This is a genomic window from Mycolicibacterium sp. CBM1 (genome assembly GCF_054073305.1).
This window is the reverse complement of record NZ_JBSXPP010000002.1, coordinates 113,594-344,279: the sequence shown is the minus strand read 5'-3', so window position 1 is coordinate 344,279 and position 230,686 is coordinate 113,594. Positions and strand designations below refer to the sequence as shown.

Annotated in this window: 187 protein-coding genes and 3 pseudogenes (2 of these 190 cut by a window edge); 61 read left to right on the top strand and 129 right to left on the bottom strand. The window is 67.3% G+C overall.

The window, feature by feature from the left end; all coding sequences use genetic code 11:
* The 3 genes in view from efeU to ACXDF8_RS04210 are tightly spaced (each overlapping or abutting the next) and all read left to right on the top strand, a layout consistent with a single transcriptional unit that may run on beyond the window.
* Window positions 1-86, top strand: partial view of an iron uptake transporter permease EfeU gene (gene efeU / locus ACXDF8_RS04220; protein WP_457221990.1) — the end only. Its footprint begins 1,489 nt before the window's first position; 86 of the gene's 1,575 nt are visible here — the last part of the coding sequence; its start codon lies off the left edge, out of view; its stop codon occupies window positions 84-86.
* Window positions 43-1,308, top strand: a complete 1,266-nt coding sequence (efeO, locus tag ACXDF8_RS04215; RefSeq protein WP_457221989.1) for an iron uptake system protein EfeO — start codon at window positions 43-45, stop codon at window positions 1,306-1,308. The genes efeU and efeO overlap by 44 nt, the downstream gene beginning before the upstream one ends.
* On the top strand, window positions 1,308-2,591 hold the full coding sequence (locus ACXDF8_RS04210) for a Dyp-type peroxidase (RefSeq protein WP_457221988.1): 1,284 nt from the start codon (window positions 1,308-1,310) through the stop codon (window positions 2,589-2,591). The genes efeO and ACXDF8_RS04210 overlap by 1 nt, the downstream gene beginning before the upstream one ends.
* Here ACXDF8_RS04210 and ilvA read toward each other — a convergent pair.
* From ilvA to ACXDF8_RS04175, 7 genes are all read right to left on the bottom strand, one after another.
* Window positions 2,588-3,868: a threonine ammonia-lyase IlvA gene (ilvA, locus tag ACXDF8_RS04205; RefSeq protein WP_457221987.1), complete on the bottom strand. Its 1,281-nt coding sequence runs from the start codon at window positions 3,866-3,868 to the stop codon at window positions 2,588-2,590. The genes ACXDF8_RS04210 and ilvA overlap by 4 nt on opposite strands.
* Window positions 3,869-3,897: 29 nt before the next feature.
* Window positions 3,898-4,578: a sirohydrochlorin chelatase gene (locus tag ACXDF8_RS04200; RefSeq protein ID WP_457221986.1), complete on the bottom strand. Its 681-nt coding sequence runs from the start codon at window positions 4,576-4,578 to the stop codon at window positions 3,898-3,900.
* Window positions 4,575-5,720 (bottom strand): uroporphyrinogen-III synthase, encoded by a 1,146-nt coding sequence (locus ACXDF8_RS04195; RefSeq protein WP_457221985.1) that lies wholly within the window; start codon window positions 5,718-5,720, stop codon window positions 4,575-4,577. Before ACXDF8_RS04195 ends, ACXDF8_RS04200 begins: the two co-directional genes overlap by 4 nt.
* Complete coding sequence (gene nirD / locus ACXDF8_RS04190) at window positions 5,692-6,057, bottom strand: nitrite reductase small subunit NirD (protein WP_457221984.1); 366 nt, start codon at window positions 6,055-6,057, stop codon at window positions 5,692-5,694. Before nirD ends, ACXDF8_RS04195 begins: the two co-directional genes overlap by 29 nt.
* A 62-nt stretch (window positions 6,058-6,119) precedes the next feature.
* A complete protein-coding gene (gene nirB, locus ACXDF8_RS04185) occupies window positions 6,120-8,651 on the bottom strand; it encodes a nitrite reductase large subunit NirB (RefSeq protein ID WP_457221983.1) in 2,532 nt (843 codons plus the stop codon).
* Entirely contained in the window at window positions 8,648-10,117 is a 1,470-nt protein-coding gene (locus ACXDF8_RS04180) for an MFS transporter (RefSeq protein ID WP_457221982.1), read from the bottom strand. The genes nirB and ACXDF8_RS04180 overlap by 4 nt, the downstream gene beginning before the upstream one ends.
* Window positions 10,118-10,211: 94 nt before the next feature.
* Window positions 10,212-14,042 (bottom strand): bifunctional nitrate reductase/sulfite reductase flavoprotein subunit alpha, encoded by a 3,831-nt coding sequence (locus ACXDF8_RS04175; RefSeq protein WP_457221981.1) that lies wholly within the window; start codon window positions 14,040-14,042, stop codon window positions 10,212-10,214.
* Between the two features lie 404 nt (window positions 14,043-14,446).
* Here ACXDF8_RS04175 and ACXDF8_RS04170 point away from each other — a divergent pair, with 404 nt between their 5' ends.
* The 3 genes from ACXDF8_RS04170 to ACXDF8_RS04160 all read left to right on the top strand — a co-directional run bounded on the left by ACXDF8_RS04170 (window position 14,447) and on the right by ACXDF8_RS04160 (window position 17,002).
* Entirely contained in the window at window positions 14,447-15,172 is a 726-nt protein-coding gene (locus ACXDF8_RS04170; protein ID WP_457221980.1) for a maleylpyruvate isomerase family mycothiol-dependent enzyme, read from the top strand.
* Complete coding sequence (locus ACXDF8_RS04165) at window positions 15,165-16,616, top strand: FAD-dependent monooxygenase (protein ID WP_457221979.1); 1,452 nt, start codon at window positions 15,165-15,167, stop codon at window positions 16,614-16,616. Before ACXDF8_RS04170 ends, ACXDF8_RS04165 begins: the two co-directional genes overlap by 8 nt.
* Window positions 16,617-16,771: 155 nt before the next feature.
* Window positions 16,772-17,002, top strand: coding sequence for a hypothetical protein (locus tag ACXDF8_RS04160; RefSeq protein WP_457221978.1), 231 nt, complete (start codon window positions 16,772-16,774; stop codon window positions 17,000-17,002).
* Here the strand turns inward: ACXDF8_RS04160 and ACXDF8_RS04155 are convergent.
* Both ACXDF8_RS04155 and dnaE read right to left on the bottom strand, forming a co-directional pair.
* Window positions 16,999-17,304 carry an SRPBCC family protein gene (locus tag ACXDF8_RS04155; protein ID WP_457221977.1) on the bottom strand — a complete coding sequence of 102 codons (306 nt, stop codon included), beginning with the start codon at window positions 17,302-17,304 and terminating at the stop codon, window positions 16,999-17,001. The two genes, ACXDF8_RS04160 and ACXDF8_RS04155, sit on opposite strands and share 4 nt — an antisense overlap.
* A gap of 297 nt (window positions 17,305-17,601) precedes the next feature.
* Window positions 17,602-21,156 (bottom strand): DNA polymerase III subunit alpha, encoded by a 3,555-nt coding sequence (gene dnaE, locus ACXDF8_RS04150; RefSeq protein WP_457221976.1) that lies wholly within the window; start codon window positions 21,154-21,156, stop codon window positions 17,602-17,604.
* 114 nt (window positions 21,157-21,270) lie between these two features.
* Between dnaE and ACXDF8_RS04145 the strand changes: the two genes are divergently transcribed.
* Together ACXDF8_RS04145 and ACXDF8_RS04140 are read left to right on the top strand one after the other, a co-directional pair.
* Complete coding sequence (locus tag ACXDF8_RS04145) at window positions 21,271-21,642, top strand: YidH family protein (RefSeq protein ID WP_457221975.1); 372 nt, start codon at window positions 21,271-21,273, stop codon at window positions 21,640-21,642.
* Window positions 21,643-21,984, top strand: coding sequence for a DUF202 domain-containing protein (locus ACXDF8_RS04140; protein ID WP_457221974.1), 342 nt, complete (start codon window positions 21,643-21,645; stop codon window positions 21,982-21,984). It begins immediately after the preceding gene.
* A gap of 7 nt (window positions 21,985-21,991) precedes the next feature.
* Here the strand turns inward: ACXDF8_RS04140 and ACXDF8_RS04135 are convergent, their stop codons facing one another.
* Together ACXDF8_RS04135 and ACXDF8_RS04130 are read right to left on the bottom strand one after the other, a co-directional pair.
* Window positions 21,992-22,585 carry a SecDF P1 head subdomain-containing protein gene (locus ACXDF8_RS04135; RefSeq protein WP_457221973.1) on the bottom strand — a complete coding sequence of 198 codons (594 nt, stop codon included), beginning with the start codon at window positions 22,583-22,585 and terminating at the stop codon, window positions 21,992-21,994.
* A gap of 37 nt (window positions 22,586-22,622) precedes the next feature.
* Window positions 22,623-23,858, bottom strand: coding sequence for an Rv1490 family membrane protein (locus ACXDF8_RS04130; protein ID WP_457221972.1), 1,236 nt, complete (start codon window positions 23,856-23,858; stop codon window positions 22,623-22,625).
* Window positions 23,859-23,935: 77 nt separating this feature from the next.
* Here ACXDF8_RS04130 and ACXDF8_RS04125 point away from each other — a divergent pair, with 77 nt between their 5' ends.
* On the top strand, window positions 23,936-24,970 hold the full coding sequence (locus tag ACXDF8_RS04125; protein WP_457221971.1) for a polysaccharide pyruvyl transferase family protein: 1,035 nt from the start codon (window positions 23,936-23,938) through the stop codon (window positions 24,968-24,970).
* On the opposite strand, the gene rarD is transcribed toward ACXDF8_RS04125, so the two are convergent.
* The 3 genes from rarD to lspA are packed head-to-tail and all read right to left on the bottom strand — an operon-like array spanning window position 24,946 to window position 27,394.
* Window positions 24,946-25,878: an EamA family transporter RarD gene (gene rarD / locus ACXDF8_RS04120; protein ID WP_457221970.1), complete on the bottom strand. Its 933-nt coding sequence runs from the start codon at window positions 25,876-25,878 to the stop codon at window positions 24,946-24,948. The genes ACXDF8_RS04125 and rarD overlap by 25 nt on opposite strands.
* Window positions 25,875-26,801 carry an RluA family pseudouridine synthase gene (locus ACXDF8_RS04115; RefSeq protein WP_457221969.1) on the bottom strand — a complete coding sequence of 309 codons (927 nt, stop codon included), beginning with the start codon at window positions 26,799-26,801 and terminating at the stop codon, window positions 25,875-25,877. Before ACXDF8_RS04115 ends, rarD begins: the two co-directional genes overlap by 4 nt.
* Entirely contained in the window at window positions 26,801-27,394 is a 594-nt protein-coding gene (lspA, locus tag ACXDF8_RS04110; protein WP_457221968.1) for a signal peptidase II, read from the bottom strand. The genes ACXDF8_RS04115 and lspA overlap by 1 nt, the downstream gene beginning before the upstream one ends.
* Before the next feature lie 90 nt (window positions 27,395-27,484).
* Between lspA and ACXDF8_RS04105 the strand changes: the two genes are divergently transcribed.
* Window positions 27,485-28,399, top strand: coding sequence for an asparaginase (locus ACXDF8_RS04105; RefSeq protein ID WP_457221967.1), 915 nt, complete (start codon window positions 27,485-27,487; stop codon window positions 28,397-28,399).
* Here ACXDF8_RS04105 and ACXDF8_RS04100 read toward each other — a convergent pair.
* The 3 genes from ACXDF8_RS04100 to ACXDF8_RS04090 all read right to left on the bottom strand — a co-directional run bounded on the left by ACXDF8_RS04100 (window position 28,364) and on the right by ACXDF8_RS04090 (window position 33,799).
* On the bottom strand, window positions 28,364-29,746 hold the full coding sequence (locus ACXDF8_RS04100; RefSeq protein ID WP_457221966.1) for a DNA polymerase IV: 1,383 nt from the start codon (window positions 29,744-29,746) through the stop codon (window positions 28,364-28,366). The genes ACXDF8_RS04105 and ACXDF8_RS04100 overlap by 36 nt on opposite strands.
* A 106-nt stretch (window positions 29,747-29,852) precedes the next feature.
* Complete coding sequence (gene ileS, locus ACXDF8_RS04095) at window positions 29,853-32,981, bottom strand: isoleucine--tRNA ligase (RefSeq protein ID WP_457222056.1); 3,129 nt, start codon at window positions 32,979-32,981, stop codon at window positions 29,853-29,855.
* 221 nt (window positions 32,982-33,202) lie between these two features.
* Window positions 33,203-33,799 (bottom strand): hypothetical protein, encoded by a 597-nt coding sequence (locus ACXDF8_RS04090; RefSeq protein ID WP_457221965.1) that lies wholly within the window; start codon window positions 33,797-33,799, stop codon window positions 33,203-33,205.
* 134 nt (window positions 33,800-33,933) lie between these two features.
* Here ACXDF8_RS04090 and ACXDF8_RS04085 point away from each other — a divergent pair, with 134 nt between their 5' ends.
* From ACXDF8_RS04085 to ACXDF8_RS04075, 3 genes are all read left to right on the top strand, one after another.
* Window positions 33,934-34,290 carry an XRE family transcriptional regulator gene (locus ACXDF8_RS04085; protein WP_457221964.1) on the top strand — a complete coding sequence of 119 codons (357 nt, stop codon included), beginning with the start codon at window positions 33,934-33,936 and terminating at the stop codon, window positions 34,288-34,290.
* A gap of 36 nt (window positions 34,291-34,326) precedes the next feature.
* On the top strand, window positions 34,327-35,061 hold the full coding sequence (locus ACXDF8_RS04080) for a hypothetical protein (RefSeq protein ID WP_457221963.1): 735 nt from the start codon (window positions 34,327-34,329) through the stop codon (window positions 35,059-35,061).
* Window positions 35,062-35,200: 139 nt separating this feature from the next.
* Window positions 35,201-36,937: an AMP-binding protein gene (locus ACXDF8_RS04075; protein ID WP_457221962.1), complete on the top strand. Its 1,737-nt coding sequence runs from the start codon at window positions 35,201-35,203 to the stop codon at window positions 36,935-36,937.
* Here ACXDF8_RS04075 and ACXDF8_RS04070 read toward each other — a convergent pair.
* The 3 genes from ACXDF8_RS04070 to stf0 form a co-directional block, all read right to left on the bottom strand.
* A complete protein-coding gene (locus ACXDF8_RS04070) occupies window positions 36,918-38,363 on the bottom strand; it encodes a condensation domain-containing protein (RefSeq protein WP_457221961.1) in 1,446 nt (481 codons plus the stop codon). The genes ACXDF8_RS04075 and ACXDF8_RS04070 overlap by 20 nt on opposite strands.
* Window positions 38,364-38,416: 53 nt before the next feature.
* On the bottom strand, window positions 38,417-44,617 hold the full coding sequence (locus ACXDF8_RS04065) for a beta-ketoacyl synthase N-terminal-like domain-containing protein (protein WP_457222055.1): 6,201 nt from the start codon (window positions 44,615-44,617) through the stop codon (window positions 38,417-38,419).
* A 1,043-nt stretch (window positions 44,618-45,660) separates the two neighbouring features.
* Window positions 45,661-46,464: a trehalose 2-sulfotransferase gene (gene stf0 / locus ACXDF8_RS04060; protein WP_457221960.1), complete on the bottom strand. Its 804-nt coding sequence runs from the start codon at window positions 46,462-46,464 to the stop codon at window positions 45,661-45,663.
* Between the two features lie 314 nt (window positions 46,465-46,778).
* On the opposite strand from stf0, the gene ACXDF8_RS04055 reads away from it, so the two are divergent.
* Complete coding sequence (locus tag ACXDF8_RS04055; protein ID WP_457221959.1) at window positions 46,779-47,435, top strand: GAP family protein; 657 nt, start codon at window positions 46,779-46,781, stop codon at window positions 47,433-47,435.
* 12 nt (window positions 47,436-47,447) lie between these two features.
* On the opposite strand, the gene ACXDF8_RS04050 is transcribed toward ACXDF8_RS04055, so the two are convergent.
* Window positions 47,448-48,254, bottom strand: a complete 807-nt coding sequence (locus ACXDF8_RS04050; protein WP_457221958.1) for a hypothetical protein — start codon at window positions 48,252-48,254, stop codon at window positions 47,448-47,450.
* Here ACXDF8_RS04050 and ACXDF8_RS04045 point away from each other — a divergent pair.
* On the top strand, window positions 48,253-49,197 hold the full coding sequence (locus tag ACXDF8_RS04045; protein WP_457221957.1) for a PE-PPE domain-containing protein: 945 nt from the start codon (window positions 48,253-48,255) through the stop codon (window positions 49,195-49,197). The two genes, ACXDF8_RS04050 and ACXDF8_RS04045, sit on opposite strands and share 2 nt — an antisense overlap.
* 15 nt (window positions 49,198-49,212) lie before the next feature.
* Here ACXDF8_RS04045 and ACXDF8_RS04040 read toward each other — a convergent pair whose 3' ends face one another.
* The 4 genes from ACXDF8_RS04040 to pks2 (ACXDF8_RS04025) form a co-directional block, all read right to left on the bottom strand.
* The gene (locus ACXDF8_RS04040; RefSeq protein ID WP_457221956.1) at window positions 49,213-52,254 is read right to left on the bottom strand and encodes an MMPL family transporter; all 3,042 of its coding nucleotides are present in this window, start codon (window positions 52,252-52,254) and stop codon (window positions 49,213-49,215) included.
* A 13-nt stretch (window positions 52,255-52,267) separates the two neighbouring features.
* Window positions 52,268-55,282, bottom strand: coding sequence for an MMPL/RND family transporter (locus ACXDF8_RS04035; protein ID WP_457221955.1), 3,015 nt, complete (start codon window positions 55,280-55,282; stop codon window positions 52,268-52,270).
* 77 nt (window positions 55,283-55,359) lie between these two features.
* Window positions 55,360-56,802 carry a condensation domain-containing protein gene (locus tag ACXDF8_RS04030; RefSeq protein ID WP_457221954.1) on the bottom strand — a complete coding sequence of 481 codons (1,443 nt, stop codon included), beginning with the start codon at window positions 56,800-56,802 and terminating at the stop codon, window positions 55,360-55,362.
* Window positions 56,803-56,836: 34 nt separating this feature from the next.
* A complete protein-coding gene (gene pks2 / locus ACXDF8_RS04025) occupies window positions 56,837-63,100 on the bottom strand; it encodes a sulfolipid-1 biosynthesis phthioceranic/hydroxyphthioceranic acid synthase (RefSeq protein WP_457221953.1) in 6,264 nt (2,087 codons plus the stop codon).
* A gap of 177 nt (window positions 63,101-63,277) precedes the next feature.
* Here pks2 (ACXDF8_RS04025) and ACXDF8_RS04020 point away from each other — a divergent pair, with 177 nt between their 5' ends.
* Entirely contained in the window at window positions 63,278-64,546 is a 1,269-nt protein-coding gene (locus tag ACXDF8_RS04020) for a glycosyltransferase (protein WP_457221952.1), read from the top strand.
* Between the two features lie 50 nt (window positions 64,547-64,596).
* Window positions 64,597-65,322, top strand: coding sequence for a GAP family protein (locus ACXDF8_RS04015; protein ID WP_457221951.1), 726 nt, complete (start codon window positions 64,597-64,599; stop codon window positions 65,320-65,322).
* 6 nt (window positions 65,323-65,328) lie between these two features.
* On the opposite strand, the gene ACXDF8_RS04010 is transcribed toward ACXDF8_RS04015, so the two are convergent.
* The 8 genes from ACXDF8_RS04010 to mutA form a co-directional block, all read right to left on the bottom strand.
* Window positions 65,329-66,687 carry a wax ester/triacylglycerol synthase domain-containing protein gene (locus tag ACXDF8_RS04010; RefSeq protein WP_457221950.1) on the bottom strand — a complete coding sequence of 453 codons (1,359 nt, stop codon included), beginning with the start codon at window positions 66,685-66,687 and terminating at the stop codon, window positions 65,329-65,331.
* 9 nt (window positions 66,688-66,696) lie between these two features.
* Complete coding sequence (locus tag ACXDF8_RS04005; RefSeq protein WP_457221949.1) at window positions 66,697-68,100, bottom strand: hypothetical protein; 1,404 nt, start codon at window positions 68,098-68,100, stop codon at window positions 66,697-66,699.
* Window positions 68,101-68,105: 5 nt separating this feature from the next.
* Complete coding sequence (locus ACXDF8_RS04000; RefSeq protein ID WP_457221948.1) at window positions 68,106-69,542, bottom strand: condensation domain-containing protein; 1,437 nt, start codon at window positions 69,540-69,542, stop codon at window positions 68,106-68,108.
* A 22-nt stretch (window positions 69,543-69,564) separates the two neighbouring features.
* The gene (pks2, locus tag ACXDF8_RS03995; protein WP_457221947.1) at window positions 69,565-75,846 is read right to left on the bottom strand and encodes a sulfolipid-1 biosynthesis phthioceranic/hydroxyphthioceranic acid synthase; all 6,282 of its coding nucleotides are present in this window, start codon (window positions 75,844-75,846) and stop codon (window positions 69,565-69,567) included.
* Window positions 75,847-76,825: 979 nt separating this feature from the next.
* A complete protein-coding gene (gene lipL, locus ACXDF8_RS03990; protein WP_457221946.1) occupies window positions 76,826-78,100 on the bottom strand; it encodes an esterase/beta-lactamase LipL in 1,275 nt (424 codons plus the stop codon).
* A 72-nt stretch (window positions 78,101-78,172) separates the two neighbouring features.
* Window positions 78,173-79,162 (bottom strand): methylmalonyl Co-A mutase-associated GTPase MeaB, encoded by a 990-nt coding sequence (meaB, locus tag ACXDF8_RS03985; protein WP_457221945.1) that lies wholly within the window; start codon window positions 79,160-79,162, stop codon window positions 78,173-78,175.
* Window positions 79,162-81,444, bottom strand: a complete 2,283-nt coding sequence (gene scpA / locus ACXDF8_RS03980; RefSeq protein WP_457221944.1) for a methylmalonyl-CoA mutase — start codon at window positions 81,442-81,444, stop codon at window positions 79,162-79,164. Before scpA ends, meaB begins: the two co-directional genes overlap by 1 nt.
* A gap of 3 nt (window positions 81,445-81,447) precedes the next feature.
* Window positions 81,448-83,325: a methylmalonyl-CoA mutase small subunit gene (mutA, locus tag ACXDF8_RS03975; RefSeq protein ID WP_457221943.1), complete on the bottom strand. Its 1,878-nt coding sequence runs from the start codon at window positions 83,323-83,325 to the stop codon at window positions 81,448-81,450.
* A 141-nt stretch (window positions 83,326-83,466) separates the two neighbouring features.
* Here mutA and ACXDF8_RS03970 point away from each other — a divergent pair, with 141 nt between their 5' ends.
* A complete protein-coding gene (locus tag ACXDF8_RS03970; RefSeq protein WP_457221942.1) occupies window positions 83,467-84,171 on the top strand; it encodes a TVP38/TMEM64 family protein in 705 nt (234 codons plus the stop codon).
* Here ACXDF8_RS03970 and ACXDF8_RS03965 read toward each other — a convergent pair.
* Window positions 84,168-85,385: an SPFH domain-containing protein gene (locus tag ACXDF8_RS03965; RefSeq protein ID WP_457221941.1), complete on the bottom strand. Its 1,218-nt coding sequence runs from the start codon at window positions 85,383-85,385 to the stop codon at window positions 84,168-84,170. The two genes, ACXDF8_RS03970 and ACXDF8_RS03965, sit on opposite strands and share 4 nt — an antisense overlap.
* Window positions 85,386-85,397: 12 nt before the next feature.
* A complete protein-coding gene (locus ACXDF8_RS03960) occupies window positions 85,398-85,832 on the bottom strand; it encodes an NfeD family protein (protein WP_457221940.1) in 435 nt (144 codons plus the stop codon).
* Window positions 85,833-85,910: 78 nt separating this feature from the next.
* On the opposite strand from ACXDF8_RS03960, the gene ACXDF8_RS03955 reads away from it, so the two are divergent.
* On the top strand, window positions 85,911-86,780 hold the full coding sequence (locus ACXDF8_RS03955; protein WP_457221939.1) for an Rv1486c family protein: 870 nt from the start codon (window positions 85,911-85,913) through the stop codon (window positions 86,778-86,780).
* Here ACXDF8_RS03955 and ACXDF8_RS03950 read toward each other — a convergent pair.
* From ACXDF8_RS03950 to ACXDF8_RS03910, 9 genes are all read right to left on the bottom strand, one after another.
* Window positions 86,749-87,825 (bottom strand): ferrochelatase, encoded by a 1,077-nt coding sequence (locus tag ACXDF8_RS03950; RefSeq protein WP_457221938.1) that lies wholly within the window; start codon window positions 87,823-87,825, stop codon window positions 86,749-86,751. The genes ACXDF8_RS03955 and ACXDF8_RS03950 overlap by 32 nt on opposite strands.
* 3 nt (window positions 87,826-87,828) lie before the next feature.
* On the bottom strand, window positions 87,829-88,638 hold the full coding sequence (gene inhA, locus ACXDF8_RS03945) for an NADH-dependent enoyl-ACP reductase InhA (RefSeq protein ID WP_457221937.1): 810 nt from the start codon (window positions 88,636-88,638) through the stop codon (window positions 87,829-87,831).
* Window positions 88,639-88,688: 50 nt separating this feature from the next.
* Window positions 88,689-89,429, bottom strand: coding sequence for a 3-oxoacyl-ACP reductase FabG1 (gene fabG1, locus ACXDF8_RS03940; RefSeq protein ID WP_457221936.1), 741 nt, complete (start codon window positions 89,427-89,429; stop codon window positions 88,689-88,691).
* Between the two features lie 101 nt (window positions 89,430-89,530).
* Entirely contained in the window at window positions 89,531-90,538 is a 1,008-nt protein-coding gene (locus ACXDF8_RS03935) for a VWA domain-containing protein (RefSeq protein ID WP_457221935.1), read from the bottom strand.
* Between the two features lie 25 nt (window positions 90,539-90,563).
* Window positions 90,564-91,508, bottom strand: coding sequence for a DUF58 domain-containing protein (locus tag ACXDF8_RS03930; protein ID WP_457221934.1), 945 nt, complete (start codon window positions 91,506-91,508; stop codon window positions 90,564-90,566).
* Window positions 91,505-92,632: a chaperone MoxR1 gene (gene moxR1 / locus ACXDF8_RS03925; protein WP_457221933.1), complete on the bottom strand. Its 1,128-nt coding sequence runs from the start codon at window positions 92,630-92,632 to the stop codon at window positions 91,505-91,507. Before moxR1 ends, ACXDF8_RS03930 begins: the two co-directional genes overlap by 4 nt.
* A 132-nt stretch (window positions 92,633-92,764) precedes the next feature.
* A complete protein-coding gene (gene ripB, locus ACXDF8_RS03920) occupies window positions 92,765-93,454 on the bottom strand; it encodes an NlpC/P60 family peptidoglycan endopeptidase RipB (RefSeq protein WP_457221932.1) in 690 nt (229 codons plus the stop codon).
* A gap of 23 nt (window positions 93,455-93,477) precedes the next feature.
* Window positions 93,478-94,944 carry an NlpC/P60 family peptidoglycan endopeptidase RipA gene (ripA, locus tag ACXDF8_RS03915; RefSeq protein ID WP_457221931.1) on the bottom strand — a complete coding sequence of 489 codons (1,467 nt, stop codon included), beginning with the start codon at window positions 94,942-94,944 and terminating at the stop codon, window positions 93,478-93,480.
* A 190-nt stretch (window positions 94,945-95,134) separates the two neighbouring features.
* Window positions 95,135-95,698 (bottom strand): Rv1476 family membrane protein, encoded by a 564-nt coding sequence (locus tag ACXDF8_RS03910; protein ID WP_457221930.1) that lies wholly within the window; start codon window positions 95,696-95,698, stop codon window positions 95,135-95,137.
* A 166-nt stretch (window positions 95,699-95,864) separates the two neighbouring features.
* Between ACXDF8_RS03910 and acnA the strand changes: the two genes are divergently transcribed.
* Window positions 95,865-98,717, top strand: a complete 2,853-nt coding sequence (gene acnA, locus ACXDF8_RS03905; RefSeq protein ID WP_457221929.1) for an aconitate hydratase AcnA — start codon at window positions 95,865-95,867, stop codon at window positions 98,715-98,717.
* A gap of 21 nt (window positions 98,718-98,738) precedes the next feature.
* On the top strand, window positions 98,739-99,335 hold the full coding sequence (locus ACXDF8_RS03900) for a TetR/AcrR family transcriptional regulator (RefSeq protein WP_457221928.1): 597 nt from the start codon (window positions 98,739-98,741) through the stop codon (window positions 99,333-99,335).
* Here the strand turns inward: ACXDF8_RS03900 and ACXDF8_RS03895 are convergent.
* The 15 genes and pseudogenes from ACXDF8_RS03895 to ACXDF8_RS03825 all read right to left on the bottom strand — a co-directional run bounded on the left by ACXDF8_RS03895 (window position 99,332) and on the right by ACXDF8_RS03825 (window position 111,331).
* The gene (locus tag ACXDF8_RS03895; protein WP_457221927.1) at window positions 99,332-99,520 is read right to left on the bottom strand and encodes a helix-turn-helix domain-containing protein; all 189 of its coding nucleotides are present in this window, start codon (window positions 99,518-99,520) and stop codon (window positions 99,332-99,334) included. The two genes, ACXDF8_RS03900 and ACXDF8_RS03895, sit on opposite strands and share 4 nt — an antisense overlap.
* A 96-nt stretch (window positions 99,521-99,616) precedes the next feature.
* Complete coding sequence (locus tag ACXDF8_RS03890; RefSeq protein ID WP_457221926.1) at window positions 99,617-101,254, bottom strand: ABC-F family ATP-binding cassette domain-containing protein; 1,638 nt, start codon at window positions 101,252-101,254, stop codon at window positions 99,617-99,619.
* A gap of 31 nt (window positions 101,255-101,285) precedes the next feature.
* A complete protein-coding gene (locus tag ACXDF8_RS03885) occupies window positions 101,286-102,107 on the bottom strand; it encodes an enoyl-CoA hydratase (RefSeq protein ID WP_457221925.1) in 822 nt (273 codons plus the stop codon).
* Window positions 102,108-102,171: 64 nt separating this feature from the next.
* Window positions 102,172-102,531: a thioredoxin gene (gene trxA, locus ACXDF8_RS03880; protein ID WP_457221924.1), complete on the bottom strand. Its 360-nt coding sequence runs from the start codon at window positions 102,529-102,531 to the stop codon at window positions 102,172-102,174.
* A 45-nt stretch (window positions 102,532-102,576) separates the two neighbouring features.
* Window positions 102,577-103,689, bottom strand: coding sequence for an oxidoreductase (locus ACXDF8_RS03875; RefSeq protein ID WP_457221923.1), 1,113 nt, complete (start codon window positions 103,687-103,689; stop codon window positions 102,577-102,579).
* 63 nt (window positions 103,690-103,752) lie between these two features.
* A complete protein-coding gene (locus ACXDF8_RS03870) occupies window positions 103,753-103,989 on the bottom strand; it encodes an anti-sigma factor family protein (protein ID WP_457221922.1) in 237 nt (78 codons plus the stop codon).
* A 53-nt stretch (window positions 103,990-104,042) separates the two neighbouring features.
* Window positions 104,043-104,383: pseudogene (locus tag ACXDF8_RS03865) on the bottom strand (RNA polymerase sigma factor); the annotation flags it as partial.
* A 7-nt stretch (window positions 104,384-104,390) separates the two neighbouring features.
* Entirely contained in the window at window positions 104,391-105,032 is a 642-nt protein-coding gene (locus ACXDF8_RS03860; RefSeq protein ID WP_457221921.1) for a hypothetical protein, read from the bottom strand.
* A 15-nt stretch (window positions 105,033-105,047) separates the two neighbouring features.
* The gene (locus ACXDF8_RS03855; protein ID WP_457221920.1) at window positions 105,048-105,401 is read right to left on the bottom strand and encodes a metal-sulfur cluster assembly factor; all 354 of its coding nucleotides are present in this window, start codon (window positions 105,399-105,401) and stop codon (window positions 105,048-105,050) included.
* Window positions 105,398-105,862: a Fe-S cluster assembly sulfur transfer protein SufU gene (gene sufU, locus ACXDF8_RS03850; RefSeq protein WP_457221919.1), complete on the bottom strand. Its 465-nt coding sequence runs from the start codon at window positions 105,860-105,862 to the stop codon at window positions 105,398-105,400. Before sufU ends, ACXDF8_RS03855 begins: the two co-directional genes overlap by 4 nt.
* Window positions 105,859-107,112 (bottom strand): cysteine desulfurase, encoded by a 1,254-nt coding sequence (locus ACXDF8_RS03845; protein WP_457221918.1) that lies wholly within the window; start codon window positions 107,110-107,112, stop codon window positions 105,859-105,861. The genes sufU and ACXDF8_RS03845 overlap by 4 nt, the downstream gene beginning before the upstream one ends.
* A 1-nt stretch (window position 107,113) precedes the next feature.
* On the bottom strand, window positions 107,114-107,887 hold the full coding sequence (gene sufC / locus ACXDF8_RS03840) for a Fe-S cluster assembly ATPase SufC (protein WP_457221917.1): 774 nt from the start codon (window positions 107,885-107,887) through the stop codon (window positions 107,114-107,116).
* A complete protein-coding gene (sufD, locus tag ACXDF8_RS03835; protein WP_457221916.1) occupies window positions 107,884-109,101 on the bottom strand; it encodes a Fe-S cluster assembly protein SufD in 1,218 nt (405 codons plus the stop codon). Before sufD ends, sufC begins: the two co-directional genes overlap by 4 nt.
* Window positions 109,101-110,546: a Fe-S cluster assembly protein SufB gene (gene sufB / locus ACXDF8_RS03830; RefSeq protein ID WP_457221915.1), complete on the bottom strand. Its 1,446-nt coding sequence runs from the start codon at window positions 110,544-110,546 to the stop codon at window positions 109,101-109,103. Before sufB ends, sufD begins: the two co-directional genes overlap by 1 nt.
* 62 nt (window positions 110,547-110,608) lie before the next feature.
* Entirely contained in the window at window positions 110,609-111,331 is a 723-nt protein-coding gene (locus tag ACXDF8_RS03825; RefSeq protein WP_457221914.1) for a helix-turn-helix transcriptional regulator, read from the bottom strand.
* A 61-nt stretch (window positions 111,332-111,392) separates the two neighbouring features.
* Between ACXDF8_RS03825 and mptB the strand changes: the two are divergent.
* From mptB to ACXDF8_RS03805, 4 genes and pseudogenes are all read left to right on the top strand, one after another.
* Window positions 111,393-113,126 (top strand): annotated as a pseudogene (mptB, locus tag ACXDF8_RS03820) (polyprenol phosphomannose-dependent alpha 1,6 mannosyltransferase MptB); the annotation flags it as partial.
* Between the two features lie 20 nt (window positions 113,127-113,146).
* Entirely contained in the window at window positions 113,147-114,055 is a 909-nt protein-coding gene (locus tag ACXDF8_RS03815) for an ABC transporter ATP-binding protein (RefSeq protein WP_457222054.1), read from the top strand.
* Window positions 114,056-114,113: 58 nt separating this feature from the next.
* Window positions 114,114-114,902, top strand: coding sequence for an ABC transporter permease (locus tag ACXDF8_RS03810; protein WP_457221913.1), 789 nt, complete (start codon window positions 114,114-114,116; stop codon window positions 114,900-114,902).
* A gap of 51 nt (window positions 114,903-114,953) precedes the next feature.
* Window positions 114,954-115,910: a COX15/CtaA family protein gene (locus ACXDF8_RS03805; RefSeq protein ID WP_457221912.1), complete on the top strand. Its 957-nt coding sequence runs from the start codon at window positions 114,954-114,956 to the stop codon at window positions 115,908-115,910.
* Here the strand turns inward: ACXDF8_RS03805 and ACXDF8_RS03800 are convergent.
* Window positions 115,860-116,822 carry an ATP-grasp domain-containing protein gene (locus tag ACXDF8_RS03800; protein ID WP_457221911.1) on the bottom strand — a complete coding sequence of 321 codons (963 nt, stop codon included), beginning with the start codon at window positions 116,820-116,822 and terminating at the stop codon, window positions 115,860-115,862. The two genes, ACXDF8_RS03805 and ACXDF8_RS03800, sit on opposite strands and share 51 nt — an antisense overlap.
* A gap of 18 nt (window positions 116,823-116,840) precedes the next feature.
* On the opposite strand from ACXDF8_RS03800, the gene ACXDF8_RS03795 reads away from it, so the two are divergent.
* Window positions 116,841-117,815 (top strand): quinone oxidoreductase family protein, encoded by a 975-nt coding sequence (locus ACXDF8_RS03795; RefSeq protein ID WP_457221910.1) that lies wholly within the window; start codon window positions 116,841-116,843, stop codon window positions 117,813-117,815.
* Between the two features lie 3 nt (window positions 117,816-117,818).
* Here the strand turns inward: ACXDF8_RS03795 and ACXDF8_RS03790 are convergent, their stop codons facing one another.
* Together ACXDF8_RS03790 and ACXDF8_RS03785 are read right to left on the bottom strand one after the other, a co-directional pair.
* Window positions 117,819-118,052 carry a hypothetical protein gene (locus tag ACXDF8_RS03790; RefSeq protein ID WP_457221909.1) on the bottom strand — a complete coding sequence of 78 codons (234 nt, stop codon included), beginning with the start codon at window positions 118,050-118,052 and terminating at the stop codon, window positions 117,819-117,821.
* Window positions 118,053-118,178: 126 nt separating this feature from the next.
* Complete coding sequence (locus ACXDF8_RS03785; RefSeq protein WP_457221908.1) at window positions 118,179-119,108, bottom strand: heme o synthase; 930 nt, start codon at window positions 119,106-119,108, stop codon at window positions 118,179-118,181.
* A 257-nt stretch (window positions 119,109-119,365) separates the two neighbouring features.
* Between ACXDF8_RS03785 and tkt the strand changes: the two genes are divergently transcribed.
* From tkt to ACXDF8_RS03755, 6 genes are all read left to right on the top strand, one after another.
* Window positions 119,366-121,489 carry a transketolase gene (tkt, locus tag ACXDF8_RS03780; RefSeq protein WP_457221907.1) on the top strand — a complete coding sequence of 708 codons (2,124 nt, stop codon included), beginning with the start codon at window positions 119,366-119,368 and terminating at the stop codon, window positions 121,487-121,489.
* Window positions 121,490-121,520: 31 nt separating this feature from the next.
* Complete coding sequence (gene tal / locus ACXDF8_RS03775) at window positions 121,521-122,639, top strand: transaldolase (RefSeq protein WP_457221906.1); 1,119 nt, start codon at window positions 121,521-121,523, stop codon at window positions 122,637-122,639.
* Window positions 122,640-122,734: 95 nt separating this feature from the next.
* Entirely contained in the window at window positions 122,735-124,216 is a 1,482-nt protein-coding gene (gene zwf, locus ACXDF8_RS03770; RefSeq protein ID WP_457222053.1) for a glucose-6-phosphate dehydrogenase, read from the top strand.
* Entirely contained in the window at window positions 124,213-125,124 is a 912-nt protein-coding gene (gene opcA, locus ACXDF8_RS03765) for a glucose-6-phosphate dehydrogenase assembly protein OpcA (RefSeq protein ID WP_457221905.1), read from the top strand. The genes zwf and opcA overlap by 4 nt, the downstream gene beginning before the upstream one ends.
* A gap of 27 nt (window positions 125,125-125,151) precedes the next feature.
* The gene (pgl, locus tag ACXDF8_RS03760; protein ID WP_457221904.1) at window positions 125,152-125,895 is read left to right on the top strand and encodes a 6-phosphogluconolactonase; all 744 of its coding nucleotides are present in this window, start codon (window positions 125,152-125,154) and stop codon (window positions 125,893-125,895) included.
* A 5-nt stretch (window positions 125,896-125,900) separates the two neighbouring features.
* Window positions 125,901-126,284: an ATPase gene (locus ACXDF8_RS03755; protein ID WP_457221903.1), complete on the top strand. Its 384-nt coding sequence runs from the start codon at window positions 125,901-125,903 to the stop codon at window positions 126,282-126,284.
* Here ACXDF8_RS03755 and ACXDF8_RS03750 read toward each other — a convergent pair.
* Complete coding sequence (locus tag ACXDF8_RS03750; protein ID WP_457221902.1) at window positions 126,256-126,435, bottom strand: hypothetical protein; 180 nt, start codon at window positions 126,433-126,435, stop codon at window positions 126,256-126,258. The two genes, ACXDF8_RS03755 and ACXDF8_RS03750, sit on opposite strands and share 29 nt — an antisense overlap.
* Before the next feature lie 37 nt (window positions 126,436-126,472).
* A complete protein-coding gene (gene ppc / locus ACXDF8_RS03745) occupies window positions 126,473-129,280 on the bottom strand; it encodes a phosphoenolpyruvate carboxylase (protein ID WP_457221901.1) in 2,808 nt (935 codons plus the stop codon).
* 110 nt (window positions 129,281-129,390) lie between these two features.
* On the opposite strand from ppc, the gene ACXDF8_RS03740 reads away from it, so the two are divergent.
* Window positions 129,391-129,570: a hypothetical protein gene (locus ACXDF8_RS03740; RefSeq protein WP_457221900.1), complete on the top strand. Its 180-nt coding sequence runs from the start codon at window positions 129,391-129,393 to the stop codon at window positions 129,568-129,570.
* Window positions 129,571-129,583: 13 nt separating this feature from the next.
* Here ACXDF8_RS03740 and secG read toward each other — a convergent pair whose 3' ends face one another.
* The 5 genes from secG to ACXDF8_RS03715 form a co-directional block, all read right to left on the bottom strand.
* A complete protein-coding gene (secG, locus tag ACXDF8_RS03735; protein WP_099251382.1) occupies window positions 129,584-129,817 on the bottom strand; it encodes a preprotein translocase subunit SecG in 234 nt (77 codons plus the stop codon).
* A gap of 30 nt (window positions 129,818-129,847) precedes the next feature.
* The gene (gene tpiA / locus ACXDF8_RS03730) at window positions 129,848-130,633 is read right to left on the bottom strand and encodes a triose-phosphate isomerase (RefSeq protein WP_457221899.1); all 786 of its coding nucleotides are present in this window, start codon (window positions 130,631-130,633) and stop codon (window positions 129,848-129,850) included.
* Between the two features lie 7 nt (window positions 130,634-130,640).
* On the bottom strand, window positions 130,641-131,858 hold the full coding sequence (locus tag ACXDF8_RS03725) for a phosphoglycerate kinase (protein ID WP_457221898.1): 1,218 nt from the start codon (window positions 131,856-131,858) through the stop codon (window positions 130,641-130,643).
* Window positions 131,859-131,863: 5 nt separating this feature from the next.
* On the bottom strand, window positions 131,864-132,886 hold the full coding sequence (gap, locus tag ACXDF8_RS03720) for a type I glyceraldehyde-3-phosphate dehydrogenase (protein ID WP_457221897.1): 1,023 nt from the start codon (window positions 132,884-132,886) through the stop codon (window positions 131,864-131,866).
* A 79-nt stretch (window positions 132,887-132,965) separates the two neighbouring features.
* Window positions 132,966-133,703 (bottom strand): ABC transporter substrate-binding protein, encoded by a 738-nt coding sequence (locus tag ACXDF8_RS03715; RefSeq protein WP_457221896.1) that lies wholly within the window; start codon window positions 133,701-133,703, stop codon window positions 132,966-132,968.
* Between the two features lie 158 nt (window positions 133,704-133,861).
* Here ACXDF8_RS03715 and ACXDF8_RS03710 point away from each other — a divergent pair, with 158 nt between their 5' ends.
* Entirely contained in the window at window positions 133,862-134,524 is a 663-nt protein-coding gene (locus ACXDF8_RS03710; protein ID WP_457221895.1) for an MOSC domain-containing protein, read from the top strand.
* A gap of 12 nt (window positions 134,525-134,536) precedes the next feature.
* Here ACXDF8_RS03710 and whiA read toward each other — a convergent pair whose 3' ends face one another.
* Genes whiA through uvrC form a run of 4 tightly spaced genes read right to left on the bottom strand, consistent with a single transcriptional unit; the run spans window position 134,537 to window position 139,507 of the window.
* Window positions 134,537-135,514, bottom strand: a complete 978-nt coding sequence (gene whiA, locus ACXDF8_RS03705) for a DNA-binding protein WhiA (protein ID WP_457221894.1) — start codon at window positions 135,512-135,514, stop codon at window positions 134,537-134,539.
* On the bottom strand, window positions 135,511-136,572 hold the full coding sequence (yvcK, locus tag ACXDF8_RS03700; RefSeq protein ID WP_457221893.1) for a uridine diphosphate-N-acetylglucosamine-binding protein YvcK: 1,062 nt from the start codon (window positions 136,570-136,572) through the stop codon (window positions 135,511-135,513). Before yvcK ends, whiA begins: the two co-directional genes overlap by 4 nt.
* A complete protein-coding gene (rapZ, locus tag ACXDF8_RS03695; protein WP_457222052.1) occupies window positions 136,569-137,459 on the bottom strand; it encodes an RNase adapter RapZ in 891 nt (296 codons plus the stop codon). Before rapZ ends, yvcK begins: the two co-directional genes overlap by 4 nt.
* 23 nt (window positions 137,460-137,482) lie before the next feature.
* The gene (gene uvrC / locus ACXDF8_RS03690) at window positions 137,483-139,507 is read right to left on the bottom strand and encodes an excinuclease ABC subunit UvrC (protein WP_457221892.1); all 2,025 of its coding nucleotides are present in this window, start codon (window positions 139,505-139,507) and stop codon (window positions 137,483-137,485) included.
* Window positions 139,508-139,600: 93 nt separating this feature from the next.
* On the opposite strand from uvrC, the gene ACXDF8_RS03685 reads away from it, so the two are divergent.
* Complete coding sequence (locus ACXDF8_RS03685) at window positions 139,601-140,065, top strand: GNAT family N-acetyltransferase (RefSeq protein ID WP_457221891.1); 465 nt, start codon at window positions 139,601-139,603, stop codon at window positions 140,063-140,065.
* Here ACXDF8_RS03685 and ACXDF8_RS03680 read toward each other — a convergent pair.
* Genes ACXDF8_RS03680 through ACXDF8_RS03670 form a run of 3 tightly spaced genes read right to left on the bottom strand, consistent with a single transcriptional unit; the run spans window position 140,058 to window position 142,289 of the window.
* The gene (locus tag ACXDF8_RS03680; RefSeq protein WP_457221890.1) at window positions 140,058-140,516 is read right to left on the bottom strand and encodes a PH domain-containing protein; all 459 of its coding nucleotides are present in this window, start codon (window positions 140,514-140,516) and stop codon (window positions 140,058-140,060) included. The genes ACXDF8_RS03685 and ACXDF8_RS03680 overlap by 8 nt on opposite strands.
* Window positions 140,513-140,992 (bottom strand): 6,7-dimethyl-8-ribityllumazine synthase, encoded by a 480-nt coding sequence (ribH, locus tag ACXDF8_RS03675; protein WP_457221889.1) that lies wholly within the window; start codon window positions 140,990-140,992, stop codon window positions 140,513-140,515. The genes ACXDF8_RS03680 and ribH overlap by 4 nt, the downstream gene beginning before the upstream one ends.
* A gap of 16 nt (window positions 140,993-141,008) precedes the next feature.
* Window positions 141,009-142,289: a bifunctional 3,4-dihydroxy-2-butanone-4-phosphate synthase/GTP cyclohydrolase II gene (locus ACXDF8_RS03670; RefSeq protein ID WP_457221888.1), complete on the bottom strand. Its 1,281-nt coding sequence runs from the start codon at window positions 142,287-142,289 to the stop codon at window positions 141,009-141,011.
* Window positions 142,290-142,572: 283 nt separating this feature from the next.
* Here ACXDF8_RS03670 and mgtE point away from each other — a divergent pair, with 283 nt between their 5' ends.
* Window positions 142,573-143,958 (top strand): magnesium transporter, encoded by a 1,386-nt coding sequence (gene mgtE, locus ACXDF8_RS03665; protein ID WP_457221887.1) that lies wholly within the window; start codon window positions 142,573-142,575, stop codon window positions 143,956-143,958.
* An 86-nt stretch (window positions 143,959-144,044) separates the two neighbouring features.
* Here mgtE and ACXDF8_RS03660 read toward each other — a convergent pair whose 3' ends face one another.
* Window positions 144,045-147,269, bottom strand: coding sequence for a beta strand repeat-containing protein (locus ACXDF8_RS03660; protein WP_457221886.1), 3,225 nt, complete (start codon window positions 147,267-147,269; stop codon window positions 144,045-144,047).
* 1 nt (window position 147,270) lies between these two features.
* Between ACXDF8_RS03660 and ACXDF8_RS03655 the strand changes: the two genes are divergently transcribed.
* Window positions 147,271-148,068: a hypothetical protein gene (locus ACXDF8_RS03655; RefSeq protein ID WP_457221885.1), complete on the top strand. Its 798-nt coding sequence runs from the start codon at window positions 147,271-147,273 to the stop codon at window positions 148,066-148,068.
* 324 nt (window positions 148,069-148,392) lie between these two features.
* Here the strand turns inward: ACXDF8_RS03655 and ACXDF8_RS03650 are convergent, their stop codons facing one another.
* Window positions 148,393-148,992, bottom strand: coding sequence for a riboflavin synthase (locus ACXDF8_RS03650; protein ID WP_457221884.1), 600 nt, complete (start codon window positions 148,990-148,992; stop codon window positions 148,393-148,395).
* 122 nt (window positions 148,993-149,114) lie between these two features.
* Here ACXDF8_RS03650 and ACXDF8_RS03645 point away from each other — a divergent pair, with 122 nt between their 5' ends.
* Entirely contained in the window at window positions 149,115-149,819 is a 705-nt protein-coding gene (locus ACXDF8_RS03645; RefSeq protein ID WP_457221883.1) for an LppX_LprAFG lipoprotein, read from the top strand.
* Window positions 149,820-149,830: 11 nt separating this feature from the next.
* Window positions 149,831-151,393, top strand: a complete 1,563-nt coding sequence (locus ACXDF8_RS03640) for an MFS transporter (RefSeq protein WP_457221882.1) — start codon at window positions 149,831-149,833, stop codon at window positions 151,391-151,393.
* A gap of 1 nt (window position 151,394) precedes the next feature.
* Here ACXDF8_RS03640 and lysA read toward each other — a convergent pair whose 3' ends face one another.
* Genes lysA through ACXDF8_RS03590 form a run of 10 tightly spaced genes read right to left on the bottom strand, consistent with a single transcriptional unit; the run spans window position 151,395 to window position 162,880 of the window.
* Complete coding sequence (lysA, locus tag ACXDF8_RS03635) at window positions 151,395-152,651, bottom strand: diaminopimelate decarboxylase (RefSeq protein ID WP_457221881.1); 1,257 nt, start codon at window positions 152,649-152,651, stop codon at window positions 151,395-151,397.
* Window positions 152,648-153,376, bottom strand: coding sequence for a glucosamine-6-phosphate deaminase (locus ACXDF8_RS03630; RefSeq protein WP_457221880.1), 729 nt, complete (start codon window positions 153,374-153,376; stop codon window positions 152,648-152,650). Before ACXDF8_RS03630 ends, lysA begins: the two co-directional genes overlap by 4 nt.
* Window positions 153,373-154,806, bottom strand: coding sequence for a xylulokinase (locus ACXDF8_RS03625; RefSeq protein ID WP_457221879.1), 1,434 nt, complete (start codon window positions 154,804-154,806; stop codon window positions 153,373-153,375). The genes ACXDF8_RS03630 and ACXDF8_RS03625 overlap by 4 nt, the downstream gene beginning before the upstream one ends.
* Entirely contained in the window at window positions 154,803-156,191 is a 1,389-nt protein-coding gene (locus ACXDF8_RS03620) for an aspartate aminotransferase family protein (protein ID WP_457221878.1), read from the bottom strand. The genes ACXDF8_RS03625 and ACXDF8_RS03620 overlap by 4 nt, the downstream gene beginning before the upstream one ends.
* A 2-nt stretch (window positions 156,192-156,193) precedes the next feature.
* Window positions 156,194-157,378, bottom strand: coding sequence for a M20 family metallopeptidase (locus ACXDF8_RS03615; protein WP_457221877.1), 1,185 nt, complete (start codon window positions 157,376-157,378; stop codon window positions 156,194-156,196).
* A gap of 23 nt (window positions 157,379-157,401) precedes the next feature.
* Complete coding sequence (locus ACXDF8_RS03610) at window positions 157,402-158,397, bottom strand: ABC transporter ATP-binding protein (protein ID WP_457221876.1); 996 nt, start codon at window positions 158,395-158,397, stop codon at window positions 157,402-157,404.
* Complete coding sequence (locus tag ACXDF8_RS03605) at window positions 158,394-159,365, bottom strand: ABC transporter ATP-binding protein (RefSeq protein ID WP_457221875.1); 972 nt, start codon at window positions 159,363-159,365, stop codon at window positions 158,394-158,396. Before ACXDF8_RS03605 ends, ACXDF8_RS03610 begins: the two co-directional genes overlap by 4 nt.
* Window positions 159,362-160,264 carry an ABC transporter permease gene (locus tag ACXDF8_RS03600; protein WP_457221874.1) on the bottom strand — a complete coding sequence of 301 codons (903 nt, stop codon included), beginning with the start codon at window positions 160,262-160,264 and terminating at the stop codon, window positions 159,362-159,364. The genes ACXDF8_RS03605 and ACXDF8_RS03600 overlap by 4 nt, the downstream gene beginning before the upstream one ends.
* An 8-nt stretch (window positions 160,265-160,272) precedes the next feature.
* Window positions 160,273-161,241 (bottom strand): ABC transporter permease, encoded by a 969-nt coding sequence (locus ACXDF8_RS03595; RefSeq protein WP_457221873.1) that lies wholly within the window; start codon window positions 161,239-161,241, stop codon window positions 160,273-160,275.
* A 7-nt stretch (window positions 161,242-161,248) separates the two neighbouring features.
* A complete protein-coding gene (locus ACXDF8_RS03590; protein ID WP_457221872.1) occupies window positions 161,249-162,880 on the bottom strand; it encodes an ABC transporter substrate-binding protein in 1,632 nt (543 codons plus the stop codon).
* Window positions 162,881-163,110: 230 nt separating this feature from the next.
* Between ACXDF8_RS03590 and ACXDF8_RS03585 the strand changes: the two genes are divergently transcribed.
* Entirely contained in the window at window positions 163,111-163,947 is an 837-nt protein-coding gene (locus ACXDF8_RS03585) for a GntR family transcriptional regulator (protein WP_457221871.1), read from the top strand.
* 150 nt (window positions 163,948-164,097) lie between these two features.
* On the opposite strand, the gene ribD is transcribed toward ACXDF8_RS03585, so the two are convergent.
* Genes ribD through ACXDF8_RS03550 form a run of 7 tightly spaced genes read right to left on the bottom strand, consistent with a single transcriptional unit; the run spans window position 164,098 to window position 172,642 of the window.
* A complete protein-coding gene (gene ribD, locus ACXDF8_RS03580) occupies window positions 164,098-165,117 on the bottom strand; it encodes a bifunctional diaminohydroxyphosphoribosylaminopyrimidine deaminase/5-amino-6-(5-phosphoribosylamino)uracil reductase RibD (RefSeq protein WP_457221870.1) in 1,020 nt (339 codons plus the stop codon).
* Window positions 165,114-165,800 (bottom strand): ribulose-phosphate 3-epimerase, encoded by a 687-nt coding sequence (rpe, locus tag ACXDF8_RS03575; RefSeq protein WP_457221869.1) that lies wholly within the window; start codon window positions 165,798-165,800, stop codon window positions 165,114-165,116. Before rpe ends, ribD begins: the two co-directional genes overlap by 4 nt.
* Window positions 165,801-165,851: 51 nt before the next feature.
* Window positions 165,852-167,351 carry an RsmB/NOP family class I SAM-dependent RNA methyltransferase gene (locus tag ACXDF8_RS03570; RefSeq protein WP_457221868.1) on the bottom strand — a complete coding sequence of 500 codons (1,500 nt, stop codon included), beginning with the start codon at window positions 167,349-167,351 and terminating at the stop codon, window positions 165,852-165,854.
* Window positions 167,348-168,277, bottom strand: a complete 930-nt coding sequence (fmt, locus tag ACXDF8_RS03565) for a methionyl-tRNA formyltransferase (protein WP_457221867.1) — start codon at window positions 168,275-168,277, stop codon at window positions 167,348-167,350. The genes ACXDF8_RS03570 and fmt overlap by 4 nt, the downstream gene beginning before the upstream one ends.
* Before the next feature lie 4 nt (window positions 168,278-168,281).
* Window positions 168,282-168,818: a LemA family protein gene (locus tag ACXDF8_RS03560; protein WP_457221866.1), complete on the bottom strand. Its 537-nt coding sequence runs from the start codon at window positions 168,816-168,818 to the stop codon at window positions 168,282-168,284.
* Window positions 168,812-170,617 (bottom strand): DUF2207 domain-containing protein, encoded by a 1,806-nt coding sequence (locus tag ACXDF8_RS03555; RefSeq protein ID WP_457221865.1) that lies wholly within the window; start codon window positions 170,615-170,617, stop codon window positions 168,812-168,814. Before ACXDF8_RS03555 ends, ACXDF8_RS03560 begins: the two co-directional genes overlap by 7 nt.
* Before the next feature lie 27 nt (window positions 170,618-170,644).
* Window positions 170,645-172,642 (bottom strand): primosomal protein N', encoded by a 1,998-nt coding sequence (locus ACXDF8_RS03550; RefSeq protein ID WP_457221864.1) that lies wholly within the window; start codon window positions 172,640-172,642, stop codon window positions 170,645-170,647.
* 203 nt (window positions 172,643-172,845) lie between these two features.
* On the opposite strand from ACXDF8_RS03550, the gene ACXDF8_RS03545 reads away from it, so the two are divergent.
* The 11 genes from ACXDF8_RS03545 (at window position 172,846) to ACXDF8_RS03495 (ending at window position 186,689) form a co-directional block, all read left to right on the top strand.
* Window positions 172,846-173,442: a putative pterin-binding protein gene (locus ACXDF8_RS03545; RefSeq protein WP_457221863.1), complete on the top strand. Its 597-nt coding sequence runs from the start codon at window positions 172,846-172,848 to the stop codon at window positions 173,440-173,442.
* Between the two features lie 77 nt (window positions 173,443-173,519).
* Window positions 173,520-175,862 (top strand): putative bifunctional diguanylate cyclase/phosphodiesterase, encoded by a 2,343-nt coding sequence (locus ACXDF8_RS03540; RefSeq protein WP_457221862.1) that lies wholly within the window; start codon window positions 173,520-173,522, stop codon window positions 175,860-175,862.
* Window positions 175,863-176,010: 148 nt separating this feature from the next.
* Complete coding sequence (locus ACXDF8_RS03535) at window positions 176,011-177,030, top strand: glycosyltransferase family 2 protein (RefSeq protein WP_457221861.1); 1,020 nt, start codon at window positions 176,011-176,013, stop codon at window positions 177,028-177,030.
* Between the two features lie 170 nt (window positions 177,031-177,200).
* Window positions 177,201-178,121, top strand: a complete 921-nt coding sequence (locus tag ACXDF8_RS03530) for an endonuclease/exonuclease/phosphatase family protein (protein ID WP_457221860.1) — start codon at window positions 177,201-177,203, stop codon at window positions 178,119-178,121.
* 67 nt (window positions 178,122-178,188) lie between these two features.
* A complete protein-coding gene (locus ACXDF8_RS03525; protein WP_457221859.1) occupies window positions 178,189-180,519 on the top strand; it encodes a hypothetical protein in 2,331 nt (776 codons plus the stop codon).
* A gap of 34 nt (window positions 180,520-180,553) precedes the next feature.
* Window positions 180,554-181,534: a glycosyltransferase family 2 protein gene (locus ACXDF8_RS03520; RefSeq protein WP_457221858.1), complete on the top strand. Its 981-nt coding sequence runs from the start codon at window positions 180,554-180,556 to the stop codon at window positions 181,532-181,534.
* Window positions 181,531-182,646, top strand: a complete 1,116-nt coding sequence (locus ACXDF8_RS03515; RefSeq protein ID WP_457221857.1) for a glycosyltransferase family 4 protein — start codon at window positions 181,531-181,533, stop codon at window positions 182,644-182,646. Before ACXDF8_RS03520 ends, ACXDF8_RS03515 begins: the two co-directional genes overlap by 4 nt.
* Complete coding sequence (locus ACXDF8_RS03510; protein ID WP_457221856.1) at window positions 182,643-183,890, top strand: glycosyltransferase family 4 protein; 1,248 nt, start codon at window positions 182,643-182,645, stop codon at window positions 183,888-183,890. Before ACXDF8_RS03515 ends, ACXDF8_RS03510 begins: the two co-directional genes overlap by 4 nt.
* A complete protein-coding gene (locus tag ACXDF8_RS03505) occupies window positions 183,887-185,248 on the top strand; it encodes a lipopolysaccharide biosynthesis protein (protein WP_457221855.1) in 1,362 nt (453 codons plus the stop codon). Before ACXDF8_RS03510 ends, ACXDF8_RS03505 begins: the two co-directional genes overlap by 4 nt.
* 5 nt (window positions 185,249-185,253) lie before the next feature.
* The gene (locus tag ACXDF8_RS03500) at window positions 185,254-186,081 is read left to right on the top strand and encodes a glycoside hydrolase family 16 protein (RefSeq protein ID WP_457221854.1); all 828 of its coding nucleotides are present in this window, start codon (window positions 185,254-185,256) and stop codon (window positions 186,079-186,081) included.
* Between the two features lie 119 nt (window positions 186,082-186,200).
* A complete protein-coding gene (locus ACXDF8_RS03495; RefSeq protein ID WP_457221853.1) occupies window positions 186,201-186,689 on the top strand; it encodes a hypothetical protein in 489 nt (162 codons plus the stop codon).
* 27 nt (window positions 186,690-186,716) lie between these two features.
* On the opposite strand, the gene ACXDF8_RS03490 is transcribed toward ACXDF8_RS03495, so the two are convergent.
* A complete protein-coding gene (locus ACXDF8_RS03490; protein WP_457221852.1) occupies window positions 186,717-187,700 on the bottom strand; it encodes a WS/DGAT domain-containing protein in 984 nt (327 codons plus the stop codon).
* 474 nt (window positions 187,701-188,174) lie between these two features.
* On the opposite strand from ACXDF8_RS03490, the gene ACXDF8_RS03485 reads away from it, so the two are divergent.
* A complete protein-coding gene (locus ACXDF8_RS03485; protein WP_457221851.1) occupies window positions 188,175-190,130 on the top strand; it encodes a hypothetical protein in 1,956 nt (651 codons plus the stop codon).
* 34 nt (window positions 190,131-190,164) lie between these two features.
* Here ACXDF8_RS03485 and ACXDF8_RS03480 read toward each other — a convergent pair whose 3' ends face one another.
* Complete coding sequence (locus tag ACXDF8_RS03480; RefSeq protein ID WP_457221850.1) at window positions 190,165-190,866, bottom strand: lysoplasmalogenase; 702 nt, start codon at window positions 190,864-190,866, stop codon at window positions 190,165-190,167.
* Between ACXDF8_RS03480 and ACXDF8_RS03475 the strand changes: the two genes are divergently transcribed.
* Both ACXDF8_RS03475 and ACXDF8_RS03470 read left to right on the top strand, forming a co-directional pair.
* Window positions 190,865-191,806 carry an esterase LipI gene (locus tag ACXDF8_RS03475; RefSeq protein WP_457221849.1) on the top strand — a complete coding sequence of 314 codons (942 nt, stop codon included), beginning with the start codon at window positions 190,865-190,867 and terminating at the stop codon, window positions 191,804-191,806. The genes ACXDF8_RS03480 and ACXDF8_RS03475 overlap by 2 nt on opposite strands.
* A 95-nt stretch (window positions 191,807-191,901) precedes the next feature.
* Window positions 191,902-192,297 (top strand): hemophore-related protein, encoded by a 396-nt coding sequence (locus ACXDF8_RS03470; protein ID WP_457221848.1) that lies wholly within the window; start codon window positions 191,902-191,904, stop codon window positions 192,295-192,297.
* A gap of 152 nt (window positions 192,298-192,449) precedes the next feature.
* Here the strand turns inward: ACXDF8_RS03470 and metK are convergent, their stop codons facing one another.
* The 5 genes from metK to mihF all read right to left on the bottom strand — a co-directional run bounded on the left by metK (window position 192,450) and on the right by mihF (window position 196,347).
* Window positions 192,450-193,661 carry a methionine adenosyltransferase gene (gene metK, locus ACXDF8_RS03465; RefSeq protein WP_457221847.1) on the bottom strand — a complete coding sequence of 404 codons (1,212 nt, stop codon included), beginning with the start codon at window positions 193,659-193,661 and terminating at the stop codon, window positions 192,450-192,452.
* A gap of 117 nt (window positions 193,662-193,778) precedes the next feature.
* Window positions 193,779-195,026 (bottom strand): bifunctional phosphopantothenoylcysteine decarboxylase/phosphopantothenate--cysteine ligase CoaBC, encoded by a 1,248-nt coding sequence (gene coaBC, locus ACXDF8_RS03460; RefSeq protein WP_457221846.1) that lies wholly within the window; start codon window positions 195,024-195,026, stop codon window positions 193,779-193,781.
* A gap of 18 nt (window positions 195,027-195,044) precedes the next feature.
* A complete protein-coding gene (gene rpoZ / locus ACXDF8_RS03455; protein WP_078022067.1) occupies window positions 195,045-195,347 on the bottom strand; it encodes a DNA-directed RNA polymerase subunit omega in 303 nt (100 codons plus the stop codon).
* A gap of 74 nt (window positions 195,348-195,421) precedes the next feature.
* Window positions 195,422-196,021 (bottom strand): guanylate kinase, encoded by a 600-nt coding sequence (gmk, locus tag ACXDF8_RS03450; RefSeq protein WP_457221845.1) that lies wholly within the window; start codon window positions 196,019-196,021, stop codon window positions 195,422-195,424.
* 8 nt (window positions 196,022-196,029) lie between these two features.
* Entirely contained in the window at window positions 196,030-196,347 is a 318-nt protein-coding gene (gene mihF, locus ACXDF8_RS03445; RefSeq protein WP_011894593.1) for an integration host factor, actinobacterial type, read from the bottom strand.
* Between the two features lie 471 nt (window positions 196,348-196,818).
* Between mihF and ACXDF8_RS03440 the strand changes: the two genes are divergently transcribed.
* Both ACXDF8_RS03440 and ctaD read left to right on the top strand, forming a co-directional pair.
* A complete protein-coding gene (locus tag ACXDF8_RS03440) occupies window positions 196,819-197,091 on the top strand; it encodes a hypothetical protein (RefSeq protein WP_457221844.1) in 273 nt (90 codons plus the stop codon).
* A 220-nt stretch (window positions 197,092-197,311) separates the two neighbouring features.
* The gene (gene ctaD / locus ACXDF8_RS03435) at window positions 197,312-199,033 is read left to right on the top strand and encodes an aa3-type cytochrome oxidase subunit I (protein WP_457221843.1); all 1,722 of its coding nucleotides are present in this window, start codon (window positions 197,312-197,314) and stop codon (window positions 199,031-199,033) included.
* Here the strand turns inward: ctaD and pyrF are convergent.
* The 7 genes from pyrF to pyrR form a co-directional block, all read right to left on the bottom strand.
* Entirely contained in the window at window positions 199,030-199,890 is an 861-nt protein-coding gene (pyrF, locus tag ACXDF8_RS03430; protein ID WP_457221842.1) for an orotidine-5'-phosphate decarboxylase, read from the bottom strand. The genes ctaD and pyrF overlap by 4 nt on opposite strands.
* On the bottom strand, window positions 199,883-203,224 hold the full coding sequence (carB, locus tag ACXDF8_RS03425; protein ID WP_457221841.1) for a carbamoyl-phosphate synthase large subunit: 3,342 nt from the start codon (window positions 203,222-203,224) through the stop codon (window positions 199,883-199,885). The genes pyrF and carB overlap by 8 nt, the downstream gene beginning before the upstream one ends.
* A gap of 88 nt (window positions 203,225-203,312) precedes the next feature.
* Complete coding sequence (gene carA, locus ACXDF8_RS03420; protein WP_457221840.1) at window positions 203,313-204,434, bottom strand: glutamine-hydrolyzing carbamoyl-phosphate synthase small subunit; 1,122 nt, start codon at window positions 204,432-204,434, stop codon at window positions 203,313-203,315.
* Window positions 204,431-204,994: a PH-like domain-containing protein gene (locus tag ACXDF8_RS03415; RefSeq protein WP_457221839.1), complete on the bottom strand. Its 564-nt coding sequence runs from the start codon at window positions 204,992-204,994 to the stop codon at window positions 204,431-204,433. The genes carA and ACXDF8_RS03415 overlap by 4 nt, the downstream gene beginning before the upstream one ends.
* Window positions 204,995-205,064: 70 nt before the next feature.
* Entirely contained in the window at window positions 205,065-206,372 is a 1,308-nt protein-coding gene (locus ACXDF8_RS03410; protein WP_457221838.1) for a dihydroorotase, read from the bottom strand.
* Entirely contained in the window at window positions 206,369-207,352 is a 984-nt protein-coding gene (locus ACXDF8_RS03405; protein WP_457221837.1) for an aspartate carbamoyltransferase catalytic subunit, read from the bottom strand. Before ACXDF8_RS03405 ends, ACXDF8_RS03410 begins: the two co-directional genes overlap by 4 nt.
* The gene (gene pyrR, locus ACXDF8_RS03400) at window positions 207,349-207,915 is read right to left on the bottom strand and encodes a bifunctional pyr operon transcriptional regulator/uracil phosphoribosyltransferase PyrR (RefSeq protein WP_457221836.1); all 567 of its coding nucleotides are present in this window, start codon (window positions 207,913-207,915) and stop codon (window positions 207,349-207,351) included. Before pyrR ends, ACXDF8_RS03405 begins: the two co-directional genes overlap by 4 nt.
* 130 nt (window positions 207,916-208,045) lie before the next feature.
* Here pyrR and ACXDF8_RS03395 point away from each other — a divergent pair, with 130 nt between their 5' ends.
* Window positions 208,046-209,248 carry a serine hydrolase domain-containing protein gene (locus ACXDF8_RS03395; protein ID WP_457221835.1) on the top strand — a complete coding sequence of 401 codons (1,203 nt, stop codon included), beginning with the start codon at window positions 208,046-208,048 and terminating at the stop codon, window positions 209,246-209,248.
* A gap of 1 nt (window position 209,249) precedes the next feature.
* Here ACXDF8_RS03395 and ACXDF8_RS03390 read toward each other — a convergent pair whose 3' ends face one another.
* Genes ACXDF8_RS03390 through ACXDF8_RS03355 form a run of 8 tightly spaced genes read right to left on the bottom strand, consistent with a single transcriptional unit; the run spans window position 209,250 to window position 217,228 of the window.
* A complete protein-coding gene (locus tag ACXDF8_RS03390) occupies window positions 209,250-209,999 on the bottom strand; it encodes an inositol monophosphatase family protein (protein WP_457221834.1) in 750 nt (249 codons plus the stop codon).
* The gene (locus ACXDF8_RS03385) at window positions 209,996-211,075 is read right to left on the bottom strand and encodes an ABC transporter ATP-binding protein (RefSeq protein WP_457221833.1); all 1,080 of its coding nucleotides are present in this window, start codon (window positions 211,073-211,075) and stop codon (window positions 209,996-209,998) included. The genes ACXDF8_RS03390 and ACXDF8_RS03385 overlap by 4 nt, the downstream gene beginning before the upstream one ends.
* 26 nt (window positions 211,076-211,101) lie before the next feature.
* Window positions 211,102-211,917, bottom strand: coding sequence for a carbohydrate ABC transporter permease (locus tag ACXDF8_RS03380; protein WP_457221832.1), 816 nt, complete (start codon window positions 211,915-211,917; stop codon window positions 211,102-211,104).
* Window positions 211,914-212,768 carry a carbohydrate ABC transporter permease gene (locus tag ACXDF8_RS03375; protein ID WP_457221831.1) on the bottom strand — a complete coding sequence of 285 codons (855 nt, stop codon included), beginning with the start codon at window positions 212,766-212,768 and terminating at the stop codon, window positions 211,914-211,916. The genes ACXDF8_RS03380 and ACXDF8_RS03375 overlap by 4 nt, the downstream gene beginning before the upstream one ends.
* A 54-nt stretch (window positions 212,769-212,822) precedes the next feature.
* A complete protein-coding gene (locus ACXDF8_RS03370) occupies window positions 212,823-214,139 on the bottom strand; it encodes an ABC transporter substrate-binding protein (protein WP_457221830.1) in 1,317 nt (438 codons plus the stop codon).
* 28 nt (window positions 214,140-214,167) lie between these two features.
* A complete protein-coding gene (locus tag ACXDF8_RS03365; RefSeq protein ID WP_457221829.1) occupies window positions 214,168-214,941 on the bottom strand; it encodes an SDR family NAD(P)-dependent oxidoreductase in 774 nt (257 codons plus the stop codon).
* Window positions 214,938-216,422: an FGGY-family carbohydrate kinase gene (locus tag ACXDF8_RS03360; RefSeq protein ID WP_457221828.1), complete on the bottom strand. Its 1,485-nt coding sequence runs from the start codon at window positions 216,420-216,422 to the stop codon at window positions 214,938-214,940. Before ACXDF8_RS03360 ends, ACXDF8_RS03365 begins: the two co-directional genes overlap by 4 nt.
* Window positions 216,419-217,228, bottom strand: coding sequence for a DeoR/GlpR family DNA-binding transcription regulator (locus tag ACXDF8_RS03355; protein WP_457221827.1), 810 nt, complete (start codon window positions 217,226-217,228; stop codon window positions 216,419-216,421). Before ACXDF8_RS03355 ends, ACXDF8_RS03360 begins: the two co-directional genes overlap by 4 nt.
* A 170-nt stretch (window positions 217,229-217,398) precedes the next feature.
* Between ACXDF8_RS03355 and ACXDF8_RS03350 the strand changes: the two genes are divergently transcribed.
* On the top strand, window positions 217,399-218,205 hold the full coding sequence (locus ACXDF8_RS03350) for a BtpA/SgcQ family protein (protein WP_457221826.1): 807 nt from the start codon (window positions 217,399-217,401) through the stop codon (window positions 218,203-218,205).
* 88 nt (window positions 218,206-218,293) lie between these two features.
* On the opposite strand, the gene nusB is transcribed toward ACXDF8_RS03350, so the two are convergent.
* From nusB to ACXDF8_RS03335, 3 genes are read right to left on the bottom strand one after another with little or no spacing between them, the layout of a single operon-like run.
* A complete protein-coding gene (gene nusB / locus ACXDF8_RS03345; RefSeq protein WP_457221825.1) occupies window positions 218,294-218,773 on the bottom strand; it encodes a transcription antitermination factor NusB in 480 nt (159 codons plus the stop codon).
* Window position 218,774: 1 nt separating this feature from the next.
* The gene (gene efp / locus ACXDF8_RS03340) at window positions 218,775-219,338 is read right to left on the bottom strand and encodes an elongation factor P (RefSeq protein ID WP_457221824.1); all 564 of its coding nucleotides are present in this window, start codon (window positions 219,336-219,338) and stop codon (window positions 218,775-218,777) included.
* Window positions 219,339-219,398: 60 nt separating this feature from the next.
* Window positions 219,399-220,487, bottom strand: a complete 1,089-nt coding sequence (locus tag ACXDF8_RS03335) for a M24 family metallopeptidase (RefSeq protein WP_457221823.1) — start codon at window positions 220,485-220,487, stop codon at window positions 219,399-219,401.
* Between the two features lie 33 nt (window positions 220,488-220,520).
* Here ACXDF8_RS03335 and ACXDF8_RS03330 point away from each other — a divergent pair, with 33 nt between their 5' ends.
* A complete protein-coding gene (locus ACXDF8_RS03330) occupies window positions 220,521-221,144 on the top strand; it encodes a B-4DMT family transporter (protein WP_457221822.1) in 624 nt (207 codons plus the stop codon).
* Between the two features lie 172 nt (window positions 221,145-221,316).
* Window positions 221,317-221,997 (top strand): class I SAM-dependent methyltransferase, encoded by a 681-nt coding sequence (locus tag ACXDF8_RS03325; RefSeq protein WP_457221821.1) that lies wholly within the window; start codon window positions 221,317-221,319, stop codon window positions 221,995-221,997.
* Window positions 221,998-222,067: 70 nt separating this feature from the next.
* Here ACXDF8_RS03325 and aroQ read toward each other — a convergent pair whose 3' ends face one another.
* Genes aroQ through aroC form a run of 4 tightly spaced genes read right to left on the bottom strand, consistent with a single transcriptional unit; the run spans window position 222,068 to window position 225,486 of the window.
* Entirely contained in the window at window positions 222,068-222,511 is a 444-nt protein-coding gene (gene aroQ, locus ACXDF8_RS03320; RefSeq protein ID WP_457221820.1) for a type II 3-dehydroquinate dehydratase, read from the bottom strand.
* Window positions 222,508-223,608, bottom strand: a complete 1,101-nt coding sequence (gene aroB / locus ACXDF8_RS03315) for a 3-dehydroquinate synthase (RefSeq protein ID WP_457221819.1) — start codon at window positions 223,606-223,608, stop codon at window positions 222,508-222,510. The genes aroQ and aroB overlap by 4 nt, the downstream gene beginning before the upstream one ends.
* Window positions 223,605-224,273 (bottom strand): shikimate kinase, encoded by a 669-nt coding sequence (locus tag ACXDF8_RS03310; protein ID WP_457221818.1) that lies wholly within the window; start codon window positions 224,271-224,273, stop codon window positions 223,605-223,607. Before ACXDF8_RS03310 ends, aroB begins: the two co-directional genes overlap by 4 nt.
* A 4-nt stretch (window positions 224,274-224,277) precedes the next feature.
* A complete protein-coding gene (aroC, locus tag ACXDF8_RS03305) occupies window positions 224,278-225,486 on the bottom strand; it encodes a chorismate synthase (protein ID WP_457221817.1) in 1,209 nt (402 codons plus the stop codon).
* 105 nt (window positions 225,487-225,591) lie between these two features.
* On the opposite strand from aroC, the pseudogene ACXDF8_RS03300 reads away from it, so the two are divergent.
* Window positions 225,592-226,018: pseudogene (locus ACXDF8_RS03300) on the top strand (AAA family ATPase); the annotation flags it as partial.
* A 175-nt stretch (window positions 226,019-226,193) separates the two neighbouring features.
* Here ACXDF8_RS03300 and ACXDF8_RS03295 read toward each other — a convergent pair.
* The 5 genes from ACXDF8_RS03295 to alaS form a co-directional block, all read right to left on the bottom strand.
* Complete coding sequence (locus ACXDF8_RS03295) at window positions 226,194-226,622, bottom strand: prepilin peptidase (protein ID WP_457221816.1); 429 nt, start codon at window positions 226,620-226,622, stop codon at window positions 226,194-226,196.
* A gap of 9 nt (window positions 226,623-226,631) precedes the next feature.
* Entirely contained in the window at window positions 226,632-227,444 is an 813-nt protein-coding gene (locus ACXDF8_RS03290) for a shikimate dehydrogenase (RefSeq protein ID WP_457222051.1), read from the bottom strand.
* A gap of 104 nt (window positions 227,445-227,548) precedes the next feature.
* Window positions 227,549-228,790 carry an endolytic transglycosylase MltG gene (locus ACXDF8_RS03285; RefSeq protein ID WP_457221815.1) on the bottom strand — a complete coding sequence of 414 codons (1,242 nt, stop codon included), beginning with the start codon at window positions 228,788-228,790 and terminating at the stop codon, window positions 227,549-227,551.
* Window positions 228,783-229,292, bottom strand: a complete 510-nt coding sequence (gene ruvX / locus ACXDF8_RS03280) for a Holliday junction resolvase RuvX (protein WP_457221814.1) — start codon at window positions 229,290-229,292, stop codon at window positions 228,783-228,785. The genes ACXDF8_RS03285 and ruvX overlap by 8 nt, the downstream gene beginning before the upstream one ends.
* A 6-nt stretch (window positions 229,293-229,298) precedes the next feature.
* Window positions 229,299-230,686 carry the 3' portion of an alanine--tRNA ligase gene (gene alaS, locus ACXDF8_RS03275; RefSeq protein ID WP_457221813.1) on the bottom strand. 1,327 nt of this gene lie beyond the right edge of the window, so 1,388 of the gene's 2,715 nt are visible here — the last part of the coding sequence; the start codon falls outside the window, past its right edge; the stop codon is at window positions 229,299-229,301.

Below are 230,686 nucleotides of genomic sequence, written 5' to 3'. Positions count from 1 at the left end.
CCGGCCGTAGTTCCCCCACAAGTGAAGAAAGGCACGACCTCGATGACTACCACCATCCTCAGCCAAGCCAGATCGGGACCCCGTAGCGTGCTGCGCCACGCGCCCACCCTCGCGGCGATCGTCGCGTTCGGTGTCAGCGGCTGCACCGGCTCGCACACCAGCGGTGCACCTGCCAACACACCATCGGCGACTGCGGCCAACGGCGTGACATCCGTCAACGTGACACTGACCAACGAATCTGGCAAGGACACCTGCAAGCTCGACACAACCAGGGTGCCGGCCGGACCGGTGACGTTCACCGTCACCAACACGAGCGCGGCGGGTATCACCGAGATCGAGCTGTTGCAGGACCAGCGCATCGTCGGCGAGAAGGAGAACTTAGCGCCGGGCCTCGACCCAGTGTCGTTCACCACGACTCTCAACGGCGGTCCCTACAAGATCTACTGCCCCGGCGCGGCCGCGGAGTACGTCGACGTCACAGTCACCGGACAGGCGCCGTCCGCACCGACGGGAACCGTACCGACCATCCTGGCCGACGGTACGAAGACCTATGCGTCCTATGTAGCCGACCAGGTGAACCAGCTCAACACCGCCGTGAAGGCACTCGACGCCGCCATCCAGGCAGGTGATCTCAACCAAGCCAAACAGGCCTACGCCAAAGCCCGCCCGTTCTACGAGCGCGCGGAGTCCAGCGTCGAGGGATTCGTACTGCCCGGCTTTGCCGTCGACGACAATGCCGGCAACCTCGACTACTTGATCGACATGCGACAGTCCACGCCAGTGGACGCAAAGGTCGGCTGGAAGGGCTTTCACGCAATCGAGCGAGATCTGTGGCAGGGCGGGGCGATCACCGCGGGTACCAAGGCACTGAGTTCGGAGCTAGTCGGCAATGTCGGCAAGCTCGACGGCATCGTGCAGAACCTCCAGTACAAGCCGGAGGATCTGGCCAACGGTGCGGCCGATCTGATTGAAGAGGTGCAGAACACCAAGATCACCGGCGAAGAGGAAGCCTTCAGCCATATCGATCTGGTCGACTTCGCGGGCAATGTCGAAGGGGCACAGCAGGCCTACGCAGCGTTGCGACCCGGGTTGCAGAAGATCGACCAGAATTTGACGACTCAGCTGGACCAGCAGTTCCAAGCCGTGCTGACCGCACTGGACCATTACCGCGATCCGTCCGCCCTCGGCGGCTATCGGCTGTGGACACCGCAGCTGCAGGCCACCGATGCGCCCACACTGACCGCGGTGATCCAGCCGCTGCACGAAAGCCTGTCGACGGTCGCGCAGAAGGTGGTGTCTGCGGGCTGATGTCGGAACCATCCGAGCGACGTTCCGATACCGCGTCCATGACGGTTTCACGACGCGGCATGTTGTCGACCGCCCTACTGGCCGGCCTCGGCGGAGTCGCAGCCGGGGCGGCGGCAGGCGGCGGCGTGGCGTGGGCGCTCGCGTCCTCGGCGACACCGGGCGACGAGGTGGACCTGTCCAGGAGCTATCCGTTCTACGGGCAACCACACCAGGGCGGCATCGCGACCGAACCACAGCGCAACGCGGTCTACATGACGTTCCGGTTCACCGATTCGGCGGACCGGAGCGCACTGCAAAGCCTTCTCGCACGCTGGTCAGCGGCCGCGGCCGTGCTGCAGCAAGGCACGCCCATCGGGTCGGTGCAGCCCGACGTCGAGGTCCAACCACCCACCGACACCGGTGAGGCATTCGGGTTGAGCCCGGCCAGCCTGACCCTGACCATCGGGTTGGGGCCGTCGGTCTTCGGACCCCGGTTCGGACTCGCGTCACGAAAACCGGCACTGTTCAACGACTTACCACCACTCAATGGTGACAATCTGGATCCACGACTGACCGGCGGTGACCTGAGCGTCCAGGCGTGCGCCGACGACCCGCAGGTCTGCTACCACGCGGTGCGCAACCTGGCCCGGCTCGGCCGCCGCGTCGTCTACCCGCACTGGGCCGTGCTGGGTTTCGGTCGCGCCTCGGCCGGGCCCGGCCAGAGCACGCCTCGAAACCTGTTGGGGTTCAAGGACGGGACCCGAAACATCAGCTCCGAAGAAGACTACGATCAGTTCGTCTGGATCGCCGGCGGCGACCAGCCGTGGCTGGAGGGCGGCACGTACCAGGTGGCGCGAAAAATCCGGATGCTCCTGGAAACCTGGGACAGCGACAGGATCGGCAATCAGCAGCAGATCTTCGGGCGGGCGAAGGAGTCCGGCGCACCGTTGACGGGTTCGGCGGAATCCGATACCCCGGATTTCGCGGCGCGGAACGCGGCCGGCCTCGTCATCGACCCGCTGTCGCATGTCGCGCTGGCCGCACACGAGAACAACGACGGCATTATGATTCGCCGGCGTTCCTACAATTACACCGACGGGCTGGACGCCACCGGGCAGCTCGACGCAGGCTTACTGTTCCTCTCCTACCAGAACGACCCGCGGCACTTCATCACGATCCAAAACCGACTCGGCGCACACGATTTGCTCAACGAGTACATCCGCCACACGGGGTCGGCCATCTTCGCCGTCCCACCCGCACCCCAGCAGGGGCGGTATGTGGCGCAGGAGCTGTTCGCGGGCTAAGTCAGGTAGCGGTAGGTCGGCGAATCGGGCTGCAACAGTTCGACATGGGCCTCGGATTCATCCATCCGCTGCAGCAGTCCGTCCAGATCGGCCGCTGAGCTCAGTTCGATACCGACCAGTGCCTCACCGGTCTCCCGGTTGTTGCGCTTGACGTACTCGAACAGGGTGATGTCGTCATTGGGCCCCAGCACCGTGTCCAGGAATCGTCGCAGTGCACCCGGCTCCTGCGGGAAGTCGACCAGGAAGTAGTGCTTGAGACCGCGGTGCACCAGCGAGCGCTCCAGGACCTCGCCGTAGCGCGAGACGTCGTTGTTGCCGCCGGAGATGATGCACACCACCGTGGAGCCCGGCGCGATGTCGGCCTCCAGCAGCGCAGCCGCCGACAATGCGCCCGCCGGCTCGGCGATGATGCCTTCATTCTGGTAGAGATCGAGCATCGCCGAGCAGACCGCACCCTCGTCGACGGAGGTGATGGTCACCATGTCACCGGCGGCCGCCAGGGCCGCGTAAGTGTGGGTGCCGGCCCGCGCCACCGCGGCACCATCGACGAACTGATCGACGTGCTCGAGGGTGACCGGTGCACCGGCCGCCAGCGCTGCCATCATCGACGCGGCGCCGGCGGGTTCGACGCCGAGCACCGCGGTGTTGGCGGTGCGCTCGGACAAGTACGTCGTGATGCCCGCGATGCACCCACCTCCACCGACCGGGACGATCACCAGGTCGGGCTCGGCGTCGAGCTGGTCGACGATCTCCACGGCGATGGTGCCCTGCCCGGCGATGGTGCGGGGATCGTCGTAGGGCGGCACCAGCGTCGCACCGGTGCGGGCGACGTCATCGAGTGCGGCGGCCGCGGCGAGGTCGAAGGTCTTGCCGCCGACGATCAACTCGATGAATTCGCCGCCGTGATAGCGAATGCGGTCACGCTTCTGCTTCGGGGTCTTGGCCGGCACGTAGACCCGGCCGTGTACGCCCATCGATCGGCAGGCCAGCGCGAATCCCTGCGCGTGGTTGCCCGCCGAGGCGCATACCACCCCGGCCGCCAGCTCCGGCTCGGACAGCTGCATCAGCAGGTTGAAGGCGCCGCGCAGCTTGTAGGACCGCACGCTCTGCAGGTCTTCGCGTTTGAGGTAGACCTCGGCGCCGGTAGCCTGGGAGAGCCGGTCGCTGTACTGCAGCGGGCTGCGGGTGACCACTCCCGAAATTCGGTGGGCGGCCTCATCGATGTCAGCCGCGGTCAGCGGTCCCGACAGTCGGCTCCGGCTCAGTTCGGTGGACACCCGTTAATCGTGCCACCAGCAGGGCGGAATCAGTGAATCCGCGAGGACATCGCAGGAACCCCGAAGCGGTCGGCGAGCAGCCGGATGAGGTCGGGGTGGGCGCCCAGCGGCGATGTCACGCCGTCGGCCCCGGACTGCCCGAGCCGGGTGTGGAACACACCGGGAGCCAGCAGGTATGAGGCGACGAACACCCGGCGCCCCGAACGTTTGAGCCGGTGCACCTCCTCGGCGGCCGTCGGCGTCCCGGTGGCCACGAAGCCGACCGTCACCTCACCGACCAGATCGGCCAGCAGCGCGGCCGCCTGTGCCACCTCCGCACGGGCCTGGGGATCCGACGAGCCGGCCGCGGCCAGGACCACCGCGTCCCCGGCGGTCCAGCCGGCGTCGGCCAGCCGAGCGTGCAGGACCCGGGCGAGCATCGGGTCGGGCCCGAGCGCGGGGGTGACCGTGACCTGGGAATGGCCACTCTCGCGAATCCGGGCCGGCAGGTCGGCGTTCACGTGGTAGCCCGCCGCCAGGAAGGCTGGAACCACGATGGCCGGTCTACTCGAATCGGCGAGAACCTCACGCGGGTTGGGGCCCAGGACGTCGACGAACGCCGTGCGCACCGGTCCGACGTGTGCGGCGACGGCTGACGCGATCTCGGTGATGGTCGCCAGGCCCTGCGGGCTTCGGGTGCCGTGTGCGACCAGGATCAGATCGTGGCTCATGTCGCCGCCGGATCCAGCGCCAGCCGGTAACCCCGCTTGACGACGGTCTGCACCACGCGCGGGGCCGCCAACGCGGACCGCAGCCGGGCCATCGCGGTCTCCACCGCGTGGGTGTCGCCCCCGCCGCCGGGCAGCTCTGCGAGCAGCTCCTCGCGGGAGACCACCAGGCCGGGTGACACCAGCAATCGGCGCAGCAACGCCATCGCCGCGGGCGGCAACACCTTGAGGTCACCATCGACCTCGACGCTGCCGCTGCGCACGCTGATGTCGTGCCCACCGGCACGGAATTGACGTGCGAGACAGGGTAATTCGCTGCTGATGAGTCTGGCAAGCGCGCCGAGGCGGTAGCGCTCAGGATATCGGGCCTCCACACCGAGGCGGGTCAGCGGCGTCGCGGTCACCGGCCCGACGCAGAACACCGCCACGTGGTTGCGCAGGGCGGCGATCAGGCATTCCAGCGCGCCGAGCGCCTTCGCTCGTTCCAGCAGCGACGCGACGGCCGGCGCGCTGGTGAAGCTGACCGCATCGACATCGGCGTTGATGATCATGGTGACCAGCTGGTCGAGGCGGCGCGAGTCGTCGGGTGTCTCCCATCGGTAGACCGGCACCTTGACCACACGCGCACCGGCCAGCGCCAGCGCCTCACAAATGTCGGTGTCGGGCTCCCACTCGCTGGCGGCGCCGTGTAGCTGCACTGCGATCCGCAGACCCTCCACCCCTTCGCTGAGCAGCCGCTCGAGCACTTCGACCGACGACTCGGACTCCGGGCTCCACTCCTCGCACAGGCCGGCCTGACGCACCGCGCCGCGGGCTTTGGGGCCGCGGGCGACGATCCGGGTGGACTCCAGTGCGGCGGTCAGTTCCTCGGAGACGTCCCAGCCGTGGGCGGCCTCGATCCAGCCCCGAAAGCCGATACCGGTGGTCACCACCACCAGATCCGGCGGCTCTTCGACGAGGTGGGTGGTCACCCGCTGCAGCTCCACATCGTCGACCAGCGGCACGATCCGGATCGCCGGAGCGTGCATCACGGCGGCACCTCGCCGTTCCAGCAGTGCGATGAATTCCTCGGCCCGGCGCGCCGCGGTCACCCCGACGGTGAACCCGGCCAGCGGCTCAGTGGTTTCTGATGTCGATGAATCCATCGACCACCCTGACGTCGTAGACCGGCAGCGCGTAAGACTCGTCGTCGAGGCAGCGGCCGTCGATCAGGGAGAACACCTGCTTTCCCAACGGCGACGCGACAGTCGGCTCGCCACCGCGGTCGCCGACAATGCCGCGCGACATCACCGCGGCCCGACCGAACGGGTCGATGTTGCCCACGGCCGCCAACGTGCCGTCAGCCAACAGGAACAGCGCGACCTGCTCCCCGTCGGCCAGGAGCACGGCCGCGCCGCGGCCGGCCAGCAGTGTCTCGAGCCGGCACGCCGGTGTCCAGGTGTGCGCGTCGGCGCCGGAGCGGATATCCGCAAGAACTGTCATGGTTTCCTCATCCTCCCCACACCCACCCAAGCCCTTGATAGAGCGGCGGTGTTTCGCTTCTGTTACAGGTGGCTTTCCGTGGCGTTGACACTGCTCGGCATGCCCAGCAGCACCGGCACCTTGCGCGGGCCGGTCTCATCGAACGCGACCGTCGGATCAGGTTGATCCGGGGCGTTGACGAAGGACACGAACCGGGCGAGTTTGCTCTCGTCGGCCAGCACCCCGGCCCACTCGTCGGAGTAGCCCTCGACGTGGCGGGCCATCGCGGCATCGAGGTCGGCGGCGATACCCAGTGTGTCGTCGCACACAACGGCGCGGATGTGGTCGAGCCCGCCCTCGATGCTCTCCTGCCACACCGCGGTGCGCTGCAGACGATCGGCGGTACGGATGTAGAACATCAGGTAGCGATCGATGTAGCGCACCAGCGTCTCCGAGTCGAGGTCGCCGGCCAGCAGCTGGGCGTGTTTCGGAGTGGCCCCGCCGTTGCCTCCGACGTAGAGGTTCCAGCCCTTCTCGGTGGCGATCACCCCGACGTCCTTGCCGCGGGCTTCCGCGCATTCGCGTTGGCATCCGGAGACACCCATCTTGATCTTGTGCGGCGAGCGCAGCCCGCGGTAGCGCAACTCCAGGTCGACGGCCATCGCCACCGAGTCCTGGACGCCGTAGCGGCACCACGATGAGCCGACGCAGCTCTTGACTGTCCGCAGCGACTTGCCATACGCGTGGCCGGATTCCATGCCGGCGTCGACGAGTCGCTTCCAGATCAGCGGCAGCTGTTCGACGCGGGCACCGAACAGGTCGATACGCTGCCCACCGGTGATCTTGGTGTAGAGACCGAAATCGCGGGCCACCTCGGCGATCACCATCAGCTTCTCCGGGGTGACCTCGCCGCCGGGCAGCCGAGGCACCACCGAATAGGTGCCGTTGCGCTGAATGTTGGCCAGGAAGTGGTCGTTGGTGTCCTGCAGCCCGGCCGCCTCGCCGTCGAGGATATGGTCACTGGACGTGGACGCGAGGATGGATGCGACGACAGGCTTGCAGATGTCGCAGCCGGTTCCGGTGCCGTGCTCGGCGATCAGCGCGGAGAAGGTGCGCAGCCCGGTGGTGGCGACGATCTGGAACAGTTCGGCGCGGGTTTGCGTGAAGTGTTCGCACAACGCCTTGGACATCGCCACGCCCTGCGCCTCGAGCAGCCTCTTGAGCATCGGGATGCAACTGCCGCAAGACGTTCCGGCCGAGGTGGAGCACTTGATCGCGGGCACGTCGTGAGAGCCGTGCGAAATGGCCTCGGCGATGGCTCCTTTCGACACCGAATTGCACGAGCAGATCTGCGCGTCGTCGGGCAGCGCCCCGACACCCACCTCAGCACCGGCCGGCGAGATCAGGGTCGCCGGGTCGGCGGGCAATGGTCGGCCCACCAGTGGGCGCAACGTGGCGTAGGCGCTGGCGTCGCCGACCAGGATTCCGCCCAGCAGAGTCGAAACATCATCGGAGACGACGAGTTTGGCGTAGGTCTGGTTCACGGCGTCATTGAGCACGACCTCTAGGGCGCCGGGCGTCGCCGCGTGGGCGTCGCCGAAGCTGGCGACGTCGACCCCAAGCAGTTTGAGCTTGGTGGACAGATCCGCACCGGGGAACTCGGCGCTGCCGCCGAGCAGCCGGTCGGCCACCACCTCCGCCATCGTGTAGCCGGGGGCGACCAGACCGTAACACCGCCCCTCGACAGCGGCGACCTCACCGATCGCGAAGACATCCGGATCGGATGTGACGCAGCCGATGTCGGTGAGGACTCCGCCACGCTCGGCAATGTCCAGACCGCAGTCAAGGGCCAGTTCGTCGCGAGGGCGCACCCCTGCGGAGAACACCAGCACCGCGGCGTCGAGCCGCTGGCCGTCGGAGAGGAACACGCTCAGCCCGTCACCGGTGTCGAGGATGTCGGTGGTCGACACCTCGGTGTGCACGGTGATACCCAACTCGCCGACCAGCCGGTTGAGCAGGGCGCCACCGCCGTCGTCGATCTGCAGCGGCATCAGCCGCGGGGAACGCTCCAGCACGTGCGGCGACAAGCCCAGCAGGCGAAGGGCGTTCGCCGCCTCGAGGCCCAGCAGACCGCCGCCGACGACGATGCCGGTCGCTCCCGGCTCGGTCGCTGTGGTGACGGCGCGGATGGCGTCGAGGTCTTCCAGTGTGCGGTAGACAAAGCAGCGCTCCAGGTCGCTGCCGGGGATCGGCGGGACGAACGGCCGCGAGCCGGTGGCCAGCACAACCGCGTCGTAGCAGACCCGCTCCCCCGCCGAGGTCAACACCTGACGCGCTGGACGGTCGATGGCCACCGCGCGGTGACCGATCCGTAGATCCACCAGTTCATCGGCAGCGTAGTCGTTTCCGGCAAGAGCAAGCGCGGTGCGATCCCACGCCTCGATGTAGGACGACAGTCCAACTCGGTCGTAGGCCGGGGTGGCTTCCTCACACAGCACGACCACCTGCCAGCTGCCGTCACGATCCCGGTCACGCAGCGCCTCGACGAAGCGGTGCCCGACCATGCCGTGGCCGATAACCACGACGGTCTTGGGGCCGGTCTTGCGGGCGGTCATGCGACAGCTGCGGCGCTGTCGACCGCGGTCTCGTCGGTACGGGTCACCTTGGTCGCCTGCGCAGGCGTGCGCACGTAGGCCAGCCAGGTGATGACCGCGCACAGCACGTAGAAGCCCAGGAACACCCAGAACGCCATGGTCGCCGATTTCGCGGGCGAGAGATAGGAGGCGCGCAGCGCCATGTTTACCCCCACCCCACCGAGACCGCCGATGGCTCCGGCGATTCCGATCAAGGACCCCGACATCCGCTGCGACCATGCCCTGCGGTCCGCGGCCCCGAGGTGGTCCAGGCTGCGGGATTTCGCCTCGAAGATCGACGGGATCATCTTGTAGGTGGAGCCGTTACCCATGCCGGACAGGATGAACAGCATGATGAACCCCGCGACGAACGCGGCCATGGTGGCACCCGACGCCGGGCCGGCGGCGGCGTCGTCGATCTCGCCGGCCGCGACCAGCCAGGCGGCGGCGGCGATCATCGCGGCGAAGGTGTACAGGGTGACTCGCCCACCCCCGAATCGATCGGACAACCAGCCGCCCAGCGGACGTGACAGCGAGCCAAGAACGGGTCCGATGAAAGCGATCTGGGCGGCGTGCAGCGACGCCTGGGCGGCCATCGCCGGTGTAACGGGGCCGCCGTGGGACAGCCCGGCCAGGAAATTGAGCTGCAGCACCTGACCGAAGGCGAACCCGAAGCCGATGAACGAGCCGAATGTGCCGATGTAGAGCAGCGAGATCAGCCACGAATCACGATGGGCCAGAACCGCGATCATCGAGCGGGCGTCGGTGCGCTGGTTGGTCAGGTTGTTCATGAACATTGCCGCACCGAGCGCTGCCAGCGCGACAAGCACCAGGTAGACCGCGCAGACCAGGTGCGGCGACCGGTTGCCGACGGTCGCGATCACGATCAGCCCGACGATCTGGATCACCGCAACTCCGATGTTGCCCCCGCCGGCGTTGAGCCCCAGCGCCCAGCCCTTGTATCGCTGCGGGTAGAAGGCGTTGATGTTGGTCATCGACGAGGCGAAGTTGCCGCCGCCGAGACCGGCTAAGGCGGCCACGATCAGAAACGTGGTGTAGGACGTGCCCGGGTGGGCCATGAAGTAGAGCGTCAGCGCCGTCGGGACCAGCAAGGCTATCGCCGAGACGATGGTCCAGTTGCGGCCGCCGAAGCGGGCGACGGCGAAGGTGTACGGGATGCGCAGCAGGGCGCCGATGAGGGTGGGCACCGCCACGAGGAAGAACTTGCCCGCCGCGTCGATGTGGTAGACGTTCTGCGGCATGAACAACACCATCACCGACCAGATCGACCACACCGAGAACCCGACGTGTTCGGCGAAGATGGACCAGATCAGGTTGCGGCGTGCGGTTTTCGCACCTCCGTTGTTCCAGGCGTCGACGTCCTCGGGATCCCAGTCGTCGATGTCGTAGCGGCTTCGGGTGGGAGAGATCTGCGCGGAAATCTGCATACGTCCACGGTAGGAATCCTTTGTTGCGGTCCGGGTGCACACGGTGATCGATGTGTCACAACCTCCTCACTTTCGGCGGGGCCGGGCGGTGAGGTCAGTACACGTCGCGCACGTAACGTTTGGCGGCGACCAGTTCCCGCTTGTAGTCATGGGCCGCTGCCGCACTGCGCCGCCCGTGGGTCTCGATGATCGTGCCCAGCGCCGAGTCGACCCCGGTCGCCATGGTACTGGCATCGCCACAGACGTAGAGGTGGGCACCGTCCTGCAGCCAGCTCCACAGTTGGGCACCGTTGTCGATCATCTTGTTCTGCACATAGATACGCTTGGCCTGGTCGCGGGAGAACGCCAGGTCCAGCCGGTTGAGGAAGCCGTCACTGACCATGTCGGTCAGGTCGTCGCGGTAATAGAAGTTCTCGGCCCGGTGCTGGTCGCCGAAGAACAACCAGTTGCGCCCGGTATGACCGAGGGCGCGGCGTTCCTGCAGGAACCCGCGGAACGGCGCGATCCCAGTGCCGGCACCGATCATCACGATCGGCGCGGACCTGTCCTGCGGCGGGCGGAAATGCGGCGAGCGTTGCAGGAAGATCGGGGTGGGCACACCGGTGGCACGGTCGGCAAGGTAGGTCGAACACACTCCGCCCCGCGGCGAGCCGTCGATTCCGTTGTAGCGCAACACCGATACCGTCAGCTGTACCTCACGCGGGCTGACCAGCGGGCTCGACGAGATCGAATAGAACCGCGGTGTGAGCCGGACGAGGACGTCTTGCCACTGCTGGGCGGTGGCGTCGACGGTGACGGTACGCACGGCGTCGAGGCCGTGCCGCACGGCGCGCAGCCGTTTGGCGGCCGCCTTGTCGGGGGCCGCCGCGGTGAGGAAGTCCAGCAGGTCGGGAGTCAGCCGGCAGAAGTCATAGGCCACGGTGAGCGCTTGGCGCAGTGAGCATTCCGTTGCGTCGACTTCGACCGCTTCGTCGCCGGTCAGTCCGGTGGCAACCAACCACTGGTCGACGTCCTCGGGGTTGTTGGTGGGTTGCACGCCCAGCGAGTCGCCGACGGCGTAGGAGACGTCGTACTCGGAGATGTCGAAGCCGAACTGGCGCACCTCCTTGGCCGCCGTCACCGGGGTGAGCCGGATGTTGCGGCTCAGCCTGGCCGGTAGCGGGTGGCCCCGGGTGAAGGGCGTGGCCACGACATCGACCGCACCGGCGGTAGCCGGATCGGGCAACACCGCAGCGGGATTGACCAATTGCACGACGCGGCGATTCCACTGGCCCAGCGCGGTGGCGTCGTGGGCCTCGCACTCACCGCGGTCGAGCAACCGAGCGGCACCGAGTTCGGCCAGCCGGGCGTCCAGTGAGCGTGCGTGGCCGCAGAATTGACCGTAGGACCGGTCACCGAGGCCGAGGACGGCGAACCGCACTCCGGTCAATGCCGGGGCGTCGGGCGCCTGCAGGCGAGACCAGAATTCAGCGCCGTTGTCCGGCGGTCCCCCGTCACCGAAGGTGCTGGTCACCACGAACACGTCACCGGCGCGGACCAGTTGGTCTGGTGTCACGTCGGCCATTGCGGCGAGTCGGGCCGAAACACCCTGGGCGGCAATCTCCTCGACGAGCCGCGTTGCGTGGTCCTCGGCGTTGCCGGTCTGCGAGGCCCACAGGACCACCGGTCCACCATCGGCCAGGGTCGGTGGGGTGCGGCCCGGTTCGGCGGGCGCCGGGCGGACTCCGACCGGTCGCAGTCGCACCGCGCACACCTTGAGTTCGGGCTGAAGCGACTCGGCGTCCACCGCATCGTTGGTGACCGCATTGACGGTCAGATCCGCGCCCTGCTGGTCGTTCCAGTGGAACGGCGCGAAGCAGGTTCGCGGCCCGACGCGGTCAGTGACGACGGCGGGCAGCACGGCGCGGCCGCGGCGGGAGCACACCTCGACGTCGAGGCCGTCGACGATGCCCAGCGATGCCGCATCGTCGGGATGGATCTCCAGAAACGGGCCGTTGTCCAACCGGGTGAGCTTGGGTACCCGGCCGGTCTTGGTCATGGTGTGCCACTGGTGCGCGAGCCGACCGGTGTTGAGGACGAACGGGTAGTCCTCGTCGGTCACTTCGTCGGGCCCCACGTGCGGCCGGGCGTGGAAGACCGCCCGCCGGGACGGCGTCGCGAACGCCAGTCGGGGGGCCCGTCCGTCCGCGTCGACGTGATGGCTTTGACTGACTCCGTCGTTGAGATAGCGGATCGGGTGGCGACGCTGGTCGTCGCCGGGCGGGCACGGCCATTGCAGCGGACCCTCGCGCAGCCGCTGATAGTCAGCTCCGCGCAGGTCGTAGCCGGTTCGGGGGTTCCAGAACCGGCGGATCTCGTCGAACACCTGCTCGGCGGACCGGTAGTCGAAGTACTCACCGAAGCCCATGGCCGCGGCGACCTGGCAGATCAGCTGCCAGTCCGGCCGGGCCTGGCCCACCGGCGAAACGCATTGCCGGACAAGGGTCAACGTGCGCTCGGAATTGACCATCACCCCGTCGGTCTCCGCCCATAGGGCGGCGGGCAAGACCACGTCGGCGTAGCTGTTGGTGGCGGTGGCGGCGTATGCGTCCTGGGTGACCACCAGCTCGGCGGCCCGCAGACCGCGGATGACGGTGTCACGGTTGGGCACGGTGGCCACCGGATTGGTGCAGATGATCCAGCAGGCCTTGATGTCCCCGGCCGCCATCTTTTCGAACATGCCGACGGTGCCGTGACCCGCCTCGTCGCGCAGGGTTCCCGCTGGAAGGTTCCAGATCGACTCCACGAACGCACGGTCCTCGGCCGACGCCAGCGAGCGTTGGCCCGGCAGGCCAGGACCCATGTAGCCCATCTCGCGGCCGCCCATGGCGTTGGGCTGGCCGGTCAGCGACAGCGGGCCGCTGCCCGGTCGGCAGATGGCCCCGGTGGCCAGGTGCAAGTTACAGATGGCGGTGGTATTCGCCGTGCCGTGGGTGCTCTGGTTGAGACCCATCGTCCATAGCGACATCCACTCGCCGGCCTGCCCGATCATGGCTGCCGCGGTGCGGATGTCGGCCTCGGCCAGTCCGGTGATCTCGGCCACCGCGTCAGGGGGGTAGCCGGCGAGGAAGTCGGGCATCGCCGCCCAGCCTTCGGTGTGTTCGGCGATGAAGTCGGTGTCGATATCGCCGGCGGCCACCAGCAGGTGCAGCAGACCGTTGAGCAACGCCAGGTCGGTGCCGGGACGGATCTGCAGGAAGAGGTCGGCTTTGGCCGCCGTCTCCGTGCGTCGGGGGTCGACGACGATCAGTTTGGCCCCGACCCGCAACCGGTCGGCTATTCGCAGGAACAGAATGGGATGGCAATCGGCCATGTTGGCGCCAATGACGAAAAACAGTTCAGCGCAGTCGATATCGGAGTACGAGCCGGGTGGGCCGTCGGAACCGAGGGATTGTTTGTAACCCGCCGCGGCGCTGGCCATGCACAACCGCGAGTTCGATTCCATGTTGACGGTGCCAATGAAGCCCTTGGCCAGTTTCGTCGCCAGGTATTGCGCCTCGATCGACATCTGCCCCGAGACGTACAGGGCCACCGAGTCCGGGCCGTGACGCTCGACGATCCCCCGTAACCGGGTCCCCACGCCGGTCACGGCGTCGTCGACATCGGCGGCCACCAGCTGCTCCCCCCGCGCCGGGCGTACCAGTGCGCTGGTAGCGCGGCCCTCGGCGTTGCCCATCAACTCGGCGTGGGTGGCACCTTTGGTACACAGCCGGCCGAAGTTGGACGGATGGAGCCGGTCACCGACGACCTTGGCGATGACCGGCCCGCGCCTGCCGGGGGCGGTGTGCACCTCGATGCCGCACCCGACACCGCAATACGAGCACGCGGTGCGGATGCGGTCACCACCATCGGTCCCGGCCACGGGGTGATCATGCCCGACGGACATTACGGCCGGTGCGGCGTGAGTTAGGGGCGCGATAACGCGCGCTCACCGGCCGCCGCACGGCGTTGTGAGGTCAGGCGGGATTGAACAGCCGGCGCTCGAACAGCGTTGAGTCCTTCATCCGACCCAAACGCACCTTAGAGTTGCCTTATTTTTCTCTTATCTTTCTTATGGTTGTGGTAGCGTCGCGGCGGTCGGGATGGGCCCTGAGAGCACGACATGGGCGAGCCGACCGATCGAGCCGTTGCCCTCGGGCGTTGGCATGGTCAGGCTGCTGGCCGCCGCGGTACTCGGTGAGTGGTTGTCGGCTGTCCCGGTGGCGCAACGGGATCGGTTGCCCGACAGCCTGTTTGTTCGTCAAGGTGATCCCTGGCCCGCCACAACGACCCTGACAGGAGGCGATCCGCATGCAGCCAAGGCCGGACGACCATGACCATGGTTTGGACGTGATCTATCGCGACACCCGTGCCCGGGTGTCGCACCTGCTGAGCACGCTCGCCGACGAGCAGTGGGAGCTCCCGGTGCCCGCAACCCCACAATGGACGGTCCACGACCTGGTGGCCCATCTCACAGGGGGTGCAGTCGACGCGGCTACCGGACGTATCGACGGCGCCCCCGGCCAAGCGTGGACAGCCCGCCACGTCGATGAACGCCGCACCATCCCCGCCCACCAGTTGCTTCGCGAGTGGCACGCCGTCGGGCCGGTGATCGAACAAGGGCTAGCCGGACAGCGATTCACCGGGCCGAACATCGCCGCGGACCTGATCTGCCACGAAGCCGACCTGCACGAAGCCCTCGGTCATCCCCGCCCCGCTCGGGAGCACTGGCAGCAACCCTTCCTCCCGGTGATGATGCAGTTCCTGCGCCAACGCCTCAAAGACTGCCCGACCGTTCTCATTCGAAACGACGATGGTCACGAATGGCACTGCGGTGCAGGCGAACCCGCCACCGTGCTGGAAGCTGAGAGCTACGAGTTGTTGCGGGCGATGTTCAGCCGCCGCTCCCGACGCCAGATCGCCACCTGGAACTGGACCCACGCGCCCGCGCCACCGGTGATCGACAGCTTCGGATTCTTCGGTCCGCGCGACGACGACCAACCCATCCCCCCACCCGATGGAGGCCAACATGGCTGACTGCGATGTGCTGATCGCCGGAGCCGGCCCCACCGGATTGATGCTGGCCGGTGAGCTGGCGTTGGCCGGAGTCGACGTCACGGTGATCGAGCCGCGAGCCGGCCACGATCTCGTGGGTTCGCGCGCGGGCGGTATGACGCCGCGCACTATTGAGGTCCTCGACCAGCGCGGTATCGCCGAGCGGTTCGTGGCCGAGGGCAGCACCGGCCAATACATCCACTACTCCGGGATGTTCTTCGACATCTCCGACCTCCCCACCCGGCACAACTACGGGCTGGCTCTGCTGCAGTACCGCATAGAGAAACTCCTCGCCGAATGGATCGCTGAGCTCGGGGTCAGCGTCGACTACGACTGTGCGGTGGCCGGGTTCACCCAAGATCCCGCCGGCGTCGACATCGTCCTGTCGGATGGAACCCGCCGACGCAGCGCCTACCTCGTCGGCTGCGACGGAGGCCGCAGCCTCGTGCGCAAGAGCTCCGGCATCGGCTTCCCTGGATGGGAGCCCTCCACCAGCTGCCTGGTCGCCGACGTCACACTGGCCGACGAGCCGCCCTGGGGCCTGCACACCGACGGCGGGTTTCATTCATTCTTCCGATTCGACGGTGAAGACACGATCCGGGTCGTGGTGACCGAACCTGAGGTCGGCAGCGCCCGGGACGCCACGCTGACCGACCTCAGCACGGCACTGATCGCCTTGCGCGGGACCGACTACGGACTGCGCAGTGCCACATGGATTTCCCGGTTCACCGACACCACACGGCAAGCCGACAACTACCGCGACCGACGTGTACTGCTGGCTGGCGACGCCGCCCACGTCCACTTCCCCGTCGGCGGGCAGGGGCTGAACACCGGCATCCAAGACGCCGTCAACCTCGGATGGAAACTGGGCCAAGTCGTCACCGAAACCTCCGGCGAGCACATCCTGGACACCTACCACGACGAACGACACCCGGTCGCGGCCCGCGTGCTGCACAACACCATGGCGCAAACAGCCCTCAACGGCCCCGGCCCACGCGTGGCCGCACTACGCGACACCATGGCCGAACTGCTCACCCTCGACCAACCCCGGACCCGGATCGCCGCCATGATGTGCGGACTCGACATCAGCTACAACCCCAATCCGGCAGACCCGCTACTCGGCCTGCGGATGCCCGACCTCGACCTGCACACTGCCGACGGCCCCACCCGACTGTTCACCCTGCTCCACCCCGCCCAGTGGATACTGCTCACACACGGCCAACCCTGCAGCGCGGACCTCACCGGGTGGGAACGCCGCGTGACCACGGTGCACGCACACACGACACCGACCTGGCACTTGCCCATACTCGGCGAGATCGCCGCCCCCCAAGCTGTCCTGGTCCGCCCCGACGGCCATATCGCCTGGGTCGGCCGCGGCACCACCACCACCGGGCTCACAGACGCCCTCACCACATGGTTCACCTGATCGGCCCGCGCCACAGAACCGGCAACGCTGTCCCACCGCGTGCGCACCGAGTTTGCAGCACGTCGACAATGGAACGCGCATGCTGAAGATATCCAGAACACCCTTATCTAGAGTTTCGGCTAGCCGAAAAGAAAGATGCGAGCGATCCTCAAAGGATGACGAGTGTTGAGCAGGTGCGGGCAGCCCTGGCCTCGTCCGGGTCGCAAGTCCGGATCGCCGGGGTGCCGTGGCCGCTGTACAAGCTGATGGCGTTGGTGCTCGGTCTGTTGGTGTTCGTGGTGCTCGCCCTGGTCACCGCCCAGGCAGCCCCGGCCGTCCTGACCGCCGCCGCACTGTCGACGACGATCTGGCTGGCCTTCGGCCTCCGCCGCCACCCGCGGGGCTAACGCTCCAGTATCCGCTTGAGGGTGGCCAGATCGGCCGCTATCGCCGCCGCATCGGCCGCATATTCGGCGTCAGACATGCCCGGCCTGCGCCGAAGAGTGAAAACAACCTCGCTCCACTCGGCACCGGCCGGCACCACCCGCAGGGGATTGAACACCGGCTCCCCCGACGGCAGCGTGACGACGTGGTCGAGCACTCCCAAGTCATTGGCCGGGGTGAATTCGATGGCGATCTCGCCCATCGATGACTGTGCCACCCAGGTGCCGCGATGTGTCCCGATCCTTGTCATCGTCCATGCCCCCATCTTGCATATCCCCGGGCAGTCCCGGGCGGCGATGCTCTGGATAAACCGACTCTGCGTCATGAGACTTTGCCCGTGCACACGGGTCCGCTACACCAGCGCGGGCCTGGCACACAATATCGGCGGCCTCCTCGGCGGCGGTGTGCCCCCGGTGATTTCGGAGTACCTTCTGGACAGGCACGGCAGTTCGAGCATCGCGGCGATGCTTGCCGGCTTGGCACTGGTCAGCCTCGCATGCGTACGCCTGCTGAAAGAGACTGACGCACAGAATAATCCGCGCCCGGAGGATCGGCCGGTAGGCTAACCCCCCAGGCAGCCTGGCCCGAGCAAGGCCTTGAGGTCGCCCATCAGCGCCGAGGACGGCGTCACCCGCAGCGACTGGTCCAGTTCCAGGGTGGTGATGCGGTCGCCGCTGATCAACCGCAGATGGACCTGTGCGGTTCCCGGGTGACGGGCCAGCACCTGTTTGAGTGCACTGACCTTGTCGATGGTGCACTGCCGAGTGGGCAGGCTCACCGCCAGCGGCCGGTCCGGCTGGGCGTTCGAGAAGTCCGGCACCACAAGCTCATTGGCGATCAGTGAGATCCGGTCATCCTGGATGCGCACCTTCCCACCGACAAGGACCACCGCGTCGTCGGCGATCTCGGCCCCGAACAGCGAGTAGGTCTGCGGGAAGAACATCACCTCGATGCCACCGGTGAGATCTTCCAATTGTGCTGATGCCCAGGGCATTCCGTTCTTGTTGACGCGGCGGTTCACTGCAGCCAAAATGCCGCCCACCCGCACCTGGGTATCGTTGGCGACGTCGCCGTCGAGGATGGCCGGGATCTGCGTGTCGACCTGGGTGGCCAGCAGGTGCGCGACTCCGTTGAGCGGGTGGCCGGACACGTAGAGTCCCAACATCTCCCGCTCGAGAGCCAGCTTGTGCTTGTCGTCCCACTCGTCGTCGGGCACCCGGATGGTGAACGCCGAATCGGCAATGTCGGCGCCACCGTCGGCGCCACCGAAGAGGTCGAACTGACCCATTGCCTCGGCCTTCTTGGTGCCCAGGACCGAGTCGACCGCGTCGGTGTGGATCAGGAACAGCCCCTTGCGCGGGTGGCTGAGCGAATCGAAGGCACCGGCCTTGACCAGCGACTCGGTGACCTTCTTGTTGCAGGCTGCGATGTCGATCTTGTTCAGGTAGTCGGAGAAGTCGGTGAACTTTCCTTTGTCGGTGCGGGTGGCGATCAGCGAACTGACTACGTTGGCGCCGACGTTGCGGATTGCGCCGAGGCCGAACCGGATGTCGTTGCCCACCGAGGCGAAGTTCTGCACCGACTCGTTGACGTCGGGCGGCAGCACGGTGATGCCCAGTCGGCGGCAGTCGGCCAGGTAGACCGCGGCCTTGTCCTTGTCGTCACCGACAGAGGTGAGCAGGCCGGCCATGTACTCGGCCGGGAAGTTGGCCTTGAGGTAGGCAGTCCAGTAAGACACCAGACCGTAGCCGGCGGCGTGCGATTTGTTGAACGCGTAACCGGCGAACGGAAGGATGGTGTCCCACAGTGCCTTGACCGCCTTCTCGGAGAACCCGTTGGCGGTCATTCCTTCCTTGAAGCCCTGATACTCGGCCTCGAGGACCTCGAGCTTCTTCTTGCCCATCGCTTTTCGGAGCGCGTCGGCCTTACCCATCGAGTAGGAGGCGACCTTCTGGGCGATGAACATGATCTGCTCTTGGTAGACGATCAGGCCGTAGGTCTCGGACAGGATCTCCTTGAGCGGCTCCTCCAGCTCCGGATGGATCGGTTTGATCGGCTGGCGGTTGTTCTTGCGGTCGGCGTAGTCGTTGTGGGCGTTCATGCCCATCGGGCCGGGCCGGTACAGCGCCAGCACGGCGACGATGTCGTTGAACTCGGTGGGCTGCATGCGCCGCAGCAGATCTCGCATCGGCCCACCGTCGAGCTGGAACACACCCAGGGTGTCGCCGCGGCCCAGCAGTTCGTAGGCCTTGGGGTCATCCAGCGGCAGCTTCTCCAGGTCGATGTCGATGCCCCGGTTGGCCTTGATGTTCTCGATGCAGTCGCCGATGATCGTCAGATTTCGCAGCCCGAGGAAGTCCATCTTCAGCAGGCCGATGGCCTCACACGACGGGTAGTCCCAGCCGGTGATGACCGCCCCGTCCTGCGGGCGCCGCCACAGCGGGATCGCCTCGATCAGCGGCTGCGAGCTCATGATCACCGCGCAGGCGTGCACGCCGGCGTTACGGACCAGACCCTCCAGCCCGCGGGCCGTCTCGTAGATGGTGCGCACATCGGGATCGGTGTCGATCAGGCCGCGGACCTCGGCGGCCTCCTTGAACCGCTCGTGGTTCGGGTCAGTGATACCCGACAGCGGAATGTCCTTGGCCATGATCGGTGGCGGCAGCGCCTTGGTGATCCGGTCGGCGATCGCGAAGCCCGGCTGGCCGTAGTGCACCCGGGCCGAATCCTTCAGGGCGGCTTTCGTTTTGATGGTGCCGAACGTGATGACCTGGGCGACCCGGTCGCTGCCCCACTTCTCGGCGGCATACCGCACCATTTCGCCGCGGCGGCGGTCGTCGAAGTCGATGTCGATATCGGGAGCCGACGGGCGCTCCGGGTTGAGGAAGCGTTCGAACAGCAGACCGTGCGGGATCGGGTCGATGTTGGTGATGCCCAGCGCGTAGGCCACCAACGAACCGGCCGCCGACCCGCGGCCCGGGCCCACCCGGATGTCGATGGAGCGGGCGTAGTTGATCAGGTCCGCCACGATCAGGAAGTACGACGGGAATCCCTTGCCGCAGATGACGTCGATCTCGTAGGCGGCGCGCTCGGTGTACTCCGGTGGCACACCGTTAGGGAATCGCCGGCGCAGCCCGGCCTCGACCTCGTGGCGTAGCCAGGATCCCTGGTCGTGGCCCTCGGGCACCGGGAAGATCGGCATCCGGTCCACCGGCGCCCACACCTCGGCGTAGGACTGCACCCGTTCGGCGATCAGCAGGGTCGAATCGCAGGCCCCGGGAACCTCGGCGTCCCACAGGGCGCGCATCTCGGCAGCCGACTTCAGGAAGTAGCCGTCGCCGTCGAACTTGAACCGGTTTGGGTCGGACAGGGTCTTGCCGGTCTGCACGCATAACAGCGCTTCGTGGTTGTGCGCCGCGTCGCGCGTGACGTAATGGCAGTCGTTGGTGGCCAGCGGCGGGATGCCCAACTTGCGGCCGACCTCGAGCAGCCCATCGCGGACCCGCCGCTCGATCGACAGGCCGTGGTCCATCAGTTCCAGGAAGAAGTTCTCCGGCCCGAAGATCTCCCGCCACTTTGCCGCGGCCTCCAGCGCCTCGCGGTCGTGGCCCAGCCGCAGCCGGGTCTGCACCTCCCCCGACGGGCAGCCGGTGGTGGCGATGATGCCTTCTGCATGCTCGGCGATGATCTCGGCGTCCATCCGGGACCACTTGCCGAGCTGTCCTTCGAACGAGGCCCGCGACGACAGCTTGAACAGGTTGCGCAGGCCGGTGGCATTCTCGGCGACCATCGTCATGTGGGTGTAGGAACCGCTACCCGAGACGTCGTCGCTCTTCTGCCCGGGATCGCCCCACAGGATCCGGCGGGTGTCGAATCGAGAAGCGGGAGCGATATAGGCCTCCACCCCGATGATCGGCTTGATACCGACCTTGGTCGCCCCGTTGTAGAACTCACTGGCCCCGAACATGTTTCCGTGGTCGGTCATGCCGATCGCGGGCATTTCGAGTCGTTGCGCCTCGGCCAGCATGGGCGAAATCTTCGCGGCACCGTCGAGCATCGAGTACTCGGTGTGGTTATGAAGGTGTACAAAAGAGCCGGCAGAAGTTCCAGTACCCATAGGCCCGTCAGTCTAGGGCCGCCAACCGACACACTTCGGCGTGTCGCGCCACGTGTCCGGCGAGTGTGCCGAAATCGGCCGGACGCCGACGGTGCACTGCCCATGGAGGCCTGAATGTTCCCGCGCAAACCCCCGTTGCGCAGTGTCGGCACCGACCCCGACTACCGCTTCACGCTGGCCAACGAGCGAACGTTCCTGGCCTGGTTGCGGACCGGTTTGGCGCTGCTGGCGGGCGCGGTCGCGTTGGCCAGTCTGGTCCACGATTTCGGGCCGCGCCCATTCCGGATCGCCATCACGATCCTGCTGCTGATCTTGTCGCTGACCGTGACGGTGGGCGCCTATCTGCGCTGGAACCGCACCGAACGGGCGCTTCGCGAGGGGCAGCCGCTGCCCACCGACCCGATGCCGCGAATCGTGGTGGGCGGGGTCGCGATCATCGTGATCGCCGCGGCAGTCCTGATCTTCCTCGCCGAGTTCGGCCGCTAGATGGACCCCGATGCCGACGGCTTGCTCGACGCTCAAGGTGTGGCCGAGCGCACCGCCCTTGCCTGGCAGCGCACTGTCATCGGGGTGCTGGCCGTGGGCGCGCTGATCGTGCGCTGGAGCATCACCGAGCGGTTCCCGCCCTGGCCAGGTGTGGCTCTGACCACGGTAGCCGCGGTGGCCAGTCTGGTCCTGGTGCGCTGGCGCTACCGACGGGTGCGCGACCAGGTGCGGGCGGGCCACACGCCGCTGTCGCGGTATCTGGTCCCTGGGACCGCGCTGTTCGTGGTCGTCGTGGTGGTGGGAGTCGGCGCCGGTGTGCTGGTTTCCTACGCCCGGCCGTGACGCGTGCTCAGGCGCCTTCGCGCAGCATCCGGGCAATCTCGCCGGCCTGCTCTGCGGTGACGTCACCCGACAGTTGCAGGACCTCGCCGTCGATCGGCTCGGTGATCTTGGGCGCCCAGACCACAACGCCGCCGCGGACGAAGGCGACTTGCTGACCGATGTGGTCCGTCGTGTAACCGGCGAAGGCCTTGGCCGACTCGGCCGTCATGGTCATCTGCACCAGCTGCTTGTTGGTCAGCGGGTTCAGGAAGGAGTCGACGTCGGTCAACTGCAAGCGCAACGCCTCCGGCTCAAGTTCGTACACCGCCGATTTGAGGATGTCGCAGGTGCGCAACGGCTGGTCCGGCGGCGTCGGCGGGGGTGCCGCGCAGTCCTGCGGGGTGATGACGAACGCGCCCGTGACAGGTCTCAGAGCTACGGGCTTGATGCTGTAGGTCGCCGGTGTGGTGGTGGTCGTGGTCACCGGGGTGGCCACATCCTGTTTGTTGTTGAGCACCCCGGGCGCCAGCAACACACCGAGCACCGGCAGCACGATCGCCGCCACGGCCAATGCCGCCGTCAGCGCGATCAGGAGCCGTTTGCGGCGGAGATTGTCGGTCATGCAGTCCTCGATTCGGCGGTCGTCAGGTCGGGGGCCGTCACATCGGAACCGGTGCGCCGAAGCCGGGGATGATGCCGACCGGGATCACCGCAAGGGCGACGACACCGACGGCGAAGACGATCAGGGTGCGCTTGCTCGGCGGCTGGTCGATCTCGGACTGATTGCGGGTGTAGAGCAGGAACACGATGCCGAGGTCGAAGGCGATGACGACCCACCAGCGGACCCAGTCCACGCCGGTCGCGAACACCGGCAGAATCATCGCCAGCCCAATCAGCACGGCCAGCGGACGTCGGCGCAGGCACGCGCCGAACCGGCGCAGCGGTACGCCGGAGACGTGCGCAATGGCCAGCAGGCTGATGGCCAGCACAGCGATCCCGTAGACGGTCGAGCCGGCCAGCGCGACCACACCGATGCTGCCGACGAATCGCACGCCCTCGCTGAAACTCTGGTCGAACATGGGCAGGAAGGCCCGACAGAACCAGTCGTGGTAGTCGACGTAGTAGTGGAAGCCGCGCAAGAGCTGCCCGATCGTGGGCTTGCCGGCCAGCGGATGATTCATCGGCCCGTGCTGCACCAGCTGGCACAGCTGGCTCGACACCCCGCGCCTGCCGAAGGCGGCGAGGGCCAGCGCAACCAGGACGGCGGGCCCGAGCGCCAGTGCCGCGCTGACCCGAAACACCCGCGCGCTCGATCGGTCCGCGAGCACCGTCAGTGCCGCCAGGATCCCCAGCCCGAACAGGAACGGGGTGGCCTCGTGGATGAGCGTCAGCACCGCCAGGATCACCCCACCGACGGCGCTGCCGACAACCGTCGCGCGTGCGGTGCGCAAACGGGTCAACGCGACCGCGAAACCGGCGAAGACCGCACCCCCCAGCAGGTCGGTGCGGGCCGAGAACAGGGCGAACGCAAATCCGAAGGGCAGCACGGGAATCAGCAGGGCGAGCAGCCGGCGCCGCGGCGAGCGGCCCGATCGGAGCGCGACCACCCACACCACCGCGGCCAGGCCGGCGGTGAAGAACACCGTCGGCACCCAGCGCAGGACGGCCAGGCCACCGAAGTAGTGCTCGCGTCCGAACAGGCCGAGCAGTTCCCCGGCCAGTCCGCGCCGGATGAAACCCACCGTGTAGTCGACGGCGAAGTAGGAATACCAGTAGCCGTCGGGGATCACCGTCACTGCGATGGTTATCAGCACCGCGGCCCAGATCACCAACAGCACCGTGAACGTGATGAAGAAGCCACGCCGACCGCCGGTGGTGACCGCGGTACTCGGCATGTAACCCCCACTGACTCGCGGCGGCCCCTGCCGCCGGACGCGGCGTCGCCGCGACGATGAGTATAGGGTCGGTGCACGTGACCTCAGCGGAGATGGTGGCCTATCTGGGCTTCCACGAGAAGGACAACCTCGGCGACGACGCGATCTACGACGCGGTCCGGTCACAGCTTCCCGGCGTGGAATTCAACGATGTGCCGCGTCTGCCGCACGAGATCGTCTTCCCGTTCGCCACGGCGCTGGACCGGGCTCGCCGGCCCAGCACCCTGGTGATGGGCGGCGGAACGCTGGTCGGGGTCCGCTACTTCCGGTTGCTGCTGCGACTCGGCCTGGCGGTGACGAACAACAACGGCCGCTACGCCATCGGCGTCGGTGTCCAGGATCCCAGCTACGTCGGCCGGGGCAGCGGCTCGGCCAACGGCGAGCTGCATCGCTGGCGGCCGCTGCTGTCCGGGTTCGACTCGGTCTCGGTGCGCGGCCCGCGCAGCGCCGAGCTGCTGGCCGACCTCGGGCTGACCGTCCAGGTGACCGGCGATCCGGCGCTGATCCTGCCGCGCCCGGAGGCGCCCGTCGAGGACGGCCTGGTCGGGGTCAACCTGGGTTATGGCGACGACCTGTGGGGTCACGACCCTGCGAACGTGGCCGAGCAGGTAGCCGTCGCGGTGCGCGAATTGGCCGGCCGGGGGCACCGATTCAGCGGGATCCTGATGAATCCCGGTGACCGCAAGTGGCTGGAGGTGGCGTTCGCCGGCCTGGATGCCGAGATCCTGCAGCCCTCCGATGCGGCGGGCGCGGCGCGGGAGCTCGCACGCTGCTCGGTGGCGATCGTCAGCCGCCTGCACGCCGGAATCCTCGCCGCGCTGTCCGACACCCCGGTGGTCTCGCTCGAATACCAACCGAAGTGCCGCGACTTCGCGTTGTCCATCGACGACGAACGCTCGCTGATCCGCACCGACCGGGTCACCGGCACCGCAGTCGTCGACCGGGTGCTCGACTCCCTGGCTGACGCGGCCACGATCCGGGCGACCAAGCGCGCGGCGGTGGACCGGTTACGCGACCAGCTGCGTTCGGAGTACGGCGCCCTGCGTCGTCAGCTAGGGGTCGCCCCGGACTGACTGGACTGACGCGCCGTCCGGTCGCGCCGAGCCCGGCGCAGGGCGTCGCCGCTGAACACCGCCAGCGCCAGCCAGATCAGCCCGAAGCCGACCCAGCGGGCGGGTGGCATCGGCTCGTGACCGACCACCACGCCCCACGTCATCTGCATGGCCGGGGTCAGATACATCAGCAGCCCGAGCGTCACCAACGGCAGCCGGTGGGCGGCCGCAGCGAAGAACAGCAGCGGGATGGCGGTGATCGGGCCGGACAACATCATCAGCACGATGTGGCCCGCCCCAGTGTTGGCGAACTCGCCGTGCCCCGACAGTTGCAGCCACACCACGTAGCCGATGGCCAGCGGCGCGGCGATCGCCGCCTCCATGCCCACGCTGATCCGCGGGTCGACCGGCACCACCTTCTTGACCGCGCCGTAGAGGCCGAAGCTGAACGCCAGCCCGAGCGCGATGACGGGCGGGCCGCCCACCTCGATTGCCAACAGCACCACCGCTGCGAGAGCGATCACCAGCGCGACCACCTGGGCCCGATTGAGGCGCTCACGGAAGATCAGCACACCCAGCAGGACGCTGCCCAAGGGGTTGATGAAGTAGCCCAGCGCGGCGTCGACCACATGACCGTTGTTGACCGCGTAGATGTAGATCACCCAATTGGCCGAGACCAGGGCCGAGGCACAGGCGAGCAGCCCCCAGGTGCGGCGGGTGATCGACCGCAGGTCGGCCAGACGGTGCATGGCCAGGATCACCCCGGCCATCAAGACCATGGTCCAGATGATCCGATGAGCCAGAACTTCAAGCGCGCCAGCGGGTTTCAGCAGTGGGAAGAACGCCGGGAACAGACCCCACGAACCGTAGGCCCCGATCCCGTACAGCAACCCACCTGATTTGGCCTCACGCCCGACCGGCGCCGTCACGACTCGGTGCGCAACACGTCCAGCGCATGCTGCAAATCAGCCGGGTAGGCACTGGTGATCTCCATGTGCCGACCGTCGGCGGGGTGGGCGAATGCCAACGAGCGCGCGTGCAGCCACTGGCGCTGCAGTCCGAGCCGCTTGGCAAGCACCGGGTCGGCGCCGTAGGTCAGATCCCCGGCGCACGGATGGTGCAGCGCCGCGAAATGGACCCGGATCTGGTGAGTGCGGCCTGTTTCCAAGTGAATGTCGAGCAGGCTTGCCGCCCTGAACATTTCGAGGGTGTCATAGTGGGTGATGCTGGGGCGGCCGGATTCGGTGACGGCGAACTTCCAGTCGTGGCCGCGGTGACGGCCGATCGGCGCGTCGATGGTTCCGCTGGACGGGTCGGGATGACCCTGTACGACGGCGTGATAACGCTTGTCGACGGTGCGCTGTTTGAACGCCCGCTTGAGCAGGGTGTACGCCCGTTCGGAGAGGGCGACGACCATCACCCCTGATGTGCCCACGTCCAGTCGGTGCACGATGCCCTGACGTTCGTGGATGCCGGAGGTGCTGATTCGGAAGCCGGCCGCGGCCAACCCGCCGAGCACCGTCGGGCCGTGCCAGCCGACGGTGGCGTGGGCGGCCACCCCCGGGGGTTTGTCGACGGCGACGATGTCGGCGTCGGAGTACAGGATCGTCATGCCCTCGATTTCGACGGGCGTGTTCTCCGGCGGCGGCGCTTCCTGCGGTATCTGCACGTTCAGCCATGCACCGGCTTCGAGCCGGTCGGACTTGGCCGCACGGGCGCCGTCGATCTCGACGCCGCCGTCCTCGGCGATGGCGGCGGCAGCCGTGCGAGACAGGCCGAGCAGCCGGGCCAGCCCGGCGTCGACACGCATGCCGGCCAGTCCCTCCGGGACCGGCATCGACCGTTCCGTCATCAGGGTGTCTTCGCCTCGTCGTCGGTGCCGGACCGTTCGGGTCCGCGCCGGCCGATGGCGTCGAAGTCATAGCCGAACAGAGACAGGGCCACCAGCAGGATCGCACCGCCGACCACCGCCGGATCGGCCACGTTGAACACCGGCCACCATCCAATCGACAGAAAGTCGACGACATGACCGCGCAGCGGCCCGGGCGACCGGAAGAACCGGTCGACCAGGTTGCCCAGCGCGCCGCCGAGGATCATCCCCAGCCCGACGGCCCACCACGGCGACACCAGTCGGCGGCCCATCCAGAAGATGCCGGCCACCACGCCGGTGGCGACCAGTGTCAACACCCAGGTGTAGCCGGTGGCCATGGAGAACGCCGCGCCGGAGTTACGCACCAGAGTCCAGGTGACAGTGTCACCGATGATCGAGACCGGCTGGCCGGGGGTGAGCAGCTTGACCGCGAGCACCTTGGTGACGACGTCGAGGGCTAACACCACGCCAGCCACCGACAGCAGCAGCCGCAACCGCCGCGGTGCCGGCGCGCCGACCCGCTGGTCACCGGTGTCGGCCACCGGATCGGCGCTGCCTGTCGTTTCGTCGTTCACTCCCCCATCATTCCCTAGTCCCGTGGCGATCAAGCCACGAGGTGCGGCCGCACCGAGCCGGTGCTGGACCGGTGCGCCATGATGGCGGGCATGTCACGACTTGTCGTCGTCACCACTGGCGGGACGATCGCCACCAGCGCCGACACCGACGGAGTGCTGCGCCCGGTGCGAGCCGGTGCCGACCTTGCTCGCGGGCTCGACGCGCAGGTGGTCGACCTCTTCGCCCTGGACAGCTCGCAGCTGGGCCCCACCGAATGGTTGCGCATCGGTGCCGCCGTCGCTGAAGCCGCGGCAGGCGCGGACGGGATCGTGGTGACCCACGGCACCGACAGCATGGAAGAGACGGCGCTGTGGCTGGCGCTCACCTACGACGGCACAGTGCCGGTTGTCCTGACCGGGGCAGCCCGCTCGGCCGACGCCCTCGACGCGGATGGGCCGGCCAACCTGCGCGACGCCCTGGTGGTGGCGGCCAGCCCGCAGGCACGCAACCTCGGCGTCCTGCTCTGCTTCGGCGGGTCGGTGCGCGGGCCGCTGGGCACCACGAAGGTGGGTGGGGCGCAGTTGTTCGACGGTCCCGAGGTCGGCATCGTCGCCGCCGGTCGGTTCACCGTGACCGGCACCGCGACGCGGGCGTTCCTGGGCGCGGTCGGCGAGATCGCCCGGGTGGACATCGTCTCGGCCTACCCGGGCGCCGACGGGACCGCGATCGACGCCTTCACCGAGGCGGGCGCCCGCGGGCTGGTGGTCGAGGCGATGGGGGCCGGCAACGCCGGCACCGCCGTGGTCGACGCCGTGGCACGGGCCTGCGCGCGCGGTGTCTCGGTAGCAGTCACGACGCGGGTTCCCGGTGGCCGCACCACCGCGGTATACGGGCCGGGCCACGATCTGGTGCGCGCCGGGGCGGTACTGGTGCCGAGGCTGCGCAGCAGTCAGGCGCGGGTGCTGCTGATGGCGGCGCTCGGCCTCGGGCTACCCGTGGCCGATGTCGTCGCCCGCTGGGGCTGAGCGGGCGAGCTCGTCGACGTAATCCGGCCAGTCCAGGCTGTCTACCGGGTTGGCCCGTGCCAGGTCCGGGTTGGCGCACGCGAACGTGCGCATCACCCCCGGGCCGGTGCCCCTGGTCTCGAATCGCACGCTGACCACACCGTGACCGGCTCCCTGCACCCAGCCGTGCCCGAGGTCAGGGTGGTGGACATCGTCACCGATACGCCAACCGCCGGCTTCTGGGACGGACTCGGGCACCGGTGCGTGAGTGTCCGTCATGTCGGCGAGTTCGGCCTCTTGCTGTTCGAGGTCGGGGAACAGCGACTCCTGCCGCACGTCGGACAGACCCGAAAAACCAACGCCGACAAGGCGGATCGGGCCGACGTCGCGGGGATCGAGCAGTAGCCGGCGGGCCGTCGCCGTCAGCGTGCCCGCGTCGGCGGTGGCGTAGGGCAGGGTCGCCGAGCGGGTGAGGGTGGACATGTCGGACTTCTTGAGTTTGACGGTGACGGTGCGGGCACCTCGGCCGTCGCGTTCCAGGCGTCGGTGGGCATGCTCGGCGATCGGGCCGACGGCGTCGCGCACCTGCTCGATGGTCGTCAGGTCGGCCGGGAAGGTGGATTCGGCACTGATCTGCTTGGCCTCGGCTCGCTCCACCACCGGGCGGTCGTCGATGCCGCGGGCCAGCCGGTGCAGCGCCGGGCCGATCGTCGCGCCGAGGATATTGGCCGCCTCGGCGTCGGACAGCGCTGCGAGTTGCCCGACGGTCTCAATCCCCAGCCGGTGCAGCTTTTCCTCGGCGACCGGGCCGATGCCCCACAGGCGACGGACCGGCAACCCATCGAGCAGCCCGCGTTCCTCGTCTCGGCGGATCACCCGAAGCCCGTCCGGCTTACCCAGGTCGGAGGCAATCTTGGCGATCTGCTTACCCGAGCCGGCCCCCACCGATGCGATCAGACCGGTCTCCTCGTGCACCCGGCGGCGCAGCCGGGCGCCGAACTCCTCAACCTGCTCGGCGCTGGCACCGACCAGTTCGGCCGGCTCGCCGAACGCCTCGTCGAAGGACAGTTGCTCGAGCACCGGCACCATGGCTCGCACGGTATCGAGGACCCGTCGGCTGGCCACGCCGTAGACGACACCGCGCGGGGGAAGCACCACCGCAGCGGCTCCGATCATCCGGCGGGCCTGGTGCATCGGCATTGCCGAGCGGGCGCCGAACCTGCGGGCCTCGTAGCTGGCTCCGGCCACCACACCCCGACCACCCAGCCCGCCGACCAGCACCGGGCGCCCGCGCAACGTCGGCCGGGTCAGCTGCTCGACCGACGCGAAGAACGCGTCCATGTCGAAATGCAGAACCCAGCGTTCCATGTCCTGATGCTATTGCGTCCTGAAGCTAGTGCCCGCCGCCGAGTGGCCAATTACGACACGGGATTTATCCTGCTCGCGTGCGCAAGTGGACACTCGGCAGCGACATCTAGGCCTTGGCGATCGCCACTCGAACGCCGTCGCCGATCTCGGTGCCGTCGACCGGCTCACCGAACTCGAAGCTGGTCGCCAGAATCTCGCCGGCGATCAAGTCGCGGTGGGTGCGCGCCCACTGCTCGTGGTCGGGCGGAACCGACATCACCACGCGAATCCGGTCGCTGACGTCCAGGCCGGTGGACTTGCGCAGATCCTGCAGTTCACGGATGCGGTCCTTGGCCCAGCCTTCGGCTTCCAGTTCGGGGGTGAGGGTGCCATCGAGGACCACCAGTCCAGCGCCGCCGGGCAGCGCGGCGGTCCATTCCGGATCCGCCGCGACCAGTCGGGAGCTGTACTCCTCCGCAGTCAGCACCACGTCCCCGGCGCTGAGGGTGCCGTCGGGGTTCAGCACACCGTGGCCAGCCTTGACCGCCTTGATGGCATTCTGGACGGACTTGCCCAGCCGCGGTCCGGCGGCGCGGGCGTTGACCGTCAGATCGAAACGGCCGTAGGCGGCGATGTCGTCGGTCGGCTCGACCTGCTTGACGTTGAGTTCGTCGGCAATCAGGTCGACGAACGGCTGCAGACTTTCCGGATTATCCACTGCCACAGTGAGTTTCGATAGCGGCAGTCGCACCCGCAGCTTCTTGGCCTTGCGCAGTGACGAAGCCGTCGAACACACCTCGCGGACCTGGTCCATCGCGGCGACCAGTTCGGGGTCGGCAGGGACGACGCCGGCCTCCGGCCAGTCGGTCAAATGCACCGATCGCTGGCCGGTCAATCCCCGCCAGATCACCTCGGTGGCCATCGGAAGCAGCGGGGCGGCCAGTCTGGTGGTGATCTCCAGCACCGTGTGCAGGGTGTCGATCGCGTCGGGATCCTCCTCCCAGAAACGCGAACGCGACCGGCGCACATACCAGTTGGTGAGCGCCTCGGTGAACTGTCGCAACTGCTCACAGGCACCGGAGATGTCGCACCCATCCATCGCCGCGGTCAGGTCGTCGCGCAGTGCGGCGAGCTTGGCCAGGATGTAGCGGTCCAGGACATGTCGCGAATCTGTGCGCCAGGTACCGACTTTCGGTGCGTATAGCGTCAGGAAGCTATAGGCGTTCCACAGCGGCAGCAGCACCTGTCGCACGCCCTCGCGGATGCCCTGCTCGGTAACGACGAGGTTTCCGCCGCGCAGGATGGGCGAGGCCATCAGGAACCAGCGCATGGCGTCCGAGCCGTCGCGGTCGAAGACCTCGTTGACGTCGGGATAGTTGCGCAGCGACTTGCTCATCTTCTGACCGTCGTTGCCGAGCACGATTCCGTGCGACACACACGTCTTGAACGCCGGGCGGTCGAACAGCGCGGTGGCCAGCACGTGCAGCGTGTAGAACCAGCCGCGGGTCTGCCCGATGTACTCGACGATGAAGTCACCGGGGTTGTGCGTCTGGAACCATTCGACGTTCTCGAATGGGTAATGGACCTGCGCGTACGGCATAGACCCGGAGTCGAACCACACGTCGAAGACGTCCTCGATACGGCGCATGGTCGAATTACCGGTCGGGTCATCGGGGTTCGGCCGAGTCAGTTCGTCGATGTAGGGCCGGTGCAGGTTGTCCGGGCGCACACCGAAGTCACGTTCGAGCTCGTCAAGGCTGCCGTAGACGTCGACGCGCGGATACGCCGGGTCGTCGGACACCCAGACCGGGATCGGGGTGCCCCAGTAGCGGTTTCGGGAGATCGACCAGTCCCGCGCGCCGGAGAGCCACTTGCCGAACTGGCCGTCCTTGACGTGTTCGGGATACCAGGTGATCTGTTGGTTGAGTTCCACCATGCGGTCGCGGAACTCGGTGACCTTGACGAACCACGACGACACAGCCCGGTAGATCAGCGGGTTTCGGCAGCGCCAGCAGTGCGGATAGGAGTGTTCGTAGGTTTCGTGGCGGATCAGCACGGGCGCGTTGACCGCCGCGGCCGCGGTGCCGTTCTTGAGGTCGCGGATGATCTGCGGGTTGGCGTCGAAGACGTGCTGGCCGTGGTAGTCCGGGACGGACGCGTCGAACCGGCCCTTGGAATCCACCGGGGTGACCGGCACGATGCCGACGGTATCGGTGGTGGCTTTGTCGTCCTCGCCGTAGGCCGGTGCCATGTGCACGATCCCGGTGCCATCCTCAGTGGTGACGAAGTCACCCCGCAGCACCTGAAAAGCGTTGGGCGAGTCCATGAAATACGGGAATGGCGGCAGGTAGTGCAAGCCGAGCAGCTGCTGGCCGCTCACGGTTTGCAGCACCTGCGGCTCCTCCCCCAGCTCGCGGGCGTAGGCCGCCAGTCGCGCCTGCGCCAGCACAAAGCGGCGGTCATCGGCGGCGACCACCACATAGTCGACCTCGGGGTTGACCGCGACGGCCTGGTTGGACGGCAGCGTCCAGGGCGTGGTGGTCCAGATCAGCAGATAGGCGCCATCAAGGTCAGCGCGGTCGGATCCTTCTGCCACGACCCGGTACCCGACCGTGATCGCCGGGTCCTGGCGGCTCTGGTAGACATCGTCGTCCATCCGCAGTTCGTGACTGGACAACGGGGTCTCGTCGTTCCAGCAGTACGGCAGCACCCGAACACCTTGGTAGGCAAGGCCTTTGTCCCACAACTGCTTGAACGCCCAGATGACCGACTCCATGAACGACAGATCGAGGGTCTTGTAGTCGTTGTCGAAGTCGACCCAGCGGGCCTGGCGGGTCACGTAGTCACGCCACTCGTTGGTGTACTTGAGCACCGAGGCCCGGCAGGCATCGTTGAACCTCTCGATGCCCATCTCTTCGATCTGGGCCTTGTCGGTGATGCCGAGCTGACGCTGCACCTCGAGTTCGGCGGGCAGTCCGTGGGTGTCCCAGCCGAACCGGCGTTCCACCTTGTAGCCGCGCATGGTGCGATAACGCGGCACGATGTCTTTGACGTAGCCCGTCAGCAGGTGTCCGTAGTGCGGAAGACCGTTGGCGAACGGCGGCCCGTCGTAGAACACGTACTCGGGCGCGACGGCCCTGCGGTCCAGGCTGGCGCGGAAGGTGTCATCGCTCGCCCAGTAGTCGAGCACGTCGAGCTCGAGGGCGGGAAAGTTGGGTGAGCCACCCGCCGACTTCGGATACCCGTTCTCGGTCACGTTCGCGTTCGTCTCCTGTGCCAGGTGCTTAGGCACGGGGACGACGACGCGCTGGCTTGCGCGACCGCCGCGGTACCACCCCGCTTACGCACGCGTGCGTGCGTCGCTCGTTTCAGGCTGTGACGGGCCCGCCCGTTCGGTTCTACTGGGCTGGTCAGCCGTTCTTCCGAAGGCTCCCCGGTGATGGCCGGATCGACGCCGCTGCGTCAGATTCTAACCGGTCAGCCGGCGGCGACCGGCGTCGCCTCCGATGTCAGACCGATCAGTCCGAACCGGAACTGCGTCGCGAGTTCTTCCACCGTGCAGCGGTCCAGCCGGCGCGTGTCGTACCACCAGTCCATGGCCAGCACCCCGGCACTGCGATAGGCCAGCACTCCCAGCGCAGGGCCGTCGACGAGCTGCAGCGGCCCCAGCGACGGCTCCGGCGGCAGACCCAGGTAGGAGAACACCACGTCGGCCGGCGAGCCGGCCACCTGCCGGGCCGGCGTCAAGGCGCACTGGACGTCTGCCAGCATGGCATCAGCGTCCAGTCCGCTCTCGATCGCACAGCAGAGCCTGACCGGCTGGACCGTCGTCAATCCGCTCACCGTGACGACGCCGACACCGATGGCACGGGCGATGGCCCGACCGAGCGCCGCGAGGACCACCTCCTCGATGCCGAGACCGGTCGCGGCGACAGCCCCGTCGAGTTCCGCGGTGAGTTCATCGGACAGCGGCGCTGACAAACAGACCAGATCCTCTGGTCGGGCCGGGCCGGAGATCTCGTCGTCGACTACCCGCACATTGCTAGACGGGTAAGTCGCGGGAGGAGCAACCATGCACATACCGTAGCGGCCACATCCCAGAAATGGGAGACCAATCCCAGAATCGTGACAATCCTGTCAACAACCCGCTCTTTGTCTCGGTTGCCGTTGCCAGTACCCATTACCGGGAGTTCGGGTTAAAGTGAGTCGTGCCTCGGACCGACGAAAACGGACGTCAGCTCAAAACCCTGCTCGACTACCTCCTCGACGGTGATATCGAGGCCAAGGACATATACGAGGCGCTTAATGTGTCCAGCAGCACCTACTACCGGCGGGTAAAAGAGCGGGACTACCCCAATGCTGAAGAGTTACGTTTGGTGGCAGGGCGATTCGGCCTGAGCTATCCCGATCTTCAGGTGCGATTCGGACTGATGACCCGCGAGGAAGTCCGGCAATACGTCGAATCAGCGCCATTTACGGTAGCGACAATTGATTCCGGCACCACCACCCGCATTCCGGTCAAACTTTCGAAATTGCAACCGCGTGTCGATGCCCCCCCGCTGTAGTATTTGCTGAGGCAATTCGGGGGTTAAGGCAGTGGCATGGCTCTTGGCGCACTAATCACGGTGACGTTGGCGTGTATCGGATGGAGTCTGTGGATTCGGCGGCTCACGTGGTCATCCAGGTGGGAAGTCGCCGCCACCCTCAATATCGGGCTGCAGGGCGCGGCGGTGCTGTTGATGTCACCGCTGGCATCGGACACGCTCGGGCGGTTGCTGCATTCACTGACCGGCGTGTGGAACCTCGAGGACTACATCGCCCACGACTGCTACGTGGTGGCAGCGTCGGCCATCGTCTACAACGCGCTGGGCAGGCTTCAAGACGACGAAACCACGCAGGCGGCGTTCAAGCAGTACGTCGAACGCCCGGCCACGCTATGCATTCCGCTGCTGCTGGCAACGTTCTCGTTGGGCAACGGAGCCGCGGTCTACCGGTCCGACTTCTTCACCGTGCCGACCGACTTCTGGCTGTCCGCCTACTGGGTGGTGCTGTGCGGAACTCTGATCCACCTGCTCGGCTACGGGGCGCGTGCGCTCCTGGTACTGCGTCGTGACCCGCGGTCGCGGCGCATCGCCAACGTCTACCTGGTGGCCTCCGCCAGCGGCATCATCGCCTGCACAGTCCGGATCATCACCGCCTGCGTGCCGCCGCTACAGGAAGCGGAGCGGGGCACCCTGGTCTGGTTCTTCGCCTGTAGCTGCGGTGCCGGCTTTGCACTTGCGTCCGCACATTCGTGGCGGATCAAAACCAGGTGGTTCAACCGCGTCGCGCGCTGACACCGTCTGGTGCGTCACTTCTTTCGCTCAGGACAGCTGCGCCGTATGGCGGCCAGCGGTACGGGCACTGTCGGGCGTACGCTATGGGCTGCACTAGTCGGGCGAAGAGTGTCCCGCAAATACGGTGAGAGGGCACCCAATGACTGCATCGTCCATCCCCGACCTTCTGCGTGAGCGCGCGAGCCTGCAGCCTAACGACGCAGCATTCACATTCGTTGACTACGAACAGGACTGGGAAGGTGTCCCCGAGACGCTCACCTGGTCGCAGCTGTATCGGCGGTCCAGCAACCTCGCTCACGAACTCAGGCAGCGCGCCGAGACCGGCGATCGCGCCGTTATCCTTGCGCCGCAAGGCCTCGAGTACATCGTCGCCTTTATCGGTGCCCTGCAGGCCGGGCTTATCGCGGTTCCGCTATCGGTCCCCTCGCCCGGTGCACACGACGAGCGCACCAAGGCGGTAATGGCCGACACGTCACCGACTGTCGTGCTGACGACGTCGACGGTCGCCGCTGATATCGCCGACTATGTCGGGCCACAATCAGGCGCCCCCGCGCCCATACTGCTCTCGATCGACAAACTCGACCTCGAATCCCGACGGGGTACATTCCGCGGCGGAAAGCTGCCGGCCACGGCGTACCTCCAATACACGTCCGGCTCGACCCGGCGACCGGCCGGCGTGGAACTCACCCACAAGAATCTCGCCACGAACTTCGAGCAGATCATGTCCGATTTCTTCGTGGACCACGGCAAGGTTCCCCCGCCTGACACCACGTTCGTGTCGTGGCTGCCCTTCTACCACGACATGGGTCTGATGCTCGGGGTCATCGTGCCGATCATGGCGGGCCTGCACGCGGAGCTCACAAGTCCACTGGCGTTCCTCCAACGGCCGGCAAGGTGGATTCACATGCTGGCCAAGAACTCTCGTGCGGTGTCGGCGGCACCGAACTTCGCCTTCGAACTCGCCGCAGGCCGTACCTCTGATGAAGACATGACGGGGCTCGATCTCGGCGGCGTCGTACACGTGTTGAGCGGCAGCGAGCGCGTTCATCCCAGGACCGTGAAGCGCTTCCTGGACCGGTTCGCCAAGTACAGCTTCTCTCCCGCCGCGCTGCGGCCCTCCTACGGATTGGCCGAAGCCGTGGTCTACGTGGCGACCAGGCGAGTGGGGCAGCCACCCGAGATCGTCCACTTCGACTCCGAAAAGTTGTCGGCCGGCCACGCCAAGCGGGTCGCGGGCCCAGCGGGAACACCACTGATCAGCTACGGGATGCCAGCATCGCCGATTACGCGAATCGTCGACCCGGACACCGCAATCGAGTGCGCAGAGGGCCGCACTGGCGAGATCTGGGTGCATGGTGACAACGTCGCGCTGGGGTACTGGCAGAAACCAGAGGGCAGTCGCACCACCTTCGGGGCGACCCTGAACTCGGCGACTCCGGAAACCCCGCAGGGACCGTGGCTGCGCACCGGCGACCTCGGCTTCGTCTCCGACAACGAGCTATTCGTGATGGGGCGGATCAAGGACCTACTGATTGTCTACGGACGCAATCACTCACCCGACGACATCGAAGCGACCGTGCAGGAGATCTCCCGGGGTAGGGTCGCCGCAATCTCAGTGCCCGATGACCGCACCGAGCACCTCGTCGTCATCGTCGAACTGAAGACCCGCAACGAGAGCACCGAGGAGACGATGACGCTGCTCGACGAAACCAAGCGTGAGGTCACCTCGGCGATATCCACCGCACACGGACTCAAAGTGGCCGACCTGGTGCTGGTGGGGCCGGGTGCGATTCCCATCACCACGAGCGGCAAGATCCGTCGCGCCAGCTGCGTAGAGATGTACCGCCACAACCAATTCAGCCGACTGGACTGCTGAGGTAGCCCAGGCCGCCGCACTGTGCGACGAACCCACCGTGGCGGCGGCCCTCGGCGATACGGACGTACACCGACTTCATGGCCTCGAGATAGCGCACGATCGACTCGCGGGCCACTGCGTTACCGGGGAAGAGCAGGGTCACGACTGTCTTCGAGTGCAGCCGCGTGACCCACATCGAAACCTGGTGAGACGGTTTCCCCTCTTCGATAACCCTGAAATTGAGATCGGAATTGGCGACGATGGACAACGGAGCCACACTGGCATCCAGGAAGGACATCACCAGATTGCCGGGCTGCGGCCGACACACCGCCTGCTCCGGTGAAGACAAGGCGACTACTCGATCGAACGGCACCTGAGCCAGATCCACTCCGGAGTCGAATGACGCCTGCGCCGCACGAGCAGTGTCACTGAACGAGGTCGGGGTAACAGTGACGCTGACCGGAACCAGACCGGTGAACCAGCCGGTTGTCGTGAACAGCTCGGGTGATCTCCGGGTATCGATCGGCGTCACGACGTGAAACGACTCAGCTCCGGTCAGTTCGTACTGCGCCAACGCAGCGCACGCGAATACTCCACCGCTGAACCGAGTTCCGCCCGCGTCACATGCCGATTCAAAGCGTTGGGTCTGGCTTTCGTCCATCAACGTCATCGTGATTGCCTCGCCACTGCACGACATGGACAGATCTCCCAGCGCCAGCGGGAACTTCGGCAGGCTTCCTCCGCTGTTCTGTGCGAACTCGATCCACCGCCGCACTTCAGGAGTCTGAGCCGTCAACCCTGAGGTGTACCGGCGCTGCTCGGCGCAGTAGGCGGCATAGCTACCCGCTGCAGGGAGCTTCATCGGCGGAGCGCCGGAAGCCACCACTCCGTACATCGTGTCGATCTCAGCGAGAAGCACTCCCAAGATGGAGGGATCGACGAACAGATGAGCAATGCTGGCAAAGAAGGTGAAGTGGTCCGCATGCTGAATGATTCCGAACCTGAACCCCGCCCAATGGCGCGGATCTGGAGTCGACAAGATGAGCGCGCGCAGCTCGTCGTGGGTCATCTCGCCGTGTTCCTCACCGGCAACGTTGATATCGGTGGGCCGGACTATGGTGTGGCGGACCGGATTCTCCGGATCGTGCAGATCGAACCAGCTGTGGTAGGTGTCGTGGCGCCGCAGATGCGCGTTGATCACATAGGTCATTGCTCGTTTGTCGCACTTGCCCGGGATATCCCAGCTCATGATCATCAGTCTCGACATCTCGACCCCGCGGTTGGCGTGATCGACGAAACGGCGGAGGTGTTGGGCTTGCTGATAGCTCGGCGGATCGGCACTGACAGGAGCCTGCCGGGCCCTCTCGACAGCTCTGGCCGTTGCTTGCCAACAGATTACCGACCCAGCCGGCGGCACCCACTCGTTGAGCGAGACAATTGAGAACACACTACCTCCTGTACTGCGACCGGAGCCTCTTCGCGGCCGGTCAATGGTTCTGGCTAGCTTCGAAGCCGGTCACAAACAATCTCGACCAACGCATCGACGGTCGTGATGTCTGTTGAAGTGACCCGCACTCCGGTCTCTGATTCGATGCGACCACGCAACTCGAGGTTGCCCAGCGAGTCCAGGCCGTACTCGGGCAGCATCCGAGCGGGATCAATACTGCGCCGAAGCTGGAGACACACCTGCTCGAGGACCAGCGGCCGCACCAGGGCCGGCCACTGCTGGTAAGGCAGAGCATCCAGCTCTGTCCTCAACCTTGTTACCGCACGCGTGTTTTCGGTTATAAGCTCGGCGAACAGCTGACGTTGCGTCAGCGTGGAAGTCGGCGGCTGACCAACGAGTGGCTCGTACGCGCTGGAAACCCGGTCGTGGCGCAGAAGCGCCTGGAACGCATGGACCAGTTCGTGGTTCGCCGAATCGCCCACAGCGATTGCGGTCGCCGGTAGCCCCTGCGCCCAACGCCACTGTGCGAAGGCCTCCAGCCAGCTGTCGGCCGCGACCGGCGCAACCTGTCCGGCCGCCCCGGTCAATGCCGCCGTCGACAGGATCACGCAGAACCACTCCACCGATTCCTGTGCCACCGCCTCGTGGAGCCGCCAGGCGGCGTATGCCTTTGCCGCCCAGTGACTCTCTACCTGGACCTCGTTGATATCCACCAAGGGGGTGCCGTCGAACGCTGTCACCGCGTGCAGAACTCCGCGGAGGGGCCGGCCGCCGGCCGTAGCCGCGGCGACCAATCGTTGTGCCGTCGATTCGTCGGCCAAGTCACCACCCACGACCACTACCTCGATGCCGTGGCGCCGGATACGCTCGACAGCCTCTGACGTATCGACCACACCTGCGGGGTGATCGCCGAGAACGATACGGCCACAGCCCAACTCAGCTATTCTCTGCGCAAGAACCAGGCCGACACCGTCGGTTCCGCCGGTAACGATGTACGATCCGTCCACACCGAACGCCGGCACCTCTTCCGGTGGCACGATGGCGCAACCATATCCGGTTCGAGGGATCTCAAGAACGACCCGGCCGGTTGACGAACAACGACGGAAGGCCTCGATCGCGGCCCCCGCATCGGCGAGCGGGTAGCGAACCACCTCCGGGGCGAGCAACGATCTGTCAGCGCAGAGCCGGTAGACAGTGGCCACCAGATGCGCCACCGTCGCCGGGTGGCTGACGGCGAGCTGCGCAAGGTCGAGGGCGTAGAACGCCAGGTTGCGGCGTAGGTCCGTGAGGACCGTTGTGCGCTCGGAATAGATGTTGTCGATACCGATCTCAACGAAGCGCCCACCCATCGCCAACACGTCGATCGCCGCACGCCGAGCTGGTCCGGTCAGCGAGTTGAGCACGATATCGAAGCCGTATCCAGCCGTGGTAGAACGGATCTGGTCGAGGAGGTCTGGGTCGGCAGCGTCGTAGACGTGTGCAAGCCCGCAGCCACGCAGCGCCTGGCGCTGCGGTTCACTCTCAGCGGTCGCATAGACCTGCGCGCCGGCCGCTCGGGCGATGGCAACAGCCGCTCGTCCCACCGCTGCGCCGGCCGACTGAATGAGCACCTTGTCGCCGCTGCTCACGCGAGCCAGCTCATGTAGGGCATGCCAGGCGGTGGCCACGGGGGTCATCGCAGCTGCCGCGTCCAAGTCCGCTAGACCAGCCGGCAGACGCACAGCGGCATCCGCTGCACAGCGGATGAACGTCGCCCAGCATCCCTCCGACGTGATGCCGCCGACCCGATCACCGACCCGGTGATCGGTCACACCGGGACCAACCGCGGTGACCACCCCGACGAAGTCCGTTCCCAGGCCGGGTGCGTTGCCGGCCGAGCCGGAGTGACCCCCGCCGATCACCAGGAGGTCGAAGTCGTTGATCACCGAAGCCGCCAATGCGACCTCTATCTGCCCCGGGCCAGGCGATACTCGTTGCACGGCAACCGTTTCCAGTGACTCGACGCCGGCCTGCCTGCGGATCTGCAGCCGCACGGCGTCCCGGCCGTGCTCGATCTCGACGGTACGACGTTCGTCGGGACGGATCGGCGCGGGACGCAACCGGGCGGCGTAACACGTTCCGTCGCGCCATGCGGTCTCTTCGTCGTCGGTGCCGATCACCAATTGCCGAGCAATCAGTTCCAGATCGGTGTCCTCGTCGAGGTCGATCTGACGGGCGCGCATATGCGGATACTCCGAATCGACCACCCGCATCACCCCGCGGAGCCCCGCCTGCTCCAGATCGGCCACATCACCCCGGACGACGGTCTGGGCGCCCCGGGTGAGCAGATGCAACCGCGGATGTTCGCTCGCCGTCGCGGAAACCTCGCGAACGACTCGCAGCAGGTGACACACCTGCGCGAAGCCGGTCCCGAGCGACGGATCATGGCCGCCGCGGCCCGCCACCACCACGAGGCCGGTCACCGTTTGCTGGTCGATGTGAACGCGCAGTTGCTCGGCTGCGCCCGCCTCGTCACACCGCGGTGGCCATGTGAGAGTGGCGCATTCGGCGCCCAGCAGTTTCAATGCGTCCGTCAGCGCGGTGACCATCAGGTCATCGTCGGCGCCCATGTCGAGCAACAGCCAGGATCCCGCATCCACGGGATCACCCCCCGGCAACTGACGCCGTACCCACCCGATCGACATCAGGTTCTCATCGAGCAGACGGTCCTCTGCGCACTCACCGGGAGAACTGGGACCGAACCGCGCCCCGGTCACGGCCAACACCACGTTGCCTCGCGCGTCGAGCAGATCGAGGTCGACCACTGAACCGTCCCCGTCGTCGACTGTTCGCGCATAGCCGTACCGAACGGCACGAGTCCCGCTGAATACGCGCAGCCCGGCAATCGACACCGGCCTGATGAAGCCGCCCAGCCGCCGTGGGGCGAGCGCAGCTGCCACGGCTCGCAACGCCGCTTCGAGCACAACCGGTGGGATCTCGTAGCCGACCTGTTGCCAATGAACGGACGCGGGAATCTCGAGTTCGGCCAACCATGTTCTGGCCGGGCCCGTCCCGTCACCGTTGCCGGAATGCAGCGCCAGCAGGCCGGAAAACGCCGGACCGAGTTGGATGCCGCGGTCCTCCGTAGGACGACAATGGGCGTCGTCTTCCACACGGTGCGGGTGCTCGGCCAGCAATGCCGCGACATCGTAGGCCCGCGGAACGTCGGGGTGCCCGGCCGGCTGAAGGACGGCAGCGGCGCACAACGACTCGGCGGCACCGAAGGCTCGCACCGAGAGATCGAGAGTATCGACGCGGGCCGGCGTAGCGGCCACCGCGACGCGCGTCTCGTCGCCGAGTGCCAAGCTCTGCCGCAGTGTGAGGTCTCGCACCTCGGCACCAGAGCCGAAGACCGATCTGGCTGCGGCCAAGGCCATTTCACAGTAGACAGCCGCGGGAAGCACCGCGCGCCCGGCAACCGTGTGATCGACGAGGAACGGATGGCTGGCGGTCCCGACATCAGCGGTCCACACGTGCTGGTCGGGTTCGCCAGGCAATAGTACGCCGGGTCCGAGTAATGGGTGGGTGGCCACGGTACGGCCGCGGAGGACCTCGGATTCGGGCAGTCCCACCGATAGATTGCGGTGCTTCCAGGTGGGTAGCGGCGCGTCGATGAGGCGCCCTTGGGGATTGTCAACCGAGAAGTCGATGGCCGCGCCGGCGCAGTACAGCTCCGCAATGCACTCCAACACCCCATGCGCCTTGTTGTCGTCGCGTCCGAACGGAGACACCATGGCTACCGGTTCGCCCAGGGCGGCGGCGGTGCCGATCAGTTCGTCGGACAACGATGGGTGCGGCGAGAGCGCGGTGAATACCCGGTAGCCATCCTCGATCGCGGCCTGCACTGCTGCCAGGAATCGGACGGTGTGTCTCAGATTCTCCGTCCAGTACAAGCAATCACAGAACGGTATGTCACGTGGGTCGTACGACGTCGCCGAGTAGAACGGTACCGTCGCCGCCAACGGCGTGACCCCGCTCAGAGACTGTTCCAGATCCTCGAGCACGGGGTCGACCCAGACCGAGTGCGCCGCACCGGCAAGGTCGAGCTGACGAGCCGCGATTCCGCGCGAGATCCACGCCTCGACCAGTTCCCCGATCGAGTCGCGTGCACCGCTGACTACCGTCGACAGCGGCGAGGTGACACTCGACAGTCCGACATCCGCCGGACCGTGAACGCGAAGTTCGGAAAGAACTTGCGCGGCTGGCAGTTCGACCCACGCACGCGCCGCCCCGCCGCCGAGTCTGGCCAGCGCTGCGGAACGTCGGCAGATCACCGTCACGCCGTCTTCGAGCGACAGTGCTCCGGCGACCACCGCGGCCGCTACCTCACCGGTGGAGTATCCGATGACCGCGCCGGGCCGGACTCCGTGGGCTTCCATCACCGCCGCGGTCGCGACCTGCATCGCGAACAGCGTTGGCTGCACCCGGTCGATACCGGTCGCGCCCGCAGTGATTGTGTCGGTCACCGAGAAGCTCGCCTCGGCACTGACCAGCGGCTCGATTCGCGCCAGGGTCGAAACGAAAGCCGGTTCCGAAGCCCACGTTCCCAGGACATTTCCGGGCCACTCCACCGGTTCGTCCGGGAACACCCAGACCGGGCCGGTATCGTCCTGGCCGACCCGGGGCGGAAGCACGACGTCAGCCTCCGCGATCGCACGCAACCCACTCTCCAACCCCGACGAGTCGGCGGCGACGACCGCCGCCCGAACCGCGCGGTGACTACGCCGACGAGTCAGTGTGTGGGCAAGATCCGGCAACGCGGCGTCATCTGGGCGCAGCGTGCCCCACCAATCTGCCATCAGTGCCGCAGTACGGCGGAGCTCCTCGATGCCGTTGGCGGAGAGCGGCAATAGCCGGGGCCGCGGCATCGGTGTGTCGTCCAGCGCCCTGACATCGGGTGCCGCTTCCACGATGACGTGAACGTTGGTACCGGACAATCCGTAGCAGGTCACTGCCACCCGGCGCGGGAACTGCCCGTCCCCGGGAAACGGCTCTGGCGACCGCGGCACGAGAATGCCGGTGTCGATGTCAGCGAGATCCGCACTCAGGCCGCAGAAGTGCAGTACCGGCGGCACCACGCCGTGCTGTACCTGAAGGACCGACTTCATCAGACCGACGAGGCCGGCCACCGCGTCGGTATGACCGACGTTGCCTTTGGCCGACCCGAGAATGCACCGCCCTTCGGTCCCATAGATCCCCGCCAGACTGCGGAACTCCACGGCGTCGGCACCAGGAACACCGGCACCGTCGGCCTCGACCACCCGAACCGTTGACGCGTCGACATCGGCGTCTGCCAGTGCGGCATGGCACACAGCCCGCAGCGCTTCCTCCGACGGTATGCCGTGGGCGGACTGTCGACCGGCGTGGTTGACGGCGCTACCACGAAGAACGGCTAGGACGCGGTCGCCGTCGCGATGCGCATCGGCAAGCCGCTTCAGAACGACTACCGCAGAGCCCTCCGAGCGCACGAGGCCGTCGGCTCCGGCATCGAACGACCGGCTGCGACCGGTCGGCGACAGGATTCCCTGCGCCGCAGACCAAGCCAAGTCGCTGGGGTCCAGCATGACCGATGCCCCGCCAGCCAGCGCGAGGTCACTCTCCCCGCCCCGCAGGCTCTGACACGCCATGTGCACCGCGCTGAGACCCGATGCCGAGGCGGTGTCGACGGTGAAGGCCGGACCGTACAGACCCATCGCGGCAGCGATCCGCGCCGACGCCGTACTGTCCGCACAGCCGGCAAACCCATTCTGGTCTCGTAGGATAGCGGTGTTACGGACCCGAAACAGGTAGTCATTGCGGCTCAGGCCGACGAAGATTCCGGTGTTGGATCCGGTCAATGCGGTCGGGAGCAGACCGGCATGCTCTACCGCCTCCCACGCTGTCTCCAGAAGTAATCGATGCTGAGGGTCGACGGCAAGGGCTTGGATCTCGCTCATTCCGAAGAACTCTGGGTCGAACGCACCGACATTCTCGATGAACCCGCCCCACCTGGCCCCCGAACTCATACGCGTACCTGCAGTCGGATGGAACCAATTGTCAACGTCCCAGCGAGCGGCCGGGACCTCTGAGATCACGTCGACTCCGCGAAGCAACGCCTCCCACAGCTGACGGGGCGAGTCGAGCCCGCCCGGAAGTCGGCAGCCCATACCGATGACGGCAATGGAAGCGGACTCTGATTCACCCAAAGGAATCGTCCTTTCCCTCGCATGGGTCACCGCAGCGACGGATGCTGACACAACGAACTATTTGCTGCACTGCGACATTGCGTGCGCGTCGACCGGCCTTGCCATACATTCCACATTGGATTCGCAGGCATCCGGGCTTGCACTGCCAGATATTACGAAAGGCCGGCTGCGATGGGAAGTCGGTAGAAACGCACCGTAATCGCCAGTATCGGCCCTGAATCGGGTTCCCGCCGCCGTTGCAGCGACTCCGTCGCGGCCCACCGTCAGCGGCGAATCCGAGTCACTCTGCCCCGATATCGGCATCCGGCTGACATCCCTTCATAAGGCTACTGCCTGCACTTTTAGTATCATCGCCGGCATTGCAGAGGCCATCGTCGACGTCACCGCACTGCGTGCTCGACCACCCGTAAGCAACAGGCACCGGGCGGTCGAGTCGCACGACTTTTTGCGGTCTATGAATCTGTTATGAATCCATACCTATGGATTTGTTATGAGGGCGCCGTTCCGGCTGGCAACCGGACGCGATGTGTGAATGGGAAGATTGCGCCAGAACGATGGCCAGCCTCTCGCAATTACATTCACGAGACAACAGCTAATGTGAACACGAATTGTTGCACATAATGCCAGCCGCGAGCGACTCGGTGAATTACCGAGCGCTGCTCCGCCGCTGCGCGCGACCGGCCGAGCCCCCCGCCGATGCGCACGTGCACCAGCGGTGGTTCGCTGCCAGAGTTACACCGAACCGAATGACCGACGGCGCCGAGTGCATACGCAGCGCCATCGGTCCAACGCCTGCGTCGGACCCTCGACCGGAGGCAGCGCAGGAGATTTGCTTGCCGACGGCAACCCGTACGCAGCGAATCGACCGGAGCGCCTGCACGACTCATCTCACGGAAGGTTTCCATTAGCTCGTCACAATCGCGAGCCACACAATGGCGAAATGCGGAATGCTCGCTGAACCGCAGTGAGCTAACAACATTGGACCATGCCGGCCGGACGTCGCGGTGACCGAACCCGGGTACCTAGGTGCTGTTGTTGAACAGTCCGGTCGCCGGTACGTTCCGGTGCACGGTTCAGGTGGGCAGTCCGTGCGCCACAGCGTCGGCGCGGTAGCGCTCGACCCATTCGAAGCTGCGCTGGTCGGCCTGACGTTCCAGCGCCGGCGCGGCAGTCGGATCAGGCTCGAGCCCAAGCTCTTCCAGGATCATGCCGACGACCTGCGGCACGTTCTGCCACAGCATCGGATACGGCACCTCGATGGGTTCGATGCCCTCCTCGGCGAACCACCCTCGCCAGCCCGATTCCTGGCCGCGCAGCATTGTGACGATGTGGGCGATCGCACCGGGGTGATAGACGGCTCGCTGGTCACGGATGGGATCGGGCCTACCGCGCCATACTCCTGTCTGAACCGCCCGCCAGAAGGACACCGCCTGTGCGATCACGTCCGGGCGGTGGACGTGTATGAATAACGGCTCCTCGCCGATGACATCGCGGATCGCCGCCCTGAGGCCGTCCCCAGACCGGTCAGGAAGGTCTTTGGCGCGGTTGAGCAGCACAGGTGTCTGATTCCACATCAGCTTGCCGCCCCAGATACCGTTTGGCGTACGGCCGATGGTCTGAATGTACTCACGCCAGATTGCGGCCGGTGTGAGAACAGGCGTCCCCGGATCGAAGGGATCGAGCAGGGACAGGATCGACTCATCGTCCATCCCGGCGAACCATTCTCGAGGTTGCGGCGCCCTGCTGGTGGCTGGAAGGTACTGGAAGAACTCCTCAGGCTGCCCAGCCATGCCGGTGGATCGCATCGACTCGACCAGCAGCGTGCTGCCGCTTCGTTGCGACGCCAGTACCAGATACGCAGACGGCCGCGGTTTCAAGGCACCGACCCTTCATCCCCGAAGTTGCTGTCTAGCAAACGCATTCCCACACGACCACCTTCGCGCCAGGCTCTCTTCGTCACCGGTCGGCATCGTTGTCACGGCAAGCCAAAGAGGAGCAGGACAGCTGTTGATCCGAGCGCTCAGCGCGTGAGCCCACCTGCACATCGCCGGGTTGGGACTCCTCAGCGATGAGCCATCGAATGGGATAGTGCCAGTTGCAGTTAGGTAAGAGCTGTGAACACACACGACGAGGCCGACCACGGCCCGGAGACGACTGCGCTGGGGTCAGTCAAGTAGTACCGTCGTCCATCGTGTGGTCCGCGGTGCTCATCATGGCTGTGGCAGTGATCTTCGAACCCGTACGCATCGGTCTAGCGGTGCTGTTGTTGAACCGTCCCCGGCCGCTGCTGCACATCGTGGCGTTCTTGGCCGGCGGATTCGCGATGGGAGTTGGTGTCGGGCTTGTCGTCTTGTTCCTGTTACGCCGGACGACGCTCGCATCGGGCGGTATTGGCCCCGCCCGCATGCAAATCGTCGTGGGTTCGGCCGTCGTGCTGGTCGCCGCCCTGATGTTCGTAGGCGCTGCGATCAAGCCGGCGCAGACCATTCCCCACGGCAAGTTGTCCGCTCGGGCGAAGAACCTCCTGCAGCGTGACTCATTGTGGGTTGCCGGCGCCAGTGGCCTCGGAACCGCACTGCCGTCAGCCAATTACCTGGGAGCAATGGCCGTCATTCTGTCCTCCGGCGTAGAGCCGTTGACTCAGATCGAGGCGTTGGTGTCGTTCAACCTCGTCGCATTCGCACTCGTCGAGGTCGCTCTCGTCACCTATCTCGCGGCCCCGGACAGAACCCGGATGGTCATGTCGACGCTGCACGAGTGGCTGCAGGCGCGCCCGCGACGCGACATCGCCGTGATCGTTGCGGCCGGCGGCTGCCTCATGGTGGCAATCGGCGTGTTCCGGCTCTGACCGGCGCGGCGATCAGATGAAGGGCACGAACGGGATGCCGCCGTGCATGTGGAGCTTGGGCACCTTCGGCACCTTGGGCACCTTCAGTGCCGGAGCGAGTTTCGGCACCGTGGCCGCCGCGGCTGTCGCACCGGATCCCTTTGTTAGCAAGCTTTTCAATACAGATAAGGTTCCCGATCCATTGTCGCTGGAGGTCGACAATGTGATCAGGTCACTGAGCAGGCTGGAGGTCAGGTTGATCGTTGCGGTCGTAGCGCTCACCCCCCAGCCGGCGATGGTTCTGACGAGATTCAATACCCCGTCCGCGCTCAACGTCAGTCGGATGTGGTCGAGCAGATCGGGCGGAATTCTCAGGTCTCCGAGTGCCGGCAGCTGAGCGTCCGGCCTGACCTCGATATCGTGGCGAGGACCTGCGGTCGGCGCGAACGCGGCCATAGTCGGGCTGTCCAGCAGTGGACTCGTCGACACCGGACTGACTGCGGAGGTGTCCACAGCTGGACTCACGCCGGATCGGGAGGATGTGACCGACAACCCGGTTGGCTCGGCTCCGGCGTATCGGGAGTTGGCATGTGCACCGAACGCAAGACCGGCGATCAGAGCGACCGCGGCGATCAGAGCACCGCCGCCGGCCATGCTCTGCGGACCGATTGCGCCGGTGCGATGGAACGAGAATCTCTGAACTTCAGTCAGATTGGCCACGGCCATGGTCCCCGATCCATCTTCAGCGGAAATCTCCAGCATGAAGATGATTGTCGCGTGCGCTACGAATGTCGCGCGGTACCAGCAGATTAACACGTTCACGGGGTAGGGTGTCGGCATGAACCGAGCCTTTGTGACCGCTGTCATCACCGGTCTCGTCTGCTCAACGACATTCCTTGGCGAAGGCTATGCGTCCGCTGAGACTGCGCTCATCGTTCCGGGCACTCAGCCGCCGCCGGAAGGCAACCCGGCGCGCAAGCTCTACCACTTCGATCCGGACATGAAGCCGCAAATCGGTGCGAATTACTACGACAGCGCCGAGGCCACGAAGCTCGTCGTCCCGTATCCGGGCAGCCTCTGGCCGATCACCGGCCGCGATACCCCACGACTAGGACCCTCGGTCGACGCCGGTACCGACAACCTCGACGGCGCCATCCGCGAATCGGATGGCCAGCCGGTGGTGGTGTCTGGCTTGTCCCAAGGCACATTGGTGCTCGACGCGGAGCAGGCCCGGCTGGCGAACGATCCCAACGCGCCTGCGCCTGATCAGTTGACGTTCGTCAAAGCCGGCGACCCGAGCGCACTGTTCCAGAAATATTTCAAGCCAGGGACATACCTCCCGTTCCTCGACTACACGGTCCCCTACCCGGTGGAAAGTCAGTACGACACCAAGAACGTTGTCGCACAGTACGACATCTTCGCCGACCCGCCTGATCGGCCCGGCAATGTGCTCGCCCTTGCCAACGCCGTCGTCGCCGGCGGGCGCGGCCACACGGCGTCTGCGTTCTCCAACCCTGAGCAGGTGGCACCGCAGAACGTCAGCGTGTCGACAAACGACAGGGGCGCGACCACCACGACCTACTTCATCCCGGCTAACGAACTGCCGCTCACCGGCATTCTCCGTGAGGTCGGAGTGCCCGACGGCATCGCGGACGACGCGGACAAGGTCATGCGCCCGATGGTCGACAAGGCTTACGGCCCAGCGCCTGACAAGAAGCAGGGACCGGTGGTCGACGTCAGCAAGCTGCGGACGCAGCTTCAGGCGCTCTGGCCACCGAAGTAACCTCGTCGGAGCGCCTCACGTCCCCTGCTGCCGGCCAGCAGGAAAGGACCAGCGCCGAGCGACATTTCGATGCGTCGACGGCCACCGCGACGGCCACCAGTTCGCCGCGCCCAGCAACGCGGCAATCACAGGCACCGTAATCGCCCGCACGATGAGTGTATTCAGTACAAACCCCGCCGCGAGCACGAATCCGGTTTGCATGCTCGTCGTAAGACTGCCGAACGCCAGGCACAACAAGGTGGCAGCGAGTGTCAGTCCAGCCGCGGTGGTCCCATCGCCGGTCGGACCCAGCGCCCGGATAACTCCTATCCGTGTACCGCGGGTCGATGCGTCCCTGACCCGGGAGACCAGGAGCATGCTGTGGGCGGTTCCGACGGCCACCAGCACCACGAACGTCAGCCCGGACACGCTCCAAGCCAGCCGCGTGCCGAGCAGGAACTGAAATACGACGACAGCGATTCCGAGCGCAGCGAGAGCCGAAAGTGACACGAAAGCAACGAGATACAACGGTGCGACGATCGCCCGCAACGCCACGGCGAACACCCCGAACATCACCGCGATTGTGACGACAACGAGATATCGCAGGTCGTGGTCGTCATAGTCGCGAATGTCTCGCAGCGTGACCGGAAGACCGACCAAGGACACGTGTGCGGTGGCCAGTGTGGTGTTGGGCTGCGCCGAACGCGCCGTCCGCGCGATCGTCCCGACTTGATCCATCGAATCCACGCCGAACGGATCTAGCGTCGTCCGGACCAGGTAGCGCGCGGTGCGGCCGTCCGGCGAGATGTAGAACTCGGCCGCTTGCTTGAACTGCTCGATCGTGAACGCCTCAGGCGGGAGGTAGAAGCCGGCCATCGCCGGGGTGGTCGACTCGCGCTGCATCGTCATCAGGTAGTTCGATGCTTCGACCAGACCGCCACCGAGGCCGTTGATCTGGCTGACCAACTGCTGCACTCCGTCAGCCACCTGTCGACTTCCACTGGCGAGCCGGTCAGCGCCTCGCTGCAGGGCCGACAGTCGGTCCTGCACCGAGGCAGGACTGTCCAGCCCCATCGAGCGCATCGCCTTGGTGGCGGTGTCCATTCCCCTGCGCAACGCCGACGTCGTCGCCGAAAGCGATTGCACTGCTTGGGTGTTGCTCAGTTCCCTACCCAGCTCGGCTACGTCGTCGAAAGCCCCCTCCGAAAGGTGTTGCAGCTCATCCCGTCCAGCCACGCAATTGGGGTCGGCATCACAGACCGGGTTGCCGTCCAGCGCCGCAAGGACCGGGTCCACCCAATCGGTGTGATTGTTCAGTGCGTGGACGTTCGCTGCGATCTTGTCGCCCAGTGAGCGCATCTCTGCGAGCAGTGCATCGGCATTGTCGAGTTCCGCCAGCGATTTTCCGCCACCGAGGTCCCTCTGCAGCGCAGCGAGTCTGGCCAGCACATCTCGAACCTTGCCGATGCCGACGCTGACCTCACCACGGGCCTCATCGAGATCGTCGGCGATGGCGGCGGCGCCACTGCTGAGCCGATTGAGCTCGCCGCCATCTGCCCCGATGACATCGGCAATGGTGCCGATCTGCTCACCGACTCCACCGGCCTGGTCGGTCACCGTCGCCGCCGCCAGTGGCACTCCCGCCGGTCGGGTGACGCCAGAAACCGTGGCGATGTCGGGCAACTGGCTGACCCGTCGAGCCATCTGTTCGAGGTCAGCCAGCGCCTGCGGCGTGCGCAGATCATCCGTTGCGTGAACCACCAGATAGACCGGCGCTACCGAGCTGATCCGGAAATGGCGGTCCAACGCGGCGTAGCCGACAGAACTCGGTGCGGTCGCAGGCAGCGTCTGACGAACGTCGTAGTTGAAGGCGGACAAACCTACTGCTGCAGCCAGCAGCCCCAGCAGCGCCGCACTGACAGCCAGATGGCGCGCAGGCTTACGGACGAGTCCGCGTGCCCAATGCCGCCAGCACCCGCTCACCGTGACGCGCCGTGGATCGACGAACCCACGCCGGCCGACGATCACCAGCAACGCCGGCAACAGCGTCGCCGCGCCGAGGGCCGTGACCGCGACACCGACGGCCAACGCGGCGCCGACCGACGAGAACACGTCCAGACCGGTGAAGCTCATCGCCGAAAATGCGATCGCGACGCTGGCCGCACAGGCAATCGGCATCCTGCCTGACGGCACCAGGATTCGCCTGATTACGTCGTCAGGCGTAACCCCCGCCCGCCGCAGCTGGTGATACCGGTTGACGAAGACCATGCCGACGCTGACTCCCAGCGCCACCACGACCCCCGTCATCAGCAGCGCGGTTTGCCCTCCGATGTCGAGACCCAGGTTGCATAATGCCGAGACCGCGCCCCGCGACACGGCCACGCACGCGACAGTGGTCGTCACCAGCAGCATCATGGTGACCGGGTTCCGATAGGTGATCAGCAGGATCGCGATGACCACGACCGCTGCGGCCAACTCGACGAGTTGCAGATCGCGGGCCCCGATGTTGTCCAGGTCCGCGTCGGTGGCGACCGGTCCGGTCAGATGGGCCTCAAGCGTCGAACCGACGAGACTGCGCTTGACGATCGCAGCGATCCGGTTGTAGCTCGCCGCCGCCTGTGGATCGCCGCCGGCCCCCGCCAAGCCGATCGGCACGAGCCAGGACGTGCGATCAGCACTGGTCAAAACGCCGCGGAGGGCGGGCGTCGAGATGAAGTTCTGCACCGTACCGACGTCGTCGTGATGCTGCTGCAGTGCATCGATCAGTTGGCGATAGGCGGCCTCGTCGCCAGGGTTGAGTCCCCGCTCGTCGGTCAGCACCACCACGAGGTAATTCTCCAACGCAGATTCCCGGAATGCCCTACTCATCTCGACCCCTGCGACCACCGAGGGAGCAGTGTCGGGCAGCAGCGAGATCGGATGATCACGGGCCTGCTCGGCAAGGCTCGGCATAGACGTCGGCAACGCGACCGCAGCCATCACCCACACCGCCACGAACACCCACCGCCACCTCACCACCACCTCACCCAACCAACCGGATAGGCCGGGCTTCGCCGGTTCGACGGTCCGAACAGGCACTTCCGGGAGACTCTCAATGACCAAGGACCGAAGCCGATCTCGAGGGCCACCAGTTGGCGCTACCCATCAGCGTCGCCAACGCGGGCACGGTAACCGTTCGGACCAGGAACGTATCCAGCAGCAGGCCGACACCGACCACGAAACCGGCTTGCACCATCGTCGCGAGGCTGGCGAACACCAGGCCGAACATGGTGGCCGCAAAGATCAGCCCGGCCGCGGTGATCACCCCGCCGGTCGAACCCACCGTCCGGATGACTCCGATCCGCAAGCCGCGGACCGACTCGTCCCTGATCCTGGAGATCAGCAACATGTTGTAGTCGGCACCAACTGCCACCAGGATGATGAATGTCAATCCCGGTACGCTCCAGTGCAACTCCTGGCCGAGGAGCGATTGGAACACGATAGTGCCGATGCCAAGGGCCGACAAATACGACACGATCACCGACACGATCAGGTAGAGCGGTGCGATGAATGCCCGCAACAACAGGATCAGGATCAGCAGCACCACGATGATCGTGACCACGACGATGTACCGGATGTCGTGGTTGTAGTAGTCGCGCGTATCCCGCAGCATCACCGAGAATCCCACCACCGAAACCGTGGCATCGGACAGGGTGGTGTTGGGTTGGGCGCCGCGGGCGACGTCGGTGATCTCGTTGACCTGGTCCATCGCCGCGGTGCTGAAGGGATTGAGATCCGTCTGGATCAGATACCGCACGGCGTGGCCATCCGGAGAGATGAACGCCGACGCGGCTCTTTGCACCTCCGAATTGCTGAACGTTGTTGCAGGGACGTAGAAGCCCCACATCGCCGGGGTAGTCGCGCCGCTGTTGAGCAGCATCAGATAGGTCGAGGCATCACCGAGGCTCGCACCCATCAGCTTGGTCTGCTCGACCAATTGGTGCACACCGTTAGCCAATTGCCGGCTTGCATCGGCGAAGGCGTCGACCCGCTGCGCAATCCCCCCGACCCGTCCTGCCACGGCACCCGGATCAGACAACCCCAGCGACTGCAATGCAGCGGTCACGTCGTCGACAGCGCGCCCTAACCTCAACGACGTCTCTTCCAGAGTCTGTCTGCCGTCCGTCGACTGCAGTTGACGGGCCAGTTCGGTGATCTTGTCGAACGTCCCGTCGGTACGGGCGGAGACCAACTTCGACAACGCGTCACGAGAATTCACGCACGATGGATCGCCGTCGCAGAGCGGGCTGGCGTCGAGGGCGGTGAGCACCGCCGGTGCCCACCGGAAACTGTCGACAATGTCGTTCAGGTTCAGATCGATCTCGGCGCCGAGCGAACGCATGCTCTGCATCAATGCACCGCCGTTGTCGACATCGCCGAGGGTCTTGCCGCCAGACTCGGCCGGCACCGACGACAACATGGCCGCCACTGCCTGTAACCGCCCGATCACCGAGGCGAGTTGGTCGCGGACCTTACCCAGCCCGTCGGCGAGTTCGTTGGCGCCGTCGCCAAGTCTGTCCAGATCCCCCGCGCGCTGGTCGATCACTTGCGAACCCTGGGCGATCTTTTCACCCACGACGCCGGCCTGGTAGGACGCCTTGGCCACCTCCAACGGCTCTCCGGTCGGACGCGTGATACCCCGGACCACCCCGATGCCGGGAATCTGGCTGACCCGTTGCGCCATCTGCTCCAGGTTCGCCAGGGCCTGCGGGGTTCGCAGATCCTGCTTCGACCGGATCACCAGGTACTCCGGAACGATCGTATTGATCGGAAAGTGCTGTTCGAGTGCGGCGTAGCCAACCGAGCTCTTCGCCGACCGGGGTAGCGCCTTACGGTCGTCGTAGTTGTAGTGCGCCAAGCCTGCCGAGCCGGCGAGGATGGTGAGCACTATCAGGCTGGCCACCAGATGCGCCCAGGGCCGGCGCACAATACGAATACCCGACCGTCGCCAGAACCGACTGGTGAGATCCCGTCGTGGCCCGATCCAGCCGCGACGGCCGGCCAAGACCATGACGGCCGGGAGGAAGGTCACCGCACCCGCGAACGCTACCGCGATCGCGATCGCCAAAGCGGCCCCGACCGAGGAGAAGACCCCGAGTTTGGCGAACACCATGCCCAGAAAGGTCACCGCAACGGTCGCGGCCGATGCAGCGACAACTTTCCCGATCGAGGCCAGTGAATTGCGGACCGCCTCATCGGAGGCATCACCTAGCCGTAGGTAGTCGTGGTAGCGGCTGATGAAGAAGACGGCGTAGTCGGTTCCTGCACCGACCATCATCCCGCTCATGAACACCAGACTCTGGTTGGCCAGCCCCAGTCCCAGCTGCGCAGCAGCGGCCACCGCCGCCTGCGCGACGACCAGCGAGACACCGATCGTGATCAACGGCAGCAACATCGTGAGGAAATTGCGATAGATCATCAGCAAAATGCCGAAGAGCAACACCGTGATCGCCAGTTCGATTTGGACGCGGTCGGTCTCGCCAACGTGGTTGAGGTCGGCGATGGTGGCGGCCGGGCCGGTCACGTTCACAGTCAGATCCGAGCCGTTGGTCACCCGGTCCACGACGCCGATAGCTCCGGCGTAGGCCTGTTTGGACTGTGGTGTGCCCAGGTCGCCGGCCAGACTCACCGGAAGGATCCACGCCTTACCGTCCTTGCCTGTCAGAAATTCGCGCAGGGCCGGCGTTGTGATGAAGTCCTGCAGCTTGACCACGTCGCTTCGGTCATCCCGCAGCGCATCGACGAGACGGCGGTAGGTGGCTTCCTGGTCCTTGCCTAAACCCGACTGGTTGCTGAGCACCAACACCGCGACGTTCTGCGAACCGGATTCACCGAATGCCTCGGTCATCTGCTTGGTGCTTTGGGTCACCGGGGCGTCGGCCGGCAGAATCGCCACCGGATTCCTCGCTGCCATTTCCTTCAGTGTGGGCAACGAAGCGGGTAGAACGACAGCGAGCACAATCCAGGCGGCGATCACCAGCCACGGCCAGCGGACGACGACGTCAGCTATTCGGCCGAAGATGGTTGCCCGCTCGGCTTGATTAGCTGTCTCCAACTGCCGCGACACTCATCACCGCCCGCGAACCATGGAGCACTCAAGGTACCCAACCATCATCTCCCACTGAGGTTCTGAGATGGCGGACGTCAACTCGGCTGGCCGGATGTCTCACTCAGTTGACGTACCAGAGCATCACCATGTCCGTCGGCGACGCGGTGGCAGACCGAGGTCAGGGCCTCCACATAGGCGGTGACGGATTGCCGCGCCACCGGGTTCTTGGGGAACACCATCGTCACAACCGTGTCGCGGAAGCGCCCCACCATCGTGCTGAGCGGATAGGTCAGCCGCCCGTCGCTGTAGGCCGCGACGGCCGTGTCGGTGGGAAGACCGGTCAGCAACGGAGCCAACGGTCCGGCGCCTGCGTCGAAGTAGTTCAGCATCGCGAACAGCGGGCGGGGCCGCTTAAGTTCCGGCGCCAGCTCGACAACCCGCTCGAACGGCACCCTGATCAGGTCCCGGCCGACGTCGAAGGACTCCTGAGCGGCGCGCGCGGTGGCGCCGAAGGAATCGGCAGAGACCGGCACGGTCACCGGAACGAGGCCAGTGAACCAACCCTGGGTGGTGTATTCCTCAGGCGTGCTGCGAGTATCCATCGGCGTCAAACCGCAATACGTTGCAGAGCCGGTTAATTCGTAAAGAGCCAACGCAACCGCGGCGAACAGACCACCGATGAAGCGAGCGCCCGATTCGACACAGACAGCCTCGAACCGTTGGGTCTGGTCCTCATCCATCAGTTCGACGGTGAGAAGATCACCGTCATAGGGGATGGCGGGATCGCCCAGCGGCAGCGGAAACTCGGGGAAGGTCCCCTGGTTCTTTTCGGCGAAGTCCACCCAGGCTCGCACCTCCGGCGAATCCAAGGTCAGCGCCGAGGTGTGCTCACGTTGAGCGACACAGTGGTTATCGTAACTGCCGGCCGGCAGCAACTGGGTCGGCGCCGCCCCGCTAGCCAGGGCGGCGTACATCATCCGGAACTCGATGAGGCCCACCCCGACGAATTGTCCATCGACATGGAGATGGTCGATAGCGGCGTAGAAGGTGAAGTGGTCGTCGCACTGAATCACACCGAAGCCGAAGCAATCCCAGTGCAGGCAATCGGGTGTGGCGAGCACATGCGCCCGTAGTTCGGCGGAATCCAGCTCGCCGTGCCGGGTCGGTTTCACTTCGATGTCGGCGGGATCGGCGAGAGTGCGCCGGGCGATGTTGTCGTCGTCGATGTACTCGAACCAGCTTCGGTAGGTGTCGTGCCGGCGCAGATGGGCATTGATCAGGTAGGTCATCGCCCGAATGTCACATCGATCTGGCATCCGACAGCTGAAGATCATCAGGCGGGAGTGATCGATGCCGCGGGCGGCCTGCTGAACTAACCCCCGCACATGTCGGGTCTGGATGTAGCTTGGCGGGACAGTACTGGACGGTGCGTTCAACGCCTTGGCCCGCGACGCCGGCGTCGGTTGCCATGAGACCAGCGATCCTGGACCGGGCTCCCAATCATCGATCGGTCCAATCTCGATCGGTCCTACTAACAACGGGATCCTCCTGTCTCGTAACGATTTGCGGTGATCATGAGGGCGCCGATGCCGTTTCTTCGGCTCCGAGCTTCGCGCACAGATGCTCGGCCAGCCGCCGTACGGTGGTGATGTCGGCGGAGCTGATCCGGACTCCAGTACCAGCCTCGATACGGGTCCGCAGTTCGAGGTTTCCCAAGGAGTCCAGCCCGTACTCCGAGAGCGGGCGGTCCGGGTCGATGGACCGGCGCAGAAGCAGGCTGACCTGTTCGGCGATCACGCGGCGCAGATGACCCGGCCACTCCGCGATTGGCAGGGCCACCAGTTCCGTACGCAATTTGCTGCGTTCGGACGCGCTGCGCCCCGTCGACTTGAATGCCTCGGCGAACGGGCTGCGCTGGGCGAACGCTGTCAACCAGCCGGCCCCCATGAGTGGCGCGTACCCGGTATAGGTGCGGTTGTGCCGCAACAGTTCCTCGAACGCGTACGCTCCCTCGTCCGGTGCTATCGACGCGTCGCCCTCGGCCACCGCGGTACCGCGGCCGATTTCGGCCCAGGCACCCCATGCAATCGCAGTAGCCGGCAGGCCTTGGCGGCGGCGCCAATGAGTGAACGCGTCCACCCAGCTGTTGGCCGCCGCGTAGGCGCCTTGGCCCGGCGAACCCACCAGCGCTGCCGCGGAGGAGAACACACAGAACCAATCCAGCGGTTGAGCCGCGGTCGCGTCGTGCAGATTCCATGCTCCGTAAACCTTTGGGGCCCAATCATGCGCGATCAGCTCATCGGTGATATTGGTCAGGGTGGCATCCTCGACCACCGCGGCGGCGTGTAGAACCCCCCGCAGCGACAACCCCGATTCGGTGGCGGCTCGCACCAGGCGTTGAGCGGTCCCCGCTTCGGCTATGTCGCCGCACTCGACCACGACGTCGGCCCCGCTCGCCCGGATCATCTCGATGATCTCCCGAGCTTTGAGGCTGGGCGCGTTGCGCGAGCTCAACACGATGCGGCCACACCCGGCCGCGGCCATCTTCTCGGCAAGAAACAGGCCCAAACCGCCCAAACCGCCAGTGATGACGTAGGCGCCATCCCCGCGGAACACCGGAACCTCGGAAGGCACGGCCACCGCGTCGGCGCTACCCGACCGGGGAATGTCGAACAGCAGCTTGCCGGTGTGTTGGGCCGCACCCATGAGCCGGATCGCCGTCGCCGCATCCTCCAACGGATAGTGCGTCGCCCGCGGCATCGGCAGGTAGCCCTCGGCGGTCAGCTCAAACACCTTGTGCAGCAGTCTGCTCACGATCGCCGGATGAGTAACGGTCATCAGTGCGAGATCGAGTCCGTAGAACGACAAGTTCTTGCGGAAGGGGAACAACCCCACCCGGGTGTCTCCGTAGATGTCCCGCTTACCGATCTCGACAAAGCGGCCATTGAACGCGAGCAGCTCGATGCCGGCGCGTTGCAGCGGGCCGGTGACAGAGTTGAGCACGATGTCGACGCCGTAACCATCGGTGTCCCGCCGGATCTCGGTGGCGAACGAAACGCTGCGCGAATCGTATACATGCTCTACACCGTTGTCGCGCAACCATTGCCTGCGGCCTTCGCTCCCGGCGGTTGCGAAGATCTCCGCGCCGGCCGCACGGGCGATAGCGATGGCCGCCTGACCCACCCCACCGGTGCCGGAGTGGATGAGCACCTTGTCCCCCGCCGAAACCCCGGCGAGGTCATGCAACCCATGCCATGCGGTGGCCGCCGCAGTCGCCACGGCGGCGGCCTGCGCCTCAGACAAGGTGTCAGGAAGGATGGCGGCAAGGTTGGCATCGCAGGTGACAAACGTGCTCCAGCACCCTTGACCCGACACACCGGCGACCCGGTCGCCGACCCGATGCTCGGTGACACCGGGTCCGACGGCAGACACCACCCCGCCAAAGTCCATGCCAAGACCGGGGATCCGTCCCTCGAAGCTCGGGAAGCGACCGAAGGCAATGAGGACATCGGCGAAGTTGATGCTCGAGGCGCTCACCGCCACCTCGATCTCGCCCGGCCCAGGCGCGACGCGCTCGAAGGCGACCAACTCGAGCGACTCCAGGTCCCCGGGACTTCGGACCACCAACCGCACACCGTCGTGTCCGTATGCGGCGGACTTTCGCTGCCGTTCGTCCGCACGCAACGGGGCCGGGGTCAGCCGCGCCACGTACCACTGCCCGTCGCGCCACGCGGATTCGTCGTCGTCGGCGTCAGTTACCAGCTGGCGAGCCAGCGGCCCGGCTCCGGTGCGTTCGTCCAGATCGATCTGAGTAGCCCGAAGATGCGGATACTCCATGCCGATCACCCGGACCAGGCCGCGTAGCCCGGCGTGCTCCAGGTTGGCCACATCGTCGGCTGCCACCGTCTGGGCACCGCGGGTCACGACGTACAACCGGGGCAGTTCTCGATCGATCGCCGTCAGCTCCTGAGCGATGTGCGCCAGGTGACGCACCTGGGCTTCGCCTCGACGCCCGGTGCCGGGTCCAGCCTCGTCTCGCCGTGGCCCGGCAACCACCACCACGCCGGCGTAGCTGCGTTCGCCCAGCTGAGTGCGCAGTGGCTGGGTGCTCACCGGCTGGTCACTGTACTGCGGCAAGGCCAACGTCGTGGCGGCAAAGCCGGCCGACGTCAACGCATCGGCCAGTTCGCTGGTCAACGGATCAGGGCAATCGGCCGTCTCGACGAGCAGCCAAGCTCCCGACTCATCGGGTTCAGTTTCGGGTAGGTCGCGGGCCAACCACTCGATGGCCAGCAGCCGCTCGCCGAGAACCCGCGCGGCAGTTCCTTGTTCCGAAGTTCGGGTGCCGAGCCGCAGCCCCTGCAGGCTCACCAGGACAGCTCCGTTGTCGTCCAACAGCTCGAGGTCGGCTTCGATACCGTTCGCGTCGGCCGTGACGGTCCTGCTGTAGCAGTAGCGAGCATGGCGGGCCGGCCCGGTGGCGGTAATCCTGCGCACCCCCAATGGCAGAAGGAGCCCACCGGCGGCGGCGCTCTGGACACTCGCGTCGGCCACCACGGACTGAAAACAGGCGTCTAGCAGTGCCGGATGAATGTAATAGCCGGCCTGCTGCGAGCGCAGCGGACCCGGCAATGAGACTTCCGCGAGCACCGAACCGACGGCCGACTGCGGGGTGTAGGCAGCCGCCAGTCCGGCGAAGGCTGCACCGTGGTGAATACCCACCGCGCCGAAGGCGGCCCGCAGGTCCGACCCCTCGGTGCGCACAGTATGGGTGGCTAGCAACCCGGCGATGTCGCGAACTGGACACCGGTCCTCGGCATCGCCGACGCGCAGCTCAGCGGCCGACCGCCGGGTCAACATACCGTCGCTATAGGTGTCGACAGCGAAGTCGACAACTCCGGGCGCGGCCACGGTGGCCTGTGCCGAGATGGGGTTCTCCTCGTCGAGAAGCAGCATCTGGTCGAAGGTGATGTCGTGGACCTCGCCGGTGTCACCGAGCACTGTCCGTGCCGCCGCCAACGCCATCTCGCAGTAGGCGGCACCGGGAAGCACGGCCAGATTGTGGACCGAGTGGTCCGCCAGCCACGGCTCGGCGACCGTCCCGACCTCGCCTTGCCAGACGTGACGCTCAGGTTCTTCGGGAAGAACCACGTGCGAACCCAGCAGTGGATGCACCACCACGGTGTGCGCTCCTCGGCCTCGCCCCTCTTTGGCGTCGGCGTTCAACAACAGAGTCTGGTGAGACCAGGTAGGCAAGGGGACGTCGACGAGGTTTCCGTCCGGGAACAACACCGACAGGTCCACCGCCGCACCGGCGTTGTGCAGATCGGCGACCAGTCCGAGCAGCCCGTGCGGCAAGTCCTGCCCGCGGCGCATGCCGGCAAGCGTGGCCAGCGGAACATCGAGACTGGCGGCGGTCTGCTGCACCGCATTCGTCAACAGCGGATGCGGCGACAGTTCGGCGAACACCCGATGCTTGTCTTCGATGGCAGCTTGAACGGCCGCGGCGAACCGCACTGTGTGACGCAGATTGTCCACCCAGTACCAGCTGTCCCACTCCGGCACATCACGCGGATCGTACAGCGTCGCCGAATAATACGGGACCGAAAGCACCTGTGGTTGAAGGCCGTTCAGTTGGTCGGCCAGCTGGTCGAGGATCGGATCGACGTGTGCCGAGTGCGAAGCGACGTCCACCGCCACTTCACGGGCCATGACGCCGCGGGCTTCCCATCCCGCGACCAACTTTCGGACCGAATCTGGTTGGCCACCGACGACCGTCGAGGACGGAGAGGCGACGACCGACAGACTGACGTCGGACACGCCCTGTGCTGTGAGCTCCGAAAGCACCTGAGCCGCTGGTAATTCCACCGATGCCATCGCACCGCCGCCGGCGATCGACGCCATCAGGTTCGAGCGTCGACAGATGACGGCGACGCCGTCGGCCGGGGACAACGCACCAGCGACCACCGCGGCGGCGACCTCCCCCATCGAATGCCCGACCACCGCCCCAGGGGCCACCCCGTAGGATTTCATGGCCGCCGCCAGCGCCACCTGCACCGCGAAGATCGTCGGTTGCACCCGGTCGATACCGGTTACCGTCTCCACCGACGACATCGCCTCAGTAACCGAGAAGCCCGACTCGGCTGCGATCAGCGGTTCCAATTCGGCCACCGCGGCGGCGAACGCCGGTTCCGATTGCAGCAGCCCGGCTCCCATCGCCGCCCACTGCGATCCTTGACCGGAGAAGACCCACACCGGCCCCTGAACATCTTGTCCCACGGAACTTTCCAACGGTGTATGCCCGTCGGCGATCTCGCGCAGCCGGTCGACCAGCTCGTCTCGACTTGCCGCGACCACTCCGGTACGCACCAACCGGTGCCCCCGTCGGCGTGCCAACGTATAGGCAACGTCACCCAGTGACACTTCGTCGTGCTGCGCGATCCAATCGGCAAGCCGCACCGCAGTACGGCGCAATTCCTCCGCCGAGGACGCCGACACCAGGAACAACCGCGGTCCCCCGGCGTGCGGCGGCCGCGGCGCGGTATCCGCCGGCGCCTGTTCGACGATCGCGTGGACATTGGTGCCCGACAACCCGTACGCCGAGACGGCTGCCCGCCGAGGGCCGTCGCCGACCGGCCACTGCCCCGGGGTCTGCGGCACGAAGAGCCCGGTCTCGATCGCCGCCATCGCGTCGGGTAGCCGGGTGAAGTGGAGGTTCTTCGGAACAATGCCGCGCTGCACCGCGAGCACGGCCTTCATCAGGCCCAGGGCACCGGCAGCCGACTGAGTATGGCCGAAATTGGCTTTGAGTGAGACCAGGGCGCACCGGCCCTTCTTGCCGTATACGTCAGCCAGACTTGCGAATTCGATCGGATCGCCGACCGGCGTACCCGTTCCGTGCGCCTCCACCATGCCGACCGTATCGGCGTCGACCGCGGCGACATCCAGCGCCGCACGGTAGACCGCGGCCTGGGCGTCCTTCGACGGCGTCGCGATATTCACCGTGTGTCCGTCCTGGTTGCTGGCGGTGCCGCGGATGACCGCAAGGATGCGGTCACCGTCGGCCTGCGCGTCAGCAAGCCGCTTGAGCATCACCACCGCAACGCCCTCGGCTGACACGAACCCGTCAGCAGCTACGTCGAAAGCATGGCAGTGGCCCGACGGCGACAGCATGCCGGCGGCCGACCCGGAGGCCGCCTTGCGCGGCTCCAGCAAAACCGAGACCCCGCCTGCCAGCGCCATGTCGCTCTCACCTTCGAGGAGGCTGCGAAAGGCTAGATGGACAGCACTCAGACCCGAGGAACAGGCGGTGTCGATGGTCAGCGCCGGACCGTGGACGCCCAGCGCATAGGAGATCCGCCCAGACGCCATCGCGAAACTGGTCCCGGTGAACCCGAACGGCCCCTCCAGTGCACCGCTGTCGGCGCTGAGGTAGGCGTAATCGTTGTGGGTGAGGCCCATGAAGACACCCACCCGCGATCCGCTCACCCGCGCCGGATTCAGCCCGGCTCGCTCCACCGCTTCCCAGGCCGTCTCCAGGAGCAGGCGGTGCTGTGGATCCATGGCCGCGGCTTCCCGCTCGCTGATACCGAAGAACGCGGCGTCGAAAGCGGCCACGTCGCTGAGGAAGGCACCGGATTTGGTGACCGAGCGGCCCGGCACGCCGGGCTCAGGGTCGTAATACTCCTCGGCGTCCCACCGGTCTGGCGGCACCTCGGCGACGAGGTCGTCACCCCTGAGTAGCGCCTCCCATAGCTCTTCGGGTGACGTGATACCGCCGGGCAGTCGACACGCCATACCGATAACAGCGACAGGAGCAACCGCAGTCTTGTCCATGTTGACGCACCATTCTTTGCCTCCATTGGTTTTCACTCTGCAAGACATGTGGTTTCGCTGTGTGATGCGAGACGCAGTGAGCGCTCCGCTGTTGTGCCAGGACATCGGCTGCGTCGACCTCGTCGCCCTCGACCGGGTTGACAGCGGGTCATGCCCGGGGGGCGATAATGGTGATCGATGAAGATCGCGGTGAGCATCCACGGGACGCGTGGCGACGTCGAACCCTGTGCAGCGATTGCCCTCGAACTTCAGCGCCGCGGTCATGAGGTACGTGTGGCGGTGCCCCCCAATTTGGTCGACTTCGTGCGGTCCGCGGGCCTGCCCACGGCCGTCGGCTACGGCCCCGACTCCCAGCAGCAACTGCAGGGCGACGTCTTCGAACGCCCGGACGCATTGACCGCGGCCACGCCGGCGGATTGGATGAAGCTGGGCAATCCGTTGAACGCGTTGCGCCGTGCGCGAGCGGCGGCGACCCGCGGCTGGACCGAGATGAATGCGACGCTGAGCGCCATGGCCGACGGCGCCGACCTCATGGTCAGCGGTACCGCCTACCAAGAGATCGCCGCGAATATTGCTGAAGCGCAGAATCTTCCGCTGGCCGAGGTGCACTACTTCCCGGTGCGGGCCAACACCCAGGTTCTCAGGTTGCCCAGCCGCCTGCTTAGTGCCGGATACGCCGCCGGCGAATGGATGCACTGGCAACTGCTGAAACCCGCGGAGACCCAGCAGCGCCACACTCTCGGCCTACCGCCGGCGCACAGCCGGCCGGTGGCGCGCATCGAGGCCACCGACGCACTCGAGATCCAGGCCTATGACAGGGTGTTCTTTCCCGGCCTGCCCGCGGAATGGGGTGAGCGGCGGCCACTGGTCGGCTCGATAACGCTGCAGCTGCCCACCGCGGACGACGAGGAGGTGACCTCCTGGGTCAGCGCCGGACCGCCGCCCATCTACTTCGGGTTCGGCAGCATGCCGCTGGACTCCCCCGCCGACGCCGTCCGCATGATCGGCGAAGTGTGCGCCACCCTCGGTGAGCGAGCGTTGATCTGCGCCGGCTTCTCCGAGTTCGACGGCATCGACACACCCGAGCACGTCAAGGTGGTCGCGTCGGTCAACCACGCCGCCGTCTTCCCGACCTGCCGCGCTGTCGTCCACCACGGCGGAGCCGGTACGACGGCCGCCGGGGTCCGCGCCGGGGTCCCCACGCTGGTGCTGTGGGTGGCCGCCGAACAACCCCTTTGGGGCAAACAGATCAAGCGGCTGCGCATCGGTACCTTCCGCCGGTTCTCGGCGACCACCAGCACGTCCCTGCTAGCCGATCTTCGCGATATTCTGACACCGGAAGTCGCAGGTCAGGCCCGCCGGATTGCGGAGCAGATGACCCCACCGGCAACCAGCGTCGCTACGGCGGCGGATCTGCTGGAGAAAGCCGTCCGCAAAGCCGTTTGATCGCGCTCGGAGTCAGCCCGAATGGCGCCGGCAAGGTAGAATTTCTGCTTGTGTGGACAACCGTGCTGTTACTCGGCTTCGCGGTCAGCATCGAGCCGGCACGCATCGGGTTGATCGCGCTACTGCTGACCAGGCCGCGACCGGTCCGACACCTGGTTGTCTTCTTGTGCACCGGCTTGGCGATGAGCCTGAGCGTCGGCTTCGCGGTGCTGTTCGTCTTCCACCACAGTTTCCTGAGCAAGGGCAACTTCAACCCCGCCCATATCCAGATCGGGATGGGCCTGGTGGCAGTCCTGCTCGCGGCTGTGCTGGCCTCCAACATCCCGCTGCGACAGTTCGGCAAGAAGACCCCGGCCCCGGTCCTGTCGCCCGTCGTGGGTGAGGGCACCGTCGCCGTCGACGACCGGCCGCCGACGGCGATGAAGCGCCTCTCGACCCGTGTCCGCGGGTTCGTCCAAGGCGAATCCTCGTGGTTCTCTGGATCCATCGGCGCAGCCCTGGCGATGCCGAGTATCGACTACATGGCCCTGCTCGCCCTGATCATCGCCTCGAAGGCCTCGGCGCTGGCCCAGGCCTCGGCACTGATCACCTTCCTGCTGCTGGCCAGTTCCGCCGCAGTGATCCCGCTACTGAGCTTCCTGGTCGCGCCCGCCAAGACGCGTGTCTGGGTGCAGCGGTTCAACGAATGGATCCGCACCCGCACCCGGCGCCACGCCGGGATGTTCGTCGGAGTCGTCGGCCTGGTCCTGGTCGGAGTCGGCCTGCACGGGCTGTGAGCCCCGCTAGTCGATCACCGCGGTGAGGCCGAACTCGGCCATCGTCTCGGCGGCGAGTTCCCGCAGCCGCGGCTTGGAGTTCTCTCCCTCGTTCTGATAGGCCTCGACCGAGATCGTCACCTTGCCGTTGATACGTCCGGACACCACGACGAGCTGACCGTGCGACCGGATCATCTCGCTGCGCGTCACGTTCTGGTCCAGCGCCCGGATGAACACGTACTCCGCGTCGGTGCCGTCGAGCTGAGCCAGCTGCGGCGGTAGCTCACCGAGGTTGGAGCACGACACGGGCAGGTCATCGGAGTAGGCGAACAGTAGTTCGGCCACCAGCTTCACCGCGCTGCGCGGCAGCCACGGGATCAGCGACAACAGCTCCATCGTCGGGTCGGTCTGCGCCTTGGCGGCCTCGCGCGCCACCTTGACCGCCGCCCGCGCCTCGGAGAGGTCGATGGTGACCTTCTCCGGATCCACGGTGGCGTTGGCGAACGCCATCGCCAGCGCGCGATCGTCATCGAGGCTCTCGCGCAGGTTGATCGCGATCACCAGGGTCACCGCGCCGTCGCTGACGCGCCGCCGCTGCAGGCGCTCGGCGAACTTGGCGGCCACACCCGCCAGCAGCGAATAGCTGTTTCCGCCCAGGCTTTCAGCTCGGGCATCCCACTCGGCGGCGTCGACGTAGACGGCGATCGAGGGGATCACCACGGTCTCGTCGGCGGCGACACCGACCTCACCCGACCGCGACGCGCGGGACGCGGCGAGATCTTTGCGTTTCTGGCGTGCCACCTTCGCGGCCTTGACCACGGTGCGGGCCGTCTGCGGGAGATCGCGAACGGTCTGGCGCAGGTCGGCCTTGATCGCCTGCATGCGGGTGCGCGAACCGGGAGCGTCGTAGCCGACGTCGCGGATGTTGCCCGTCACCGCCTCGAAGATGGCCAGCAGTGCCCCGACACCGTCACCGATGCAGTGCGAGCCCAGCATGCTGATCGCAGTCGATCCGTCGGTGAGCGGCTGGACCACCAGATACCAGCCGGGCCCGTGTTCCGGATCGATGGGGAGCGTGGCCAGCTCGTCCGCCCAATCCATCAATTCTGAACGGGGACGGGGGTTTTCAGAGAATCGAATAGGCGGTGGTGGCCCCAGTGGGGTCACCCAGCGCGGCCGGCCGAATGGCAGCGGCGAGGTCTCGATGAGCCGACTGCCCAGGGATGCGGTGAAGTTACGGTGAAACCGGCGCAACCCCTCGATGTCAACGGGATGCTCGTACACCCAGACGCACTGCATGAGCTGGCCGCGTCCGGTGGCGCGCATCATCTCGAAGGCCGTCTGGTCGAGGAACTCGAGCCGATGCTCCTGCGGTTCAGTGCTCACTGATCACCTTTACTCGATCACACCCGTCAGGTCGAACTCTGCCAATGTCTGGGCGATCACCTCGCGTAGGTGCGACCGCGAGTTGTTCGCACCGGGCTGATAGCTCATCACCGGCACGACGACCTTACCGCCCAACCGCATCGAGGCCACCGTCATCAAACCGCGGCGCCGTTCGAGGACGTCGGCCGTCAGATGGCGGTCGATACCACGGAAATAGAACCGCTCGGCCACCGTGCCGTCGACCCGCAGCAGGTCGTCCGGGACATCTCCCAGATTCGAGCAGGACACCGGGACGTCGGCGGAAAACGCGAAGGTCATATCCGCGATGCGTCCCATCGCCCGCCGCGGCAGGAAACGGATCAGCGGCAACAGCTCGACCATCTCGTCGGGGGTCTGTCGTGCGGTCTGGATGGCTTGTTTGATCGCCAGCCGAGCCCCGGAAAGGTCCTTGGTGACAGGGCCGGGATCGAAGGTGGCGTTGGCGATGCTCACCACGTTCCCGCCGGTGTCTTCGAGGGTCTCGCGTTCGCTGACCGGGATCATCAGCGTGACCGCCCCGTCACTACCCCGGGTCCGGCCGAGGATCTCGGCGAGCTTGCCCGCGAACCCGGCAACCAGCGAAAAGTGGTTACCACCAAGGCTTTCCGCGCGGGCATCCCATTGTTCGATGTCGACCAACGCGGTGGTGAACGCGGTCTCGACGTACGTGCTGGGATGGGCGGCAGGCCGAGGCGGTGACACCGTGTCGTCGCGGCGCACCAGTTCACCGCGGCGGCGGGTGGCCACCTTGGCCGCCCGCTTCAGTGTCCGGCCGATCTCGGGCAGATCGTCGACAAGCTGGTTGAGGTCCTCGATCAGCGCGCGACGCCGGGTGCGCGATCCCCTGGACGGATAGCCGATGTCGGTACCGGTGCCATGGACCGCGGCCGCCACCGACACCACGGCACCCGCGCCGTCGACCACGGTGTGGGACAGCACCAGGCTGACCGCGGTGCTTCCGTCGGTGAAAGGCTGAACACCCATTCGCCAGGCCGGCCCGTGTTCGGGATCGAGCGGCAGCTCGACCTGTTGATGAGCCCAGTCGTACAACTCAGCGCGCGGCCGGAGCTGCTCGGTGATAGCCAGCGGCGCCTGCGGACCCGGCGCCGAGACCCACCGATGCCGACCGAAGGGCAGCGGCGACGTCTCGATCAGCCGGCCGACCAAGCCATGACCGAAGTCACGGTGGAACCGGCGGACGCCATCGAGGTCCAGGTCGTGCTCGTAGATCCACAGGACCTGCATCACCGCTTCTTGGCCCGCGCCCCGCAGCGCGAGCAGCAGCGCTTGATCGGTGTACGAGACCAGGTTGTCGGCCCCCGAAGACCCGGCCCGGCGCCAGGAACTCGCGGACCGGTGGCGATCATCGCCCACCGAGGTCAGACCGTTGCTTTGGGCAGACGCGGTGACGACACCAGTTCGGAGCGGCCGTCGGCCACCCGCAGATAGACACACTTCATGTGCTCGACGAACTCGGCCACCGACTCCCGGGCGATCGGATTGTCCGGGTAGGCGACGGTGATCATGGTGCCGTTGGCGCGCCGGTTCACCCACATACCGACCTGGTTTGCGGCACCGAGGTCGGTGTAAATGTGGCCGTTGAGCGCGTACCACTGCGACATGATGACCGGGTTCAACGGCGGCAGGCCGACGTCGAGGTAGGACAGCATCGGCACGCCGGGGCCGGGCGGCCGGATGCCGGGTACCGACTGCGCGAGCTCGTAGACCCGTTCGATCGGGACGTTGGCCGTCGACATACCCGTGTCGAACGACGCCTGGGCGGCGCGGGCCACCTCGGCGAACGAACGGGCCGCGACCGGCACCGACAGCGGCACCACGCCCGTGAACCAGCCGGTGGTCATGAACTCCGCCGGGGTGCTGCGCGTGGTCGTCGGCGTGATGACGTAGTAATTGTCGTCACCGGTCAGCTCGCGGTGGGCGACCGCCGCGCAGGCGAACACCCCGCCGATGAACCGGACGCCGGCCGCGGTACACGCCGACTCGAAACGGTCGGTCTCGTGGTCGTCCATCAGCTCCATGGTGAGCAGGTCACCGGTGCAGTGCGCGCTCGAATCACCCAGCGGCAGCGGGAACGTGGGCATCGTGCCGCCGTTGCTGTCCAGGAACTCCAGCCAACCCTGGACGTCGGGAGACTCCAGCGTCAGCTGCGAGGTGTAGTCGTGCTGGCGCACGCAGTAGTCCTGGTAGCTGCCGGCCTCCGGCAGCTTGATCGGTGCGCCACCACCGGCCAGCGCCTCGTAGTTCATGTGCATCTCCACGAACAGCGCCACCATGAACATGGCATCGGCGTGCAGGTGGTCGACGCTGACGTAGAACGTGAAGTGGTCGGCACGCTGGATCACGCCGAACCGGAAGCAGTCCCACTCGAGCGGGCTGGGCGTGTCCAGGACGTGCATGCGCCACTGCGCCGAGTTCATCTCGCCGTGCTTGGTGGCGACGAACTGGATGTCGCTCGGATTGCTGAGCGTGTGCCGGACGAGGTCGTCGTTGTCGTCGAACTCGAACCAGCTGTGGTAGGTGTCGTGGCGCCGCAGGTACGAGTTGATGACATAGGTCATCGCCCGCACGTCGCACCGGCCCGGCATGTTCCACGCCGGGATCAGCAGCCGCGCCATCTCCAGCCCGTTGGCCGAATGGTTGCGGTAGCTGCGGATGTGCTGGGCCTGCTGGTAGCTGGCAGGCACCGAACTGACCGGCGCGTCCTGAACCTTCTTCAGGCAGCCCGGTGACGGGCTCCAGGACACCACAGTTCCCGGTGTATCGACCCAATCATGGATCGCAGTAAGCGAAACCACCCTTGATTCCCCTATCGACCTATCAGCGGGATGGAACTGACGTGATGACGCCGGCCAAGGTTTCACATAATCCTTCGGCCAACGACCGCACCGTCGTTATGTCCATCGATCGCACACGTATTCCCGTTTCAGTTTCGATGCGGGTTCTCAACTCCAAGTTGCCCAGCGAGTCCAACCCGTACTCAGAAATCGGCCGGTCCGGGTCGATCGAGCGGCGCAGAATCAAACTGAGCTGCTCGGATACCAGACGGCGAACCCGGGTGGGCCACTCCTCGCGCGGCAGCTCATGCAACTCTGCACGGAAACTGCTGGTGTCTGCGGGCCGGTCGCCGCTGGCCTGGAAGGCGTCGGCGAATGGGCTGCGCGCGGCAAGGTCGGTCAGCCACGGCGTGCCGATAATCGGCGCGTAGCCGGTGTAGGCACGGTCGTGGCGCAACAACTCCGCGAACGCATGCGCACCCTCCTCCGGGCTGATCATCGCGGTATCGCCGGCCGCGGCCAGGTGCTTGCCCGCGCCGATCTGGTCCCACGCCGCCCACGCGATCGCGGTGGCGGGCAGGCCCTGTGAGCGACGCCAATGGGTGAACCCGTCCAGCCAGCTGTTGGCCGCCGCGTAGGCGCCCTGGCCGGGCGAGCCCATGAGCGCCGCCGCCGAGGAGAACGAGCAGAACCAGTCCAGCGGCTGCGCCGTGGTGGCCCGGTGTAGATGCCACGCGCCGTAGACCTTTGGCGCCCAGTCCCGGTCGATGAGCTCGTCGCTGATGTTGGTCAGGATGGCGTCCTCGACGACCGCCGCGGCGTGCAGCACGCCCCGCACCTGCAGTCCTGTCGCGGTGGCGGTCGCCACCAGGCGGTCCACCGTCTCGGACAGGGCGATGTCTCCGCTGACGACCTCGACCTCGGTGCCGGCGGCCCGCATGCGGTCGATCTCCTCCAGCGCGTCGGCCTTGGGCTCCGAACGGGAGTTCAGAACGATCCGTCCGCAGCCGGCAGCGGCCATCTTCGATGCGAGGAACAAGCCCAGACCGCCGAGGCCGCCTGTGACGATGTAGGAGCCGTCGCGGCGGAAGACCTTGGCCTGCTCCGGCGGCACGACGACGCTGCTGTGCCCGACCTTGGGCACCGACAGCAGCAGCTTGCCGGTGTGCTCGGCGGCACCCATCACGCGGATGGCGGTGGCGGCGTCGGCCAGCGGGTAGTGCGTGGTCTCCGGCTGCGGCAGGACACCTTCGGCGGTCAGCCGGTAGACGGTGTCGAGCAGTTCGCGGATCTGCTCGGGGTGCGTGCTGGCCATCAGCGCCAGGTCGACCCCGTAGAAGGACAGGTTGCGCCGGAACGGGTACAGACCCATCCGGGTGTCCCCGTAGATGTCCTTCTTACCGATCTCGACGAACCGTCCGCCGAAGGCCAGCAGCTCCACCCCGGCGCGCTGTGAGGCGCCGGTCAACGAGTTGAGCACGATGTCCACGCCGTACCCGTCGGTGTCGCGGCGGATCTGCTCGCCGAATGCCGCAGTGCGCGAATCGTAGACGTGGGTGATGCCCATCTCGCGCAGCGTGTCGCGGCGTTCCTCGGTGCCGGCCGTCGCGTAGATCTCGGCGCCGGCCGCGCGTGCGATAGCCATCGCGGCCTGGCCCACACCACCGGTGGCAGAGTGGATCAGCACCTTGTCGCCGGCCTTGATCCGGGCGAGGTCGTGCAGCCCGTACCACGCGGTGGCGGCGGCGGTGGTGACCGCGGCCGCCTGGTCGTCGCGCAGGCCGGCGGGCAGGGTCACGGCCACGTCGGCGGCACAGGTGACGAAGGAGCCCCAGCAGCCGTTGGTCGACATGCCACCGACATGGTCACCGACGCGGTGGGAAGTGACCTGAGGGCCGACCGCGGTGACCACGCCCGCGAAGTCGAGGCCCAGCTGCGGCTTGAGGCCCTCGAAGCTCGGGTAGCGGCCGAAGGCCAGCAGCACGTCGGCGAAGTTGAGGCTGGACGCGGTGACGGCCACCTCGATCTGGCCGGGCCCCGGCGGGATGCGGTCGAACGCTGCCAGCTCCAGGGACTCGATGTCGCCGGGCGTGCGGATCTGCAGCCGCATGCCGTCGCGGGCGTGGTCGACGACGGTGGTGTAGCGCTCGTCGGGCCGCAGCGGGCTCGGGTAGAGATGAGCGGTGTACCACTGGCCGCGGCGGAACGCGGTCTCGTCCTCCTCATTGCCGGTCAGCAGCTGCTGGGCGACCAGTTTGGCGTCGGTGTCGTCGTCGACGTCGATCTGGCTGGGACGAAGCTGCGGGTACTCGGCGCCGATGACGCGAAGCAGGCCGCGCAGGCCTGCCTGCTCCAGGTTGGGCCGGTCGTCGGCGAGCACCGTCTGGGCGTTGCGGGTGACTACATACAGCCGCGGCGCCTCTCCTTCGGTGTCGGCGACGTCACGGGCGATCCGCACCAGGTGGCGGACGTGCTCGCCGCCTCGATGGGGCAGCTGCTCCTCGGGGCAACCGGTGCGGCCGGCGGTGACGACGACGACGTTGTCGAAGGCGCCGGCCGAGAAGTGGGCGGCGAAGCGCTCGGCGTTGCCCGCGTGATCGCTCTGCTGCGGCCACGACATCGTGGTCACGTCGGCGTCGTTGAGCTTGAGCGCGTCGGTGAGCGCCGAGGTCAACAGGTCGGCGGCGTCGGAGGTGCTGACCAACAGCCAGGTCGCCGAGTTGCCGTGGGTGATCTCGCCGAGCTGATGCTGGCGCCACTCGATAGCCAGCAGCCGCTCGTTGAGGACCCGATCGCCCTCGTTGGCCTCCGACATGCCGCTGCCCATGGCCAAGCCCTGCACGGAAAAGAGCACGGTGCCGTAGTCGTCGAGCAGGTCGATATCGGCTTCCACCGACGAGCCGTCCAGCGACGTCACGCGGGTCAGGCAGTACCGGGCATTGCGGGTCGGGCGGTGGACACGCAGTCGTCGCACGCCCAGCGGGAGCAGCAGGCCACCGGTGCCGGACGCCTGCACACCGGGGTGCGCGGCGACCGACTGGAAGCAGGCGTCCAACAACGCCGGATGCACACCGTAGGAGGTCTGCTGGTTGCGGATGGCGGTCGGCAGGCCGATCTCGGCCAGCACGGTGTCAGCCGTCTCTTCTGCCGCGTTGACCGCGACCAGCGCGGTGAACGCCGGACCGAACTGCACGCCGCGCCCGTCGAACCACTGCCGGACACCTTCGCCGTCGGCGCGGTTGGGATGCGCGTCGCGCAGCACGTCCATGTCGTAGGTGCGGGGCTCGTCGTCGTCGGCAGCGCACAGGACCGCGCCGGCACGGCGTTCCCGCTCACCGTCCTGGTCGGTCTCGACGACGAAGTCCAGAGCGCCCGATGCTCCGGCGGAGGCGACGGCGCTAACCGGAGTCTCGTCCTTGAGCAGCAACATCGCGTCGAACGTGACGTCGCGGACCTCGCAGGCGTCACCGAAGACAGTGCGTGCGGCGGCCAGGGCCATCTCGCAGTACGCCGCGCCGGGCAGCGCCGCGACGTTGTTGATCTGGTGGTCGGCCAGCCACGGGTGTGCGCCGGTGCCGACTTCGGCGGCCCACGCGTGCCGCTCGGGCTCCTCCAGCAGACGCACGTGTGAACCCAGCAGCGGGTGGGCGGCGACCAGATGGGCGCCGCGGGACTGCTCCGCACCCTCGGGGGCGAGCGCCAGGCTGCGGTGAGTCCATGACGGCAGCGGCGCATCGACCAACTCGCCGGCAGCGAACAGCACCGAGAAGTCGACGTGCGCGCCGGCCGCGTAGAGATTGCCCAGGAATTCCCCGAGCCCGTGCGGAACCTCCTGGCCGCGCCGCATACCGGCGATCGCAGCGACGGAGATGTCCAGCGTGGCCGCGGTCTGGTCGATCGGACGGATCAGCAGCGGGTGCGGGGACAGTTCCGCGAACACCCTGAAGCCGTCCTCGAGTGCGGTCTGCACGGCGGCCGCGAAGCGCACCGTGTGACGCAGGTTGTCCACCCAGTAGTCGGCGTCGCAGTACGGCTGCTCACGCGGGTCGAAGGAGGTCGCCGAGTAGTAGGGCACCTCGGGGGCCTGCGGGGTGAGATCGGACAGCATCTCGGCGAGTTCGTCGAGGATCGGGTCAACCTGCGGGGAATGCGACGCGACGTCGACGTTGACCTCACGGGCCATGATCTCGCGCTGCTCCCAGGCCGCCACGATGCGGCGCACCGTCTCGGTGTCGCCGCCGATGACGGTCGACTTCGGTGAGGCCACTACGGCGACCACGACGTCCTCGATGCCCTGCTTTTCGAGTTCTTCGCGTACCTGCTGGGCGGGCAGTTCGACCGACGCCATCGCGCCGCCGCCGGCCAGCCGCAAGCACAGCAGCGATCGGCGGCAGATCACCTTGACGCCGTCTTCCAGCGACAGCGCACCGGACACCACGGCCGCGGCGACCTCGCCCAGCGAGTGGCCGATCACCGCACCGGGCTGCACGCCGTAGGACTTCATCGTCTCCGCCATCGCGACCTGCATGGCGAAGATCGTCGGCTGGACCCGGTGGATACCCTCTACCGTCTCGAGCGAGGTCATCGCTTCGGTCACCGAGAAGTCGGACTCGGCGGCGATGAGCGGCTCGATCTCGGCGATCTTGGCGGCGAACACGGGTTCGGTGGCGAGAAGTCCGGTTCCCATCGCGGCCCACTGCGAGCCCTGGCCGGAGAAGATCCACACCGGTCCACGGTCGTCGTGGCCGACCGCGGGCTGGAAGGGCTCGTCGCCTCCGGCGACCTGACGCAGCCGCTCGACCAGATCGGCGCGATCATCGGCGATGACGGCGGTACGGACCGGGCGGTGCCCGCGCCGACGGGTCAGCGTGTAAGCGAGGTCAGACAGCGAGAGCTCGTCACCGGCGGTCTCGACCCAGTCGGCCAGCCGCTCGGCGGTGTGGCGCAGCTCCTCGACCGAAGTCGAAGTCACCGGCACGAACAGAAGGTCGGCGTGCGCGTCGGTGGCCGCCGTCGTGGCGCCGGCCGACTCGGGAGCTTGCTCGAGAACCGCATGGACGTTAGTTCCGGACATGCCGTAGGAGGAAACCGCAGCGCGCCGGGGTACGCCGTCCTGGTCGACCGGCCACTCCGTGGTCTCGGTCGGGACGAACAGTCCGGTCTCGATCTTGGCGACCTTCTCGGGCAACCGGTTGAAGTGCAGGTTCTGCGGGATGACACCGTGCTGGACGGCCAGCACGGTCTTCATCAGACCGAGGACGCCTGCCGCAGATTCGGCGTGGCCGAAGTTGCTCTTGACCGAGGTCAGCGCGCACGGCCCGGCCGAGCCGTAGACCCGTGAGATGCTGTTGAACTCGATGGTGTCACCGACGGGTGTCCCGGTGCCGTGTCCTTCGACCATGCCGACCGTAGCCGGATCGACGCCGGCCACCGCGAGGGCGGCGTTGAACACCGAGACCTGTGCCTCCTCCGACGGGGTCAGGATGTTGCCGGTCCGGCCGTCCTGGTTGGCAGCGGTGCCGCGGATGACAGCCATGATGCGGTCGCCGTCGCGCTGGGCGTCGTCGAGACGCTTGAGCACGACGACCCCGCAGCCTTCCGAGCGCACGAAGCCGTCGGCGGCGACGTCGAAGGAATGGCAACGGCCTGTCGGCGACAGCATGCCCTGCCCGGAGGCGGAAGCGTAGAGGCGCTGATCGAGCATCAGCATGACGCCACCGGCGAGCGCCATGTCGGTTTCACCCTCGTGCAAGCTGCGGCAGGCCTGATGGACGGCGACGAGGCTCGACGAGCAGGCGGTGTCGGTGGTCAGCGCGGGGCCGTGCAGACCCAGCGCATGCGAGACGCGGCCCGAGGCCATGCTGAACGGGTTTCCGGTGAAGGCGTAGGCCTGGTCGAACGCGCCGGCGTCACTGGTGACCATCGCGTAGTCGTCGTGCGACATGCCGATGAAGACACCCGTGGCTGTGCCCGCCAGCGACGACGGCGTGAAGCCGGCCTGCTCGGTAGCTTCCCAGCAGGTCTCGAGCAGCACCCGATGCTGCGGATCCATCGCGATGGCCTCGCGCTCGTTGATGCTGAAGAAGTCGGGGTCGAAGCCCGTGACGTCGTCGATGAAGGCACCCCACTTCGACACCGAGCGGCCCTGGACACCGGGCTCGGGGTCGTAGAGGTCGTCGGCGTCCCAACGGTCTGCGGGGATCTCAGTGACCAGGTCGGCGCCCTCGAGTAAGGCCTCCCACAGCTTGTGCGGGGAATCGATACCACCGGGCAGCCGGCACGCCATGCCAACGACGGCAACGGGGGTCACAGATGTCTGACGCACGTCCGCTCACACCTCACTTCTTGACGCGGGGCAGGGCCTTCAACCTGACGTATGTAGCGCAGTCACCAAGCCGAAGTTGCCAATGTGCTGGGTAGCCTAGCCGTTTTTCGTTAAGACCGCGAGAAATGTTTCATGTTTCCGATTAGGGATAGTGCAATGTTGCCGCCCCCTACACCTCTTTCCGCCGGTCAGGCCACTATCTGATAGCTGAGCCGCCGAAGTCGCAAACCGGACACGCCGGATTGCCGATCACAAAGACGTCCTGAAACAGGCTCTTGTACAGGCCTTTTGACCCGGTTTCCGACGCGGCCAACCCCTTCGCCGGGCGCCCGCGGCGGCAGCTACAGCGCTCTGGACGAAGTTGCAGAGTGTTAACCGACGCACTCGGGTCACGATTGGGCATCTATGCCCAATGAGCAAATATCGATTATTCGGGCAGAACGGGACCGGCATGGGCGGAAAACAATGGGCGATCCTAGGTCGACGAATAGCAATTCACTTGGCCCCCGAGTACCGTCCGAACCCGCTCCCAAATGGATCCTTCCTGAGAATTTCCGCTACTTCACCTCAGGTAAATAAAACCCTCTAGCCTGCGCCTACTCCAGAGGAGCACAGGTTATGGCAACTAACCTGAGAGTAGGCTGAGATTAGCTCAGACAGCAGTCTACGGGCTTGATAACGACCACACAGAATTACAGATCGAGGCGCCGAACACCGGCCGCATGGGATTTATATCTGGTGTTCAGCAAACGCTGCAGGATAAATGTCCGGCTATTCGCCGATATTGGGGAGACTTTTGCCAAAAAGCCAACTTGGGAGTGGTTCAATAGCACCCCAGTGACATTTCTCACCCGCGCAGTTGCCCCATCTGAAGGACCTGTAGAAGTTTGCTGGACGTTGCTAACAGGGGTGATCGGCGCACCGAAGGCCCACTACAGCAGCGTTCCGACCAGCGGATACGCGCAACACCGCGGTGAACTCAGCCGGCGACGACCCCGGCCGCAGAGGCGGCAGCAAACGGTGCGCCGAACTCGGCGACCGGCTCGAACCCGTGCTTGCGCGCCGCGGCCGCGCCCCGGCGGACCAGGGCGGCAGTGGCGACGAACCCCGCCTGGTCGGCGACCACGAGAGGTGTCAACAGCCGGTTGTGCACGAAGCCGAAGGACAGGCCCGCCTCAGGGATGGCCCACCCGAGCGATCCGCCCAGCCCAACGTGCCCGAAGCCGGGCAGAACCCCGGGAATCGCCAGCGCGTGGTATCCCAGGTGGAACGACATCGGGAGGATCAGATTGCGGTCCGGCGTCAGGCTGCGCCGGCCGGTGAGACCTTTCACCAGCTCAGCGGACAGGTAGCGGCGGCCGTCGATCTCGCCGCCGTTGGCGATCGCGCCGTACATGCGGGCCAGGCTTCGCGCCGTTGCGACGCCGTTGGCGGACGGCAGCTCGCTGTCCAGCAGCGGCATGTCACCCTGGACGACCGCCCGCATGCCAGGGAAGTACATAGACCCAAAGATCGCCGAGACCTCGAGGGCGGCGACGCGCGGTGCGACCGCGTTGAAGACCGGATTGGGAATGCTGAACTGCGGGCCGATGATGCTGGCGGCCTGGGTGGGCGCACCGGCAGGCGGCCTGCCCAGGTGGATTCCGTCGGTGTTGAGCGGCTCGGCCACCTCGGTGCGAATCAGCTCCCGCATCCCCACCCCGGTCACCGCGCGGGCGAGGCCCGACAGCAGCCAACCGTAGGTGAGCGCGTGGTAGGCGGGCTTGCCGGCGTACCGGCCGACCGGTGCCGCGGCGACGCGCTCTTCCATGTGGAGGTGATCCAGGAGCTCCCGGGTGCGCACGCCGCGCAGGTGAGCCAGCCCGGCCCGGTGCCGCATCACCTCCCGCACCGTGATCGCGGCCTTGCCGTTGGCCCCGAACTCGGGCCAGTACTGCGCGACGGGGGCGTCGTAGTCGATCAGACCGCGGTCGACCAGGCGGTGGATGACCGTGGACGCCACGCCCTTGGTCGCCGAGAAGACCATGGCACCGGTATCCGCCGTCCACCGGGCCCGCCCGCGCCGGTCCGACCATCCGGTCCACACGTCGACCACCGGCTTGCCGTCGAGGTACACCGCCAATGCTCCACCCCCGAATCGCGGGTGTGGAAACAACGCCGCGAAGCTCCGCAGCGCGCAGGCGAAGCTCGGGTCCGCGGAACCCTGCACCCCGTGGGGCAGCGCGCTTTCCCGCCTAGAAGTCGCCTGAGTCACAGGTAAAAATTTAACCGCACTAACCACACCTGCAACAAAATGTTGCCAATTCGTTAACTAGGACGCGGCTCGTCAGCTTGACTGGTCGGCGACAGCCAGAATCTCCTGGGCCGCGAGCGCGGGGGTCAGTTCCCCGTCACGCACCTGCCGTTCGACCTCCGGGCGCAGGGCACGCACCGCCGGATGGTTGAGCACTCGGTCGAGCACCGCGTCGCGGACCATCGACCACGTCCAGTCCACCTGTTGGGCGCGCCGGCGGGCCTCGAACTCGCCGGCCCGACTCAACACGTCGCGGTGTTTCTCGACGGTCTCCCACAGCTCCCGCAGGCCGCTGCCCTCCAGTGCACTCATTGTCAAAACCGGTGGGCGCCAGAGTGTTTCGCGAGGATAGATGAGCCTGATCGCCGCCGACAACTCGCGGGCGGCCGCCTTCGCCTCGGTCGCATGCGACCCGTCGGCCTTGTTCACCACCACGATGTCGGCGAGCTCCAGCACACCCTTCTTGATGCCCTGCAGCTGATCACCGGTGCGCGCCAGGGTGAGGAACACGAAGGTGTCGACCATGTTGGCCACGGCCACCTCGGACTGTCCCACCCCGACGGTCTCGACAAGGATCACGTCGTAACCGGCGGCCTCGAGCAGCACGATCGTCTCGCGGGTGGCCTTGGCGACCCCGCCCAACGTGCCCGACGTCGGCGAGGGACGGATGTAGGCATCGGGTTGTACAGCCAGCCGCGCCATGCGGGTCTTGTCACCAAGAATGGAACCGCCGGTGCGGGTGGACGACGGGTCGACAGCAAGCACCGCGACCCGGTGCCCCCGCTCGATGAGGTACATGCCCAGCGCCTCGATGGTGGTCGACTTCCCCACCCCGGGCACCCCCGTGATGCCGACGTGCAGCGCCTTGCCTGCGTCGGGTATCAGCTCCAGGAGCAGGCGCTGGGCCTGGTCACGATGGTCGGTACGGGTGGATTCCACCAGCGTGATCGCCCGCGGGAGCGCGGTACGGTCGCCGCCGCGAATCGCTTCGGCCAGTGCTGCGATGTCCGTAACCGGGGCCATCAGCTGAGGTCGTAGCCGAGCCGCCCGGCAAGTTTGAACAGCAGGTCGACCGCGGCGTCGGCGATCACCGTCCCGGGCGGGAAGATCGCGGCGGCGCCGGCGGCGTAGAGCTCGTCGAAGTCGCCGGGCGGGATGACGCCGCCGACGACGATCATGATGTCCTCGCGGCCCACCTCCGCCAGCGCGTCACGCAGCGCCGGGACCAGTGTCAGGTGCCCGGCAGCCAGCGAGGACACCCCGACCACGTGAACGTCGTTGTCGGCGGCCTGGCGGGCGACCTCTTCCGGCGTGGAGAACAGCGAACCGACATCGACGTCGAAGCCGATGTCAGCGAAGGCGGTGGCGATGACTTTCTGCCCTCGGTCGTGGCCGTCCTGCCCCATCTTGGCGACCAGGATGCGCGGACGGCGTCCGTCGGCCTCGGCGAATCTTTTCACCAGTTCGGTTGCAGCAGCCACGTTCTGGGCCTTCCCGACCTCGTCGCGGTACACCCCGGCGATGGTGCGGATCTCGGCTTGATGCCGGCCGTACACCTTCTCCAGCGCGTCGGAGATCTCACCGAGGGTGGCCTTGGCCCGGGCAGCGTTGATCGCCAGGGCGAGCAGGTTGTTGCCTAGACCGTCGGAACCGGCAGCGCCCTCGGCCGCGGCGGCCCTGGTCAAGTCGTCCAGCGCCGCCTGGCAGGCCGCCTCGTCGCGCTCACCGCGTAGCTGCGCCAGCTTGGCGATCTGCTCGGCACGCACCCGGCTGTTCTCGACTTTGAGGACCTCGATGTCCTCATCCTCGTCGACCTGGTACTTGTTGACGCCGATCAGCGGCTGGGCACCGGAGTCGATGCGCGCCTGCGTACGCGCGGCGGCCTCCTCGATCCGCAGCTTCGGGATGCCCTCGTTGATGGCCTGCGCCATTCCGCCGTGCTCGGCGACCTCGGCGATGTGCGCCCGGGCCTTCTCGGCCAGCTGGTAGGTCAGCCATTCCACGTAGTAGGAGCCAGCCCAGGGATCGATCGGCCGGGTGGTGCCAGACTCCTGCTGCAGCAGCAACTGGGTGTTTCGGGCGATACGCGCCGAGAAGTCGGTCGGCAGCGCCAGCGCCTCGTCGAGGGCGTTGGTGTGCAGCGACTGGGTGTGGCCCTGAGTTGCGGCCATCGCCTCGATACACGTCCGCGCGACGTTGTTGAAGACGTCCTGGGCGGTCAGCGACCAGCCCGAAGTCTGCGAATGGGTGCGCAATGACCTGGATTTCGGGTTTTGGGTTCCAAATCCGGCGACCAGCTCGCTCCACAACAGCCGCCCGGCCCGCAGCTTGGCGACCTCCATGAAGAAGTTCATCCCGATGCCCCAGAAGAAGGACAACCGCGGCGCGAACTTGTCGATGTCCAGGCCGGCGTCGCGGCCGGCCTTGAGGTACTCCAATCCGTCGGCCAGCGTGTAGGCGAGCTCGAGATCAGCTGTGGCACCGGCTTCTTGGATGTGATAGCCGGAGATTGAGATCGAATTGAACTTCGGCATCTTGGCGCTGGTGTAGGCGAAGATGTCGGAGATGATCCGCATGGACGGCTTCGGCGGATAGATGTAGGTGTTGCGGACCATGAACTCTTTGAGGATGTCGTTCTGGATGGTGCCGGCCAGTTTCTCCGGCGGCACCCCCTGCTCCTCGGCGGCAACCACATACAGCGCCAGGATGGGTAGCACCGCACCGTTCATGGTCATCGACACACTGACCGCGGACAGGTCGATGCCGTCGAACAACTGGCGCATATCCAGGATCGAGTCGATGGCAACACCGGCCATCCCGACGTCACCGGCAACTCGGGGATGGTCGGAGTCGTAGCCGCGGTGGGTGGCCAGGTCGAACGCCACCGACAGGCCCTTTTGGCCGGCGGCCAGGTTGCGCCGGTAGAAGGCGTTGGATTCCGCGGCGGTGGAGAACCCCGCGTACTGCCGGATCGTCCACGGCTGGTTGACGTACATCGTCGGGTACGGACCCCGGATAAACGGCGGTTCGCCCGGGAAGCTGTCGAGCGGGTATCCCGCGGCGACGACGGCGTCGCGGTCGACGCCGACGTAGACCGGTTTGACACCGATGCCTTCGGGGGTCTGCCACTCCACCTGCTCGGGGACATACCCGTGGGTGGCCGCCGCGGCGGCGACATGGGCGGTGACGTCGGCTTCGGTCGGCGGCGGCGCCGTCCGGCTGCCATGAAGCGGAACCTCGGCGAAGCTGGGTACGGGTGACGTGCTAGCCGCAGCAGCGGCGGCGGCCACATCGGACTGAGTCATGGATCAGGCCCCCAATCGGGTGAGCAGGGACGAAAGCGCCTCGACGGCATCGATTTTGGCGGTCAGGTAACCGTCGGGTCGGGACTCCGCGGATACTTCGGCGACGGCCTTCTCCGGGCCGGCGAGCAACACCTGCTCGACGCCGGCCGCGTGCGCCGCATCGACCACCGCGGCGGCGTCGGTGCCGTATCGGGCGTCGGTCCCACAGATCACCGCCACGGATGTGCCGGCATCGGCAACCGCCGCCGCCACGCCCGCCGCGTCGACGGTGCCGGGGTTGAGTGCTTCGATCCCGCCGGAGGCCAGCAGATTGACAGCGAAGGAGGTGCGAATGTTGTTCTCCGCCAGCGACCCGAGGGGCAGAAGCACCACTTTCGGGCGGGAGCCGGTGCGCTCGCGGTAGGCGTCGGAGCGGTCGCGCAGCGCCTCGAAACCGGATGCGTAACGCCGCACTGTCGTCGAAGAGTCGAAGTGCGGCAGCGGCGGTTCGGACAGGTTGGGGAACTCATTGATTCCGGTCAACGGTGTCCGTCTATGGGCGATGTCGTCGGCACGGCGTGCCCGCACCTGCTCGATTTGCTCGGCGACGTGATCCCGCGCGGCCACGAATCCGCCCCGCGCCTCGATGTCCTGGAAATGCGTCCACGCTTGTGCCGCAAGGCTTTCAGTGAGATCTTCGACGTACCACGAGCCGCCCGCGGGGTCGATGACCCGGCCGATGTGCGACTCCTCCAGCAGCAGCAATTGGGTGTTGCGCGCGATCCGGCGGGCGAAGCCGGCGCTGATACCGGGAAACCCGCCTGGGATCGCCACGTCGAACGGCAACACCTGCACGGTGTCCGCTCCCCCGACGCCCGCGCCGAAGGCGGCCAGCGTCGTGCGCAGCATGTTTACCCAGGGGTCGCGCTGCGTCATCATCGGAAGCGACGTCACGGCGTGTATCGTGGCCGCCCCGTCCTGGGGATGGCCCAACACATCGGCAACTCGGGCCCACAGCTGGCGCGCCGCACGGAATTTGGCGATCGTCATGAACTGATCGTCGTCGGCCACCAGCCGGAAGCTGATCTGGCGCAACGCGGCGCCAACGTCGGCACCGGCGTCGACCAACAACCGGACATAGGCCACGGCCGCACCGAGGGCACCCGCGAGCTCCCACGCGGCATTGGCGCCACGATTGTGGAAGGCCGGGCCGTCGACGGTGATCGCGCGCACGCCGCGGCTGCCGGCCAGGCCCGCGGCGAGGCGCACCACCTCGTCGACCGCAGGGGCTCCCAGGCCGCTGAGCGGTTCGGTTAGCGGGTCGGCGCCCAGGTCGATCGACATCCCAGCGCGGCGCGCGTCGTCCGCACCGGCCACCAGCGCCAGCACGGCGTCTGCGGCGTCGGCGAAGTCGGCACCGGCATCGACGATCAGCGGCGCGAGTTCCAGGTAGACCCCTTCCAGGAGCCGGTCCAGCTCACCGGGTGCCACGCCGGTTGCCCCGACGCGCAGGACCAGCGCGCTGACCCCGTCGGCGAGCGCGCCCAGCACCACGGCGTTGCCGTCGGCGACCGCGCCGGTGAAGCCGGCGGCCGGGAAGACGTCGGCGACCTTCCAACCGGCGACGGCGTCCCGGTGCGCATCACCGCCACGGACGAAGGGCCAGGTCCCAGGCAGCGGCGGTTCGGGCAGCGCATCGAGCACGGTGTAGAGGGCCCGGATCGGAAAGCCTTCGTAGGTGGGCGATTCCAGCAGCTGCTCGGGCTCGGCCGGCAGATCCGCGACGTCGCGCCGGCTGCTCTTGGCCAGCACTCCCGCCACTGCACCGCGCCAACGGGCGCGGGCTTCTTCCACGTCGTCCGAGACCTCTACCGACACCGGCAACTCCTGTTGTCGCAGCATGCGGCGTCCCCGACCGGGACACGCCATCCGACCATCAGGCTAAATGATGACCTTCGGCGTGACGTCGCCGACTGTCCTGCCGGGGGGTTATTCGCGTCTCCCCCGCGAACTGGCGCCAGCAGAGCCGTAACCTTGGTAAACGTGACGTCGAAGACCCGGACTACGTGGCGCCGCGTGCGCTCGGCGGTGGTCTCGACGGCGCGGCAGGTGTCCCCGCTGCGGTTGGCGTTGACCGTTGGCGCCGTTGTGATCCTCGTCGCAGTCGCTCTATGGGTGCCGCTGCCGACCGCCCTTCAGCTGCGGGACTGGGCGACATCGGTCGGCCCGTGGTTTCCGCTGGCTTTCCTCGGCGCGCACATCGTGGTGACGGTGTTCCCGTTCCCGCGCACCGCGTTCACGCTGGCCGCCGGCCTGCTGTTCGGTCCCGCGCTCGGGGTGGTGATCGCCGTGGTGGCCAGCACCGTCAGCGCGGTCTTCGCCCTGCTGCTGGTGCGCGCGTTGGGCTGGCACCTCAGCGGTCTGGTCCGGCATTCGGCGGTGGAGTCGGTGGACGCGCGGCTGCGGGCCCGGGGGTGGCCGGCGATCTTCTCGCTGCGGATGATCCCGGCAGTGCCGTTCTCGGTGCTCAACTACGCCGCGGGCGCCTCAGCCGTGCGCGTCGGACCCTATCTGCTGGCCACCCTTGCTGGACTTATCCCGGGCACCGCCGCGGTGGTGTTCCTCGGCGACGCCCTGACCGGCAACATCAGCCCGCTGCTGGTGCTGGTGTCGGTGTGCACCGCGGCGGTGGGTGTCGCCGGCCTGGCCTATGAGGTCTGCGCGCACCACAGGCAGAGTGCGGACTAGCTGTCGGACCCGTGCCGCGGCGTCGCCTGCGCCGGCGGGAACTGCTGCTGTTCGGACAACGGCGGGTACTGCATCTGCGGCGGTGGCGGCGGCGCAGCGATCGCACTGACATCCGAGGACCGTGCGTCGGCGACGGCCGCCGCGACGGCCTGGGCGATCTCCGGATCGGTCTTCGTGTCGAACCAATCGGCGACCTCGTCGCTGTCGTCCTCCGGCTTGGGCAGATCGTTCTCGACCGGCGAGGGCTGATAGCGGAACACGCCGTCCTCGCCCGGAGCGCCGAGCAGCTTGGTGAAACCCTGCAGCGCGGAACCGAAGTCGCTAGGCACCAGCCACACCTTGTTGGCCTCACCCTTGGCCATCTGCGGCAGGGTCTGCAGGTACTGGTAGGCCAGCATCTCCGGGGTAGGCCGACCGGCCTTAATCGCGGCGAACGTCTTCTCGATGGCTTTCGCCTGGCCCTGCGCCTGCAGGTAGGACGCGGCACGTTCCCCCTGGGCGCGCAGGATCCGGGACTGCCGGTCGGCCTCGGCGGTCAGGATCGCAGCCTGCTTGGCACCCTCGGCAGCCAGGATCTGCGCCTGTTTCTGGCCCTCGGCCTGCTTGATGGCGGCTTCGCGGCTGCCTTCGGCGGTCAGGATCATCGCGCGCTTCTCCCGGTCGGCGCGCATCTGCTTCTCCATCGAGTCCTGGATCGACGGCGGCGGGTCGATGCTGCGCAGCTCGACTCGGGCCACGCGCAGGCCCCAGCGGCCGGTTGCCTCGTCGAGCACACCGCGCAGTTGCCCGTTGATCTGATCGCGGCTGGTCAGCGTCTGTTCGAGGGTCATACCACCGACCACGTTGCGCAGCGTCGTCGTGGTCAGCTGCTCGACACCGACGATGTAGTTGCTGATCTGGTAGACGGCTGCCTGCGGATTGGTGACCTGGAAGTAGACGACGGTGTCGATGTTGACCGTCAGGTTGTCTTCGGTGATCACCGGCTGCGGCGGGAAGGACACCACCCGCTCGCGCAGGTCGACCCGGGCCCGGATCTTGTCGATGAACGGGATCAGCAGCGTGAGCTGGCCGGACACCGTCTTGCTGTACCGCCCGAGCCGTTCGATGACCGCCGCCTCGGCCTGCGGGATCAGGGCGACCGACTTGGCGACGACGATGATCGCGAAGATCACCAGCACCGCCAGCAGGACCAGACCTGCGATGGCACCGTCCATGGGCGAATCTCCTTATACGTTCTTCCAGACGACGGCCGTCGCACCGTCGATGTGCATGACGGTGACCTGATCGCCTGGTTCGTACACATCGTTGTCGTTGAAAGGCCGCGCCGTCCAGACTTCGCCGTCCAGCTTCACCTGGCCTTGTTGATGCGACACCCGGTCGAGTACCAGTGCGTGCTTGCCTTCGAGCGCTTTGACCGGTTCGGGCAGCCCCTTGCCCACCGTCAGCCTGCGGCGGACTACGGGACGGACCAGGACCAGCAGGAGAACCGAGACAACCGCGAACACCGCACCGTCGGCCCAGACCGGCAAGTCCAGCGCGGCACTGGTGCCCGCCGCGGCGAGCGCACCACCGGAGAGCATCAGCAAGAACATGTCACCGGTCAGTGCTTCGGCACCGGCCAGACCCAGGGCGAACACGAGCCAGATCAGCGCCGCGGGCATGTTTCCGACGATACGCGGTCACCGGCGGCGCCGACGCGGAAAGCCGGTTCGCGGGAGAGCCACTACACTGCGAGCATCATGTGGTGCCCTAGTGTTTCGCTGTCGATGTGGGCCAATGCCTGGCTGGCCGGCCGGGCTGCCCCCGATGATGTTCTGGACGCGTTATCAGTCTGGGCTCCAACACATTCGGTGACGGCATACGACTCCGTAGCCGCCGGCCACACCGGTCTGCCGTGGCCGGACATCGACGACGCGGGCGCCGTGTCGCTGCTGCAGACGCTGCGCACCGTCGCCGGCCGGGCCCCGAACCCCGGCGGGCCAGGGCGTCCGGCGATCAGTGTGGTGCTGCCGGTTCCCGGTGACGTCCGCGGACTTGCCCCCGGCACCCAGTTCCAGCGCGATGCGCTGGCCGCCGGTGAAGCCATCATCGTCACCAGCACGACCGCCGACACCATCGGACTGGTTCCCGATTTCGAGTACGACGACAGCGAAGACGAGCTGCCCGACGGGGATCGGCCGCCCGAGTTATGCGCGTTGTCGTGGACGGTCTACTCGCTACCTGCCAGCCCGGTGGTCGATTACGTGGATCTCGGCGACGCGGAGTACACCCTGCGTTCAGCGGTACGCTCCGCGGCTGAGGCGCTGGGCACCCTGCAGTTGGGAGCCAGCGGCGGCGTCGACGATCCGCGCGGGCTGGTCGAGCAGGTGCTGGAAGCCAGCCGCCACCACCGCGCCCCCGATCACGCGCCGACGCGGGCGCTTCGAGTGCTCGAGAACGCGGCACACGTCGACGCGATCATCACCGTGAGTTCGGGCCTTATGCCGATCGGCACCCAGAGCGCCTCGGAGGCTCAGATCGCCAACGACGCGCTGCGGCCGCTGGCCGGCGTGGTGCGCTCGGCGCGGATCGCGGCGGTCACCGCGATCCTGGAGTCGGCCTGGCGCTAGCCGCCGCCGCGCTGGCCACACAGTCCGCGGTACAAAAACGCCCGTTGACGCTCGATCCGTAGCCTGCAACCGGCTGCGCTCCAACAACTCTCGTCGCCTCGCGGCCGTCGCGGTTTTCATCGACCAGGTCGAGCACCAGCTGGGCGAAACGCCGTTGCGCATTCGGCGTGGTGGCCCGGGCCAGAGCCACGCCGAGTTCCTCGGCTTGCTCAGCCAATTCGTTGTCCAGGTCCCAGATCACCTCGATGTGGTCGGAGACGAACCCCACCGGGCAGACCACGACCGCCGCCGTGCCCGCCTCGGCGAGTGCCGAGAGGTGATCTCCCACATCGGGTTCCAGCCACGGCACCTGCGGCGGTCCGGACCGGGACTGCCACACCACGTCGTAGTCCTCGTAGCCGGCCGCCGCCGCGACCAGACCGGCGGCGTAGCGGACCTGGCGCGCATAGAGATCCGGCCCGCACCGGTCGGCGGCGCGCAGCGGAATCGAATGGGCGGTGAAGACCAGCCGGGCCTCGTCCCGAACCGGCTCGGGCAGGCTGGCCGCGGCCTCGGTGACCGCGTCGGCGAACATCGCCACCAGTAGCGGGTGGTCGAAGAACTGCCGCAGCTTCACCAGTTCGGGCGCGTGGTCGCCGACGGCGGCACGCGCCCGGGTGATGTCCTCCTGATACTGCGAGCAGCCCGAGTAGCCACCCCAGGCCGACGTGGCGAACACTGCGGCACGGCGGATCCCGTCGGCGGCCATCTGCGCGACGGTGTCCTCAATGAGCGGATGCCAGTTGCGATTGCCGAAGTACACCGGCAGCTGCTCACCGCGTTCGCCGAGTTCGGCCCGGATCTCCTCGATCAGGTCACGGTTGATCTGATTGATCGGCGACACACCACCGAAGTGAAAGTAGTGCTCGGCGACGCTGGCCAGCCGCTCCGGCGGGATACCACGGCCGCGAGTGACGTTCTCCAGGAACGGCATCACCTGCTCGGGACCCTCCGGCCCACCGAAGGACAGCACGAGCAGCGCGTCGAACGCGGTCGGCGGGTGCATCGGCTACAGCAACTGGGTGCTGGCGCCGCCGTCGGCGTAGACGACCGTGCCGGTGGTGGCCGGCAGCCATTCCGAGAGCAGGGCGCAGACGGTCTTGGCGACGGGGGTGGGATCTTTCATGTCCCAGCCCAGCGGCGCACGCTGATCCCAGCCCTCTTCGAGTAGCTGCATCTGGGCACCAGCCTCGTCACCGAGCGCACCGCCCACGATGGCGCTCATCGCGAGCGTCCGAATCGGTCCGGCCGCAACAAGATTCGAACGCACACCGTACTGCCCGGCCTCGCGGGCCACGAAGCGGTTCACCGACTCCAGCGCGCTCTTGGCCACCGTCATCCAGTTGTAGGCCGGCATGGCGCGGGTGGGGTCGAAGTCCATGCCGACGATGCCGCCACCGCGGTTGATGATCGGCAGGGTGGCCTTGGCCAGCGAGGCGTAGGAGTAAGCCGAGATGTGGATGCCCTTGGCGACATCGTCGTAGGGCGCGTCGAAGAACGGGTTGACGCCCATGCCCGTCTGCGGCATGAAGCCGATGGAGTGCACCACGCCGTCGAGCTTGTTGCCCTCGCCGATCACCTCGGTGACGCGCTCGGCCAGGCTGTCCAGGTGCTTCTCGTTCTGCACGTCGAGCTCCAGCAGGGGCGCCGGGCTGGGCAGCCGGTCGATGATGCGCTGGATCAGGCGCAGCCGGTCGAAGCCGGTGCAGATGACCTGCGCGCCCTGCTCCTGGGCCACCCGCGCAATGTGGAACGCGATGGATGAGTCGGTGATGATCCCGGTGACCAGGATGCGCTTGCCGTCGAGCAGACCTGCCATTGTGCTGACTCCTTGTTCAGGGGAAGTTTCGTAAGACCAGAGGTTGTCGGTCAGTGACCCATGCCCATGCCACCGTCGACAGGGATCACTGCACCGGCGATGTAGCTCGCGTCCTCCGACGCCAGGAAACTGACCGCACCAGCGACCTCCTCGGCGGTGCCGACCCGCTTGGCGGGGATGAAGTCCAAGGCGCCGGCCTGGATGCGCTCGTCGAGGGCACGGGTCATCTCGGTATCGATGTAACCGGGGGCGACGACGTTGGCGGTGACACCTGCCTTGGCGAGTTCCCGCGAGATCGACCGGGCCATGCCGATCAGCCCGGCCTTGGCCGCGGCGTAGTTGGCCTGGTTGCCGATCCCCCACATGCCCGAGACCGAGCCGATGAAGATGATGCGGCCGAAGCGCTTGCGCTGCATGCTGCGCGAGGCTCGCTGGGCGACCCGGAACGCCCCGGTGAGGTTTGCGTCGATGACCTCGGTAAACCGCTCCTCGGTCATCCGCATCAGGAAGGCGTCCTTGGAGATACCGGCATTGGAGACCAGCACCTCGACCGGACCCTGGTGCTCCTCGACCTCCTTGAACGCGCGGTCGACGGCGTCGTTGTCGGTGACGTCGCACACCACGCCGAACAGGCCCTCGGGCGCCCCGGATCCGCGGTGGGTGACCGCCACCTTGTGGCCGTCGGCGGCCAGGCGCTGTGCGATCGCCAGACCGATGCCCCGGTTTCCGCCGGTGACCAGCACCGAGCGGGAGACGAACGGCGGGCGGGCGGCGGATTCCGAATCGCTCATGTCCGTCAACTTAATGCCTCGACTCGCTTTCCTTAAAATTGGCGATTGCGGCGCGCTGACCGTCGCCGGGCGACCGAAAGCGCGCCGAAATCACTGGCGAATCAGCCGGGCAGGCGGCGGTTGATCAGCAATGCCGCCAGCGCGGCCAGCGCCAGGACAAGCGACCCGAGCCGCAGCCAGCCGGTGCTGGCGTCGCCCTTGACGGTCTCGTAGCCGATCTGGTCCTGCAGCGAGGTGAACACCTCTTTGAGCTGCTGCAGGCTCGACGCGGTGTAGGCGTTGCCACCGGAGAGCTCGGCGATCTTCTTGAGCATGTCGTCGTCCACCGGGACCGGCTGGCGCTGGTCGTTGATCTCGACGTAGCCGTAGGGGGTGCCGAAGGACACCGTCGAGATCGGCACGCCCTGGTCTTTGGCGGTGCGCGCGGCGGTGAAGGCGCCCTTGGGGTTGTCCGGGTTGGACGGCACGGTCTCCTTGCCATCGGACATCAGCACGATGCGGGCCGGCGGCGGGGTGTCGCCACCGCCGATGACGGCACCGACAGTGGCGATGGCCTGCAGCGAGGTGAAGATCGCCTCACCGGTGGCCGTGCGGTCGGCCAGCTGCAGCTTGTCGATCGCGTTCTTGGTGGCCTCGCGGTTGGTGGTCGGCGACACCAGCACGGTCGCGGTTCCGGCGTAGGCGATCAGACCCAGGTTGATGCCGGGCGTCAGCTGGTCGGCAAACTGCTTGGCAGCCTCCTGCGCGGCGGCCAACCGGCTGGGCTCGACGTCGGTGGCCCGCATGGACTGCGAGACGTCGATCGTCAGCATCACCACCGCGCGGTTGCGCGGAATGCGCACGTCATGGGTCGGCCCGGCCATCGCCACGGTCAGCAATATCAGCGACGCAACCAGCAGGATGGCCGGTAGGTGCCGCCACCGGCTGGGGCGTTTGGGCGCAACGCTTTCCAGCAGTTCCATGTTGGCGAACCGCAGGACGCGCTTCTGGCGGGCGAACTGGACGATGACGTAGAGGCCGACCAGTCCGGCCACGACGAGCAGAAACACGAAGAACCACGGATGTTCGAAGCCGGTCAGCGTCATCGGCCCGAGCAACGGCAAAGTCATAGCGAACCTGTCATTTCTCTTTCGCTCACTGGCTGCCGGCGAGGGCGCCGCGGCGACGGGAGGCGACAAAGCGCACGATGTCGGCGATCCAGTCGCGGTCGGTGCGCAGCGTCATCAACGGGGCACCGCACCGGCGCAGCGTCCGGGCGACCTCCGCGCGGTGGGCGGTGGCGGCCCGGGCGAAGTCGTCGCGCAGTTGTTCGTCGATGGTGAACTCGCGGGTGACCCCGGATTCGGTGTCCTGCAGGATCACGTCGCCGACGTCGGGCAGCTCGACATCGCGGGGGTCGAGGACCTCGATGCCCAGCACTTCGTGCCGGGCGGCGATGGCTCGCAGGGGCCGCATCCAGTTGATCGGGCCGAGGAAGTCGCTGATCACCACCGCCATGCCGCGACGCCGCTCCGGCCTGCGCAGTCCGTCGATGGCCGCGGCCAGGTCCCCGCGAACGCCCAGCGGCGCCCTGGGGGCGGTGGCGATGGCACGCAGCAGCGCCTGTTCGTGTTGGCGGCCCCCGCGGGCCGGCATCCGCACCACCGAGTCACCGTTGGCGATCAGCGCACCGATCCGGTTGCCGCCGCCGCTGTTGAGGTAGGTGATCGCCGCGGCAGCAGCGACAGCGAGGTCCCGCTTCTCGCAGCCGGTGGTGCCGAAGTCCAGGCTCGCCGACATGTCGACGACCAGCCACGTCTCCAGCTCACGGTCGGCGATCATCTGCCGCACGTGCGGGTGCGTGGTGCGGGCCGTCACCGACCAGTCCATCCGGCGGACGTCATCGCCCGGCTGGTAGAGCCGTGACTCCCCCGGTTCGGAACCGGGGCCAGGGATCAGGCCAAGGTGGTTGCCCTGCAACACCCCGTCGAGCTTGCGTTTGACCGTCAGCTCGAGGGTCCGCAGAGCGGCCGACAGCTTGGCGTCACCGATCTCACCGCGCTGGAACGACGGCGGGTGGACGGTATCGGAGTCGCTCACCGACCGTTGGCGCCTGCCGCGGCGGGAACCACCGGGGGCACCGAATGCCCTTGCTGCGGAACGGCGTTCACCTGGGGAAGGGCGACGGTCTGCAGAATGCGGTTGATCACCGTCTCGGCCTTGACGTCATCGGCCAGCGCGTCGTAGGTCAACACTAGGCGGTGCCGCAGCACGTCCGGGATGACGTCGACGACATCCTGCGGGATGACGTAGTCGCGGCCGCGGACCAGCGCCAGCGCACGGGCGGCGGCGATGACGCCGAGCGAGGCACGCGGCGAGGCACCGAAGGCCACCCACGACTTCACGTCGGGCATACCGAACTGCTCGGGCCGCCGGGTCGCGGTGATGACGCGGACCACGTAGTCGACCAGCGCGTGGTGGACGAAGTTGTTGGCCGCGACGCCCTGCAGGCGCTGCAGATCACCGGTGTTGAGGATCTGCTTGGGCTCCGGCGGGGTGACACCCATCCGGTAGATGATCTCGCGCTCCTCCTCCGGAGAGGGGTAGTCGACGTTGATCTTGAACAGGAAGCGGTCGCGCTGGGCTTCCGGCAGCGGGTAGACGCCCTCGTTCTCGATCGGGTTCTGGGTGGCCATCACCAGGAACGGCTTGGGCAGCGGATAGTCCTTGCCGCCGATGGAGATCTTGCGTTCGGCCATCACCTCCAGCAGCGCGGACTGGACCTTTGCCGGCGCACGGTTGATCTCGTCGGCGAGCAGGAAGTTGCACATGACCGGCCCGAACTCGGTGTCGAATTCTTCGCGACCCTGCCGGTAGATGCGGGTACCGATGATGTCGGTGGGCACTAGGTCCGGGGTGAACTGGATGCGGGCGAACGTGCCGCCGACCACCTTGGCGAAGGTTTCCACCGCCAGCGTCTTGGCCACACCGGGGACACCTTCGAGCAGCACGTGGCCCTTGGCCAGCAAGCCGACCAGGATGCGCTCGACGAGCTGATCCTGGCCCACGATGATGCGCTTGACTTCGAAGATCGCCCTTTCCAGGGTGTGCACATCGCCGGCCAGGCCATTACCGCCGGGCGGCTGCTGGGCCGGGGCTCCGCTCGGCGCGGCAAAGCTCCCGGGGCCCGTAGAACCCGGGGCCGACCCACCTGGTGACGTCATCGACTTCCTCCACAGCTGTTGGTTTCATCGGGCACGCGCCCGCAGGCACGCCGCACCTTGCCACAACTATTCCAGGCCTTCTGGGATCCGTCGACGTGCCCCGTTCGCTGGCGCGTCGAAGCGCCGCCCGGCTCAGGTCTCGATGATGCGGGTCAGATAGGGCGTCATGCCCGCGGTACGGACCGGGCTGACCGTGACCTGACCGGCCGCCGAGGAGGCCTCGAGCATCTGCCCGTTGCCCAGATAGATGGTGACGTGCTGAGCACCGCCAGGCCCGTAGAAGATCAGATCGCCGCGCTTGGCCTGCGACGGTGCCACGTGCCGGCCGGCGTTGTACTGGTCGCCGGAGTACTTCGGCAACTGGACGCCGACACCGGCGAACGCATACCGGACGAAGCCCGAGCAGTCGTAGCCGATCTTGCCCGCGTCCTGGTCGACGCCGGCGCTGGGACCGTTGATCGCGCCGCCGCCCCACGAGTAGGGCACCCCGCGCTGCGAGGCGCCGCGAGCGATGACGTACTCGATGGCCTGAGGTCCGCTGACCCGCCCGCCGGGTAGCGCGGACGGACCGCCCCCGATGCCGAGGCCGGCCAGGAACTTGCGACCCAGATCCATCGTGGCCTGCGCGGCCTGCTGGGTGACCTGCAACGAGGCGTTCGCCACCGCGACCGGGTCGCCGGGCGCGCCCGCACTCAGCAGCTTGGGCAGCGTCGGATCCCACGCGCCGGGGTCGGCGCTGGCCGGGCTCGCGAACCCGAGCGCCAGCACCAGAGCGGTCAGGATCGTCCCGACTGTCAAACGCCGAGAAACTTTGCGAGACATGACAATAACTCCGTCAGTATTCGTCAGTATTCGATGTAGCGGATGACGTACGGTGTCATGCCGCTGGTCCGCACCGGTGAGATCTTGACCGAGGAGCCGGTGTAGGGCGCCTCGAGCATCTGGCCCTGACCCAGGTAGAGGGTCACGTGCTGACTGCCGCCGGGGCCATAGAAGATGACGTCGCCGCGGCGCATCTGGGCAGAGGGAATCTTGCGGCCCATGTTGTACTGCGAGCCCGAGTAGTGCGGCAGCTTGATGCCGACGCCGGCGAACGCGTAGAGGATCAGCCCGGAACAGTCGAACCCGACGGTGCCGGCGCCGCTGTCGATGCCGTTGCTGGGACCCGACGCGGTGCCGCCGCCCCACGAGTAGGGAACGCCCATCTGTGACATGGCACGTTTGATGACGTACTCGGAGGCCTGCGCGCCGTAGACATAGGGAATCGCTCCGTTGGTGATCCCGGTGTCGTCGGGCTTGAGGATGCCCAGCTTCTGCAGGAAGGTCTTGCCCATCTGCTTGGTCGCGTTCAGCGACGACGACGAGATCTGCAGGACGGCGTTGATGATCTGGATCGGGTCGCCCGAGACGAATGCGCTGGGCACCGCCGGCAGGGTCAGATCCCATTCGGAAGCGGAGCCGTAGGGCACCTTGGCGGCGGCCGGCGAGGCGGCGCCCGGGGTGGCCGGATCCCAGCGATCGCCCGGTGTCGCGGCACCCGGTGTTGCGGCGCCAGGAGCGGCCGACTCCGGAACCGCAGCCGGTGAGCCCGCGGGCGCCGACCACTGACGGGCGGCGTCGAGCTTGGCCTGCGCGGTCTTGCGTTCGGCAGCCAGCCGATCGATCTCGGCCTGCTGGTCGGTGAAGGTCTTCTTGGCGTCGGTCAGCGCCGTCACCGCAGACTGCTGACTGGCCTCGGCGTCGATGACGGCCTGATCGGCCTTCTGCTTGGCCAGCCGCGCGGCGGATTCCTTGTTGACCTGCTCGGTGCGCGCGCGCTGCAGGTCGGCCATCACTTGCTGGGAGCTGACGGCCAAGGTCTGCCCGGCGGTCGCGGTGGAGATGATTTCCTCTGGAGTGCTCGCCAGCACCAACGATGCCGACGGCCCGTTGATGTAGGTCGCCGCGGCGAAGGTGTCGAACCGCTTCTGCGCATCGGCGATCGCGGCGTTGGCGTCCTCGACGGCCCGGGTGCTGGCATCGACCTGTGCGCTCGCCTCGACAGCGGCATCACGGGCGGTTTGAACATCGACCAATGCTTTGTTGACGCTCTCCTGCTCGGCCTGCACCTTGGCGCCGATGTCCTGCAGGCGCTGGTTGGCGTCGGCGACGTCGGCGATCAGAGCGGCCAGCGTGTTGGGGGCAGGCTGCGGTTCGGCCTGGGCCGTACCGGGCATGGTGAGCGTCATGGCAACGCTGAGTACCACCGGGCACATCGGCTTGGCGATGCGGACGGCCGGCCGGAAAAGAGAGCCGCGATCGGGACGTCTCATTCGACTCTGGTCTCCTCTGCTCCACGTGCAGTCACGCCAGCAACAGATGTCACATGAGTCACATCAATAACAATGGCGACAGTTGCACCGTACGTCACATTTGTCGCAGAGGAAACTTCCGGCAAGAATTACATGTTTGTCATTTACGGGTTGTTGCCGAATAGTGATCTTATTGATCTGCCAAACAGGGCTATTTGTCCAGCCCAGGAGCGGTTTCGCTATTTGCCGCCCGACGGGCCCGAAGCTGCAGAACTCGGGTCAAAACAGCCCCCGCAGCCACCCCGATCACAAGCGCGACGGTAAATCCCATCCAGGGAAAATCCGGCGTATGCAACTGGTCGACGAATGCCTGCGTGCCGACCACCGGATCCGGGGCCGTCTTGGCCACATCTTGGCCCGCCTCGAGGATGACGCGGTCGTAGGCCGTGCTGTACGTACCGGCCCAACCGGGGCTGAGCACCAGAACGGTGGCACCGGGATCAGCTTGGCCGATCTCGGTCGCCACATCGCGCAGCGGGGTGTCGATGACTGGACTCTTCTCCATGACCACGACCTTGAGGTCGATGCCGTGCTCCTTAGCGTCGGCCACCACCTTCTGCAGGCCGGCGACGTCGGCGGGCGGTGCAGCGATACCGTCCTTGGCGACGTCGGCCTTGACCGCGGCCAGGCACTGGTCAACCGGCGTTGACGGGTCGAGCCCGATGGTGCTGCACACCTCCACCGGGATGAAGGCCGGCGCGTGCGGAATCGTCACGACCCAAGACCGTACTCCGCCCGGGGAGCCGAGGGTGGCACCACGCGCCGAGGAGGACAAGACTGAACGCGGGACCGCCGGCCGCACGGGCTGCGGATCCGCCCTCTTTGCAGGACAACCGTACTGTTAGTATCGAAGGCGATGCCGACACAGCCCGTCGACATCGATGACAACGCCGGGAGTTGATGTGAGCAGCAATGATTCACTGAATTCGTTTGACGCGCGCGCCACCCTCGAGGTGGGCGACAAGAGCTACGAGATCTACCGCCTCGACGCGGTTCCCGGCACCGAGAAACTTCCCTACAGCCTCAAGGTGCTGGCCGAGAACCTGCTGCGCACCGAGGACGGGGCCAACATCACCAAAGATCACATCGAGGCCATCGCCAACTGGGATCCCTCGGCCGACCCGAGCATCGAGATCCAGTTCACCCCCGCCCGCGTGCTGATGCAGGACTTCACCGGTGTGCCGTGCATCGTCGACCTGGCCACCATGCGGGAGGCCGTCACCCAACTCGGCGGCGACCCGAACAAGGTCAACCCGCTCTCCCCCGCCGAGATGGTCATCGACCACTCCGTCATCCTCGACTTCTTCGGCGGCCCCGAATCCTTCGAGCGCAATGTCGAACTCGAATATCAGCGCAACGGCGAGCGCTACCAGTTCCTGCGCTGGGGCCAGGGCGCGTTCGACGACTTCAAGGTCGTCCCCCCGGGCACCGGCATCGTGCACCAGGTCAACATCGAATACCTGGCCCGCGTCGTGATGGTGCGCGCAAACGCGTCCGGACAAAACATGGCCTACCCTGACACCTGCGTGGGCACCGACAGCCACACCACGATGGAGAACGGCCTGGGCGTGCTGGGCTGGGGTGTCGGTGGCATCGAGGCCGAGGCCGCCATGCTGGGCCAGCCGGTGTCGATGCTCATCCCCCGCGTCGTCGGCTTCAAGCTGACCGGCGAGATCAAGCCGGGCGTGACCGCCACCGACGTCGTGCTCACCGTCACCGACATGCTGCGCAAGCACGGTGTTGTCGGCAAGTTCGTCGAGTTCTACGGCAAGGGCGTCGCGGAGGTGCCGCTGGCCAACCGCGCCACGCTGGGCAACATGAGCCCCGAATTCGGTTCGACCGCAGCGATTTTCCCGATCGACTCCGAGACCATCAACTACCTGCGGTTGACCGGGCGCACCGATGAGCAGCTGGCCCTGGTCGAGGCCTACGCCAAGGAACAGGGCATGTGGCACGACCCCGACAAGGAGCCGGTCTTCTCCGAGTACCTGGAGCTGGACCTGTCCACCGTGGTGCCGTCGATCGCCGGACCCAAGCGTCCACAGGACCGCATCGAGCTCACCGACGCCAAGACCGCATTCCGCAAGGACATCCACAACTACGTCGAGGAGAACCACCCGGCGCCGGAGACCAAGCTGGACGAGGCGGTCGAGGAGTCGTTCCCGGCCAGCGATCCGGTGTCGCTGTCCTTCGCCGACGACGGCGCGGTCGACGCGCGGCCCTCGGCCGCCAACGGGTCCTCGGGCCGGCCGTCCAAGCCGGTCTTGGTGAAGACGGCCGAGCACGGTGAGTTCGTGCTCGACCACGGCGCGGTCGTGGTCGCCGGGATCACCTCGTGCACCAACACCTCCAACCCGTCGGTGATGCTTGGGGCGGCACTGCTGGCCAAGAAGGCCGTCGAGAAGGGGCTGACCTCCAAGCCGTGGGTGAAGACCAACATGGCACCCGGCTCGCAGGTGGTCACCGACTACTACACCAAGGCCGGCCTGTGGCCGTACCTGGAGAAGCTCGGCTACTACCTGGGCGGCTACGGCTGTACGACCTGCATTGGCAACACCGGTCCGCTGCCCGAGGAGATCTCGAAGGCCATCAACGACAACGACCTCTCGGTGACCGCGGTACTCTCGGGCAACCGCAACTTCGAGGGCCGCATCTCCCCCGACGTCAAGATGAACTACCTGGCGTCCCCGCCGCTGGTCATCGCCTACGGCATCGCGGGCACCATGGACTTCGACTTCGAGTCCGACCCGCTCGGTAAGGACACCGACGGCAACGACGTGTTCCTCAAGGACATTTGGCCCACGCAGAAGGAGATCGAGGACACCATCGCGTCCTCGATCAACCGCCAAATGTTCACCAGCAGCTACGCCGACGTCTTCAAGGGCGACGAGCGCTGGCGGAACCTGCCCACACCGTCGGGCAACACCTTCGAGTGGGATGACGCCTCGACCTACGTGCGCAAGGCGCCGTACTTCGACGGGATGCCAGCCGAACCGCAACCGGTCAAGGACATCACCGGCGCGAGAGTTCTTGCCCTGCTTGGCGATTCGGTTACCACCGACCACATCTCCCCTGCCGGCAGCATCAAGAAGGGCACCCCGGCCGCCCAGTACCTGGAAGCCAACGGGGTCAAGCCCGAGGACTTCAACTCGCTGGGCTCACGGCGCGGCAACCACGAGGTGATGATCCGTGGCACGTTCGCCAACATCCGGTTGAAGAACCAACTGCTCGACGACGTCTCGGGCGGCTACACCCGCGACTTCACCCAGCCCGACGCACCGCAGGCGTTCATCTACGACGCCTCGCAGAACTACCAGAAGGCGGGAATCCCGCTGGTGGTCCTCGGCGGCAAGGAGTACGGCTCCGGATCGTCGCGGGACTGGGCGGCCAAGGGCACCAGCCTGCTGGGTGTGCGCGCGGTGATCACCGAGTCCTTCGAGCGCATCCACCGCTCCAACCTGATCGGCATGGGCGTGATCCCGCTGCAGTTCCCCGCCGGGGAGTCGGCGGCGTCGCTCAAGCTGGACGGCACCGAGGTCTACGACATCACCGGCATCGAGGCCCTCAACTCGGGCAAGACGCCGAAGACGGTACACGTCAAGGCCACCAAGGCCGATGGAAGTGCGATCGAGTTCGACGCCGTGGTCCGCATCGACACCCCCGGTGAGGCCGACTACTACCGCAACGGCGGCATCCTGCAGTACGTGCTGCGCAATATGTTGCGGGCCGGCTAGCCGGGCTCGGTCACACAGGTCATGCCCCGGGTCAGCGAGGACCATCTGGCGGCCCGCCGCCGCCAGATCCTCGACGGCGCACGGCGCTGTTTCGCCGAATACGGCTACGACAAGGCGACCGTGCGCCGCCTGGAGCAGACCATCGGCCTGTCGCGGGGTGCGATCTTCCACCACTTCCGCGACAAGGACACGCTGTTCTTCGAGCTGGCCCGGGAAGATGCCGCGCGGATGGCGGAGGTGGCCTCGCGGGAGGGCCTGATCCAGGTGATGCGGGATCTGCTGGCCGCACCAGACCAGTTCGATTGGCTGGCAACGCGATTGGAGATCGCGCGCAAGCTACGCAACGACCCGGTGTTCCACGACGGCTGGGTGGAACGCTCAGCGGAGCTGGCTGCGGCGACCACCAATCGTCTGCGCCAGCAGAAGCAGGCCGGCCGGCTGCGCGAGGACGTACCCAGCGACGTGCTGCAGTGCTACCTGGATCTGGTGCTCGACGGGCTGGTCGCCCGGTTGGCCGCAGGTGAGGACCCGGCCAGGCTGTCCGCGGTGCTCGACGTGGTCGAGTACTCGGTGCGCGCCGAACCCGACCCGGAGGCCGGCGACACCGTCGCCGACTAGCGGCGGGCGCGGTGGTTCGGTCCGCCGCGGCTGCGCATCGGCGTGCCCGATTCGCGGAGCATCGCGTGGATCGAACCGTACGAGCGGCCGGTCGAGGCGACCAGCGTCCGGATACTCGCCCCACCCTCGTAGGCACTGCGCAGATCGTGCACCAATTGGTCACGCGCTTCGTTGGGCTTCCTCATCGTCACCCTCCCCGGTCGATTGGCCCTGTAGCCCCACAGACTAGGAGTGCCGGTCGAGCGCGTGGCGGGAATGACCGAAATGGTCTGCGCCAGTTGTCAGGCGAGTTCGATCAGGTCCCGGTACTCGTCGGACCAGAAATCCTCGGTGCCGTCCGGCAGCAGGATGACCCGTTGCGGGTCGAGGGCCTCGGCAGCCCCGGGGTCGTGCGTCACCAGCACCACCGCTCCCTGATAGCTGCGCAGCGCGTCGAGCACCTGCTCGCGCGAGGCGGGATCGAGGTTGTTGGTCGGCTCGTCGAGCAGCAGCACGTTGGCTGTCGAGGCCACCAGACCGGCCAGGGCGAGGCGGGTCTTCTCGCCACCGGACAGCGTGCCCGCCGGCTGCTCGAGCTGCGGGCCGGTGAACATGAACGCACCGAGCAGGCCGCGCAGGTCCTGCTCACCGGTGTCGGGTGCGGCGTGACGGATGTTCTCCCACACCGTTGCGTTGTTGTCCAGCGTGTCGTGCTCCTGCGCGAAGTACCCGAGCTTGAGACCGTGACCCGGCTCCAGCCCGCCCGAGTCCGGCGTCTCGGCCCCGGCCAGCAGCCGCAGCAGCGTGGTCTTGCCCGCACCGTTGAGGCCCAGCACCACGACCCGTGAGCCGCGGTCGATCGCCAGGTCGACGCCGGTGAACACCTCCAGCGAGCCGTAGTTCTTGGTCAGGCCCTTGACCACCAGCGGGGTCTTACCGCACGGCGCCGGCGTCGGGAATTTGATCCGGGCCACCTTGTCGGCCACCCGCTCGGCGTCCAACTCCGCGATCATCCGCTCGGCACGGCGCAACATATTCTGTGCGGCAACCGCTTTGGTGGCCTTGGCGCCCATCTTGGCGGCCTGCACGCGCAACGCGCCGGCCTTCTTCTCGGCGTTGGCGCGTTCACGGCGGCGGCGCTGTTCATCGGTCGCGCGGGCGTCGAGGTACTTCTGCCAGCCCATGTTGTAGACGTCGACCTCGCCGCGGACCGCGTCGAGGAACCACACCCGGTTGACCACGTCGGCGAGCAGATCGACATCGTGACTGATCACCACCAGCCCACCGGTGTGATTCTGCAGATAGGTCCGAAGCCACCCGATGGAGTCGGCGTCGAGGTGGTTGGTGGGTTCGTCGAGCAGCAGCGTCATACCGGAATTGGCGCCTCCCGCTCCCCCCTCGCTGGCCGCGAACAGGATGCGGGCCAGCTCCACTCGCCGGCGCTGGCCGCCGGAGAGAGTGCGAAGTGCTTGGGTGAGAACGCGTTCGGGCAGGCCCAGGCTGGCGCAGATGCGGCCGGCTTCGCTCTCCGCGGCATACCCGCCCAGTGCGGCGAACCGTTCCTCGAGCTGGCCGTAACGACGGATCGCCTTGTCGCGCGCCGCCTCGTCGACCACCTCGGCCATCAGCGCCTGCTGCTTCTCCAGATCTGCCAGCAGGGTGTCCAGGCCGCGGGCGGAAAGCACCCGGTCGCGGGCCAGGACGTCGAGGTCGCCCTCGCGGGGATCCTGCGGCAGGTAGCCGATCTCCCCGGTGCGCGTCAGAGTGCCTGCATAGGGCTCGCCTTCACCGGCGAGGATGCGCATCGTCGTCGTCTTGCCGGCACCGTTGCGGCCGACCAGCCCGATGCGGTCACCGGGTTGCACCCGCAGCGCCGGGCCTTCCGCGAGCAGCAGCGTGCGCGCCCCGGCGCGGACCTCCAGGTCCGTTGCGGTTATCACGCTGTCGCTCCCATCGCCTCCCGGAGGATGGCTACTTCTCGTCGGTGAAGACCGGTGCCCGTTTCTCGGCGCGCGCAGCGACCGCCTCTTCGAAGTTGGCGGTGAGCAGGCGCACGTAGAGCTGCCCGAGGCCTTCGGCCTGCATGTGTCCTTCCAGGCTACCGGCGTCCAGTCCACTCCATAGCGTCCGCTTGGTCAACTCAGTTCCGGGCCGGGAGAAACCGGCGATGCGCGCGGCGATCTCGTAGCAGGCCGGCAGCAATTCGTCCTGGGGCACCTGCCGCGACACCAATCCGATCCGCTCGGCCTCCTGCGCGTCGACGTCACGTCCGGTCAACATGATCTCGAACGCCCGCGACGAGCCGATCGCACGCGGAAGCAGGTAACTCAGGCCCAGCTCACTGGCGGTGAGTCCGTTGTTGATGCCGGCCGCCCGGAAGTAGGCGTCCGCGGCGGCGACGCGGATGTCGGCGGCCAGCGCCAGGCACAACCCGCCGCCGATCGCGGCCCCGTTGACGGCGGCGATGATCGGCTGGTGCATCTTGCGCATGGCGAGGATCACATCGTCGAGCAGTTCCATCGAACGCAGCCCGTAGCTGGGCCGGGTCAGTCCGGCGACGTGCGGCACCGACCCGGCCGATTTGTGGTCGGCGCCGGAGGAGAATCCCCGGCCCGCTCCGGTGAGGACGACCACACGCACGGAGTTGTCGTAGGTGAGTTCACTCAGGACGTCCTTGAGCGGCAGCATGACGTCGAACGCCATCGAGTTCATCCGCTCGGGCCGGTTGAGGGTGACCAGAGCGACGTGGGGGTGCGGTTGGTCGACGAGGACGACCCCGGAATCACGTATCACGCCTGCACGGTAACCCGCACTGCCGGGGCAACCCCGAGGACGCGTCTCAAGCAGCGGGAACCGCTCAGACGTCCTCGGGCTGCGCAGCTACCGCGGCGTCGACGTCGAACTCCTTGACCTGGCGGATCAGATCCTCGAGAGCAGCCGGCGGCAGCGCCCCGGCCTGGTTGAAGATCAGCTTGCCCTTCTTGAAGGCCATCAGCGTCGGGATCGAGCGGATCTCGGCCGCAGCGGCCAACTGCTGCTCGGCCTCGGTGTCCACCTTGCCGTAGACGATGTCGGGGTGGTTCTCCGAGGACGCCGAGAACGTGGGGGCGAAGGCGCGGCACGGCCCGCACCACGACGCCCAGAAGTCGACCAGCACGATGTCGTTGCCGGTGACGGTGTCATTGAAGTTCTGTGCGGTGAGGTCTTGGGTAGCCACGTCAGTCCTAACGTCTGGTCGTTGTCGAGTTGTTCCCTGCCGGTTTCAGTACAAACGGGACAGCGCGGTGGAGGCATCGAAACCGCCGAACTCCTCCAGTGTCCCGTCGTGCAATCGGTTGACCCACGCCGGGTCGGCGAGCAGGGCACGACCGATCGCGACGATGTCAAATTCGCCCGCGTCGAATGCGTCGAGCACCCGGTCGACGGGTGACGGCGGTATCGGCCCGCTGGCGCCGGGCCGGAACTCGGTCTGCAACCCCACCGAGCCGACCGCGATGACCGGCAGCCCGGTCAGCTTCTTGGTCCAGCCGGCCAGGCTGAGCTGTGGGTCCGCGTCGGGGAAGCCCGGCAGGTAGTGCCGCCGGGTTGACGGGTGGAGCACGTCGACGCCGGCGTTCACCAGCGGCGCCAGCAGGCGATCCAGGTCGGCGGGAGTCTCGGCGATCCGGGCGTCGTAGTGGTTCACCTTCCACTGCGAGAACCGGTAGATGATCGGGAAGGCGGGACCGACCGCCGCGCGCACCGCCGCCACGACCTCGGCGGGAAACCGGGTGCGGGCGGTCAGCGAGCCGCCGTAACCGTCGGTGCGACGGTTGGTCTGCGCCCAGAGGAATTCGTCGAGCAGGTAGCCGTGGGCGCCGTGGATCTCGACCGCGTCGAATCCGGCGGCGCGGGCGTTGGCCGCGGCTTCGGCGTACGCCTGAGCCAGCGCCGGCAGCTCCTCAGCAGTCAAAGCGCGTCCGAGCGTGTTGCCGGACAGGTCGATTCCTGACGGACTCACGGGCAGCTGGGCAGTTCGGTCGCCGTCGTGCACACCTCGGGCGACGCCCTGATGCCACAGTTGGGCGGCGATCGCGCCGCCTTCGGCGTGGACGGCGTCGGCGACCGCACGCCAGCCGCGCAGGACTTCGTCACCGGCCAGGTTGGGTATAGCGTCGGGCCACCCGGCGGCCGGATGCGGGATGCGGACGCCTTCGGTGATGATGAGCGCGGTGCCGCCCGCCGCCCGGCGGGCGTAGTAAGCGGCGACGTCGGGCCCGGGAACGCCGCCGGGTGAGGCGCCGCGGGTCATCGGTGCCATCGCGAACCGATTGTGCAAGGTCAACGATCCGATGCTCAACGGAGCAAACAGCCCCTGTACGCGCGGGTCAGTCATGACCGACTCCAACGCTGTGCCGCGGGTGGATCATTCCGACGCTGACAGTCGCGCCCGTCACGGTCATCGACGAAAGTCTCGGAAGGTGGCGAGCAGGCGGTCGCGGAAATCGGGGTCCAGATCGTCAGCGCCGACTCGGCCTACGGTGCGCACCGTGCTGCGGAACTGCTGCAGATAGTTGGCGCAGCCGTCGCAGTCGGCGAGATGAAGATCGAAGCGGGCGCTAGTCGCCAGGTCGAGGGTGCCGTCGAGATAGTCGGTGACAAGCTCGACGAGTTCGTCGCAGTCCAGTGGTGTCATGCGCGGTCCGCCAGATAGTCCTCGCTCTTCCAGTGGCCGGCCCAGCGGTCCCCGGCGGGGCGGAAACGCGCCGCGTCGACGGTGCCCCCGGTGAACGCCGCGATCTCGGCATCGCCGTTGCGCCCTTCGCGGATACCTCGGGATCTGGCGATGTTGATCATGACGGCGAAGAGCCAGTCGCGCAGCGAGGATCGCCCTTGGAAGTTGTCGATGCCCTTCAGCAGGGCGATCCACGTCTCCTGGACCACTTCTTCGGCGACCTCACGGCTGGAGACGAAACCCGCGCGACGCGCAACAGCACGGGCGTGTGTTCGTCGACGAGCCTTGCGAACACTGCTTCGTCACGGGCCCGCAGGCCCGCAACGAGGCCGGTCTCGTCCACCGCATTCGTCATCGACGCCCTACAGCGCTGCCCGGGCCCGGCCGAAGAACTCGGTGATGTCTGCGGCCAGTGCGTCGGCGTCGGCCGAGGTGTCCAGCGGGTGCAGGGCACCGAAGGGTGCATTCCACAACGCGCCGGCGGGTGGGGATGCCGCGAAGTTCCACGGGCCGACATAGGCGTAGGGCAGCGGATGCGTGTCGTCGCCCGCCGACACGCCGTAGTTCACCTCGCCCACGGCGGTGGAAACGTCGAAATGTTCCGGCCACAGCACCGGATGCCCTTCGGCGAGAACGGCTTTGATCGCAAAGCCGCCGGCATAGAGACTGCGGTAGACGGCGTCGGCGGCACCGGGGTCAAGCTGCAAGACGGCGTCGAGATCCAGCGGCGCCGTACTCGGGTACACCTCGGCGGGAGGCGGCCCGATGTCGAGCCCGGTGGCCTGCACAAGTTCACTGACCGGACCGGCGAGCGGGATGCTCTCCTCGCCCCACAGCAGTCGCACACCCGATACCGAGATCGGCACGGCGGTTCCGGTGAATCCGTCCGGGCGCACCGCCAGCCGCACCGTCGCCGCGGCCCGGTATTGCGGGCCGGCGATGAGGTTCTCGGCGATGGCGTGCAACTGGCGCCGGGTGGCGATGATCGTCTCCGGTGCGCTCACCGCGTCGCGCCGCCGCTAGACGGTGAAACCGAGGGCGCGCAGCTGTTCGCGGCCGTCCTCGGTGATCTTGTCCGGCCCCCACGGCGGGTTCCACACCCAGTTGATCTTCGCCTCGTTGACCAGGCCGGCACCGACCAGCGCGGTCAGGGTTTGATCCTCGATCACGTCGGTGAGCGGGCAGGCCGCCGAGGTCAACGTCATGTCGATGAGCGCCACCGTACCGGTGTCGCCCTTCTCGACGTTGAGCCCGTACACCAGCCCGAGATCGACGACGTTGATCCCCAGTTCGGGGTCGACGACGTCACGCATGGCTTCTTCGATGTCGGCGAGCAGTTCCTCGGAGACAGTCGCGCTTGCTTCTTCGCTCATTTCTTGTCCTCCACGTCCTTTCGGTGCGAGGCCTGAGCCAGCGCGTCTTTGAACGCCAGCCAGCCCAGCAGTGCGCACTTCACCCGGGCCGGATACTTCGCCACGCCGGCGAACGCTATACCGTCGCCGATCACATCCTCGTCGCCCTCGACTGTCCCGCGCGAGGAGACCATCTCCGTGAACGCCGCCACGGTCTTCAGGGCGTCGCCCACCGTCTGGCCGATCACCTGCTCGGTGAGCACCGACGTGGCGGCCTGGCTGATCGAGCACCCCTGACCGTCGTAGGAGACGTCCTCGACCTGTTCCCCGTCGCCGGACAGCGCCACCCGCAGGGTCACCTCGTCACCACAGGTCGGGTTGACGTGGTGGACTTCGGCGCCGAACGGTTCGCGCAACCCGCGGTGGTGCGGGTGTTTGTAGTGGTCCAGGATCACTTCCTGGTACATCTGTTCCAGTTTCACGAAAAGAACTCCACACTTCTGCGCACACCGGCGATCAACCGGTCCACCTCGTCGAGGGTGTTGTAGACCGCGAACGATGCCCGCACGCTCGCAGCCACCCCGAACCGGCGGTGCAGCGGTGCGGCGCAATGATGCCCGACACGCACGGCCACCCCGTCGTCGTCGAGTACCTGCCCGACATCGTGGGCGTGCACCCCGTCGACGACGAACGACACCGGGGACCTGCGCACCGCCGGATCGGTCGGGCCGATGATCCGCACGGCCGGGATCGTCGCCAGTCCCTCCAGCGCAGCCGCCACCAGACGGTGTTCGTGTCCGGCAACCGCCGCCATCCCGATAGCGCCGAGATAGCGTGCCGCGGCGGCTAACCCGACCACCTGCGAGATCATCTGGGTGCCGGCCTCGAACCGTTGCGGCGGCGCCATATAGGTGGCGCTCTCCATCGTCACCGTCTCGATCATCGACCCACCGGTCAGGAACGGCGGCAGCTTCTCCAGCAGCTCAGCGCGCCCGTAGAGCGCTCCGATCCCCGTGGGACCCAACATCTTGTGCCCGGAGAAGGCAGCGAAGTCCACGCCCAGGGCATGGAAGTCGACCGGCTGGTGAGGGACCGACTGGCAGGCGTCCAGCACAGTCAGCGCGCCCACCGCCTTGGCCCGCCCGACCATCTCGACTACCGACGGGGCGGTTCCGGTGACATTCGAATGATGAGTGAAAGCAACAACTTTCACCCGCTCATCCAGTTGCAGCGAGTCCAGGTCGACATGTCCGTCGTCGGTGAGCCCGTACCAGCGCAGCGTGGCTCCGGTGCGTCGGGCCAGCTCCTGCCACGGAATCAGGTTGGCGTGGTGCTCCAGTTCGGTGGTGACGATCACGTCGCCGGGGCCGACGGCTCCCGCGAAGCGGTCGTCACCGAGAACGTAGGAGACCAGGTTCAGCGCCTCGGTGGCGTTCTTGGTGAATGCCAGCTCATCAGGGTCCACCCCGACGAAGGCGGCGATGTCGGCACGGCCCTGTTCGTAGGCGTCGGTGGACTCCTCCATCAGCTGGTGGGCCCCGCGGTGCACGGCCCCGTAATGCTGGGTGAGGAAATCACGTTCGGCGTCGAGCACCTGCAGGGGCTTCTGCGACGTCGCTCCAGAGTCGAGGTAGGCCAGCTTGTGTCCGCCCCGCATCACCCGGTCGAGGATGGGGAAGTCAGCGCGGATGCCGACCAGATCCGCGACGTCTGAGTCCACCGAGGCGGTCATCTCAGGCCCCGGTGGACGCGGCCTGCTGGGTGAACCGCACGTAGCCGTTCTCCTCGAGTTCGTCGGCCAGTTCCGGCCCGCCGGAGGCCACGATGCGGCCGTCGACGAAGACGTGGACGAATGCGGGGCGGATGTAGCGCAGGATCCGGGTGTAGTGGGTGATCAGCAGGACGCCGGCATGCTCGGCCTCGGCGTAGCGGTTGACACCCTCGGACACCACCCGCAGGGCGTCGACGTCCAGGCCTGAGTCGGTCTCGTCGAGGATGGCGATCTTGGGCTTGAGCAGACCGAGCTGCAGGATCTCGTGGCGCTTCTTCTCCCCGCCCGAAAAGCCCTCGTTGACACTGCGTTCGGCGAACTGCGGATCGATCTCCAGGTCGGACATCGCGGCCTTGACCTCTTTGACCCAGTGTCGCAGCTTGGGCGCCTCGCCGCGGACCGCAGTGGCCGCGGTGCGCAGGAAGTTCGACATCGACACACCGGGCACCTCGACCGGGTACTGCATGGCCAGGAACAGGCCCGCTCGCGCTCTTTCGTCGACGCTCATCGCCAGCACGTCCTGGCCGTCGAGGGTGATCGAACCGGAGGTGACGGTGTACTTGGGATGTCCGGCGATCGAGTACGACAAGGTGGACTTGCCGGAACCGTTGGGGCCCATGACCGCATGGGTCTCGCCCGAGTTCACGGTCAGGTCGACGCCCTTGAGGATCTCTTTGGCGGTGCCGTCTTCGTTGGCGACGCTGACGTGAAGGTCTTTGATTTCCAGAGTGCTCATGGCTGTGTGATTCTCGATTCGGTGATGGCTAGTTCGTGTTCGATGGCGTCGGTCAGGCGCTCGCGGATGCCGGGCACGGCGATCTTGGCGATGATCTCGCCGAAGAAGCCGCGCACCACCAGCCGGCGGGCCTGCTCTTCGGGGATGCCGCGGGCCTGTAGGTAGAACAGCTGCTCGTCGTCGAAGCGTCCGGTCGCACTGGCGTGGCCCGCACCGGCGATCTCGCCGGTCTCGATCTCCAGGTTGGGCACCGAGTCGGCGCGCGCACCGTCGGTGAGCACCAGGTTGCGGTTCACCTCGAAGGTGTCGGTGCCGGTCGCTGCGGCGCGGATCAGCACGTCGCCGACCCAGACGGTGTGGGCGTCGGGCACCTTGGCCTCGGGATCGCCTTGCAGCGCACCCTTGTACAGCACATTGGATTTGCAGTTGGGCTGCGAATGGTCGACCAGCAGTCGCGACTCGAGGTGCTGGCCCTCGTCGGCGAAGTAGAGGCCCAGTAGTTCGGCGTCGCCGCCCGGGGCGTCGTAACGCACCGTCGCCGACATCCGGACCACCTCGCCGCCGAGGGTGACCGCGACGTGGCGCAGCACCGCGTCCTTGCCCAAACGTGCATGCTGGGCGCTGACGTGCACCATGTCGTCGGCCCAGTCGGCGATCCACACGACAGTGAGCCGGGCGGCATCGGCGACGACGAATTCGACGTTGTCTGCGTAGGTTCCGCTGCCGCGTTGGTCGATGACCACGACGGCTTCGGCGAGTTCCCCGGCGCGGATCTGCAGGTGACCGTAGGCGGTCGAGCCCTGCCCGGGGCCGGTGACAACGATCTCGATCGGAGTCTCAAGCTGGGTTCCGCGGGCGACGGTGATGACCGTCGCGTCCTCGAACGACGAGAATGCCTGTGCGGCAACGCGGTCGGACGGAACACCGCCCTGACCCAGCCGCTCGTCGCCGCGCTTGACGGTTTCCACCGTCACACCGGACTGCTCGGCGACGCTGATCTGCGCGGCACCGGTGGCGGGTGCCGAGCCGTCATGCAGGCCGCGCAGCCGCTTGAGCGGGGTGAATCGCCAGAGTTCGTCGCGACCACCCGGGATCTCGAAGGCGTCGACGTCGAAGGAGGCGAACTGCTCGCCTTTGTTGGCGGCAGCCAACGTTGAGCCCGAGTTGATGGCGGTGAGGCGCGAATCCTCGACCGCCTCGCTGAGGTTGCTCATCAGCCGACAGCGCCTTCCATCTGGAGTTCGATCAGCCGGTTGAGCTCGAGCGCGTATTCCATCGGCAGCTCCTTGGCGATCGGCTCGACGAAGCCGCGCACCACCATGGCCATGGCCTCGTCTTCGGTCATGCCCCGGCTCATCAGGTAGAACAGCTGGTCGGCGCTGACCTTGGACACGGTGGCCTCGTGACCCATGGTGACGTCGTCCTCGCGGATGTCGACGTACGGGTAGGTGTCGCTGCGGCTGACGGTATCGACAAGCAGTGCATCGCATTTCACGCTGGAACGTGATCCGTGCGCACCCTTGTTGATCTGGACCAGGCCGCGGTAGGACGCCCGGCCGCCACCGCGGGCCACCGACTTGGACACGATGTTGCTGCTCGTGTTGGGCGCCAGGTGCAGCATCTTGGCGCCGGTGTCCTGATGCTGTCCCTCGCCGGCGAACGCCACCGAGAGCACCTCACCCTTGGCGTGCTCACCGGTCATCCACACGGCGGGGTACTTCATGGTGACCTTGGAGCCGATGTTGCCGTCGACCCATTCCATGGTGGCGCCGGCCTCAGCGCGGGCTCGCTTGGTCACCAGGTTGTAGACATTGTTCGACCAGTTCTGGATAGTCGTGTAGCGCACCCGCGCACCGGGCTTGACGATGATCTCCACCACCGCCGAGTGCAGTGAGTCGCTCTTGTAGATCGGTGCGGTACAACCCTCGACGTAGTGGATGTAGGAACCCTCGTCGGCGATGATCAGCGTCCGTTCGAACTGGCCCATGTTCTCGGTGTTGATCCGGAAGTAGGCCTGCAGCGGGATGTCGACGTGCACGCCCGGCGGCACGTAGATGAACGAGCCGCCCGACCACACCGCGGTGTTGAGTGCGGAGAACTTGTTGTCGCCGGCCGGGATCACCGTGCCGAAGTACTGCTTGAAAAGCTCGGGGTGCTCGCGCAGACCGGAATCGGTGTCCAAGAAGATGACGCCCTGGGCCTCGAGATCTTCGCGGATCTGGTGGTAGACGACCTCGGACTCGTACTGCGCCGCGACGCCGGACACCAGACGCTGCTTCTCGGCTTCGGGGATGCCGAGCCGGTCGTAGGTGTTGCGGATCTCGTCGGGCAGGTCGTCCCAGGTGGCTGCCTGCTTCTCGGTGGAGCGCACGAAGTACTTGATGTTGTCGAAGTCGATGCCCTCGAGGTTGGAGCCCCAGTTCGGCATCGGCTTCTTATCGAAGGTGCGCAGCGCTTTGAGGCGGATGTCGAGCATCCACTCGGGCTCGCTCTTCTTCGCCGAAATGTCGCGAACCACCGCTTCCGAGAGACCGCGCTGAGCGCTGGCGCCCGCGACGTCGGAGTCCGCCCAGCCGTAGCCGTAGCGGCCCAGCGAGGCGATGGCCTCGTCCTGGGTCAGCGGCTGCTCGACCGGCTTGGCTTCCGGTGTGAGTGTCATGGCGACGCTCCTTAAGCGTTAGTGGCGGCTTCGGCGCGGGCTGAGCGTCGAAGTGGTGCTCGTCAATGGATGTGGTCGGTCTCCACCGGCGTGATCGGCACATGGGTGGTGCAGGCGCAGTCGCCGTTGGCGATGGTCGCCAACCGCTGCACGTGCGTGCCTAGAACCTCCGACATAGCCTGCTTCTCTGCTTCGCAGAGCTCCGGGAATTCCTCGGCCACATGCGACACCGGGCAGTGATGCTGGCAGATCTGGATGCCCTGGAGCGGGCCGCGTACCCGAGTGGTGGTCGCCGCGTAACCAGCCTTGGTCATCGCGTCGGCTACCCGCTCCGCGGTCGATTCAACGTCGTCGGGCCCCTGGTCCACTCCCGCCAGAATGGCGTCGATCCGGCGCCGCGCGAACGTGCGGACCGCATCGTCACCACCGATCTCGCGAAGCTGGCGAATCGCGGCCGAGGCCAGATCGTCGTAGGTGTGCTCCAGCTTCGCGCGCCCGGCGGCGGTCAGCCGGTAGCGTTTGGCGGGCCTGCCCCGGCCGGCCTGCTGCCACGCCGCCGCCGCATTGGCCTGGGCGTCGCCGGCTTCGATGAGCGCATCCAGGTGCCGGCGCACACCCGCGGCGGAGATGCCCAGCCGGCGGCCGATCTCCGCGGCGGTGATCGATCCCGACTCCAGCAGCAGCTGCACGATTGCGCGCCGCGTCTGGCCATCATGCACAGCGGGGCCCACGACGGGCGCCGGATATGCATCGGCGGGGATTTTCACAACACCAGTGTGACGCAATTAGCCGGGCAGGTCCAGCAAGGGCACCCTCAGCGGCACCGGGCCGGGCGAGCCCGGCGGTTACAGTGCTGTGGTGGCAGCTCGCCAACACTCGCTGAGTTCGTCGATCGCCCGTCTGCACGGCGACGAACGCACCGTGGCGCCGCCGCTCAACGACGCCGAACGACGTGCGATGCGGCGGACCCGGCTCTTCGGTGCCACCGGGACGGTTTTGATGGGGATCGGCGCTCTCGGCGCAGGTGCACGCCCGGTCGTGCAGGACCCCACCTTCGGGGTACGGCTGCTGAACCTGCCGTCGCGCATCCAGACGGTCTCGCTGACCATGACCACCACCGGAGCCGTGATGATGGCGCTGGCCTGGCTGATGCTGGGTCGCTTCACCCTCGGCCCGCGGCGGATGTCTCGGAGCCAGCTGGACCACACCCTGCTGCTGTGGATGGTGCCGCTGCTGCTCGCGCCGCCGATGTACAGCAAGGACGTCTACTCCTACCTGGCCCAGAGTCAGATCTCGGCCAACGGACTCAACCCGTACAAGGTCGGCCCGGCACCTGGTCTGGGCCTAGACCACGTCTTCACCCTGTCGGTGCCAAGCCTCTGGCGGGAGACACCGGCACCCTACGGGCCCCTGTTCCTGTGGATCGGACGGGGCATCTCCGCTCTGACCGGGGAGAACATCGTCGCTGCGGTGCTTAGCCACCGGGTGGTTGTGCTGATCGGAGTCAGCCTCATTGTGTGGGCGGTGCCGCGGCTGGCCCGCCGCTGCGGTGTCGCCGAGGTCAGTGCGCTGTGGCTCGGTGCGGCGAACCCGCTGCTGCTGATGCATCTGGTCGCCGGCATCCACAACGAGGCGCTGATGCTGGGCCTGATGCTGACGGGCACGGAGTTCGCGCTGCGCGGCATCTCCGCCACCGGGTCGTTGCTGCCCCGCCCGCTGCACCGGCCCCGGGACCGCAGCCAGTGGGCGGCCTGGGCTCCGCTGGGCATGCTCACCGCAGGCGCGGTGCTGATCACCATGTCGTCGCAGGTGAAACTGCCGGGCCTGTTGGCGCTCGGCTTCGTCGCGATGGCCCTGGCGCACCGCTTGGGTGGCACGGTCAAGGCGTTCCTGCAGGCCAGCACCCTGATGGCTGGGATGTCGCTGGTGGTCATGGGGGTGATTGGCTGGGCCAGCAGCCTGGGCTTCGGCTGGATCTTCACCCTCGGCACCGCCAACGTCGTCCGTAGCTGGATGTCGCCGCCCACACTGCTCGCGCTCGGCACCGGGCAGGTGGGCATCCTGCTGGGCCTGGGCGACCACACCACCGCCGTGCTATCCCTGACCCGCGCGATGGGTGTGTTGATCATCACGATCACAGTCACCTGGTTGCTGCTGGCCGTGCTGCGCGGCCGGCTGCATCCGGTCGGCGGCCTGGGGGTGGCGCTCGGCGCCACCGTGCTGTTGTTCCCGGTCGTCCAGCCCTGGTATCTGCTGTGGGCCATCATTCCGCTGGCTGCCTGGGCCACCCGGCCGGGTTTCCGAATCGCCACGATCGCGGTGTCGCTGATCGTCGGAATCTTCGGACCCACGGCCAACGGCGACAGGTTCGCACTGTTCCAGATCGTCGATGCCACCCTGGCCAGCGCGCTGGTCGTGCTCGCGTTGATTGCGCTGACGTTCCACCGGCTGCCCTGGCGCGGGGTGCCCGGTACGCACGAGTCGTTCAGCGGCCAGGAGCCCGACCCCGGCCCGGCGCTGCCTGCCGGGCAACCACCGGCGCCGCAGCCGGCACGCGACGCCTACGCTGAGTCCCCGTGAGTTCCGGCCGCGAAATCCCCGTGCGACTGCGCGGGGTGTCCAAGTACTACGGGTCGACGACAGCTGTGTCCGGCCTGGATCTCGAGGTGCACGCCGCTGAGGTGCTGGCTCTGCTCGGCCCCAACGGCGCGGGCAAGACCACCACCGTCGAGATGTGCGAGGGATTCGTGCGCCCCGATGCGGGCACCATCGAGGTCCTCGGTCTTGACCCGGTGGCCGACAACGCCCGGGTGCGCGAACGCATCGGCGTCATGCTGCAGGGCGGCGGGGGCTACCCGGCGGCTCGGGCCGGTGAGATGCTGCGGCTGGTCGCCTCCTATGCGGCCAATCCGATCGACCCGGACTGGCTGCTGCAGACCCTCGGCCTGACCGAGGCGGCCCGCACCACCTACCGGCGCCTGTCCGGCGGCCAGCAGCAGCGGTTGGCGCTGGCCTGCGCGCTGGTCGGACGCCCCGAGCTGGTGTTCCTCGACGAGCCGACCGCGGGCATGGACGCACATGCCCGGCTGGTGGTGTGGGAGCTGATCGACGCGCTGCGCCGCGACGGCGTGACGGTGGTGTTAACCACCCACCAGCTCAAAGAGGCCGAGGAACTGGCCGACCGCATCGTCATCATCGACCACGGCTCGACCGTCGCCGCCGGCACACCGGCCGACCTGATGCGCGGCGGCGCCGAGGGCCAGTTGCGCTTCTCCGCACCCCGCCAGCTCGACCTGTCGCTGTTGGTCACCGCGCTGCCGGAGAACTACGCGGCCAGGGAGGTCGCCCCCGGAGAGTACCTGGTCGAGGGGCAGATCGACCCGCAGGTACTGGCCACGGTCACGGCCTGGTGCGCGCGGATGAACGTGCTGGCCACCGACGTTCGGGTGGAGCAGCGCAGCCTCGAGGACGTGTTCCTGGAGCTGACCGGCAAGGAGTTGCGGCCATGAGCGACGCTTGCGGAGCGAATCAAGAACAGCCACGGCGCGACGCTTGTGAAGGAGCGGCATGACGACGGAGCTCTTTCCGGCCGGAACCTTCGCCCCGGATCCGCGACCCAACACCGTGGTGCGGATGCTGACCGCGCAATACGGGCTCGAGCTGAAGTTGTTGCTGCGCAACGGTGAACAGCTCCTGCTGACGATGTTCATCCCGATCACGCTGTTGATCGGGCTCACGCTGCTGCCGTTCGGCACCTTCGGCACACAGCGGGCCGCGGTGTTCGTTCCCGCGATCATGGCGCTGGCGGTGATCTCGACCGCGTTCACCGGCCAGGCGATCGCGGTGGCCTTCGACCGCCGCTACGGCGCGCTGAAACGCTTGGGCGCCACCGCACTTCCGGTGTGGGGCATCATCGCAGGCAAGGCGCTGGCGGTGGTGACGGTGGTGTTCCTGCAGGCCGTCGTGCTCGGCGGCATCGGTCTGGCCCTCGGGTGGCGGCCGCATCCGGCCGGGCTGCTGGTGGGCGCCCTGATCATCGCGCTGGGCACCGCGGGCTTCGTCGCGATGGGGCTGTTGCTCGGCGGAACGCTGCGCGCCGAGATCGTGCTTGCGGTCGCCAACCTGCTGTGGTTCGTGTTCGCCGGACTTGGCGCGCTGACCGTGGAGACGGGCGCGATCCCGCGCGGCATTGCCTGGGTGGCCCGGCTTACGCCGTCCGGCGCACTGACCGAGGCGCTGTCACAGGCGGTCAGCCAGACCGGATCGGTGTCGGTCGACTGGTTCGGCGTGGCGGTGCTGGCGGCCTGGGGCGCGGCCTCGGCGCTGGCCGCGCTGCGCTGGTTCCGGTTCAACTGAGCCACGCGATCCCCTACTACGGGCCGTAGTCAGTTCATCTACGATCGGGCGGTGCCCGTCGGACGGTTTTTCCTGCGGCTGGTGGACCTGCTCCCCATGCCGAGTTTGCGCACTCAGCGCATCATCGCCGCCGCGGTCATTCTGACCCAGGGCGGCATCGCCGTCACCGGCGCGATCGTCCGGGTGACCGCCTCTGGGCTCGGCTGTCCAACCTGGCCGCAGTGCTTCCCGGGCAGCTTCGTCCCAGTACCGCACGCCGAAGTGCCCCGCATCCACCAAGCGGTCGAATTCGGCAACCGGATGATCACCTTCCTGGTGGTTATCACCGCGATCCTGGCGGTGCTGGCGGTGACCCGCGCGCGTCGGCGCCGCGAGGTCCTCGTCTACGCCTGGCTGATGCCCGCCTCGACGGTCCTGCAGGCGGTGATCGGCGGCATCACCGTGCTCGCCGGGCTGGCGTGGTGGACCGTAGCCATCCACCTGCTGGCCTCGATGGCGATGGTATGGCTGTCGACGCTGCTCTTCGTCAAGATCGGCGAACCCGATGACGGCGTCCGCACCGCGCTGGTTCCCAAGCCGTTGCGGCACCTGACGCTGCTCGCCGCGGTGACGCTGAGCGCCACGTTGGTCACCGGCACCCTGGTGACCGCCGCCGGCCCCCACGCCGGCGACAAGAGCCCCCAGCGCACCGTTCCGCGCCTCGAAGTGGAGATCCTGGCGCTGGTGCACATGCACGCCACGCTGCTGGTCGCCTACCTCGCCCTGCTGGTGGGGCTGGCCGCCGGCCTGCAGGCAGTGTGCGCGCCGCGGCTGGTCATGCGCCGGCTGGCGGTCCTGGTGGCGCTGGTGATGGCCCAGGGCATCGTCGGGTCGGTCCAGTTCTTCACCGGGGTGCCCGCCGCTCTGGTCGCTGTACACGTCGCCGGTGCAGCAGCCTGCACCGCGGCCACCGCGGCACTATGGGCGTCGATGCGAGAGCGGACCGAGCCCCAGCCGATCCAGGGCTGACTCCACTCCCAGCGCGAACGTTCGCTGCTGGCGCTCGCGGGTCTTCTCGTCGAGCTGGCGCCACCCCAGCGACGGCTCGATCAACTCCAGTTCGAGCAGGAGCGGACCGCCCGTACCAGCGGCCGTCCCGCCGATCAGGTCGACCCGCGCGTACAGCAATTCCTCGGGTGCAATGCCCAGATGCTCGCCGGCAGCCGCCAGTGCCGCATACCCGATGTCCCACATCGCAAAGTCCGGGTCGGCCGGACCGAGCGACTCGGTGGCGTAGGTGCCCGACTCGTCCAGCGCCGGCGACGCACCCTCGGGCGGCAGCATCGGCCCCTTGGTGAAGGCGTGTGACTGGCGGCCGGCGAGGAACACCAGCGCCGTCTCGCCGGCCTCCACGCGGGCATCGTAGGGCTGCACCAGCACGCTGTGGCCCGCCTCGTGCAGCGTTGCCGCATGAACGCGGGCCGCGGCCCGGTCGTTGAAGCGCCGAGTGCCGACCGAACCGGCACCGATCGCGGGCTTGACCACGAACTCGCCCCTGGGAAACTGCGGCTTCTCCCCCGGCGCGAAGAACGACGACGGCAGCGTCGGCACCCCAGCGGCGGCGAGGTCGGCCAGGTAGTGCTTGTCGCTGTCCCAGGCCACTACCCGCGGGTCATTGAGCAGGTGAGGGACCCGGGTCGTCCAGGCCAGGAACTCGTCGCGGCGTTCGACGTAGTCCCAGGCGGCGCGCAGGATCACCAGGTCCGCGCTCTCGGTGCGCGGGTCGTCCCACGACATCCAGCGGGCGTGTAGTCCACGGCTGCGCAGCGCGGCGACGAGCCCGTCGTCGTCACCGTCGCCCTCCACGAGCTGCGGGCACCCGGCCAGGACGATGCTCGGGTGGAAGACATCGGGACGTGCCAACTTCGGGGGTGGCTTCACAGCGGGGATGATAGTGACATGCACGCAATCGAAGTCGCCGAGACGGGCGGTCCCGAGGTCCTCAACTACGTCGAGAAGCCCAAGCCCACACCCGGCTCGGGCGAGGTGCTCATCGAAGCCGACGCGATCGGCGTCAACTACATCGACACCTACTTCCGGTCCGGACTGTATCCCCGTGAGCTGCCCTTCGTGCTGGGCACCGAGGTGTGCGGCACCGTCGCCGCGGTGGGTGACGACGTTGCCGCCATCAAGCCCGGCGACCGGGTCGTCACCGCCAACGCCTCCGGTGCTTACGCCGAATTCTGCACGGCACCAGCCGATTTCGTCGCCTACGTGCCTGACGCCGTGCAATCCGACGCGGTCGCTTCGGCGCTGCTGAAGGGCATGACGGCGCACTACTTGATCAAGTCGGTGTATGCGGTACAGGCTCGCGACTTCCTGCTGGTGCACGCCGGGGCGGGTGGCGTCGGACTGATCCTGACCCAGTGGGCCACCAGCCTCGGTGCCCGAGTGATCACCACCGCTTCGAACCCCGAGAAGGCCGAACTCTCCCGGCAGGCCGGCGCCGTCGAGGTGCTGGCCTACCCGGAGGATCCCGCCGAATTCGCAGCGAACGTCCGCGAGCTGACCAATGGTCACGGTGTCGCCGCGGTCTACGACGGGGTGGGCAAGACGACGTTCGACGCCAGCCTGGCCAGCCTCGCGGTCCGCGGGACCCTGGCGTTGTTCGGCGCCTCCAGCGGGCCCGTTCCGCCGGTCGATCCGCAACGGCTCAACACGGCCGGGTCGGTGTATCTGACCAGGCCCAACCTCGCGCACTTCACCCGGACGCAGGACGAATTCGCTTGGCGGGCAGGCGAACTGCTCGACGCGATCGCCGACGGCTCGATCACCATCACCGTCGGCGGCCACTACCCGCTGGCCGAGGCGCAGCGGGCCCACCGCGATCTCCAGGACCGCAAGACGACCGGGTCGATCGTGTTGCTGCCGTGAGTATCAACTCCCGGCTCTGAGCATCTTCAGATACGCCATCGCCCGCCGCAGCAGCAGGTCGTGCAGGTCGCCGTCGTCGGCGAGGCGGCCCAGGCCACTGCGGCGCAGGAACGATTCCAGCCGACGGTCCAGCGACCAGGATCCATACGTGTCCTCGACGTAGGGCGAACGCAGGAAGTCGACGGTGATGCCGTCGACCTCCTGGTCAGTGAGCGTCACCGAGCCCGCTCTGGTCATCGCGCAACTCCCCCGAATCGGTGTAGACGACTCGAGTCATCCTGGCTGCGGCCGGGCGTGCGCGGACAGGGCCTACCGTCATCGGGATTGTCCGAAAAGTCCCGAAATGCCGTATCGGGGGGGACGTCAGCTGAACAGTGTGGGCAGGCCCAGTGCGGAGTCAACGGCCAGCGCCACGAATACCAGCGCCAGATAGTTGTTCGACTGCAGGAACAGCCGCAACGGCTTGACCGGGTTGCCGCGGAGCACACCGGCGTGCAGGCGGTGGGCCATGATCAGGAACCAGATGCCGGCCAGCGCCGCCACCGAGGCGTAGAGCCAACCGGCCGCCGGGACCAGGGCCAGCGTGGCGAGAACGGTCAGCCAGGTATAGATCAGGATCTGTTTGGTGACCTGTTGCTCGGTAGCGACCACCGGCAGCATCGGCACACCCGCGGCGGCATAGTCGTCCTTGTACTTCATCGCCAGCGCCCAGGTGTGCGGCGGGGTCCAGAAGAAGATGATCGCGAACATCACCAGCGCCTGCCAGCCGATCGTGTCGGTCACCGCCGACCAGCCGATCATCACCGGCATGCAGCCGGCTGCCCCGCCCCACACGACGTTCTGCGAAGTGCGCCGCTTGAGCAGCAGTGTGTAGACCAGCACGTAGAACGCGATGGTGGCCCCGGCCAGGTGGGCCGAGAGCATGTTGGTGGTCCGCCACAGCCAGAAGAACGAGCCGACCGAGAGCGCCAGCCCGAACACCAGCGCGTGGCTGCGCGGCACCGTGGCCCTGGCCAACGGCCGGCGTTCGGTGCGCTTCATGACCTTGTCGATGTCGGCGTCGGCTACACAGTTCAGGGTGTTGGCGCCAGCGGCGGCCAGCAGTCCGCCGAAGAGGGTGTTCGCGATCAGCAGTGGGTCAACGGTGCCGCGGTGAGCCAGCAGCATGGCCGGGATGGTGGTGACGAGCAGCAGCTCGATGACCCGCGGTTTGGTCAGTGCCAGATAGCCCAGGAGCTTGTCGCGGAATCGAATCGGCGCCCCGTCGACGAGGTGCACTTCGCGAACTCTCACGCAACTGACTCCTGACACACGCAGCGCCGACGATCGGGCGACGATCTACTACAGACGATGGTAGACGGCGCGGTCCGCGCACCGGCACCGAAGGGTCGATTCACGGCGATTCAACCCTGATGACAGAGTCACAGGCGTAAAGCTTCACCTGCGGGTAACGCAGCTAGGAGCACTCTGCAGCAACCGACCAACCGGCACTAGGGTGAAGAGGACAACCTCAGCTTGCCTGCCCCCGATCTCAAGCCAGGAGCGAGTTCGTGACCACAGTCGAAGACATTGCCACGCTGACCCAGCCGCACCACCCCGAAGACTGGACGGAGGTCGACTCGCTGGCCGTCGACACGGTCCGGGTGCTGGCCGCCGACGCGGTGCAGAAGGTCGGCAACGGCCACCCAGGTACCGCGATGAGCCTGGCTCCGCTGGCCTACACCCTGTTCCAGCGGGTGATGCGGCACGACCCGAGTGACACCCACTGGCTGGGCCGCGACCGGTTCATCCTGTCCTGCGGGCACAGCAGCCTGACTCTGTACCTGCAGCTCTACTTGGGCGGCTTCGGCCTGGAGCTCGCCGATATCGAGTCGCTGCGCACCTGGGGATCCAAGACGCCGGGCCACCCCGAATTCCGGCACACCGACGGCGTGGAGATCACCACCGGCCCGCTGGGCCAGGGCCTGGCCTCCGCGGTCGGCATGGCGATGGCGGCGCGCTACGAGCGGGGCCTGTTCGACCCCGACGCCCCCGAGGGCACCAGCCCGTTCGATCACTACATCTACGTCATCTGCTCCGACGGTGACATCGAAGAGGGCATCACCAGCGAGGCTTCGTCGCTGGCCGGCACCCAGCAGCTGGGCAACCTCATCGTGTTCTACGACAAGAACCACATCTCGATCGAGCACGACACCGACATCGCGCTCTCCGAGAACGTCGCCGATCGGTACCGCGCCTACGGCTGGCATGTCCAGGAGGTCGAGGGCGGCGAGAACGTCGTCGGCATCGAAGCGGCCGTCGCCGAGGCCAAGAAGGTCACCGACAAGCCGTCGTTCATCTCGGTCCGCACGATCATCGGCTATCCCTCGCCGACCAAGATGAACACCGGCGGCGTGCACGGCGCCGCGCTGGGCGACGACGAAGTGGCTGCCGTCAAGAAGGTGCTCGGCTTCGACCCGGACAAGAAGTTCGAGGTTCGCGACGAGGTCATCGAGCACACCCGCAAACTTCTCGACCGCGGTCGCGAGGCGCACCAGAAGTGGCAGACCGATTTCGACGCGTGGGCCCAGCGTGAGCCCGAGCGCAAGAAGTTGCTCGACCGGCTCGTGGCCGAAGAACTGCCTGAAGGCTGGGATGCCGATATCACCTACTGGGAACCGGGTTCCAAGGCGGTCGCCACCCGCGCCGCCTTCGGCCAGGTGCTCAACGACGTTGCGCCCAAGCTGCCCGAATTGTGGGGTGGCTCAGCCGATCTGGCCGGCAGTAACAACACCACCATCAAGGGCGTCAAGTCCTTCGGGCCGCCGTCGATCTCCACCGAGGACTTCACCGCGGACTGGTACGGCCGGGTGCTGCACTTCGGGATCCGGGAGCACGCGATGGGCGCGATCCTGTCCGGCATCGTGTTGCACGGGCCGACGCGCGCGTTCGGCGGCACGTTCCTGCAGTTCTCCGACTACATGCGGGCATCGGTGCGGCTGGCCGCACTGATGGACATCGACACCATCTACATCTGGACCCACGACTCCATCGGACTGGGCGAGGACGGCCCGACCCACCAGCCGATCGAGCATCTGGCGGCGTTGCGCGCGATCCCCAAACTCTCGGTGGTGCGTCCCGGCGACCCCAACGAGACCGCTTACGCCTGGCGCAGCATCATCGCCCGCGGCAAGGGCTTCGGAGCCGCTGGGCCGACGACATCCAACTTCGGCCCGGTCGGTTTCATTCTGACCCGGCAAGGCATCCCGGTACTGGACGGCACCAGTGCCGAGGGCGTGCAGCGCGGCGGGTACGTGCTCGGCGGCGGTAACCCCGCTGACGATGCCGACGTGATCATCATCGCCACCGGCTCCGAGCTCCAGCTGGCGGTGGAGGCGGCGAAGATGTTGGCGGACAAGGACATCACCGCGTATGTGGTGTCGATGCCGTGTGTCGAGTGGTTCGACGCGCAGCCGCAGGAGTATCGCGACAGCGTGCTGCCGCCGGACGTCTCGGCCCGCGTCGCGGTCGAAGCCGGTGTGGCACAGAGCTGGTACAAGTTCGTCGGCGATACCGGCGAAATCATCTCCATCGAGCACTACGGCGAGTCGGCCGACGACAAGACCCTGTTCCGGGAGTTCGGCTTCACCGCCGAGGCCGTCGCTGCCGCCGCCGAACGCGTCATCGACAACTGATCACACAGACCACCAATCGAGGAGAACCCCCATGGCACAGAACCCGAATCTGGCAGCGCTGTCCGCCGCCGGTGTATCCATCTGGCTCGACGACCTGTCCCGGGACCGCCTGCGGTCGGGCAACCTGCAGGAGCTGATCGACACCAAGGGCGTTGTCGGGGTGACCACCAACCCGTCGATCTTCCAGGCCGCCCTGTCGGCCGGGAATTCCTATGCCGACCAGGTCGCCGAACTGGCCGAGCGCGGCGCCGATGTCGACGCCACCATCCGTACCGTCACCACCGACGACGTCCGTGCGGCGTGCGACGTCCTGCGCCCGCAGTGGGAGTCCTCCGACGGTGTCGACGGGCGGGTGTCGATCGAGGTCGATCCGCGTCTCGCGCACGACGCCGACAAGACCATCCAGCAGGCCATCGAGCTGTGGAAGATCGTCGACCGGCCGAACCTGCTGATCAAGATCCCGGCGACGGAGGAGGGTCTGCCCGCGATCACCGCCGTACTGGCCGAAGGCATCTCGGTCAACGTCACCCTGATCTTCTCGGTGGAGCGCCACCGCGCGGTGATGGACGCCTATCTGGGCGGTCTGGAAGCCGCCAAGCAGGCCGGCCACGACCTGTCGAAGATCCACTCGGTGGCGTCGTTCTTCGTGTCCCGGGTGGACACCGAGATCGACAAGCGACTGGAGAAGATCGGCACCGAGGAGGCGCTGGCACTGCGCGGGCAGGCCGGCGTGGCGAACGCCCGGCTGGCCTACGCGGCCTACGAGGAGGTGTTCTCCGGTGGTGAGCGGTTCGCCGCCCTCGCCGAGGCGGGCGCCCGGGTGCAGCGCCCGCTGTGGGCGTCCACCGGTGTGAAGAACCCCGACTACTCCGACACGCTGTACGTCACCGAGCTGGTCGCCCCCAACACGGTCAACACCATGCCGGAGAAGACCCTCGACGCCGTCGCCGACCACGGCGTGGTCACCGGCGACACCGTCTCCGGCACCGCCGCGGCCGCCCAGCAGGTGTTCGACAAGCTGGACGCGATCGGCATCGACCTGCGCGACGTCTTCCTGGTGCTGGAGAACGAGGGCGTGGAGAAATTCGAGAAATCGTGGCAGGAACTGCTCGACGCGACTCAGGATCAGCTCGACGCCGCGAACAAATGAGCTCCGCCGGACTGCCCGACACACCCGTTCCCGGCGTGCTGGCACCGGCGCCGAAGGGCTGGCACAACCCACTGCGGGACAAGCGCGACAAGCGCATGCCGCACATCGCCGGCCCGTGCGGCGTCGTGATCTTCGGTGTCACCGGCGATCTGGCGCGCAAGAAGTTGATGCCGGCGATCTACGACCTGGCCAACCGCGGACTGCTGCCCCCGTCGTTCTCGCTGGTCGGGTTCGCCCGGCGGGACTGGGCCGACGAGGACTTCGGCAGCATCGTCCACGACGCGGTGTGTCAACACGCCCGGACGCCGTTCCGCCAGGAGGTGTGGGACCGGCTGGCCGAGGGCTTCCGGTTCGTGCAGGGCACCTTCGACGACGACGCCGCGTTCGGTCGGCTGGCCGAGACGCTTGAGAAGCTCGACGTCGAGCGGGGCACGGGCGGCAATCACGCGTTCTACCTGTCGATTCCGCCCAAGGCGTTCCCGCTGGTGTGCGAACAGCTGAAGAACTCCGGGCTGGCCCGCCAGCAAGAGGGCCGGTGGAGCCGGGTCGTCATCGAGAAGCCGTTCGGTCATGACCTACAGAGCGCGATCGACCTCAACCACGTGGTCAACAGCGTCTTCCCCGAGGAGTCGGTGTTCCGCATCGACCATTACCTCGGCAAGGAAACGGTGCAGAACATCCTCGCGCTGCGCTTCGCCAACGAGCTGTTCGAGCCGATTTGGAACAGTCATTACGTCGACAGCGTGCAGATCACCATGGCCGAGGACATCGGACTGGGCGGGCGCGGCGGCTACTACGACGGAATCGGCGCGGCCCGCGACGTCATCCAGAACCACCTGATTCAGCTGCTCGCGCTCACCGCGATGGAAGAGCCCGTCAGCTTCCATCCCCACGAGGTGACGGCTGAGAAGATCAAGGTTCTGTCGGCTGTTTCACTGGCTCAGCCGCTGGACGAGACCACCTCGCGCGGGCAGTACACCGCCGGGTGGCAGGGCGGCGAGAAGGTGGTCGGGCTGCTCGACGAGGAAGGGTTCTCCAGGGACTCCACCACCGAGACGTTCGCCGCGATCACCCTGGAGGTCGACACCCGGCGCTGGGCCGGGGTGCCGTTCTATCTGCGAACCGGCAAACGGTTGGGCCGCAGGGTCACCGAGATCGCACTGGTGTTCAAACGTGCCCCGCACCTGCCATTCGACGCGACTATGACCGAGGAGCTCGGCAAGAACGCCCTTGTGATCCGCGTGCAGCCCGACGAAGGCATCACGCTGCGGTTCGGTTCCAAGGTGCCCGGCAGCGCGATGGAGGTCCGTGACGTCAACATGGACTTCTCCTACGGCTCGGCCTTCGCCGAGGACTCCCCGGAGGCATACGAGCGGCTGATCCTCGACGTGCTGCTGGGCGAGCCGTCGCTGTTCCCGGTCAACGCCGAAGTCGAATTGTCCTGGGAGATACTCGATCCCGTACTGGAGTACTGGGCCTCGCACGGCAAACCCGACCCGTACGAGTCGGGGACCTGGGGTCCGGCGTCGGCGTTCGAAATGCTCACGCGATCCGGCCGGGAATGGAGGCGCCCATGATTGTCGACCTGCCCGATACGACGACCAATTCGCTCAACAAGAAGATCACCTCGCTGCGTGAGGAGGGCGGGGCGATCACGCTGAGCCGGGTCCTCACATTGGTGATCGCGCCGGACTGCGACGCCCTCGTCGAGGATGCCATCGACGCTGCGGTCGCGGCCAGCCGCGAACATCCCTGCCGAATCATCGTCGTGGTGCCCGATGACCGGCTGGCCTCCGAGCCCCGGCTGGATGGTCAGTTACGAGTGGGCGCTGATGCCGGGGCCGGTGAGGTCGTGGTGTTGCGGATCTCCGGTCCGCTGTCCAACCACGCCAGCAGCGTGGTGCTGCCGTTCTTGCTGCCGGACACCCCCGTGGTCGCCTGGTGGCCCGGCACTGCGCCGGCCGTGCCCGCCCAGGATCCCTTGGGGCAGTTGGCTCTTCGGCGGATCACCGACGCGACGACAACGGAGGACCCGTTGTCGTCGATCAAGAGTCGTCTCCAGGGCTACACCGACGGCGACACCGACCTGGCCTGGAGCCGCATCACCTACTGGCGGGCGCTGCTCGCCTCGGCCATCGACCAGCCGCCGTACGAGCCGGTGACTTCGGCGCTGGTGTCGGGCCTCAAGGACGAACCGGCACTCGACGTGCTCGCCGGCTGGCTGGCCAGCCGCATCGAGGGCACCGTGCAGCGCGCTGTCGGCGAGCTGAAGGTGGAGCTGGTGCGGCCTTCGGAGACGGTCACGCTCAGCCGTCCCCAGGACGGCGTCACCGCCACGCTGACCCGCACCGCCCGCCCAGACGCCCTGCTGCCGCTGCCCCGCCGGGAGACGCGCGAATGCCTGGCCGAGGACATGCGCCGGCTCGACGCCGACGAGATTTACCGTGAGGCCTTGGCGGGTATCGGCAAAGTGCACTACGTCTAGTCGACACGATCCAACGGAAGGCCCACAGTGAATCGGATAGTCGAGACCTACCCCGACACGGCAGCACTGGTCGCCGCCGCCGGGGACCGACTCGTCGAAGCGATCACCCGCGCGATCAGCGCCCGCGGCCGCGCGGTCATCGTCTTGACCGGCGGGGGCACCGGCATCGGCCTCCTCACGCACGTCGGTGCCAACGACGAGGCGATCGACTGGTCGAAGGTGCACGTGTTCTGGGGCGACGAACGATACGTGCCCGCCGACGACGATGAGCGCAACGACAAACAGGCCCGCGAAGCCTTGCTGGATCAGGTGGGGATCCCGGCGAGCAACGTGCACCCGATGGCCGCCAGCGACGGCGAGTTCGGCACCGACCTGGACGCCGCCGCCCTGTCCTACGAAAGCGTGCTGGCCGCCAATGCCGAACCCGGCGAGCCCATGCCGATCTTCGACGTGCACCTGCTCGGCATGGGCGGGGAGGGACACATCAACTCGTTGTTCCCCCACACCCCGGCCGTCGCGGAAACCAAGCGTCTGGTGGTGGGCGTCGAGGACTCCCCCAAGCCGCCGCCGCGCCGGATCACGCTGACCCTGCCTGCGGTCACACGCTCCCGCGAGGTGTGGCTGGTGGTCGCGGGTGCCGCCAAAGCCGAGGCAGTCGCCACGGCCATCGCCGGCGCCAGGCCCGCCGACGTGCCGGCCGCGGGTGCGATCGGCCGGGAGGCCACAGTTTGGCTGCTCGACGCCGAAGCGGCGAGCAAGCTGCAAGACTAAGGTCTATGGCGGACAAGCCGACCCCGCGCACCGGTCGCGATCGCATCAAGACGCTCGCGCAGGCGGCGTTGAACGCCGACGTGACCGTCGACCAGCTCGACACCATTCTCACCGGGATGAGTGGCGCGCTGAGCGACCTCACCAAGACCATGGCGGGCATGGACGGCACCCTGGAGTATTTCGAGGAGACCCTCGGTGTCTTCAACGAAACCCTGGGCCGCATCGACGCGCTGGCGCCCAGACTGGATGCGGTCGTCGACCGCCTGGAGCGGATCGTCGACCGTGTCGAGCGCATCGTCGGGATCAGCGAGGCGGTGATGTCGCCGCTCGCCGCCACCGAGTCCGCGGTCCGCGGCATGGTCAACGCGGTGCGCCGCGCGGGTCGTTGAGGCCGAACCCGGTGTGGCCCAGCGTCTGGCTGTACCACCAGCCGTCGTCGGGATCGGCGACCGACCAGTCGGCCAGCACCGGCGGCGCGACCAGCGGTAGCGGCCCGATCAATTCGGCGGTGTTCTCCACGTTGTAATCCGGATGCGTCATATGGGTTTCGACGCACCGAACGGCACCGTGGTTCCCGCTACCCGCTGTTGCGCAGCGCCGAGGCCAGCCCGCTCATGGTCAGCAGGATCCCGCGCTGGACCAGTTCGTCGGTGTCCCCGGATCGGTAGCGGCGCAGTAACTCCACCTGCAGATGGTTAAGCGGCTCCAGGTACGGAAACCGGTTAAACACCGAGCGGGCCAGGGCCGGGTTGTCGGCCAGCAGGTCGTCCTGACCGGTGATCAGCTTGTGCATGCCGATGGTGCGTTCGTACTCGTCGACAATCTTGTCGAAGACCCGCTGCCGCAGTTCGGTGTCGGCGACCAGCTCGGAGTACCGGGCCGCCAGACCCATGTCGGCCTTGGCCAGCACCTGGGCCATGTTCGACAGCACGGTGGCGAAGAACGGCCACGTCCGGTACAGCTCCTGGAGCACCTCGAGTCTGGCCTGCGGGGATTCGGGGCCGTCGGCGATCCAGTCCTCGAACGCGGTGCCGGTGCCGTACCAGCCGGGCAGCATCACCCGGGACTGGCTCCAAGCCAGCACCCACGGGATCGCGCGCAGATCGGAGATCGACGTGGTGGGTTTGCGCGAAGTCGGTCGGCTGCCGATGTTGAGTGAGCCGATCTCGCTCACCGGCGTGGACTCCTTGAAATACTCGACGAAACCCGGTGTCTCGTGGACCAATTCAGCGTAGGCGCGCTGTGCGCGCGCGGCCAGGTCGTCGAGCACCTCGTACGCGCTCTGGGCCAGCCCACCCAGCCCTTCAGTGTCCAGCAGTGTCGACTCCAGGGTGGCGGCCAACAGCGTCTCGAGGTTGCGGTGTGCGATCCTCGGCTCGGCGTACTTGGCGGCGATGACCTCGCCCTGCTCGGTGAGGCGCAGCGAGCCGTTGACCGCCCCGGGCGGCTGGGCCAGGATCGCGTCGTAGCTCGGGCCGCCGCCGCGGCCGACTGTTCCGCCGCGGCCGTGGAACAGCCGCAGCCGGATGCCGGTCTTGCGGGCCGACTCCACCAGATCCAACTCGGCGCGGTACAGCGCCCAGTTCGCGGCCAGATAGCCGCCGTCCTTGTTGGAATCGGAATAGCCCAGCATGATTTCCTGGCTCTCACCGCGGGCATGCACCATCGCGCGGTAGAGCGGAATGTCGAGCACGGACTCCAGGATCGACGAGCCGCGCTGCAGATCGTCGATGGTCTCGAACAGCGGCACGATGCCAACCGGAGCATACGGGTGCTCCCCCGAAACATCGAGCAGCCCAGCCTCTTTGAGCAGGAGCGCGGCCTCCAGCATATCGGAGACCGACTGGCACATCGAAATGATGTAGTTGGGCACCGCCTGCGGGCCGAAGACGCTGACCGCGCGGGCAGCGGCGAACACGATGCCCAGTTCCTTGCGAGCCAACTCCGACAGCTCGGCATCCTCGCGTACCAGCGGGCGCCGGGTGCTCAGTTCGGACACCAGCAGCTCCACGCGTTCTGGTTCCGGCAGCGAGGCGTAGTCGGGATGCACACCGGCCCAGGCCAGCAGCTCGGCCACCACCTCTTCGTGGGTCTCGGAGTTCTGCCGCATGTCCAGGCCGCTGAGGTGGAATCCGAAGACGTCGACGGCTTCCCGTAGCCGGGCCAACCGGTCGTCAGCCAGTAGCGCGCTGCCGTTTCGGCGCAGCGAGGAGTCGATGACGTCGAGGTCAGCGAGCAGCTCGTCCGGGGTCCGGTAGGCGGCCAGACCGAGGTCGAGGACATGCTCGGGCATGCGGTCCAGGATCTCGGCGGCGGTGGCCGTCAACCGGGCGTGCACGACCCGCAGGGCCCGCCGGTACGGCTCGTCCATCCGTACCGGTTCGTCGCAGGCGCCGGCCAGCCCGAGAAGGTCGTCGGTGGTCTTCACCAGCCGCGCCGACATCGACAGCTCCTGCTCCAGCCGGGTCAGCTCGGTGAAGTAGTGCGCCAAAGCGGTGTAGGCGGCGCTGCCGGTGGCCAGCCGGACCACGTCGGCGGTCACGTTCGGGTTGCCGTCCCGGTCGCCGCCGATCCACGAACCGGGACGCAGGATTGGCTCCTCGAGCAAGTCGGCTTCCGGCCAGCGCGACCGCAGGGCTAGGCGCACCTCGGCGTTCACCTTCGGGATCACCTGGAAGAACGCCGCCGGGTAGTAGCGCAGCCCCACCTCGATCTCGTCCTGAATCTTCAAGCGCGACAACCGGATCAGCGCGGTCTGCCACAGCGTGAGGATCTGGCGGCGCAGCTCGGCCTCGATCGAGCGGCCGTCGCCGGTCTCATTGTGCCCGTGCAACCGCAGCCGCATCAGCTCGGTGATGCGGTGCTGGGTGTCGAAGACCGTGCGGCGGCGGGTCTCCGTCGGGTGGGCGGTGATCACCGGCGACACCAGTGCCCCGCGCAACGCGTCGGCGACGGTGTCCGCATCCAGTCCGGCCGCGTCGAGCTTGTCGTACGTCGCGGCCAGCGTGCTGTTCTGCGGCGGCTCGCCCGCAGCGACGTGGATGGCCCGCCGCCGCTCGCGATGGATGTCCTCGGCGACGTTGGCCAGCAGCGCGAAGTGGCTGAACGCACGGATCACCGGGATGGCCCGGTGCACGTCGATGCCGTCGAACAACTGGGTCAGTTCGGAGCGGTCGATCTCCGACCGGCGCACCCGAAAGGATTCGACCCGGGCCCGCTCGACGAGGTCGAACACCTCGTCGCCGTTCTGTTCACGCACGGTGTCGCCGAGGATGGTCCCCAGCAACCGGATGTCCTCACGCATTGGTTCGGTGGCCTCCCGCCCGACTTGGGTGCGGTGGACCGCGCCAATCGGTTCCAGGGCCACGTCGCGGAGATCAGCCATCCCTCAAGTATCGCGGTGGCCGGTGAGGGCTGCAGGCCGAGCACAGGAGAGGCTGTCCACGGACCCGAGTTCCGCCACAAGAGCACGCCGCGCCAGTAGAAATCGAACATATGTTCTCTACTGTGGAGGCGTGCCACCTGGACCGCTTACCGCAGAGGGGGTGCACGCCCATCGCCACCCAGATCGCCACCGGAACCCTGACGACACAGGCGCGGGCCGTGCCGCTGGCCGATGTGGAACGGGTATGGGTCGAGCCGGACGACGGTCAGCGGGTGGTGTTCACACCCTGACGCGCGACAGGGCTCAGCTGTACTTGATCTGCAGGGCCATCCCGACGATGGACACCACCCAGATGCCGGTGACGAACAACGTCAGGCGGTCGAGGTTCTTCTCCACCACGGTCGACCCGGACAGGCTCGACTGCACACCGCCGCCGAACAGCGTCGACAGGCCGCCACCCTTGGCGCGGTGCAGCAGCACCAGCAACACCACCAGGACACTGGTGACCACAAGGATGATCTGCAGGGTCAAAACCATGGCGCCCAGGATACCTGCTGTCGGGCCTGCTTACGGCAGCGGCCCGCCCGCGGCGATCGCAGACAGGGTGGCGAACTGCTCGCCGTCCAGCGACGCCCCGCCGACCAGCGCACCGTCGACGTCGGGCTGAGCAGACAGCTCACCGACGTTCTTGGCGTTCACCGAGCCGCCGTAGAGCACCCGGATCCCCGCGGCGGCCTGCGGCGACGCCAGGTTGGCCAGTTCCGCCCTGATCGCGGCGCAGACCTCCTGGGCGTCGGCGGCACTGGCCACCCGACCGGTGCCGATCGCCCACACCGGCTCGTAGGCGATGACCGTCTTGGCGATCTGCTCGGCCGACAATCCGGCCAGCGAACCACGCAGCGAGTTCACGTTGAACTCGACGTGGTTGCCGGCCTCGCGAACCTCGAGCTGCTCGCCGATGCACACGATCGGGGTGAGCCCGTGCCGCAACGCCGCGCTCGCCTTCGCGGCGACCACTGCATCGTCCTCGTGGTGGTAGGTACGGCGCTCGGAGTGGCCGACGACCACGAACGTGCACCCCAGCTTCGCCAGGAACGCACCGCTGATGTCACCGGTGTAGGCACCCGAATCGTGTTGCGACAGGTCCTGTGCGCCGTACGTCAGCCGCAGCTTGTCGCCGTCGACCAGGGTCTGCACGCTGCGCAGATCGGTGAACGGCGGGATGACGGTGACGTCAACCTTGTCGAAGTACTTGTCGGGCAACGAGAACGCGATCTTCTGGACAAGGGCGATGGCCTCGAAGTGGTTGAGGTTCATCTTCCAGTTGCCCGCGATCAGCGGCTTACGGGACACAAGGCTCCTAGGGTGACTCGAGTATTTCGATGCCGGGCAGTGTTTTGCCCTCAAGGTATTCCAGCGACGCGCCGCCGCCGGTCGAAATGTGCGAGAAACCGTCCTCGGGCAGGCCGAGCTGGCGCACGGCCGCCGCGGAGTCGCCGCCGCCGACGACACTGAACGCGCCCTTGGCGGTGGCACCGATGATCGCCTCGGCCACTCCCTTGGTGCCCGCCGCGAACGCCGGGAACTCGAAGACACCCATCGGCCCGTTCCAGAAGACGGTGCGCGCGTTCGACAGCAGCGTGGCGAACCGCTTCACCGACTCCGGACCGATGTCCAGACCCATCTTGTCGGCCGGGATGTGTTCGGCGGCAACGGTTTCCACTGCCGAATCGGCCGAGAACTTCTCGGCGACGACGATATCGACCGGCAGGTGGATGACGTCGCCGTACTTCTCGAGCAGGTCCCGACAGGTATCCAGCATCTCCTCCTGCAGCAGCGAGGAACCGACCGAAAGACCCTGGGCGGCAAGGAATGTGAAGCACATGCCGCCACCGATAATCAGACTGTCCGCTTTGGTCGCAAGGTTCTCGATGACGGCCAGCTTGTCGGAGACCTTGGAGCCGCCCAGCACCACGGCATACGGCCGCTCGGTGGAACTGGTGAGCTGCTCGAGCACCTTGACCTCAGTCGCCACCAGGGTTCCCGCATAGTGCGGCAGTAGCATCGCGACGTCATACACCGAGGCCTGCTTGCGGTGCACCACGCCGAAACCGTCGGAGACGAACGCGCCGTCCTCACCGACCAGCTCGACCAGTGCCTTGGCCAGCGCCGCGCGCTCGGCGTCGTCCTTGCTGGTCTCCCGGGAGTCGAAGCGGATGTTCTCCAGCAGCAGGACATCCCCGTCGGTCAGCCCCTCGGCACGGGCCAGCGCATCGGTACCCACCACATCACTGGCGAGCTGCACGTGCCGACCCAACTTCTCCCCCAACGCGGCCGCGACCGGCGCCAGGGAGAACTTCGGTTCCGGACCGCCCTTGGGCCGGCCGAGGTGGGCGGTCACCACCACCTTCGCTCCGGCCTCGGCCAGCGCCTTCAGGGTGGGGACCGAAGCGATGATGCGCCCCGGGTCGGTGATCGTGCCCACGTCGTCGAGGGGGACGTTGAGGTCAGAGCGCACGAGAACGCCCCGGCCCTCGACGCCCTCGGCGAGCAGGTCGGCGAGAGTCTTGACCGTCATCGCCGTTACAGCGACTTGCCGACCAGGCCGACCAGGTCGACCAGGCGGTTGGAGTAGCCCCACTCGTTGTCGTACCAGGACACCACCTTGGCCTGATCGTCGATCACCTTGGTCAGGCCGGAGTCGAAGATCGAGCTGTGCGGGTCGGTGACGATGTCGCTGGAGACGATGGGGGCGTCGTAGTACTTCAGGATGCCATTGAGCTTGCCCTCGGCGGCGGCCTTGAGCGCGGCGTTGATCTCCTCGGCGCTGGCCTTCTTCTCCAGCTCGACGGTCAAATCGGTGACCGAGCCGGTGGGGATCGGCACCCGCAGCGCGTAGCCGTCGAGCTTGCCCTTCAGCTCCGGCAGTACCAGCCCGATGGCCTTGGCCGCACCGGTGGAGGTCGGCACGATGTTCAGGGCGGCCGCGCGGGCGCGACGCAGATCCTTGTGCGGACCGTCTTGCAGGTTCTGGTCCTGGGTGTAGGCGTGGATGGTGGTCATCAGGCCCTTGATGATGCCGAACTCATCGTTGATGACCTTGGCCAGCGGGCCGAGGCAGTTCGTGGTGCACGAGGCGTTGGAGATGATGTTTTGGCTGCCGTCGTACTTGTCGTCGTTGACGCCCAGCACGATGGTGATGTCCTCATCGCTGGCCGGTGCCGAGATGATGACCTTCTTGGCGCCGGCATCCAGGTGGCCCTGGGCCTTGGCCCGAGCGGTGAAGATGCCGGTGGACTCGACCACGACGTCGACGCCCAGATCGCCCCACGGAATCGCGGCGGGTCCTTCTTTGACCTCGAGCGCCTTGATCTTGGTGTTGCCGATGACGATGGTGTCTTCGCCCTCGAGGCTGACGTCCTCGGGCAGGCGGCCGAGGATCGAGTCGAACTTGAGCAGGTGTGCGAGAGTGGCGTTGTCGGTGAGGTCGTTGACCGCCACGATCTCGACGTCTTGGGCCTTGCCTTCGGCCTGCTGGGTTGCCAAGGCCCGGTAGAAGTTGCGTCCGATGCGGCCGAAGCCGTTAACGCCCACCCGGATGGTCACGTTGTCTCCTCTAGTTGCTTCTGAGTACCCCCGCCCAGACTAGTAGCGGGCGCTACGCGGTGCGCGAGCGGCTGGAATGTCACGCCGGCACCTCCCCGATCTGCGGGCCGCTCTGGTCGACGCGGGCCGATCCGGTCCAGCGCCGGCGGATCGATGGCAAAGTGCCGTTCTTCTCGAGCGCGGCCTGCGCGACGTTGATCCGGCCCAACAGGGCGGCGGCACTGGTGGGCACCGCGATCGCGATCTTCTCCGTGGTGATGCCGCGTTGAACCACCTCCACCGACGGCAGTCCGTCGACCAGGCGGCTCAGTACCGGACCGAATTTCATGAACGCATCGCAGCGCCCGGTGCTCAAGTCGCGCAACACGCTGCGGACGTTGCCGTAGTCGTAGACACGCACCCGGGCGGCCTTGCCATCGGCGACCAACCGGTTGGCGATCGGCTGGCTGGTGTTGCCCTGCTGGACGCCGATGGCCAGGCCCTCCAGGTCGTCGACCGAACGGACCTCCGGCAGCCGGGCGGTGTCGACGGCCAGCGCCTGCCCCGAAATCAGGTAGGGGTCGCAGAACGACGCCTTCATGGCGCGCGAGCCGGTGATCGTGGTGCCCGAGGCGACACAGTCGAACATCCCTGAGTCCAGCGCATCGAAGATGCCGTTGAAGTCGCGGCCCTCGTAGCGCACGAACTCCACGGCGGCGCCGAGCTGGTCGCCGATCGCCGCCATGAGGTCGATGTCGAGTCCGCCGGCCGCGCCGGTGTCGTTGAACGGCGGATCGGGGAAGGCCGCACCCACCCGTAGCACCTCGCCCGCCGACATGGCCCCCACCGTAGTACCCGCACTAAACGGCGGCGCACGGTCCCCCCGGGAGAGCGGTGAGGCACGAAAATAGCTGTACAGCAGCATCTTTCACGGCACTACCGGCAACGCCGGTTCTCCGGGTCGGCGACGGCGCCCACCACGCCTAAGCTGATCGGGTGAGCAAGGTGCTGTCGGTCAACCTGGCCCGTGTCCGCGCGAACCCGGATGCACCGTCGAAGCCCACCGGTATCGACAAGGTGGCCACGCCCGAGGCGGTCATGGTGCGCGCGCCGGGACCGATGCGCGGCGGGCTGGGCAGCGGTCTGGTCGGAGACACCATCGGCAACCACAAGTTGCACGGTGGGGATGACCAGGCCGTCTACGTCTATGCCCGCGAGGATCTCGACGAGTGGGCGTCACGGCTGTCGCGACCGCTGGCCGACGGGATGTTCGGCGAGAATCTGACCACCCGCGGAGTGGACGTGACGAACGCGCGCATCGGCGAGCGCTGGCGGGTCGGCACCGGCGGGTTGCTGCTAGAGGTCTCGGCTCCCCGCACACCGTGCCGGACGTTCGCGGCGTTCCTCGACATCACGGGCTGGATCAAGACGTTCACCGATGCCGGCAAGCCGGGCGCGTATCTACGGGTGCTCACCCCCGGGCCGGTGTGCGCCGGCGACGGGATCGACATCGACTACCGACCCGACCATGACGTCACGATCGGCCTGGTCTTCCGGGCCCGGATGTCGGAGCCGGCGCTGTTGCCCCGGCTGCTGGCCGCCGACGCGCTTTCCGCCGAGCTGAAGGCCTACGCGGCCAAGCGGACCGCGGCCGGCTGAGACTGTCGGGGGCTAGGCGTCTTCGAGTAAATCGGGGGTGACGGCCGACTCGGTGTCGGGAATTCCGTCCTGCTTAGCCTTACGATCGGCCATTGACAACAGCCGCCGAATACGGCCAGCGACAGCGTCTTTCGTCATCGGCGGTTCGGCAAGTCGACCCAGCTCCTCCAGTGAGGCCTGCCGATGTTCGACGCGCAACCGGCCAGCGGCCGCGAGATGCTCGGGCACGGTGTCAGCCAGGATCTCCAGCGCCCGCTCCACCCGGGCCGCGGCGGCCACCGCCGCGCGCGCCGAGCGGCGCAGATTGGCGTCGTCGAAGTTGGCCAGCCGGTTGGCGGTGGCGCGGACCTCGCGCCGCATCCGGCGCTCCTCCCACGTCAACCGGGTGTCCTGCGCCCCCATCCGGGTCAGCAGCGCGCCGATGGCCTCGCCGTCGCGGACCACGACCCGGTCGGCGCCGCGCACCTCGCGGGCCTTGGCGCTGACCCCGAGCCGCCGGGCGGCACCCACCAACGCCAACGCGGCCTCGGGCCCCGGGCAACTGACCTCAAGCGCCGAGGACCGGCCGGGCTCGGTCAGTGAACCGTGCGCCAGGAATGCACCCCGCCAGGCGGCCTCGGCATCGCCGACGCTGCCGCCGACAACCTGTGCGGGCAGGCCCCGCACCGGTCGGCCACGCATGTCCAACAGTCCGGTCTGGCGTGCCAGTGCCTCACCGTCTTTGGCGACCCGGACCAGATAGCGGGTGCTCTTGCGGATGCCACTGGCCGACAGCACGTGCACCACCGCGTTGTAGCCGTAGAGGTCGTAGATGTCCTTGCGTAACCGCCGCGCGATGATGCCGAGGTCGACTTCCGCCTCCACCACGACACGGCCGGAGACGATGTGCAGACCGCCGGCAAAGCGCAGCAGGGACGCCACCTCCGCGCGGCGGGCGCTCACGGAATTGACCACCAGCCGGCTCAGTTCGTCCTTCACCTCGGCAGTCATCGCCACAGGTCGTCACCTCTCGGTCCGTCTACAGTCGGTCCCGGCACCGCGTCCCCCTGTCGCCTCCCCGCGGCCTGCATGGGCTCGGCAGGCGGCAGGTCGGGTGGCGCGGGGACCGGTCGTCGTGTGCGCACACCGTCAAGGGCTGCAGCCAGCTTCGCCGGGTCATGTAAAGGTGTACCAGGTCTGGACACGTCGGCAAACTGAACTGACGCATCCAACAAGCTGGCGGTGCGACGGACCTGATCACGTTCCCGGTCGGAGGGGACACGGGTGGCGTCGACGATGATCTCGTCGACGGAGAAGCCCGGGGCGTGCTGGGCCAGCACGTGCAGATGCCGCTCAGCGGAGAAGCCGGCGGTCTCCCCCGGCTCGGCGGCCAGGTTGAGCACCAGGGCCCGCCGCGCGGCGGTCGACCGCAGCGCCTCGGTCAGGCCCGGGACGAGGACGTGCGGGATCACGCTGGTGAACCAGGAACCGGGCCCGAGCACGACGAGATCAGCGGCCATGATGGCGTCGACGGCCTGCCGGGTCGCGGGCGGGTCACCGGGCAGCAGCCGCACCCGGCGCACTTTGCCCGGTGTGGTGGCGACCGCGACCTGGCCGCGGATCACCCGGCTCATCCTCGGGTCGGTTTCCAGGCCGGCGACGTCCGCCTCGATCTGCAGTGCGATCGGGCACATCGGCAGCACCCTGCCCTTGACGCCGAGGATGCGGCCCAGTTCGTCGAGCGCCGCCACCGGGTCGGCCAGTACCTCGTTGAGTCCGGCCAGGATCAAGTTTCCGATCGGATGCCCAGCCAGACCGCCGCTGCCGCCGAACCGATGCTGAATGATCGTGGCCCACAACCGGCCGTGTGGACTGTCGGAAGCCAAGGCGGCCAACGCCATTCGCAGATCCCCTGGCGGCACGATGTCGAGTTCGCTGCGCAGCCGCCCCGAGGAGCCGCCGTCGTCGGCAACGGTCACGACGGCGGTGACATGCGGGCTGAGCCGGCGCGCCGCGGACAACGTCGCGTAGAGACCGTGGCCGCCGCCGAGGGCGACGATCCGCGTCATTCGCGACCCAGATCGCGGTGCAGCACCCGGACCGTGAGTTGCTCGTTGTGCTGGAGCAACCCGGCCAGCGCCTCGGCCATGGCGACACTGCGGTGCTTGCCGCCCGTGCAGCCGATGGCCACCGTCATGTAGCGCTTCCCCTCTCGGCTGTAGCCGTCGACGACGAGCCTCAGCAGCTGATGGTAGGACTGCAGGAACTCCCCGGCGCCGGGTTGGCCAAGGACGTAGTCCCGCACCGCCGGATGCTGGCCGGTGTGGGGGCGCAGTTCGTCGACCCAGTGCGGGTTGGGCAGGAAGCGGACGTCCATGACCATGTCGGCGTCCATCGGCAGGCCGTACTTGAAGCCGAACGACTCGACCGTCACGTTGGTCTGAGCGACCGCCTCGCCGCCGAAGGCCCGCTCGATGCTCTCGCGCAGCGCGCGCACCGACAGGGTCGAGGTGTCGATGACCAGGTCCGCCGAGGCCCGCACCGGAGCCAGCAGGGCACGTTCGGCGGCGATACCCTCGGCCAGCGTCTGGTTGCCCTGCAGTGGATGGCTGCGCCGGTTGTTCTCGTAGCGCCGCACCAGGATGTCGTCGGAGGCCTCCATGAACAGCACGCGCGGGTGGATGTTGCGGGTGGCCAGCTCGTTGCGCACCCAGTCGAGGTCACCGGTGAAGCCCCGCGAGCGCACGTCCATCACCACCGCCAGCTGGGTGATCCGCGAGCCCGCCGCCAGGCCCAGGTCGACCATCCGCGCGATCAGCTCGGGGGGAAGGTTGTCGGCGACATACCAGCCGAGGTCCTCGAGCACCTTGGCCGCGGTGCCGCGCCCGGCGCCGGACAGCCCGGTCACCAACACCACGTCGATATCCGACTCCTCGCCGGTCCGCTCGGTCCGCATCTGTTCGCCTGTGCTGTGCTCTGTCATCGCGTCGCCTGTTCAGCTGTCTGATCTTCGCCGACCTGATCGTCCCGCGCAGCGGTTACCGCCGAATCCGCCGGCACCCCTAGCGCTTCCAACACCGCGGCGGCGGTGGCAGCGCCGATGCCGGGCACCGCGGTGATCTCGTCGACACTGGCCTGGCGCAACCGCGCCAGCGACCCGAAGTGCGTGACCAGCGCCTTTCGCCGAGTCTCACCCAGCCCGCGCACCGAGTCCAGCGCTGAGGCAGTCATCCGCTTGGACCGCTTGCTGCGGTGGTAGGAGATGGCGAAGCGGTGTGCCTCGTCGCGTACCCGCTGCAACAGGTACAGCCCCTCACTGTTGCGCGGGAAGATGACCGGGTCGATTTCAAGGGGCACCCACACCTCCTCGAGTCGTTTGGCCAGGCCGATCACGGCCACGTCGGCGACGCCGAGATCGTCGAGCACCGCCTGGGCGGCGTTGACCTGCGGGGCGCCCCCATCGACGACGTACAGGTTGGGCGGGTAGGCGAACTTTCGCGACTTGCCCTCCGGGGACAGCTCGTCGAGGGCCCGCTGCTGCTCATTGACGTGGCGGGCGAACCGGCGGCGGGTGACCTCCGCGATCGAGGCCACGTCGTCGGAACGTCCCTCGCCGGCGGCCTCCCGGATCGCGAAGTGCCGGTAGTCGGATTTGCGGGGCAGGCCGTCTTCGAAGACCACCAGGGAGGCCACCACATCGGTGCCCTGGACGTGGCTGATGTCGACACATTCGATGCGAAGCGGCGCGTCGGCCAGGCCCAGAGTCTCTTGAATGTTCTGCAGCGCAGCCGATCTCGCCGTAAAGTCACCGGCACGCTTGAGCTTGTGTTGCTGCAGCGCCTCCTGGGCGTTGCGGTGCACCGTCTCGGCCAGCGCCTTCTTGTCACCGCGTTGCGGCACCCGCAGCGCCACCCGGGACCCACGCAGATCGGACAACCAGTCGCCCAGCTCCTCGGCGTTCGGCGGCAGGCAGGGCACCAGCACCTCGCGCGGCACCGGATTGGTGGATTCGTCTGCTGCGCCGCCCAATTGGGCCTCGGGCGGGCCGCCCAATTCAGCTTCAGCGCCGTAGAACTGGGTGAGAAACTGCTCGACCAGTTGCGCCTCGGCGGACGCTCCCGGCTCACCCGGCTTCTCCACCACCCAGCCGCGTTGACCGCGCACTCGTCCGCCACGCACGTGGAACACCTGCACCGCAGCCTCCAGCTCGTCGTCGGCGAACGCGACGACATCGGCGTCGGTCCCGTCGCCGAGCACCACCGCCTGCTTCTCCAGCGCCCGTTTCAGCGCGGCGATGTCGTCGCGCAACCGGGCGGCACGCTCGAAGTCGAGCTCGGCCGCCGCCGCGTTCATCTGGTGTTCGAGATCGCGGGCGAAGCGGTCGGTCCTACCGTAGAGGAAGTCGCAGAAATCCAGCACGATCTTGCGGTGCTCCTCGGCGCTGACCCTGCCGACACACGGCGCCGAGCATTTGTCGATGTAGCCGAGCAGGCAAGGACGTTCTATTTGGCTGTGCCGCTTGAAGACTCCTGCCGAGCAGGTGCGGGCCGGGAAGACCCGAGTCAACAGGTCCAGCGTCTCGCGGATGGCCCAGGCGTGCGAATACGGACCGAAATAGCGGACTCCCTTGCGCCGCGGACCGCGGTAGACGAACAGCCGCGGGTAGTCCTCATTCAGCGTCACCGCCAGTACGGGATAGGACTTGTCGTCGCGGTAGCGGACGTTGAATCGCGGATCGAACTCCTTGATCCAATTGTATTCCAGTTGCAGCGCCTCGACCTCGGTGTTGACCACCGTCCACTCCACCTTGGCGGCGGTGGTCACCATCTGCCGGGTGCGCGGATGCAGCGCCGAGATGTCCTGGAAGTAGGACGTCAGCCGGCTGCGCAGGCTCTTGGCCTTACCCACGTAGATGACTCGGCCGTGCGGATCGCGGAATCGATAGACGCCCGGTTCGACCGGAATCGACCCGGGCGCCGGGCGGTAGGTCGCGGGATCGGGCACGGTCCCAGGTTAGTACCCGGGTAGGACGGCCCGGCCGCTGCGCCTAACCGGCATCGTTCACCGGCAGGGCCGAATCCCGCTAGCGTCGACGGCGTGCCCGCGGCGCGTGTCACCCGCCTCACCGAGTCGGACTGGGAACAGTTGGCTCACCTTCGGCTGAGCGCACTCAGCGATGTGTTCGGCACGGCCGATCCGCAATACCGCCTCGAGGTGGACTTCACCCCCGCCGACTGGCGACGGCGGCTGCGGGAGCACGCGTACTTCGGGGCGTTCCTCGACCAGCAGCTCGTCGGCCTGATCGCGGCCTATCAGCAGAACCCCGAGACGGCCTATCTGTATTCACTGTGGATCGATCCCGCGGCGCGCGGCGCAGGCCTGGGCCGCCCCCTCGTCGGTGCTGTGGTGGCGTGGGCGGGTCGGCACGCCGTGCAGATCGTGACGCTGCGGATGGACCGCGGCAACCACGCGGCCCGCCGGATCTACGAAAACGCCGGCTTCGTCGAGGTGCCATCCGGTCGTAGCGCCGGAGAGGTCGTGATGAGACTCACGATCACGTGAGGTCGGGGCGATACTTCGCGATCAGGGAACGCAGGGTGTCCATCGCGTCGACGGCGCGCTGACCGTCGACGGACTGGATTGCCAGCACCGGGACGTACTCGTAGTCGGCCACGTCGATGCGCGCCCAACGGGAACCCTCCGGGAACGAGACGCCGAAGACGTCGGGCCACGGGATGAGGCGTTCGAGGACGACGTTGCGCACCGCGATGCCGGCGGGCCCGACCCGTACCCGCGGCAGCGCGAGCAGCAACGTCGCCGCGGCCAGGATCAGGCCCAGTCCGGCCATCGATACCTGGTCGGCCGGCTGGATGAACGCACCGGTGTAGCGGATCTTCAGAAGGAACCCGACCGCGATACCGGCCGCGGCGATGACGAAGGCGACGGCATAGGCAAAGTAGGGCGTAAGCCGCGGACGCAACACGACGTCCCAGTCGCCCTGCGTCCCGGTCATGCCCCGCGCAGATGCCGCAGCGTCAGGGCCGTCGACAACGCTGCCGCAGCGGCCTGCGCACCCTTGTCCTCCGACGAGCCGGGCAGCCCGGCGCGTTCGAGGGCCTGCTCCTCGGTGTTGGTGGTCAGCACCCCGTTCGCGACAGGCGTCGACGCGTCCAGCGACACCCGGGTCAGACCCTGGGTGACCGCGTCGCAGACGTAGTCGAAATGCGGCGTCTGGCCGCGAATCACGACCCCGAGAGCCACGACTGCGTCGTGAGAGGTGGCGAGTTCCTGTGCAACAACCGGGATTTCGATCGCGCCGAGTACCCGGACCACGGTCGGTTCGGGAATGCCGGAGTCGTCGGCCACCCGGCGCGCACCGTCGAGCAGGGCGTTGCAGATCTTGGGATGCCACGTGCTGGCGACGATCGCCAGCGACAACTGCGAGGCGTCCATCTCAGGCAGGTCCGGAACGCCGGCGCCTCCACTCATCGGTCTGCTACTCCACTCATTGGACCGCTCCGCCCAGATCGTCGGGCAACTCCACGTCACCGTCGTAGTCGTCGAGCCCGGTCAGATCATGGCCCATCCGGTCCCGCTTGGTCATCAGGTACCGGATGTTCTCCGCGTTGGCGCGCACCGGCAACGGCACCCGCTCGATGACGTGCAGCCCGTAGCCGTCCAGCCCGACACGCTTGGCCGGGTTGTTGGTCAGCAGCCGCATCGAACGCACACCCAGATCCACCAGGATCTGCGCGCCGATTCCGTAGTCGCGGGCGTCGGCAGGCAGGCCGAGCTCCAGGTTGGCATCGACGGTGTCGGCGCCGGCGTCCTGCAACTGATAGGCCTGCAGCTTGTGCATCAGCCCGATGCCGCGACCTTCGTGGCCGCGCATGTAGAGAACAATTCCGCGGCCTTCCCGGGCCACCATCGCCAGGGCGGCGTCCAGCTGCGGGCCGCAATCGCAACGGCGCGAGCCGAACACGTCACCGGTCAGGCATTCGGAGTGCACTCGCACCAGGACGTCGTGGCCGTCCTGCTCGGGCCCGGCGATGTCGCCCCTGACCAGGGCGACGTGTTCGACCTCTTCGTAGATGCTGGAATAGCCGACCGCGCGGAACTCGCCGTGCCGGGTCGGGATCCGGGCCTCGGCGATCCGCTCGATGTGCTTCTCGTGCTTGCGGCGCCACTCGATAAGGTCAGCGATGGAGATCAGCGCGAGGTCGTGCTCGTCGGCGAAGATCCGCAGCTCGTCGGTCTGGGCCATCGCGCCGTCGTCCTTCTGACTGACGATCTCGCAGATGGCGCCGGCGGGCTGTAGACCGGCCAGCCGGGCCAGGTCCACGGCGGCCTCGGTGTGGCCGGGGCGGCGCAGCACGCCACCGTCTTTGGCGCGCAATGGCACCACGTGACCGGGTTTGGTGAAGTCCTCGGCGACGCTGGTCGGGTCGGCCAGCAGCCGCATGGTCGTCGCCCGATCGGAAGCCGAGATTCCGGTGCCCACACCGATCTTCGCGTCGACGGTGACGGTGTAGGCGGTGCCGTGTTTGTCCTGGTTGACCGCGTACATCGGCAGCAGGCCCAGCTTGTCGCAGATCGCCCCGTCCAGCGGCACGCACAGGTAGCCGGAGGTATAGCGCACCATGAACGCGACCAGCTCCGGCGTCGCCTTCTCGGCGGCGAAGATCAGGTCGCCCTCGTTCTCGCGGTCCTCGTCATCAATCACGACGACAGCTTTTCCCGCCGCGATATCGGCAACCGCCCGTTCGACGGTGTCCAGCCTCGTCATCGTTTCCGCCTGCCCATTTGCGCTGTTACTGCTACCAGACAGTATGAACCACCCCCCCGGCGACGGAATATTGCCCGTCCTGTTCAGCAGTCCGCTCAATCGGCAGCAGCCGGTCGCGGAGACTGATATGCGCAGGCCAGGCGGGTGCTGTGACGTACGCGGCAGGATGGGCTCGCGAGGTGAACCCTCCGTGAACTCTGCCTACCCGAGTCCACTCAGCAGCCCCGACAGACCGACCGTTTGGTCTGATACCTGCCAGGACGACGCGAAGTTAGGGAGTGTGATGAAGAGTCCTGGTCTCAATATCGGCGTGCTTGAAGTGCTGCCGGTTCGCGCCACAGAACTGGATTCCGCCGATGCGGTCGAAGCATGGCTGCGCTCGGCTGGATCCGTCGAGAGAATCCGCCAGGTCGGCGCCATGTCGCGGGAGAAACTCGCCGGCTTCGCCTCACTGCTCAGCGCCACGTCGGCCCGCGAGCTCCTCGGTTCGGTCGATCCGGATCTGGCGACCCGTATCGTTCAGGCGGCCGACACGGCACGGGCGGCACGGTGGCTGGAAGCCATCGAAACCGACCACGCCGCCGAAATCCTGCGACGGCTGACCAATTCGGCGCGGGAGCAGCTGCTTGCCGGCATTGGCGAGGTGCGAGCCGACATTCTCCGCGATGTCCTGCGGTGGCCGCCGACGTCGGTCGCCGCGCACATGCTGCCCGATGTGTTCACCATCCCCGACTCGATCACGGCCGCCGAGGCCGCGGTGCTGGTGCGCGCCCAGAACGCCCAGGTGCGCAGCCGGGCGCGCCAGAGCGTGCCGATTTATGTGACCGACGAAGGCCGCCGACTGATCGGCTTCCTCGAATTCCAGGACCTAGTGCTGGCCGAACCCAGCCAGACCGTCGCGGAACTCAGCAGCCAAGATCCGGTCTGGGTCGGCCCGCTGGTCGACGCCGAGCAGGCTGCACAGTCACTGATTGACTACGAGCTCGCAGCCCTGCCAGTCGTCGACGGTCAGCGCCGCATGCTCGGTGTTCTGACCGCCGACGTGGCCGCCCACATCGTTGAAGCGGAAGCGACCCGAGACGCCGAAAGACAAGGCGGCTCAGAGCCATTGGAAGTGCCCTATCTTCGAGCGTCACCACTTCGCTTGTGGCGCAAGCGAATCGTGTGGCTGCTCGTGTTGTTCGTGGCCGAAGCCTACACCGGCACGGTGCTGCGGGCTTTCGAGGATGAGATGGAGGCCGTTGTCGCACTGGCGTTCTTCATTCCGCTGCTAATCGGAACCGGTGGCAATACCGGTACCCAGATCACCACGACGCTGGTGCGGGCCATGGGAACCGGGCAGGTGCGGCTTCGCGATCTACCGCGCGTGTTGGCCAAGGAGATGTCGACCGGCTTCCTGATCGCCGCGACCATGGCCCTGGCCGCGGTGATCCGCGCTTGGACCCTCGGCGTCGGCCCCCAGGTCACCATCACCGTGTCGTTGACGGTTGCCGCGATCGTGCTGTGGGCCTCGATCGTGGCGTCGGTGCTGCCGCCGCTGCTCAAGAAGCTGCGGGTCGATCCGGCGGTGGTGTCGGGGCCGATGATCGCCACCATCGTCGACGGCACCGGGCTGATCATCTACTTCCTGATCGCCCACGCCACCCTGCCCCAGCTCGCGGGGCTCTAGGGAGGCGTCCGCCCTGTTCAGGATTAGCTCGCGCCGAATAGCCGAGACTGTCGCGGTGTGCGTTCAGGTGCCGGTTCCGCCGACGATCAACTCCAGGACTTTGTCGGCGTCGAAATGGCGTAGGAGCCGGTAATGACACCGTTGTTGACCGTGTAATAGCCGTCCTGCACGTAGAGCGTGTAGGTGCCGGTGAAGGTGACCAGCGCCCCCGTGCCGCTTTGGACGTTGTCGGTACCACTGGTGAATCCACTGGGGGCGAAGTACCCGGCAGAGCCGTTCGACGGGTTGCGCGTCGTTCCGATCGTGTCACCGTCGGCATCGGTGAACTTGATTCCGCTGACGGTCTTCAGGCCGAGGAAGTTCGACACACCGCTGGAACTGACGAATGTCGGCGCGCTGTTCACCGCGTAGGTGGCCATCGTCACCGTGGTGTACGCAACGCCCCCGAGGCCGTCGCTGACCGCGACGGTGAACGTGTCGTTCACTGCCGCACCAGAGGCACCGACCTTGGCCGCGGCGTGGAAGTACGACTTGTCCTTGACGATTGTGTACGTGTACGACCCGTCGGCATTGAACGTGACGGACCCACCATTGGTCGTGGTGGTGACGGCGTTGTGGGTCGTCGCATCGACCAGCGAATACGTGAGGGTGTCACCGTCGGCGTCAGTCGCGGTGATCTTGCCGGTAGTCGTCTGTTGACGGTTGTCACCCGTCAGCGTGTCCAAACGCCACTTGCTGCTGTCCGTGCTGCCCTTATCGGTTGTCGCTGTGGATATCACCGGAACGGTGTTGGCCACGTTCGGCGCAACGCTGATCGTCGCGACCGTCACCGTCTTGCCCGAGGCGTCGGTGGCGTTGATGGTGAACGAATCGACGTTGGACGTCGAATGGCCCAGGCTCGAGTTCCGCACGTAGGTATAGGTGTAGGTGCCACCGGTGTTGGTGAGCGTCACCGTGCCCTTTGACGGACCGGTACCGACGCTGTAGGTCAGGCCGAGAGTCGTGGTGTCGCTCGGCGACGGAATGTTCAGCGTTCCAGTCTCGGTACCCAGCGTTGCCTTGTTTATGTTCGTCGTCGTGCCCGGCGTGGTCAGCCCGCTCAGGCTGACCGTCGCCGTGGTGATACCGCCGTGACCGTCGTTCACCTGGACCTGGAACGAATCCGAGGTCACCCCGACCTTCGGAATGTAGGTGAACGAGGTACCGCTCATCGTGACGATGCCGCCATTGGCGGTATAGACCGACCCTCCGGTGGCACCGACGAGACTATAGGTCAGGCTGTCGCCGTCATCGTCGGAGCCGGTGTTGATCGAGCCTCTCCGCACGCCCAGCGCGTCGACCGTCGGGGTTCCGTTGACCGTTCCCGACAATGTCGGTGTCGCGTTTTGCTTTTCGATAGGAATGCCGTAGGTCACCGCGGTGGTGCCGCCGAAGCCGTCACTGACGTTGATGGTGAACGTGTCCCCGGGGTCGCCGACGACGGCATGGTCGTGCCAATAGCTGTCCGAGACACCGAACCACGCGTACTTCTGGTTCGTGTAGGTGAACGTACCGTTGGCAGCAACCGTGATCGACCCGCCCTGGGCGGTGGAGTAGGTGCCGGCGGCCCAGGTCACCAGATCACCGTCTGCGTCAGTCGCTTCCAGAGTTCCGGTCGTGGTCTGCTTGTCGTTCGGACCGACGACCCGCTCCAGTTTCGAACTGCCCACTGTTACACCGTTGCCCACCGGTGCGCTGTTGCCCGTCGTGGCGTTGACGTTGACCACGGCGATGGTGACCGTCTTCCCGGTGCTGTCGGTGCCGAGGATCGTGAACGAGTCCGTCGTGGGCTGCGATCCGGCCGTCGCCGACCTGGTGTAGACGAAGGTGCCATCGGCATTCACCGTCACCGTGCCCCTGGTGGAGTTGGGGGCGGTGCCCAGCGTGTAAGTCATCAGCCCGCTATCGGCACTGCCAGCGGGGATGTCCAGGTTGCCGGTCACAGTGCCGGTCCGGGTGTTGAATGTCGTCACCGGTGACACGGAACTCACCGGCACCGATACCGACGTGGTGTAGCTGTAGCCGAAGCTGTCGGTGCTGACGACCTGGAACGAATCCGTCGTGGCACTCGAGGCCCGGTTCGGGATGTAGGTGTAGGCGCCCGTGGTCGCGTTGAGCTTGACGATGCCACCATTGGCGGTGTACGCCGTTCCCCCACTGGCTCCGTTGAGCGCGAAGGTCGTCGGGTTGTCCGGGTTCGGCGGCATGCTGATGGATCCGCGAACCACGCCCAAGGAAGAGGTGCTTGTGACCGTATTGGTCATCGTGCCGATGGCTTGGTTGTAATAGACGGTCACGGTCACGGTCTTGGTGGTCTCGTTGCCATTCGGCATGTACGGCTTGGACACGCTGATCTGGCCGTCGCCTTGCGCCAAGACCGTCAGTGTGAACGTCAGCGTCTTGGGAGTTGTGGGGCCCAACGGATTCCAGTCCCACACAGTCCAATTCATCCGCCCGTTGGTGCCATCGACCACGGTGACGGTGAAGCGGCTGTCGTCTGGTTCGGTGAAGCCGTATGAGGTGATTGGATCGCCGTCGGCGTCATAGAACTGGACATAGCCCGAGACGGTGGTTCCGCTGGCGCCCGGGAGGTGCTGACTGGTCTGCTTCATGTCGGTGACGACGGGCTGGTGATCGGTCGCGACGTCGGCGAAGCGCCGGAAGATCGCGACCACGACGACATACATGGCCAGCGACACCGGGTTCGGCGCCTTCCCGAGAGTGATGTCCATGTCAAGAACGGTCTTCGGCGACAGGAAGGCCCCTCGTGCCGCCGCGACCACGCCGTCCATATCGTTCGCGATCAACCCGTTGACGACCGGATTCGCGGCGATGTCCTGCAACGCCCCGGCAAGGCTCACCGCCTCTTCTATCCAATGCTGGATATCGACGGTCTGCGAGGTGTTGAACAGCACGATCGCACCCGCGAGCACCGCGGCCGTCACCGAGGCCGGCGTGATGGTCGACGGTGCGCCGTCGACCATCTTGAACGGGGGCACGAACTCGTCGATGAGCGTCGCCAGCCCGTTGAGACCGTACGAGAGTCGGTCGACCACGATCGACGGCTTGAAAAAAGCATTGAGGAAGGTGACCGGAAACTTCAGCCAGCCGTTGATCGGGGTGAGTGGGGCGGCCATCAAGGCGTCCAGCTGCGCAGCCCACGCGTCCAGCGATGTCTGAATGTCGTACTGCGCCGGGGTGGTGATGGGCCCCGCACCTTCCTGAACGTTCGACAGATCACCGTTCATCGAGTAGGCGGCCGCGGACGGCACGGTGGCGGCCGACAAAACGGTCGCGACGGCGGCGGCAGAGCGGGCCGATGCGGCCTTCGGCGTGACAACGCCGTTGCCCGTAGCGGTGACGTCGCCGGTGCTCGTGGCGGTCGACGGGACGGTGGCCGTCGCCGTGCCGTCGGCTGCGGTGGCACCGGGCGTCGTCGGTGTCGGATCGCCGTCCGTCGAGGACGCGCCGGCGTTGTCCGTCGAGGACGCGTCGGCGTTGTCCGTCGTCCCGACCGAAGCGGGGGCTGTCGCAGAAGTCGTCGTGCCGGCCGGCGTCGTGGTGGCCGGCGCGCTGGTCGCCGGCGTCGTGGTCGCCGGCGTCGTGGTCGCCGGCGTCGTGGTGGGCGGCGCGCTGGTCGGCGCCACCGGTCCACGGCCGGAGCCGGGCGAGCGGACCGGCGAGGCGGCACTTCTGGATGCCGATGTCGCGCTGGGAGTGCGGGTGCGTGCCGGGCCCGCGGATCCGCGCGAACTGGTCGCCTTCGCCGCCGGTCCGGAGTTTCCGCCGGAGTTGCTGGCCGCATGCGGTGCGCCCGCCGCATCCGTGGAACCACCGTCGGTGGACGCCGCGGCCACTCCCTGTCCGACACCGACTGCGAGACCCAGACCAACCGCCGCCACGAGAATCCCGTTGCGAGCGGTCTGGGCCCCCGTATATCGGGACTTCTTCCGATGCCGTGCCGCCCGCTTCCGGTGGCGAGCGGCGTGCTTCTTGGAACTCACGGATCTCCCGTCGGTGAACGGTGTGCTGCGAGTCATCGGCCAGGCCTTGGTGACGTGCACCACATAGTCGCTCCGCAACATAACATGGGTGCTTAATCTCGACAGTAAATTTGTCTCAGTCTTGGCACAGAAACACTGTGAACAGCACCTATAGCGGACTATCAACACGCCAGACCGCGCAGCGAGGCTGAGGTTTGGCTAAGTGAAGAATGTCTAGCAAATCCGACCAAAAAGATGTTTGGTGGTGTATAGAGTTCGCCAACCGGCCTGTCGGGAACCGGCCTGCCAGGCCACGCGCCATCAGAGGAAGACTGCGCCGCACGAGCGCGCTGGAAGCGCCCAGACGGAGCGCCGCCGCGTGTCCTTCGAGGAACTCAGGTGGCGGGACGTCTCAGCGTTCGCGCTCGCCGAGCAGTCGCTCGACGTATTTGGCGATGACGTCCACTTCGAGGTTCACCGGTGCGCCCACCGAAGCCTGCCCGAGTGTCGTCAGGGCCAGGGTCGTCGGGATGAGCGACACCTCGAACCAGTCGTCGCCGAGACCGGAGACCGTCAGGGAAATACCGTCGACGGTGATCGACCCCTTCTCCACCACATAGCGCGACAGTTGGGCGGGCAGCGCAATGCGCACCACTTCCCAGTGTTCGGAAGGGGTGCGGGCCAGGACCCGACCGGTGCCGTCCACGTGCCCCTGCACGATGTGGCCGCCGAGGCGACTGTTCACGGCCGCGGCGCGCTCCAGATTCACCGCACTGCCCACCTCGACGGCGGCCAGGCTCGACCGGTTGAGCGTCTCGGCCATCACGTCGGCGCTGAACTGGCCGTCGGCCATCACCTCGACGACGGTGAGGCAGACGCCGTTGACGGCGATGGAATCGCCGTGGCGGGCGTCGGCGGTCACGACCGGCCCGCGAATGACGAAACGGGCAGAGTCGGTGAGGTCGTCCTTGCCGACCACCTCACCCAGTTCCTCGACGATTCCGGTGAACACGCGCTCAATCTAACCCCGCTCTGGCGACACTCCTGCGCCAGCACGGAAACCGCGGCTCAGAATCCATCCTGCGGACCGGGCCGGCCATCACGAATGGGGCCCGGCCGGGCCGACCCTCTACGATGCAACCTATGCCGACGTGCCGCCGAATGTTTGCCGTCCTTGCCACCCTCCTTGCCACAGCCGTCCTGTTCGTAGCCGGTTGCTCTTCCTCCAAGCCCTCCGAGCCGCTCCCCGATGCGGCCGGGCTGTTACAGCAGTCCATCCAGGTCACCAAGGGTCTCAAGAGCGCCCACCTCGACATCGCCGTCAACGGCAAGATCGAGGGACTACCGGTGAAGAAGCTGTCCGGGGATCTGACCAACATCCCCGCCGTCGCCGTGTCGGGGAATTCCACGATCTCCATGGGTGGCTCGGACGTAGACATCCAGCTGGTCGTCCTCGACGGCACGCTCTACGCGGCGCTGACGCCTAACAACTGGCTCGACATGGGTCCGGCCAAGGACATCTACGACCCCTCGGTGGTACTCAACCCGGACAGCGGCCTCGCCAACTGGCTCGCCGGCATCACCGATGCCAAGTCCGAGGCCAGTGAGAACATCAACGGCGTGGACACCGTGCGCATCAGCGGCAAGGTCAGCGCCGATGCCATGAACAAGCTGATCCCGCTCAAGGCCACCAGCCCGCTGCCGGCCACCGTGTGGATCCAGAAGGCCGACCCCCATCAGCTGGTGCAGGCCAAGGCAGACACCGGCAACGGCGGCAGCATCCAGATCACGCTGTCCGAGTGGGACAAGCCGGTCACCGTCACCAAACCCGCGGTCTGACGGTCGCGGACATGGCTGAGTCTGTGGATACCGTCGCCCACCGAGCGCAGAGCACCGCCCGCAGCCGCCGGATCGCGATCGGCGCCGGAAGTCTGGCGGTCCTGCTCGGGGCGCTCGACACCTACGTCGTGGTCACGATCATGGTCGACATCATGCGGTCGATCGAGATACCGGTGAACCAGATCCAGCGGGTGACACCGATCATCACCTGGTATCTGCTCGGCTACATCGCCGCGATGCCACTGCTCGGCCGGCTGTCGGACCGTTTCGGCCGCAAGCTGGTGCTCCAGGCCAGCCTCATTGCGTTCGCCACCGGCTCGGTGGTCACCGCCCTGTCGACCGATCTGACGATGCTGGTGATCGGCCGCGTCATCCAGGGCATGGCCAGTGGCGCGCTGCTTCCGGTCACGCTGGCGCTGGCGGCCGACCTCTGGGCGGCCCGCAGCCGCGCCACCGTGCTCGGCGGTATCGGTGCCGCCCAGGAGCTGGGCAGTGTGCTGGGCCCGCTATACGGCATCGCGGTCGTCTGGGCCCTCAACACCTGGCGTGACGTGTTCTGGATCAACGTCCCGCTAACGCTCATCGCGATGGTGCTGATCCAGTTCAGCCTGCCGTCGCGCGATCGCAGCGCCGAGCCGGATCGTGTCGACGTCGTCGGCGGTGTGCTGCTGGCCATCGCGCTGGGCCTTGCCGTGGTGGGCCTTTACAACCCGGCGCCGGACGGTCAGCATGTCCTGCCCAGCTACGGCCTCCCGCTGGTCGGCGCCGCCGCCGTCGCCGCGATCGCGTTCGCGGTCTGGGAACGGTTCGCCCGCACCCGGCTCATCGAGCCGTCCGGTGTGCGTTTCGTGCCGTTCCTGTGCTCGCTGGGGACGTCGATGTGCGCGGGCGCCGCGCTGATGGTCACCCTCGTCAACGTCGAACTGTTCGGGCAGGGCGTACTGGGCAAGGACCAGAACGGGGCAGCACTTTTGCTGCTGCACTTTCTGATCGCCCTGCCGGTCGGCGCCCTCATCGGCGGGTGGATCGCCACCAAGATCGGCGACCGCGTGGTAGCGGTGGTCGGCATGCTGATCGCCGCCTACGGCTACTGGCTGGTGTCCAAATGGGGCGTCGACGTGCTCACCGCTCACCACGACCTCGGACTGTTCACCCTGCCGACGTTCGACACCGACCTCGCAGTCGGCGGCTTCGGGCTGGGCCTGGTGATCGGGCCGTTGACGTCGGCGGCGCTGCGGGTGGTGCCGTCCCGTCAACACGGCATCGCGTCCTCACTGGTGGTGGTGGCGCGGATGACCGGCATGCTGATCGGTGTGGCGGCACTGTCCGCCTGGGGGCTCTACCGCTTCAACCAGATCATCGCGACGCTGCCCAAACCCACCGGAAACCTGTTCGAGATCGCCACCGGACTGGCCGCCAACGCCCGCACGGCGTACACCATGCAGTACAGCTCGATCTTCTCGATCACCGTTATCGTGTGCCTGGCAGGTGCGGTACTGGCGCTGTTCATCGGCGGCAAGACCATCCACGCCGCCGACGACGATGCCGAGGAGTCGGTAGCCGCTTCGCGGTGACTCAGACGTCGCGGGACAGCAGGTCGGCCCAGGTGTCCCGGCGTACCACCAGACGCGCGTCGCCGCCGGCGGCGAACACCACCGGGATACGCCGGGCACCGTTGTACTGATTCGACATCGTGTAGCAGTAGGCTCCGGTCACCGGGACCGCCAGCAGGTCACCGACCGCCGGATTGTCAAGGGCAACACCGTCGATCAGTTGATCACCCGATTCGCAGTGCCGGCCGACGACGGTGACGATGTCCCCACCACCGCGTCGTGCGACAAGCGTGGCCTCGAATCGCTGCCCGTACAGGGACACCTCGAGGTTGTCCCCCATCCCGCCGTCGACGGCGACATGGGTGACCGTCCCACGCTTGACGGTGGTGACCCGGTACACGGTGCACGCGGCCGCGGCCGTCATCGACCGGCCCGGTTCGACGATGATGCGCGCGCCCGCGGGTACCAGATCGCGGGCCCGCTCGATCATCGTCTGGGCGTAGTCGGCCACCGTGGGTGGCTGGTCGGCGTAGGTGTAACGCACCCCGAGTCCGCCGCCGAAGTCGTAGACGTCGAAACTGCCGAGTTCAGCGACTGGCGCGACAGCCGCGGCCAGCTGCTCGGCATCGAGCAGCTGGCTGCCGACGTGGGTGTGCACACCGTCGCAGCGCAGCACCCGGCTGCGCTTGATGCGGTCGATCGCCACCCGAGCGTCGTCCGGCAACAGCCCGAACTTGGAACCGGCGTGCCCCGTCGCCACCGCGGCATGGGTGTCGGCCTCGATACCGGGGACCACCCGCACCAGACACGCCTGGCGCTGGCCCGGTTCGACGATGCGCTCCAGTCGGTCGATGTCGTCGAAGTTGTCGACCACGATCAGTCCGACACCCTTGCCGACAGCCAGTTCCAGTTCCTCGTCGGTCTTGGCGTTGCCGTGCAACAACATCCGCGCCGGGTCGGCCCCAGCCGCCAACGCGGTGACGATCTCTCCCCCACCGGCGACGTCGAGCAGCAACCCCTCCTCGACGGCCACCCGCTGGATCGCGGTGCAGGGGAAAGCTTTCGACGCGAACGCCACGTCCGAGCGGGCCCAACGGTCCCGGAACGCGGCCAGATAGTCGCGGGTCCGGTGGCGAAGCGCGTCCTCGGCCACCACCATCATTGGGGTGCCGAACTCGGCGGCTAGCTCGTCGAGGCGGCAGCCGCCAACGGTCAGCACCCCGTCTTCGGCAATATGACTGCCCGGTGGGAACAGTCCCAGCACCTCGTGCTCACTCATCGGTTGATCATCGCCGATGCGGCCCGGTCGGCGATGACGGTGACATCAGCGTGCCCTTGCAGTATCGAGGCGGGCACATCGGGATGCACCGGTCCGCACAGGGCGGCGGCGAGCGCGTCGGCCTTGGCCGCCCCCGAGGCCAGCAGCAGGATCGAGCGGGCCCGGCAGATGGTGGCCAGCCCCTGGGTGATCGCGCGGCGCGGGACATCCTCGACCCGGCCCCCGAAGAACCGGGCGTTGTCGTGTCGGGTGCGCTCTGAGAGCTCGACCACGCGGGTGGCCGACGCCGGTGGTGAGCCGGGCTCGTTGAACGCCAGGTGACCGTTGGAGCCGATCCCGGCGATCTGGACGTCGACGCCGCCAACAGCGGCGATCCGGGCCTCGAATTCGACGGCCGCAACTACCGGTTCGGCACTGTCTCCCTCGGGCACAATCACATTCGACCGCTCCACCCCCAGGGGCCCGGCAATGTGGTCGTGCACGTAGCGCGCGTAACTGCGCGGGTCGCCGGCGGCGAGTCCCACGTACTCGTCGAGCGCGACGATGACCGCACCGGACAGGTCGATCTCCCCCGCGTCACTGCGGCGGCCCAGCTCGGCATACAGCCGAAGTGGCGTCTCCCCGGTCGCAACCCCGAGCCGGGGTTCGGTACGGGGCAGCCGAGCGAGCAACGCGTCGGCGGCCGCGGCGGCGAAGAGGTCGTCATCGACGACGGTGATGTTCATCGCGCTCCCTGCCCGCGCAGGCGGGCCTCGTCGTGGCGGGCCAGGGAATCGGTCCACCGGTCGTGATATTCAGACCGTGGTTCGACCACGGTGGGCCGGTCCTGCCGGACCAGCGGTGCGCCGACGGCCTCGGCGGCGAACAGCGCGGCGCCGATCGCCGAATGGTCGGTCACCGTCGGGTCGACCCACACCTCGCGTCCGGTGGCGTCGGCGAGGTCTTGCCACATCAGCGGGCTGACCGCACTGCCGCCACCGAGACGGATCGGTCCCGCTCGCCCGGTGGTGGCCGCCAGAATGTCGATGCAGCGCCGCAATTCGACCACGATTCCGGTCAGCAGCCCGCGGCCGATGTGGCCGGCACCCATACCCAGCCGCAGGCCCTGCAGGGTCCCGGTCAGTGTCGGATCCCACAACGCACCCTGCTCGCCGGGAGTCAGGTAGGGCAGGAAGAGCGGCGCCTGCTCGGCGGGGACATCACCCGCCGCCTCCAGCAGCGCGGCGGGCCCGCTCATCCCGCAAAGCGCCGCCACCGCGCCGAAGGCCGACCCGACCGCCAGCAGGTCCATCTCCAGTCCCCAACCCGGCCCCGCCAGCGGGGTGACCAGGTAGCGCTGCGCCGGATCGCGGGTGGCCTGATCGGAGATGCCGAGCACGATGGCGCTGGTGCCGGCGATCACGCCGACATCGCCGTGGCGCGATGCGCCGACCCCGACGGCGCCGAGTACCGAGTCGGCGGCGCCCAGCACAACGGGTAGCTCGTCAGACAGGCCCCAGCGTTCCCGCCACGACCGCGCCAACGGCAACGCGGTCGCTGCGGGCGCCACCTCCGGAAGGACGGAAATCCCTACCGCCGCAGCAAGTTCGGCACTCCAGACACCCTGCCGGATGTCGAAGACGGCGCTACCCGCCGCCGTACTCGGATCGGTGAGCAGCCGACCGGTGAGCTCGCGGAACAACACGTCCTTGGCACCCGCGGTGGTGACACCGGCGCGGCCCAGCTTGCGCAGCCGGGCATGCATCGGGCCCAGGTAGCGGCCGTCGACGCGCTGACCGGTGATGCGGTACAGCGCCTCGTCGCCGAACTGGTCACGAAGATCGGTCGCCTGATCCTCGGCGCGGGCGTCCTCCCAGGTGATCGCCGGACCGGCCGGTAGGCCGTCGGCGTCCAGATCGACCAGCGTCGGCAACATCGCAGTCAGCCCGATACCCCGCCACCGCCGGGGGTCGACCTGGCGGGCGATCTGGTCACCCGCGGCACGCAGCGCCTGCCACCAGTCCGTCGGATCCTGTTCCGCCGCTTGAGGTCCCGGCCTATTGGTGGGATAGCCACACCTGGACCCGGCGACGACGTCACCGGTAGGGCCCAGTGCGACCACCTTGATCCCCGAGGTACCCAGGTCGACACCCAGGACGACCGGCCCGTCGGTCACGATCGCGAGGCTGGTGTCCGGGCGCGGGCGACGACGGTGAGTGCGTCGGCGGCGGCCTGCAGAGTCTCGTCGATGTCGCGGTCGTCGTGGACCAGGGACACGAACAGATTCTCGAACTGCAACGGGTGGAACAACACTCCGCGGATCACCATCTCCTCGTACCACCGGGTGAACAGGGCCTCGTCGGCGCGGGCCACCGCGTCGCGCCAGTTGTGGATCGGGCCGTCGGCGAACCACAGTTGGAACACCGTACCCAGCCCCTCGCAGTATGCGTCCAGACCACGTTCGGCGGCCAGCTCACCCAGACCCGCGGCGAGCCGGTGCCCCAGCGCCCGCTGACGCTCGTAGAGGCCAGGTTCGGCAAGCACATCCATCGTGGCCGACACCGCCGCGCACTGCACGACATTGGCGTTATAGGTTCCGGAATGCGAATAGCGGCCCTCGGCCACCAGGCGCATCGCCTCCGTCGACCCGCCCACCGCGGCCACCGGGAACCCGCCACCGAGGCCCTTCGCCAGCGTCGTCAAATCCGGTGTGATGCCGAACCATTCCTGGGCGCCACCGCGGGCGAAGCGGAATCCGGTGATCACCTCGTCGAAGATCAGCAGCGCGCCGTGCTTGGTGGTCTCGCTGCGCAGCAGCTCGAGGTAGCCGGGTTCGGGCAGGATGCAGCCGGTGTTGAACACGGCCGGCTCAGTGAGCACGGCGGCGACCTCGTGGCCGCGCTGGTCCATCAACGCCACGAAGCTGTCGGGGTCGTTCCACGTCAACACAACCAGGGTGTCTTCCAGCTCGGCGGGCACACCCGGTCCCATCGCGACCGGCCGGGGGTGGTCGGCGGGCCCGGCCAGTGTCGGGTCGACGTGATTGGACCAGTACACCGTGTCCTGCCAGCCGTGGTAGTGACCCTCGAAGCGCACCACTATGCGCCGACCGGTAGTGGCACGGGCCAGCCGCACCGCCGTGCCGACGGCCTCGGACCCGGAGTTGGTGAATCGCACCTGCTCAATACCGGGCACCGCGGCGACGACCTTCTCGGCGGCCTCGATCTCGAGTTCGTAGGGCAATCCGAAGCAGGTCCCCAATTCGTGGATCGCTCGCGTGACGGCATCGGTCACCACCGGATGGCGGTGTCCGAGGATCATCGGACCCAGCCCGAGCAGGTAGTCGATGTAGGTGTTGCCGTCCACATCGGTCAGGCGGGAGCCGCTGCCCTCGGCCATGAAGATCGGGTAGGGCTTCCACCCGTTGCGGGGCAGCCTGGCGGTCGAACCCGCACCACCGGGGATGGTCTTCCTGGCCCGCTCGTAAAGGCCCGCGGTGACGGGTGTGCGGGCGGCGAACGCGTCGGCGAACGACATCGGATCCTCTTTCGTATCAGTCATTGTCACTGCGCAGACGGGACGTCGGCGCCTAGCAGGGTCACCAGGGTGCGGTGCAGGATCTCGGTGGTGGCGACCATGTCGGGGATCGACACCCACTCGTCGGCGGCGTGATAGTTGCCGCCCTCCGGCCCGAACAACACGGTCGGGATGCCGGCACTCTGGAACAGCGCGGCATCGGTCCAGGCGTTGAGGCCGGTGACCGGTGACCGCACGCCGTTGACGGCCTCGGTGGCATCCCCGAGTGCGGCCAGCAGTGTCTCGTTGCCTTCACCGGTGAACGGATCGCGGTCCAGCCGCACCCTGACCTCACCGCTGAACCGTGGCTCGGATTCCTTGACCTCGGCGAAGATGGCCTCGATCTCGGCGACCCGGTCGGCCAGTGTCTCCCCCGGCTGGGTGCCGATCTCGATGCCGAGCACCGCCTCGCTCGGGTAGGTCGCGTAGTCGGTGCCGCCGCGGATCGTGCCGGTGTGGAACACGGTGCGCCCGTTCTTCGGATCCGGGTTGGGCTTCCACCGGGTCTCGTCGAGCCGGTGCAGCCGGGTCACCACCTCGGCCATGTGCACGATCGCGTCCACCCCTTTGTCGGGCGCCGAGCCGTGCGCGGGTCGGCCGTGTACCACGATGTCGATCCAGCCGAACCCCTGGTGCTCGCCGAAGATCGTGTGCGAACCCTCCGGTTCGAGGTTGACCGCCAGGTCGATCTCGCCGGCATGATGGGCGACCAGGTGCTCGGTGCCGATACTGACACCCTCCTCATCGATCACCAGGGCGACGAGGATGTTGCCGGCCAATTCCGTTCCGGAGCGCACCAATTCACGCACGGCGAGCATCGCCGCGGCGCAGCCACCCTTGTCGTCGGCGACACCGAGCCCGATCATCCGGTCGCCGTCGATCACCGGCTGCAGCGCACGGTCGGCCCAGCTTGCGTAGCCGACGGTGTCGCTGTGCGCGGACAGGCAGATGGTGGGGCCCGGCCTGCCACCCCGCAGCCATGCCAGCACATTGGGCCGGCCCGGTTCCACCTCCTCCAGCGTCACCTCGAGACCCACCTGGGTCAACCAGTCCCGCGCGAACGCCGCGACCGCACCCTCCCCCGCGCCGCCCGGGATGAGCCACGGCGTCACGGAGTCGATCCGCACCATCGCCTCGAGCAGCTCGATCGCTTCGTCACGAGTGACGGTCATGTGGTGTTCTCCTTCGATGTTTGTCATGCTTCGTGATCGGAAAAGTGGCATGCCACAGCATGTTCGGCGTCCACACCGGTCAGCTTTGGCTGCTCGTCGCGGCAGCGCTCGGGTTCGCCCAGTTCCCGGTAGAGCGGGCAGCGCGGCGCGAAACGGCAACCCGCGGTGGTGGCGGTGGGGTTGGGCGGCTCGCCGGTCAGCAGCGTGCGGGTCGTCCGTCGCCCGCCGCCGGCCTTGGGCATCACGTCGACCAGGGCTCGGGTGTAGGGGTGCCGAGGAGTGCCGATCACGTCGGCGGCCCGGCCCTGTTCGACCACCCGGCCCAAGTAAAGCACAGCCACCCGGTCGGCGAACACACCGGCCAGCGCCAGATCGTGAGTGATGAAAAGGATTGCCACATCGAGCTGTTCGCGCATTTCCAGCAAGACTCTGATGACGCCGGCCCGAAGCGACACGTCGAGCATGGAGACGGGTTCGTCGGCGACCAGCAGCCTCGGCTCGACAGCCAGCGCAGCGGCGATGGCGACCCGCTGACGTTGCCCACCGGACAGCTGGAAGATACGCCGTTCGGCGATCGCGGCAGCCGGGCTCAGCCCGGACGTCTCCAGCGCCGCGAGTGCGACGCGACGCCGCGCCGCGGCGTCGAGGTCCCCGCGGTGGATGGCCAGCCCCTCGGCCACCACTCCGACCGCGGTGGCATTGACCGGCAGACTCTCGAACGGATCCTGGAAGATCATCTGGAAGTCGCGGCGCCGCCGACGCAGCTCCCGGCCGCGGGCGTGGGTGATGTCGGCGCCGCCGATCGACACCGAACCGGAACTGGCCTCCACCAGCCGCATGATCGTGCGTGCCACCGTCGTCTTACCACAGCCGGATTCGCCTACCAGCGCGACGATCTCGCCCTCATGGACGGACAGATCGATGCCGTCGACCGCGCGGGCGATCAGCCGGGTGCGGCCGTGCCGGACCGGGAAGTGCACGTGTAGGTCGCGGATCTCGGCGACGACACGCTTGGTCACGACGTCACCCCCACCAGGTGGCAGGCGGCGACGTGATCGGGATCGCCCGGCACCGCACGGATCGCCGGGTCGTCGTGCGCGCAGCGCGGCAGCGTCTCGGTGCAGCGGTCGTGAAAACGGCATCCCAGCGGCGGATGCGCGAGATCCGGCGGGCTACCCGGTATTCCGCTGATCGACGCCCGCCCGTCGTCGAGCCGCGGATAGCAGTCCAGCAGCCTGCGGGTGTACGGATGGGCGGCAGCCGAGTCCGACCCGAGAATCGAGTCGGCGGGTCCTCGCTCCACCATCCGCCCGGCGTACATGACCGCTACCCGGTCACACAGTTCACCCAGCACCGTCAGGTCATGGGAGATGATCAGCATGGCCAGCCCCAGTTCGTCGGCCAGCCCGCGGATGAGCTCGAGGATCTGGGCCTGTGTCATGACATCGAGAGCGGTGGTGGGCTCGTCGGCGATCACCAGATCCGGCTGACAGGCCAGTGCCATGGCGATCATCGCCCGCTGTTTCATGCCGCCGGACAACTGGTGGGGGTAGTCGGCGCCGCGGCCCGCCGCGATACCGACCGCGGTGAGCAGCTCGGCCACTCGCCCGCGCACCATCCGGCGGGGGACCGCGGGTTCGTGGGCGCGGATCGCTTCGCCGATCTGGTCACCGATCGTCATCACCGGGTTGAACCCGTTCATCGCGCCCTGGAACACCAAAGACAGCCGGCGCCACCGCAACGACCGCAGCTCGGGCCCGTCGACCGCACGCAGGTCGGTACCGGCGAAGCTCATCTCATCAGCGACTGCGATGGCCCCGCGTGGCAGCAGGCGAGCGACGGCGAGCGCCAAGGTGCTTTTCCCACAGCCGGATTCGCCGGCTAGACCGACGACTTCCCCCTGCGAGACATCGAGGTCGACACCGTCGACGGCCCGCACCGCCGTGCCGTAGGTGACGGTCAGGTTGCGGATTCTGAGCAGGCTCATTCGGTGACCGCCAGCCGTGGGTTGAGGATGCGCTCCAGGCTCTGCCCGACCAGGGAGAACCCCAGGACCACCACCACGATGCCGACACCGGGTGGCAGGAAATACCACCAGAACCCGTTGCCCACCGCGCCGGCGGCGAAGGCGTTGTGCAGGATCTGTCCCCAGGATGTGCGGGTCGGGTCCCCTAGCCCGAGGAACGACAGCGTGGCCTCGGCCAGGATGGATCCCGCGATGACCAGCACCGCGTTGGCGATGACCAGTGCCAGGACACCGGGCAGGATGAGCCGCCACAGGATGCCGACCGAGGACAAGCCGACGGTCTTCGCACGGGCCACCACCTCGCGCTCGCGCAGCGCAAGTGCCTGGGACCGCACGATGCGTGCGGTGCTCGGCCAGCTGGTGATCGCGATGACGAGCACGATCATCGGCAGGCTCTGCCCGATGATTGCCCCCAGCGCGATCATCAGCGGCAGATTCGGCAGCACCAGGAAGAAATCGGTGATGCGCATCAGGACGCTGTCGACGAAGCCGGTGAACCAGCCCGCCAGCACCCCCACCAGCGTGCCGATGAGCACCGTGATGAGGGTGGCGATCAGCCCGATCTCCAGCGACACCGAAGTACCGGCCAGCACTTGCCGCAGCACGTCGCGGCCGAGTTCATCGGTGCCCAGCCAGTGAGCGGTGCTGGGCGAGAGCAGAATTCCGGTCCGGGATTCGGCGACGTCGGTTCGGTCGTAGGGCATCAGCAGCGGACCGGCGATCGCGACCACCACCACCAGCGCGACGGTGAGCAGTCCGGTGCGTCCCATCCGGTCTGCGGCGAGTTGACGCAGCACGCCGCGCCACCCGCCCGGTACCTGTGCCGCGGCGGGTTCCGGTTCCAGACTGGGGTCGGTCATCGGGCCGGTCATGTCAGCCGGACCCGGGGATCGAGCAACCGGTAGACGACGTCACTGGCGAAGTTGGCCAACACGACGACCGCTGCGAAGATCAGGAAGCAGGCTTCCATCACCGGGTAATCGCGACGAATCACCGACAGGTAGATCAGCTGGCCCATACCCGGCCAGGAGAACACCGTCTCCACCTGGATGGTGCCGCCGACGGTGGCGCTGGCGTACAGCGTCGTGGCCGTCACCACCGGAAGCAGCGCGTTGCGCACCCCGTGGCGCCACAGCACGCGGCGCGGGGTCAGGCCCTTGGCCCGGGCTGTGGTCATGTAATCCTCGGACAAGGTCGCCAGCAGCGAACTGCGGGTGATCAACACGAATTGGGCGATGTCGACCAACACCATTGCGACCGTCGGCAGGACGAGATGGCGTGCGAGGTCGGCGATTTTGGTGAACACCGTCGGGTAGAGCGCGTCGGCGGTGTACATCCCGGCGATCGGGAACCAGTGCAGGCTCACCGCGAAGGCGAAGATCAGCAGCATTCCGACCCAGAAGGTGGGCAGGCTCCAGAAGACCAGCGATCCGATCACCAGTCCCCCGTCGGTGCGCGAGCCGCGACGCGACGCGGCGAACACGCCAAGCAGCACGCCGAGCAGGATCACCAACAGTGTCGAGACGGTTACCAGAATCAGGGTATTGCCAAGAGCTTTCACCACGATCGGGCCGACCGGCGCCGAATAAGTGTAGGAGAACCCCAGGTCACCCTTGATCAGGTTCTGCAGGTAGGTGCCGAATTGCGACAGCATCGACTCATCCAGGCCGTAGTAGGTGCGCAGCCGGGCGATGGCCTCGGCGTCGAGGTGCTGGCCGCGGGCGATGTGGGTCACCGGATCGCCCGGCATGAGGTGGAACAGAACGAAATTCGTGGCGACGACCGCGACGAGCGTGAGCACCAGATAAGTGAGTTTCCGGCTCAGATACCGAAGCATCGAGGTCTCAGGCCGGCTTCACGTCGAGGTAGTTGACCCGCGGGAAGTTCAGGATCATGCCGCCGTTCATCGGTTGCCAACCCGTCCAGGTGTTGGTGCGCGTGCCGGTCAGCTTCTTCTGGTACCACATCACGATGTACGGGCAGGCTGCGTAGTGCAGCGCCTGCATCTCCTGCACCAGCTTGACGCGCGCCGCGCGGTCGATCGTCGTCGACTGTTGCTGGTAGAGCTCGTCGTAGCGCGGATCGGTCCAGAACGTGTCGTTGTTGCCGCCGATCTGATCGGTGGTGGGGATGCCCAGCAGGTACGACGGGTCGTAGAACGAGGAGTCCCAGCCCCACACCATGATGTCCCAGTCGGGGGTATCGGCGTTGTAGACGGTGGCACCCATGCTGTCGGCGTCGGTACTCGACAGCTTGAGGTTGATACCGACCGCCTTGGCGGCCGTGACGAACAGGTCGGCGGCCTTCATGTCGACTGTCGTGTCGGCGATGGCCAACAACCGGAATTCCAGTGGCGCACCATTTTTGGACTTGCGGATCCCGGCGCCGTCACGCTCGGTGTAACCGGCCTTGTCCAGCAGCTCGTTGGCTTTCGCCGGGTTGTTGTCCAGCACCGCGTCGGGCGCGGGAACGTAGTGGAAGTCGCCGAACGCCGGCGGGAGCAGGTCGGTTCCCGGCTCGCCGTAGCCGGCCAGCGCCAGTTCGACGAGTTGGCGGCGGTCCACGGCGCAGGACAGCGCCTGGCGTACGACCTGGTCGCGCAGGATCGGGTTGCCCTTCGAGCCGGGGGCGGTCGAGCAGTTGAATCCGATCATGTGGAACGAGAACGATTCCATCGCCGTGGTTTTGACGTCGGCGGCGTTCTGCAGACCGGTGTAGATGGTGGGCGGCACCTCGGGCACGATGTCGATGTCACCGGTGCGCAGCGCCTGGGTGACAACGTCGTCGGACCCGAATTTCGTCCACGTGACCTTCTCGGCGGCCGGCCTGGGCCCCCACCACGAGTCGTTTCGGGCGACGGTCGCGACGCTGCCCTTCTCCCAGGACACGAAGCTGAACGGACCGGTTCCGACCGGCTTGTCGTTGGCATACTTGGGCAGGTCGCCCTTGGCGATGCCCTCCCACAGGTGCTTGGGGGCGATCGGCATGATCACACCCGGTTGCAGTGTCTGCGGCGCTGAGTAGGTCAGCCGAACCTGGTTGTCACCGACCTTGACCACGTCGGTGAGGTCCTTCACGTATGCCCCATAGGTGCCGTAGTCGTTGTCGCGCACCATCAGGAACGTGAAGACCACATCGTCGGCGCTGAAGTCCTTGCCGTCCTGCCACTTCACCCCCGAACGCAGGGTGTAGGTGAAAGTCTTCCCGCCGTCGGTCGCCTGCATGTCGGTTGCCAGCGACGGGCCGATGTTGAGCTGGGCGTCGTAGGCCATCAGCCGGTCGTAGACCAGCTGCAGCACGTCGTCGGACTGGGTGGAATCCGCCGTGAACGGGTTGAGCGAGTCGATATCTGTGGTCGACCCGACCCGAAGCACCGTGGTGGTGGCCGTCTCAGGCGCACAGGACGCCAGCGCCGCTGCCCCGCCCAGTGCGGCGGCGACCACCGCCGACGTCCGAAGGAAGCTCCGACGATCCATCGCACTCACCATGGCAATCCCTTCCCGAAACAACTGTGTATACAGAGTAGTATGAGTTGGCTGGATTGCCTCGTTATTGCGTGATTGTTTCCGTCAGTTTTCGGCCACGCTTAGTAAATGCCGTGTTTGCGACGTAGTTTCGCCGAGGATCGGGTATCTGCATAGTTAGATGTATCTGGGCAGCGAACAGTCGCTGGAGCCCGCGGAGGGATGAGGGACGACGGATGGCGATGGCCAGGCGTGAGGGAAGTGCGGTAGCAGGTGGGGCCGCCACGGACCGCAAGCTGCGCTATCAGTACGTCTACGACCTGGTGCTCACGATCATGGCCGACCGCGGCCTACAGCCCGGCGATCGGCTGCCCTCCACCACTGAGCTGGCCGAGATCGCCGACGTCAGCAGCATCAGCGTCCGGCGTGCGCTCGACGAACTCGAGCGGGCCGGCAAGATCACCCGTCGACAGGGTCTGGGCACCTTCGTGGCCGAGCCCCGCATCGCCGCCGACACCACCCGCCCCGGCGAGCTGCTGCACACCCTGCTGGACAACGAACGGGGCCTGCCCGCCGTCAGCACCGCACTGATCTCCATCGGCGTCGGACTGCCCAGCACCGCCATCGCCACCGCCCTCGGCGTCGACCCTGGTCAGCCGGTATGGGAGATCTGGCGCAAACGCAGCATCGGCAGCGCCGACAAGATCCTCGAGCGCGCGGTGTTGCCGCTGAGCCGCGTGCCGGCTATCGACCAGGACGGTCTGGCCAAGGGCGAATCGCTGTATCGCTTCATCGAGGAGCGCTATCACCTCACCGACGACTACACCGAGCAGGCCTTCGAGGTGGACACGCCCAGTAGCTGGGAGGCCGAGCACCTCGACCTGGCGCCAGGTGACCCGATCGTGCGGGTGCGCGGGGTGAGCTTCGACGCCGACGGGCAGGCCTTCGACTGCTTCGAGCAGTGCTACCGGGCGACGAAGTTCACGTTCTACACCGCAGGGCAGACCAGGCATCGCATCTTGGGTCCCTCGGAGCTATCGAACTGGTCGGTGGCCCCGCTGTCGAATCCGACGTATTGACCACCTGACCGCCGCGGACACCTTCGAGGCCGACGTGGTCCGCGCCCGGCGGACCCAACACGCTGGTGTCCAGTCGCAAGCCCGACGACCTGCCGGCGTTCTGCGAGAAAGTGGTCGAGATCTTCGCGTGAGCGGCCCCGACTTGTAGGGCTAGGCGGGCACCAGACTGAGCAGCAGGTCAGGACCCAGCCGGTCGACGCCGTCGTAGCGCCAGCGCAGGGCGCGGGCAATGGTGGGTACGCCGATGTCGCCGACGGCAGTCACCGGGCCGCCCAGCAGGATCGGCGCGACATAGGCCAGGATGCGGTCGATCACGCCGGCCCGCAGGAACGCGGCGGCCAGGGTGGGACCACCCTCGAGCAGGACATCGGTGCGGTCGGTCAGTGCTCGGATTACCTCGTGCGGGTCGCGGGTACTGATCACCATCGTGCGCGAATCATCGTTGAGCACATTGGCTTCCGAGGAGATCTCGCGGTGCCCGACCACCACCCGCAACGGCTGCCGCTCGGCCAGCCCGCCCCCGGGCAGCCGCGCGGTCAGCGTCGGGTCGTCGGCGAGCACCGTGCCGGTCCCCACGACGATGGCGTCGGCCGTCGCGCGGCGCACATGGACGTCGGCGCGGGCCGCGTCGCTGGTAATCCATTGCGAGGAGCCGTCGGCCGCGGCACTGCGGCCGTCGACGCTGGCAGCGAACTTCCACGTCACATGCGGACGTCCGGTGCGCTGTTTGTGCAGCCACTCGCGCAGGGAACCGCCGGCCACCTCCTCGGCGCACAGCCCGGCGGTCAGCGCGACCCCGCCCTCGCGTAACCGCTTCGCGCCACCCGAGGCGACCGGGTTCGGATCGTCGACGGCGTAGACCACCGCCGCCACCCCTGCCGTCAGCAGCGCGTCCACGCAGGGCGGGGTGCGGCCGTGATGGTTACACGGCTCCAGGGTGACGACGGCGGTGCCGCCCGCTGCCCGCTCCCCCGCCTCGCGCAGCGCCATCACCTCGGCGTGCGGACCGCCGGTGCGCTGGGTACCACCGACACCGACGACGTCGCCTTGCCGATCCAGGATGACCGCTCCCACAGGCGGATTCGGGTAGGTCGAGCCCTTCACCCGCTGCGCCTGCGCGATGGCCAGCCGCATGGCGGCCTCTATCCCCGCCGGCGTGGGTGCCGTCATAACCGCAAGTGCCCGGATGCCGCAGCCGCCTGGCGGCGCAACGCCTCCACGGCGGCGGACGGATCCTGCGCCCCGTAGACGGCCGATCCCGCCACAAAGCAGTCCACTCCGGCCTCGGCGGCCTGCTCGATTGTCTCCGCGTTGATGCCGCCGTCGATCTCGACCAAGACGGTCAACTCGCCCGAGTCGACGAGCCGGCGCACGGCGGTGACCTTGCTCAGCACCTCGGCGATGAAGCTCTGGCCGCCGAAGCCGGGTTCGACCGACATCACCAGCAGGGTGTCGAAGTCTCGCAGGATCTCCAGGTACGGCTCGATCGGCGTGCCGGGTTTGACCGAAAGCCCGGCCCTGGCGCCGGCGGCGCGGATGTCGCGGGCCACCCCGACCGGGTTGTCGGTGGCCTCGGCGTGGAAGGTGACGTTGTAGGCGCCGGCCTCGGCGTAGCCGGGCGCCCAGCGGTCCGGATCGTCGATCATCAAATGACAGTCCATCGGGATGTCAGTCGCCTCGAGCAGGCTCTGCACCACCGGCAGCCCGAGGGTGAGATTCGGCACGAAGTGCGCGTCCATCACGTCGACGTGCAGCCAGTCGGCGCCCTCGACCGCGGCGGCCTCCTCGGCCAGGCGCGCGAAGTCGGCGGCCAGGATGGACGGCGCGATCAGTGGTCGAGACGGTGTCGCCATGGCAGTCACCTTAAATGGCCGCCGCCGTTGGACCGAATTCCGCGGCTGGGTCTACTCCGTCTTGCGCAGCGCGGCGGCGAACATGGCATCGGTGCCGTGCCGGTGCGGCCAGAGCTGGACGTGCGGTCCGTTGCCCAGCTGTGGGGCCGGCTCGAACAGCGGCCGGGTGTCCAGCGCGGTGACCGGGTGACGCCGCACCGCGTCGGAGACCACCCCCACCGTCTCGGCCACGTGCGGCGAGCAGGTGGCATAGATGATCACCCCGCCGGGGCGGGTCAGGGCGATCGCGGCGGCCAGCAACTCACGCTGCAGCTTGGCCAGCACCGGAACGTCGCCCGGGGTACGTCGCCAGCGCGCTTCCGGCCGGCGCCGCAGCGCCCCCAATCCGGTGCACGGCGCGTCGACGAGGACCCGGTCGAAGCTGCCCGATGGCAGCCCGGTTTCCCGGCCGTCGACCCGCAGCATCTCCACCGGCAGTCCGCGGGTGTTCTGCTCCACCAGGTCGGCGCGGCGCGCGGCGGGCTCGATCGCCGTCACGGCGGCACCCCGCTGCGCGGCGATCGCGGCGATCAGCGCGGTCTTGCCGCCCGGCCCCGAGCACAGGTCCAGCCAGCGTCCGCCGTCCTCGCCGAGGATCGGAGCCAGTGTCAGCGCCTGGGCGACCAGCTGGCTGCCCTCGTCCTGAACCAATGCCCTGTCCTCACGCACCGCCGCGAGCCGGCCGGGGTCACCGCCACCGAGGTACACCGCGTAGGGCGAAAACTGCCCGGGTTCACCGCCGACCTCGGCGGCTAGGTCCGCGGCGGTCAGCACACCGGGGCGCGCCGCGAGGTGCACACCCGGCCGGGCGTTGTCGGCGGCCAGGGCGGCGTCGAGCTCACCGGCGTCGGCACCGAGTGCGTCGGTGAATGCCTGCGCGATCCAGCGCGGATGGGCGTGGACGAAGGCGAGGTGCCCCACCGGGTCCGTCGCCGACGACGGGGCAAGTTCGGCCACCCACGACGCCTCGTCGCGAGACGCGATGGTACGCAGCACTCCGTTGACGAAACCTGCTCGCACACTGTCAAATTCGATGCCGGCCTGTTCGACGGTGGTGGACACCGCAGCGTGCTGGGCAACATTGGTGCGCAGCAGTTGGTAGGCGCCCAGCCGAAGCAGGTCCAGCAGTACCGGATCGATCTGGTCGGTCGGGCGACCGGCGGCGGCCACGATGACCGCGTCGAGCAGGCCCAATGTCCGGCAGCTGCCGTAGGCCAGTTCAGTGGCGAACGCCGCGTCCCGCCCGGCGATACCCCGCTCGGCGAGCATCGACGGCAGCACCAAGTTGGCGTAGGCGTCACGTTCGGACACCGCACGCAGCACGTCGAAGGCGGCCTGGCGGGCGGGATCGAGCGGCGTGCGCCGCGAGCGACGGGGCGGGCGCTGCTGGTCACGATCGCGCGCCGGCGGCGCACCGGTCCGGTCGCGTTGGGTAGATCTCTGAAATCCCTTGCCGCCGTGCTGTTTTCCTTTACCAGGTTGGTTGCCGCCACGCTGCGGACGCTCACTCATGATGCCCGCACCGTCTCGTCGAGGCGGGCACCGCGCGCCCAGTCCGCGGCGTTCATCGACTTCTTGCCCGGTGGCTGCACCTGACCCAACACCACCGGTTGGGTGGCGGTGCCGACCCGGACACCGGCTCGGTCCACGGCGATCACGCCCGGCGCCAGCGGCGGCGCCTCCTCGTCGATGCAGACCGTACCGACCTTGACCCGTAGCTCGCCGATCATCGTCCACGCGCCCGGGTTGGGTGTCACCGCCCGGATCCGGCGCTCGACGACGTGGGCAGGCAACTCCCAGCTGACGCGGGCCTGCTCGACCGTGATCTTCGGGGCCACACTGATGCCGTCGGCGGCCTGCGGTACCGGGGTCAAGGTGGCGTCGGCGATCCCGTCGAGGGTGGCCTCCAGCAGCGCGGCACCCGAGATCGCCAGCCGGTCCAGCAACTCCCCGGCGGTGTCGGTGGGGCGTACCGTCTCGGTCACCACGCCGTACACCGGGCCGGAGTCCAGGCTGGGTTCGATCTGGAAAGTCGTTGCGCCGGTGACGCTGTCGCCGGCGGCGATAGCGGCCTGCACCGGGGCGGCACCGCGCCAGGCCGGTAGCAGCGAGAAGTGCAGGTTGATCCAGCCGTGCTGCGGTACGGCCAGCAGGCCGTCGCCGAGGATGGCACCGTAGGCCACCACCGCGCAGCAGTCCGGCGCCAGCTCGGTGAGTTCGGCGATGAACTCCGCGGAGTTGGGCCGCGAGGGGCGCAGCACCGGTATCCCGGCATCGAGGGCCAGCTGCGCCACCGGCGATGGCGCCGGCTTGCCGCGCCGCCCTGCCACGGCATCCGGGCGGGTGAGCACGGCGATCACGTCGTGGCGCGGCGAGTCGAGCAGCCGCTGCAGCGACGGCAGAGCCGGTTCGGGGGTGCCGGCGAAAATGATTCGCATGGCTCTACTTTGGCACCTGGTAGAACTCGCGCTGCGAGGCCCCGGCCAGTCCTGCCACGAACATCCACGGAATCGTGCCGATCAACCGGTTCACGGTCGCGACGGCGTCGTTGTAGTACTGCCGGGCGAACGCCAGCTTGTCCTCGGTGTCGGCGAGGTTCTGTTGCAGGTTCAAGAAGTTGTTCGACGAGCCCAGCTGCGGGTAGGTCTGGCCGAGGGCCAGTACCTGCCCGACCGCGGTGTCGAACTCCTTCTCGGCCGAAGTACGTTGTGCCACCGACTTTCCCGCGGTCGCGGTAGCCAGTGCGCTCTGGGCGTCGGCGATGTGGTCGAGGACGGCCTTCTCATGGGCGGCGAAGGTCTGGACGGTCTGCATCAGGCTGGGAATCAGCGATGCCCGCCGGGTCAGTTGGACGTCGATCCCGCCCAGCGCCTCCGCGACGCGCACGTCGGCGGCGCGAACCTTGTTGTAGCCCACGACGAAAATGACGAGGACCAACACCGCGAGCACCAGCACCACGACCAGCACGAAGCTCACCATGAGCCGCCTCCTCCCCCGCCACCGCCACCACCGCCGCCGCCGCTGGACCCGCCGCCACCGCCGCTGCTCGACGACGACGATTGCGAGGCGGTGTAGGCACCGATCGAGGACGACAACGCCGACTCGAAGCTGTCGAAACTAGCACCACCGCCGCCGGACGAATGCCACGTGGTCCCCGACGACGACTGATACCAGTCCGGCTGCGGCGGGATCTGACCGGTGGCGGCTTGGTACTTGGCCGCCCACAGCGCCGCGACGCCGCCGGCGACCGCGAACGGTATGTAGGCGGTGTAGAGGTCCTTGCGGGCGGCGAAGTCGAACCGCGATTCCGCGGAGTCGGTGGACAGCATCCGGTAGAAACCGCCCACCTGCGACCAGAGCTCCCGGCCCGCCGCGGTGCGGCTACTGCCGACCCCCTCGGTCCAGGATCGGGCCGAGAACAGGAAGAACAACGCGAACGGCAGGCCGCACAGGGTGAACGGCGCCCAGATGAAGGCGCCGACGGCCAGGACCAGCCCGACGAAGTTGGCGACCCGCAGCCACAGCTCCTTGGAGCGCTTGACCATCAGGCCGCCGTCGAACGCCCATTTTCGGACCGCGACGGCCATGTCGGCCTTGGCCTTGGTCAGTTTCTTGCCCGCCGACACGGTGCCGTTGGCCTGGAATTCCCGCCCCGGACCCAGCACACCGAGTGCCGAGCCGATGTCCACGCTGACCGGGTCGACGTCGGCCCACGCCGCCTTGTCGGCGGTGCCGCGGATGGACCAGTGCTTCGGGCTGGTCTGCCTCAGTGACACCAAGCGCCGCTCGGCGAGGTGGAACAGCGTCGCGGTCAGCCCCTCGGCCGGCATCTTCTCGCTGCGGATGTACTCGCACTGCACCGGCCCCAGACCGGGCGGCGGCGCGTACTGCAGCGGGAAGCCCGGCGACGGCTCGACCGTCGTCCGCCACCACAGGTAACCGCCGAGTCCGGCCGCTACCGCCGCTCCCAGTAGCCACAGCACCGCGGGCGGGGACCGGCCAAGGATCGGGTCCCACCGGTAGGACCAGGGCAGTTCGGTGCGCGCCGGGGTCGGCACGTCGACTCCGGCCCGGACGGTGACCGGGGTGCGCGGCGGCAGGTCGGTGGCCGCCAGTCGGACGGTGTCGCCGCTCGTGGTGAGTCCCTCGCAGGCCCGGCCGACGCCGTAGCCGACCGAACACTGCGCGCCGGTGACGCCGCCGGGCAGGGTGATCGAGATGTCGGCACGCTCGATGTCGTTGTTCCATGCCGGCGCGACGACGTTCCAGAAGAACGCCGACCGCGCCGTCGGGTCGCCGGTCGACGACGCGAAGGTCCTGCCGGCGCCGGAGCTGCCTGGGTCGAGCACCCCGTCGATGGTGTAGCGGATCCGGAAGACGTGGGTGCCGTAGTCGAGGTAGCGGTCGGGGTCGCCGATCTTGGCGACGCGGAACCGCTGCCCGCTCTCCCACAGCAGTTGATAGGGCACCGGCTGGTCGTCGAGCAGGACCTCGCTCACCTGCGGCGCCTGTCGCACGTGCGGGGCATTGAGGTTGGCGACGTCCCAGTAGCGGAAGATGCCGTGCCGTCCACTGGGGAAGGCACCGGTGATGATCTCGGTGGCGTCGAGGCGGCCTTGCCGGTCAACGACGAAGTCGGCACGGTAATCGGTGATGACCACTGGGTCCGACGGTGGCCCGCCCTGCGAGGCACCGGTGAACACCAGCGGCCACAACAGCCCAATGGCGATGAGCAGCAACGTGATCGGCAAACCGATGAACCGGCCGATCCACTTCATCTCGCCTCCGGGGTCTGGTGTTCGGCTTCACCCTATGTGCAAAGGATCGATCTGTACTCGAACTGCCTCGTGGTCATGGCGGGCGCTTTGGATCGCGGTGGCGTGCCGCAGCGACGCGGCCAGCGCCAGGCCCTCGTCCCGGCGGACCCGCACCAACATGCGGATCGCCTGTTCACCAGGGGCGGTGCCCGACGGCCGGCGCACCCCGACCGGCAAGTCGACGGGCCCCAGCAGGTCGGCATCCTCAGGTAATTCGGCATGGTCGAGCAGTGCGGTGACCGCACCCGAGCCGCCGTCGATGGCAGCCATATGCACGCTGGGCGGCAGGCCGACTTCGGCGCGGGCCTGCAGTTCGGCTTCCGCGTGGCCCACCGGATCCCACTTGATCAGCGCCTGCACGGTCGGGATGGCCGACTCGGCCACGACTGCCACCACGCCGCCATCGGCCCGGCAGCGAACTTGGGCGGCGGCCGACATCCACCGCCGCAACGTGTCCTCGGCGGCGCGCAGATCCTGCCGTCCCAGCAACGCCCAGCTGTCGAGGAGCAGGGCTGCCCCGTAGCCCCCAGGTGCGTGCGGTTCGGCACCCGGCGTCGCGACGACGAGCGCCGGCCCGGTGCCGATCTCGGTGTGCACCGTCTCCCCCGCCGACGTGATCACCGGGGTGCCGGGGAACGCCCGGCCCATCTCCTCCGCGGTGCGCCGGGCGCCGACCACGACCGCGCGGATCGCCTCGGAGCCGCAGCGTTGGCAGCGCAGCGCGGTGTCGATGCGGCCGCACCAACGGCAAGCCGCCCCGGTGGCATCCCGATCGGACAGCGAGAGTGGACCGGTGCAGTGCCGACAACGCGCGATCGTGCGGCATCGGGCGCAGGCCACCGACGGCACGTAGCCGCGCCGCGGCACCTGGATCAGCACTGGCGCCTCGCGCTCGAGTGCGGCCCTCGCGGCGCGCAGAGCCATCGAGGGCAGCCGGGCCGAGCGTGCCGCGGCGTCGCGTTCTTCGGCATAGCCCTCGTCGTCGATGGCGACGACTCGCGGTGCGGCGGCCCGCACCACCGGCCGGGCCGCCACCAGGTCGTGCGCCCAGCCGCTGCGCACCAGCGCGTGGGCCTCGGCGGTGCGAGAGTAGCCGCCGATCATCGAGGCACAGCGCAACTGGTGGGCTCGCAACATCGCGACCTCGCGGGCGTGCGGGTAGGGCGCCCGCGGCTCAGCCAGAGTGTCGTCGCCGTCATCCCAGACCATGACCAGGCCGAGGCGTTCGACCGGAGCGAATACCGCACTGCGGGTGCCGATCACCAGCCGCGCGTGGCCGCGCAGCACCGACAACCACCGCCGGTATCGTGCCGACGGCCCGAGCCCCGCGGACAGCGCGACGACGGCGGCCTGGTCGATTCGTGCCGTGGCGGCGTTCCACAGCGCGTCGATGTCCCGTTGGTCAGGGACGACGGCCAGCACCCCGTAACCGCCGCTGACGGCGGCGGCCGCGGCCTCGGCGATCCGGTCACACCACGCCTCGCCGGGCAGCGCCTGCCACACCGCGCGGGCGGCCCGGCCGTCGTGCAAGGCGGTGAGGAACCGCTCGCCGCCGCCGTAGCGGGCCCAGCCAGCCGGGTCGACGGGGTCGACCACGGGCAACAGCGGCGCGTCGAGCTGCGTCTTCTCCGCCCTGGCGTGCCGGGGCGGGATGGCCAGGCGCAGGACGTCGGGCCGGGTGCCGGCGTAGCGGGCTGCGACGGCGTCGACCAGCCGGCGCACCTCCGGGGTGAGCACCGGCTCGGCCGAGATCACCCGGTCGAGCCAGCCCAGCTGCCCGACGTGGTCGGTGTCGGATCGGCGTTCCAGGACGAATGCGTCGACCAGCCGGCCGTGGAACCGCACCCGGACCCGCACCCCGGGCTGGGCGTCATCGGATTGTTCGGCGGAAACCAGATAGTCGAACTCGCGGTCCAGATGCGGCACCGACAGCATCGGCAGCACCCGTGCGATGGGTTCGTGCTCAGCGGCCCGCCGGATCGGCATCGTCGAAGACTATCGACGGCGCCGACAACGGGCCGAGAACCGCGGCAGACTCCCGCCGCCACCACTGCGGCGCCCGATGGTCATGAGGGGTTTGCTGCGTACCGTCCTCGGTTACCAAAAATCAAGATCACGGGAATCTAAGAAGCTTCCGAGGAGTTGCTTTTGCTGCGCTGCCTGCCGCAGCAACAGCTAGCATCGGCGTTATGCGAGAAGGCGTCATCGCGGTCGGTGTGACCGCGCTGCTCATGCTGACTTCCACGACCGCCTGCAGTGCCGAACAGGGCGATGACCAGTCCACGCAGTCCTCGGCTCCGTCGACAGCGACCTCGGCCGCACCGACCACGAGCAACCCGTACGGCGTTCCCTCCATCGATCCGCCGGCTCCCAACGAGCCCGTCCTCACCGTGACCGGAGGCAGCGCGCCGCTTTCCCTGACGATGGACGCGCTCGACGCGCTGGGCAGCACCACGATCGCCGTCGACGAGCCGTTCTTAAAGAAGCGGCAGACATTCAGCGGAGTGCCGTTGAGCAGTCTGCTCGCCAAAGCGGGCATCCCCAACGACGCGACAATCGATACCGTCGCGATCAACGACTACCACTACACCTCGCCGGTCGAACCGATGATCGCCTCCGCCGCGCTCATCGCGACCAAGCGCGATGGCGCACCGATCCCGTACGACCAGGGCGGCCCGATCCGTCTGATCTATCCCGACGGCACGCCGCTGTCCTCAGTGCTGGACGCTTGGAACTGGAGCCTGGCTTCGATCAATGTCACTCAGCAGGGATCCGGCACTTCCTGATGGCCGAGCGGCCGAGTTCACTGGCTCCGCGACTGCGACCCACCCGCGGGCAGCTGATCCTCGCCGCTGTCCTCACCTTGCTGCTCATCAGTCTGGCCTTGAGCCATTTCGCGAGTTCGGCCGCGCAGGCCCGCTACACCGAGACCTACGCGCGTACCGAGACCACCACCAACAACCTGCTCTACACCATGCGCGAAACGCTGGCATACGTCGACGCGGCCGACCGCTATGTGGTCGGCACCGTCCCCAGACGCAGTGTCCAGATCGCCAGGGCGCTACTGGGACAACGACTTTCGGTGGTGAGCGAGAACGGGCTCACCACCGGAGACACCGCCTCGGCGGAATACCAGAACGCACTCCAGCAGCTCGACGCCGCGGTCGGGCAGGTCCCAGCAGGATTCCTGCCACCCGATCAGCGCGAGCAGGTGGCACTACTGTTGATGCCCCGAACCCAGGCGTTGTCGGATGCGAGCCGCCGGCTGGTGGACACCACCGCCAGCCGCCTGCACACAGATGCCCGCGCCAGCGATGCCGCTCTCCTTCGCGGCCGGCTGACGCAACTGATCCTGCTCGCCATCACGTTGTTTTTAGGCGCCACACTGCTGACTTGGGTGGCGATCAACGTACGACGCCAGTACCGCACCGCCCGTGTGGCACTGGACGCGGAAGGCCGCGCTCTGCGCGAAACTCAGGAGCAGCTGGACCGGGTGTCCACACTCGAACGCGGCCAGGCTCATATCCTGGAGCGGATCGCCACGGGCACATCCGCTTTCGCTGTGGTCCGTGAGATCGCGCAGTTGGCATCAGAAGTGTCGGCAGCCCGGCCCGTGCGTATCACGTCGGGCGCGCGTGCGGTGCTCTATCCGCTGGGCGCGCACATCGTGGGCTCGCCGGTCTGGAGCGCGGTGTTTGAAGCCGAAGCCGCTGCAATCAGTGGCACCATCGAAGTCTTCGACCACGATCACGGTGAAGAGGTCGACGAGTTAATCCGAACGGCGCTGCTGCGCTGCCGGGAATTGGTGATCCTTGCCCTCAACCACGACGCGTCCGCGCAACAGCTTTTCCACCAGGCCAGCCATGACGCGCTGACCGGCCTGCCCAATCGCACATTGCTGATGTCTCGGCTGGGCGAAAGCCTGCAAGAGGCCCGAGGGAGCGGCAACTTCGTGGCCCTGTTGTTCTGCGATCTTGACCGATTCAAGATGGTCAACGATTCCATCGGCCATGCTGCGGGTGACCAATTGCTCATCGAAGCCGCCGGCCGGCTTTCGGCGACCGTCCGAGAAACCGACACGGTGGCGCGGCTCGGAGGCGACGAATTCGTGGTGCTGTGTCCCGCCATCCCCGATCGCGAACAGGCCATCGCGCTGGCCGAGCGGATGCGTGGCGCGCTCAGCACCCCGTATGCCATCGACGGCAAGGAGGCGTTCGTCGGGGCCAGCATCGGTATAGCGTTCGCCGACGAGTCGACGGTCTCAGGAGCGGAGTTGATGCGCGAAGCCGACGTGGCTATGTACCGAGCCAAGCTGACCGAGGGTAGCCACATCAACGTCTTCGACTCGAATCTGGAAGCCGAAGTCGCGCAACGTCTCGACCTCGATGCAGCGCTGCGGCGCGCGCTGGAGCGGGACCAGTTGTGCCTCGCTGCACAGCCGATCGTCATGCTCGACTCGAATAGAGTGACGGGCTTCGAACTTCTCCTTCAGTGGCGACGGCCCGGACTTCCGGACCTCAGTCCGTCGGCCTTCATTCCGCTGGCAGAAGACAACGGCATGATCATCGACATCGGCCGGTGGGTTCTGCAAGAAGGTATCGCCACCCTCGCCTGCTGGCGGCGAGCGGGATTGGCCGACAAGTTGACGATTTCGGTGAACGTGTCGCCGCGTCAAGTGCGGGAGCCGGGATTCGCCGCTGAAGTGACCTCGCTGTTGCGTTCGGAAGGCGTGCCGGCCGATGCGCTGGTCATCGAGTTGACTGAGCATGCCCTCATCGACCTTAAAGTCGCGCAGGCGGCCCTGGATGAACTTCGCGATCAGGGCGTGCGGGTATCCCTCGACGACTTCGGGACGGGCTATTCCTCGTTGACCCAGTTGCGGAGTCTTCCGGTGGACCAGATGAAGCTCGACCGGTCGTTCGTCGTGGCGCTGGACGACGGCAGCGAAAAGCAGAGCGCGGTTGTGAGATCAGTTGTCTCCCTTGCCAAAGCACTTGCCCTCGACCTGGTGGTGGAGGGCGTCGAGACGCTCGCCGAGCGCGACGCACTGGTGGAGATGGGCGTGCCCAAGGGGCAAGGATTCCTGTTCCACCGGCCCATGGAATTTGCCGACGCCTTCCGGCTGCTGGAAGCCGGCGGCATCTGCGACGTCGCCGAGGACCGAACCGTAGACCCATCCACGCCGAGACAGGCTTTCATGACCTGACAGCCGGCCGCTGTTGGGCCGGGATCACCGAGCTCATCGGCACCGTGCCGGGTTCTCTTGATCATCCCGCCCCGATCGGCCGCAGCATGCTATAGCGTCGAATACTCAGCAATGCATACCAGTCTCGTGCCGACGAAGGAGTGCGGAGATGACTGAACCGGGGGGAAGCACCGACGCGGATTGCGCGCCGGCCATGCCGGAGCCGAGCGTCGCAGCAGGTGGACCTGAACGGCGCGCCGCGACCGGCGGACCTGACAGCCGGACCGATCAGAGCGGCCCACCGGTTGTCGAGCGGCGCCGGCCCAGACACGAACGGCGCCCACCGAATCCGCGTGTCAGCGTAGTCGTCCCTGCCAAGAACGAGGCCCCCAACATCCGGGAGATCCTGCCCTACCTAGCCGACTATCACGAGGTCATCGTGGTGGTCAGCGAGGACGACAAGGAGTCCGCTGAGGCCGCCAGCGCGGCACTTCCCTCGGCGAAGATCATCCGGCAGACCCGCAAGGGCAAAGGCAATGCGTTGGCGTGCGGGTTCAAGGAGGTGACCGGGGACGCGATCGTCATGTTCGATATCGACGGCTCTGCCGACCCCAACGAGATCCCGCGATTCATCAGGGCGCTGACCGAAGGGGCCGACCTGGCCAAGGGCAGCCGATTCTGTCGCGGCGGGGGAAGCGAGGACATCACTGCGCTGCGAACATCGGGCAACCTGGGCCTGAACCTGTTGGCCAGCCTACTGACGAACACCCGGTTCACCGATCTGTGCTACGGATACAACGCCTTCTGGGCCGACCAGCTGTACATGCTCGACCTACCCGACACCGATGTCGAAGGGGCGGCACAGATGTTGCGCGGCGACGGCTTCGAGATCGAGGCGCTGATCATCGGGCGCTTTGCGCTCTCGGGCGCCGCGATCACCGAGGTGCCGAGCTTCGAACACGGCCGCTACCACGGCCACACCAACCTCAACACGTTCCGGGACGGATTCCGCGTCCTGTGGACGATCTTGCAGGACCGTCGCTACGCGCGCCAGATCCGCCAGGTCGCGAAGCGCCGACATGCCAGCAACACCGCGGCTCCCAAACCGCCCGGGTGGATGACTGGTGAACCACCGCGGCATGGCGTTCGGCGCATCAAGCGACTCGAGTTGGATCCGGCGGCTCGCTAGCGCCGTGGTCGCACAGCAGAAGTGACCGGCTCGGCCATCGTCGGCAAGCACACACAGACTCGGGGGCGCGCACGGAAACGACGACATCGGCATCACCGGCCGGCCGCGGGCCCGCCTCACCGTGGCTGCGACTGCGGCGAGCCGTCATTGGCGTGTTTCTCTGGCTCTGCATGCTTATCGCCGCGGCGGCATTGGCGGCCCGGTTTGTGTCGGTGACCAACCACGCGGTGCTCGCACTGACTGCGTGGTCGCCGTATCTCATGCTGGCAGCGGGTATCTCGACACTGTTCGCGGTACTCACTCGACGCTGGCGAGCGGCATCAGCCGCCCTGACCCTGACAGCTGCGGTGGTGGCCGCTGAGCTGCCGCTGTTCCTGGGGGATGATCAGGCCGGCGCAGGCGCCGTTGCAGTCCGCGTTCTCACCGCGAATCTCCGTGAAGGACAGGCCGACATGGCTGCGTTGACAACGATTGCCGAGGACCAGGCCGACCTCTTGATCGTGCAGGAACTCACCCCTCGTGCCGTCGGCATTCTCACGCGCAGTGGACTCGACTCGGAGTTTCGCTATCGGGCCCTTGATACCCAGCCGCACGACCCCGGCGGAGTGGGTATCTGGAGCCGATACCCAGTGGTGCGGTGGAGCCGTGTTCACGGTTACGCGCTGGGAGTGATCAAGGCGGCTATTCGAATACCCGAGGCCGCCGCCGACACGATGGTGCTGGCCGCCCACGTGGTCGGACCCTGGCCACAGCCCATCTCCGGTTGGCGCGAGGAGCTCGCCGCATTCCCCGCCACCATGAACCAAGCCGCGGCCGAAGCCGGTCTGGGTGCGGTGATCGTCGCCGGCGATTTCAACGCGACCTTCGATATGAAGAACTACCGGGCGCTTCTGCAGAACGGCTTCCGGGACGTGGCCGAACAATCCGGCGCCGGACTCACGCCGTCATTCCGCGCCGACGGGTCCCTCCCACCACTGATCGGCATCGACCACATCGTCACCCACACCAGTTCCGCTAGTGCAGCCCGTACCGTGCGAGTCCCTGGCTCGGACCACCTCGGGCTCGTGGCGACCGTCCATGTCCCGCGCTAACAACAAACCAATGGCCGGGCGAACGGGTCGGCCGACACCTGCCCGGCGCACTGAACGACGGACAGTGATGCGCCTCCTGGTTGTACAGATCTGCGCGCTCGCCGGACAGGTCGCGGCGGTGTGGCTGGCGCGTCGGTCGCATGGGTACGAAGGTGAGCTGACCAACCTCGTCAGCCTCGCGGTGGTGTTCGGTAGTGCGCTGTGGGTCCTGACCGCCCCGGAACTGACGAGGGCGGCACGAAACACCGCGGTGGCCTGCCTCGGCATCACACCCACGCTGATGTGGCGGGCCACCAACCCGCTGCTGTTCACCGGATTCGACGAGCAACTGCATATGCGCACTCTCGGCGACATTTTGTCGTCACACCGGCTCTTCGAAGCGAATCCGCTGCTGCAGGTCAGTCCCCGTTATCCGGGCATCGAGACGCTCACGGTGCTGGTTCATCAGACCGGGATCCCCACCATGGCCTCGGCGGTCATCGTCATCCTCGTCGCCCGGCTGGTGCTGGTCGCAGTCCTCTGCGATGCCGTCGAGCAGCTCACCGGCAGCATGCGGGCCGGTGGGCTGGCGGTCGCGATCTACGCGTTGTCGCCGCAGTTCGTGTTCTTCAACAACCAGTTCGCCTACCAAACCCTGGCACTGCCGCTCGCACTCGCCGCGGTCAGCCTGATCGCCCGGGCGCGGCACTCCGACGATCCGCTGCCGCTGTTCGGCGGTGCGACGGTGTGTCTGCTGGCCGTGGCGATGACTCATCACGTCACGAGTCTGCTCACGGCGGTGTTCCTCCTGGTTTGGACACTTGCCGAGCGTGGCCAGGGCAGGCTGCGAGTCGCCTACGGCGCACTGGCCGCGATCGCGGCGGCATTGGCATGGGCCATCGTGCAGCGATCACTCCTGGAGGACTACTTCGGTCCGATCATCGACGACGTGACCGGTCAGGTCTCCGGCGGTGAGACCCGGAAGACGTTCCAGGACTCGGCCGGAACGATCACGCCTCGACTGGACACCGCACTGCTTCTTTACTACGCCGCCGCGGTGTCGATGCTCGTGCTCGCTCTCGGCCTGTTGGCCCTGCATTGGTGGAGGCGCGGAGAGCGGCACATGCTCAAGTGGGGTCCGCACTTCTTGATCCTCCTACTCGCGGGGATGATCCCGATCATGATGGCGGCCCGGGTGGTGCCCAAGGGCGGCGAACTGTTCGACCGCGGAAGCAGTTTCCTGTTCCTCCCACTGAGCCTGGCGGCAGCTCGCTTCGCCGTTCGGCTGTGGTGGCCGCAGCCGGGACAGCCGGCCCTCCAGGACGAGAGCCGGACGATCGTCGTCAGGCTGCGAGCCCTCATGCTGACTGCACTGCGCGCCGTCGGACTGGACCGCCGCCCGCGAGTGGCCCGGTTGCTGGCGGTGGCCCTGGCCTCTGGCATCTTCCTCGGCGGCTATGTGCTTGGGAGCGGGCCGTTCTGGGCCCGACTTCCGGGCTCTTTCCTGCCGGCTGCCGACACCCGTTCGATGGATGCCGAAGTGCTGGCAGCAGCGCGGTGGGCGCGCCAGAACCTCCCGGCCGGCAGCCGCATCGGCGCAGACCGCGTCGGCTCGGAGCTGCTCGCATCCCAGGCCGGGGTGTGGCCCGTGATGAAGGCCAACGGTGTCACCGTGCCTCCGCTGTACTTCGCCGATGATTTCGGCCTCACCGAGAAGGACACCGTTCGCGGACTCCGGCTGCGGTTCCTCTACGTCGATCGCCGCCTGGCCGACGGACTGCCCCGGTTCAAGTTCTACTTCGAAGACGGCGAACCGGGTGACGGACGCGTGAAGCTCACCGATTCCCAGCTGACCAAGTTCGACGCCGTGCCGGGTATCGAGCTCGTCTATCGACACGGACCGATCTCGATCTACGACATGAAGAAACTGGGCGTACCCGAGCAGCGAAATGGTTGGTACGGGCCGACACCACGCGTCAGCGTCGTCGCGCAGCTGGCGCTGGGGTCGGTGTGTGGGCTGTCGCTGGCCCTGCTTGCGCGCAGCCGCATTTGGCCGCGCGCCGTCGGGGCCGCCAGACGGCTGCGGCGTGTCGCCGGGCCGGCGTTGACCGTCGCCGTTGCCGTTGCCGGTGCAGCCGTCCTGTCGGCAGCGCTGATCTTGTGCCGCGTATGGCTGACACCGCTGACGTGGTTGGCGGTCGTCACCGTCGTGATGATGGCCAACCCGATCACGACCGCACGTCGCGTGCGCCGCGGGGCGGAATGGTTGACCTGGCAAGGATTCCGGACAGTAGCTCCGCTGGTGATCGCGCTCGCGATCATCATCGGGGCGGCCGCCTACGACGCAGCACGCATCAACATCATCGGCGTACGCGAGGTCCTCAATGACCCTTCTGCTATCCAGATATCGCCGAATTAGCAACGCGGCTGACAAATTCGAGAAAAATCAAGTGATGTTGACCGACCCCGCGAGGCGAGACTGTGACGCCGCCGATTTACCGACGTGTGCAGTAGTCATCTGTGCCTACACCGAAGAACGCTGGGACGACATCTTGCGGGCGGTGGATTCCGTACAAACCCAGCAGCCGCCACCGGACGACCTCATCGTGGTCGTCGACCACAACGAGGTCCTGCAGGCGCGCCTCGCCGAACACCTCTCCGGTGTACGCGTGGTCACCAATCAGCATGAACGGGGCCTGTCCGGAGCGAGGAACACCGGAGTCGAACTCACCGATGCCGACGTGGTGATGTTTCTCGACGACGACGCGGCCGCCGAGCCCGGTTGGCTGGCGGGACTGGCGCGCCATTACACGGACGCAGACGTCCTGGGTGTCGGCGGCCGGATCGACCCCAGTTGGGCCACTCGACGTCCGCCATGGTGGCCACCGGAGTTCGATTGGGTGGTGGGCTGTAACTACACAGGGCAGCGGGCCGGCGTAGTCCGAAATCTCATCGGCGCCAATGCATCCTTCCGGCGCGAGTTGTTTGATGCCGGTGGATTCGTGACCGGCATCGGTAGATCGGCGGCGGTACAGCGCCCCGTCGGCTGCGAAGAGACCGAGTTCTGCATCCGAACCGCGAAGGCGCGCCCCGGTGGTGTCTTCATCTACGACGACCAGGCCGCCGTCAGTCACAGCGTGCCGGCCGGGCGCCAGACCTTTTCGTACTTTCGCTCGCGGTGCTTCTCGGAGGGGTTGTCGAAAGCACAAGTGACCGAAAGTGTCGGGGTGGCAACGGGACTGTCCGCGGAATGGACTTATTCGTCGATCATCCTGCCGCTCGGCGTGCTGCGCGGTCTGTGGGAGGCGCTCAGGGGCGAGCGGGCCGGGCTGCTCAGGGCGGCGGTCATTGTGATCGGCCTGGCCTACACCACCGTGGGGTATGTCCGCGGTGTGCTGTCCGAACGGTGGCACAGGCACGGCGAGCCGCGATGAGCGAGTCAGGGCGTACGAGACGGCTGCGGGTGGCGATGGTCTCTGCCAGGGCGTTGCCGCTGATGGGTGGTATCGAGACCCACGTACACGAGGTCTCTCGCCGGCTTGCCGCCGCCGGGGTCGAGGTTACGGTGTTGACCTCCGACACCACCGGGAAGCTTCCGGCCGACGAGACGATGGCCGGCTACCGCATCAGGCGCTGGCCGTCGTATCCGCGTTCCCGCGATTACTACTTCGCCCCCGGACTCGCGCGTCACCTGTTGTCCGCTCCTGACTACGACGTCGTCCACATCCAGGGTGTCCACGCACTGGTTGCCCCGATGGCGCTCGCGGCGACCAGACGAGCGCACCTGCCATCGGTTCTGACCTTCCACACCGGCGGGCATTCGTCAGGACTTCGCGAGGCGGTGCGCCCGCTGCAGTGGAAGCTCTTGGCTCCTCTGCTGCGGACGGCGTCGGCGTTGGTGGCGGTATGCGAATACGAACGGGCGATGTTCGCCCGATCACTCGGGATACCTGAGTCACGTATCCGGCTGATCAGGAATGGATGTGATCCGCTGCCGATCGATCCCACCGCGCCGAAGCCGGCGGGTAGCCCGCTGCTGGTGTCCGTCGGCCGATTGGAGCGGTACAAGGGCCACCACCGGATTCTGGGGGCCCTTCCGGCCATTCTGTCCCGCGCACCCGATGCCAGGCTGGAATTGATCGGTGGTGGCCCCTACGAGCAACACCTACGGGAACTTGCCGCCGAGCTGGGCGTGGCCGACCGCGTGTCGATCCGAAGCTTCGGGCCCACTGAGCGGGCCGCCATGGGAACCGTGGTAGCCAATGCTGATGTGGTCTGCCTGCTCAGTGAGTACGAGGCCCATCCGGTCGCGGTGATGGAAGCGATCGGTACCGGGAGCAAGGCCCTTGTCGCGGACACTTCGGGGTTGTCCGAGCTCGGGCGGGCCGGGCTGGTGACGACAATTCCCCTCGACGCCTCCGCCGATCAGATCGCCGCCGCCGCATTGGCCGTCGCCGCGGCGCCGCGCCCTGCACCGCCGCACGTGCCGACATGGGACGACTGCGCCGCACAACTCCACCGTCTCTACCAGGAGGTCGCACGGTGAGAATCCTCCAGCTGGCCCAGTTCCTCCCGCCGGTGGCCGGTGGGGAGGAGCGTCATGTGTGGAATCTGGCCCGCGCCTTGGCCGCTCGTGGGCACGAAGTGACCTTGCTCGGCTTCGCCAGCGGGGAGGAACTTCCGGGAGAAGCTGTGTCCGACGACGTGCGCGTGGTGCGCGTCGCCAGCACCGCCGCGAGATTGTCCGCGCTGTACAGCGACTCATCACGACCGCACGCCCTGCCCATACCGGATCCGGCAGTGCGACAGGCGATCCGGCAGGAACTGTCCACCAGGGCGTTCGACGTCGTCCATGCCCACAATTGGATCGTCAACAGTGCCCTGGGACCAGCGGCCGCCGCCGGGGTGCCCTTGGTCATGACCCTGCATGACTACAGCCATGTCTGCGCGACGAAGCGCTTCATGGAGCGTGGGCAAAGCCGCTGCCCCGGTCCGGATCCGGCGCGCTGCCTGCCGTGCGCCACCGACCACTACGGCACCGTCAACGGTCTGGTCACCTTGACCGCAAACGCCTGGTCGGCGCGACGCCGCGCGAAACGTGTCGCTGCGGCGGCCGCGGTCAGCAGCGCGGTTGCCGAGGCTGTCACGGTTCCCACCGGTCATTGGCTACACAGCGCCCGGCTGCGGATCCGGGTGATACCCAACTTTATTCCCGACGAGATCATCGTCGAATCGGTGGCGCCGGCGGGACCGGACGCGCCACTGCTGTTCGTCGGAGATCTCACCGCTGACAAAGGTGTCCGGACATTGCTCGATGCCTACGAGATGCTGGACAGTCCTCCCCCGCTCGTGCTCGCCGGCCGCTCACCCACCCCGGACCGCTGGAGATTTCCCCATGGAGCGAAATGGGCCGGGCAGCTGCCGCACGACGCCATCGTCGAGCTGTTCCGGACCGCCAGGTTGGTCGTGGTGCCGTCGGTCTGGGCAGATCCCTGCCCCACCGTGGTTCTCGAAGCGATGGCGGCCGGCCGGGCCGTGGTTGCCACCGCATCGGGCGGCATCCTGGACATGGTCGTCGACGGCCTCACCGGACTGCTCGTGCCTCCCGGTGACGCTGCCGCGCTGGCTGGAGCACTGACCGCGGTGCTCGACGATCCGGACAAAGCGCGGGCCTTCGGTGCGGCAGGCCACGACAGAGCGCAGAGCTTCACCGTCAGCTCAGTGGTGCGACGCCTGGAACAGATGTACGCCGACGCGATCAGCGATGCAGTTTCCCCGGCGCACCGATGACAGAACTGCCCTCGCCCGGCAGCGGCGACGACCATGCCGAAATCGAAGCCGAACATCAGCACAAATTGCGCTTGCTACTGCGCAGTGCGGCCGCGCTCGTCTCGACGTCGATCGTCACCTCGGGGTTGGGTTTTGTGTATTGGGCGCTCGCCGCGCGGATGTTCAATGCCTCCGATGTGGGTGAGTCGGCCACCGCCATCTCCGCGATGAGTTTGATCGCGCCCTTCACCGTGCTCGGTTTCGGCACCGTGCTCATCGCCCGGCTACCTGCGATGCAGGTTGGACGGGCGCGGCTGATCGCCACCACCGCCGTCGTCAGTGGCACGGTCGGGACGGCCGTCGCACTGTTGGCGGCGTTCACCTTGCCCAGCGCCTTTCTCGGTTTGCCGGGTATCGGCCATGACGTTGGCATCACCGTGCTCTTCACCGCGGCCGTGGCGACGCAGTCCATTGGCTACATGCTCGACCAGGCCCTGCTCAGTAGCCTGGGTGGCGGAATACAGCTGGGTCGCAACACTGTTCAAGCGGTCGTGAAGTTGGCGCTGTTGGCGGCCTTCGCATTGACGCTTCACCGTTACGGGTCACTGACCATCTTCGCCAGCTGGTTCATCGCAAACGTCGTATCGATCACCGCGGTCACCATCGTCCTGATCCGCCGATTCCGTGTCGGGCTGCGGGGGCTGATACCCGAGCTGTCGGCCCTGCGGGGTCTTCACTTCGAAGCCGCCAAGCATCACGCCCTCAACATCGCACTGTTCACGCCCTTTTTCGCGATGCCGATCCTGGGCAACGTTCTACTGGGATCGGAGGTGGCCGGCTATCTCTACGCAACCTGGTCCATAGCCGGGTTCCTGTTCTACGTTCCGATCGCACTTGCGACCGCGCTTTTCGCGTCCGGGGCGCGGGATTCGCGAACCTTCGCGATGGAGTTCGGGTTCACACTGCGCTATGCGCTGCTGATCTGCACAGCAGCCAATCTGGGTGTTCTGCTGCTGGGGCACTGGGTGTTGCACATCTTCGGCGCCGCATACGCCGACAGCGGCCGGCAGGCACTCATCGTCATGTGTTTGGGCGGATTCGGCCTCATCGTCAAGGACCACCACGTTGCGGTGGCTCGCGTTGCCGGGACTGTCGGACGTGAGGCGATGATGATCGCCGTACTCGGGATGGGGGAGCTAGCCGGGGCCGCTGTCGGGGCCGCGCACGGCGGGCTTACCGGGCTGGCACTGGGCTGGTTGTCCGCTGTCGCCCTGGAAATGGCCGTGTGTGCCCCGACGGTCGTGCGCATGTACCGGGGACGGCTGCTCCTGCCCATCCACTCAGGCCTTGACGGCCGGGCCAACGCGACCGAGGCCTGATCCTGATGCGACGGCAACGGTCGATCATTACGACACTGCGCCGGCCGATCCGAGCACTCGCCGCGATGCTGGCGGCGGTGAGCTGCACGGCGGTCGTCCCTACGGCCGTTACAGTCGCCTCGAATCACGTCTTCGACGACTTCGACGGACCCGCCGGGGCAGCCCCGGATCCCCGGCTCTGGCTGGCCGAGACGGGTTCCTCGGCGGAAAAGGGTTGGGAGCAGGGCAGCCTGCAGACCTATACCGACTCTAGAGCCAACGTCCGCCTGGACGGTCGGGGCCACCTGATCTTGCAGGCGCTGGAATCCGACGGCCATTACACCTCAGCACGTCTGGTGACCCGCGGGAGGGTCAACTTCCCCTCCGGAATCGTTGCGGCCCGGATCAAGTTACCCGCCGGCCAGGGAATTTGGCCGGCCTTCTGGATGCTGGGTTCGAATATCGCCGACGTCGGCTGGCCGCGGTGCGGCGAGGTCGACATCATGGAGTTGATCGGTACCGGCACCGAATATCATGTGGCACTGCACGGACCAAAAGCAGACCTGGTCGAAAGCGGCCCGTCGCCTGTGGACTTGACGGCGGGATTCCACACCTACTGGTCCAACCGCAGCACGGAGCGCATCACTATCGGCGTTGACGACATCACTCTCGCGGACTTCACCCCGGATGCGCTTCCGGCCGCGGCGCCCTGGGTGTTCGACACACCGATGTTCGTCATCTTGAACATCGCGGTTGGCGGTGACTGGCCTGGACCACCGGGTCCTTCGACGCCCTTTCCCGCCACCATGGTGGTCGACTGGTTCCGATTCGTTCCCACCCCGCTACCCGCATGAGGTCGCTCCGACGCATCATCGCCGAGCGCGCCCGTCGAGTGCCCGGCTGCGTCTAGCATCCAGTCATGGCGGCAGAATCGTCAGATGCGCCCCCCGTCGGGCAGCAGTCCCAACAGCCTGTGGCTGACACTGTCGAGGTCTGGCGATGGATTCCCGCAGCGATACTCGCCGCCGGTCTGATCGTCGCCGTAGCAGTGGTCGGAGCAGCAGGCATCGTCGTGAAGAACGCAAAGCCCGCAGTGCTCGTATCCGCGCCACAGAAGGCACGTACCGACGAGGTACTGACAAGCTCGACATGTCGAGCATGGGAGATAACCCGGTCGGCTCTTGGCGCCGTGCCACCGCTGCCGGAGAGCTGGAGCGCGGATACCCCCGACGCCGGCGCTGCTGTCACCAGGCGGGCAGCGGCGCTCGGCAAGGTTGTGGATTTCTTTGCACCGCAGGTCGGACCGGAACCGGCAGATGTCGCGGCAGCGGCCAACGACTTCATTGCCGCCCAACGTCGACAGATCCAGTTGCTGCGCGATCGAAGCTACACCGACGCTGACGGAGTTTCGGTCAATCTCGCCGCGGGCAGGCTCGATCAATTGTGCGCTGTATATCCGTAGTGGCAGAACATGTCTGATATCGGGGAATCAGGGCAGCGGACGTAAACCGGCATTGAGTCGGTCGAGGTAGTCCGCGATGTCGGGCATGACCGACTCCCTGGTGTGCACGCTGATGGCGACCATGTCGCCGATGCCGTGCACGCCATGAGTCAAGGCGATGGTGGGGGTCAGGAAGGGATAGCCGGCAGTCATGAACACCGGGCAACCACCGAAGTGCAGATCGGCTGCCCCGCGGTTGACGCTCGAGACTACGGTGTGCGCCATGACGGCATCGGGCAGCGGTCGCGACGCTAGCCAGCGCAGCAGCGGACCGGGCAGACTGGCCATCGCGGCTTCTTGGGCGCCGAACGCCGAATGCAGGCGGCGCCGGCGGCACGAGTCGAATTCCTCGGCGATGAGCCGAGCTCGTTCCGTTCGCGAGACAACATCGGGATGAAGCCGGATGAACTCGGCCGCGGAATGGTTGCGCGCCTGCGCCACACCAGGTTTGGCCATCGGCACCAGCGCGGTCAGCGTTGATACATCCTCACCGCGATCCCGCAAGTAACCCCCCAGCGCTTCGGAGATGGCCACCAGGGCTCCGACCGTCGCCGACTTGCCGGGCAGCTGAAATCGATGCCGGACAAACGTGCGCAGCAGCGGTGGTCCACTGGGGGTGCGGTTGGTGCGCAGCGGCTGCAGCGGACCCGCCGCAGCCGGGAGAACACCGGCAACGGTGTCGTTGTGAAGTTCCCGCCGCCGGCGTAACGCGTCGATGACCGATACGACCCGGCCGCCGAGCGCCGGGGCGTTCACGGGCGGCAGTTCTGTGTTGCGGCCCAACAGGAGTCCAGCGAGGGCGGCCGACCTAGTGCCGTCGGCGAACGCATGACTGATCTGGACGACGGCGACTGTCGCCGGCTGGCCCGAGCCACCGGGTACCCCACGCACGCCGACGAACAGGTGTATCCGCCACACGGCTTCGCGGGTATCGAGCTGCCGATGCTCAATGATCTCGCCACATGCTGCCAAGAAGTGAGCCCAGTCGTACTCGCCCGCCGAATGAACGACGATCTGCGCTGGATTCACCTCACCGGCGACCCAGACGGGAAACCCAAGGCCGGTGGCCCCGCGACCTACCCGCAAATGCAAATCGGGGCAGGCTTGCGCGCGGTTGAGCACCTCCGCTATCGCCTGATCAACCGATTCCGGGATGCCCGTAAAGCCGTAAACAAGCAATTGGTCGGTGTGCAGTCCAGTCGCAAACAGGAACCACGCGTCGGCGGGTGCTACGCGCGAGCTACCAGGCCAAGGAGAGTGCACCGTCGGCCCCATCCGTCCCCGCACCACAGTGCGCACTGAGAACCATTCGGATTCACGATATGCACACGAGCCGGGTCTCGGATGCCAATCGGGCCCCCCGTCACCCGGAAGTCGCTCCGAGCCGTCAATGGCATTTGCAGCGTTCGGGAATGGCACAGCGGCGCAACTGCCTACCATTCGGGCATGGCATCGATTTTGCCGCGCCGGCTCTGCGCGCTCGCTACGGTTATCATCGTAGTTCTCGGTCCGATGGCTCCGATGGCTCTGGCCGACCCCACAACCACAGGCGCCCTGGCGGATTCGCCGACGCTGCCATTGTCGGATCTGGGATCCTCCGACTCGATCTCCTTCGAAGTTCATCGCGACGTGACCAGCAAGGCGCTGTCGTTCTCCGCGCCGCAGGGATTGGCTCCGGTTGCATTGAACGCGACGCTCGAACTACCGGTGCCACTGCGCTTCGGCAGCATCGCAGTCACTCAGGACGGTCGAACCATCAGCAGAATGTCGCTACCTGCAGCCGATCAGGCCCAAGTGGTGATTCCGCTTGCGGGTCTTAAGGTTTACGGCGGCTGGGCAAGCGCCACATTGACGGCCACCGCGATTCCCGCCGACGATTTCTGCTGGGATCCGCTGGCCCCGATCAGATTGGTCAACGCCTCGGTCTCGTTCTCCGGACGCGAAGAAGCACCGACGACGGTGGCCGGATTCCTTCCGGCCGTCCTGAAGAAGTTGACCATCGCAATTCCGGCCAAGCCGTCACCCGCGGAGTCAGACGCCGCAGTTCAGCTCGCAGCCGCGGTCACCAGGCGTTACGGGGGCCAAAGTCCGGACATCGTCGTCGCCGCTGTGTCCCCTGGGAGGTCGACACCGGAGGACATTTCGGCGCCGCTGGAACGCCACATCCTCCTTCGGGAGAGCACCGACAAAGGTCTTTCACTCCAAGGCGCCGGACCAGTTCCGAGTCTGTCGATCTCCGGACCCGGTCCGGAGCTCACCAACCAGACCCGGCTGCTCACCGACGACTCATTGCAGTTCGCCGTCAGCCGCAAGGCCGTGGCTGCGCCGCTGCAAGTCGACCAGGAAGTCGTGGCCGACACCACCTCGCTGGATGACCTGAAGTTGTCGGGGCTCACCTCGGATGCACTGTGGCCGCAGGTCCAATTCGAGCTGAACCAGAGCCGCTTCGGTCACCCACTGGCCGGAATTCGGATCCACCTGACCGGTTCCTACACTCCGCTGCCGAGCGATTTCGGCGGCGAGGTGACCGTTATGGTCGGCACGACGACAATCGCTCGGTGGCCCGCTACGTCCGATGGAACCATCGATCGATGGGTCGAGGTCCCGAACGAACTGGTCCGGCGCACCACCACGGTCGAGGTCACTGTCCACACCACCGGCGACCCCGGACACTGCGGCGACTACCTGCCGATGACACTGCGTATCGACGGCAGCACGGTCGTCGAGGTGCACTCCGCGAATCCCCCGTCACCGCCGGGGTTCCAGTCCCTTCCCCAGTCGCTGACACCACGCGTGCAGTTCGGTATCGGACGGGATGCTTTCGCCGACACGCGCCGGGCGGCGCGAATCGCGATGGGTCTTCAGCAGACCAGCGGGATTCCGCTGGTGACGACCGTGACCAGCCTCAAGCAGGCCCTCGACAGCGGCGCTCCGGCCGTCCTGGTCTCCGCAGACGCCTGGAATGTCCCCGACGTCGTGTTGCCTTTCAGCACCGACCAAGGACGCATCGACATCGAAGGGGTGGGTCCGGACGGCAAGCCCATGTCATTGACTCTCGATCCGGCCGTCCGGTTCGGTTCGATGCAGACTGTGTTCGACGGGAAGCGGACGATCTTGGCCGCGACATCCAACGGCGCGCCGGCACAACTCGACCAGTTGTTGACGTGGTTGGGCAGTGAACGCGGCCGATGGTCGGGCCTTGACGGTCGGGCCCTGATCTCGGTGCCGGGCAGCGCGCCGATGAGCGTTCCGAATCCGCCGGAGGAGATCTCCGGCCGCCCGAAGACTGCCGATGCTCAGGGCGGGTCCGGATGGATCTGGTGGGCCGCCGGCGGAGTGGTGGCTGTGGCGGTTCTGGGCGCCGCAATGATTCTGTTCCGGTTGCGAGGCCGGCGGACCTAGCCGCAACGGCGGGTTCCGTACCGACCACACCGCATCATTCGGTTCGGCGGCGGCCGTAGAAGAAGCCGGCGGTGATCAGCACCTGCGCTGTGGCGTACACCCACCAGATCGACACTTGCAGTGCCGACGAGTCCACAACGAACCGTCCGACGCCGATCATGCCGTCGGACACCGCGAAGGTCACCGCGCCCAGGGCCGTCCACGGAGTGGGCAGCACGGCCAACAGCGCCGCACTGGCCATCGTTGCGAGCACCGCGATGTAGACCGTCACCGGGATCGTCAATCCGTCGGCCACCAGTCGCGGCCAGAACCACACCAACAACCCCGCGCAGGCGGCCAGCAGCACCGCCGCGCCAAGCAGCCGGGGACGGCTGTTCCCGCGCAGCGGCAGCAGCGCACCCAGGTAGCACAGGTGCGCCACCAGGAACGAGCCGAGCCCGAGCACGAACGACGGCTGCCACCACGGCATCGCGAGGAAGAAATCGCCGGCGGCCGAGAACAGCAGCGCCCCGACCAGCCAGCGCCGTTCCCGGCGGATGGGATGGCTCGCAGCCGCCACCGCCAGCAGCACGGCCATCAGCGCCTTGACGGCGGGTTGGCCGGGAAAGCGGCCGGTCAGATCTGCGCCGTCGGGCAGCCGCAGCGCCGTGACCACCAGGAAGACGCCGTAGCCGACCGCCACCGCCGCGCCCGCCAGCCACCAGGCTGTCAGGGTTCGTAAGTACGGTGGGCTCATGTCAAGTTCGGACAGACCGCCGGTGGACGCCATCCTGCAGAAGGTACTGGACGCGGTGCCGTTCCAACTCAGCGTCGACGACGGAATCGACGAAGCCCGGCGCCGGCTGCGGGAGCTGCCGCGCCGACCGGTCCACCCCGACCTGCGGGTCGAGGAACACCACATCGACGGGCCGGCCGGGCCGATCCCCGTACGGGTCTATTGGCCTGACGACGTGACCGCTGCTGCGCCGGTGACCATGTACTTCCACGGCGGCGGCTTCGCCGTCGGGGACCTGGACACCCACGACGGCACGGCACGCGAACATGCGGTGGCCGCCGCCAGCGTGGTCGTCTCCGTCGATTACCGGCTCGCGCCCGAACATCCATACCCCGCCGCCGTCGACGACGTGTGGGCTGCCACCCGCTGGGTGGCCGGCAATGCCGCACAGCTCGGAGCGGACCCCACCCGCTTGGCGGTGGCGGGCGATTCGGCCGGCGGCACCCTGGCGGCGGTGGTCGCCCAGCTCGCCCGCGACAGCGGCGGACCGCAGATCTCCTTCCAGCTGCTCTGGTATCCGTCGGCGATGTGGGACACCTCGCTGCCGTCGTTCGCCGAGAACGCCGACGCGCCGGTCCTGGACAACGTCGCCATCGCCGCATTCACCCGCTGGTACGCCGGACACCTCGACCTGAGCGACCCCCCTGCCGGCCTGGCTCCCGGGCGCGCTGCCGACCTGACGGGGCTACCGCCGGCCTATATCGCCATCGCCGGCCACGACCCGCTGCGCGACGACGGCGCCCGGTACGCCGAGCTGCTGGCCGCCGCGGGTGTAACAGTGGAGCTACACAATGCCGACACACTGGTGCATGGCTATCTCGGTTACGCCGGGGTGGTGCCGGCCGCCACCGCGGCGACCGAACGTGGATTGGCCGCCCTGCGTGCCGCTCTGCACGACTGACCTGCCGCAATGGTGCGGCGAGCAGCAAACCTTGTCGGGACCGTCCGGGAAGGCGACAATGGCATCAGATGTCACAATCTGGAGGGATTCACCCCATGAAAACTGCTGAAGCTGCCGGAACCCGGCGGACACTCGGCATCTGTCTCGGCTCGCTGGTCGCCGGCACGGCCATGGCCGTGATCGCCGCACCGTCGGCGGTGGCGGCACCCGACTGCAGCAAGCAGAACATCGACAGCACCGTCTCGACGGCGCAGAGCCAGATCCAGGGCTACCTGAGCACCCATCCGGATGGTCAGCGAATGTTGATGACCGCCGCGCTGCAGCCGCGCGCCCAGGCCTCCGCCACCCTGCAGGCCTACGCCCAGAGCAACCCGCAGGAGTACCAGGAGTTCACCGCGCTCCTGGCCCCGCTCGGCACCCTGCAGAAGCAGTGCGGCGTACAGGTCATCCCCGCGCAGTACCAGTGGGCGTTCGACCAGTTCGTCGGCTAGCACCCCACACGTGAGTCGAGCGACTCGGTGCTCGGCTTGTCGTGTGTTCGCTGCCCAACGATCCGCGCGAGCAGTAGACGCAAAAAGCCCCGCACACCTGGGTGTGCGGGGCCTTTTGCGTCTGTTCGGCAGTGAACCTGAGGCAGTGAACCCTAGACGGAGTTCTTCAGGTCCTCGACCTTGTCTAGCCGCTCCCAGGGCAGGTCGATGTCGGTGCGGCCGAAATGGCCGTACGCGGCGGTCTGCGCGTAGATCGGGCGCTTGAGGTCGAGATCGCGGATGATCGCGCCGGGCCGCAGGTCGAAAACCGCGGTGATGGCCTTCTCGATACGCGCGGTGTCCACGGTCTCGGTGCCGAAGGTCTCCACGAACAACCCGACCGGGGCGGCTTTGCCGATCGCATAGGCCACCTGGACCTCGACCCGCTCGGCCAGCCCCGCCGCGACGACGTTCTTGGCCACCCAGCGCATCGCGTACGCCGCCGAGCGGTCCACCTTGGACGGATCCTTGCCCGAGAACGCGCCGCCGCCGTGACGAGCCCAGCCGCCGTAGGTGTCGACGATGATCTTGCGGCCGGTCAGGCCGGCATCACCCATCGGGCCACCGACGACGAAGTTGCCCGTCGGGTTGACGAGCAGTCGGAAATCGGAGGTGTCCAGGCTCTCGTGCGCGAGGTCCTCGAGGACGGCCTTGACCACCTTCTCGCGGATGTCGGGAGCCAGCTCTTTCTCCAGGTCGACCCCGTCGGCGTGCTGGGTGGACAACACCACGGTGTCGAGCCGAACCGGGGTGGTGCCCTCGTACTGGATGGTGACCTGGGTCTTGCCGTCCGGGCGCAGGTAGTCCAGCGACTTGTTCTTGCGCACCTCGGTCAGCTTGCGGGAGAGCCGGTGCGCCAACGCGATCGGCAGCGGCATCAGCTCAGGAGTGTCGCGGATCGCGTAGCCGAACATCAGCCCCTGGTCGCCGGCACCCTGGGCGTCCAACGGATCCGCGGCGCCCTCGACGCGCGCCTCATGGGCGGTGTCCACGCCCTGGGCGATGTCGGGAGACTGCTTGCCGATGCCGATGTTGACCCCGCACGAGGCACCGTCGAAGCCCTTCTCCGAGGAGTCGTAGCCAATCTCCAGGATGCGCGCCCGGACGGTGTCGGTGATGTCGGCGAAGGCTTCCTTGGCCTGCGTGGTGACCTCACCGACGACGTGGACCTGCCCGGTGGTGACGAGGGTCTCGACCGCGACGCGGGAGTGCGGATCCTGAGCCAGGAGTGCGTCGAGCACTGAGTCGCTGATGGCGTCACAGATCTTGTCGGGGTGCCCTTCGGTTACCGACTCGCTGGTGAACAGCCGACCATTGTCGCTCACGGTCCCATCCCTTCCAATACTTAGTTCGGCGAATCGTATCGCGATCCCCGTCAGACCCAAGCGGGCACTTTCGGCCCGCGCAACCGCTTGTCTTGTTCTGCGACCGCTTCCCGATCGCTACGCTTCGCGTCCGCGCAGGAACGTGGCAATCGCGTCCACGATACGACTTGCCATCAGCGTCTTCGACCCGTGCTCCAGTGCGGCTTCGGTACCGTCGGCACCCAACAGCCAACCATCATTGCTGTCGACCTCGAATGCGCGGCCCTCCCCGACCGCGTTCACGACCAGCAGATCGCACGCCTTGCGGGCAAGCTTCGCCCTGGCGTGGAACAGCACATCGCCCTCGGCATCACCGGTTTCGGCCGCGAAACCGACGATGGCACGCATCTTGGGCAGCTGGCCGTCGGCACGCAGCCGGACCGCTTCGGCCAGTACGTCGTCGGTGCGCACCAGCTCGATCGCGGGGCCCTCGACCACGTCGAGCCGCTTTTTGATCTTGTTGGTTGCGACGTGCGCGGGGCGGAAGTCGGCGACCGCGGCAGCCATCACCAGTACATCGGCATCCGGAGCGTTCTTGGTCACCGCCTCATGTAGTTGAGCGGCCGAGGTGATGTGCAGGACGTCGACACCGGCGGGGTCCGCGAGGCCCGCGGTGTTGCCGGCGATCAGCGTGACATCGGCGCCCCGCTGGGCGGCCACCCGAGCCACCGCGTAGCCCTGCTTGCCGGAGCTGCGGTTGCCGATGAACCGCACGGGGTCGATCGCCTCGCGGGTACCGCCCGCACTGACCAGGATCTTGACGCCGCTCATGTCGTAGGGCATCGCGTCGGAACGGGCCAGCAGCAACTCGGCGAAGGTCGTGATCTCCTCGGGCTCGGGCAACCGCCCGGGACCGGTGTCGGCGCCGGTAAGGCGACCCGAGGCCGGTTCGAGCACGACCACCCCGCGGCGGCGCAACGTCGCGACGTTGTCGCAGGTGGCGGGGTGTAGCCACATCTCGGTGTGCATAGCCGGGGCGAACAGGACGGGGCACCGCGCGGTCAGCAGCGTCGCAGTCAGCAGATCATCGGCACGTCCGGCAACGGCGCGGGCCAGTAGGTCGGCGGTGGCGGGAGCGACGACGACGAGGTCGGCCTCCTGGCCCATCCGGACGTGTGGAACTTCGTCGACGTCGGTGAACACGCCGGTGCGAACCGGATGGCCGGACAGCGCCTCGAAGGTGGCGGCGCCGACGAACCGCAGCGCCGACTCGGTCGGGATGACACGGACGTCGTGCCCGGCTTCACTGAGCTGCCGAACGACCGAACACGCCTTGTAGGCGGCGATGCCACCGGCGACGCCGACGATGATCCGCTTACGGTTCATCAACTGGCCCGGCGTGGACTACTCGCCTTCGGTGTGTTCGAGCAGGTCACCGTGGATCTCGCGCAGCGAGATCGACAGCGGCTTCTCCTGTAGGCCCGGCTCGACCAGCGGTCCGACGTACTCGAGGATGCCGTCACCGAGCTGGTTGTAGTAGTCGTTGATCTGGCGGGCCCGCTTGGCGGCGTAGATCACCAGCGCGTACTTGCTCGACACCCGGTCCAGCAACTCGTCAATGGGCGGGTTGGTGATTCCCAGCGGCGTGTCATAGGCGGTTGCGGCACCCGGGGCCGGATCGTAGTGATCCGTGCTGGCTTGCGTCACGTAGAACTTCTTCCTGGCGGTTTAGATCGGAAAGACTTGAGTCTGGTGGGCCTTCTCGGGTCGCTGACGACCTCTCACACCGGCTTAGGCGCGTTGCCCACCAGCAAGGATACCAATTCGGCGCAGGCCGACTCCAATTGGCTGTTCACGACGACGACGTCGAAGTCGCCCTGGGCGGCCAATTCGGCGCGGGCGGTGGCCAGCCGGCGGGCCCGCACCTCGGGAGTCTCGGTGCCTCTGCCGACGAGCCGCTCCTCCAGCGCCTCCCAGTTCGGGGGTGCCAGGAACACCGTCAGCGCCTCCGGCATGGCGTGCTTCACCGCACGGGCGCCGGCGAGGTCAACCTCGATCAGCACCGGAACACCCGACTGCGCCGCGGCAGCCACCGGCGCGGCCAATGTGCCCGAGCGGTGCAAGCCGCCGTGGATCTCGGCCCATTCCAGCAGGTCGCCATGGTCGATCAGGCGCTGGAACTCCTCGGGCGAGACGAAGTGGTAGTCGACCCCGTCCACCTCGCCCGGGCGAGGTGCCCGTGTGGTGGCCGACACGCTGAAGTGCAGGTCGGGCAACTGCTCACGCAGCCGCCCGACGACGGTCGACTTTCCTACCGCAGAGGGGCCGGACAGCACCACAACTCGGCCGCGGCTACTGCCCGGCCCTCCGCCGGCGTCCATCGACCTCCCTAGGAGAAGTCGAACTTTTCCAGCAATGCCTTGCGCTGCCGATCGCCGAGGCCGCGCAAACGACGCGTCGGGGCGATTTCCAGCTCCGTCATGATTTCCTGCGCCTTGACCTTGCCCACCTTGGGCAGGGCTTCCAGCAGCGCGGAAACCTTCATCTTGCCGAGGACCTCGTCGGTCTCAGCGTCGGTGAGCACCTGCTTGAGGTTGGTGCCGCCGCGCTTGAGCCGATCCTTGAGCTCAGCTCGTGCTCGACGTGCGGCAGCAGCCTTCTCCAACGCGGCTGCGCGCTGCTCGTCGGTCAACTGGGGAAGGGCCACGGGTTCCTCCGTCTCATCACAATCATTGTTTTGCCTGGGCCGGGTTCTTCAGCCAGCGACGACGACCGTACCCACGCCCACTGACGAAATCTAACCCCACCCCCTGCTAACTGGCGCAAACCCGCAGGATATGGCCCAAGATTGCCTCGCCCGCGCGCCACCTGAAGGTGTTCGGCGGCGGGCCGGCTCCGCCGCACAAGCGGACGGCGACGATCGCAAAGGTCCCGCTCTACCAGCGGTTTCTCCAACCTGCGCGACGGTGGGCCACCCCGGCTGGGCCGTGACAGCCGGTTCGCGCGGCGAGATTTCACCTCACAGGCAGGTCACGGCGTGTCGCGCGTGTCGATGACGCAACGGCTGACCGACTAACGCACGCGTAGCAGCGCGCCAATTGATACATAGTTGCGCTACCTAGTGTCAGAAGTGGACGCAGTTGTGCAGTGACCGATTCGAATGTTGAAGGGCTGTGCCATGTCCATCACTCAATCCCCCCGAATTGCCGCCCGCGCGATCGACATCTCGGCGGCCGGACTGACGCTGGGTGCGGCGTCGGCGCAGGCCGACCCAGGTCCCCTCCCCTGTGGCTTCCAGGTCTTTCAGGGCTGCCAGGCACCCGGGCCGGGCCCGGCGAGCCCGGGACCGGTCGGCCGCGGGCCTGGCGGGCCGCCAGGGGACCACGGCGGGCCCGGCCCGGTGGGATGGCAGGGCCCCGGCGGCGGCCGGCAATGGCGCGGTGACGACTAGGGGCGGTTGGACCATCAGCCATTCGGTTACGGCGGGCACTGGGTCACGCCGATCTTCGATCCGAGCTTCCGCAACTGGGGCTTCTGGCTGTTCGGCGCCTGGATTCCGCTGCAGTACCGCACACCGGACATTTCCTCGCGGCCGGGTGTCCAGTGTGCGATCGCGGTCGAGGCGCTACAGTGCTCTCGGGGTGCTACAGGACTAGATGTTGGGAGACATCGTGGTTTCTGAGGCGCCCGAGGCTGCCCATTTGCAGGCCACCCGGCCCTACCCGGACCGGGTCGGACCCAAAGGCAATCTCATCTACAAGCTGATCACCACGACCGATCACAAGCTGATCGGGATCATGTATGTGGTCACCTGTTTCGCGTTCTTCTTCGTCGGCGGGTTGATGGCGCTGTTCATCCGCGCCGAGCTGGCCCTTCCCGGTCTGCAGTTCTTGTCCAACGAGCAGTACAACCAGCTGTTCACCATGCACGGCACGGCGATGCTGCTGTTCTACGCGACGCCCGTGGTGTTCGGGTTCGCCAACCTGGTGCTGCCGCTGCAGATCGGCGCCCCCGACGTCGCGTTCCCGCGGCTCAACGCATTGTCGTTCTGGCTGTTCCTATTCGGGGCGTTGATCGCACTCAGCGGGTTCATCACCCCCGGCGGTGCGGCGGACTTCGGCTGGACCGCTTACACCCCGCTCTCCGATGCCATGCACACCCCCGGTGCCGGCGGCGACCTCTGGATCCTGGGACTGGCCGTCGGCGGTCTGGGCACCATCCTCGGCGCGGTCAACATGATCACCACCGTGGTGTGCATGCGCGCCCCCGGCATGACCATGTTCCGGATGCCGATCTTCACCTGGAACATCCTGGTGACCAGCATCCTGGTCCTCCTGATCTTCCCGCTGCTGACGGCGGCGTTGTTCGGGTTGGCCGCCGACCGTCGCCTCGGTGCGCACATCTACGACCCCGCCAACGGCGGGCTGATCCTCTTCCAGCACCTGTTCTGGTACTTCGGTCACCCGGAGGTCTACGTCATCGCGCTGCCGTTCTTCGGCATCGTCTCCGAGATCTTCCCGGTGTTCTCGCGCAAGCCGATCTTCGGCTACACCACACTCGTCTTCGCCACCATGGGGATCGCGGCCTTGTCGGTCGCAGTGTGGGGCCACCACATGTACGTGACGGGAGCCGTTCTGCTGCCGTTCTTCTCGTTCATGACGTTCCTGATCGCCGTACCCACCGGCATCAAGTTCTTCAACTGGATCGGCACCATGTGGAAGGGTCAGCTGACCTTCGAATCGCCGATGCTGTTCTCCATCGGCTTCCTCCTGACCTTCCTCATCGGCGGGCTGTCGGGTGTGCTGCTGGCAAGCTCCCCCTTGGATTTCCACGTCAGTGACACCTATTTCGTCGTCGCGCACTTCCACTACGTGCTGTTCGGCACCATCGTGTTCGCGACCTACGCGGGGGTGTACTTCTGGTTCCCGAAGATGACCGGCCGGATGCTCGACGAAAGGTGGGCGAAGGCGCACTTCTGGCTGACCCTCATCGGTTTCCACGCCACGTTCCTGGTGCAGCACTGGCTCGGTGACGAGGGCATGCCGCGCCGCTACGCCGACTACCTGCCGACCGACGGCTTCACCACGCTGAACATCATCTCGACCGTCGGGGCGTTCACCCTGGGCGTGTCGGTGATCCCGTTCGTGTGGAACGTGTTCAAGAGCTGGCGCTACGGCGAGGTCGTCACCGTCGACGATCCCTGGGGCTACGGCAACTCCCTGGAATGGGCCACCAGCTGCCCGCCGCCGCGGCACAACTTCACCGAGCTGCCCAACATCCGCTCCGAGCGACCGGCTTTCGAGCTGCACTACCCGCACATGGTGCCGCGACTGCGCGCCGAGGCGCACGTCGGGCGGTCCCACCACCCGGAGATCGAGAACTCGACGGTCTAGGCCAGGTACGCCAGGGCGTCGCGCAGCTTCTCTCCTGCCGCCCGGACCGCGGCGACATCCGGTCCGGCGCGCAGGATCTCGCGTGACACCGCGGGCAGCAGCTGGCCGGGCCGCGCACCGCCCAGGCCACCAAGGGCCTCCGGCCGGCCGCCCTGCGCGCCCACCCCGGGCACCAACACCGGACCACCGAGCTGACTGACGTCCGGTACCTCGGCCAGCGTGGCACCGATGACCACGCCGACCGAACCCGGTTGCGCGGAAGCCGTCCGGTTGACGGCGGCGGCGGCGTCGACGACGGACTGGGCGACGGTACGCCCGCCGGTCACGGCCTGCTGCACCGAGGCGCCCTCCGGGTTGGACGTCGCGGCCAGCACGAACACACCGCGCCCATTGGTCGCGGCGAGGTCCAACAACGGTTGCAGCGAGCCGAATCCGAGATAGGGCGACGCGGTCACGGCGTCGGCCGCCAGCGGACCGTCACCGACCCACGCCTGGGCGTAGGCCGCCATTGTCGAGCCAATGTCGCCGCGCTTGGCATCGGCGAGTACTAGCACCCCGTCGCGCTGCAACGCGTCGGTGGTGCGTTCGAGCACCGCGAAACCCGCTGAGCCGTAGACCTCGAAGAAGGCAACCTGCGGTTTGACGACGGCGAATCCGGCGTAGGCCTGCACGCAGATGTCGCAGAAGCGCGCCAGCCCGTCGGCGGTGACGGGCAGGCCCCAGGACCGCAGCAATTCCGGGTGCGGGTCGATGCCCACACACAACGGGCCGCGGGTGGCGATAGCCGCGGCCAGTCGGGTGCCGAACGGCGGGCTGGAGCGAAGCGACTCGGGGGCCGGCACAGTCGGCTCAGTCATGAGTGAGCGTAGCGTGCAGTTCCTGCAGGCAGCGCACGTCGATGTCACCGCGGATGCCCGCCTCGATCCCCTGCACGGCAGCCGAGGCACCCTGCACGGTGGTGACGCACGGGATGTTCATCGACACCGCCGCCGAGCGGATCTCGTAACCGTCGATCCGGGGGCCCGAGTTGCCGTACGGGGTGTTGATCACCATGTTGACATCACCGGCCAGGATAGCGTCGACCGCTGACATGCGCGGGCGGCCCTCCCCCGGCTCCTCGAAATGCTTGCGCACCACGTCACACGGAATTCCGTTGCGCCGCAGCATCTCTGCGGTTCCCTCGGTCGCCAAAACCCGGAAGCCCAGGTCAGCCAGCCGCTTGACCGGGAACACCAGCGATCGCTTGTCGCGGTTGGCCACCGACACGAAGATCGTCCCGGAGCTCGGCAGCGACCCGTAGGCCGCGGTCTGGCTCTTGGCGAATGCGCTGCCAAAGTCGTGGTCGATGCCCATCACCTCACCGGTGGACTTCATCTCCGGTCCCAGCAGCGAGTCGATGCCCGTACCGTCCATCCGGCGGAACCGGTGGAACGGCAGGACCGCCTCCTTGACCGCGATGGGGGCGTTGGGCGAAACGCTGGCACCGTCGCCGGTGCGGTCCAGCACACCCTCTTCGCGAAGCTGGGAGATGCTGGCGCCCAGCATGACCCGCGCGCACGCCTTGGCCAGCGGGGTGGCGGTGGCCTTAGAGACGAACGGCACGGTGCGACTGGCACGGGGGTTGGCCTCCAGCACGTAGAGCACATCGTCCTTGAGCGCGTACTGCACGTTGAGCAACCCGACCACCCCGACACCGTGCGCGATCGCTTCCGTGGCCCGGCGCACCGCCTCGATGTCACTGCGGCCCAGCGTGACCGGCGGCAGCGCACACGCGGAGTCACCGGAATGGATGCCGGCCTCCTCGATGTGCTCCATCACGCCGCCGATGTAGACCTCGGTGCCGTCGCACAGTGCGTCGACGTCGATCTCGATGGCGTCCTCGAGGAACCGGTCAACCAGAACCGGGTGCTCGGGCGAGAGCTGGGTGGCGCGGGTGATGTAGCCGTGCAGGGTCTTCTCGTCGTAGACGATTTCCATACCGCGACCACCGAGCACATAGGACGGGCGGACCAGCACGGGATAGCCGATCCTGGCGGCGATCTCACGGGCCTGCTCGAAACTGGTGGCGGTGCCGAACTTCGGCGCCGGCAGCCCGGCATTGGCCAGCACCTGACCGAATCGGCCGCGGTCCTCGGCCAGGTCGATGGCCTCGGGCCGGGTTCCCACGATGGGCACCCCGGCGTCGGCGAGGCGCTGGGCCAGACCCAGCGGAGTCTGGCCGCCGAGCTGGACGATGACGCCGACCACGCCCGGACCGCCTTCGCCGGACTGCGACTCGGCGTGGTAAACCTCCAGCACGTCCTCGAAGGTGAGCGGTTCGAAGTACAGCCGGTCGGCGGTGTCGTAGTCGGTGGACACCGTCTCGGGGTTGCAGTTCACCATGACGGTCTCGAAGCCGGCCTCGGTCAACGTGGTCGCCGCGTGCACGCAGCTGTAGTCGAACTCGATGCCCTGCCCGATCCGGTTGGGCCCCGAGCCGAGGATCAGCACCTTGGGCCGTTCGGTCTGCGGGGCCACCTCGGTCTCCGCGGCGGGATCGAGCTCGTAGCTGGAGTAGTGATACGGCGTCTTGGCCTCGAACTCCGCCGCACACGTGTCGACGGTCTTGAACACCGGGTGGATGCCCAGCCGCTGACGCAGGGCCCGCACACCAGTCTCGCCGGCCAATTCCGGCCGCAGCGAGGCGATCTGGCGATCGGACAGCCCGTTGTGCTTGGCTCGGCGCAGCAGATCCTCGTCGAGCACCGGCGCGTCGATCAGTTCCCGGCGCAGCGCCACCAGACCGTTGATCTGCTCGACGAACCACGGGTCGACCCCGGAAGCCTGCGCGACGTCCTCGACCCCGGCGCCCAGCCGCAGCGCCAGCTCGATGTCGTAGAGGCGCCCCTCGATCGGGGTACGCAACCGCTCGAGGACCTCGTCGACCCAGCCGTCGTCGTCGGGCACGGTCCAGAACCCGGCCTTGGTGGTCTCCAGCGAACGCATCACCTTGCCGAGGGCCTCGATGAAGTTGCGGCCCAACGACATCGCCTCGCCGACCGACTTCATCGTCGTGGTCAGGGTGGGGTCGGCGCCGGGAAACTTCTCGAAGGCGAACCGCGGCGCCTTGACCACCACGTAGTCCAGCGTCGGCTCGAAACAGGCCGGGGTTTCCTTGGTTATGTCGTTGACGATCTCGTCGAGGGTGTAGCCGATGGCCAGCTTCGCGGCGATCTTGGCGATCGGGAAGCCGGTCGCCTTGGAGGCCAGTGCGCTCGAGCGCGACACCCGCGGGTTCATCTCGATGACGATCAGCCGGCCGTCTTTGGGATCCACCGCGAACTGGATGTTACAGCCGCCGGTGTCGACGCCGACCTCCCGAAGGATCGCGATGCCCAGGTCGCGCATCCGCTGGTATTCGCGGTCGGTCAGCGTCATCGCCGGGGCGACAGTCACCGAGTCACCGGTGTGCACCCCCATCGGGTCGACGTTCTCGATCGAGCACACCACCACCACGTTGTCGTGGTGGTCGCGCATCAGCTCGAGCTCGTATTCCTTCCAGCCGTAGATGGATTCCTCAATGAGCACGTTCGCCGACGGGGAGGCCGCCAGACCATCGCCCGCCATCCGCTCGACGTCCTCGAGTGAGTGCGCCATGCCCGAGCCCAGCCCGCCCATGGTGAAGGAGGGGCGAACGACGACTGGAAGCCCGAGTTCGGCGACTGTCTCGCGCACTTCGGCCATGGTGAAGCAGACCCGCGACTTCGCCGACTCGCCACCGACTTTCGCGACGATGTCCTTGAACTTCTGCCGGTCCTCACCGCGCTGGATGGCGTCGAAGTCGGCGCCGATCATCTCGACGCCGTACTTCTCCAGCACACCGTCATTGTGTAGCGCGACTGCGGTGTTCAGCGCGGTCTGCCCACCCAGGGTGGCCAGTACGGCGTCGATCTTGTTGCCGCGCGCGGCCTGCTGGGCGATGACCTTCTCGACGAAGGCCGAGGTGATCGGTTCGACGTAGGTGTAGTCGGCGTACTCGGGGTCGGTCATGATCGTGGCCGGATTGGAGTTGACCAGGCTGACGGTCAGTCCTTCGGCACGCAACACCCGGCACGCCTGTGTGCCCGAGTAGTCGAATTCGCAGGCCTGGCCGATGACGATCGGCCCGGAGCCGATGACCAGGACATGGTTGAGGTCGGTGCGGCGTGGCATTAGTTCCCTCCGGCGCGAGCGTGCGCGAACGTGACGAAAGAAGCGGCGTGTCGCGTGCGGACACGCACGCTCGCGGTAAAGGGCATCCTCATTTGGTGCCGTCCATCAGATCGACGAACTGGTCGAACAGGTAATTGGCGTCGTGCGGGCCTGCGGCGGCCTCGGGGTGATACTGCACCGAAAAGGCCCGCCCGCTGACGAGTTTGATGCCTTCGACCACGCCGTCATTGGCGCAGGTGTGGCTGACCACCGCCGGCCCGAAGTCGGTGCCGAACTCCTCGCCGGCCTCGCCTTCCAGGGCGAAACCGTGGTTCTGGGCGGTGATCGCGACGTTGCCGGTGATGTGGTCGATGACCGGGACGTTGATGCCGCGGTGGCCGAACACCATCTTGTAGGTGGACCTCCCCAGCGCCCGGCCGAGGATCTGATTGCCGAAACAGATTCCGAACAGCGGGATATCGGCACCGAGTACCTCGCGGGTGACGGCGACGACATGGTCGGCGGTCGCCGGATCGCCCGGCCCGTTGGACAGGAACACCCCGTCCGGCTTGAGCTCGGTGATCTGCTCGAAGGTGGCCGACGATGGCAGCACATGGGTCCGGATGCCACGCAGGGCGAAGTTGCGCGGCGTGTTGGTCTTGATGCCAAGATCGAGGGCGACGACGTTGAACCGCTGCGACCCTTCGGGTTCCACCGTGTACGCCTGCGGAGTCGTGACCTCACCGGCCAGGTCGGCGCCCAGCATCGCGGGCTGGCTGCGCACCCGGCGCAGCATTTCCTCGGCATCGGCGGCCGCCGGGCCGGAGAACACCCCGGCCCTCATCGAGCCGCGGCTGCGCAGATGGCGCACGATCGCCCGGGTGTCCACGCCGGCGATACCGACGATGTTCTGGCGCTTCAGCTCGTCGTCCAGCGTGCCGGTGGAACGCCAGTTCGACGCGCGCGGCGACGGGTCGCGCACCACGTAGCCGGCCACCCAGATCCGGTCGCCGCGGCTCTCGGCGTCCTCATGGTTCCAGCCGGTGTTGCCGATCTGCGGGGCGGTGGCCACCACGATCTGCCGGTGATAGCTGGGGTCGGTCAGGGTCTCCTGGTAACCGGACATCCCGGTGGAGAACACCGCCTCGCCGAGAGTCTCTCCGACGGCACCGAACTCGGTACCGGTGAAGACCCGGCCGTCCTCCAGGACCAGGTGGGCTGTTGAGGTCACGCTGCTTCTCCTGTTGTCGTCCAGCGGGCGTAGTCGCGGCGGTCGTCGCCGCGAAAGCCCGTATCGATCTCGGTGCCCGACGGCAGCCGCCACCGAATCGCGAGGATGCCGGCCGGCGAATCGGGCTTGTTACGACCGCCCGGGATGACTTTTCCGGCCAGTCCGCGCACGGTGCGAACGGCGGTGATCGCGTCCTGCGGCATCCAGATCGGGGTGGCGCCGGAGCGCTCGAGCAGGATGCCCTCCGGATAGCGAGTCAAAACGGCCTTCGACCGGTAACCCAGATCACCGACGGCGATGCGTTCCAGCCAGGCTGTGGATGAGCCGCCGGCGCGAAGACCATCGGGATCCGCGAGCGTACTGCCCAGGTAGAGGCCCCTGGTCGGGGCCACGATCGCCGAGCTGAGCATCTCGGGCATGGTCGGCAACTCACCGAGCAGCTCGACCTGCCGTTCGGCCCGATGCTTCCAGCCGCGCAGCATTCGGCGGATCACCACGCCGATGATGACGACTATCACGAAAGCAAAGACGAATGAGCCGATGGCGGTACCGGTGTTCATGCCACCCCTCGCCCAAACCGACAAACCGCCGAGAAACTGCGAGTGGAGCGCGCCATTTCGTCGATCTCGGTCACGACGCCGGGCTCTTCCCGTCCCGCGCCGTCACCGTGCCGCGCAGCAGCGTCGCGGTGACCGTCGCCGGCAATTCCATCTTCGCGAATGGGGTGTTGGCCGAGCGGCTGGCCAAGTCGGTGCCCTCGACAGTCCAGGTGGCATCGGGGTCGACGACGACGAGGTTGGCCGGCTCGCCCACCTCAAGTGGGCGGCCCTGGTCGTCGAGGCCGACGATGCGGGCCGGGTTCTCACTCATCACCCGGGCCACACCGCGCCAGTCCAGCAGCCCGGGCGCCACCATGGCGGACACCACCACCGACAGCGCGGTCTGCAGGCCGAGCATGCCGGGGCGGGCCACCGAGAACTCGCAGCACTTCTCGTGCTCGGCGTGCGGGGCATGGTCGGTGGCCACACAGTCGAGAACCCCGTCGGCCAGCGCCTGGCGCAACGCCTGTGCGTCGGACGCCTCCCGCAACGGCGGGTTGACCCGGTTCACCCCGTCGTAGCTGGCCAGTCTGCTGTCATCAAGCATCAGGTGGTGCGGCGTGACCTCGGCAGTGATCGAGATTCCTTGCTGCTTGGCCCACTTGACGAGCTCGACCGTGCCCGCCGTGGAGGCGTGACAGATGTGCACCCGCGCACCGGCATCGCGGGCCAGCAGTGCGTCGCGGGCCACGATCGACTCCTCCGCGGCACGCGGCCAGCCGGCCAGCCCCAGCCGGGCGGCAGTGGGGCCCTCGTGCGCGACGGCACCGACGGTCAACCGCGGCTCCTCGGCGTGCTGGGCGATCAGCACGCCGAGTCCGGTGGCGTACTCCAGTGCGCGGCGCATCACCAGCGGGTCGTCCACGCAGACGCCGTCGTCGGAGAACAATTTGACCTGTGCCACCCCGGAGGCCATCAGCCCCATCTCGGTGAGCTGCTTGCCTTTCAAGCCGACGGTAACCGCACCCACCGGGTGCACGTCGACCAGGCCGACCTGCTGACCGCGCCGCCAGACGTGGTCGGTCACCACCGGACTGTCGGCCACCGGATCGGTGTTGGCCATCGCAAAGACGGCGGTGTACCCACCCAATGCCGCTGCAGCGGAACCGGTTTCGATGTCCTCGGCGTATTCGCGGCCGGGCTCCCGAAGGTGGGTGTGCAGGTCGACGAAGCCCGGCAGCAGCACCTGGCCGCTGGCATCGATCACGTCGGCGTCGACAGGCACTTCGAGTTTCGCGCCGATCTCGGCGATCTGGCCGTCGGCCACCAACACGTCGACCGGCTCGCCTTCGCCGTAGAGCAGCACGCCCCTGATCAACACCGGCTGGGTCTGCGTCATACCGTCACCGCCTCGTCCGTGCCGACCAGCAGATGGAAGAGCACCGCCATCCGCACGTGCACACCGTTGGAAACCTGTTGCAGCACCGCCGATTGCGACGAGTCGGCAACCGGGAACGAGATCTCCATACCGCGCAGCATCGGGCCGGGGTGCAGCACCACCGCGTGGGCGGGTAACAGCGCCTGACGGCGCTCGGAGAGTCCGTAGCGAATCGAATACTCCCGTTCGGAGGGGAAGAATCCGCCGTTCATCCGCTCGGCCTGCACCCGCAGCATCATCACCGCATCAGCGCCCGGCAATTCCGCGTCGAGGTCGTGCGACACCGTCAGAGGCCGTCGGTCGCCGCCGGCGCGGCTCACCGGCCACTGCGACACCCCGACCGGCAACAACGTCGGCGGGGAGACCAGCACTACTTCGGCACCCAGGGTGGCCAACAGCGACACGTTCGAGCGGGCCACCCGGCTGTGCAGGATGTCGCCGACGATGACCACCCGGCGGCCTTCGATGTCGCCGAGGCGCTGGCGCAGGGTCAGCGCGTCCAGCAGTGCCTGGGTGGGGTGCTCATGGGTGCCGTCACCGGCATTGATGACCGACGGGCCACTGCCGTCGTCCTCAAGTGTCCACTCTGCCAGCTGTTGCGCCGCGCCCGAGGCGGGGTGGCGGATGATCAGCGCATCGGCGCCCGCGGCGCGCAACGTCAGCGCGGTGTCGCGCAGCGACTCCCCCTTCGACACCGATGAGCCGGAGGCGCTGACATTGATCACGTCGGCGCTCATCCATTTACCGGCCACCTCGAACGACACCCGGGTGCGGGTGGAGTTCTCGTAGAACATCGTGATGATGGTGCGCCCGCGCAGCGTCGGGAGCTTCTTGACCTCTCGGCCCAGCAGCGCCTGCCTGAATCGGTCGGCGTTGTCGAGGATCGCGACGGCCTCGTCGCGGCTGAGGTCGGCGGCGGACAGCAGGTGCCTGACGCTCATCGGGTGGGACCTCCCTGCGGTGCGATCCAGATGCCCTCGACATCGTCATCCTCGATCAGCCGCACCTTGACGTTCTCGCTGCGCGACGTGGGGACGTTCTTGCCGACGTAGTCCGCGCGCAGCGGCAGCTCGCGATGACCCCGGTCGACCAGCACCGCCAGCTGCACCGCCTTGGGCCGGCCGATGTCACGCAGCGCATCCAGCGCCGAACGGACCGACCGCCCGGTGTAGAGCACGTCGTCGACGAGGATCACCAAGGCACCGTCGATACCGCCTGCCGGGATCGAGGTCTCCGCCAGCGCCCGGGGCGGCTTGAAGTCCAGGTCGTCGCGGTAAAGCGTGATGTCCAGGCCCCCGCGGTCGACCGCCACACCGGAGAATTCGTGGATCTTCGCGGCCAATCGGCCGGCCAGAGTGACACCCCTGGTCGGGATGCCGAGGAGGATGACGTGCGGTGCATCGGGACCGTCGAGGGCAGTCTTCTCGATGATCTGATGCGCCATGCGGGAAACGGTTCTACCGACGTCCGCTGCGGACATCAATTCGCGGTCGGTGGAGCCCACGAGCTGACCAGACCTCCTTCTCCGCCTCTCGGGACGGATCGTTAAAGGATGTCGAACACCGTGCAGCCTAGCACCTGATCGGACGATGCGGCTCCCGGCCGGGCGACGCCGCTTGAGTAGAGTTGCAGCGGTGAATCTCGCGGACAATCGCACCTCGATCGTGCAGGCGGTGGACGCCGGTGTGCTGGCGGGAGCCGTTACTGCGGTCTGGCAGCACGGGAAGGTACTGCAGGTCAACGAGATCGGCTACCGCGACGTCGAGGCCGGCCTGCCCATGCAACGCGACACCATCTTCCGCATCGCCTCGATGACCAAACCAGTGACGGTGGCGGCGGCGATGAGCCTGATCGAGGAGGGCAAGCTCGCACTGTCGGACCCGGCCAGCCGGTGGCTGCCCGAGCTGGCAAACATGCGGGTGCTGGCCGATCCCACCGGCCCGCTGGATCGCACCGTGCCGGCCCGGCGACCGATCACCATCGACGACCTGATGACCCACCGCAGCGGCCTGGCGTACACGTTCTCGGTCCTCGGCCCGCTCAGCCGGGCGTACGCACAGGTCTCCTTCCGCCAGGACCAGGACCACTGGCTGACCGACATCGCGGCGCTGCCGCTGGTCCACCAGCCCGGGGAGCGACTGACCTACAGTCACGCCACCGACGTTCTCGGCATCGTCGTCTCGCGGATCGAAGGCAAGTCGCTGCATACCGTCCTCACGGAGCGCATCTTCGAGCCGCTGGGCATGGCCGACACCGGATTCTTCATCTCCCCCGCCAAACGCGCCCGCGCGGCGACCATGTATCGGCTCGACGAGGACGCCGGACTGCAGCACGACGCCATGGGCCCGATACCGGTGACCGAGCCCCGGTTCTGCCAGGGTGGGGCCAGCCTGGTGACAACCGTGGACGACTACCTGCGATTCGCCCGAATGCTGTTGGGCGGCGGGGAGGTCGACGGAGTGCGGGTGCTCTCCGAGGAGTCGGTGCAGTCGATGCGGACCGACCGGTTGACCGCCGAGCAGAAAAACTACTCATTCCTGGGCATGCCGTTCTGGGTGGGCCGCGGCTTCGGCCTGAACCTCTCGGTGGTGACCGATCCGGCCAAGTCCGCGCAGCTGTTCGGCCCGGGTGGGTTGGGCACGTTCAGTTGGCCCGGCGCCTACGGCACCTGGTGGCAGGCCGACCCGGCCAACGACCTGATCCTGATCTACCTGATCCAGAACTACCCGAACCTCAGCGCGCCCGCGGCCGCCGTGGCCGGCAACACCTCGCTGGCCAAGCTTCAGTCGGTGCAGCCGAAATACGTGCGCCGCACCTACGCCGCGCTGGCGCTGTAGGTCACCGCTCGACCACCAGCGCCGACGAGCCAGCTTCGGGCCTACTGACCCGTAGGCCGGCCTCCTCGGCGACGACGGCCGCGGCGGCCCAATCATGTTCGGCGAGATCGGTTTCGACGAATCCGTCCAGCGCTCCCTCGGCAACGGCGCAGATCGCCAGTGCCGCCGAGCCGAGGATCCGGGCGTCGGTGTAACCGCGCATCTGCTGCGCGACGGCCCCGAACTGCTCGGTGCGGACCTCCGCGGAATACGAATAGCCCATGCCCAACACACGTGCTCCTCCGCCACCGGGTCCGATGAGCCGACGTACCCCGGCGTCGTCGGCGAGCCACGCCCCGGCACCGCGGTGGGCGAAATAGGTCTTGGCCAACGCCGGAGCGACGACGGCTCCGGCTAGCCAGCGGCCCTCGGCGTCGACCGCGCCGACACACGTGGCGTAGTAGGGAATTCCCCTGGTGTAGTTGGTGGTCCCGTCCAGCGGGTCGATCGACCAGCGGATCCCGGCGTGGTGCTGCCGCCCCGTCGGCGGAAGCTCCTCGCCGGTGATCTCGTCGTCGGGCCGCCGCGATTCGATAAGGCCCCGCACCGCGCGTTCGGCGTCGAGGTCGACATTGGTCACCAGGTTGCCGTCGTCGCCCTTGGTGGTGATCTGCAGCACGCCCTGCGCGCCCGCGCGCAGCACCTGTGCGCCGCGCCGGGCGGCCGCCAGCGCCACGTCCAGCAGCTCGGCGGTGTCCACAGCTGTGGTCACGACTCGATCCGGACGCCGGTCGTCGCGTCGAAGACGTGGACTCCGCCCGGGCGCACCGACATGGTCACCACGGCACCTTCGGCCAGGGTGCCCAAGCCGGCCACGTCGACCACGCTGACCAGGGTGGCGCCGGGCGCCTCGACGGCGACGATGGCCCGCGGGCCCAGATGTTCGATGAGGGCCACCCGGCCGGTGGCGGCCGGCTCCACGGCGGCGTCGGCGGGTTCGATCACCAGATCCTCCGGACGGAAGCCGAGGGTGACCGAATCGGATTGCCGTGCAACAGTATTGCCGACGGCAAGCACCAGGCCGTCGACGGAACGGAAGACACCGTCGGTGACGAGGCCGGGTACCAGGTTCATCTTCGGGCTACCCACGAATCCGGCGACGAAGGTGTTGGCCGGCTTGGTGTAGACCTCCAACGGGGCGCCCTGCTGGGCGATGCGGCCCTCGTTCATCACGACCATGCGGTCGGACAGCGTCATCGCCTCTTCCTGGTCATGGGTGACATACAGCGAGGTGATGCCCAGCCGGCGCTGGATACGCAGGAGTTCGGTACGGGTCTCCACCCGAAGCTTGGCATCGAGGTTGCTCAACGGTTCGTCGAACAGGAACACCGCGGGCTCGCGGATGATCGCCCGGCCGATCGCGACGCGCTGCTGCTGACCGCCGCTGAGGTCCTTGGGCTTTCGCGACAGCGCCGCAGTGAGGCCGAGAGTTTCGGCGACGGCGGCGGCACGCTCGCGCGCCTGAGCCTTGGCGATCTTCTTGGCGCGCAGCGGAAACGCGATGTTCTGCTCGACGGTCAGGTGCGGGTAGAGGGCGTAGTTCTGGAACACCATCGCGATGTCGCGGTCCTTGGGCTCCAATGCCGTGACGTCCTTGTCGCCGATCCGGATGGTGCCCGACGTGACGGGCTCCAGGCCGGCCAGCATCCGCAGCGACGTGGACTTGCCGCATCCTGAGGGGCCCACCAGCACGGTGAACGACCCGTCGGGCATCTCGAGGTTGAAGTCGTGGACTATCCGAATGTCCCCGTAGGACTTGTTCACACCGCTGAATGTGACGCCTGCCATGGTGATTTGTACTCTCCTACCGTGCTCTAGGTCTTGACCGCGCCGCCGCTGATGCCTTGGACCAGGCGGCGCTGAACGAAGAAGCTCGCGATGACAACCGGGACGACGGCGATGAGGATCGCCGCGCACATCGAGCCGATCTGCACGCCGCGGAACGTGTTGAACCCGGCGATGGCGACCGGCAGGATCTTGGCGTTGCCGGGTGCCAGGATGAGGCCGTAGAACATGTCGTTCCACGACAGTGTGAAACCGAAGATCGCCGACGCGCCGATCCCCGGCAGCACCTGCGGCAACACCACCAGTAGGAACGCCCGGAACCGGCCGAACCCGTCGACACGGGCCTGCTCCTCGATGGATTTCGGCACCGCCTCGAAGAATCCGAGTAGGAACCAGGTCACGACCGGCGCCACGAAGCTGAGGTGAGCGAAGATCACCGGCACCAGGCTGTCCTGTAGGCGCAGGGCGTAGGCCATGGTCAGGAACGGGAAGACCAAGACGGCGGGCGGGATCATCTGCGCGGCAAGCAGTCCGAACCGGGTAGCGGTGCCACCGGCCCGGTATCGGGTGATGACGTAGGCCCCCATGCATCCGACGACCAGGCTGATGGCGACGCTGATGAAGGCGACCAGGAAGCTGCGGGCCGCGGCGTCGAGGATGCCCGAGGACAGCACCGAGCGCCAGCTGTCTAGGTTCGGGGTGAAGAACACCAAACCTGGATCGTTGAGCTGGACGGGAGTTTTGATGCTGGCCAACACGATCCACGCGATCGGCATGATCACCACGACGACACCGACCCACAGCAGCACGATCCGGGCCAGCGTGTACCCCTTCACACCGCTCATACTTCGCGGTTCCTCTCCAACAGCCGGAACGTGATCACCACGGCGGTCAGCACCACGGCCAGCACCACAAATGCCATCGACGCCGCGCTGCCGAGCCGGAAGAACTGCACGCCGGTCTGATACGTGTAGTACTGCAGCGTCTGCGTTTCGGTGCCCGGGCCGCCCTTGGTGGTGGCATAGACGTATTCGAAGACCTTCATCGCATCCAGCGCACGCAGCAGGACCGCGACCGCGAGCACCGGACGCAGCAGCGGCAGGATGACCCGGCGGAACACGTACCAGGGCGCGGCGCCGTCGACGCGCGCCGCTTCCAGGGGTTGTTTGGGAATCGCCTCCAGACCGGCGAGCAGAAGCAGGACCATGAACGGCGTCCACTGCCAGACGTCGATGAGCGCCAGTGTGTACAGCGCATGGCCCGAGCCCAGGAAGTCGATGTCGAGACCGAACTTCTTCAACACGTAGGGAATGGCGCCCAGTTGATCGTTGAGCAGGAAGCGGAACGTCAGGCCGACCGCGACCGGGGTGATGAACATGGGCGCCAACAACATCGCGCGTGTAATGTCGCGGGCCCATTTCTGGCGCTGCAGCGCCATCGCCAGCATCAGGCCGATGACCAGCTCGAGGGCGACGGCGACCAGCACGTAGGTGGCGGTGGTGCCGAACGCCTGCCAGAAGTCGGCGTTGGTGAGTGTGTTGACGTAGTTCTTGACGCCCACGAAGTGTGGCGCGCCCCGGTCGGTGAGCTTGTAGTCGGTGGCGCTGAGGTATAGCGCGTAGACGAGCGGGAATCCGACGACGGCGACGAACAGCGCCAGCAGCGGACTCAACATCCCGTATTTGAACCTGGTCATGTCGTGTCCCCTCTGGTCGTCGTGGTCGTCGCCGTCGTCGAATTCACCCCTGGATCAGCCCCGGGTCTTCTCCGCGGCGGCCTGGGCGTCCCGCAGCGCGTCGTCGATGCTCTTGGTGCCGGCCACCGCTTCGTTCAGCTCCGTTCCGACGGCCTGGATCATCTCCTCGGCGTTGGTCTGGTTGCTGAGCGGCTTGGCCTTGGACAGGATGTCCTTGACCACGGCGTAGTAGTCCGAGCCGAAGCCGTCACCGAGCACCTTGGGGTCCTGCGTGCTGCTAGTCCGGATGACCGCACCGCCCTTGACCACCCGCTCGACGTCGATCGGCTTGGAGGTCAGCCAGGACGCGAATGCCCATGCGGCGTCGGAGTTTCCGGAATTTGACGGAATCGCCCAGCTCCACGAGCCGAGCACGTCCACGCCACCGGGCATCGCGGTGAGCTTGAACGGACCCACACCGGACTTGGCCGCGGTGCCGTCTGGCGCGTTCAGCGAGGGCAGGTTCCAGTTGTAGCTCACCAACGAGGCCGACTGCCCACTGGACACCGAGCGGCCTGCCTCGTCGAAGCCCCAGTTGAGGCTGTTCTTGGGGGCGGCAGTGTTGTACAGGTCGACATAGGCCTCCAGCGCCTTCTTGGCTTCAGGGGTGTCGAGGGTGTACTTGCCCGAGTCGTCGTAGATGGTGCCGCCGGCGGCGAACAGGAAGTTGGCCCACTCTTCGAAGACCTTGTAGCCGCGTTGCGGTTGCATCGCGATGCCGGCGCGATCACCGGAGACCAGCTTCTTGGAGTTCGCGACCAGGTCATCCAGCGACTTCGGCTCGCTCAGACCGGCCTTCTGGTAGTCGGGCACGTTGTAGATGTAGCCCAGCGCGTAGTTGTAGAACGGCACGGCGTAGCGCTTACCGTCGATCGTGTCGATGTCGGTGAGGGGCTTGAAGAAGTCCGCATAGTCGTAGTCCGGCGTGGAATCGATACGGGAATCCAACGGCTGCAACCAGTTCGCCGCGACGAAGTCCTTCATCCAGACGTTGTCGACGACGACGAGGTCGTAGGTCGCCTTGGGGGCCTGGAACGACGCGACCAGCTTGTCGCGGATCTGGTCGTAGGTCTGCGGCTCGATGCTGACCTTGATGTTGGGGTACTTCTTGTTGAACTCGGGGATCAGCGACTTGACGATGTCGGTGTCCGGCACGTTCTCCATGAGGATGTTGACGGTGCCGGAGGTGTCGGTGGGAACCTCACCCGACCCGGTTGCGGTCGCGGTCTGCGGTCCGCCGCTGCCCGCGCACCCCGATAGGAGCATCGCAGCGGCACCGACGGCGCCCAGCGAGGTCACGGCGCGCCGTAACCCTGGAGTTCTCAACTTCATTGCTTCCCCTTTTCGGTGGTGGGTAGGGCTAATCCATGTAGGCGCCGCCGTTGACGGCCAGCGCCTCGCCGGTAATGAACCGGGCGTCCTCGGACAGCAGGAACGCGACGCTGTAGGCCACGTCTTCGGGCTGCTGTAAACGGCCAAGCGGGGTGTCGTCGATCCACATCTGCTTGACGTGCTCGGGAGTCGAGCCGCGAAGCTCTGCCTCCCAGGCGAGTTCGCGCGACTGCATGGGGGTCTCGACGAATCCTGGACACACGCAGTTGACGGTGATGCCGTGTTCGGCGAGTTCGTAGGCCATCGCCTGGGTCAGTCCGACGACACCGTGCTTGGAGGCGACGTAGTCCGACAGATACGGGACCCGGCCCTGCTTGCCGGCCATCGACGCGGTGTTGACGATCGTGCCGCGGCGTCCGGTGCGGACCATGGCACGAGCGGCCGCCTGACCGCAGATGAACACCCCCTTGAGGTTGATGTCCATGGTGAGGTCGTAGTTGTCGAGGGACACGTCGAGGAACGGCACCATGAACGAGATACCGGCGTTGCTCATCCACGCGTCCAGGCCCAGGCGATCGGCGACGTCGTCGGCGACCGCCGCCGCCTGTACCGGGTCGGTGACGTCGAGGCGCGCCGCCTCGTGCCCGAGGCCGGCCGGGTCGGCGAGCGATGCGGCCACCGCAGCGGCGGCGTCGGCGTCGAGATCGGTGACCACGACTCGCCAATCCCGTTGCGCCAGAACCATCGCGATCGCCTTGCCGATACCGGAACCCGCTCCGGTGATGACCACGGTCTTGCTCATTGACGAGTCCTTTCGGCTAGCGAATGCGAGATGCCTGCGGTGGCGGTGGCCAGGCCGCGCCATTCCTGATACGCCGCGTCGTAGACGGCGACCTTGTCGGGATCGGGCAGCACCGGTTCGCCGACGGTGATGAAGCGCCGGCACTGCTCCCAGTCGGTGAGCACCTCGACGCCGACCGCGGCGATGAGCGCCGCCCCGAGTGAGGCACCGGGATGGTCGACGATCGGGTACATGGGGGCGCCGAGCACCTCGGCGTGGATCTGTTTCCACAGCGTGGATTTGCTGCCGCCGTTGGTGATCGACGCACGCCCGAGCTCGATGCCGAGTTCGGCGAAGACTTCGACGTGGTGGCGGAACCCGAAGGCGATCGCCTCGAGCGTCGCGCGGTACATGTCGGCGCGGCTGGTGCCCAGATGCAGGCCCGCGTAGACACCGCGAAGGTCCGGATCGTGCAGTGGGCTCTTCTCACCGAGGAAATACGGCAGGCAGAGCACCTCGGCCGGGCGGCACTCGTGCGCCTCGGCATCCAGGCGCAACAGATCCTCGCCGCCGACCAGACTCTGGAACCAGCGGATCAGGCTGCCGCTGGTGGCCATGCAGCCGTTGGGAAGCCAGCGTCCGGGAACCGGGTGGGCATCCAGGTACAGCCGGGCGTCGACCACGGGATCGTCGCTGGCGACCAGGATGTCGCCCGCTCCGCCGAGTTTGACCAGCCAGTCGCCGTGCTCCTCGACCCCTGCGGCGAAGGCCGACAACACATGGTCGGCACCGCCGACCACCAGCGGGGTGCCGGCAGCCAGGCCGGTCCGGTCGGCCATCTCGGCGCTGAGCCGGCCGGCGACCTGACCCGGATGCAGGACCGGCGCCAGCACCGCCGCGTCGATACCCGCGGCGGCCAGCACCTCCCCCACCGGATCCCCGCCGATGGTGAACAACCCGGATTCGAGCGCCCAGTTCGTCTCGACATGCGCATCGGCGCCCAGTGCCATCAGCATCCAGTCGTAGGAGCCCACGAAATGAGCTGTCCGCGAGGCGACTTCGGGCTCATGACGGTGCAGCCACAACACTGTGGGCGCCACCGACTGCTGGGTCAGCGCGGCACCGGTCAGCGCCACCAGGTCGGTACCGACCAACTGGTCTGCCAGGGCGCGGATCTCGTCGGTCGCCCTGGCGTCGTTCTGCAGGATCGCGCGGCGCAATGGCCGGCCGGCGGCATCGACGGCGACGACCGCGGGCACCATCCCCGTCGTGGCGACGGCCCGCACGTCGGCGGGCGAGACCCCGGCGGTGGCGACGACCTCGGCGATCGAGTCGACCACATTGGCCAGCCACTGCTGCGGGTCAGCCTCGGCCCAGCCGGGGTGCGCACTGAAAAGTGTTGCGGTGCGGCTGGTCTGCGCGATTATGCCGGCATCGGCGCCGAAGAGCACGGTCTTGGTGCCTGTTGTGCCGATGTCGATGCCGACGGTGTAGGCGGTCATCGAGAACCGCCGGCCTGCAGGGGTCCGTGGTCACGGTCGCGGTCCACGCAGACCACCTCCACACCCAGGGTGCGCGCGGCGACCAGGGTGGGATGGTCGGGATCGCTGTCGGTGACGATGTGGCCGGCGGCGCTCAACGGGGCGACGGTCAGCAGCTGCACCCGGCCCAGTTTGGATTCGTCGGCCACGACGATGATGCGGTCCGCCGAGGCGGCAGCCGCGCGCTTGGCGCTGCCCTCGACGCGGTGGTAGTCGGTCAGGCCGCGGACCGGGTCCACCCCGGCGACACCCATGATGTAGGTGTCGCAGTTGTACATCTGGTAGACCGACTCGGTTTCGAAGCCGATCAGACTCAGCTCGCCGGGGCGAAGATTTCCGCCGGTCACAATGATCGTGGTGTCCGGCTCGTCGGCGAGTTCGATCGCGGCCAGCAGGCTCGGCGTCACGATCGTGAGCCCCAGACCCCGGCCGCGGATGACTCGGGCGACCGCCAGCACGGTGCTTCCGCTGTCGAGGATGACAGTCTCGCCCGGTTCGAGCAGTTCGACGGCGGCCTCGGCGATATGCATCTTCTCGGTGGCCGAGCGGGAAGCGCGGCTCTCGAACGAGGGTTCCTCGGCTTTGCGGTAGGCCGCGATCGCACCGCCGGTGACACGGCGAACCAGACCGGAGGCCTCGAGGGCGTCGACGTCGCGGCGGATCGTCATCTCCGAGACGCCGTACTCCTGCGCCAACGACGCGTATTCGATCTCGCCTTGGTCTAGGACTCGCTGCTCGATCTGCGCCCGACGCGTCTTGGCTGACACCCGCTCGTCGCTCCTTGTATGTGACTGATTCACGAACCGTGACGCTCAATGTAAGGTCTTCACGGCTTCGTGGCAACCGATCCCGGAATAATTCACAGATCAGTTGTTACTTTCTTGCAGTACTGCAGTGGATGCGTTAGAAACAGTCACACCGAACGAAAGGGAGTCAGATGGCCGATTGGGTGCGAGAGGTCTTCTCCGTGCAGAAGCCCGTCATCGCGATGCTTCACCTCTCCGCGCTGCCGGGCGATCCCGGGTTCGACACCCGCGCCGGCCTCGCTGCGGTGATCGACCGGGCCAAGGAGGAACTCGACGCCCTTCAGCAGGGCGGCGTGGACGGCGTCATGATCTCCAACGAGTTCAGCCTGCCCTACCTGACGAAGACCGAACCGATCACCGCCATCACGATGGCGCGCATCATTGGCCAACTGCTCGGCGACATCTCGATTCCCTACGGCGTCAACGTGTTGTGGGACGGCCGGGCCTCGATCGACCTCGCCGTCGCAACGGGTGCGCAGTACGTGCGCGAGATCTTCACCGGCGTGTACGCCAGCGATTTCGGCTTGTGGGACACCAACATCGGCGAGGTCGCCCGCCACCGGGCCCGCGTCGGCGGCGCCGGGGTGAAGCTGTTCTTCAACATCGTCCCGGAGTCGGCCACCTATCTCGCGCATCGGGATCTTGCCTCCATCACCCGCACAACGGTGTTCGCGACCCTTCCCGACGCCATCTGCGTCTCAGGGCTCACCGCCGGCGCGCCAACCGATCTCGAGGCGCTGTCCGTGGTGAAGAAGTCCGCGGGAACGGTGCCGGTGTTCGTCAACACCGGTGTCAAGGCCGAGAACGTCGCCGACCAGCTGGCACTGGCCGACGGAGCGATCGTCGGGACCTACTTCAAGGAAGACGGCATCTTCGAGAACCGCGCCAAGCGTGAGCGGGTGGCGGAGCTGATGGCCAACGCCAAGGCAGCCCGCTAGCTGTTGCACCTGCGCCGAGCCTGTAGTGGTCGCGCCGTTGTCCGAGTGACCGGCACGACGGCTACAGGCTCGTCGCTATGCGGCCGCGCTAGGCCTCTTGCGTGCTCCCCCGCACTGCGGCGGCCGCCGCACGAATCTGCGGGGTGACCAGCATGACCTGGCCGAGGACTCCGTTGACGAAACCGGGCGAGTCGTCGGTGGACAACTCCTTGGCCAACTCGACGGCCTCGTCGACGGCGACTGGCTCGGGCACGTCGTCGGCATGCAGCAGCTCCCACACCGCCACCCGGAGCACCGCGCGGTCCACGGCGGGCAGCCGCTCCAGCGTCCAGCCCTGCAGGTGCGAAGTGATCAGCTCGTCGATGTGGGCGGTGTGCTCGGAAACGCCACGGGCCACCGTCACCGTGTACGGGTTCAGCGGCGACACGTCGGCGTTCGCCTCGGCCAGCGCGATCCGCCCGTCGGCGACCTCCGCCGGCGTCAAACCCCTGGCCTCGGCCTCGAAAAGCAGATCGACGGCACGCTTGCGCGCCTGATGCCGACCCTTGTCGGCCTTGCGATCTGCCATGTCAGCCGTTCACGCGGCCCAGATAGCTTCCGTCGCGGGAGTCCACCTTGAGCTTGTCGCCGGTGTTGATGAACAGCGGAACCTGGATCTCGGCGCCGGTCTCCAGCGTCGCCGGCTTCGTACCGGCGCTCGAGCGGTCGCCCTGCAGACCAGGTTCGGTGTGGCTGACCAAAAGCTCGACGGTCACCGGCAATTCCAGGTACAGCGGTGCACCCTCGTTGAACGCGATCTGCACCGGCATTCCCTCGAGCAGGAAGCCGGCGGCCTTGCCGACTAGCGCTTCGGGCAGCGGATGCTGCTCGTAGTCCTCGGAGTCCATGAACACGAAGTCCGAGCCGTCGCGGTACAGGTAGGTGGCGTCTCGCCGGTCGACGGTCGCCGTCTCTACCTTCACACCGGCGTTGTACGTCTTGTCGACCACCTTGCCGGAGAGCACGTTTTTGAGTTTGGTCCGCACGAACGCCGGGCCCTTACCGGGCTTGACGTGCTGGAACTCGGTGATCTGCCAGAGCTGGCCGTCGATGTTCAGCACGAGGCCGTTCTTGAAGTCGGCAGTTGTTGCCACGGTGGGTCGTTCTCCTCGTCTTAGCAGGGTCTAGCTGGGTCTATCTGGTCTGTCGGGTCTTTAGAGGACCGCGAGTTCCTTGGGGAACCGGGTCAACAGTTCGCTCCGCTCACCGACGACCAGGGTGTCCTCGATGCGGACACCGCCACGGTCGGGCAGATAGACACCGGGTTCCACGGTCACCACGGAGCCAGCAAGCAGTGTACCGGCGGAAGCGGAGTTGATTCCCGGCGCTTCGTGGATCTGCAATCCGACTCCGTGGCCCAGCCCGTGCCCGAAGTACTCGCCGTAGCCGGCATCGACGATCACGGTGCGCGCCGCGGCGTCGACGTCGCGCAGATCGGCGCCGACGTCCAGCGCCTCCCGCCCGGCGCGCTGGGCGGCGGCGACCAGCTCGTAGATCTCCAGCTGCCAGGGCTCGGCCTTACCGAGCACGAACGTGCGGGTCATATCGGAGTGGTAGCCGCCGACCAGCGCGCCGAAGTCGATTTTGACGAAATCGCCCGGGGCCAGTACCGCGTCGGTGGGCCGGTGATGCGGGATCGCCGAATTGGCTCCGGCGGCGACGATCGTCTCGAAGGACGGCCCGTCGGCGCCGTGCTCCAACATGAGCGCCTCGAGTTCGCGGCCCACCGCCCGCTCGGTGCGGCCCGGCCGCAGGCCGCCACCGTTGACCAGAGCGCCCAGGGCGGCGTCGGCGGCCTCGCATGCCAGCCGCAGCAGCGCGATCTCACCGGCGTCCTTGATCTCCCGCAGCGCTTCGACAACGCCCGAGGCGCGGACCAGCTCGGCGCCCGGTTGGTCGTCGAGCTCGCGGGCCAGCACGTCGAATCCGTCGACGGTTACCACGTGGCTTTCGAAGCCGATACGGCGCGCACCGTCGGCGATGGCCCGGGCCACCAGTCGCCGTCCACACGCCCGCTCGATGACGGTTTCCAGGTCGGGCGACTGGTGGGCCGCCTGCGTGCGATAGCGCGAGTCGGTGGCCAGCACCGCCGGCATGTCGCCGGCGAACACCAGCAGCGCCGCGTTCGAACCGGTGAAACCGGACAGGTACCGCACGTTGACCAGGTCACTGACCAGGATCGCGTCCAGCCCGTCGGCGGCCAGCCTGGCGGCCAGCCGGTCCCGGCGTTGGCAATGTGTCACGGTTGCCGACGCTACTCGCTACGCTGATGCCCCATGAATACGTGGTTGTTACGCGGACTGGTGTTCGCCGCTGGAATGGTGGTCGTCCGTCTGGTGCAAGGCACCCTGATCAACCTGTATGAAACCAAGGCCGGATTGATCAGCATCGTGCTGGTCGTGCTGTTCGGGATCGCGGCTTTCGTGTGGGGTCTGCTCGACGGTCGCGCCGACGCCAACGCCAACCCGGACCCCGACCGCCGCCGCGACCTGGCGATGACCTGGCTGCTGGCCGGACTGATCGCGGGTGTGCTGGGCGGCTTCGTCGTCTGGCTGATCTCGCTGTTCTACAGCAACCTCTACGCGGAGGGCCTCATCAACGAGGTCACCACGTTCGCGGCGTTCACCGCGTTGATGGTCTTCGTACCGGCGATCACCGCCGCCGCGATCGGCCGCTGGATGGTGGACCGCAACCGGCCGGTCGAGCCGCGCCGCCGCTTCGGCGAGGCAGCCGACGTGTTCGACAGCGTGCGCGAGGACGACCGCACCGGCCCCATCGCGGGGTTGCCGGAGGGCGAGGCCGCGACCGAGGCACACACCTCCCCGGTGGCCACCGTCGAGCGCGACGAGCCCACCGAGGTCATCGACTTTCCCGACGACAAGCACCCCGAAAAGTCCTGACGCCGGACTTGATGGGTTCGATCGGCATCCGGTCGTTCCCGAACCCCCGAGGGCCCCTCGGTGCCGGCGCTGCCGGGCACGACGCACCACACCTCCGACGCGTACTTACGACAATCCCCTGCGGGGTTCGCTAGCTGCGGCGTAACGTCCGCACAGCGGACCGTTAGGGGGAATGCCTGTGTCGATGATGGCTCGTGTCAAAGTACTCGCGCGCGGGATCGAGCCGGCGCTACACGACCGTCGCGAGTTCCTGTTGGGACTTCCTGAGCACGCCGAGATCTTCGACGTGGGATGCGGCAACGACTGCGCCTACATCACGAAATCCATCAGACCTGACAGCCGATACGTCGGTTTGGATGTCGGCGACTACTTCAACGATCACGAACCCACCGCCTTCGCCGACGAATATGTGGTCGTCACCCCCGGCGCGTTCACCGATGCAATCGAGCAGCGGGCAGGAAAGTTCGACGCCGTCATCAGCTCACACAACCTTGAGCACTGCTACGACCCCGATGGGGTAACCACCGCCATGGCCCGAGCACTGCGTCCCGGCGGTCAGATCTACCTCGCGTTCCCGTCCGCCGCATCATTGAGCCTGCCTAAACGGGGCGGCTGCTTGAACTTCTTCGATGACTCGACCCACGTCCGCCCACCCGACTACCACCGCGTTCTCGAACTCCTACGGGAAGGCGGCGTGCAGATCGACTATGCGGCCGAGCGGCACCGTCCCCCGAGCCGGGTCGCTATGGGACTGATGGTCGAACCAATCAGTCGACGCCGAAACCACGTGATGCGCGGGACATGGGCGCTCTACGGTTTCGAGACCGTCATCTGGGGCACCAAGATCGCCTGATGGCAGATCTCCGATCAGCTGGGGCTTCGATCGGCGAGATCCGGTCTCCGGCAAGCTGGCCGATGCGCACTCAGTCGGTCGCGATGTCGAAGGTCGCCAGGTAGCGCAGCGCCATCAGATAACCCTGCACCCCCAGTCCAACGATCACACCGGTGGCCACCGCGCTCAGATATGAGTGGTGCCGAAACTCTTCGCGCGCATGCACATTCGAGATGTGCACCTCGATCAGAGGGGCCCGCAGCTCCGCGCAGGCGTCACGCAACGCGATCGAGGTGTGGGTCAGTGCACCGGCGTTGAGGATCACCGGGTCGCCGGCGTCGGCCGCGGCGTGCAACCAGTCCAGCAGCTGGGCTTCGCTGTTGGACTGGCGCACCACCGCGGTCAGTCCCAGCTCGGTGGCCTGGGCCTCGATCAGGGTTACCAGGTCGTCGTAGGTGACACTGCCGTAGATCTCGGGTTCCCGCTTGCCGAGCCGATCGAGGTTGGGACCGTTGAGGACCAGTACCGTCGTCACGAGGCCGCCACCTCCGCATAGGCCGCCGCCAGCAGCGCGGGATCCGGACCTTCCAGCCGGCCCGGTTTGGCCAGCCCGTCGAGCACCACGAACCGCAACACTCCCGAGCGGGTTTTCTTGTCACCAGCCATGGACTCGAGGAGTTCGGGCAGCGCGTCCGCGTCGTAGCTGACCGGCAACCCCAGAGCGGTCAGCACGGTGCGGTGCCGCGCGGCTGTCGCGTCGTCGAGCCGGCCGGCCAGCCGGCCGAGTTCGGCGGCGTACACCAGGCCCACCGATACCGCCGCGCCGTGACGCCAGCGGTAACGTTCGCGGCGTTCGATGGCATGCGCCAGAGTGTGTCCGTAGTTGAGGATCTCGCGTAGCGCCGACTCCTTCTCATCAGCCGCCACCACCTCGGCCTTCACCGTGATTGCGCGCCGGATCAGTTCGGGCAGAACCGAACCCGCCGGATCCACGGCGGCCTGCGGATCGGCCTCGATGAGCTCCAGGATCCGCGGGTCGGCGATAAACCCTGCCTTGACGATCTCGGCCATCCCGGCCACCAATTCGTTGCGCGGCAATGTCTCCAGCGTCGCCAGGTCGACCAGCACCGCCGCCGGCTGGTGGAAGGCGCCCACCAGGTTCTTGCCAGCGTCGGTGTTGATCCCGGTCTTGCCGCCCACCGCGGCGTCGACCATTCCCAGCAGCGTGGTCGGGACATGGACGATGTCCACCCCGCGCAGCCAGGTTGCGGCCGCGAAGCCCGCCACGTCGGTGGCGGCGCCGCCGCCGAGGCTGACCAATGCGTCCTTGCGTCCGATCCCGATGCGGCCCAGCACTTCCCAGATGAACCCGACGACGGGAAGGTCCTTTCCGGCCTCGGCGTCGGGGATCTCGATGCGATGGGCGTCCACTCCCCGCTCGGCGAGATGGGCGCGGATGACCTCGGCGGTCTGGGCCAGTGTCGGCTGGTGCAGGATCGCCACCCGGTGCCGCGAGCCGAGCAGCGCGCCCAGCTCACCGAGCAGCCCGGTGCCCACGATCACTGGGTACGGCGGGTCGACGGCGACCTCGATGGTCACCGGTTCTGCGAGGGACGGGGCAAGCTCGGTCATTTACGGGCTCCGGCGCGACGGGCGGCCAGCGCCGCCGGGGTGGCGGGTGTGACCGGCTGTGAATCGAAAGAGGGATCGGGTTTGGTTGCAGCCGAACGGTCTTCTGTTGCAGCTGACGGGGAGCGACGCCAGGGTGGCCGGCGTCGCCGCGGAGGTTGGGGGTTCTCCAGCCGGGCAACGATGTGGCGCACCACCGCACCGGGATTGCGCCGGTTGGTGTTCACCCGGATCGTCGCGACCCGCCGGTACAGCGGTACCCGCTCATTCATCAGGGTGCGGTACTTCTCGGCGTGGTCGGGCCCGGCGAGCAGCGGACGGACCGTACTGCCACTGGTGCGGCGCACACCCTCGGCGGCGCTGATCTCCAGGAACACCACCGTGTGCCCGGCCAGGGCTTCCCGCACTCCCGGCGAGGTGACCGCCCCACCGCCCAGCGACAGGATGCCGTCGTGGGTCTGCAGGGCCTCGCGGATGACGTCTTCCTCGATGCGCCGGAACTGCGCCTCGCCGTCTCGTGTGAAGATGTCGGCGATGGTGCGGCCGGTCCTCTCCTCGATGGCGGCGTCGGTGTCCAGCATTGTGAGCCCCATCGACTTGGCCAGCCGCCGCCCGATGGTGGACTTGCCCGAGCCGGGCAACCCGATCAGAACGGCTTTCGGCGCCATGTCGCTATCCCGAGGCCCGGACCGGCGCGTCGGACGGCATCCGCTCGGCGACCGCCGCCAGGTACCCCTCGATATTGCGCCGAGTCTCGGCCAACGAGTCGCCGCCGAACTTCTCCAGCACGGCGCGCGCCAGCACCAGCGCCACCATGGTCTCAACGACCACACCGGCTGCGGGCACGGCGCACACGTCCGAGCGCTGGTGGATCGCCACGGCTTCCTCGCCGGTCGTCATGTCGACGGTGGCCAGCGCCCGAGGCACGGTGGAGATGGGCTTCATCGCCGCCCGCACCCGCAGCGGCAGGCCGTTGGTCATGCCGCCCTCGAGGCCCCCGGCGCGGTTGGTGGATCGCACCACGCCGTCTGAGCCGGGGAACATCTCGTCGTGCGCCTGGCTGCCGCGGCGGCGGGCGGTCTCGAATCCGTCGCCGATCTCCACACCCTTGATGGCCTGGATGCCCATGACCGCACCGGCGAGCTGGCTGTCGAGCCGGTTGTCACCGCTGGTGAATGACCCCAGCCCGACGGGCAGGCCGTGGGCGACGACCTCGACGACACCGCCGAGGGTGTCACCGTCGCGCTTGGCGGCCTCGATCTGCTCGATCATGGCGCTCTCGGCGGCGCTGTCGAAGGCGCGCACCGGACTGTCGTCGATGCGGGCCAGGTCACCCGCCGCCGGCGGCGGACCGTCGTACGGCTGCGACGCACCGATCGAGATGACGTGGGACAACACCTCGACGCCCAGCGCCTGACGCAGGAATGCCCTGGCAAGAGTGCCGGCAGCCACCCGCGCGGCGGTCTCGCGGGCACTGGCGCGCTCCAGCACCGGGCGGGCGTCGTCGAATCCGTACTTGAGCATGCCGGCGAAGTCGGCGTGGCCCGGGCGGGGCCGGGTCAGCGGAGCGTTGCGCGCGACGTCGAGCTCGTCTTCGCTGACCGGGTCGGCTGCCATCACCGACTCCCACTTAGGCCATTCGGTATTGCCGATCTCGATCGCGATCGGGCCACCGAGCGTGGCGCCGTGCCGTACGCCGGCGAGCACGGTGACCTGGTCCTGTTCGAACTTCATCCGGGCACCGCGGCCGTAGCCGAGGCGCCGCCGGGCGAGCTGTTCGGCGATGTCACCGGAGCTGACCTGCACGCCGGCGACCATGCCCTCTACCACGGCTACCAGCGCTCGGCCGTGAGATTCACCGGCGGTCGTCCATCGCAACACGCGTCCCATCCTCCCACGCCGGTCATGCCAGGCCCAATCCGCTTTCACCGGTGCCGGGGTGTTCGGTCTGCGGGTCGGCGGGTAACCCCTCCACCGGGAGGACACATGCGCAACGCCGTCATCGTCGCCGGGGCCGACTGCGGGTTGTTGCTGCTGGCGATGATCAGCGGCAACGCGTGGGTCGCCGCCGCGGTGGTGGTGTTGGCGCTGATCGGGCTGGCGCTGGTGGCCTTCGACGCGCGTGCGCAGCACGTGCTCATCGAGAGCGTGCCGGGACTTGCCAAAACCACCGCGGCGCGGGCGCTCGCCGAAGCCGTCGAGGGCGGTTTCGGCCGCATCCAGCGCACCCCGGATCTGCTGACCAGCGACATCATCGGCACCCAGGTGTACGAGTCGGCGACCAACTCGTTCGTCACCCAGCTCGGGCCGGTGCATACCCAACATCGTGCTGCTCGACGAGATCAACCGCTCCAGCGCCAAGACCCAGAGCGCGATGCTCGAGGCAATGGAGGAACGCCAGACCACCACCGCCACTACCGCCGCCTGCCGCCGCGCCGTCGTCTGCCCCCACCACGCCGGCACCGGCGCTGGGGCGCAGCGGCGCCGGCCTCAGCGATATCGCCCCCGATCGGCTGCCCAGCCCCGGGGCGAGCACCCCGCCCCCACAACAGCTCTCCCCGGCCAGCGGCGACCCGGCTGATCGGCGCTCAGAACACCACGAGCGCGGCCGCCGCCAGGCTGGCCAGGCACATCGACGGGCCGTGCGGCACGATCGCGTGGCGATCCCGCAGGGCCATGAGCACCGCCAGAATCGCGGTCAGCAGCGGAGCCCCCAGCGCCGCCAGCGTCCACACATCCGGTCCCAGCGCGCCGGTCAGACCTCCAAGGCCGAGCGCCAGTTTGACGTCTCCGGCTCCAAGGCCCGCGGGAATCGCCAGGTGTACGCACAGATACAGCGCCGCCAGACCCAGCGCACCCGCCAGGGCAGGCAGCCCCCGGCCGTACCCGGCGGCGACGGCTAGCACCACGGCAGCACCGAGCAGGGTGAGGGCGTTGGGCAGCCGGCGTCGGCGCAGGTCTACCGCGCTCAACGCCGCCGCCCACACCACCACGACCCCGCCGAGCACCACCTGCATGGCCGGACGTTAACCCAGCGCCGCCGCCATCTGCTCACGCGGCGCGGGCCGGCCTGTGAATTGTTCGACCTGACTGAAGGCCTGGTTCAGCAGCATCTGCAGGCCGCTGATCACCTGTCCGCCCGCATCGCTTACCGCCGCGGCCAGCGGGGTGGGCCACGGATCGTAGATGGCGTCGAGCAGCACCGGAACGCCGGCGAACACCGCCGTGTGGGCCTGCGCCGCCTCGGCGGGAATGGTGCTGATCAACACATCGGCGGTGGCGACTACCGCGGGCAGCCCGGACTCCGACAGGTCGCAGAACTCTGTGGTGACCCCCGCGGCGATACCGAGCTCGAGCAGGCGTGCCGCCTTTTCCGCGTTGCGTGCCACGATGGTGATCTCGGTGACGCCGAGTTCGGCCAGCGCGACCACCGCCGCCGGCGCCGTCCCGCCCGAGCCCAGCACGATCGCCCGGCGCAGATGGCGTACGTGTCCGAGGGCGCCGACCACCCCGTCGATATCGGTGTTGTCGGCGCGCCAGCCGTGCCCGGTGTGCACCAGCGTGTTGGCCGAGCCGACGAGTTCGGCGCGATCGGTGCGCTCGTCGGCGACCGCGAGGGCGGCGAACTTGCCCGGCATCGTCACCGACAACCCCACCCATTCCGGGCCGAAACTCCTTACCAGAGAGGGCAATTCGTCGGCGGTACACTCGATGCGATCATAGGTCCAGTCGGTCAGGCCCAGCGCGCGGTAGGCCGCCAGGTGCAACAGCGGCGACTTGGAATGTGCGACCGGAGAGCCGAGCACAGCCGCCCTGCGGGCGCTCTTCGCTTCGCTCATCGCGCGCTGCCCGATTGCGCTCTTCGCTTCGCTCATCGCGCGCTGCCCGATTGCGCTCTTCGCTTCGCTCATCGCGCGCTGCCCGATTGCGCTCTTCGCTTCGCTCATCGCGCGGAGTCGAGCACGCCGTTGTGTCGTGCCAGCTCGATGTTAGCCAGATGCTGCTGGTAATCCCGGGTGAACAACGTGGTGCCGTCGGTGTCCACCGTCACGAAGTACAGCCAGTCCCCCGGTTCGGGACGTTCGGCGGCGGCCAGCGCTTCGTCACCGGGCGAACAGATCGGCGTGGCGGGCAGTCCCTCGGAGGCGTAGGTGTTCCACGGCGTCACCTGGGCGCGGTCGACGTCTGTGGTGGCGACCTCTTGGCGGTCCAACGGGTAGTTGACCGTCGAGTCGAACTCGAGCCGCTGCGGCCCGGCCAGTCGGTTGTAGATGACCCGCGCCACCTTGGCGAAGTCGTGGGGCTTGGCCTCGCGCTGCACCAGCGAGCCCACGATCAGGATCTGGTAGGGCGACATGTTCATCGCGGTGGCAGTGTCCAGCAACCCGCCGCTGACGTAATGGGCAGCGCTCTCGTCGATCAACGTGGCCAGGATGTCCTGCGCCGACCCGCTCGGGTCGACATTCCAGGTACCCGGGGCGACCAGCCCCTCGAGCCGGCGATGGTTGCCGCCCAATGCGGTCACCGGCTGCACGGCCCACCGCGGCACCTTCAGCGCGGTCAGCGGCGCCTGCTCGGCCGCCCGGCGCAGGTCCTCGGCCGGCACACACTTGCGCTGACCATTGAGATCCACACAGGTGGCCTGTGAGATCAGCGTGAAGATCCCCTGGGTGACCTTGCCCGACCCAACTTCGGCGACGTCGTCGAGCTGGCGGCCCTCCGGAATCACCAGCTTGCCCACCCGGTTCTTCGGGTCAGCCAGCCGCGCAACCGCCGCCGACGCCGACATCTCGGTGCGCATCTCGTAGAAACCGGGCTGGATCGCCGCGATCGCCGCGTTGTCCTTGGCCGCCTCGACAAAGCCCTTGACGTTGGAGACGACGTTCTTCTCCCGCAGGATCTGCCCGATCTGGGTGGTGGAATCGCCGTCTTTGACCTGGATGACGATGTCGGCTTTGCCCTCACCGGCGTAGTCGCCGGATCCGGAACCGCCGAATAGCTTGGCGCCCAGAAAAACCACGGCGATCAGCACTGCGATCAGCAGTGCGGCCGCGACGGCGCCGAACACCCGGCGGCGATTGCGGTAACGTCGCTGGCGGACCCGTTCCAGGCGACTCATCCGCCCGCGCGGTGCGCCGACCGCCACCGGCCGCGGCCGGTCGTAGTCGTCGTAATCGTCAGACATCGTCGTCGCTCTCCACCGGGGTCGGTGCCGCGTTGCGGCGTTGATCGAGCCAGCCCTGCAGGATTCCGACAGCGGCCGCCTGGTCGATCACGGCGCGCTGAGCCTTCGCCCGCACGCCCGCCTCCAGCAGCGACCGCTGCGCTGCCACCGTAGTCAACCGTTCGTCGGCCAGCCGCACCGGCACCGGTGCGATCCTCTCGGCCAGGGCGTCGGAAACCTCGACCGCGTCCTCGGCCGACGTCCCCGCCCGGTTGGCCAGCGTGCGTGGGAGCCCGACGACGACCTCGACGACCCCCAACTCCGCCACCAGGGCGGTCAGCCGGCGCAGGTGCCGACCGGAGCGTTCCCGCCGGACCGTCTCCACCGGTGTGGCCAGGATCCCGTCCGGATCACTGACCGCGACCCCAATCCGTACCGTCCCCACGTCCACACCGAGCCGTCGACCCCGCCCCGGATCGTCTGCGCCGGGCCGGTCGGGCACACGGTCATGTGCGGAGCGCACGCCGCGCTAGCCCCGGGCGATCTCTGCGCGAACCGCCCCCAGTGCCGCATCGATTCCGGCCGGATTCTTGCCCGACCCCTGTGCCAAGTCCGCCTTACCGCCGCCCCGCCCGTCGACCGCCGCCGCGATCGACGCGATCAGCTCATTGGCGCGCACCCCGGCATCCTGCGCCGCCGCATTGGTGGCGACGACGAACGGAACGCTCGACGAACCGTCCGCTTCCGGGCCCTCGGCGATCAGAACCACCACCGCCGGCTCGCTGCCCAGCTTCCCGCGGATGTCGCCGACCAGGGAGCGCAGATCACCGGCGGTCATGCCCGCCGACATCCGCTGCGCCACCAGGCGGACCGTACCGACCTGCTCGGCGCCGGCGGCCGCATTCGCCGCAGCGGCCCGTGCCGTGGCCAGCCGCATCCGGTCGAGTTCCTTCTCGGCGGCCTTCAGCCGATCGACGAGGGTGGCCACCCGGGCCGGGACCTCGTCGGAGGGCACCTTCAGCGACGACGCCAGTCCGGCCATCAGCGCGCGTTCCTTTGCCAGATGCCGGAAGGAGTCCAGGCCCACGTAGGCCTCGACACGCCGGACCCCGGAGCCCACCGAGGACTCGCCCAGGATGGTGATCGGACCGATCTGTGCCGAGTTGTGCACATGGGTGCCACCGCAGAGCTCCAACGAGAACGGGCCGCCGATCTCGACCACCCGCACCTGTTCGGGGTACTGTTCGCCGAACATGGCCATCGCGCCCATCGCCTTGGCCTTGTCCAGCTCGGTGATGAAGGTGTTCACCGGGAAGTCGGCCTGCACGGCCTCGTTGGCCACTTCCTCCACCTCGTTGCGCTGCGCTTCGCTCAAAGCGCTCTGCGAGTTGAAGTCGAACCTCAGGTATCCCGGGCGGTTCAGCGATCCAGCCTGAACGGCGTTGGGCCCCAACACCTGTCGTAGCGCCGCGTGAATCATGTGGGTGCCGGAGTGGCCCTGAGTGGCGCCACGGCGCCAGGTGGGGTCGACCGCGGCGACGATGGTGTCACCCTCGACGAACTCACCGGATTCGACGTTGACCCGGTGCACCCACAGCGTCTTGGCGATCTTCTGCACGTCGGTGACCGCGGCCTTGGCCGACTCGCTGCCACCGGTGCCGGTGATCCAGCCGGCATCGGCGATCTGACCACCGGACTCAGCGTAGAGCGGAGTGCGGTCCAAGACGATCTCGACGCGCTCCGGGGCGGGCGCTTCGGAGTGGACGCGCGGCTGGTGGCCGACCACCGGCACCCGCTTGCCGTCGACGAAGATGCCAAGGATACGGGCCTGCGAGGACAGCTCCTCGAACCCGGTGAACTCCGTCGGCCCGGCGTCGACCAGTTCGCGGAACGCCGACAGGTCGGCGTGGGCGTGCT

Coding starts and splice junctions, on each gene's coding strand:
- ACXDF8_RS04045 (WP_457221957.1), top strand. CDS start 48,253: ATGAACCGAGCCTTTGTGACCGCTGTCATCACCGGTCTCGTCTGCTCA.
- ACXDF8_RS03515 (WP_457221857.1), top strand. CDS start 181,531: ATGAGCGAGTCAGGGCGTACGAGACGGCTGCGGGTGGCGATGGTCTCT.
- ACXDF8_RS03645 (WP_457221883.1), top strand. CDS start 149,115: ATGCAACCTATGCCGACGTGCCGCCGAATGTTTGCCGTCCTTGCCACC.
- fmt (WP_457221867.1), bottom strand. CDS start 168,277: ATGCGAATCATTTTCGCCGGCACCCCCGAACCGGCTCTGCCGTCGCTG.
- ACXDF8_RS03790 (WP_457221909.1), bottom strand. CDS start 118,052: ATGACCAGAGCGGGCTCGGTGACGCTCACTGACCAGGAGGTCGACGGC.
- dnaE (WP_457221976.1), bottom strand. CDS start 21,156: ATGGGTACTGGAACTTCTGCCGGCTCTTTTGTACACCTTCATAACCAC.
- ACXDF8_RS03295 (WP_457221816.1), bottom strand. CDS start 226,622: ATGCAGGTGGTGCTCGGCGGGGTCGTGGTGGTGTGGGCGGCGGCGTTG.
- ACXDF8_RS03870 (WP_457221922.1), bottom strand. CDS start 103,989: ATGACACCACTGGACTGCGACGAACTCGTCGAGCTTGTCACCGACTAT.
- ppc (WP_457221901.1), bottom strand. CDS start 129,280: ATGGCTGATCTCCGCGACGTGGCCCTGGAACCGATTGGCGCGGTCCAC.
- inhA (WP_457221937.1), bottom strand. CDS start 88,638: ATGGCAGGTCTGCTCGACGGCAAGCGCATCCTGGTCACCGGGATCATC.
- ACXDF8_RS04135 (WP_457221973.1), bottom strand. CDS start 22,585: ATGACCGACAATCTCCGCCGCAAACGGCTCCTGATCGCGCTGACGGCG.
- ACXDF8_RS04175 (WP_457221981.1), bottom strand. CDS start 14,042: ATGTCCGTCGGGCATGATCACCCCGTGGCCGGGACCGATGGTGGTGAC.
- sufB (WP_457221915.1), bottom strand. CDS start 110,546: ATGACACTCACACCGGAAGCCAAGCCGGTCGAGCAGCCGCTGACCCAG.
- ACXDF8_RS03505 (WP_457221855.1), top strand. CDS start 183,887: ATGACAGAACTGCCCTCGCCCGGCAGCGGCGACGACCATGCCGAAATC.
- ACXDF8_RS03615 (WP_457221877.1), bottom strand. CDS start 157,378: ATGACCGTCACTCGTGACGAAGCGATCGAGCTGCTCGAGGCGATGGTG.
- ACXDF8_RS03810 (WP_457221913.1), top strand. CDS start 114,114: ATGACGACGGAGCTCTTTCCGGCCGGAACCTTCGCCCCGGATCCGCGA.
- ACXDF8_RS04160 (WP_457221978.1), top strand. CDS start 16,772: ATGACGAGTGTTGAGCAGGTGCGGGCAGCCCTGGCCTCGTCCGGGTCG.
- ACXDF8_RS04090 (WP_457221965.1), bottom strand. CDS start 33,799: ATGGTTGCTCCTCCCGCGACTTACCCGTCTAGCAATGTGCGGGTAGTC.
- ACXDF8_RS04050 (WP_457221958.1), bottom strand. CDS start 48,254: ATGCCGACACCCTACCCCGTGAACGTGTTAATCTGCTGGTACCGCGCG.
- ACXDF8_RS03640 (WP_457221882.1), top strand. CDS start 149,831: ATGGCTGAGTCTGTGGATACCGTCGCCCACCGAGCGCAGAGCACCGCC.
- ribD (WP_457221870.1), bottom strand. CDS start 165,117: ATGACGGCACCCACGCCGGCGGGGATAGAGGCCGCCATGCGGCTGGCC.
- ACXDF8_RS03715 (WP_457221896.1), bottom strand. CDS start 133,703: ATGTCGGCGGGCGAGGTGCTACGGGTGGGTGCGGCCTTCCCCGATCCG.
- gmk (WP_457221845.1), bottom strand. CDS start 196,021: ATGGACGCCGGCGGAGGGCCGGGCAGTAGCCGCGGCCGAGTTGTGGTG.
- ACXDF8_RS04180 (WP_457221982.1), bottom strand. CDS start 10,117: ATGCAGATTTCCGCGCAGATCTCTCCCACCCGAAGCCGCTACGACATC.
- ACXDF8_RS03570 (WP_457221868.1), bottom strand. CDS start 167,351: ATGAGTGAGCGTCCGCAGCGTGGCGGCAACCAACCTGGTAAAGGAAAA.
- ACXDF8_RS03855 (WP_457221920.1), bottom strand. CDS start 105,401: ATGAGCGAAGAAGCAAGCGCGACTGTCTCCGAGGAACTGCTCGCCGAC.
- ACXDF8_RS04020 (WP_457221952.1), top strand. CDS start 63,278: ATGAAGATCGCGGTGAGCATCCACGGGACGCGTGGCGACGTCGAACCC.
- ACXDF8_RS03670 (WP_457221888.1), bottom strand. CDS start 142,289: ATGACGAGGCTGGACACCGTCGAACGGGCGGTTGCCGATATCGCGGCG.
- mutA (WP_457221943.1), bottom strand. CDS start 83,325: ATGCTGCGACAACAGGAGTTGCCGGTGTCGGTAGAGGTCTCGGACGAC.
- ACXDF8_RS03310 (WP_457221818.1), bottom strand. CDS start 224,273: ATGGCGCCGAAAGCCGTTCTGATCGGGTTGCCCGGCTCGGGCAAGTCC.
- ACXDF8_RS03750 (WP_457221902.1), bottom strand. CDS start 126,435: ATGACGCATCCGGATTACAACGTGGAGAACACCGCCGAATTGATCGGG.
- moxR1 (WP_457221933.1), bottom strand. CDS start 92,632: ATGACGTCACCAGGTGGGTCGGCCCCGGGTTCTACGGGCCCCGGGAGC.
- ACXDF8_RS04195 (WP_457221985.1), bottom strand. CDS start 5,720: ATGGATTCATCGACATCAGAAACCACTGAGCCGCTGGCCGGGTTCACC.
- ACXDF8_RS04080 (WP_457221963.1), top strand. CDS start 34,327: ATGGCTCTTGGCGCACTAATCACGGTGACGTTGGCGTGTATCGGATGG.
- ACXDF8_RS03410 (WP_457221838.1), bottom strand. CDS start 206,372: ATGACGCAGACCCAGCCGGTGTTGATCAGGGGCGTGCTGCTCTACGGC.
- ACXDF8_RS03330 (WP_457221822.1), top strand. CDS start 220,521: ATGAATACGTGGTTGTTACGCGGACTGGTGTTCGCCGCTGGAATGGTG.
- sufD (WP_457221916.1), bottom strand. CDS start 109,101: ATGAGCAACCTCAGCGAGGCGGTCGAGGATTCGCGCCTCACCGCCATC.
- ACXDF8_RS04200 (WP_457221986.1), bottom strand. CDS start 4,578: ATGAGCCACGATCTGATCCTGGTCGCACACGGCACCCGAAGCCCGCAG.
- ACXDF8_RS04100 (WP_457221966.1), bottom strand. CDS start 29,746: ATGGAACGCTGGGTTCTGCATTTCGACATGGACGCGTTCTTCGCGTCG.
- ACXDF8_RS03595 (WP_457221873.1), bottom strand. CDS start 161,241: ATGCTTCGGTATCTGAGCCGGAAACTCACTTATCTGGTGCTCACGCTC.
- ACXDF8_RS04210 (WP_457221988.1), top strand. CDS start 1,308: ATGTCGGAACCATCCGAGCGACGTTCCGATACCGCGTCCATGACGGTT.
- ACXDF8_RS03365 (WP_457221829.1), bottom strand. CDS start 214,941: ATGAGCAAGACCGTGGTCATCACCGGAGCGGGTTCCGGTATCGGCAAG.
- ACXDF8_RS03385 (WP_457221833.1), bottom strand. CDS start 211,075: ATGGCAGGCGTCACATTCAGCGGTGTGAACAAGTCCTACGGGGACATT.
- ACXDF8_RS03530 (WP_457221860.1), top strand. CDS start 177,201: ATGCTTATCGCCGCGGCGGCATTGGCGGCCCGGTTTGTGTCGGTGACC.
- pyrF (WP_457221842.1), bottom strand. CDS start 199,890: ATGACTGAGCCGACTGTGCCGGCCCCCGAGTCGCTTCGCTCCAGCCCG.
- ACXDF8_RS03440 (WP_457221844.1), top strand. CDS start 196,819: ATGTCCATCACTCAATCCCCCCGAATTGCCGCCCGCGCGATCGACATC.
- ACXDF8_RS03585 (WP_457221871.1), top strand. CDS start 163,111: ATGGCCAGGCGTGAGGGAAGTGCGGTAGCAGGTGGGGCCGCCACGGAC.
- ACXDF8_RS03375 (WP_457221831.1), bottom strand. CDS start 212,768: ATGACCAGGTTCAAATACGGGATGTTGAGTCCGCTGCTGGCGCTGTTC.
- rapZ (WP_457222052.1), bottom strand. CDS start 137,459: ATGCGGACCGAGCGGACCGGCGAGGAGTCGGATATCGACGTGGTGTTG.
- ACXDF8_RS03380 (WP_457221832.1), bottom strand. CDS start 211,917: ATGAGCGGTGTGAAGGGGTACACGCTGGCCCGGATCGTGCTGCTGTGG.
- ACXDF8_RS04140 (WP_457221974.1), top strand. CDS start 21,643: ATGGACCCCGATGCCGACGGCTTGCTCGACGCTCAAGGTGTGGCCGAG.
- meaB (WP_457221945.1), bottom strand. CDS start 79,162: ATGGCCCCGGTTACGGACATCGCAGCACTGGCCGAAGCGATTCGCGGC.
- ripB (WP_457221932.1), bottom strand. CDS start 93,454: ATGTCTCGCAAAGTTTCTCGGCGTTTGACAGTCGGGACGATCCTGACC.
- ACXDF8_RS03525 (WP_457221859.1), top strand. CDS start 178,189: ATGCGCCTCCTGGTTGTACAGATCTGCGCGCTCGCCGGACAGGTCGCG.
- ACXDF8_RS04075 (WP_457221962.1), top strand. CDS start 35,201: ATGACTGCATCGTCCATCCCCGACCTTCTGCGTGAGCGCGCGAGCCTG.
- pks2 (WP_457221953.1), bottom strand. CDS start 63,100: ATGGACAAGACTGCGGTTGCTCCTGTCGCTGTTATCGGTATGGCGTGT.
- acnA (WP_457221929.1), top strand. CDS start 95,865: ATGACAACGCCGGGAGTTGATGTGAGCAGCAATGATTCACTGAATTCG.
- ACXDF8_RS03875 (WP_457221923.1), bottom strand. CDS start 103,689: ATGACTGACCCGCGCGTACAGGGGCTGTTTGCTCCGTTGAGCATCGGA.
- ripA (WP_457221931.1), bottom strand. CDS start 94,944: ATGAGACGTCCCGATCGCGGCTCTCTTTTCCGGCCGGCCGTCCGCATC.
- ACXDF8_RS03470 (WP_457221848.1), top strand. CDS start 191,902: ATGAAAACTGCTGAAGCTGCCGGAACCCGGCGGACACTCGGCATCTGT.
- ACXDF8_RS03935 (WP_457221935.1), bottom strand. CDS start 90,538: ATGACTTTGCCGTTGCTCGGGCCGATGACGCTGACCGGCTTCGAACAT.
- efeO (WP_457221989.1), top strand. CDS start 43: ATGACTACCACCATCCTCAGCCAAGCCAGATCGGGACCCCGTAGCGTG.
- fabG1 (WP_457221936.1), bottom strand. CDS start 89,429: ATGAGCGATTCGGAATCCGCCGCCCGCCCGCCGTTCGTCTCCCGCTCG.
- ACXDF8_RS03960 (WP_457221940.1), bottom strand. CDS start 85,832: ATGCCCGCGGCGCTGATCTGGCTCGTGTTCGCCCTGGGTCTGGCCGGT.
- rpe (WP_457221869.1), bottom strand. CDS start 165,800: ATGGCGACACCGTCTCGACCACTGATCGCGCCGTCCATCCTGGCCGCC.
- scpA (WP_457221944.1), bottom strand. CDS start 81,444: ATGACTCAGTCCGATGTGGCCGCCGCCGCTGCTGCGGCTAGCACGTCA.
- coaBC (WP_457221846.1), bottom strand. CDS start 195,026: ATGAACCGTAAGCGGATCATCGTCGGCGTCGCCGGTGGCATCGCCGCC.
- ACXDF8_RS03965 (WP_457221941.1), bottom strand. CDS start 85,385: ATGGACGGTGCCATCGCAGGTCTGGTCCTGCTGGCGGTGCTGGTGATC.
- ACXDF8_RS03545 (WP_457221863.1), top strand. CDS start 172,846: ATGCGAGAAGGCGTCATCGCGGTCGGTGTGACCGCGCTGCTCATGCTG.
- ACXDF8_RS04115 (WP_457221969.1), bottom strand. CDS start 26,801: ATGACGGAACGGTCGATGCCGGTCCCGGAGGGACTGGCCGGCATGCGT.
- yvcK (WP_457221893.1), bottom strand. CDS start 136,572: ATGACGCGGATCGTCGCCCTCGGCGGCGGCCACGGTCTCTACGCGACG.
- ACXDF8_RS03560 (WP_457221866.1), bottom strand. CDS start 168,818: ATGGTGAGCTTCGTGCTGGTCGTGGTGCTGGTGCTCGCGGTGTTGGTC.
- tal (WP_457221906.1), top strand. CDS start 121,521: ATGGCACAGAACCCGAATCTGGCAGCGCTGTCCGCCGCCGGTGTATCC.
- nirB (WP_457221983.1), bottom strand. CDS start 8,651: ATGACCGCCCGCAAGACCGGCCCCAAGACCGTCGTGGTTATCGGCCAC.
- ACXDF8_RS03795 (WP_457221910.1), top strand. CDS start 116,841: ATGCACGCAATCGAAGTCGCCGAGACGGGCGGTCCCGAGGTCCTCAAC.
- ACXDF8_RS04155 (WP_457221977.1), bottom strand. CDS start 17,304: ATGGGGGCATGGACGATGACAAGGATCGGGACACATCGCGGCACCTGG.
- whiA (WP_457221894.1), bottom strand. CDS start 135,514: ATGACTGCCGAGGTGAAGGACGAACTGAGCCGGCTGGTGGTCAATTCC.
- opcA (WP_457221905.1), top strand. CDS start 124,213: ATGATTGTCGACCTGCCCGATACGACGACCAATTCGCTCAACAAGAAG.
- ACXDF8_RS03485 (WP_457221851.1), top strand. CDS start 188,175: ATGGCATCGATTTTGCCGCGCCGGCTCTGCGCGCTCGCTACGGTTATC.
- ACXDF8_RS03630 (WP_457221880.1), bottom strand. CDS start 153,376: ATGAACATCACCGTCGTCGATGACGACCTCTTCGCCGCCGCGGCCGCC.
- ACXDF8_RS03950 (WP_457221938.1), bottom strand. CDS start 87,825: ATGCACCCGCCGACCGCGTTCGACGCGCTGCTCGTGCTGTCCTTCGGT.
- ACXDF8_RS03535 (WP_457221861.1), top strand. CDS start 176,011: ATGACTGAACCGGGGGGAAGCACCGACGCGGATTGCGCGCCGGCCATG.
- mgtE (WP_457221887.1), top strand. CDS start 142,573: ATGAAGAGTCCTGGTCTCAATATCGGCGTGCTTGAAGTGCTGCCGGTT.
- ACXDF8_RS03285 (WP_457221815.1), bottom strand. CDS start 228,790: ATGTCTGACGATTACGACGACTACGACCGGCCGCGGCCGGTGGCGGTC.
- ACXDF8_RS03620 (WP_457221878.1), bottom strand. CDS start 156,191: ATGACTGATACGAAAGAGGATCCGATGTCGTTCGCCGACGCGTTCGCC.
- ACXDF8_RS04165 (WP_457221979.1), top strand. CDS start 15,165: ATGGCTGACTGCGATGTGCTGATCGCCGGAGCCGGCCCCACCGGATTG.
- ACXDF8_RS03350 (WP_457221826.1), top strand. CDS start 217,399: ATGGCCGATTGGGTGCGAGAGGTCTTCTCCGTGCAGAAGCCCGTCATC.
- ACXDF8_RS03895 (WP_457221927.1), bottom strand. CDS start 99,520: ATGAGGAAGCCCAACGAAGCGCGTGACCAATTGGTGCACGATCTGCGC.
- ACXDF8_RS04105 (WP_457221967.1), top strand. CDS start 27,485: ATGTCACGACTTGTCGTCGTCACCACTGGCGGGACGATCGCCACCAGC.
- zwf (WP_457222053.1), top strand. CDS start 122,735: ATGCCGCACATCGCCGGCCCGTGCGGCGTCGTGATCTTCGGTGTCACC.
- ACXDF8_RS03555 (WP_457221865.1), bottom strand. CDS start 170,617: ATGAAGTGGATCGGCCGGTTCATCGGTTTGCCGATCACGTTGCTGCTC.
- nirD (WP_457221984.1), bottom strand. CDS start 6,057: ATGACAGTTCTTGCGGATATCCGCTCCGGCGCCGACGCGCACACCTGG.
- ACXDF8_RS03415 (WP_457221839.1), bottom strand. CDS start 204,994: ATGAACACCGGTACCGCCATCGGCTCATTCGTCTTTGCTTTCGTGATA.
- ACXDF8_RS04130 (WP_457221972.1), bottom strand. CDS start 23,858: ATGCCGAGTACCGCGGTCACCACCGGCGGTCGGCGTGGCTTCTTCATC.
- secG (WP_099251382.1), bottom strand. CDS start 129,817: ATGGTTTTGACCCTGCAGATCATCCTTGTGGTCACCAGTGTCCTGGTG.
- ribH (WP_457221889.1), bottom strand. CDS start 140,992: ATGAGTGGAGGCGCCGGCGTTCCGGACCTGCCTGAGATGGACGCCTCG.
- ACXDF8_RS03600 (WP_457221874.1), bottom strand. CDS start 160,264: ATGACCGACCCCAGTCTGGAACCGGAACCCGCCGCGGCACAGGTACCG.
- ACXDF8_RS03500 (WP_457221854.1), top strand. CDS start 185,254: ATGCGACGGCAACGGTCGATCATTACGACACTGCGCCGGCCGATCCGA.
- ACXDF8_RS03405 (WP_457221837.1), bottom strand. CDS start 207,352: ATGAGCGTCAGGCACCTGCTGTCCGCCGCCGACCTCAGCCGCGACGAG.
- ACXDF8_RS03900 (WP_457221928.1), top strand. CDS start 98,739: ATGCCCCGGGTCAGCGAGGACCATCTGGCGGCCCGCCGCCGCCAGATC.
- ACXDF8_RS03370 (WP_457221830.1), bottom strand. CDS start 214,139: ATGAAGTTGAGAACTCCAGGGTTACGGCGCGCCGTGACCTCGCTGGGC.
- ACXDF8_RS03520 (WP_457221858.1), top strand. CDS start 180,554: ATGTTGACCGACCCCGCGAGGCGAGACTGTGACGCCGCCGATTTACCG.
- ACXDF8_RS03755 (WP_457221903.1), top strand. CDS start 125,901: ATGGCGGACAAGCCGACCCCGCGCACCGGTCGCGATCGCATCAAGACG.
- ACXDF8_RS03290 (WP_457222051.1), bottom strand. CDS start 227,444: ATGAGCGAAGCGAAGAGCGCCCGCAGGGCGGCTGTGCTCGGCTCTCCG.
- ACXDF8_RS04145 (WP_457221975.1), top strand. CDS start 21,271: ATGTTCCCGCGCAAACCCCCGTTGCGCAGTGTCGGCACCGACCCCGAC.
- sufC (WP_457221917.1), bottom strand. CDS start 107,887: ATGAGCACTCTGGAAATCAAAGACCTTCACGTCAGCGTCGCCAACGAA.
- ACXDF8_RS03480 (WP_457221850.1), bottom strand. CDS start 190,866: ATGAGCCCACCGTACTTACGAACCCTGACAGCCTGGTGGCTGGCGGGC.
- ACXDF8_RS03325 (WP_457221821.1), top strand. CDS start 221,317: ATGCCTGTGTCGATGATGGCTCGTGTCAAAGTACTCGCGCGCGGGATC.
- nusB (WP_457221825.1), bottom strand. CDS start 218,773: ATGGCAGATCGCAAGGCCGACAAGGGTCGGCATCAGGCGCGCAAGCGT.
- ACXDF8_RS03680 (WP_457221890.1), bottom strand. CDS start 140,516: ATGACCGGGACGCAGGGCGACTGGGACGTCGTGTTGCGTCCGCGGCTT.
- ACXDF8_RS03475 (WP_457221849.1), top strand. CDS start 190,865: ATGTCAAGTTCGGACAGACCGCCGGTGGACGCCATCCTGCAGAAGGTA.
- ACXDF8_RS03360 (WP_457221828.1), bottom strand. CDS start 216,422: ATGACCGCCTACACCGTCGGCATCGACATCGGCACAACAGGCACCAAG.
- ACXDF8_RS03740 (WP_457221900.1), top strand. CDS start 129,391: ATGTTCTCTACTGTGGAGGCGTGCCACCTGGACCGCTTACCGCAGAGG.
- ACXDF8_RS03725 (WP_457221898.1), bottom strand. CDS start 131,858: ATGACGGTCAAGACTCTCGCCGACCTGCTCGCCGAGGGCGTCGAGGGC.
- aroB (WP_457221819.1), bottom strand. CDS start 223,608: ATGACCGAGCTTGCCCCGTCCCTCGCAGAACCGGTGACCATCGAGGTC.
- ACXDF8_RS03955 (WP_457221939.1), top strand. CDS start 85,911: ATGTGGTGCCCTAGTGTTTCGCTGTCGATGTGGGCCAATGCCTGGCTG.
- ACXDF8_RS04170 (WP_457221980.1), top strand. CDS start 14,447: ATGCAGCCAAGGCCGGACGACCATGACCATGGTTTGGACGTGATCTAT.
- carB (WP_457221841.1), bottom strand. CDS start 203,224: ATGCCACGCCGCACCGACCTCAACCATGTCCTGGTCATCGGCTCCGGG.
- ACXDF8_RS03590 (WP_457221872.1), bottom strand. CDS start 162,880: ATGGATCGTCGGAGCTTCCTTCGGACGTCGGCGGTGGTCGCCGCCGCA.
- ACXDF8_RS03845 (WP_457221918.1), bottom strand. CDS start 107,112: ATGACCGCCTCGGTGGACTCAGACGTCGCGGATCTGGTCGGCATCCGC.
- ACXDF8_RS03550 (WP_457221864.1), bottom strand. CDS start 172,642: ATGCCGATCCGGCGGGCCGCTGAGCACGAACCCATCGCACGGGTGCTG.
- lysA (WP_457221881.1), bottom strand. CDS start 152,651: ATGAGTGAGCACGAGGTGCTGGGACTGTTCCCACCGGGCAGTCATATT.
- ACXDF8_RS03605 (WP_457221875.1), bottom strand. CDS start 159,365: ATGAGCCTGCTCAGAATCCGCAACCTGACCGTCACCTACGGCACGGCG.